General features: G+C 65.6%; 196 protein-coding genes and 4 tRNA genes. 62 read left to right on the top strand and 138 right to left on the bottom strand.

Annotation, left to right across the window (positions count from 1 at the left end; all coding sequences use genetic code 11):
- Window positions 1-17: 17 nt before the first annotated feature.
- Both HALO32_RS10085 and HALO32_RS10080 read right to left on the bottom strand, forming a co-directional pair.
- The gene (locus tag HALO32_RS10085) at window positions 18-1,283 is read right to left on the bottom strand and encodes an inorganic phosphate transporter (protein WP_151443737.1); all 1,266 of its coding nucleotides are present in this window, start codon (window positions 1,281-1,283) and stop codon (window positions 18-20) included.
- Window positions 1,284-1,359: 76 nt separating this feature from the next.
- Entirely contained in the window at window positions 1,360-2,040 is a 681-nt protein-coding gene (locus HALO32_RS10080; RefSeq protein WP_151443736.1) for a TIGR00153 family protein, read from the bottom strand.
- Window positions 2,041-2,144: 104 nt separating this feature from the next.
- Here HALO32_RS10080 and HALO32_RS10075 point away from each other — a divergent pair, with 104 nt between their 5' ends.
- From HALO32_RS10075 to trkA, 6 genes are all read left to right on the top strand, one after another.
- On the top strand, window positions 2,145-3,029 hold the full coding sequence (locus HALO32_RS10075; RefSeq protein ID WP_151443735.1) for a CYTH domain-containing protein: 885 nt from the start codon (window positions 2,145-2,147) through the stop codon (window positions 3,027-3,029).
- A gap of 30 nt (window positions 3,030-3,059) precedes the next feature.
- The gene (locus tag HALO32_RS10070; protein ID WP_151443734.1) at window positions 3,060-3,941 is read left to right on the top strand and encodes an ion transporter; all 882 of its coding nucleotides are present in this window, start codon (window positions 3,060-3,062) and stop codon (window positions 3,939-3,941) included.
- 155 nt (window positions 3,942-4,096) lie between these two features.
- Window positions 4,097-5,572 (top strand): Trk system potassium transporter TrkI, encoded by a 1,476-nt coding sequence (trkI, locus tag HALO32_RS10065; protein WP_151443733.1) that lies wholly within the window; start codon window positions 4,097-4,099, stop codon window positions 5,570-5,572.
- A gap of 30 nt (window positions 5,573-5,602) precedes the next feature.
- Complete coding sequence (locus HALO32_RS10060) at window positions 5,603-7,582, top strand: DUF4118 domain-containing protein (protein WP_225809921.1); 1,980 nt, start codon at window positions 5,603-5,605, stop codon at window positions 7,580-7,582.
- Window positions 7,572-8,315 (top strand): response regulator transcription factor, encoded by a 744-nt coding sequence (locus tag HALO32_RS10055; protein ID WP_151443731.1) that lies wholly within the window; start codon window positions 7,572-7,574, stop codon window positions 8,313-8,315. The genes HALO32_RS10060 and HALO32_RS10055 overlap by 11 nt, the downstream gene beginning before the upstream one ends.
- Window positions 8,312-9,685: a Trk system potassium transporter TrkA gene (gene trkA, locus HALO32_RS10050; protein ID WP_151443730.1), complete on the top strand. Its 1,374-nt coding sequence runs from the start codon at window positions 8,312-8,314 to the stop codon at window positions 9,683-9,685. Before HALO32_RS10055 ends, trkA begins: the two co-directional genes overlap by 4 nt.
- A 3-nt stretch (window positions 9,686-9,688) precedes the next feature.
- Here trkA and HALO32_RS10045 read toward each other — a convergent pair whose 3' ends face one another.
- From HALO32_RS10045 to HALO32_RS10030, 4 genes are all read right to left on the bottom strand, one after another.
- Window positions 9,689-11,053, bottom strand: coding sequence for a TrkH family potassium uptake protein (locus HALO32_RS10045; RefSeq protein WP_151443729.1), 1,365 nt, complete (start codon window positions 11,051-11,053; stop codon window positions 9,689-9,691).
- Between the two features lie 27 nt (window positions 11,054-11,080).
- Window positions 11,081-11,737, bottom strand: a complete 657-nt coding sequence (locus HALO32_RS10040) for a potassium channel family protein (RefSeq protein ID WP_151443728.1) — start codon at window positions 11,735-11,737, stop codon at window positions 11,081-11,083.
- Window positions 11,738-11,770: 33 nt separating this feature from the next.
- On the bottom strand, window positions 11,771-12,394 hold the full coding sequence (locus HALO32_RS10035) for an L-threonylcarbamoyladenylate synthase (RefSeq protein ID WP_151443727.1): 624 nt from the start codon (window positions 12,392-12,394) through the stop codon (window positions 11,771-11,773).
- A gap of 70 nt (window positions 12,395-12,464) precedes the next feature.
- Complete coding sequence (locus HALO32_RS10030) at window positions 12,465-13,367, bottom strand: PHP domain-containing protein (RefSeq protein ID WP_151443726.1); 903 nt, start codon at window positions 13,365-13,367, stop codon at window positions 12,465-12,467.
- Between the two features lie 119 nt (window positions 13,368-13,486).
- On the opposite strand from HALO32_RS10030, the gene HALO32_RS10025 reads away from it, so the two are divergent.
- Both HALO32_RS10025 and mnmC read left to right on the top strand, forming a co-directional pair.
- Window positions 13,487-13,786: a YciI family protein gene (locus HALO32_RS10025; RefSeq protein ID WP_151443725.1), complete on the top strand. Its 300-nt coding sequence runs from the start codon at window positions 13,487-13,489 to the stop codon at window positions 13,784-13,786.
- A gap of 158 nt (window positions 13,787-13,944) precedes the next feature.
- Complete coding sequence (gene mnmC, locus HALO32_RS10020; RefSeq protein WP_151443724.1) at window positions 13,945-15,960, top strand: bifunctional tRNA (5-methylaminomethyl-2-thiouridine)(34)-methyltransferase MnmD/FAD-dependent 5-carboxymethylaminomethyl-2-thiouridine(34) oxidoreductase MnmC; 2,016 nt, start codon at window positions 13,945-13,947, stop codon at window positions 15,958-15,960.
- A 112-nt stretch (window positions 15,961-16,072) separates the two neighbouring features.
- On the opposite strand, the gene HALO32_RS10015 is transcribed toward mnmC, so the two are convergent.
- The 13 genes from HALO32_RS10015 to ccmA form a co-directional block, all read right to left on the bottom strand.
- On the bottom strand, window positions 16,073-16,345 hold the full coding sequence (locus HALO32_RS10015) for a YheU family protein (RefSeq protein WP_151443723.1): 273 nt from the start codon (window positions 16,343-16,345) through the stop codon (window positions 16,073-16,075).
- Entirely contained in the window at window positions 16,342-18,387 is a 2,046-nt protein-coding gene (gene ligA, locus HALO32_RS10010) for an NAD-dependent DNA ligase LigA (RefSeq protein ID WP_151443722.1), read from the bottom strand. Before ligA ends, HALO32_RS10015 begins: the two co-directional genes overlap by 4 nt.
- A 141-nt stretch (window positions 18,388-18,528) precedes the next feature.
- Complete coding sequence (zipA, locus tag HALO32_RS10005) at window positions 18,529-20,091, bottom strand: cell division protein ZipA (RefSeq protein WP_151443721.1); 1,563 nt, start codon at window positions 20,089-20,091, stop codon at window positions 18,529-18,531.
- Between the two features lie 226 nt (window positions 20,092-20,317).
- A complete protein-coding gene (gene smc, locus HALO32_RS10000; RefSeq protein ID WP_151443720.1) occupies window positions 20,318-23,812 on the bottom strand; it encodes a chromosome segregation protein SMC in 3,495 nt (1,164 codons plus the stop codon).
- Between the two features lie 4 nt (window positions 23,813-23,816).
- Window positions 23,817-25,061, bottom strand: coding sequence for a c-type cytochrome biogenesis protein CcmI (gene ccmI / locus HALO32_RS09995; RefSeq protein ID WP_151443719.1), 1,245 nt, complete (start codon window positions 25,059-25,061; stop codon window positions 23,817-23,819).
- Window positions 25,058-25,525, bottom strand: coding sequence for a cytochrome c-type biogenesis protein (locus HALO32_RS09990; protein WP_151443718.1), 468 nt, complete (start codon window positions 25,523-25,525; stop codon window positions 25,058-25,060). Before HALO32_RS09990 ends, ccmI begins: the two co-directional genes overlap by 4 nt.
- Window positions 25,516-26,043, bottom strand: a complete 528-nt coding sequence (locus HALO32_RS09985; protein ID WP_151443717.1) for a DsbE family thiol:disulfide interchange protein — start codon at window positions 26,041-26,043, stop codon at window positions 25,516-25,518. The genes HALO32_RS09990 and HALO32_RS09985 overlap by 10 nt, the downstream gene beginning before the upstream one ends.
- The gene (locus tag HALO32_RS09980; protein WP_192576486.1) at window positions 26,040-28,031 is read right to left on the bottom strand and encodes a heme lyase CcmF/NrfE family subunit; all 1,992 of its coding nucleotides are present in this window, start codon (window positions 28,029-28,031) and stop codon (window positions 26,040-26,042) included. The genes HALO32_RS09985 and HALO32_RS09980 overlap by 4 nt, the downstream gene beginning before the upstream one ends.
- A gap of 23 nt (window positions 28,032-28,054) precedes the next feature.
- The gene (ccmE, locus tag HALO32_RS09975; RefSeq protein ID WP_151443715.1) at window positions 28,055-28,570 is read right to left on the bottom strand and encodes a cytochrome c maturation protein CcmE; all 516 of its coding nucleotides are present in this window, start codon (window positions 28,568-28,570) and stop codon (window positions 28,055-28,057) included.
- The gene (gene ccmD / locus HALO32_RS09970) at window positions 28,560-28,796 is read right to left on the bottom strand and encodes a heme exporter protein CcmD (protein WP_151443714.1); all 237 of its coding nucleotides are present in this window, start codon (window positions 28,794-28,796) and stop codon (window positions 28,560-28,562) included. The genes ccmE and ccmD overlap by 11 nt, the downstream gene beginning before the upstream one ends.
- Window positions 28,796-29,536: a heme ABC transporter permease gene (locus tag HALO32_RS09965; protein ID WP_151443713.1), complete on the bottom strand. Its 741-nt coding sequence runs from the start codon at window positions 29,534-29,536 to the stop codon at window positions 28,796-28,798. The genes ccmD and HALO32_RS09965 overlap by 1 nt, the downstream gene beginning before the upstream one ends.
- 14 nt (window positions 29,537-29,550) lie before the next feature.
- Window positions 29,551-30,294: a heme exporter protein CcmB gene (gene ccmB / locus HALO32_RS09960; protein ID WP_407646842.1), complete on the bottom strand. Its 744-nt coding sequence runs from the start codon at window positions 30,292-30,294 to the stop codon at window positions 29,551-29,553.
- A complete protein-coding gene (gene ccmA / locus HALO32_RS09955; protein WP_151443712.1) occupies window positions 30,281-30,925 on the bottom strand; it encodes a cytochrome c biogenesis heme-transporting ATPase CcmA in 645 nt (214 codons plus the stop codon). The genes ccmB and ccmA overlap by 14 nt, the downstream gene beginning before the upstream one ends.
- Before the next feature lie 204 nt (window positions 30,926-31,129).
- Between ccmA and lexA the strand changes: the two genes are divergently transcribed.
- Entirely contained in the window at window positions 31,130-31,600 is a 471-nt protein-coding gene (lexA, locus tag HALO32_RS09950) for a transcriptional repressor LexA (RefSeq protein WP_151443711.1), read from the top strand.
- On the top strand, window positions 31,600-32,217 hold the full coding sequence (locus tag HALO32_RS09945; RefSeq protein WP_151443710.1) for an IMPACT family protein: 618 nt from the start codon (window positions 31,600-31,602) through the stop codon (window positions 32,215-32,217). The genes lexA and HALO32_RS09945 overlap by 1 nt, the downstream gene beginning before the upstream one ends.
- 36 nt (window positions 32,218-32,253) lie before the next feature.
- Here HALO32_RS09945 and HALO32_RS09940 read toward each other — a convergent pair whose 3' ends face one another.
- The 3 genes from HALO32_RS09940 to HALO32_RS09930 are packed head-to-tail and all read right to left on the bottom strand — an operon-like array spanning window position 32,254 to window position 35,756.
- Window positions 32,254-33,576: a sodium ion-translocating decarboxylase subunit beta gene (locus HALO32_RS09940; RefSeq protein WP_151443709.1), complete on the bottom strand. Its 1,323-nt coding sequence runs from the start codon at window positions 33,574-33,576 to the stop codon at window positions 32,254-32,256.
- Window positions 33,577-33,586: 10 nt separating this feature from the next.
- Complete coding sequence (gene oadA, locus HALO32_RS09935) at window positions 33,587-35,446, bottom strand: sodium-extruding oxaloacetate decarboxylase subunit alpha (protein ID WP_151443708.1); 1,860 nt, start codon at window positions 35,444-35,446, stop codon at window positions 33,587-33,589.
- 55 nt (window positions 35,447-35,501) lie between these two features.
- Entirely contained in the window at window positions 35,502-35,756 is a 255-nt protein-coding gene (locus HALO32_RS09930) for an OadG family protein (protein WP_151443707.1), read from the bottom strand.
- A 171-nt stretch (window positions 35,757-35,927) separates the two neighbouring features.
- On the opposite strand from HALO32_RS09930, the gene HALO32_RS09925 reads away from it, so the two are divergent.
- Window positions 35,928-36,947, top strand: coding sequence for a tRNA dihydrouridine synthase (locus HALO32_RS09925; protein WP_151443706.1), 1,020 nt, complete (start codon window positions 35,928-35,930; stop codon window positions 36,945-36,947).
- 172 nt (window positions 36,948-37,119) lie between these two features.
- On the opposite strand, the gene HALO32_RS09920 is transcribed toward HALO32_RS09925, so the two are convergent.
- From HALO32_RS09920 to HALO32_RS09880, 9 genes are all read right to left on the bottom strand, one after another.
- A tRNA-Arg gene (locus tag HALO32_RS09920) sits at window positions 37,120-37,196 on the bottom strand.
- A gap of 70 nt (window positions 37,197-37,266) precedes the next feature.
- A tRNA-Arg gene (locus HALO32_RS09915) sits at window positions 37,267-37,343 on the bottom strand.
- Window positions 37,344-37,364: 21 nt separating this feature from the next.
- Window positions 37,365-37,457 (bottom strand) — tRNA-Ser (locus HALO32_RS09910).
- Between the two features lie 109 nt (window positions 37,458-37,566).
- Window positions 37,567-37,761 carry a carbon storage regulator CsrA gene (gene csrA / locus HALO32_RS09905; protein ID WP_089712664.1) on the bottom strand — a complete coding sequence of 65 codons (195 nt, stop codon included), beginning with the start codon at window positions 37,759-37,761 and terminating at the stop codon, window positions 37,567-37,569.
- Between the two features lie 199 nt (window positions 37,762-37,960).
- On the bottom strand, window positions 37,961-39,211 hold the full coding sequence (locus HALO32_RS09900) for an aspartate kinase (protein ID WP_151443705.1): 1,251 nt from the start codon (window positions 39,209-39,211) through the stop codon (window positions 37,961-37,963).
- A 105-nt stretch (window positions 39,212-39,316) separates the two neighbouring features.
- Complete coding sequence (alaS, locus tag HALO32_RS09895; RefSeq protein ID WP_151443704.1) at window positions 39,317-41,926, bottom strand: alanine--tRNA ligase; 2,610 nt, start codon at window positions 41,924-41,926, stop codon at window positions 39,317-39,319.
- A 339-nt stretch (window positions 41,927-42,265) separates the two neighbouring features.
- Window positions 42,266-42,745: a regulatory protein RecX gene (locus HALO32_RS09890; protein ID WP_151443703.1), complete on the bottom strand. Its 480-nt coding sequence runs from the start codon at window positions 42,743-42,745 to the stop codon at window positions 42,266-42,268.
- A 3-nt stretch (window positions 42,746-42,748) separates the two neighbouring features.
- Window positions 42,749-43,816 (bottom strand): recombinase RecA, encoded by a 1,068-nt coding sequence (recA, locus tag HALO32_RS09885; protein ID WP_151443702.1) that lies wholly within the window; start codon window positions 43,814-43,816, stop codon window positions 42,749-42,751.
- 130 nt (window positions 43,817-43,946) lie between these two features.
- Window positions 43,947-44,459 carry a CinA family protein gene (locus HALO32_RS09880; RefSeq protein WP_151443701.1) on the bottom strand — a complete coding sequence of 171 codons (513 nt, stop codon included), beginning with the start codon at window positions 44,457-44,459 and terminating at the stop codon, window positions 43,947-43,949.
- Window positions 44,460-44,602: 143 nt separating this feature from the next.
- Between HALO32_RS09880 and mutS the strand changes: the two genes are divergently transcribed.
- The gene (gene mutS, locus HALO32_RS09875) at window positions 44,603-47,179 is read left to right on the top strand and encodes a DNA mismatch repair protein MutS (protein ID WP_151443700.1); all 2,577 of its coding nucleotides are present in this window, start codon (window positions 44,603-44,605) and stop codon (window positions 47,177-47,179) included.
- A 163-nt stretch (window positions 47,180-47,342) separates the two neighbouring features.
- Window positions 47,343-47,666 carry a ferredoxin FdxA gene (gene fdxA, locus HALO32_RS09870; protein ID WP_151443698.1) on the top strand — a complete coding sequence of 108 codons (324 nt, stop codon included), beginning with the start codon at window positions 47,343-47,345 and terminating at the stop codon, window positions 47,664-47,666.
- 503 nt (window positions 47,667-48,169) lie between these two features.
- Here fdxA and eno read toward each other — a convergent pair.
- From eno to pilM, 12 genes are all read right to left on the bottom strand, one after another.
- Window positions 48,170-49,462: a phosphopyruvate hydratase gene (eno, locus tag HALO32_RS09865; protein WP_151443696.1), complete on the bottom strand. Its 1,293-nt coding sequence runs from the start codon at window positions 49,460-49,462 to the stop codon at window positions 48,170-48,172.
- 65 nt (window positions 49,463-49,527) lie between these two features.
- A complete protein-coding gene (gene kdsA, locus HALO32_RS09860; protein WP_151443823.1) occupies window positions 49,528-50,385 on the bottom strand; it encodes a 3-deoxy-8-phosphooctulonate synthase in 858 nt (285 codons plus the stop codon).
- A 14-nt stretch (window positions 50,386-50,399) separates the two neighbouring features.
- Window positions 50,400-52,055 (bottom strand): CTP synthase, encoded by a 1,656-nt coding sequence (locus HALO32_RS09855; protein WP_151443694.1) that lies wholly within the window; start codon window positions 52,053-52,055, stop codon window positions 50,400-50,402.
- A gap of 308 nt (window positions 52,056-52,363) precedes the next feature.
- Entirely contained in the window at window positions 52,364-53,785 is a 1,422-nt protein-coding gene (locus HALO32_RS09845; RefSeq protein WP_151443690.1) for an FAD-dependent oxidoreductase, read from the bottom strand.
- A gap of 47 nt (window positions 53,786-53,832) precedes the next feature.
- A complete protein-coding gene (gltB, locus tag HALO32_RS09840; RefSeq protein WP_151443688.1) occupies window positions 53,833-58,281 on the bottom strand; it encodes a glutamate synthase large subunit in 4,449 nt (1,482 codons plus the stop codon).
- Window positions 58,282-58,720: 439 nt separating this feature from the next.
- Window positions 58,721-59,827 carry a 3-dehydroquinate synthase gene (aroB, locus tag HALO32_RS09835; RefSeq protein ID WP_151443687.1) on the bottom strand — a complete coding sequence of 369 codons (1,107 nt, stop codon included), beginning with the start codon at window positions 59,825-59,827 and terminating at the stop codon, window positions 58,721-58,723.
- A 4-nt stretch (window positions 59,828-59,831) separates the two neighbouring features.
- On the bottom strand, window positions 59,832-60,374 hold the full coding sequence (aroK, locus tag HALO32_RS09830; protein WP_151443685.1) for a shikimate kinase AroK: 543 nt from the start codon (window positions 60,372-60,374) through the stop codon (window positions 59,832-59,834).
- Window positions 60,374-62,437 (bottom strand): type IV pilus secretin PilQ, encoded by a 2,064-nt coding sequence (gene pilQ, locus HALO32_RS09825; protein WP_151443683.1) that lies wholly within the window; start codon window positions 62,435-62,437, stop codon window positions 60,374-60,376. The genes aroK and pilQ overlap by 1 nt, the downstream gene beginning before the upstream one ends.
- A gap of 59 nt (window positions 62,438-62,496) precedes the next feature.
- A complete protein-coding gene (locus HALO32_RS09820; RefSeq protein WP_151443681.1) occupies window positions 62,497-63,027 on the bottom strand; it encodes a pilus assembly protein PilP in 531 nt (176 codons plus the stop codon).
- The gene (locus tag HALO32_RS09815; RefSeq protein ID WP_151443679.1) at window positions 63,024-63,656 is read right to left on the bottom strand and encodes a type IV pilus inner membrane component PilO; all 633 of its coding nucleotides are present in this window, start codon (window positions 63,654-63,656) and stop codon (window positions 63,024-63,026) included. Before HALO32_RS09815 ends, HALO32_RS09820 begins: the two co-directional genes overlap by 4 nt.
- Complete coding sequence (locus tag HALO32_RS09810) at window positions 63,653-64,213, bottom strand: PilN domain-containing protein (RefSeq protein WP_151443677.1); 561 nt, start codon at window positions 64,211-64,213, stop codon at window positions 63,653-63,655. Before HALO32_RS09810 ends, HALO32_RS09815 begins: the two co-directional genes overlap by 4 nt.
- On the bottom strand, window positions 64,210-65,271 hold the full coding sequence (gene pilM, locus HALO32_RS09805) for a type IV pilus assembly protein PilM (protein WP_151443675.1): 1,062 nt from the start codon (window positions 65,269-65,271) through the stop codon (window positions 64,210-64,212). The genes HALO32_RS09810 and pilM overlap by 4 nt, the downstream gene beginning before the upstream one ends.
- A gap of 251 nt (window positions 65,272-65,522) precedes the next feature.
- Here pilM and HALO32_RS09800 point away from each other — a divergent pair, with 251 nt between their 5' ends.
- Complete coding sequence (locus HALO32_RS09800; protein ID WP_151443673.1) at window positions 65,523-68,051, top strand: penicillin-binding protein 1A; 2,529 nt, start codon at window positions 65,523-65,525, stop codon at window positions 68,049-68,051.
- Between the two features lie 106 nt (window positions 68,052-68,157).
- Here HALO32_RS09800 and HALO32_RS09795 read toward each other — a convergent pair whose 3' ends face one another.
- Both HALO32_RS09795 and rpmE read right to left on the bottom strand, forming a co-directional pair.
- The gene (locus tag HALO32_RS09795) at window positions 68,158-69,429 is read right to left on the bottom strand and encodes a malic enzyme-like NAD(P)-binding protein (protein ID WP_151443671.1); all 1,272 of its coding nucleotides are present in this window, start codon (window positions 69,427-69,429) and stop codon (window positions 68,158-68,160) included.
- Window positions 69,430-69,682: 253 nt separating this feature from the next.
- Window positions 69,683-69,895, bottom strand: coding sequence for a 50S ribosomal protein L31 (rpmE, locus tag HALO32_RS09790; RefSeq protein WP_151443670.1), 213 nt, complete (start codon window positions 69,893-69,895; stop codon window positions 69,683-69,685).
- Window positions 69,896-70,054: 159 nt separating this feature from the next.
- Here rpmE and HALO32_RS09785 point away from each other — a divergent pair, with 159 nt between their 5' ends.
- The 13 genes from HALO32_RS09785 (at window position 70,055) to tatC (ending at window position 82,249) form a co-directional block, all read left to right on the top strand.
- Window positions 70,055-72,298, top strand: coding sequence for a primosomal protein N' (locus tag HALO32_RS09785; protein ID WP_225809896.1), 2,244 nt, complete (start codon window positions 70,055-70,057; stop codon window positions 72,296-72,298).
- 102 nt (window positions 72,299-72,400) lie between these two features.
- On the top strand, window positions 72,401-74,086 hold the full coding sequence (gene argS / locus HALO32_RS09780; RefSeq protein WP_151443667.1) for an arginine--tRNA ligase: 1,686 nt from the start codon (window positions 72,401-72,403) through the stop codon (window positions 74,084-74,086).
- Between the two features lie 3 nt (window positions 74,087-74,089).
- Entirely contained in the window at window positions 74,090-74,818 is a 729-nt protein-coding gene (locus tag HALO32_RS09775; RefSeq protein WP_151443665.1) for an SPOR domain-containing protein, read from the top strand.
- 149 nt (window positions 74,819-74,967) lie between these two features.
- Window positions 74,968-75,486, top strand: coding sequence for an ATP-dependent protease subunit HslV (gene hslV / locus HALO32_RS09770; RefSeq protein ID WP_151443663.1), 519 nt, complete (start codon window positions 74,968-74,970; stop codon window positions 75,484-75,486).
- Window positions 75,487-75,488: 2 nt separating this feature from the next.
- Window positions 75,489-76,811 carry an ATP-dependent protease ATPase subunit HslU gene (gene hslU, locus HALO32_RS09765; protein ID WP_151443661.1) on the top strand — a complete coding sequence of 441 codons (1,323 nt, stop codon included), beginning with the start codon at window positions 75,489-75,491 and terminating at the stop codon, window positions 76,809-76,811.
- A 10-nt stretch (window positions 76,812-76,821) separates the two neighbouring features.
- Window positions 76,822-77,205 (top strand): gamma-butyrobetaine hydroxylase-like domain-containing protein, encoded by a 384-nt coding sequence (locus HALO32_RS09760; protein ID WP_151443659.1) that lies wholly within the window; start codon window positions 76,822-76,824, stop codon window positions 77,203-77,205.
- Between the two features lie 98 nt (window positions 77,206-77,303).
- Entirely contained in the window at window positions 77,304-78,059 is a 756-nt protein-coding gene (gene ubiE / locus HALO32_RS09755; protein ID WP_151443658.1) for a bifunctional demethylmenaquinone methyltransferase/2-methoxy-6-polyprenyl-1,4-benzoquinol methylase UbiE, read from the top strand.
- Between the two features lie 7 nt (window positions 78,060-78,066).
- Window positions 78,067-78,708, top strand: a complete 642-nt coding sequence (locus tag HALO32_RS09750) for a ubiquinone biosynthesis accessory factor UbiJ (protein ID WP_151443656.1) — start codon at window positions 78,067-78,069, stop codon at window positions 78,706-78,708.
- Entirely contained in the window at window positions 78,705-80,327 is a 1,623-nt protein-coding gene (ubiB, locus tag HALO32_RS09745; protein WP_151443655.1) for a ubiquinone biosynthesis regulatory protein kinase UbiB, read from the top strand. Before HALO32_RS09750 ends, ubiB begins: the two co-directional genes overlap by 4 nt.
- A 44-nt stretch (window positions 80,328-80,371) precedes the next feature.
- On the top strand, window positions 80,372-80,707 hold the full coding sequence (locus HALO32_RS09740; protein ID WP_151443653.1) for a phosphoribosyl-ATP diphosphatase: 336 nt from the start codon (window positions 80,372-80,374) through the stop codon (window positions 80,705-80,707).
- A 52-nt stretch (window positions 80,708-80,759) separates the two neighbouring features.
- On the top strand, window positions 80,760-81,032 hold the full coding sequence (tatA, locus tag HALO32_RS09735) for a Sec-independent protein translocase subunit TatA (protein ID WP_151443651.1): 273 nt from the start codon (window positions 80,760-80,762) through the stop codon (window positions 81,030-81,032).
- A gap of 6 nt (window positions 81,033-81,038) precedes the next feature.
- Complete coding sequence (tatB, locus tag HALO32_RS09730) at window positions 81,039-81,485, top strand: Sec-independent protein translocase protein TatB (protein ID WP_151443649.1); 447 nt, start codon at window positions 81,039-81,041, stop codon at window positions 81,483-81,485.
- Window positions 81,482-82,249, top strand: coding sequence for a twin-arginine translocase subunit TatC (tatC, locus tag HALO32_RS09725; protein ID WP_151443647.1), 768 nt, complete (start codon window positions 81,482-81,484; stop codon window positions 82,247-82,249). Before tatB ends, tatC begins: the two co-directional genes overlap by 4 nt.
- Window positions 82,250-82,358: 109 nt before the next feature.
- Here the strand turns inward: tatC and elbB are convergent, their stop codons facing one another.
- Entirely contained in the window at window positions 82,359-83,021 is a 663-nt protein-coding gene (gene elbB, locus HALO32_RS09720; RefSeq protein WP_151443645.1) for an isoprenoid biosynthesis glyoxalase ElbB, read from the bottom strand.
- Window positions 83,022-83,246: 225 nt separating this feature from the next.
- Between elbB and hemB the strand changes: the two genes are divergently transcribed.
- Together hemB and ppk1 are read left to right on the top strand one after the other, a co-directional pair.
- On the top strand, window positions 83,247-84,248 hold the full coding sequence (gene hemB, locus HALO32_RS09715; protein WP_407646847.1) for a porphobilinogen synthase: 1,002 nt from the start codon (window positions 83,247-83,249) through the stop codon (window positions 84,246-84,248).
- A gap of 46 nt (window positions 84,249-84,294) precedes the next feature.
- On the top strand, window positions 84,295-86,490 hold the full coding sequence (gene ppk1 / locus HALO32_RS09710) for a polyphosphate kinase 1 (protein WP_225809894.1): 2,196 nt from the start codon (window positions 84,295-84,297) through the stop codon (window positions 86,488-86,490).
- A 1-nt stretch (window position 86,491) separates the two neighbouring features.
- Here ppk1 and HALO32_RS09705 read toward each other — a convergent pair whose 3' ends face one another.
- From HALO32_RS09705 to rho, 8 genes are all read right to left on the bottom strand, one after another.
- A complete protein-coding gene (locus HALO32_RS09705) occupies window positions 86,492-87,004 on the bottom strand; it encodes a DUF3087 family protein (RefSeq protein WP_151443642.1) in 513 nt (170 codons plus the stop codon).
- Between the two features lie 69 nt (window positions 87,005-87,073).
- Complete coding sequence (locus tag HALO32_RS09700) at window positions 87,074-88,138, bottom strand: 3-deoxy-7-phosphoheptulonate synthase (RefSeq protein ID WP_151443640.1); 1,065 nt, start codon at window positions 88,136-88,138, stop codon at window positions 87,074-87,076.
- A 299-nt stretch (window positions 88,139-88,437) separates the two neighbouring features.
- Window positions 88,438-88,563 carry a hypothetical protein gene (locus HALO32_RS18225; RefSeq protein WP_267902493.1) on the bottom strand — a complete coding sequence of 42 codons (126 nt, stop codon included), beginning with the start codon at window positions 88,561-88,563 and terminating at the stop codon, window positions 88,438-88,440.
- Between the two features lie 64 nt (window positions 88,564-88,627).
- Complete coding sequence (locus HALO32_RS18220; RefSeq protein ID WP_267902492.1) at window positions 88,628-88,756, bottom strand: hypothetical protein; 129 nt, start codon at window positions 88,754-88,756, stop codon at window positions 88,628-88,630.
- A gap of 83 nt (window positions 88,757-88,839) precedes the next feature.
- Window positions 88,840-89,553 (bottom strand): dihydromonapterin reductase, encoded by a 714-nt coding sequence (gene folM / locus HALO32_RS09695; protein ID WP_151443638.1) that lies wholly within the window; start codon window positions 89,551-89,553, stop codon window positions 88,840-88,842.
- The gene (locus HALO32_RS09690) at window positions 89,550-90,329 is read right to left on the bottom strand and encodes an NAD(P)H-flavin reductase (RefSeq protein WP_151443636.1); all 780 of its coding nucleotides are present in this window, start codon (window positions 90,327-90,329) and stop codon (window positions 89,550-89,552) included. The genes folM and HALO32_RS09690 overlap by 4 nt, the downstream gene beginning before the upstream one ends.
- An 18-nt stretch (window positions 90,330-90,347) precedes the next feature.
- Complete coding sequence (gene ubiD / locus HALO32_RS09685; RefSeq protein ID WP_151443634.1) at window positions 90,348-91,835, bottom strand: 4-hydroxy-3-polyprenylbenzoate decarboxylase; 1,488 nt, start codon at window positions 91,833-91,835, stop codon at window positions 90,348-90,350.
- 215 nt (window positions 91,836-92,050) lie between these two features.
- Window positions 92,051-93,310, bottom strand: coding sequence for a transcription termination factor Rho (gene rho / locus HALO32_RS09680; RefSeq protein WP_151443632.1), 1,260 nt, complete (start codon window positions 93,308-93,310; stop codon window positions 92,051-92,053).
- A gap of 442 nt (window positions 93,311-93,752) precedes the next feature.
- Between rho and ppx the strand changes: the two genes are divergently transcribed.
- Window positions 93,753-95,297, top strand: coding sequence for an exopolyphosphatase (gene ppx / locus HALO32_RS09675; protein ID WP_151443630.1), 1,545 nt, complete (start codon window positions 93,753-93,755; stop codon window positions 95,295-95,297).
- Here the strand turns inward: ppx and tilS are convergent.
- The 18 genes from tilS to rpsB all read right to left on the bottom strand — a co-directional run bounded on the left by tilS (window position 95,272) and on the right by rpsB (window position 116,006).
- Window positions 95,272-96,558: a tRNA lysidine(34) synthetase TilS gene (gene tilS / locus HALO32_RS09670; RefSeq protein ID WP_151443628.1), complete on the bottom strand. Its 1,287-nt coding sequence runs from the start codon at window positions 96,556-96,558 to the stop codon at window positions 95,272-95,274. The two genes, ppx and tilS, sit on opposite strands and share 26 nt — an antisense overlap.
- Window positions 96,559-96,579: 21 nt before the next feature.
- Window positions 96,580-97,533 (bottom strand): acetyl-CoA carboxylase carboxyl transferase subunit alpha, encoded by a 954-nt coding sequence (accA, locus tag HALO32_RS09665; protein ID WP_151443626.1) that lies wholly within the window; start codon window positions 97,531-97,533, stop codon window positions 96,580-96,582.
- 261 nt (window positions 97,534-97,794) lie between these two features.
- A complete protein-coding gene (gene dnaE, locus HALO32_RS09660) occupies window positions 97,795-101,295 on the bottom strand; it encodes a DNA polymerase III subunit alpha (protein WP_151443624.1) in 3,501 nt (1,166 codons plus the stop codon).
- Window positions 101,296-101,316: 21 nt separating this feature from the next.
- Window positions 101,317-101,955 (bottom strand): ribonuclease HII, encoded by a 639-nt coding sequence (rnhB, locus tag HALO32_RS09655; protein ID WP_192576480.1) that lies wholly within the window; start codon window positions 101,953-101,955, stop codon window positions 101,317-101,319.
- The gene (lpxB, locus tag HALO32_RS09650) at window positions 101,952-103,151 is read right to left on the bottom strand and encodes a lipid-A-disaccharide synthase (RefSeq protein WP_151443623.1); all 1,200 of its coding nucleotides are present in this window, start codon (window positions 103,149-103,151) and stop codon (window positions 101,952-101,954) included. The genes rnhB and lpxB overlap by 4 nt, the downstream gene beginning before the upstream one ends.
- A gap of 13 nt (window positions 103,152-103,164) precedes the next feature.
- Window positions 103,165-103,932 (bottom strand): acyl-ACP--UDP-N-acetylglucosamine O-acyltransferase, encoded by a 768-nt coding sequence (gene lpxA, locus HALO32_RS09645; RefSeq protein WP_151443621.1) that lies wholly within the window; start codon window positions 103,930-103,932, stop codon window positions 103,165-103,167.
- A complete protein-coding gene (fabZ, locus tag HALO32_RS09640) occupies window positions 103,929-104,372 on the bottom strand; it encodes a 3-hydroxyacyl-ACP dehydratase FabZ (RefSeq protein ID WP_151443619.1) in 444 nt (147 codons plus the stop codon). Before fabZ ends, lpxA begins: the two co-directional genes overlap by 4 nt.
- 105 nt (window positions 104,373-104,477) lie before the next feature.
- Window positions 104,478-105,515 (bottom strand): UDP-3-O-(3-hydroxymyristoyl)glucosamine N-acyltransferase, encoded by a 1,038-nt coding sequence (gene lpxD, locus HALO32_RS09635; RefSeq protein WP_151443618.1) that lies wholly within the window; start codon window positions 105,513-105,515, stop codon window positions 104,478-104,480.
- Between the two features lie 28 nt (window positions 105,516-105,543).
- Complete coding sequence (locus tag HALO32_RS09630) at window positions 105,544-106,050, bottom strand: OmpH family outer membrane protein (protein ID WP_151443616.1); 507 nt, start codon at window positions 106,048-106,050, stop codon at window positions 105,544-105,546.
- Between the two features lie 27 nt (window positions 106,051-106,077).
- Complete coding sequence (gene bamA / locus HALO32_RS09625; protein ID WP_225809892.1) at window positions 106,078-108,417, bottom strand: outer membrane protein assembly factor BamA; 2,340 nt, start codon at window positions 108,415-108,417, stop codon at window positions 106,078-106,080.
- Window positions 108,418-108,504: 87 nt separating this feature from the next.
- Window positions 108,505-109,863 carry a sigma E protease regulator RseP gene (rseP, locus tag HALO32_RS09620; RefSeq protein WP_151443614.1) on the bottom strand — a complete coding sequence of 453 codons (1,359 nt, stop codon included), beginning with the start codon at window positions 109,861-109,863 and terminating at the stop codon, window positions 108,505-108,507.
- Between the two features lie 39 nt (window positions 109,864-109,902).
- The gene (gene ispC, locus HALO32_RS09615) at window positions 109,903-111,078 is read right to left on the bottom strand and encodes a 1-deoxy-D-xylulose-5-phosphate reductoisomerase (protein ID WP_151443820.1); all 1,176 of its coding nucleotides are present in this window, start codon (window positions 111,076-111,078) and stop codon (window positions 109,903-109,905) included.
- A gap of 2 nt (window positions 111,079-111,080) precedes the next feature.
- Window positions 111,081-111,881 carry a phosphatidate cytidylyltransferase gene (locus HALO32_RS09610; RefSeq protein WP_151443612.1) on the bottom strand — a complete coding sequence of 267 codons (801 nt, stop codon included), beginning with the start codon at window positions 111,879-111,881 and terminating at the stop codon, window positions 111,081-111,083.
- Complete coding sequence (gene uppS, locus HALO32_RS09605) at window positions 111,874-112,662, bottom strand: polyprenyl diphosphate synthase (RefSeq protein ID WP_151443610.1); 789 nt, start codon at window positions 112,660-112,662, stop codon at window positions 111,874-111,876. The genes HALO32_RS09610 and uppS overlap by 8 nt, the downstream gene beginning before the upstream one ends.
- Before the next feature lie 118 nt (window positions 112,663-112,780).
- Complete coding sequence (frr, locus tag HALO32_RS09600) at window positions 112,781-113,338, bottom strand: ribosome recycling factor (protein WP_151443819.1); 558 nt, start codon at window positions 113,336-113,338, stop codon at window positions 112,781-112,783.
- A 4-nt stretch (window positions 113,339-113,342) separates the two neighbouring features.
- Window positions 113,343-114,110, bottom strand: coding sequence for a UMP kinase (gene pyrH / locus HALO32_RS09595; protein ID WP_151443608.1), 768 nt, complete (start codon window positions 114,108-114,110; stop codon window positions 113,343-113,345).
- Window positions 114,111-114,225: 115 nt separating this feature from the next.
- Window positions 114,226-115,095 (bottom strand): translation elongation factor Ts, encoded by an 870-nt coding sequence (tsf, locus tag HALO32_RS09590; protein ID WP_151443606.1) that lies wholly within the window; start codon window positions 115,093-115,095, stop codon window positions 114,226-114,228.
- Window positions 115,096-115,256: 161 nt separating this feature from the next.
- Entirely contained in the window at window positions 115,257-116,006 is a 750-nt protein-coding gene (rpsB, locus tag HALO32_RS09585) for a 30S ribosomal protein S2 (RefSeq protein WP_151443604.1), read from the bottom strand.
- Window positions 116,007-116,290: 284 nt separating this feature from the next.
- Here rpsB and map point away from each other — a divergent pair, with 284 nt between their 5' ends.
- The 7 genes from map to HALO32_RS09550 all read left to right on the top strand — a co-directional run bounded on the left by map (window position 116,291) and on the right by HALO32_RS09550 (window position 124,093).
- Window positions 116,291-117,082 carry a type I methionyl aminopeptidase gene (gene map, locus HALO32_RS09580; protein WP_151443603.1) on the top strand — a complete coding sequence of 264 codons (792 nt, stop codon included), beginning with the start codon at window positions 116,291-116,293 and terminating at the stop codon, window positions 117,080-117,082.
- Between the two features lie 10 nt (window positions 117,083-117,092).
- Complete coding sequence (locus tag HALO32_RS09575) at window positions 117,093-119,774, top strand: [protein-PII] uridylyltransferase (protein ID WP_151443818.1); 2,682 nt, start codon at window positions 117,093-117,095, stop codon at window positions 119,772-119,774.
- Window positions 119,775-119,931: 157 nt separating this feature from the next.
- Window positions 119,932-121,137, top strand: a complete 1,206-nt coding sequence (gene dapC / locus HALO32_RS09570; protein ID WP_151443601.1) for a succinyldiaminopimelate transaminase — start codon at window positions 119,932-119,934, stop codon at window positions 121,135-121,137.
- Window positions 121,131-121,469, top strand: coding sequence for an arsenate reductase (locus HALO32_RS09565; RefSeq protein ID WP_151443599.1), 339 nt, complete (start codon window positions 121,131-121,133; stop codon window positions 121,467-121,469). The genes dapC and HALO32_RS09565 overlap by 7 nt, the downstream gene beginning before the upstream one ends.
- 45 nt (window positions 121,470-121,514) lie before the next feature.
- Window positions 121,515-122,540, top strand: coding sequence for a 2,3,4,5-tetrahydropyridine-2,6-dicarboxylate N-succinyltransferase (gene dapD, locus HALO32_RS09560; RefSeq protein ID WP_151443597.1), 1,026 nt, complete (start codon window positions 121,515-121,517; stop codon window positions 122,538-122,540).
- Window positions 122,527-123,699: a succinyl-diaminopimelate desuccinylase gene (gene dapE / locus HALO32_RS09555; protein WP_151443595.1), complete on the top strand. Its 1,173-nt coding sequence runs from the start codon at window positions 122,527-122,529 to the stop codon at window positions 123,697-123,699. The genes dapD and dapE overlap by 14 nt, the downstream gene beginning before the upstream one ends.
- 7 nt (window positions 123,700-123,706) lie before the next feature.
- Window positions 123,707-124,093, top strand: coding sequence for a hypothetical protein (locus tag HALO32_RS09550; protein WP_151443593.1), 387 nt, complete (start codon window positions 123,707-123,709; stop codon window positions 124,091-124,093).
- A gap of 79 nt (window positions 124,094-124,172) precedes the next feature.
- On the opposite strand, the gene HALO32_RS18265 is transcribed toward HALO32_RS09550, so the two are convergent.
- Window positions 124,173-124,637 (bottom strand): cold-shock protein, encoded by a 465-nt coding sequence (locus tag HALO32_RS18265; RefSeq protein ID WP_325063455.1) that lies wholly within the window; start codon window positions 124,635-124,637, stop codon window positions 124,173-124,175.
- Between the two features lie 95 nt (window positions 124,638-124,732).
- On the opposite strand from HALO32_RS18265, the gene HALO32_RS09540 reads away from it, so the two are divergent.
- Window positions 124,733-124,978, top strand: a complete 246-nt coding sequence (locus HALO32_RS09540; RefSeq protein ID WP_151443592.1) for a SlyX family protein — start codon at window positions 124,733-124,735, stop codon at window positions 124,976-124,978.
- A gap of 243 nt (window positions 124,979-125,221) precedes the next feature.
- Here the strand turns inward: HALO32_RS09540 and trxB are convergent, their stop codons facing one another.
- Window positions 125,222-126,172: a thioredoxin-disulfide reductase gene (gene trxB / locus HALO32_RS09535; protein WP_151443590.1), complete on the bottom strand. Its 951-nt coding sequence runs from the start codon at window positions 126,170-126,172 to the stop codon at window positions 125,222-125,224.
- 56 nt (window positions 126,173-126,228) lie between these two features.
- Entirely contained in the window at window positions 126,229-126,438 is a 210-nt protein-coding gene (locus HALO32_RS09530; protein ID WP_151443588.1) for a CPXCG motif-containing cysteine-rich protein, read from the bottom strand.
- 185 nt (window positions 126,439-126,623) lie between these two features.
- Between HALO32_RS09530 and acnA the strand changes: the two genes are divergently transcribed.
- Window positions 126,624-129,368 carry an aconitate hydratase AcnA gene (acnA, locus tag HALO32_RS09525; protein ID WP_151443586.1) on the top strand — a complete coding sequence of 915 codons (2,745 nt, stop codon included), beginning with the start codon at window positions 126,624-126,626 and terminating at the stop codon, window positions 129,366-129,368.
- Window positions 129,369-129,571: 203 nt separating this feature from the next.
- Here the strand turns inward: acnA and HALO32_RS09520 are convergent, their stop codons facing one another.
- The 13 genes from HALO32_RS09520 to radC all read right to left on the bottom strand — a co-directional run bounded on the left by HALO32_RS09520 (window position 129,572) and on the right by radC (window position 145,054).
- Window positions 129,572-131,251, bottom strand: coding sequence for an NAD-dependent malic enzyme (locus HALO32_RS09520; RefSeq protein WP_151443584.1), 1,680 nt, complete (start codon window positions 131,249-131,251; stop codon window positions 129,572-129,574).
- Window positions 131,252-131,384: 133 nt separating this feature from the next.
- Window positions 131,385-132,593, bottom strand: coding sequence for a YeeE/YedE family protein (locus tag HALO32_RS09515; protein ID WP_151443582.1), 1,209 nt, complete (start codon window positions 132,591-132,593; stop codon window positions 131,385-131,387).
- Window positions 132,594-132,779: 186 nt separating this feature from the next.
- Window positions 132,780-133,805: a tryptophan--tRNA ligase gene (locus HALO32_RS09510; protein WP_151443580.1), complete on the bottom strand. Its 1,026-nt coding sequence runs from the start codon at window positions 133,803-133,805 to the stop codon at window positions 132,780-132,782.
- An 80-nt stretch (window positions 133,806-133,885) separates the two neighbouring features.
- On the bottom strand, window positions 133,886-135,001 hold the full coding sequence (gene ald, locus HALO32_RS09505; RefSeq protein ID WP_151443578.1) for an alanine dehydrogenase: 1,116 nt from the start codon (window positions 134,999-135,001) through the stop codon (window positions 133,886-133,888).
- 156 nt (window positions 135,002-135,157) lie between these two features.
- Entirely contained in the window at window positions 135,158-135,598 is a 441-nt protein-coding gene (locus tag HALO32_RS09500) for an acyl-CoA thioesterase (RefSeq protein WP_151443576.1), read from the bottom strand.
- Window position 135,599: 1 nt separating this feature from the next.
- Window positions 135,600-135,935, bottom strand: a complete 336-nt coding sequence (locus HALO32_RS09495; protein WP_151443574.1) for a putative signal transducing protein — start codon at window positions 135,933-135,935, stop codon at window positions 135,600-135,602.
- Window positions 135,936-135,941: 6 nt separating this feature from the next.
- Entirely contained in the window at window positions 135,942-137,138 is a 1,197-nt protein-coding gene (locus HALO32_RS09490) for a class I SAM-dependent rRNA methyltransferase (protein ID WP_151443572.1), read from the bottom strand.
- 51 nt (window positions 137,139-137,189) lie between these two features.
- Window positions 137,190-138,014: a bifunctional DNA-formamidopyrimidine glycosylase/DNA-(apurinic or apyrimidinic site) lyase gene (gene mutM / locus HALO32_RS09485; RefSeq protein WP_151443570.1), complete on the bottom strand. Its 825-nt coding sequence runs from the start codon at window positions 138,012-138,014 to the stop codon at window positions 137,190-137,192.
- Between the two features lie 94 nt (window positions 138,015-138,108).
- Entirely contained in the window at window positions 138,109-138,264 is a 156-nt protein-coding gene (gene rpmG / locus HALO32_RS09480; RefSeq protein WP_151443569.1) for a 50S ribosomal protein L33, read from the bottom strand.
- A gap of 26 nt (window positions 138,265-138,290) precedes the next feature.
- Window positions 138,291-138,527, bottom strand: a complete 237-nt coding sequence (gene rpmB, locus HALO32_RS09475; RefSeq protein WP_151443567.1) for a 50S ribosomal protein L28 — start codon at window positions 138,525-138,527, stop codon at window positions 138,291-138,293.
- Between the two features lie 371 nt (window positions 138,528-138,898).
- Window positions 138,899-141,148, bottom strand: a complete 2,250-nt coding sequence (locus HALO32_RS09470) for a putative bifunctional diguanylate cyclase/phosphodiesterase (RefSeq protein WP_151443566.1) — start codon at window positions 141,146-141,148, stop codon at window positions 138,899-138,901.
- Between the two features lie 23 nt (window positions 141,149-141,171).
- Window positions 141,172-144,147, bottom strand: a complete 2,976-nt coding sequence (locus tag HALO32_RS09465; RefSeq protein WP_151443563.1) for a CheR family methyltransferase — start codon at window positions 144,145-144,147, stop codon at window positions 141,172-141,174.
- Between the two features lie 232 nt (window positions 144,148-144,379).
- On the bottom strand, window positions 144,380-145,054 hold the full coding sequence (gene radC / locus HALO32_RS09460) for a RadC family protein (protein WP_151443561.1): 675 nt from the start codon (window positions 145,052-145,054) through the stop codon (window positions 144,380-144,382).
- 112 nt (window positions 145,055-145,166) lie between these two features.
- On the opposite strand from radC, the gene coaBC reads away from it, so the two are divergent.
- The 5 genes from coaBC to slmA are packed head-to-tail and all read left to right on the top strand — an operon-like array spanning window position 145,167 to window position 149,963.
- Window positions 145,167-146,402 (top strand): bifunctional phosphopantothenoylcysteine decarboxylase/phosphopantothenate--cysteine ligase CoaBC, encoded by a 1,236-nt coding sequence (gene coaBC, locus HALO32_RS09455; protein ID WP_151443560.1) that lies wholly within the window; start codon window positions 145,167-145,169, stop codon window positions 146,400-146,402.
- 23 nt (window positions 146,403-146,425) lie between these two features.
- A complete protein-coding gene (gene dut, locus HALO32_RS09450) occupies window positions 146,426-146,908 on the top strand; it encodes a dUTP diphosphatase (RefSeq protein ID WP_151443558.1) in 483 nt (160 codons plus the stop codon).
- A 50-nt stretch (window positions 146,909-146,958) separates the two neighbouring features.
- On the top strand, window positions 146,959-148,356 hold the full coding sequence (locus HALO32_RS09445) for a phosphomannomutase/phosphoglucomutase (RefSeq protein ID WP_151443556.1): 1,398 nt from the start codon (window positions 146,959-146,961) through the stop codon (window positions 148,354-148,356).
- A gap of 37 nt (window positions 148,357-148,393) precedes the next feature.
- Window positions 148,394-149,311 carry an acetylglutamate kinase gene (gene argB, locus HALO32_RS09440; protein WP_151443554.1) on the top strand — a complete coding sequence of 306 codons (918 nt, stop codon included), beginning with the start codon at window positions 148,394-148,396 and terminating at the stop codon, window positions 149,309-149,311.
- Window positions 149,312-149,351: 40 nt separating this feature from the next.
- Window positions 149,352-149,963: a nucleoid occlusion factor SlmA gene (gene slmA, locus HALO32_RS09435; protein ID WP_151443552.1), complete on the top strand. Its 612-nt coding sequence runs from the start codon at window positions 149,352-149,354 to the stop codon at window positions 149,961-149,963.
- Window positions 149,964-150,113: 150 nt separating this feature from the next.
- On the opposite strand, the gene rpoH is transcribed toward slmA, so the two are convergent.
- From rpoH to ftsY, 4 genes are all read right to left on the bottom strand, one after another.
- The gene (rpoH, locus tag HALO32_RS09430) at window positions 150,114-150,980 is read right to left on the bottom strand and encodes an RNA polymerase sigma factor RpoH (protein ID WP_151443550.1); all 867 of its coding nucleotides are present in this window, start codon (window positions 150,978-150,980) and stop codon (window positions 150,114-150,116) included.
- 132 nt (window positions 150,981-151,112) lie between these two features.
- Complete coding sequence (gene ftsX / locus HALO32_RS09425; RefSeq protein WP_151443548.1) at window positions 151,113-152,087, bottom strand: permease-like cell division protein FtsX; 975 nt, start codon at window positions 152,085-152,087, stop codon at window positions 151,113-151,115.
- Window positions 152,084-152,752: a cell division ATP-binding protein FtsE gene (gene ftsE, locus HALO32_RS09420; protein ID WP_151443546.1), complete on the bottom strand. Its 669-nt coding sequence runs from the start codon at window positions 152,750-152,752 to the stop codon at window positions 152,084-152,086. Before ftsE ends, ftsX begins: the two co-directional genes overlap by 4 nt.
- Window positions 152,749-153,990: a signal recognition particle-docking protein FtsY gene (gene ftsY / locus HALO32_RS09415; protein WP_151443544.1), complete on the bottom strand. Its 1,242-nt coding sequence runs from the start codon at window positions 153,988-153,990 to the stop codon at window positions 152,749-152,751. The genes ftsE and ftsY overlap by 4 nt, the downstream gene beginning before the upstream one ends.
- A gap of 91 nt (window positions 153,991-154,081) precedes the next feature.
- Here ftsY and rsmD point away from each other — a divergent pair, with 91 nt between their 5' ends.
- Together rsmD and HALO32_RS09405 are read left to right on the top strand one after the other, a co-directional pair.
- On the top strand, window positions 154,082-154,720 hold the full coding sequence (gene rsmD, locus HALO32_RS09410; RefSeq protein ID WP_151443542.1) for a 16S rRNA (guanine(966)-N(2))-methyltransferase RsmD: 639 nt from the start codon (window positions 154,082-154,084) through the stop codon (window positions 154,718-154,720).
- 101 nt (window positions 154,721-154,821) lie between these two features.
- Window positions 154,822-155,016, top strand: coding sequence for a cell division protein ZapB (locus HALO32_RS09405; protein ID WP_151443541.1), 195 nt, complete (start codon window positions 154,822-154,824; stop codon window positions 155,014-155,016).
- A 7-nt stretch (window positions 155,017-155,023) separates the two neighbouring features.
- Here HALO32_RS09405 and rimI read toward each other — a convergent pair whose 3' ends face one another.
- From rimI to HALO32_RS09370, 7 genes are all read right to left on the bottom strand, one after another.
- Complete coding sequence (gene rimI / locus HALO32_RS09400; protein WP_151443538.1) at window positions 155,024-155,485, bottom strand: ribosomal protein S18-alanine N-acetyltransferase; 462 nt, start codon at window positions 155,483-155,485, stop codon at window positions 155,024-155,026.
- Window positions 155,472-156,287, bottom strand: a complete 816-nt coding sequence (locus HALO32_RS09395) for a hypothetical protein (protein WP_151443537.1) — start codon at window positions 156,285-156,287, stop codon at window positions 155,472-155,474. The genes rimI and HALO32_RS09395 overlap by 14 nt, the downstream gene beginning before the upstream one ends.
- Window positions 156,284-156,595, bottom strand: a complete 312-nt coding sequence (locus tag HALO32_RS09390; RefSeq protein ID WP_151443535.1) for a BolA family protein — start codon at window positions 156,593-156,595, stop codon at window positions 156,284-156,286. The genes HALO32_RS09395 and HALO32_RS09390 overlap by 4 nt, the downstream gene beginning before the upstream one ends.
- Window positions 156,596-156,814: 219 nt before the next feature.
- On the bottom strand, window positions 156,815-157,201 hold the full coding sequence (locus tag HALO32_RS09385) for a hypothetical protein (protein ID WP_151443534.1): 387 nt from the start codon (window positions 157,199-157,201) through the stop codon (window positions 156,815-156,817).
- Between the two features lie 75 nt (window positions 157,202-157,276).
- On the bottom strand, window positions 157,277-158,827 hold the full coding sequence (gene lysS / locus HALO32_RS09380) for a lysine--tRNA ligase (RefSeq protein WP_151443532.1): 1,551 nt from the start codon (window positions 158,825-158,827) through the stop codon (window positions 157,277-157,279).
- A gap of 86 nt (window positions 158,828-158,913) precedes the next feature.
- A protein-coding gene (gene prfB / locus HALO32_RS09375) for a peptide chain release factor 2 (RefSeq protein ID WP_151443816.1) occupies window positions 158,914-160,009 on the bottom strand; the annotation gives its coding sequence in 2 pieces (ribosomal slippage) (window positions 158,914-159,936 and window positions 159,938-160,009; 1,095 coding nt in all).
- Window positions 160,010-160,200: 191 nt separating this feature from the next.
- Complete coding sequence (locus HALO32_RS09370; protein ID WP_151443530.1) at window positions 160,201-161,544, bottom strand: OmpP1/FadL family transporter; 1,344 nt, start codon at window positions 161,542-161,544, stop codon at window positions 160,201-160,203.
- Window positions 161,545-161,824: 280 nt separating this feature from the next.
- On the opposite strand from HALO32_RS09370, the gene HALO32_RS09365 reads away from it, so the two are divergent.
- Window positions 161,825-162,268 (top strand): MerR family transcriptional regulator, encoded by a 444-nt coding sequence (locus tag HALO32_RS09365; protein WP_151443528.1) that lies wholly within the window; start codon window positions 161,825-161,827, stop codon window positions 162,266-162,268.
- Window positions 162,265-165,069, top strand: coding sequence for a heavy metal translocating P-type ATPase (locus HALO32_RS09360; RefSeq protein ID WP_407646841.1), 2,805 nt, complete (start codon window positions 162,265-162,267; stop codon window positions 165,067-165,069). The genes HALO32_RS09365 and HALO32_RS09360 overlap by 4 nt, the downstream gene beginning before the upstream one ends.
- A 69-nt stretch (window positions 165,070-165,138) precedes the next feature.
- Here the strand turns inward: HALO32_RS09360 and HALO32_RS09355 are convergent, their stop codons facing one another.
- The 11 genes from HALO32_RS09355 to ffh form a co-directional block, all read right to left on the bottom strand.
- The gene (locus tag HALO32_RS09355) at window positions 165,139-165,756 is read right to left on the bottom strand and encodes a YitT family protein (protein WP_151443526.1); all 618 of its coding nucleotides are present in this window, start codon (window positions 165,754-165,756) and stop codon (window positions 165,139-165,141) included.
- Window positions 165,757-165,766: 10 nt separating this feature from the next.
- Window positions 165,767-167,569, bottom strand: a complete 1,803-nt coding sequence (locus tag HALO32_RS09350; RefSeq protein ID WP_225809890.1) for a single-stranded-DNA-specific exonuclease RecJ — start codon at window positions 167,567-167,569, stop codon at window positions 165,767-165,769.
- A 181-nt stretch (window positions 167,570-167,750) separates the two neighbouring features.
- Window positions 167,751-169,142 carry a threonine synthase gene (gene thrC / locus HALO32_RS09345; RefSeq protein WP_151443522.1) on the bottom strand — a complete coding sequence of 464 codons (1,392 nt, stop codon included), beginning with the start codon at window positions 169,140-169,142 and terminating at the stop codon, window positions 167,751-167,753.
- Between the two features lie 3 nt (window positions 169,143-169,145).
- The gene (locus tag HALO32_RS09340; protein ID WP_151443814.1) at window positions 169,146-170,462 is read right to left on the bottom strand and encodes a homoserine dehydrogenase; all 1,317 of its coding nucleotides are present in this window, start codon (window positions 170,460-170,462) and stop codon (window positions 169,146-169,148) included.
- Window positions 170,463-170,547: 85 nt separating this feature from the next.
- A complete protein-coding gene (locus HALO32_RS09335; RefSeq protein WP_151443520.1) occupies window positions 170,548-171,288 on the bottom strand; it encodes a DsbC family protein in 741 nt (246 codons plus the stop codon).
- A gap of 3 nt (window positions 171,289-171,291) precedes the next feature.
- Window positions 171,292-172,182, bottom strand: a complete 891-nt coding sequence (xerD, locus tag HALO32_RS09330) for a site-specific tyrosine recombinase XerD (RefSeq protein ID WP_225809888.1) — start codon at window positions 172,180-172,182, stop codon at window positions 171,292-171,294.
- Window positions 172,183-172,311: 129 nt separating this feature from the next.
- The gene (gene rplS / locus HALO32_RS09325) at window positions 172,312-172,668 is read right to left on the bottom strand and encodes a 50S ribosomal protein L19 (protein WP_151443518.1); all 357 of its coding nucleotides are present in this window, start codon (window positions 172,666-172,668) and stop codon (window positions 172,312-172,314) included.
- A gap of 160 nt (window positions 172,669-172,828) precedes the next feature.
- Window positions 172,829-173,590 carry a tRNA (guanosine(37)-N1)-methyltransferase TrmD gene (trmD, locus tag HALO32_RS09320; protein WP_151443812.1) on the bottom strand — a complete coding sequence of 254 codons (762 nt, stop codon included), beginning with the start codon at window positions 173,588-173,590 and terminating at the stop codon, window positions 172,829-172,831.
- 29 nt (window positions 173,591-173,619) lie between these two features.
- Window positions 173,620-174,168 (bottom strand): ribosome maturation factor RimM, encoded by a 549-nt coding sequence (gene rimM, locus HALO32_RS09315; protein WP_151443517.1) that lies wholly within the window; start codon window positions 174,166-174,168, stop codon window positions 173,620-173,622.
- Between the two features lie 40 nt (window positions 174,169-174,208).
- Entirely contained in the window at window positions 174,209-174,457 is a 249-nt protein-coding gene (gene rpsP, locus HALO32_RS09310; protein WP_151443516.1) for a 30S ribosomal protein S16, read from the bottom strand.
- Between the two features lie 227 nt (window positions 174,458-174,684).
- Entirely contained in the window at window positions 174,685-176,106 is a 1,422-nt protein-coding gene (gene ffh, locus HALO32_RS09305; protein WP_151443515.1) for a signal recognition particle protein, read from the bottom strand.
- Between the two features lie 221 nt (window positions 176,107-176,327).
- On the opposite strand from ffh, the gene HALO32_RS09300 reads away from it, so the two are divergent.
- Both HALO32_RS09300 and HALO32_RS09295 read left to right on the top strand, forming a co-directional pair.
- The gene (locus HALO32_RS09300; RefSeq protein WP_151443514.1) at window positions 176,328-177,128 is read left to right on the top strand and encodes a cytochrome C assembly family protein; all 801 of its coding nucleotides are present in this window, start codon (window positions 176,328-176,330) and stop codon (window positions 177,126-177,128) included.
- A gap of 76 nt (window positions 177,129-177,204) precedes the next feature.
- Window positions 177,205-178,488 carry an HlyC/CorC family transporter gene (locus tag HALO32_RS09295; protein WP_151443513.1) on the top strand — a complete coding sequence of 428 codons (1,284 nt, stop codon included), beginning with the start codon at window positions 177,205-177,207 and terminating at the stop codon, window positions 178,486-178,488.
- A gap of 20 nt (window positions 178,489-178,508) precedes the next feature.
- Here HALO32_RS09295 and HALO32_RS09290 read toward each other — a convergent pair whose 3' ends face one another.
- Both HALO32_RS09290 and HALO32_RS09285 read right to left on the bottom strand, forming a co-directional pair.
- Window positions 178,509-179,213, bottom strand: a complete 705-nt coding sequence (locus tag HALO32_RS09290) for a 1-acyl-sn-glycerol-3-phosphate acyltransferase (protein WP_151443512.1) — start codon at window positions 179,211-179,213, stop codon at window positions 178,509-178,511.
- Window positions 179,213-179,830: a TetR/AcrR family transcriptional regulator gene (locus HALO32_RS09285; protein WP_151443511.1), complete on the bottom strand. Its 618-nt coding sequence runs from the start codon at window positions 179,828-179,830 to the stop codon at window positions 179,213-179,215. The genes HALO32_RS09290 and HALO32_RS09285 overlap by 1 nt, the downstream gene beginning before the upstream one ends.
- A gap of 198 nt (window positions 179,831-180,028) precedes the next feature.
- On the opposite strand from HALO32_RS09285, the gene HALO32_RS09280 reads away from it, so the two are divergent.
- Together HALO32_RS09280 and HALO32_RS09275 are read left to right on the top strand one after the other, a co-directional pair.
- Window positions 180,029-180,715 carry an SOS response-associated peptidase gene (locus HALO32_RS09280; RefSeq protein WP_151443510.1) on the top strand — a complete coding sequence of 229 codons (687 nt, stop codon included), beginning with the start codon at window positions 180,029-180,031 and terminating at the stop codon, window positions 180,713-180,715.
- On the top strand, window positions 180,715-183,567 hold the full coding sequence (locus tag HALO32_RS09275; RefSeq protein WP_151443509.1) for an insulinase family protein: 2,853 nt from the start codon (window positions 180,715-180,717) through the stop codon (window positions 183,565-183,567). The genes HALO32_RS09280 and HALO32_RS09275 overlap by 1 nt, the downstream gene beginning before the upstream one ends.
- 180 nt (window positions 183,568-183,747) lie before the next feature.
- Here the strand turns inward: HALO32_RS09275 and sbcB are convergent, their stop codons facing one another.
- The 4 genes from sbcB to minC all read right to left on the bottom strand — a co-directional run bounded on the left by sbcB (window position 183,748) and on the right by minC (window position 187,260).
- Window positions 183,748-185,238 carry an exodeoxyribonuclease I gene (sbcB, locus tag HALO32_RS09270; RefSeq protein WP_151443508.1) on the bottom strand — a complete coding sequence of 497 codons (1,491 nt, stop codon included), beginning with the start codon at window positions 185,236-185,238 and terminating at the stop codon, window positions 183,748-183,750.
- A gap of 108 nt (window positions 185,239-185,346) precedes the next feature.
- Window positions 185,347-185,598 (bottom strand): cell division topological specificity factor MinE, encoded by a 252-nt coding sequence (gene minE, locus HALO32_RS09265; protein WP_151443507.1) that lies wholly within the window; start codon window positions 185,596-185,598, stop codon window positions 185,347-185,349.
- Window positions 185,595-186,413, bottom strand: coding sequence for a septum site-determining protein MinD (minD, locus tag HALO32_RS09260; RefSeq protein WP_151443506.1), 819 nt, complete (start codon window positions 186,411-186,413; stop codon window positions 185,595-185,597). The genes minE and minD overlap by 4 nt, the downstream gene beginning before the upstream one ends.
- Before the next feature lie 61 nt (window positions 186,414-186,474).
- A complete protein-coding gene (gene minC, locus HALO32_RS09255) occupies window positions 186,475-187,260 on the bottom strand; it encodes a septum site-determining protein MinC (RefSeq protein WP_151443505.1) in 786 nt (261 codons plus the stop codon).
- 256 nt (window positions 187,261-187,516) lie between these two features.
- On the opposite strand from minC, the gene HALO32_RS09250 reads away from it, so the two are divergent.
- The gene (locus tag HALO32_RS09250) at window positions 187,517-190,297 is read left to right on the top strand and encodes a DUF349 domain-containing protein (RefSeq protein ID WP_151443504.1); all 2,781 of its coding nucleotides are present in this window, start codon (window positions 187,517-187,519) and stop codon (window positions 190,295-190,297) included.
- A gap of 104 nt (window positions 190,298-190,401) precedes the next feature.
- Here HALO32_RS09250 and phbB read toward each other — a convergent pair whose 3' ends face one another.
- Entirely contained in the window at window positions 190,402-191,148 is a 747-nt protein-coding gene (gene phbB, locus HALO32_RS09245) for an acetoacetyl-CoA reductase (protein WP_151443503.1), read from the bottom strand.
- A gap of 185 nt (window positions 191,149-191,333) precedes the next feature.
- Here phbB and HALO32_RS09240 point away from each other — a divergent pair.
- The 8 genes from HALO32_RS09240 (at window position 191,334) to HALO32_RS09205 (ending at window position 206,432) form a co-directional block, all read left to right on the top strand.
- Window positions 191,334-191,410 (top strand) — tRNA-Met (locus HALO32_RS09240).
- Between the two features lie 285 nt (window positions 191,411-191,695).
- Window positions 191,696-193,729 (top strand): capsular polysaccharide biosynthesis protein, encoded by a 2,034-nt coding sequence (locus HALO32_RS09235; RefSeq protein WP_151443502.1) that lies wholly within the window; start codon window positions 191,696-191,698, stop codon window positions 193,727-193,729.
- Window position 193,730: 1 nt separating this feature from the next.
- Window positions 193,731-194,999 (top strand): capsule biosynthesis protein, encoded by a 1,269-nt coding sequence (locus HALO32_RS09230; protein WP_225809886.1) that lies wholly within the window; start codon window positions 193,731-193,733, stop codon window positions 194,997-194,999.
- Window positions 194,996-195,772: an SDR family NAD(P)-dependent oxidoreductase gene (locus HALO32_RS09225; RefSeq protein WP_151443500.1), complete on the top strand. Its 777-nt coding sequence runs from the start codon at window positions 194,996-194,998 to the stop codon at window positions 195,770-195,772. Before HALO32_RS09230 ends, HALO32_RS09225 begins: the two co-directional genes overlap by 4 nt.
- Window positions 195,769-197,361, top strand: a complete 1,593-nt coding sequence (locus tag HALO32_RS09220) for an LTA synthase family protein (RefSeq protein ID WP_151443499.1) — start codon at window positions 195,769-195,771, stop codon at window positions 197,359-197,361. Before HALO32_RS09225 ends, HALO32_RS09220 begins: the two co-directional genes overlap by 4 nt.
- Window positions 197,358-204,881: a type I polyketide synthase gene (locus HALO32_RS09215; RefSeq protein ID WP_151443498.1), complete on the top strand. Its 7,524-nt coding sequence runs from the start codon at window positions 197,358-197,360 to the stop codon at window positions 204,879-204,881. The genes HALO32_RS09220 and HALO32_RS09215 overlap by 4 nt, the downstream gene beginning before the upstream one ends.
- Window positions 204,878-206,206: an aminotransferase class I/II-fold pyridoxal phosphate-dependent enzyme gene (locus tag HALO32_RS09210; protein ID WP_192576478.1), complete on the top strand. Its 1,329-nt coding sequence runs from the start codon at window positions 204,878-204,880 to the stop codon at window positions 206,204-206,206. The genes HALO32_RS09215 and HALO32_RS09210 overlap by 4 nt, the downstream gene beginning before the upstream one ends.
- On the top strand, window positions 206,184-206,432 hold the full coding sequence (locus tag HALO32_RS09205) for a hypothetical protein (RefSeq protein ID WP_151443497.1): 249 nt from the start codon (window positions 206,184-206,186) through the stop codon (window positions 206,430-206,432). Before HALO32_RS09210 ends, HALO32_RS09205 begins: the two co-directional genes overlap by 23 nt.
- On the opposite strand, the gene HALO32_RS17965 is transcribed toward HALO32_RS09205, so the two are convergent.
- The 6 genes from HALO32_RS17965 to HALO32_RS09180 all read right to left on the bottom strand — a co-directional run bounded on the left by HALO32_RS17965 (window position 206,419) and on the right by HALO32_RS09180 (window position 211,967).
- Window positions 206,419-206,589, bottom strand: coding sequence for a hypothetical protein (locus HALO32_RS17965; RefSeq protein ID WP_192576477.1), 171 nt, complete (start codon window positions 206,587-206,589; stop codon window positions 206,419-206,421). The genes HALO32_RS09205 and HALO32_RS17965 overlap by 14 nt on opposite strands.
- A 376-nt stretch (window positions 206,590-206,965) precedes the next feature.
- Window positions 206,966-207,730, bottom strand: a complete 765-nt coding sequence (cysQ, locus tag HALO32_RS09200) for a 3'(2'),5'-bisphosphate nucleotidase CysQ (protein ID WP_151443496.1) — start codon at window positions 207,728-207,730, stop codon at window positions 206,966-206,968.
- A gap of 97 nt (window positions 207,731-207,827) precedes the next feature.
- Window positions 207,828-209,732, bottom strand: coding sequence for a sulfate adenylyltransferase subunit CysN (cysN, locus tag HALO32_RS09195; protein ID WP_151443495.1), 1,905 nt, complete (start codon window positions 209,730-209,732; stop codon window positions 207,828-207,830).
- Between the two features lie 89 nt (window positions 209,733-209,821).
- The gene (locus tag HALO32_RS09190) at window positions 209,822-210,175 is read right to left on the bottom strand and encodes a four helix bundle protein (RefSeq protein ID WP_151443494.1); all 354 of its coding nucleotides are present in this window, start codon (window positions 210,173-210,175) and stop codon (window positions 209,822-209,824) included.
- 84 nt (window positions 210,176-210,259) lie between these two features.
- Window positions 210,260-211,162: a sulfate adenylyltransferase subunit CysD gene (gene cysD, locus HALO32_RS09185; protein ID WP_151443493.1), complete on the bottom strand. Its 903-nt coding sequence runs from the start codon at window positions 211,160-211,162 to the stop codon at window positions 210,260-210,262.
- 19 nt (window positions 211,163-211,181) lie between these two features.
- A complete protein-coding gene (locus tag HALO32_RS09180; protein WP_192576476.1) occupies window positions 211,182-211,967 on the bottom strand; it encodes a helix-turn-helix domain-containing protein in 786 nt (261 codons plus the stop codon).
- 132 nt (window positions 211,968-212,099) lie between these two features.
- On the opposite strand from HALO32_RS09180, the gene HALO32_RS09175 reads away from it, so the two are divergent.
- Window positions 212,100-213,827 (top strand): SLC13 family permease, encoded by a 1,728-nt coding sequence (locus HALO32_RS09175; protein WP_151443491.1) that lies wholly within the window; start codon window positions 212,100-212,102, stop codon window positions 213,825-213,827.
- An 88-nt stretch (window positions 213,828-213,915) separates the two neighbouring features.
- Here the strand turns inward: HALO32_RS09175 and HALO32_RS09170 are convergent, their stop codons facing one another.
- The 15 genes from HALO32_RS09170 to HALO32_RS09100 form a co-directional block, all read right to left on the bottom strand.
- A complete protein-coding gene (locus HALO32_RS09170; RefSeq protein WP_225809884.1) occupies window positions 213,916-214,623 on the bottom strand; it encodes a phosphoadenylyl-sulfate reductase in 708 nt (235 codons plus the stop codon).
- A gap of 202 nt (window positions 214,624-214,825) precedes the next feature.
- Window positions 214,826-215,848 (bottom strand): glycosyltransferase family protein, encoded by a 1,023-nt coding sequence (locus tag HALO32_RS09165; RefSeq protein ID WP_225809882.1) that lies wholly within the window; start codon window positions 215,846-215,848, stop codon window positions 214,826-214,828.
- A gap of 79 nt (window positions 215,849-215,927) precedes the next feature.
- Window positions 215,928-217,049, bottom strand: coding sequence for an aminoglycoside phosphotransferase family protein (locus tag HALO32_RS09160; protein ID WP_151443489.1), 1,122 nt, complete (start codon window positions 217,047-217,049; stop codon window positions 215,928-215,930).
- Between the two features lie 10 nt (window positions 217,050-217,059).
- Window positions 217,060-217,653, bottom strand: coding sequence for a GNAT family N-acetyltransferase (locus HALO32_RS09155; protein ID WP_151443488.1), 594 nt, complete (start codon window positions 217,651-217,653; stop codon window positions 217,060-217,062).
- A gap of 113 nt (window positions 217,654-217,766) precedes the next feature.
- Entirely contained in the window at window positions 217,767-220,076 is a 2,310-nt protein-coding gene (locus HALO32_RS09150) for a glycosyltransferase family 2 protein (protein ID WP_225809880.1), read from the bottom strand.
- Window positions 220,077-220,087: 11 nt separating this feature from the next.
- Window positions 220,088-220,747 (bottom strand): sulfotransferase family 2 domain-containing protein, encoded by a 660-nt coding sequence (locus tag HALO32_RS09145; RefSeq protein ID WP_151443487.1) that lies wholly within the window; start codon window positions 220,745-220,747, stop codon window positions 220,088-220,090.
- Window positions 220,744-221,844: a hypothetical protein gene (locus HALO32_RS09140; RefSeq protein ID WP_151443486.1), complete on the bottom strand. Its 1,101-nt coding sequence runs from the start codon at window positions 221,842-221,844 to the stop codon at window positions 220,744-220,746. The genes HALO32_RS09145 and HALO32_RS09140 overlap by 4 nt, the downstream gene beginning before the upstream one ends.
- A 189-nt stretch (window positions 221,845-222,033) precedes the next feature.
- Window positions 222,034-222,582, bottom strand: a complete 549-nt coding sequence (rfbC, locus tag HALO32_RS09135; RefSeq protein WP_151443485.1) for a dTDP-4-dehydrorhamnose 3,5-epimerase — start codon at window positions 222,580-222,582, stop codon at window positions 222,034-222,036.
- 216 nt (window positions 222,583-222,798) lie between these two features.
- Window positions 222,799-223,671, bottom strand: a complete 873-nt coding sequence (rfbA, locus tag HALO32_RS09130) for a glucose-1-phosphate thymidylyltransferase RfbA (RefSeq protein WP_225809878.1) — start codon at window positions 223,669-223,671, stop codon at window positions 222,799-222,801.
- Window positions 223,672-223,773: 102 nt separating this feature from the next.
- Window positions 223,774-224,697 (bottom strand): dTDP-4-dehydrorhamnose reductase, encoded by a 924-nt coding sequence (rfbD, locus tag HALO32_RS09125; protein ID WP_151443483.1) that lies wholly within the window; start codon window positions 224,695-224,697, stop codon window positions 223,774-223,776.
- Complete coding sequence (gene rfbB, locus HALO32_RS09120; protein ID WP_151443482.1) at window positions 224,694-225,806, bottom strand: dTDP-glucose 4,6-dehydratase; 1,113 nt, start codon at window positions 225,804-225,806, stop codon at window positions 224,694-224,696. The genes rfbD and rfbB overlap by 4 nt, the downstream gene beginning before the upstream one ends.
- 134 nt (window positions 225,807-225,940) lie before the next feature.
- Window positions 225,941-227,521 carry a glycosyltransferase gene (locus tag HALO32_RS09115; protein WP_151443481.1) on the bottom strand — a complete coding sequence of 527 codons (1,581 nt, stop codon included), beginning with the start codon at window positions 227,519-227,521 and terminating at the stop codon, window positions 225,941-225,943.
- Window positions 227,518-228,075, bottom strand: coding sequence for a hypothetical protein (locus HALO32_RS09110; RefSeq protein ID WP_151443480.1), 558 nt, complete (start codon window positions 228,073-228,075; stop codon window positions 227,518-227,520). Before HALO32_RS09110 ends, HALO32_RS09115 begins: the two co-directional genes overlap by 4 nt.
- A 60-nt stretch (window positions 228,076-228,135) precedes the next feature.
- Entirely contained in the window at window positions 228,136-229,719 is a 1,584-nt protein-coding gene (locus HALO32_RS09105; RefSeq protein WP_225809877.1) for a glycosyltransferase family 2 protein, read from the bottom strand.
- Between the two features lie 147 nt (window positions 229,720-229,866).
- Window positions 229,867-230,604, bottom strand: coding sequence for a class I SAM-dependent methyltransferase (locus tag HALO32_RS09100; protein ID WP_225809875.1), 738 nt, complete (start codon window positions 230,602-230,604; stop codon window positions 229,867-229,869).
- Window positions 230,605-230,686: the final 82 nt, after the last annotated feature.

Below are 230,686 nucleotides of genomic sequence, written 5' to 3'. Positions count from 1 at the left end.
CGCTTGTAGCTCGGCGCTTAACCAAACATCCCCTTGAACGCGAAGAAAAACAGGATCGCGAGACCGGCACCGGCCGGCAGGGTGATCAGCCACGACATGATAATGGTGCCGATGACCCGCAGATTGAGCGCTGCCATGCCACGGGCCAGCCCCACACCCAGCACGGCCCCCACCAGGGTATGGGTGGTGGAGATCGGCAGGCCGGTACCCGAGGCCAGCACCACGGTGGTGGCGGCGGAGAGGGTCGCGGCAAAGCCGCGGCTCGGGGTGAGCTCGGTGATGCCGGTACCCACCGTGGCGATCACCTTGTGGCCATAGGTGACCAGGCCGACGACGATACCGCCGCCACCCAGCACCAGCACCCACCAGGGCACCAGGGCCGCGCCTTCCACATCCCCGCCGCTCTGGACCACGCTGATCACCGCCGCCAGCGGCCCCACGGCGTTGGCCACGTCGTTGGAGCCGTGGGCAAAGGCCATGGCGCAGGCCGTGAAGATCATCAGCACGCCGAAGACCTGCTCGACGCTGCCGAAGCCGAACTGATCGGTCTGGCGCATGACACGGCTGACCCGGCGCTCACGCAGGACGCCCAGGATCAAACAGGTGACACCGAAGAGCGCGGCTACCAGGAAGCTGGCACCGAAGCCGAGATCCAGGCCGACGTGTTTGAGCCCCTTGGTGAGGGTCACCATGGCGACGATAAAGCCGACCAGGAAGACGTAGATAGGCACGTAGCGCTTGGCCGCGGCGAAGGGGTCCCGCGCCTCGAAGATCAGGTGCTGCACCGACTTGAAGATCATGAAGGCGATGGAGCCGGCCAGCAGCGGCGAGACCAGCCAGCTGGCGGCGATCTTGCCCACCGCCCCCCAGTCCACCGCGCCCGCACCCAGGCCAGCCGCAGCGAAGCCAACGATGGCGCCGACGATGGAGTGAGTGGTGGAGACCGGCCAGCCCTTGGCCGAGGCGATCAACAACCAGGTACCGGCAGCGAGTAGCGCCGCCAGCATGCCGTAGACCAGCAGTTGGGGATCATCCTGCAACAGCTCGGGGTCGATGATTCCCTTGCGGATGGTGTCGGTTACCTCGCCACCAGCCAGCCAGGCGCCCAGGAACTCGAAGATCACGGCGATGATGATCGCCTGCTTGATGGTGATGGCCCGGGAGCCCACCGAGGTGCCCATGGCGTTGGCCACATCGTTGGCTCCGACGCCCCAGGCCATGAAGAAACCGAAGAGACAGGCGAGGATGATGAAGATCTCACCGTGTTGCGCAATGATCGACATAGGGAGGGTTCCCTTGTTGCGGTCTGATGGAGAAGGTCAACACGACACGGCCCCGGGATCGCCGGGGCCGTCATGTTCAGTTGGCCGTCATGATCTGCAGGCGGCTGCCGACGCGCTCGGCACGGTCGGAAAGCTCGCCCACCCAGTCGATGATCTTGTAGAGGAACATCACGTCCACCGGTGGCAGACGATCCTCGAGCTCGAAGAGCTGCCGGCGAATGGTCACCTGCTGGCCGTCGGCCTGCTGCTCGAGCACGTGCAGCTCACGGATCATCTTCTGCATCACATCGGATACATTGCGACCGAAGCCCGACTCGAGCAGATCCTTGAGCTCCTCCAGGGCGTGGCGCGCCTGGGCGACACAGGCCACCGAAGTGCGCATGTAGTCGCGCATCGGCTGTGCCAGTTCCTGGGGCACCTGCATTCTGCGGCCGAGCATGATACCGGTGATGTCGCGAACCTTGTTGGCGATCTTGTCCTGGACGCTGATCAGATCGAGAAGATCGGAGCGCGACACCGGCAGGAACATGGTGTTGGGCAGATTGAGACGCAGCTCGGTCTTGAGCTCGTCGGCCTCGTGCTCGAGGCGCGTGATGGTCTCGCGATGCTGGGCGGCGGTGTCCCAGTCGCCGACGAGAGAGGCCTCGAAGAAAGGCAACAGCTCGTCGGCGCACTCGCTGGCCTTGACGATATGGGCCAGCAGTGGATGGAATGGCGAGCGGCCGAACATCGCGGAGAAGGGATTGGATGTCACCATGGGGCATCTGTGAACCTGGAAAATGGCGGCGTCAGTATAGTGACTGACACCACCACCGTCATGAAAAAATCATCCAATATTCATCAAAACGAGGTAGCGCCCCGATGGCAGACGAGATCGAGCTCAAACTGGCCCTGGGGCCCGAGGCGCCCGAGGCGCTGCGCCGCCACCCCCGCCTGGCCGGTTCGGCCCCGACGCTCACGCGGCTGGGCAATACCTACTACGACACGCCCGAGGGCGACCTGGAGCGCGCGCGCATGGCGCTGCGCCTGCGCCGAGCCGGCGACCGCCTGCTGCAGACCCTCAAGACCCGCGGCCAGGGCGGGGGTGGCCTATCGACCCGCGGCGAGTGGGAGTGGGAGGTGCCGGGCCCGGGGCTCGATCTCGCGGGACTGGCCACCCTGCCCCCCATGGCAGAGCGCGACCCGGAGTTGCTCGAACGCCTGGTGCCACGCTTCGCCACCGATTTCGTGCGCGAGGCCTGGTGGCTGGAGGGGGAGGAGGTGATCCTCGAGATTGCCCTGGACCTGGGCGACATCCACGCGGGTGAGCAGGCAGTGCCCATCCGTGAACTGGAGCTGGAGCTCAAGGCGGGCGACCCCGCGACGCTGTGGTCGCTGGCCGACGAGCTGGCCGATACAATTCCCATGCGCCCCTCGGACACCAGCAAGGCGGCCCGTGGCGGGGCGCTGCTCGGCGGTAGCTGGACACTGCCAGCGGGCAGCGATCCGGTGGCCTGGTTGCACCGCGCCACCGTGGCGCTGGATGCCCTGGCCGATACCGGACAGGACGCCTGGCGCATAGAGGCACGCCGCGCCTTCCAACGCCTGGCCGAAACGGGCGATGATGACCTTGATGATGAGGAACTTCGCGACGACGCCCGAGCCCTCGCCGAGGCACTGGGCACCGAAACCTGGCTGACCCCGGCCTTCGGCCGTCGAATGCTGCGGCTGGCCCGCCGACTGCCCGGCGACGTCGACCTGGCCTGACCGGCCTCGGCCACTACAAGGACGAACCCCGTGAAACACACTCACAAGCCCGCCGGCGAGGGTCTGCGAACGCGGGTCTTCCAGATCATCTTCGAGTCCGATACGCCGCTGGCCAAGGGCTTCGATATCGCCCTGATCGGGGCGATACTGGTCAGCGTACTGGTGGTGATGCTGGAGAGCATCGAGAGCCTGCGCGCCGACTACGGCACTCTGTTCTACTGGATCGAGTGGGGCTTCACCCTCGCCTTCACCCTGGAACTGGCGATACGCCTCTACTGCCTCGAGAAGCCATGGCTCTACCTGCGCAGCTTCTACGGTATCGTCGACGTGGTCGCCATCCTGCCCACCTGGCTGACGCTGATCCTGCCCGGTGGCCAGGCGCTGGTAGTCGTGCGCCTGCTACGTGCCTTGCGCATCTTCCGCGTGCTGCGCCTGATGCAGTTTGTCGGCGAATCCCGACTGCTGATCGATGCCCTGCACCGCAGCCTCCATCAGATATTCCTGTTCTTTTTCGGCATCTTTATCCTGGTGACCATCTTCGCTTCGGCGATGTATCTGATAGAGCCTACCGAGGCCGGCTTCACCAGCATCCCCATGGCGATCTATTGGGCCATTGTCAGCCTGACCACGGTGGGCTACGGCGATATCGTGCCGGTGACCCCGCTCGGCCAGGCCATCACCGTGATGCTGATGCTGACCGGCTACTCGATCATCGCGGTGCCCACCGGGGTCTTCTCCGCCCAGGTGATCCGTGCCATCCGCGAGGAGCGCTACTCCGACGAGGCCTGCCCGGGCTGCGGCTACGACCGCCACGATACCGAGGCGCGCTACTGCCTGCGCTGCGGCACCTGGCTGGACGAGAAGACGATCGACCCGAGGCTCGCCAAGAGTGGCGAAGGAGGAAAGGAGTAAAGGAAGGGAAGTAGCAGCAGGCCCCGGATTGGCGCGACTTTCCCGGGTGTGGGGAAAGGATTTTTACGGATTTTTTAGGAGATCCTGTGGTGCGATAGCGGTCATGGCGCCATTCGTCATGAGCATGGCGACGAGAACACGTCAAGGTGATCGCAATGCACACAAGCGGGATCAGGGAACATTGGCTCAAGTGGGCGCCGATCCTCAAGGTGCTTTCCGTGCTATGGCTAGTACTGGCACTCTTCATGGCGGTGCCCTGGGTAGTGCTGGTCATCGAGGAAGATCCCGATGCTCGAGCCTTCGCCCTGTCCATCGGCATTGTCTTAGCCTCGGTGGCCATAAGCTGGCTGGCCACTCTTCGCGTCGATATTTCCCTCAAACCCTGGCAGATGTTTCTCGTCACTACGTTCAGTTGGGTGAGTATCAGTACCTTTGCCAGCCTGCCACTGGTTCTGGGGGCGCCCCATCTATCCATCACCAACGCCGTGTTCGAGTCGGTGTCGGCGATCACCACCACCGGCTCGACGATTCTCGAGGGCATCGAATTCCTGTCTGACGGCCTCAAGCTGTGGCGAGGCATCATGCAGTGGCTGGGCGGCATCGGCATCATCGTCATGGGCATCGCCATCCTGCCCTTCCTGAAGGTGGGCGGTATGCGGTTGTTCCACACCGAATCCTCCGACTGGTCCGACAAGGTCATGCCGAAAACCGGTGGCATTGCCAAGGCAACGCTCGGTATCTACTGCGGGTTTACGTTCACGGCGATGCTTGCCTATTGGCTAAGTGGCATGGCGCCGCTGGATGCCGTGGTGCATGCCATGACATCACTTGCCACAGGAGGCTTCGCCAACTCCGATGCCTCTTTCGGGGCCTATGCCGACTCTCCTCGCATTTTGTGGCTGGCCAGTCTCTTCATGCTCTGCGGTGCCCTGCCCTTCGTGCTCTATATCCGCGTGTTGCGCGGAGCGCGGATGGCCCTCTGGCGGGACCAGCAGGTGCAGGGGTTGCTGCTCTTGCTGGCAACGGTCTGTCTGCTCCTGACGCTTTGGCGCATCTGGCTGGGTACTCCCCCCTTCGAGGCGCTCACCCATGTGGTCTTCAATGTCATCTCCATCGTCACCACCACTGGCTACGCGTCGGATGACTACACGCTCTGGGGTCACATGGCCACGGTGGCCTTCTTCTATCTCACCTTCGTCGGAGGCTGCAGTGGATCGACCGCCGGGGGCATGAAGATTTTCCGCTTCCAGGTCGCCATGCTGCTGCTGATCAGCCAGTTGCGCTTCCTGATCCACTCCAGCGGCGTCTTTGTCTCACGCTACAATGGTCAGACGCTGACCGACGACATCACCCGCGGGGTAGTGGCGTTCTCGTTCTTCTTCTTTCTGACCATCGCCGGGCTGGCCCTCGGGCTATCGCTGATGGGACTGGATTTCCTCACGGCGCTCTCGGGCGCCGCCACGGCCGTGGCCAATGTGGGACCGGGGCTCGGCGACATCATCGGCCCGTCAGGCAACTTCTCCACCCTTCCGGATGCCGCCAAGTGGCTGCTGTGCGTCGGCATGCTGATGGGGCGACTGGAGATCCTGACAGTGCTGGTTCTCCTGACGCCGATGTTCTGGCGGCAATAAGCGACCATGCAAGAGGCCCTTGTGGAGACTATGCAGGCTCACGAACAGCATGCGGCCAGTGCGCAGGTCCAGCCCACACCCACTCGGTTGCTGGTAGCACTGAGCGGTGGGTCAGAAGATGCGGCGCTGGTGCGTGCCGCGCATCGCCTGGCGTCGCGTGACCACGTCCACTGGTGTGCGGCCTATGTCGAGAGCGACAGAGAGGATACGCAAAGGCGACTGATGCTGGAGCGCGATTTCGCCCAGGTCCAACGCCTGGGCGGCGATGTTCGCGTGGTCTCTGGACAGGATCGTGCCCGAGAGCTTCTGGCGCTGGCGGGTGAACTGAAGGTTGCCACGCTGCTGGTCGGCCACGGGCGCCCATCGGGCTGGCGAATCTGGCGCCGTCCCCTGGCCGAGCGGCTGGCACGCCTGGGAGGACCCTTCGACCTCGTGGTGGCTGCCGAAGCACGCCAGCGGCCGCGCTTTCGTCCTCGCCCGCGTCAACGTCTCTGGCATTGGCGTGATACGGGTATAGCCGTGAGCGCGACGCTGGCGGCACTGGCTCTTTCGGCAGGCCTGAAGTCCTGGCTGGCGCTGGGCAATCTCTCCTTGCTGTTTCTCGGCGCGGTACTGGTCAGTGCCGCCCTGGCGGGAACTCGAGCCGCCATGCTGGCTGCCGTGCTGGGGTTCGTCAGTTTCAATTTTTTCCTGACTGAACCGCGCTACTCACTGGCCATGGTGGAGGACGATCAGCTGGTCACCGTGGTGGTCTACCTGTTGGTCGCCGTGGTGGCGGGGCAACTGGCGGGAAACGCCCGAACGCGCCTGCTCGCCCTGCGTGCGAGCCGCGAACAGACCTATCAGCTGCTCACCTTCTCACGTGAGCTCGCGGTAGCGACAGACCGGGAACGGGTCGCCGAAGTCGGCGTATCAACCCTGATGCGCTGGCTCGGCTGTCCGGTGGTGATGCTGGAAGCCACCGACGAGAAAGAAGATTTGGCGGTGCTGCAAAGCGCGCCGGCTGGACACCGCCTCGACCCCGACGCCAGGAGCGCCGTGGCATGGAGCCGTCTCCATCGTCGCCCCAGCGGCAAGGGGACCGAACAGCCATTGGACAGCGACTGGCAGGTCATTCCACTGGTAGAACAGGGCCGCCTGGTGGCGCTGATCTGCCTTGCCCTGGGCAGGCGGGAGCACCCGCCATCGCCGGACGAGGAGGGGCGCATCAATGCCATGCTGCGCATGCTGGCGCTGGCACTGGAGCGTACGCGCCTGGTCGCCGACCTGGAGGCGTCGCGGCTTTCCGAGGAGAACGAGCGTCTGCGCTCGGCGCTGTTGTCATCGGTATCCCACGATCTGAGAACACCCCTGGCCTCGATCATCGGTTCTGCCAGCACCCTGCGCGAACTTGCCGACCAGCTTGATGAGGCTGACCGTATCGAGCTCCTCGACGGCATCTTGAGTGAAAGCGAGCGACTCGACCGTTACATTCAGAATCTGCTGGACATGACGCGCCTCGGACAGGGCGGCCTCAAGCTGGAGCGCGACTGGATTTCACTGGAGGACCTGGTGGCCAGCGCCCTGCGGCGTCTGGGGCCCGTGCTGAAAGGGCTTCATATCGAGCGTGATTGGCCGGAGGACCTCCCACTGCTGAACGTGCATCCGGCGCTTATCGAGCAGGCGCTGGTCAATGTCATCGAGAATGCGGCGCGCTTCTCTCCGCCAGGCGGGGTGCTGCGCCTCGAGGCCGGGACCGAGGCGGACCAGCTATGGCTCGCGGTGATCGACCGAGGCCCTGGCATCGAGCCTCATTTACGCGAGCGGGTCTTTGACATGTTCTATACCGGCGGCGAAGGCGATCGCGGCCGCCACGGCAGTGGACTGGGGCTGGCCATCTGTCGCGGCATGCTCGGCGCCCATACCGGCACCATCGTCGCGGAACCTGGCCGTGATGGTATCGGCACGCGCATCGTCATGCGCCTGCCGCTGCCTGATGCCACCGAGGAGCCTCGCCACCATGTCGAGTGAACCCCAGCGTATTCTGGTGATCGACGACGAGCCGCAGATTCGCCGCTTCCTGCGCATCAGCCTGGCATCCCAGGGCTTCGTGGTCTTTGAAGCGGCGAGTGGCCGCGAGGGCCTGGAGCTAGCCCTTGAGGATGCGCCGCATCTCGTCCTGCTGGATCTGGGCCTACCCGACATGGACGGACAGGCGGTGCTCGACCGGCTGCGCGCGCGCAGCCAGGTACCCATCATCGTGGTTTCGGTACGCGGCCAGGAGGCTGAGAAGGTCAGAGCGCTGGATCATGGCGCCAACGATTACATGACAAAGCCCTTCGGGATCCGAGAGTTGTTGGCGCGCATCCGTGCTCTGCTGCGTCTTCACGAAGCGCCGCAGGGTACCCCGGAAGCCCAGAGCTACCGCGGCAATGGATTGGTGATCGATCCCATCGAACGGCGAGTGCAGCGTAACGGCGTGCCCGTTCACCTGACACCCAAGGAGTATGCCGTGCTCGAGAACCTGTGCCGTCACAGCGGGCGGGTCGTCACCCAGACACAGCTGTTGCGCGAAGTGTGGGGCCCGAGCCACGCCGAGGATACCCACTACTTGCGCATCGTGATCAGCAAGCTGCGCCAGAAGCTCGGTGACGATTCGGGTGCCCAATCGCTGCTGCAGACCGAGGCCGGTATCGGCTATCGCCTGATGATCGTGCCTGAAAGTGCCGACGATCCTGCCGACAATAAGGAGAAGCTTCCGTGAAGATCATCATTCTCGGCGCCGGCCAGGTCGGTGGCACCCTGGCCGAGCACCTGGCCCGGGAAGACAACGACATCACCGTGGTGGACACCGACGGCGAACGCCTGCGTGAGCTGCATACCCGCCTGGACATCCGCACGGTGTCCGGAGCTGGCTCCTATCCCCTGATACTTCGTCAAGCGGGTTGCGAAGAGGCCGACCTGCTGATCGCGGTGACCAACTCCGATGAGGTCAACATGATCGCCTGCCAGGTGGCTCACACCCTGTTCCGCACGCCGACCAAGATCGCCCGGGTGCGCGCCGCCGCCTACCTGACCCGCAAGGGCCTGTTCGCCCACGAAGCCGTCCCCATCGACGTGCTGATAAGCCCCGAACAGGTGGTCACCGACTATATCCGCCGGCTGATCGAGCACCCCGGCGCCCTGCAGGTGCTGGAGTTTGCAGACGGCCTGGTGCAGTTGGTGGCGGTGCGAGCGATCTATGGTGGTCCTCTCGTCGGTCAGGACCTGGCCTTCCTGCGTCGCCACATGCCCAATGTGGATACCCGGGTGGCGGCCATCTACCGAAAGGACCGACCGATCATCCCGCGCGGCGACACCGTGATCGAGGCCGACGACGAGGTCTTCTTCCTTGCCGCCCGCCGCGATATCCGCGCGGTGATGAGCGAGCTACGCCGCCTCGATCGCGACTTCCGTCAGGTGGTAATCGCCGGCGGGGGCAACATCGGCGAGCGCCTCGCCGAGCACCTGGAGCACAGCCACCAGGTCAAGATCATCGAGCAGAGCCTCGAGCGCTGCACCCAGCTCTCCGAACGGCTCGACCGCACCGTGGTGCTGCACGGTAGCGTCACCGCCAAGCGGCTGCTGGAAGAGGAGCATATCGAGGATTGCGACATCTTCTGCGCGCTGACCAACGACGACGAGGTCAATATCATGTCCTCGATGCTGGCCAAACGCCTGGGCGCCAAGAAGGTGCTGACGCTGATCAACAACGCCGCCTACGTCGACCTGGTGCAGGGTGGCGAGATCGACATCGCCATCTCTCCCCAGCAGGCCACCATCGGCAGCCTGCTGACCCATGTGCGGCGCGGCGACATCGTCAAGGTCCACTCGCTGCGGCGCGGCGCCGCCGAGGCCATCGAGGCCATCGCCCATGGCGATACCCAGTCGTCCAAGGTGGTGGGGCGCGCCATCGGCGACATCGACCTGCCCCAGGGCACCACCATCGGCGCCGTGGTGCGCGGCAAGGAGGTGCTGATCGCCCATGACGACGTGGTGGTGGCATCCGGCGACCACGTCATCCTGTTCGTGATCGACAAGCGCCGGCTGCGCGACGTGGAGCGGCTCTTCCAGGTCGGGCTGACGTTTTTCTGATCGTTAACCGATATGGACGATACCCTGGGCATACTTGAGTCCCTTGGGTTGCCGAGTGGCGATGAAATAGCCCAGCGATATCGGCCCCGCACGCCCCAGGATCATGGTGACGATGATGGTTGCCTGTCCGGCCAGGGAGAGATCGGCCGTGATGCCCCGCGACAAGCCGACCGTGCCGAACGCCGAGACCGACTCGAACGCGAGGTCGAAGAAGACCTTGCCCGGCTCGGTGATCGTCAGCACGAAGAGGCAGGTAAAGATCAGCAGCATGCCGGACAGTGCGACAGCGACCGCCTTGAATACCGTCATGTCGGAGAGCGAGTGGCGGAATACCGTAGGCTGGGCACCGCCCCTGAGAAAGGAGCGAGCCACCAGGAGCATCACCACGAAGGTGGTGACCTTTATGCCACTGGCCGTGGAACCGGAACCGGCGCCGATGAACATCAACAACATGGTCATCAGTGCCGTTGGCTCATCCAGGGAGCCGGTATCAAGGGTGTTGAAACCGGCAGTGCGGGGCGTGACCGACTGGAACCAGGCCGCCTGCAGGCGGGCCGGGAGACTCTCCAGTCCGCCCAGTGTGGCCGGGTTGTGCCATTCGAGCAGCAGGAACATCAGCATGCCTACCAGGGCCAACCAGAAGGTTGCGTGCAGAACGAGCCTCGCGTGAAGGGAGAGGCTTCCGATACGGCGCCATTCGACCAACTCGGCCACGACGATGAATCCCAAGCCCCCGATAACGAAAAGGAGGCTGACGGTGACGTTGACGATGGGGTTGGCGACATCCGCCGTGAGACTCCCGGACCAGGTCGAGAATCCGGCGTTGTTGAACGCGGAAATGGCATGGAAGAAGCTCACCCATAGCCCCTCCTGAAGGCCGAAGCGAGGTACCCAGGCCACAGCCAGCAACAGCGTGCCCAGCGTTTCCATAATGAGCGCGAACGCGATCACCAGGCGGACCAGGTGTATCAGGTGCTGGTAAGAGGTGTAGTTGAGGCTTTCCTTGACAAGCTGTTTCTGTCGAAGCGGCAGTCGCATGCCCAGCAGCAGCAGGGTGAGTGCCGCGAATACCATGAAACCGATACCACCTATCTGGATCAGGCCGAGGACGACCAGTTGGCCGAAGAGGCTCAGTTCGGAGACCTGGATGACCACAAGCCCCGTCACCGTGATGGCCGAAGCGGCGGTGAACAGGGCTTGATGCCATGCCAGCGGCTCCTCGGATGCCGGGGGAAGCATCAGCAGCAGGGTGCCGAGCAGGCTGAAAAAGACAAAACCCAACAGCAGGAACTCGGGGGGAGAGAGACGAATGATGGGCCCGTGTGGGAGATGCCTCAGCGGGCGCCGCAGGCGTTGAGACAGTCTCATCCCGGCAATCTCCCCCTGGCCTGATATCTAGAGCTTCTTTCCGAGGTCGCGCATGGCGTCGAGTTCTCCAAGCAGGACCATGTGGTCGTCGACCTGCAGCGGCGTCTTGTCGCCGGGCCTCTCCATGAGCTCCGGTCCACGCTTCAGAGCGACGAGGGTGAGGGCAAGCGCATCCAGTTCCAGGCTTCCGACCGTATCGTACTCTTCGCACAGTTTTTCCGTGGCCTGCAGATCCACGACGAACTTCCGGTCGCCCAGATTGATGAAATCCACCATGGCATGGTAGTGCAGGCTCTCGGCGACGCGCATACCACTATCGTGCTCGGGGTAGACGATGTGGTCTGCCCCCAGGTGGTCGAGCAGCCGGTGGTGCATGTCGGAATAGGCCTTGACCCAGATGCTGACGGCGCCCTGCTCCCGGGCCAGCAGGGTGCACACCATGCTGGCTTCGAGATTCTCGTCGGTATCGATGATCACCGCATCATAGTCTTCCAGCGAAAGCTCGGCGAGGGAGTTGGCATCGGTGATATCCGCAATCACGCCATGGCTTAGCAGACTCGAAAAGGCATTCACCCGGGCCTCGTCGCTATCAACACCCAGCACCTCGTTCTTCCTGCGATGCAGCTCTTTCGCGACGGTGACGCCGAAATATCCCAACCCCAGGATGGCGAACTTCTGTGACATGGCAGGTTCCTCAGGCCATCAGGCCGGCAAGCCTCACAGGATGAAGGGTGATACGTCGCCGCGACCCTCGCGGAGGATCTTCGGTGGCAGGTCACGCAGATCGATCACGCTGGTGGCTTCCAGATGGCAGGCGCCGCCGTCGATTACCAGGTCGAGATGCGCACCGAAGCGCTCGCGGATCTCCTCGGCATCGGTCATCGGCAGCTCTTCCCCCACCGGGATCAGGGTGACGCTCATCAGCGGCTCACCCAGGTTGGCGAGTAGTGCCCGAGTGATGGCATGGTCCGGCACGCGTACACCGATGGAACGACGCTTGGGGTGAAGCAGCAGCCGCGGCACCTCGGTCGAGGCATCCAGGATGAAGGTATAGGCGCCCGGCGTATGGGCCTTGAGCAGGCGGAAGACGTCATTGTCCACCTTGGCGTAGGTGCCGATCTCGGAGAGATCGGAGCAGACCAGGGTGAAGTTGTGCTTGTCATCCAGCGAGCGCAGCCACTTGATCTTCTCGATGGCCTTCTTGTCGCCCAGGTGGCAGCCCAGGGCATAGCCGGAATCCGTCGGGTAGGCAACAACGCCGCCGTTGCGGATGATCTGGGTCGCCTGGTCGATGAGGCGCTTCTGGGGATTGTCCGGGTGGATCTGGAAGAACTGGCTCATGCGTGCTCCCTTTGGGTGGCAGGTAGAAGGTCTCTGTCACTATAGCGCGTCGCGATACTGCATCCCGGCCTCAGGCGGCGTCCGCGGCAGCGATACCGACCAGGCGCGGGTGGGTCCACACCGGTGGCGTGGCGGTTCGCGGCACCGGACTCATGCTGCCCGGCGCCAGGTGGCCGCCGGGAAAGTGGAAGTCACTGCCTACCGAGCCGAAGAGGCCACGCTCCTGCAACTGGCGCGCCAGGTCGCGGGTCAGGTCGGGATTCTGGAAACCGCTGACCAGCTCGGCGGCTTGCCCCCCGGCAGCGGCGAAGTCATCCAGCAGCAGACCGCGCTTGCGCCGGGTCAGGCCGTGGCGCAGCGGATGGGCCAGCACCGCGACGCCGCCGGCATCGAGGATCCAGGCCACTACTCTGGAGAGGAAGGGCCAGTGGGCCTTGATGTCGCCGGCCTTGCCGTTGCCCAGGTGCTTCTTGAAGGCGGTGCCGATATCGGGCACCAGCCCCGCCGCCACCAGCGCCCGGGCGAAGTCCGGCCGGCCCAGCGGGCGCGGTGATCCGGCCTGCTCGCGGGCCCGCGCCAGGGCATCGCTGAGCCCGACCTTCTCGAGCCGCTCGGCGATCTTCAGCGAGCGGCGCTCCCGGGCCTGTGCCTGGGCGGCGAGCCCGGCCACCAGGTCGCCCTGGGGGCCATCGGGCAGCAACCCCACCACGTGGATGTTGATGCCGCGCCACTGGGTGGAGAGCTCGGTGCCGGGAATCAGCCGGATCCCCTCGCGACTCGCGGCCGCCTGCGCCTCCGCGATGCCGTCCATGGTGTCATGGTCGGTGAGCGCCATGTGGGTCAGCCCACGGGCACGACACAGTGCCACCACCTCGGCCGGCGGCAGGGCACCGTCGGAGGCCGTGGAGTGCATGTGCAGGTCGATGGTGAGGGGCTCGCCCTCGAAGCGCACGGGGAGTGCTGACATGGGCATGACGCCGGCTGGTGACTTTGTCAGAATATACTTCCATGTTGCGTGCCCGACCGGTGACGGTCAATGCCGGGTGCCGGTCACCCGCGGCGCAATCCGCCCACCAGCGAGGAAGACCCGAGATGCTCTATGCCATCATCAGTGACGATGTGAACAACAGCCTCGAGCGGCGCCTGGCCGCTCGACCCGATCATCTGGCCCGCCTCGAGGCGCTGCGCGACGAGGGCCGCCTGGTGCTGGCCGGCCCCCATCCCGCCATCGACAGCAACGACCCTGGCGACGCCGGTTTCTCCGGCAGCCTGGTGGTTGCTGAATTCGAGGACCTGGAGAGCGCCCAGGCCTGGGCCGATGTCGACCCCTTCGTGATCGCCGGCGTCTACGCCAAGGTGACGGTAAAGCCCTTCAAGAAGGCTCTTCCCTAGTCCAACCGCTTATCAACAGAAGGTTTCCCACAGCTGCTGTGGAAAAGTCTGTTGACGCGACGCGGACGCCTTTCGGCAACCCGGGCTGCAGGGCGCCATGACGAAAGTGATCAAATTCTGACCAGCTCCCTTCCTCGATCCTGGCCCGGAGCCCTGCCGTGACCGCTGCCCCCGATGCCCTTCCCCCACTGTCCGGCCTGGAGAGCGCCCGCCTGGAATGGCACCGGGTGGATGGCGGCGATGAAGCGCCCCACTCCACGACTTTCGACGATGTCTACTTCTCTCGCCATGACGGCCGCGCCGAGACCGAGCATGTGTTTATCGACGCCAACCGGCTCCCCGAGCGATTTGCGAGGTGGCAGGCGTCGCGCCCTTTCGTGATCGGCGAAACCGGGTTCGGCACCGGGCTCAACATGCTCTGTGCCTGGGCCTGCTTCGATGCTCATGCCCCGATGGCCGCCCGGCTCCACCTGGTCTCCACCGAGAAGTTCCCGTTGCGCCGTGACGACCTGGCCCGGGCGCTGTCGGCCTGGCCGGACCTGGCCGACCGGGCCGCATGCCTGGTCGCCCAATGGCCCGAGGCGGTGGCTGGCGTGCACCGGCTGTGGCTCGACGAGCGCGTCACCCTGGACCTGCATCTCGGCGACACCATCGAGCGCCTGGCGCTGCTCGACGGGCGGGTGGACGCCTGGTTCCTCGATGGCTTCGCCCCCGCCAAGAACCCCGAGATGTGGCGTCCCGAGCTGTTCGAAACCCTGGCCGCCCGCTCACGACCCGGAGCGACTCTGGCGACCTTCACCTGCGCCGGGGTCGTCAAGCGTGGACTCGCCGCGGCCGGCTTCCGCTGGCGCAAGGTGCCGGGAATCGGGCGCAAGCGCGAGATGCTGGCCGGCGAGATCGCTGAGCCCGCCGCGGATCGACGCCGCGAGCGCACGCCCTGGTTCTCGCCCCAGGCCCCGCGCCGCGCCCGTCATGTCGCGGTGATCGGTGCCGGCCTCGCCGGCGCCAGCACCGCCGCCGCCTTGGCGCGACGCGGCGTAAGGGTCACCCTGATCGACCGTGAGGGTCCCGGCAGCGGCGGCTCCGGCAATGCCCAGGGGGCGCTCTACGTCAAGCTCGCCGCCGACACCAACCCCCAGAGCCGCGTCTACCTCGCCGGCCTGCTGCACAGCCGACGCTGGCTCGAGGCCATCGATCCCGCCCGGGAACTCTGGGCGCCCTGCGGCGTGCTGCAGTTGGCCATGCGCGAGAAGGAGCAGGCCCGCCAGGCACGCTTCCTGGCCCGTCATACTCTGCCGGAAACCGTGGTTCGGGGCGTGACGGCGGACGAGGCCTCCCGGCTGGCCGGCACGCCGATCGCCCACGGCGGGCTGGAGTACCCCCAGGCGGGCTGGGTGCGGCCGGCCGCCCTCTGCGCCCGGCTCGCCGCCACGCCGGGGGTGAGCTTTCGACAAGCGGAAGTGGTGAACATGACGCCGGAGGAGAACGGCTGGTCGTTGGCGCTGGCCGAGGGCGAGCGCCTGACAGCCGATCAGGTGGTTGTCGCCAATGCGACGCTGGCCAACCGCTTCGCGCAGACGGCGCGGCTGCCGCTGCAACCGGTGCGCGGCCAGGTCAGCCGGCTTGCCCTGCCCCGGGGCGCGCCCGAGCTCGAGCGTGTCGTCTGCGCGGGCGGCTATGTGTCGCCGGCGCTGGACGGCGTGCTCACCTACGGCGCCAGCTTCGTGCCCCGCGACACGGATACCGGGATTCGCGACGCCGACCACGCGGCCAACCTGGCAGAGCTTACGGCCACCCTGCCCGCCTTCGTGGCCGCCCTGCACGAGGCGGGAGCCCGGCTCGAGCCGGATCACCTGGAAGGACGAGCCGCGGTACGCGCCGCCAGTCCCGACAAGTCACCCTATGCTGGCCCGGTACCCGATGCCGACGCCTGGCAGCGCGATTATGCGACGCTGGCCAAGGACGCCACCCGGGTACCCGACACGCCCGGCCGCCACCATGTGGGGCTGTGGATCAGCGCCGCCCACGGTTCCCGTGGCCTGGCCAGCGCGCCGCTCTGTGCCGAGATGATCGCCTCCCTGATCTGCGACGAGCCGCTGCCGCTGGAGCAGCCGCTGGTGGACCACCTGCACCCCGGCCGGCGGCTGATCCGCGATCTGATACAAGGGAAATGAGCCTTGGCTTTTGTCGGCTGGATAAGCCGAAGGCGCATCCGGCGTGCGGCGTCTCAAGCGACGGGAGGTGATCCCCAACCGCCCGGTGCGCTGTCGCTTACCGAGCCTACGGCTACCCCTCTTCCTCGTCATCGGCCAGGTCGCGGCCGAAGGCGCGCCACTGGGCCAGGGTCATCACCTCGGTGGTCTCGGTCCTGAGATCATGGGCGATCAACAGCTCGCCGCGCTCGAGCTGAGTCTTGAGCTGGGCCACCCAGCCACGCATGCCATCAGTGGTATCGGTGGTGTCATAGCCCTGGCGGGTGACGAAGGCCTCCAGCAGGGCATCCAGGGTCTCGCCTGGCAGCATGCGGTAGGGCACCTCGATAAAACGATCGCCGTTCATGCGTCGGTCTCCCCCTTTTCCCAGGCGGCCAGCCGTTCGAGGAAGGTGGCCTCGTCGATGACCTCGACCCCCATCTGCTCGGCCTTCTCCCGCTTGCTGCCGGCGGCCTCCCCGGCCACCACACAGGCGGTCTTGCGGGAGACGCTGCCGGCGACCTTGGCCCCCAGGGCCTGGAGTCGCGCCTTGCCCTCGTCGCGGGTCATGCTCTCCAGGGTGCCGGTGAGCACCCAGCTCTGGCCGGCCAGCGGCTGAGGGCGCTCGCCGACCTCTTCCTCGGTCCAGCTCAGCCCACAGGCGATCAGGTCGTCGATGGTCTCGCGGTTGTGAGGCTGGCGAAAGAAGGTGTGCACGTGGGCGGCAACGATGGGCCCCACGTCCTCCACGGCCTCCAGCGCCTCGATGTCGGCCGCCATCAGCGCCTCCAGGCGCCCGAAGTGACGCGCCAGGTTGGCGGCCGTGGCCTCCCCTACCTCGCGAATCCCGAGGGCGAAGATGAAGCGCGCCAGGGTGGTCTGCTTGGCCTTTTCCAGCGCCGCCACCAGGTTCTCGGAGGACTTCCTGCCCATGCGCGGCAACTCGGCAAGGCGCTCGGCTTCCAGGCGAAACAGGTCCGCCGGGGTGCGGACCCAGTCACGCTCGACCAGCTGATCGATCAGTTTCTCGCCCAGACCATCGATGTCGAGCGCCCGCCGGGAAGCGAGATGCTTCAGGGCTTCCTTGCGCTGGGCCGGGCAGTAGAGCCCCCCGGAGCAGCGCGCCACCACCTCGCCCTCCAGGTGCTCGATATCCGAACCACAGGCCGGGCAGTGCTCGGGGAACTCGATCGTGCGTGCATCGGCCGGACGATACTCCTCCAGCACCCTGATCACCTGGGGAATGACGTCGCCGGCCCGGCGGATCGCCACGGTATCGCCAATCATCACGCCGAGCCGGGCGATTTCGTCGGCATTGTGCAGGGTGGCATTGGCGACGGTGGCCCCGGCCACCGAGACGGGCTCGAGACGCGCCACCGGGGTGATCGCCCCGGTGCGGCCGACCTGGAACTCCACGTCGTTGAGCCGGGTGGTCTCCTCCTGGGCGGGAAACTTGAAGGCGATGGCCCAGCGCGGAGCGCGAGCCACGAAGCCGAGCTCGCGCTGCAGGCGCAGGTTGTCGATCTTGATCACCACGCCATCGATGTCATAGCCGAGAGCGTCGCGCTTCTCGCCGAGCCGCCGGCAGTAGTCGATGACGCCTTCGGCCCCCTCGACCACCGCCAGCTCCTGACTGGTGCGAAAACCGTAGTCCCCGAGCCGGGCCATCAGCTGACTGTGACTGGCATCCCCCTGCTCCGGATCGATGCGCGCCACCTGGTAGGCACTGAACTCCAGCGGACGAGTTGCGGTGATCCTGGGGTCTAGCTGGCGCAAGCTGCCGGCGGCGGCGTTGCGGGGGTTGGCAAACACCTTGCCATCGGACTCGCGTGCCCGCTCATTCAAGGTCTCGAAGCCTTCATGGCTCATGATCACCTCGCCGCGCACCTCCAGCAAGTCGGGCGGGTCATCACCGCGCAGCTTCAGGGGGATGGAGCGCAGGGTACGCAGGTTGGAAGTGATGCCCTCGCCGGTGCGGCCGTCGCCCCGAGTGGCACCACTGACCAGCATGCCCTGCTCGAAGACCAGCGACACGGCGGCGCCATCGAGCTTGGGCTCGCAGCAGAAGGCCAGCGGCTCGCCATGTGTCTCCAGGCGGTCGGCGACACGCCTGACGAAGGCCTTGATCTCCTCCTCGCTGAAGGCGTTGTCCAGAGACAGCATGGGCACTGCATGCTCGACCTCGGGGAAGCCGGCATCCGGCGCGGCTCCTACCCGCTGGGTCGGGGAGTCAGGGGTCACCAGATCGGGATAGGCGTCCTCGAGTTCCTGAAGGCGACGAAGGCGGCGATCATAGTCGGCGTCGGTGAGTCGGGGCTCATCGAGGACGTAGTAGCGGTAGTTGGCATCATCGAGCTCGGCACGCAGGCGCGTCACCTCGTCGAGAATCTTCTGGTCGGGCTGGGTCATCGAATCGGTATTCTCGGTCCATGGCGGAAGCTCGAAGCCTGCATGATTGGCTGGCTTATCCAAGCAACAACCCCCGTGGGGTTAGCTCACGGGGGTTGTCGTCAAGCTTACAGCTTCAAGCTTTCGGCTTACCGCTTATGATCAATTCACCTGATAGCGGTTGAGGCGATTGCGTCGCTCGAACTCCTGCACCCGCTGGCGGGCGAACTCCACGGTCTGGGCGGTCATCACGCTCTGGTTCTCGTCCTTCAGCTCACCGCCGAGGTGACGAACGATGACCATGGCGGTCTCGACCATCGCTTCGAAGGCAGCAGAAGTATCGCTGGCGCCGGGCAGCGGCATCAGCAGGGTAATGCCCGGGGTCTGGAAGTCGTCCATGCCCTCGATGGGGAAGGTCCCCGGCTTGACCACGTTGACCATGGAGAACTGCAGGCGGCTTTCGGGGTCTTCGGTCTCGAAGCGATGGAAGATGCCCATGTCACGCCCGTAGCGCAGGCCGCAGGCCAGCATCAGGTCGAGCAGTGCCGTTCCCGAGAAGCCTTCCTCGTCACGGGCCAGCACGCTGATGACGATGATCTCGTCCGCCTGGCTCAGCGTATCCCGGGCATGCTCGGCATTGACGTCATGGCGCAGGGCCCTTTCCAGCACCGGATGGGTGCGCACCACGTCGTCTCGCGGAGGCATGTCGTCCATTGGCGCGTCGTCCACCGCGGCCTCGACGGGTGCCTCCCTTTCCTCTGCCACGCGTTTCTCTTTTGATGCCAGCGCCTCGGACTCGCGACGACGCTGTTCGGCCTCGCGATGAACGGCCTTCTCCTCTTCGGCCTGCTGGCGACGCGCCGCCTCCCGGGCGGCCTTCTCCGCACGTTCCTGATCGCGGCGTGACTTCTCGCTGCGCTTGTGCTCGCGCCGCTCGGTGAGAGACTTCTGCAGCGAGGCCCCGAAGCGCTGCATGGAGGAGCCGACCCGCTTCGAGCCACTCTTCAGGGAATCGCCCATGCCTTCGAGGTCTACCAGACGATAATGCGCCTCGTCGGCGTAGGTGTCGTGATCCTCGGGATCGGCCGCCAGTGGCTGGGTGCTCTGCGGCGCGTGGCCAGCATCCGTGACCGACTCATCCAGACCTTCCAGGCTGGATAGAGCGGGCTCGCGGCGATCGTCGGTATGAAATTGAGCGTCCTGCTCCGCCGCCGACTCTCGGTAGGCAGGAGCAGAAGCAGCATGCTGGGGCTCAGGGCGCTGGGGCTCGGGAGTGGCTTCCCGGTGCGCCTTGACCTCCGGCTCGGTGTTCACCGGCCGGGCGGTCTCCCGCGCGGCGGCAGGACGGGCGACACTCGGTTCGCGCTTATCACTGTCCTGGGTCGGCCGCCGACCGACAGCCGGCTCCGAGCCCTCGGCATGACGCCGAAACTCCGCCAGCACTCGCGAGGGGCCAGGATGCTCCTGACGCTGCAGCTTGGGTTTGGGTTGAACCCCTCGGTCTTCCGCCGGCCTGATGACCCGCGCCCCTCCATTGGGCAGCTCCCAATTGATTTCAGCCGCGCGAGCCGCCTCTTCAGGATCCTCGACGGGCCCCGGCGCGTCGTCCCCGGCCTGGTCAAGGCGAGGAACACGGCGCTGGCGCTGCAGGCGGCGTACGCCGTCGATAACGATCAACGTCACCAGCGCCAGTCCTAGTATGATCAGCCACTCTCTTAGTTCCATGGGTCGTCATGCCTTTTGCTAAGGCGCCATGCCTGATGGTTGTCCGTCAACAGCATAGCGCGATTGCCAAAAAAAGGGCCACTTTTTTTATTTGTCAAGTTCGGCATTTTACTGCCACAACTCGACCAGGCCCTTCGCAATCGCCCTTCAGGTTCCCCGTGCTTCCGTGCAATGCAGTATTCATTGTTACCCTTGTTAACCCGTTTTCCGTTCACGTTCAAGCCCGTCAGGCCTCGGCCAGGGCCGCGGCCTCCTCGACACCGACCGACACCAGGCGAGAGACACCAGGTTCCTGCATGGTCACCCCCATCAAGCGTTCCGATGCCTCCATGGCGATCTTGTTGTGGGTGATATAGATGAACTGGACGGTCTCGGACATTTCCTTCACCAGCTTCGCATAGCGCCCCACATTGGCATCATCCAGCGGAGCATCGACCTCGTCGAGCATGCAGAAGGGCGCCGGATTGAGCTGGAAGATGGCAAATACCATCGACAGGGCGGTGAGGGCCTTTTCTCCACCGGAAAGCAGGTGAATGGTGCTGTTCTTCTTGCCGGGAGGACGCGCCATGATCGCCACCCCGGTTTCCAGCAAATCCTCGCCGGTCAGGGCCAACCACGCGGTTCCACCGCCGAATATCCGCGGAAAAAGCGCCTTCAGACCGGCATTGACCCGCTCGAAGGTGTCGCGAAATCGCGCCCGGGTTTCCTGATCGATACGCCGGATGGCCCGGTCCAGAGTCTCCAGCGCCTCGGAGAGCTCGGCGTGCTGGGCCTCGAGGTAGTCGCGACGCTCGGCCTGCTGGTCGTACTCCTCGATGGCGGCCAGATTGATGGCCCCCAGCCGGCGGACCCGTTCGCCGACCTCCTCCAGGCGGGTCTGCCAGGCGGACTCGGTGGCATCGGGATCAAGAAACTCCGACAGGCTCGCGGCGTCATGGTTCAGCTCGGCGAGCTGCTCATCATGAGCCTCGGCCTTCAGGGACAGGGCCTGGACCTGCATGCGTGCCTCCTGGAGGCGCTCGCGGATGCCCTCCAGGCTGCGCTCGTGACCCTGACGGGCCTGCTCGTCCTCGCGCAGCCGCTCGACCAGTTCGGCGGCACGGTCGCGGGTCTCGTTGAGTACCCGCTCCTCGCGCTCGCGCCGGTCCAGCAGCTCATCGAGCCGTTCGCGACGCTCCTCGTCGGGTTCATGGAGCCCTTCACGTGCTTCCTCGAGTTCGGCACAGCGCAGTACCAGGCGCTCTCTCGCCTCACCGGCACGGCCCAGCTGTTCGGCCAGCCCGCTGCGTTCGGTCGCGGCACGCTCCTGCTCCAGGGCCAGGCGCTGGGCCTGCTCGGCCAGAGGACGCTGCCGCGCCCGCAGGGCAGCCAGGGTCTCGCGGGCCTCGCGACGCTCCCGCTCGAGACGCTCGCGGGTCTCCGCCCCCTCCTCGAGTCGAGCCATCGCCGCCTGCCACTGCTCCCGTGACTCCTCGAGGGCCAGAAGCGCCTCCTCGCGGGATTCGGCCAGCCCTGTGAGCTCTTCGGCAAGTTCGGCGGCACGCCCCTCCAAGTGCTCTAGGCGACTGGCCAGCCCGCTCTCCTGCACGGCCAACTGCTGGCGCTGCTGGTCGCGTTCGCGCTCCTCGAGACGTGCCTGTTCCAGATTCGCCTCGGCCTGTTCGACCCGCGCCGCGGCCTCCTCGAGATGACGCTCCCGGTCGGCGAGACGGGATTCCACGCTGGCCAACTCGTCGCGCACCTGCGCCTCGCGGCGACGGCTGACCAGCAGGGCATCCGGGCCGGTGCCGGTACCGCGGTGGCGCACCCAGCCGGCTCCCAGCCAAAGGCCATCGGGGGTGATCAAGCTCTCGCCGGAGCCCAGCTGGCCGCGGGCCGCCCAGGCCGCCTCGCGGTCCTCGACACAGCGGATGCTGGCCAGCCACCGGCCGGCCGCCCCGGCACCGCGCACCCGGGCCGCCAGGCTGTCGGACGGGCCAGGCGACTCATCGGCCGCGAGCAGGCCTAGCTCGGCCTCAGGCGGCGCGGCAAGCGCCTGATAGGCGTCGGTCGATGAGGCCAGCCGCGCGCGCAGCCAGGGCGCCAGCACCCAGGAGACCGCCTCCTCCCAGCCGGCCTCGACGTCGAGGCTCTCGCCGAGACGGGGGTGTTGCGCCAGGCCGTGCTCGGCCAGGTGGGCATCCAGCGCCTCGTCATGATCGGCCAGGGCCGCCTCGATCAATGCCTCCAACGAGGCCAGTTCGCCCTGCAGGGTGCTGCGACGCTGGCGGTCGGCTTCACGCCCCGCCTCGGCCTCTCGCACCTGCTCCCGGGCAATGTCGCGGCTGTTCTGTTGCTCGCCGCGGCGCGCCTCGATCTCGACAAGACGCTCCTCGAGCTCGGCATGACGCTCGGCCAGTTCACGGCGCTGTTCGCCCAGGCCAGCGATGTCGGGCAGCTCCTCGTACTGCTGGCGGCGACGACGCTCGTCGGTAGCCAGTTGCTCGAGCCGAGTCTCCAGATCCCGCAACCGGTCCTGGGCGCGCTCCGCCTCACGGCTCTGTTCCTGCCAGCGCTCGCCGAAGCTCTCCCAGGCGGCATCGGCTTCCTCGGCGCGAGGCTCGGCCTCCTCCAGGGTGGCCTCTAGCTCGGCAAGCTGTTCCGCTACTTCCTCCTGCTCCGGCCCCAGAGTCTCGAGACGCTCATCGAGGCGGGCAAGGCGTTCGTCATCGTCCTCGCCGAGGCGGGCGTGCTCGGCGAGCTCGCGCTGCGCGGCCTCGAGGTCGCGGGCCAGCTGCTGGTCCCGGGAACGGGTGTGCTCCAGGTCCTGTTCCAGGCGAGCGATGGCGGTGGTGGTCTCGAAGAAGCTCGCTTGACGGCCGTCGAGCTCGGAGGCCAGGCGGTCGTGCTCGGCACGCGCCTCCTCCAGGCGACTCTCTGCCTGGCGCAGGCCCAGCACCTCGCGCTCCACGGCGGTCTCCAGTTCGCGGACGCGGGTCTCCTCCTCGGTCTGGCTGGCGCGCAGGGCGCGACCGCGCAGCAGCGCCAGTTCGCCCTTGAGGCGATGCTCCTCCTGCTTGAGGGTCTGGTAGCGTCGCGCCGCTTCGGCCTGGCGCTTGAGTCGCTCGAGCTGCTTGTCGAGCTCCTCGCGGATGTCCTCCAGTCGCTCCAGGTTCTCCTGGGTGCGCCGCATGCGGTTCTCCGTCTCGCGGCGTCGCTCCTTGTACTTGGAGATGCCGGCGGCCTCCTCGAGAGTCGAGCGCAGCTCCTCGGGTCGCGCCTCGATCAGTCGCGAGATCATGCCCTGACCGATGATGGCATAGGAACGCGGACCCAGGCCGGTGCCCAGGAAGAGATCGGCGATGTCGCGGCGACGGCACTTCTGGCCGTTGAAGAAGTAGCTGGACTGGGCGTCCCGGGTCACCTGACGCTTGACGGCAATCTCGGCGTACTGGGCATAGGCGCCGCCCATGGCGCCGTCACGATTGTCGAAATGCAGCTCGATGGAAGCCAGTCCCACCGGCTTGCGGCCGGTGGAGCCGTTGAAGATGACATCGGTCATCGACTCGCCGCGCAGAGTCTTGGCCGACGACTCCCCCATCACCCAGCGCACCGCATCGATGATGTTGGACTTGCCGCAGCCGTTGGGTCCCACGATGGCGGTCATGTTGCCGTCGAAAGGCACGCTGACCGGATCAACGAAGGACTTGAACCCCACCAGGCGGATCGACGTGAGGCGCATCGGCTTACTCAACGACCCGGTCGATCACCACCTCGACAGGCTCGCCATCGGTGTTGCCCACGGCCACTCCCTCACGGGTACCCAGCAGATCACCTGGCTGTGGCGTGGCCTGGCCGCTCTCCGAGACACGCACCATCAGCCGCGCCTCGTCAACCTGGGAGATCCGCGCCTGGGGCGACATGGAGCTTGAATCATCGAGCAACACGGTCAGCGGCAACTCCTGCAGCCGGGCCCGGGCTATGGCCAGTGGCGGCAATTCTCCCTCGAGGTCCCGGGCCACCACGAAGACGGTAGCATCTGCATCGAGCCGACCGGCGAGGTCGTCCGCCAGGCGAACCCGGACGGCAATACCCGGCCCCTCGGCGACAGCCGGCTCGGCCTCCTCCGGCGCGATCCCCAGACGCTGCTGAGCGACGCGGATGCCCTGGCGCAGGGCGTCGGCGGTGTTCGGATCGTCCATGCCGGCGATGGCCCGGCGCCAGCGGTCGATGGCGGTCTCGTAGTCGCCATTGTCGAAGGCGTTGATTCCCAGCATGCCCAGCACCGTGGGTTGGCTGGAATCCATCGCCAGCACCTCGTCGACCAGCGCCTGGACCTCGTCGGTCATCTCACGACCGGCGGCGAAAAAGCGGATCTGGGCCAGCTCGGCCAGCAGCGGGGGCTGGCGCCCCTCGAGCTCGATCAGCCGCTCCAGGGTGCGGGTGGCCTCGGCAGTACGCCCGCTGTCACGGTAGAGCGGGAAGAGCGCCCGCCAGACATTGGGGTTGTCGGGCTGACGATCAGCCTGATCTTCCAGTCGCTCGACCAGCACCGGCAGCGACGCCTCGGGGTCATTCCTCACCTCTTGCTGGACCGTATAGAGGGTGAGATCTCCCTCGGCCCCCTCCTGGAGATACCAGACGACGCTGGCCAGCACGACGGCCACCATCACCACCGGCACCGCCAGCTTGCCGGACGCGGCCGACTTCAGCGGTCCACGCTCCAGGTGCTCGGTATCCTCGAGCAGGCTGCGCTCGAGTTCAAGGCGATCCTCCTCGAAGCGTGACGCGTCGATGTCACCACGCTCCCAGGCGGCCTCCAGCGAGGCCAGCCGGCGGCGGTAGATGGCGAGGTTCTGTTCGGTCGTGCGGTCGTTGGCCTCGAAATCACGCTGGGCGGCACGCACGGAGTCGGCGCGCCGTAGGGGGGCCACCAGCAGCCACAGGGCCGGCAGTAGAAGGACGGCAAGGGCGATCCAGAGCAGGGTCATTCGGTTTTCTCACGGTTTATCAGTTCATCCAGACGCGCGCGCTCCTCGGTACTCAAGTCGCGAGCCGAGGTACGCCGACGGGCGCGAACCATGAGGACCACCACCAGGGCGCCCAGCAGCACCAGGCCGGCAGGAAGCCCCCACAGCAGCAGGGTGCGTCCCTCGAGGCGCGGGTTGTAGAGCACATAGTCTCCGAAGCGGCTGACCATGAAGTCGAGGATCTCCTTGTCGGAACGGCCGTCCTGGAGCTGGAGATAGACGCGTTCGCGCATGTCACCGGCGATCGGCGACTCGGAGTCGTCGATGGCCTGATTCTCGCACTTGGGGCAGCGCAGGGTCGCGGTGAGATCGCGATAACGCTGCTCCGTCACCGGATTATCGAACTCGCGCACCTCCGTCGCTGCCTGGCCAAGCAAGGGCCATAGCAGAATGGCGCAAAGCAGCAGTCGGGTAATCAGCGCCATTTTTCCACCTCCGGGAGTATCGTCTCGCGCACATCTTCCGGGCGTATATAGCCGGTATGGTGATAGCGGATAATGCCCTCACGATCGACCAGGAAGGTCTCCGGGGCGCCATAGACGCCCAGGTCGAAGCCCAGGCTGCCCTCCGGATCGAAGATATTGACCTCGAAGGGATTGCCGAACTCGGCGAGAAACTCACGCCCCTTCTCGCGGGTGTCCTTGTAGTCGACCCCGACCAGGCGTACGCCACCATCGGCAAGGTCGAGCAATTGTGGCATCTCCTGCTTGCAGGTCGGGCACCATTCGCCCCAGACATTGACCAGGGTGACCTCGCCCTCGAGGAGCGAGGCATCCACCGTGCGTTCGGGATCCTCCAGGGTGGTCAGCTCGAAGGCCGGAAATTCACGGGCCATCAGCGCCGAGTCGCGATCGAAGGGGTTGATCGACAGCCCCATGTAGAGGAAGGCTCCGAGCACCAGGAAACCGACCAACGGCAGCATCAACAATAAGCGACGCTTCATGTAGTGGCCTCCCGAGGCCTGGCGACTGCAGCACGCTCGGGGTCACGGGCCGTCACGACGCGACGGTAGCGCCGATCGGCCACGGCCAATACGCCCCCGGCGGCCATCAGCAGTGCCCCGAGCCATAGCCAGCGAACGAAAGGCTTGTGCTGGATGCGCATGGCCCAGCTACCGTCCTCCAGGTCCTCGCCCATGGCCACGTAGAGATCCCGGAACAGGCCGGGGCGCAGCGCGACCTGGGTCATCGGCATGCCACGGGCGAGGTAAAGGCGCTTCTCGGGGGTCATGGTGAAGCTGCGCTGGCTGTCGCCGCGGCGCACCTCGATCTCGGCGGTATCGGCCAGATAGTTGGGCCCCCGCCGGTTGGCGAGCTCGGTCATGGTGAAGGTGTAGCCGGCCACCGCGACGCTGTCGCCCACGCCCATGCGCACGTTGCGCTCGATGGCGTAGTTGGAGACCACGGTGACACCGATGATGGTCACCGCAATGCCCAGATGGCCGAGAATCATTCCCCAGTAGGCCAGCGAGAGGCGCTTCAGGCCCGCCACGCGCCCGGCGGAGTGGCGCGACTTGGCCCAGAGGTCGCGGGCCATGGGCAGAACGATCCACAGGGCAATCACCACCCCCAGGCTGACCTTGAGGTTCCACTCGCCGCGATAGAGCAGCGGTGCAATGATACCGATCACCAGGGCCGCCAGGCCGGCGAGCCAGCTGCGCTGGAAGAGGTTGCGGGCCGGCGTATGCTTCCAGCGCGACAGTGGACCCAGCCCCATGAACAGGCAGAGTACCACCGTCAGCGGCACGAAAAGGGCATTGAAGTAGGGCGGGCCCACGCTGATCTTGCCCAGGTTCAGGGCATCGAGCAGGAGCGGATAGACGGTTCCCAGCAGCACCGTGACAGTCATGATCACCAGCAGGATATTGTTGATCAGCAGCAGGGCATCACGCGACAGCCAGCTGAACCCCACCTGATGGCGGACGCGCGGCGCGCGCAGCGCGAACAGCAACAGTGACAGCCCCACGGTGATGCCCAGCAGCACCAGGATAAAGAGACCGCGGGAAGGGTCATTGGCGAAGGCATGCACCGAGGTGAGCACGCCCGAACGCACCAGGAAGGTGCCCATCAGCGACAACGAGAAGGTGGTGATCGCCAGCAGTACCGTCCAGCTCTTGAAGGCGCCGCGTTTCTCGGTCACCGCCAGGGAGTGGATCAGCGCCGTGCCAGCCAGCCAGGGCAGCAGCGAGGCATTCTCGACCGGGTCCCAGAACCACCAGCCGCCCCAGCCCAGCTCGTAGTAGGCCCACCAGCTACCCAGGGCGATGCCCACGGTAAGGAAGGCCCAGGCGATGTTGGTCCAGGGCCGCGCCCAGCGGGTCCAGGCAGCGTCCAGGCGGCCGCCCAGCAGGGCGGCGATGGCGAAGGCAAAGACCACCGAGAAGCCCACATAGCCCATGTAGAGCATCGGCGGGTGGACGATCAGGCCGAAGTCCTGCAGCAGCGGGTTGAGGTCGGCACCGTCCTGGGGGACGTTGGGCAGCAGCCGCTCGAAGGGGTTGGAGGTGAACAGCACGAAGGCCAGGAAGCCGACGCTGACCAGCCCCATCACGCCCATCACCCGGGCCAACATGTCGCGAGGCAGTTCCCGCGAGAACCGGCTCACCGCAAAGCTCCAGGCGGCCAGGATCAGGCTCCACAGCAGCACCGACCCCTCATGGTTGCCCCAGACGGCGCTGGCCTTGTAGTACCAGGGCAGCATGGAGTTCGAGTTGTTGGCCACATTCGCAACGCTGAAGTCGTCCAGCAGGTAGCTGGCGGTCAGACAGGCGTAGGCGATGGCCAGGAAGAGGAACTGGCCGGTGGCCATGGGGCGGGCGTAGGCCATCCACAGCGGGCGACGTGTGGCCGCTCCGGCCAGTGGCATCACCCCCTGGACCAGTGCCATCAGCAGGGCAATGATCAGGGCGTAGTGGCCGATCTCGGGGATCATCAGGGTCTGCATGGGCACTCCGCTCAGTTGGTTCGGCCGTCGCCGCTGTCTTCCGCCTGGGCGTCCATCTTCTGGCCCACTTCGGCAGCCTTGGCCTGATAGTCCTCCGGCGCGTAGCCGGCTTCCTCCAGGGCCTGGGCGACCTCGGGAGGCATGTAGTTCTCGTCGTGGCGCGCCAGTACCTGGTCGGCCCGTAGCCAGCCATCCTGCTGAAGCTCGCCGACCACCACCACGCCCTGCCCCTCGCGGAACAGGTCGGGCAGGATACCGCTGTAACGCACCTCGAGTTCATCGACATAGTCGGTGACGGTAAATACTACCTCGAGGCTCTGCTTGTCACGATCCACCGAGCCCGCCTTGACCATGCCGCCGGCACGGATCTGGCGCTCCAGCGGGGCATCCCCGGCGGCGATCTGCACCGGACTGAAGAAGAGATTGATGTTGCTGCGCAAGGCGTAGAGGGTCAGGCCCACGGCGATGGCGGCCAGGGAGACCAGCCCCAGGATCACGAACAGTTTCTGCTTGCGTTTAGCTCTCACGGGCATGGCCCTCTTGATGTGAAACCGGAGTCGCGGCGGCGCCCGATGCGCCCAGGTGCTGTTCACGCCGCACGCGACGCCGCAGGTCACGCAGCAGCGTTCGGCGCTCGGCACGGGCGTGGAGGACCACGCCCACCAGCAGCAGCCCGGTGACGCCCCAGGATGCCCAGACGTAGACGCCATGGCCGCCCATGGCCAGGAAGGCCGACAGGGAATCGAACGCCATCACTTCACCTCCCCGGCCAGCTCACGCACCCAGTGCTTGCTCGCCTCGCGGCGCAGGATCTCGCTGCGGGTGCGCATCAGGGTCAGTGCAATGAAGAAGCAATAGAAGCCCAGCACCATGATCAGCAGCGGCGCCCACATCTCCACGGGCATGGCCGGACGCGAGGTGACGCTGAAGGTAGCCGGCTGGTGGAGGGTATACCACCAGTCCACCGAGTACTTGATGATGGGGATGTTGATCACGCCGACCATGGCCAGCACCGAGGCAGCCCGAGAGGCGCTGTCGCGACTGGAGAAGGCGCCACGCAGCGCGATGACGCCGAAATAGAGGAACAGCAGGATGAGCATCGAGGTGAGGCGTGCATCCCACATCCACCAGGTGCCCCAGGTGGGCACGCCCCAGACCGCCCCGGAAAACAGGGCCACGAAGGTCATGGCGGCGCCCAGCGGGGCCATCATCGCCGCGGCCATGTCGGCGATCTTGATCTTCCAGACCATGAAGATGAAGCCTGCTACCGCCATGCTGACGAAGATCGACTGGGCCAGGAAGGCCGCCGGCACGTGCACATAGATGATGCGGAAGCTGTTGCCCTGCTGGTAGTCCGCGGGGGCGAAGGCCAGCCCCCAGGCGCTGCCGACCAGGATCAGCACCGCTGCCGCCACCCAGAACCAGGGCTGCAGCCGCGCGCTGATGGCGTAGAACCACTTGGGTGATCCGAGCTTGTGTATGAAGGCCCACATGCCGATTGTCGTCCTCAACCGTTGATACTGATGCGCAGCGACGCCGCGATCGCCCAGGGGGCGAGGCTCAACGCCATTGCCAGGAGCGCACCCAGGATGGCCAGGTGCGCCGAGACGCCATCGCCGAGGATGGCCGCCTGCACGGCACCGGCGCCGAAGATCAGCACCGGGATATAGAGGGGCAGCACCAGCAGCGAGAGCAGCACGCCGCCTCGTGAGAGCCCCACGGTCAGCGCCGCCCCGATGGCGCCGATCAGGCTCAGGCTGGCACTGCCCAGCGCCAGCGACAGTGCCAGCACCACATAGCTGCCCGCCGGCAGCGACAGCATGATGCCCAGCAGCGGCGCCATCAGCGCCAGCGGCAGGCCGGTGAGCAGCCAGTGCACCGCCACCTTGGCCAGGGCCAGCGCCGGCAGCGGCTGGGGCGAGAGCAACAGCTGCTCCAGGGAGCCATCGTCGTAGTCGCTACGGAACAGGCTGTCCAGGGAGAGCAGCGCCGCAAGCAGGGCCGCCACCCACAGCAGGCCCGGTGCGATGATGGCCAGCAGTTCCGGATCCGGTGAGATGCCGATCGGGAACAGGGTGATCACCAGGGCGAAGAACACCAGCGGGTTGAGCACCTCGCTGCGCCGGCGCATCAGGAGCACCAGATCACGCTTCAGCGTTGCTCGAATTGCGACCCCGGCACCGCCCTCGGGTTCCCGGAACAAGGGCATGTCATCTGGCTCCTGCGCCAGGCGCGACTCAACGTGCGGCATCGTCCCCTCCCTGCCCTAGCCGGATACGCCGCAACGCCGGAGAGTCGGCCAATTCGTGGTGGGTGGTGACCAGTACGCAGCCACCGCGCCGGGCATGGGCCACCAGGCGCGACTCGAGATCTGCCACGCCGTCGCGGTCGATGGCGGTGAAGGGCTCGTCGAGCACCCAGAGCGGACGCGGGATCAGTTCCAGCCGGGCCAGGGCCACCCGGCGCTGCTGGCCGGCAGAGAGCTGGCCGGCGGGCAGGTCCTCGAAACCGACGAGCCCGACGGCGGCAAGGGCCGCGAAACGCGCGGTCTCGTCATCGGACTCACCCGCCAGGGCCTGGTACCAGGCCAGGTTCTCCAGCGGCGTCAGTGCCGCCTTCACTCCCGGCGCATGGCCCAGATAGAGCAGGTTGGCCAGAAAGTCCTGGCGCGTGCGCCGCATGGGATGATCGTTCCAGTAGAGCTCCCCCTGGAAGTCGGCCAACTGCCCGGAAAGGATCTTCAGCAGGGTAGTCTTGCCGCTGCCGTTGGGGCCTTCCACGCGCACGATCTCACCGGCATGAATGTCCAGATCCAGTTCGCGAAACAGCCAACGATCGTCCCGCTCACAGGCCAGCTTTCGGGCTTGTAGACGCAGGCTCAAGGCACTCTCCGGGATGGGGTATTTCGCCGAGAACTCTACACGGAAAGGGCCTTGGCTACCAGCCGCGGGGGCTGCGTCAGCCGGTCACACTTGCCTTGGGTCAAGCCTTGTGTGAACAACCCTCCCTTGCCAGATTCCGGTCCACTGCTATGCTCGTGAAACACTGTATGTATCGACAGCTTTCGATGACAGGGGAGACACCGCATGCCTAACGTCACACCGCAGTACCTGGAGCGCCGTCCCAACCTCCCGCTGGCCCGGGCGTGGGTGGCGATCGAGGCCAATGACCTGACCGAGATTCCGCTGCTCGGCCGCGTTTCGGCGGGCGTGCCCATCGAGGCCTGCCCGGAGGTCGGCAGCATCCAGGTGCCCACGAGCATGGTGAGACGCAACACCTATGCCCTGCGGGTACGCGGTGACTCCATGGTCGATTGCAACATCTTCGATGGGGATGTGATCATCATCGAACGCCGCGAGAGTGCCGAGAACGGCGAGACCGCCGTGGTGATGATCAACGACCAGGAGGTCACCTTGAAGAAGCTCTACATCGAGAAGTCGGGCGTGCGCCTTCAGCCGGCCAACGAGCGCATGGCGCCCATCTTCCTGCGCAACGACGACATCCAGGTGATTGGCCTGGTAATGGGCGTGGTGCGCCAGACGGAACTGGCCGCCTGATGCGTTATGCCGTTCCCGATCTATCAGCGGGGTGCTGGCAGGAGAGCGAACTGGTCGTAGAAAAGAGCCGCTTCATCACCTGGCTCTGTCATGCGCCGGACACGGCCGCCTTGGATGCGCTGCTGGCCGAGGCCCGTCGCACCCACCCCAACGCCAGCCACCACTGCAGCGCCTTCATCGCCGGCCCGCCCGGAGAGCAGAGCGCCATCGGCTTCTCCGATGACGGCGAGCCCGGCGGCACCGCCGGACGCCCGATGTTCCAGGTGCTGGAGGGCGCCGACCTCGGCCAGGTCGGCTGCGTGGTCACGCGCTACTTCGGCGGCACCAAGCTCGGCACCGGCGGCCTGGCGCGCGCCTACTCGAGGGCCGTTGCCCTGGGGCTGGAGACCCTGCCGCGCCGCACGGTGGTAGAGCGCACCCCGCTGCGCGTGCGGGTCGATTTCGCCGGCGAGGCCGAGACCCGCGCCTGGCTGGCCGAACAGGATATCCCGGTCGAGCAGGCCGACTACGGCGCCGACGGCGTGCTGATCACGGCGGCTTGGCCCCGTGATGTCCCCACCGATTTGACCGCCCTCGAGACGCGCCTGCGAGGGCGTATATCACGGCTGGACGATTGAGGCCCATCGCAACGACGAACGGCGCCCGCAGACGCCTCACCCCAGGTACTTGATCATCACCCCGGCGGCCACCGCCGAGCCGATCACCCCGGCCACGTTGGGCCCCATGGCGTGCATCAGCAGGAAGTTGTGGGGATTGGACTCCAGCCCCACCTTGTTGGCCACCCGCGCCGCCATGGGGACTGCCGAGACGCCGGCCGCGCCGATCAGCGGATTGATCGGCATCTTGCTCATCACGTTCATCAGCTTGGCCATCAGCACCCCGGCGGCGGTGCCGATACCGAAGGCCACGATCCCCAGACCCAGGATCCCCAGGGTCTCCATGGCCAGGAAACTGTCGGCCATCAGCTTGGAGCCCACCGAGAGACCCAGGAAGATGGTCACGATGTTGATCAGCGAATTCTGGGCGGTGTCGGAAAGGCGCTCCACCACGCCACACTCACGCATCAGGTTGCCGAAGCAGAACATCCCCAGCAGTGGTGCGGCATCCGGCAGGAAGAAGGCCACCAGCAGCAGGATCGCTATCGGGAAGACGACCTTCTCGAGCTTCGACACCGGGCGCAGCTGGGTCATGGTGATCTCGCGCTCGCGCCTGGAGGTCAACAGCTTCATGATGGGTGGCTGGATCAGCGGGACCAGCGCCATGTAGGCGTAGGCGGCCACGGCGATGGCGCCGAGCAGTTCCGGGGCCAGCACGCTGGACACGTAGATCGAGGTGGGGCCGTCGGCACCGCCGATGATGCCGATGGCAGCGGCCTGGTTCAGCGAGAAGTCCATCACCCCCAGGGCCGAGAGGCCCACCGCGCCGAACAGAGTGGCGAAGATGCCGAACTGCGCCGCCGCCCCCAGGAAGAGGGTGCGCGGATTGGCCAGCAGCGGGCCGAAGTCGGTCATCGCCCCCACGCCCATGAAGATCACCAGCGGGGCGATGCCCGAAGCGATGGCCACCGTGTAGAAGCTGTAGAGCATGCCGTCGCCGTAGCCGACGCTGACGGCCACGTCGCGGGCGGCGCGCAGCGCATCCGGCGCCGCTCCGTCCTTGACCAGACCCTTGAGGGTCTCGCGCCACGCCTCGGCACCGGCCAACGGGTCCAGGCTCGCGCCCAGGGCGGTCGCGAGTTGCTGCAGCACGGCGGGCCTGGCCATCTCGATGGCCTGCTCCAGCGCCGACAGCGCCAGGCCCGCTTCGGGTATGTTGGCCAGGATGCCGCCGAAGCCGATCGGTACCAGCAGCAACGGCTCGAACTTCTTGCGGATTGCCAGGTAGAGCAGCACCAGCCCCACCAGGATCATCACGGCCTGGCCCAGATTCAGGTTGTAGAGCCCCGAGCCATGCCAGAGTGTCAGCAGTTTCTCCATGAGGGGACCCTTAGAGCTCGATCAGGACGTCACCGACGGCGACGCTGTCACCCTCGCTGACCTTGACGGCGGAGACGGTGCCGGCGCTGGCGGCACGTACCTCGGTCTCCATCTTCATCGCCTCGAGGATGATCACCACATCCCCATTCTCGACGCTGTCGCCCTCGCGCACGTTGACCTTGAAGATATTGCCGGCCAGCGGCGCAGTGATCGCTTCACCACTGGACGCCGGCGCGGCTTCCGGCTGGGCAGGTGCTGCCTGTTCCTGAACATTGCCGACCTCGCCGCCCTCGGCGACCTCGACCACATAGGTCTTGCCGTTGACCTTGACGGTATAGGTCTCGGGCCCGGACGACGCCGCGCCCTGGGTCGCCGGCGCCTTGGCCTCGGCTGCTTTATTCTGGTACCCGCCCTTCTGTGAAGAGGCCGGCAGATTGGCGCTGGCCTCGGGGATCGCCTTCCCGGGGGCCTGGGGCGCGGGCTCGAAGGCATCGGGATTGTCGCGATTCTGGAGGAACTTCAGGCCGATCTGCGGGAAGAGCGCATAGGTCAGCACATCGTCGACCTCGCGCTCGCCCTCGGCCAGGCGAATGCCCTCGGCCTTGGCCTTCTCCTTGAGTTCCTTGGTGAGCCGGTCCATCTCGGGGTTGAGGTTATCGGCCGGGCGGCAGGTAATCGGCTCGCCGCCTTCCAGCACGCGGGATTGCAGCTCTTCGTTGAACGGCGCCGGCGCGGCGCCGTACTCGCCCTTGAGCAGCGCCTGAACCTCCTTGGAGATCGACTTGTAGCGCTCACCCATCATCACGTTCATCACTGCCTGGGTGCCGACGATCTGCGACGTGGGGGTGACCAGCGGGATAAAGCCCAGGTCCTCGCGCACGCGCGGGATCTCCTTGAGCACGTCGTCAAGCTTGTCGCCGGCACCCTGCTCCTTGAGCTGGCCTTCCATGTTGGTGAGCATGCCGCCCGGTACCTGAGCGATCAGGATGCGCGAGTCGATGCCCTTGAGCGAGCCCTCGAAGGCGGCGTACTTCTTGCGCACCTCGCGGAAGTAGGCGGCGATCTCCTCGAGCAGTTCGAGGTCCAGCCCGGTGTCGCGCTCGGTCCCGGCCAGGATAGCCACCAGCGACTCGGTGGGGCTGTGGCCATAGGTCATGGACATCGAGGAGATGGCGGTATCGACGTTGTCGATGCCCGCCTCGGCGGCCTTGAGGGCGGTAGCGGTGGACATGCCGGTGGTGGCATGGCACTGCATGTGGATGGGGATATCCACGGCGGCCTTGAGCTTGGTGACCAGCTCATAGGCGTCGTAAGGCTTGAGCAGGCCGGCCATGTCCTTGATGGCCAGGGAGTCAGCGCCCATGGCAGCAATGGTCTTGCCGAGCTCGACCCAGCCGTCCAGGGTGTGCACCGGGCTCACGGTATAGGAGAGCGTGCCCTGGGCATGGCCCTCGACCTTGCGTACTGCCTGGATGGCCCGCTCGAGGTTGCGCGGGTCGTTCATGGCGTCGAAGACGCGGAAGACATCGACGCCGTTGGTCCTGGCCCGCTCGACGAAGCGGTCCACCACATCATCGGCGTAGTGGCGGTAGCCGAGCAGGTTTTGGCCGCGCAGCAGCATCTGCTGGGGCGTATGGGGCATGGCCGCCTTCAACGCCCGTATCCGCTCCCACGGATCCTCGCCGAGATAGCGGATACAGGCGTCGAAAGTGGCCCCGCCCCAGGATTCCAGCGACCAGAAGCCGACGCGGTCGAGCTTCTCGGCGATGGGCAGCATGTCGTCGAGGCGCATGCGGGTAGCGAACAGCGACTGGTGGGCATCGCGCAGGACGACATCGGTGATGCCAAGTGGGCGTGTCTTGTCAGTCATGGTCGTGACCTTGTCGTTATGAATGAAAGGGGGGAGGGAAGCGAGAGCGGTTGCCTCAGCGGCGATGGCGACGGCGATAGCGATGCACCGCGGCGCTGATGGCGACCATCACGTCATCGTCCTGGCTAGACGCAGCCTCGGCACGTCCGCGTGCCGGCGCCGGGGGCGCGACAGGCTCGGGAAAGAAGCGGCCGATGACCTTGGACATCAGGGTGGTGACGATCACGAGCACGGTAAGAAAAACAAAGACAAAGCCCATGCCCACGCCCATCAGGGCAAGCCCCTCGTTGAGCAGCTGCGTGTCCTGCATGCGAATTCTCCTGCTTCTTGCGCGTAATTAGCCTTGATATCACGTGAAACACCGGCTTGCGCATTTTTTAAGATGCTATAACCTGCCACATCCTCGACAGATTACAATGGCGTCATGGTGGAAGTCAGCGTTGTTAATTTACTACATAAAGGGCGGATCGGCCTAGCGCCCATGGAAGGGGTCATCGATGCGGTGACCCGCGACCTGCTGACCCGCACGCCCGGCTTTGACTGGGTAGTAACCGAGTTCGTGCGCGTGGTGGATGCCTGCCTGCCGCCGCGCGTCTTCCATCGGCACTGCCCGGAATTGGCCCGCCCCGGCGTCACTACGCCGAGCGGCATCCCCGTGCAGTTGCAATTACTCGGCTCTGACCCCGACACCCTCGCGGCCAATGCTCGCCAGGCCCTGCGCCTCGGCGCCACCGGCCTGGATCTCAATTTCGGCTGTCCGGCCAAGCTGGTCAACCGCCACGATGGCGGCGCCTCGCTGCTGCGCGACCCGCGACGGGTTCACGCCGCCGTGTCGGCGGTATCCCGGGCCGTGGGGGACCAGATCCCGGTGACGGCCAAGATCCGCCTGGGCTTCTCCGATCGACGCCAGGCCGTGGCCTGCGCCCTGGCCACCCAGGAGGCCGGCGCTCGGCAACTGGTGGTCCATGGCCGCACCCGCGACGAGGGCTACCGCCCACCCGCCCACTGGGAATGGATCGGTCGCATCCACCAGCGCCTCGCCATCCCGGTGGTCGCCAACGGCGACATCTGGACCCTCGAGGACTACTGGAAAGCCCGCACCCTCTCCGGGTGCCGCGACGTGATGCTGGGCCGCGGCGCCTTGGCCGACCCCTGGCTGGCCAATCGCATCCGCCATTGGCAGACGACGGGCGAGCGCTTGCCCGAAACGCCGTGGCGTGTCCGGGCAGGGATTCTTGCCGAATTTGCTGCATTGCAGCGTAGCACACTTCCCGAACGCGTTGTCACTGCCCTGATCAAGCAGTGGCTAAACCACATGCGCCAGCGCGACGACGAGGCCGCCTGCCGCTTCCAGGGGGTGAAACGCCTTCGCGATCTTGACGCCCTGCTTCGGGGACTCGAACCTCTGCGACCTCCGCCCGCCCTTCTGCCTATCCTCACGCCGACCACCGGACCGAGATGGCCTGAGGGCGAACCCTCTCAAGAAAACAGCCGCACATAAAAAAGAGACGCACGTCGCATAGCAACGGCGCCTCAAACGATCGCTGGGCCGGCACTTGAGGAAGCCCGACCCGGCTAGCAGAACGCTGGGGACCTCGGTATCACGGGAATCCCCGGTATAGCAGGCCTGAAAAACAGAAGACCCGCCCTCGCTGTGAGGACGGGTCAAGATCTGGCGCGCCCGGGAGGATTCGAACCTCCGACCACCTGATTCGTAGTCAGGTACTCTATCCAGCTGAGCTACGGGCGCGTAGAACGACAATGAACGGATTCATTGCAGGAATGCATCAGCACCATGCCGATGGCATTCGAAATCAAGATGGCGCGCCCGGGAGGATTCGAACCTCCGACCACCTGATTCGTAGTCAGGTACTCTATCCAGCTGAGCTACGGGCGCTTGACCTTGGCGTGACGACAATGGCGGAGAGGGAGGGATTCGAACCCTCGAAGAGGCTATAAACCCCTTACTCCCTTAGCAGGGGAGCGCCTTCAGCCACTCGGCCACCTCTCCTCATCGGCACGGTGCGTATCCTACCGTTTTAGAAGGCCATCGTCCAGTGACCCCGAGGGATTTTTCGACATGGCCGAGCGCTGGCTCTTCCCCTTCGATTGCCCGTGCGCTAGTCATCGCTCTCGAGACCGGAGTCGGCCTTCTCGCGCTGAATGCGCTGGTAGATCTCCTCACGATGCACGGCGACATCCTTGGGGGCATTGACGCCGATACGGACCTGATTGCCCTTGACGCCAAGGACGGTCACGGTGATGTCATCACCGATCATCAGGGTTTCGCCGACTCGGCGGGTCAGGATGAGCATGACTGATCTCCTTCTCAGACTTATGGCTACGGGATGCTCGCCGGCAGAAACGACGAAAGGACATTGTGCGACAACTCATCGTCCCTGACCAATGGCACCAGTCCACGACACACCCGCACCCCACGGAAAGCAAGCCCTGTGGTGCGGGTGTCGCGGACTTCCCTACAAGCGTAGAAGGTGTCGTCGGCTCGAGGGAGCCTTATTCGGCCTCGATATCGCTCTTGTCGAGGCCGAAGGCCTTGTGCAGCGACTTGACCGCCAGCTCCATGTGCTTTTCGTCGATCACCACGGAGATCTTGATCTCGGAGGTGGAGACCATGCGAATGTTGATGTTCTCGTCGGCCAGCACGCGGAAGAACTTCGAAGCCACCCCGGCATGGGAACGCATGCCCACCCCCACCAGCGAGACCTTGGCGATGTTGTCGTCTCCGCGCAGCTCGCCGCCCCCCAGGTCGGGGATCACCTGATCCCGGAGGATCTTCATGGTCTGCTTGTAGTCGCCCTTGGCCACCGTGAAGGTAAAGTCCGTGTAGTCACCGGCCGGCGCCACGTTCTGAACGATCATGTCGATCTCGATGTTGGCATCGGCGATCGGCCCCAGGATGCGCGAGGCGACACCCGGCACGTCGGGCGTGTTGAGCAGGGTCAGCTTGGCTTCATTGTCGGTGAAGGCAATGCCGGAAATCAGCGGTTCTTCCATGGAATCCTCGTCTTTATCGGAGTCTGCAATGATCAGGGTGCCGGGACCGCCCTCGAAGCTGGACAGCACACGCAGCGGGACATTGTACTTACCGGCGAATTCGACGGCGCGGATTTGCAGGACCTTGGAGCCCAGGCTCGCCAGTTCCAGCATCTCCTCGACGGTGATGGTGTCGAGGCGCTGAGCCTTGGAGCAGACTCGAGGATCGGTCGTGTAGACACCGTCGACATCGGTATAGATCTGACACTCATCGGCCTTCAATGCCGCCGCCAGCGCCACCCCGGTGGTATCGGAGCCACCGCGACCGAGGGTGGTGATGTTGCCCTCCTCGTCGACGCCCTGGAAACCGGCCACCACCACCACCTGCCCGTCATCCAGGTCGGCCTGCAGTTCATCGGTCTCGATGCGCTGGATGCGTGCCTTGGTGTGGGCACTGTCGGTCTGGATGCCCACCTGGGAACCGGTATAGGAGGTCGCCGGCACGCCGATCTTGTGGAGGGCCATGGCCAGCAGCGAGATGGTCACCTGTTCGCCGGTGGAGACCAGCATGTCCATCTCGCGCGGCGTCGGCTCGTCGTTGATCTCGTTGGCCATGCCGATCAGGCGATTGGTCTCGCCGCTCATGGCGGAGACCACGACGACGACCTGGTGGCCGTTGTCGCGAAAGCCCTTGACCTTCTCGGCCACGGCCTTGATGCGCTCCACGGAGCCCACCGAGGTGCCGCCGAATTTCTGTACGTATAGTGCCATATGCCGATTTCCCTCGTGCGTCGAGTGCGGATAGCGCTCAGATGAGTGAAAGGTGAGTAGAAATGACGAGGGCCGGGGCTTCACTGCCGCCGGCCCTGCAAGCCCTTAGTGGAGTCGCTCCTCGACCCAGGCCGGGACGCTCGCAAGTGCCCCGGGCAGCGCCTTGACGTCGCTGCCGCCGGCCTGGGCCATGTCAGGCCGGCCACCGCCCTTGCCGCCGACCTGGGCCGCCACGTGGTTGACCAGCTCGCCGGCCTTGACCCTGTCGGTCAGATCATCGGTGACGCCGGCGATCAGACTGACCTTGCCGGACTCGGCATCGGCCACGCCCAGCACCACGATGCCGGAACCAAGCTTGTTCTTGAGTTGGTCGAGCATGCCGCGCAACTCCTTGGCGGCCACACCCTCGAGGCGCTTGGCCAGTACCTTGACGCCCTTGACCTCGCGGGCGTCATTGACCATGTCATTGCCGGCGGCGCTGGCCAGCTTGGCCTTGAGGCGCTCGAGCTCCTTCTCCAGGGTGCGGTTGCGCTCGAGCAGCGACACGACCCGCTCCTCGGCCTCTTCCGGCTTGGCCTTGAGGTGCTCGCCGATGCGATTGAGGCGGGCCTCCTGCTCGTGGAACCAGGCCAGCGCCCCCTCGCCGGTGATCGCCTCGATACGGCGCACACCGGAGGCGACGCCCGCTTCGCTGACGATATGGAAGCAGCCGATGTCGCCGCTGCGCGCCACGTGGGTGCCGCCGCACAGCTCAATGGAGAAGTCGTCGGCACCGATAGTCAGCACCCGCACATTGTCGGCGTACTTGGCCTCGAACAGCGCCGCGGCGCCCTTGGCCTTGGCCTCGTCGAGGCTCATTTGCTGGATCCGGGTCGGAGCGTTGGCGAGGATCTGCTCGTTGACCAGTCGCTCCACCTCGGCGAGCTGCTGTGGCGTCATGGGCTCGAAGTGGCTGAAATCGAAGCGCAGCCGCTCGGGCGTCACCAGCGAGCCTTTCTGCTGCACGTGGTCACCCAGGACCATGCGTAACGCCTTGTGCATCAGGTGCGTCGCAGAGTGGTTGCGCACCGTGGCGGCGCGCAGGCCGGCATCGACCCGCGGGTGGACCTCGGCGCCCACTGCCAGCTCTCCCTCGAGCAGCACACCATGGTGCAGGTGGTGGCCGCCCTGCTTCTGGGTGTCAGTGACCAGAAAGCGGCCGCCCGGGAGTTCCAGGTAGCCGGTATCGCCCACCTGCCCCCCGGACTCGCCGTAGAAGGGCGTACGATCCAGCACCACGACGCCGCGCTGTTCCGGCTCGAGCCGCGCCAGGGGATTGCCCTCCCGGTCGACCAGAGCGGTGACGGTAGCCCTGTCCTCAAGCCGTTCATGGCCGGTGAAGGCAGTCTCGCCCTCGAGGTCCAGCGCCGCACCGTAGTCGGCACCGAACTGGCTGGCCGCCCGAGCTCGCTCGCGCTGGGCTTCCAGCTCGCGCTCGAAGCCGGCTTCATCGAGGCTGACGCCGCGCTCGCGACAGACATCGGCGGTCAGATCGTAGGGGAAGCCATAGGTGTCATAGAGCTTGAAGACCGTCGCGCCGGGCAGGGTGTCGCCCTCGAGTCCGGCCAGGGCTTCCTCGAGCAAGCCCATGCCGTGCTCCAGAGTACGGGCGAACTGCTCCTCCTCCTTGAGCAGGATGCGCTCGATCTGGTGACGCGCCTCACGCAGTTCCGGAAAGGCGTCACCCATTTCGACGTCCAGCGCGCCCACCAGCTTGTGGAAGAAGTTGCCGCGCGCACCCAGCTTGTGGCCGTGGCGGATGGCACGACGGATGATGCGGCGCAGCACATAGCCGCGCCCCTCGTTGGAGGGCAGCACCCCGTCGGCGATCAGGAAGGCACAGGAACGGATATGGTCGGCGATCACCCGCAGCGATGGCGTGGAAGTGTCGTTATGGCCGGTGGCGAGGGCCGCGGCCTCGAGCAGGTTCTGGAAGAGGTCGATCTCGTAGTTGGAGTGCACACCCTGCATCACCGCGGCGATACGCTCCAGGCCCATGCCGGTATCGATGGAGGGCTTGGGCAGCGGATTGAGGGTCCCGGCCGCGTCGCGGTCGAACTGCATGAACACCAGATTCCAGATCTCGATGTAGCGATCGCCGTCCTCTTCCGGGCTGCCGGGAGGCCCACCCCATACCTCGGGGCCATGATCAAAGAAGATCTCGGAGCTGGGCCCACAGGGACCGGTGTCGCCCATCTGCCAGAAGTTGTCCTCGTCGAGTCTGGAGAAGCGCTCTGGGTCGATGCCCATCTCCTCCTTCCAGATGCGCTCGGCCTCGTCGTCGCTGACGTGCACGGTGACCCACAGCTTCTCCTTCGGCAGGCCTAGAGTCTCGGTGAGAAATTCCCAGGCGAAGCGAATGGCATCGCGCTTGAAGTAGTCACCGAAACTGAAGTTGCCCAGCATCTCGAAGAAGGTGTGGTGGCGGGCGGTATAGCCGACGTTGTCGAGGTCGTTGTGCTTGCCGCCGGCACGCACGCAGCGCTGGGACGAGGCCGCACGCACGTAGGGGCGAGGGTCGCGGCCCAGGAAGACGTCCTTGAACGGCACCATGCCGGCATTGGTGAACAGCAGGGTCGGGTCGTTGCCGGGAACCAGAGAGCTGGAGGGCACGACGGTATGACCGTGCTCCTCGAAATAACTCAGGAAGGCCTGTCTGATGTCTGCGCTTTTCATGGGGTATCCGTGGCGATGGGCGAGGTGGCCGTCCGCAACGAGACCACCCGGGGCTTTCGCAAAACCGCCATTATAGCGCAGTTGGCAATGGACTAAAGGGGCGCCAGCTAGCACGGCCGCTCATAGCGAGGGGCGCCGGGGACAGGTCGAAGAGGAGGTCCTTTGCCAGGGGTGAGGAGCACCGCTCCGAACGGGCTGGCCATGGATGGCCAGCACCGGTCCTGCAAGCGGAGCGGGACGCGAGAGCGAAGCAGGGCATCGGTAGCGCCCAGGGAAGGGTTCACAGCGCCTCCTCGAAGCGCCTGTCGCCGGATCAGCCCCGAGTGACAGTACGAAACGTCAAGCATTATCCCACGCGTGTTCCAGGGCGTGGCGTACCTGGTCGAACGCGAAGCCACGTTGGGCCAGGAAGCGCTCGCGGCGGGCCCGCTCGCGAGGCGAATCGCCGGGCCCGGTGAAGCGCTTCGCGAGCGACTCGCAGGCCAGGGTGAACCAGTCACCCTCGCCGGCCTGCTCGCTCTCGGCAAAGGCGTGACGGATCACCTCCCGACCGAGGCCGCGCCGCTCGAGCTCGACACCGATCTTCAGCGGCCCCTGGCCCCGCAGGATGCGTGAGCGCAGGAAGCTCTCGGCAAAACGATCGTCAGATTGCAGCCCCTGATCGGCCAGCTCATCGAGGCACTCGGCGATGCTCTCGGACGCATGCCCCTTGGCCGCCAGGCGCTCGGCCAGTTCCAGGCGCGAATACTCCCGTCGCGCCAGCAGGCGGATGGCATCGTCACGAGGCGACGACTCGCCGCCAGAGGGCTGGCCCAGCATGGCTTATGACGGGTCGTCGTCGCGGCCGACCTCGGTGGTAACCGCCTCGTCGGCGGCCTCTTCCTTCTTGGGCTCCACCGGGGCAAGCAACTGGGCGCGGATCTGGCTCTCGATCTCTTCCATCACCGCCGGATTGTCCTCGAGGAACTGGGCGGCATTGGCCTTGCCTTGACCGATCTTGTTGCCCTGATAGCTGTACCAGGCACCCGCCTTGTCGATCAGCTTGCACTGCACGCCCAGATCGACCACCTCTCCGGCATGATAGATCCCCTTGCCGTAGAGGATCTGGAACTCCGCCTGGCGAAACGGCGGCGCGACCTTGTTCTTGACCACCTTGACCCGCGTCTCGTTGCCGGTGACCTCGTCACCCTGCTTGACGGAGCCGGTGCGGCGGATATCCAGGCGCACGCTGGCGTAGAACTTGAGCGCATTGCCGCCGGTGGTGGTCTCGGGACTACCGAACATCACGCCGATCTTCATGCGGATCTGGTTGATGAAGACCACCATGCAATTGGCGTTCTTGATGTTACCGGCGATCTTGCGCAGTGCCTGGGACATCAGACGTGCCTGCAGGCCCACGTGGGAATCCCCCATCTCGCCCTCGATCTCGGCGCGCGGCGTCAGTGCCGCCACCGAGTCGATGATGATCACGTCGACGCCGCCGGAGCGCACCAGCATGTCGCAGATCTCGAGGGCCTGTTCGCCGGTGTCCGGCTGGGAGACCAGCAGATCATCGAGATTGACGCCGAGTTTCTCGGCGTAGCTGGGATCGAGCGCGTGCTCGGCATCGATGAAGGCGCAGGTCTTTCCCTGCTTCTGGGCCTGGGCGATCACCGAGAGGGTCAGGGTCGTCTTGCCCGAGGATTCGGGACCGAAGATCTCGACCACCCGACCCAGCGGCAGGCCACCGATACCCAGGGCGATGTCCAGGCCCAGCGAGCCGGTGGAGACCGAGGGCATCACCACGCGCGGGGTGTCGCCCAGGCGCATCACGGTGCCCTTGCCGAACTGACGGTCGATCTGGGAAAGGGCGGCGTCGAGCGCCTTGCTGCGGTTTTCGTCCTTAGCCATGGAGGAGCTCCTGAAAGATAGCGAATGAAGGTAACGATGGCCGGTAAACACTGTATGACTGCACAGTAGTATGGCGAAAAAAACCCCACGCGGCCAGCGCTGCGACCACGTTGGTGCGTTCCGACAGAGGTCAGCGTGGCTCCAGTCGCCGCACCAGGCCGATCAGCGCCTCGCGCACCGCCTGCTCGCGTACGGCGGCACGCTCGCCGTCGTAGTGATGGCAGGCCGATTCGGCCCGCTCGGTGTCGCCCCAGGCCAGCCAGACGGTCCCCACCGGCTTGTCGGCGCTGCCGCCGCCGGGGCCGGCCACCCCGCTGATTGCCACGCCGAGCCCGGCGCCGCTGTCGCGGCAGGCGCCAGCCACCATCGCCTCGACGACCTCGCGGCTCACCGCCCCATGCTCGGCCAGCAGCGCCTCCGGCACGCCCAGCAGGCGAGCCTTGGCGCCATTGGCATAGGTCACGTAGCCGGTCTCGAACCAGTCGGAACTGCCCGCCACGGCGGTGATGGCGCTGGACACGCCGCCCCCGGTGCAGGACTCGGCCGCAGTGACCGTGATGCCATGCTGGCGGCACAGTTCGCCCAGGCGCTCGGCGAGGACCGTGAGATCGAGATCGTTCAGGCGGGAGACAGGGGTGGCCATGGTTCAACTCCTGGACATTCGTACCGAGCGACCCGATGTCGGCCGCGCGTGCACGGTGACTTTTCCGTACAATAACGGCTTTGTCAGCGACATGCATGACGCATCCGACGTAGACCCCCGCCATTCGCCAGAGCAGGAATTCGATGTCACAGGCCAGTGCCCAGCATACCCCCATGATGAGCCAGTACCTGAAGATCAAGCGCGAGCACCCCGAGGTGCTGCTCTTCTATCGCATGGGCGATTTCTACGAGCTGTTCTTCGATGATGCACGACGCGCTGCCGCCCTGCTCGACATCACCCTGACCCAGCGCGGCCAGTCCGCGGGCCAACCGATTCCCATGGCCGGCGTGCCCTACCACAGCGCCGAAGGATATCTGGCGCGCCTGGTGGCCGCCGGCGAATCGGTGGCGATCTGCGAGCAGATCGGCGATCCGGCCACCAGCAAGGGGCCGGTGGAGCGCCGCGTGGTGAGGATCGTCACCCCCGGCACCCTGTATGACGAGGCACTGCTCGATGCCCGCCGCGACAACCTGCTGGTCGCCGTGGCCCCGCTCGGCGCGCGCTGGGGGCTGGCCTGGCTGGAACTCTCCAGCGGCCGTTTCAATGTGCTGGAGGTCGAGGGCGAAAGCGAGATGCTTGCCGAACTGCAGCGTCTCGATCCCGCCGAGCTGCTCCTGGCCGAAAGCCTGGTCCTGCCGACCGCCCTGGAGGGGCGTCGCGGCCTGCGTCGCCAGAGCGATTGGCTGTTCGACCTCGAGAGCGCGACGCGCACCCTGTGCGACCAGTTCCAGGTCCAGGATCTGCGCGGCTTCGGCTGTGCCCACCTGGAAGCCGCCATCACCGCGGCCGGCGTGCTGGTCGACTATGCCCGGGACACCCAGCGCACGGCCCTGCCCCATGTCACCGCCATCGGCGTGGAGAGTCGCGATGATGCCGTGGTGATCGACGCCGCCAGCCGTCGCAATCTCGAAATCGACATAAACCTCGGCGGCAGCGCCGACAATACCCTGGCCAGCGTGCTCGACACCACCGCCACAGCCATGGGCTCAAGGCTGCTCAAGCGCTGGCTCAATCGTCCGCTGCGCGACCGCGCTCAGGTCGAAGGCCGCCAGGCGGCGGTGGCACTGCTGCTCGACGACGAAGGCTTCGCCCCTCTGCGCGAGTCGCTCAAGGCGATCGGCGATGTGGAAAGAATCCTGGCCCGGGTGGCCCTCTACAGCGCGCGACCGCGCGACCTGGCTCGCCTGCGCGACGCCCTGATCGCCCTTCCCGGTCTCCAGGCCGAGCTACAGGCTTACGGCGAGGGCAGCGCACTGGACGAGCTCCGGCGCCATATCCACCCCTTCCCGGCGCTGGCCGATACCCTGACCCGCGCCCTGGTGGAGAACCCGCCGGTGGTGATCCGCGACGGCGGGGTGATCGCCGAGGCCTTCGACGCCGAGCTCGACGAGCACCGGGGACTCGCCGAGCACGCCGGCGACTACCTGATTCGCCTGGAGACCCGTGAGCGCGAGCGCACCGGGCTACCTGGCCTCAAGGTGGGCTACAACCGGGTTCACGGCTACTACATCGAGATCCCGCGGGCCCAGGCTCGGGACGCCCCGGCGGACTATATTCGTCGCCAGACCTTGAAGAACGCCGAGCGTTTCATCATTCCCGAGCTCAAGGAGTTCGAGGACAAGGCCCTCTCGGCCAAATCCCGCGCCCTGGCCCGGGAGAAGCTGCTCTACGACGGCCTGCTCGACACCCTGAACGTGGAACTCGCCACACTTCAGGGCACCGGGCGAGCACTGGCGGCACTGGACGTGCTGTGCGCCTTCGCCGAGCGCGCCCGGACCCTGGACTTCGTGCGCCCGACGCTATCCCGGTCGCCCGGCATCGATATCCGCGGCGGCCGTCACCCGGTTGTCGAACAGGTCACCGAGACACCCTTCGTGCCCAACGACCTGGTGCTTGACGATACGCGACGCATGCTGGTCATCACCGGCCCCAACATGGGCGGCAAGTCCACCTACATGCGCCAGGCGGCGCTGATCGTGTTGCTCGCCCACACCGGCAGCTTCGTGCCGTCGGACACCGCCATCATCGGGCCGGTGGACCGAATCTTCACGCGTATCGGCTCCTCGGACGACCTGGCCGGCGGGCGCTCCACTTTCATGGTAGAGATGACCGAGACCGCCAGCATCCTGCACAATGCCACCGACGAAAGCCTGGTGCTGATGGACGAGATCGGCCGCGGTACCAGCACCTTCGATGGTCTCTCGCTGGCCTGGGCCAGTGCCGAGCACCTGACCCGCACCCGTGCCTTCACGCTGTTCGCCACCCACTACTTCGAGATGACGGCGCTAGCCGAACAGGCCGAGGGGGTGGCCAACGTGCACCTGACGGCCGCGGAGCATCGCGACGGAATCGTCTTCATGCACCGCGTCGAGGACGGCCCGGCCAGCCAGAGCTACGGCCTGCAGGTCGCCCAGCTCGCCGGCGTCCCCCAAGGCGTGATTGCCCGTGCCAAGGAGAAGCTCGCCACCCTGGAGCAGCAGGAAATCGACCAGGGTAGCCGGCTGCCTGGCGTCACGGCGGACGCAGGAGAACCTCGGCAGGCCGACCTCTTTGCCAGCACGCCCCATCCGCTGGTCGAGCAGCTGGGCAGCCTGGACCCCGACGAGCTGTCGCCCCGCCAGGCACTGGAACTGCTCTACCGCTGGAAGAAGACCCTGTGAATGGCCGACAATGGCGCCGAGCGGCGCTTGCGAGGCTGCCCTCGCCACGACTAGAATGGCCCGATCAAACTTTATACATTATAAGAAAGATTTTTCTTATAACTGAATATGGATCATCTACTACCGGCCGCGCTCCGCCACGGCCAGAGAATGGGAGACTGGCATGACATTCGTCGTCACCGAGAACTGCATCAAGTGCAAGTACACCGACTGTGTCGAGGTCTGCCCGGTGGACTGTTTCTACGAAGGCCCTAACTTCCTGGTGATCCACCCCGACGAGTGCATCGACTGCGCCCTGTGCGAGCCGGAGTGCCCCGCCGAGGCGATCTTCGCGGAAGATGAGATACCCGAGGGCCAGGAGCAGTTTCTCGAGATCAACGCCGAGTTGGCCGAGGTATGGCCCAATATCAGCGAGAAACAGGACCCGCCGGAGGATGCCGAGGAGTGGGACGGCAAGCCGGGCAAGCTGGAACTGCTCGAGCGCTGAAGCGCTGCCACAGTCACAGCCAAAGACGACGGCGCCGGATGTCTCATGACATCCGGCGCCGTCGTCTCTGCCCTGAGCGAAGAAGGAGAACACTCGGCAAAAAGGCGACCCGCAGGCCGCCCGCTCCCAGCCAATCCTCGAGCGGCTCCTTCCGCCCGACTCCCGTGATGTCTTCCCTGCCCGGGAACGGCCTCCTGCCGTACCAAGCGCATCACTTCACGCATCCCGTTGCATCCTGCCGGAAGAGCATCCCCGCTCTCCCACATCCCGAGTGCAGTGTGGCATAGCCGCATTGCAGCACAACCCCGCCCCTGATGCGTCGGCCAGGGTCATCCCGGCCCGCCCCTTCTCCGCAGAGGAAACCAAACCCTTTTCAAATCAATCAAATGAAAAGGCCCGACCCCGTGAGGGGTCGGGCCTGTCCGACGCAGGAATGGCGGATCTCCTCGCCTCCCTGTAGGCGATCTCCTACAAGAGATCAGGCACAAGGCAACACCGTTCGCTTACTGACCCTTGATCGCGGCACGTCCCGGATAGGCCACCTGCCCGTCCAGGGCCTGCTCGATGACCAGCAGGCGGTTGTACTTGGCGACGCGATCAGAGCGGCTCAGCGAGCCGGTCTTGATCTGGCCGGCGCAGGTACCCACAGCGAGGTCGGCGATGGTGGTGTCCTCGGTCTCGCCGGAGCGGTGGGAAATCACCGCGGTGAAGCCGGCATCCTGGGCCATGCGAATCGCCTCCAGGGTCTCGGAGAGCGAACCGATCTGGTTGAACTTGATCAGGATGGAATTGCCGATCTGCTCGTCGATGCCGCGCTTGAGAATTTTCGTGTTGGTGACGAAGAGGTCATCCCCCACCAGCTGGACCTTATCTCCCAACCGGTCGGTCAATGCCTTCCAGCCCTCCCAGTCGGACTCATCCATGCCGTCTTCGATGGACACGATCGGGAACTGCTCGCACAGCTCGGCCAGGTAATCGACGAAGCCGGCAGCATCGAACGCCTTGCCTTCCCCGGAGAGGTCATACTTACCGTCTCGAAAGAACTCGGAGGAGGCGCAATCGAGTGCCAGGGTGACGTCGTCGCCCAGCGTATAGCCAGCGTCGGCGACGGCCAGCTGAATGACCGACAGGGCCTCGGCATTGGAGCCGAGGTTCGGCGCAAAGCCGCCTTCGTCACCCACCGAGGTGGCCAGGCCCTTGGCACCCAGTACCTTCTTCAGGGCATGGAAGATCTCGGCACCCATGCGCAGGCCCTCACGGAAGGTGGGCGCCCCCACCGGCTGGATCATGAACTCCTGGATATCGACGTTGTTGTCGGCATGCTCGCCGCCGTTGAGGATATTCATCATCGGAACCGGCATCAGGTACTTCCCGGGCTGGCCGTAGAGCTCGGCGATATGGGCGTAGAGCGGCATGCCCTTGGCATTGGCCGCGGCCTTGGCTGCCGCCAGCGACACCGCCAGGATGGCATTGGCGCCAAGCGATGCCTTGTTGTCGGTGCCGTCCAGCACCAGCATGGCATCATCCAGCCCGCGCTGGTCACGGGCATCCATGCCGAGCAGGCGCTCTCGGATGGTCGTATTGACGGCCTCCACGGCCTTCAGCACCCCCTTGCCCAGGTAGCGGCTCTTGTCGCCGTCACGCAGTTCCAGGGCTTCACGAGAACCGGTGGAAGCGCCACTCGGCGCACAGGCCACGCCAACGGCACCGCTCTCCAGGCGCACCTCGGCCTGGACGGTGGGATTGCCGCGTGAGTCGAGCACTTCGAGGGCGTGAAGTTCGACGATCTTGGTCATGTCAATGGATCCTTCTTGTTGGGGTAAGGGTCGTGACGTATCGGGGGCATGAGCCTCATGAACGGTCAGGATATCTCGAGGGGAGCCAACCCCTTGACCAGGTCATCGAGTGCCTTGACCTGGGCCAGAAAGGGCTCCAGACGGTCCAGTGGCAAGGCGCAGGGGCCATCGCAGAGCGCCGAATCGGGATCGGGATGTGCCTCCAGAAAGATCCCTGCCAATCCTACGGCAACCCCCGCCCTGGCCAGTTCGGCCACCTGTGCGCGACGCCCATCGGCACTCTCGGCACGACCGCCGGGGCGCTGCAACGAATGCGTGACATCGAAAAACAGGGGATAGCCCGTCTGCTTCATGTCACCAAAACCGAGCATGTCAACGACCAGATTATTATACCCGAAGCTGGATCCGCGCTCACAAAGCAACAATTGTTCATTACCGGCTTCCCGACACTTGCGGATGATATGACGCATCTCCTGAGGCGCCAGGAACTGCGGCTTCTTGATATTGATCACCGCCCCGGTCGCGGCCATGGCCACCACCAGATCGGTCTGGCGCGCCAGGAAGGCCGGTAACTGGATGATATCGGCGACCTCGGCCACCGGGGCGGCCTGCCAGGGCTCATGGACGTCGGTGATGATCGGTACGTTGAAGCGCGCCTTGACGTCGGCCAGGATTTCCAGCCCCTTCTCCAGGCCTGGGCCGCGGAAGGAGTGGATGGAGCTGCGATTGGCCTTGTCGAAGCTCGCCTTGAAGACGTAGGGCATGCCGAGGCGGCTTGTCACCGCCGCGTAAGCCTGAGCGACCTCGAGGGCCAGCTCGCGGGATTCCAGTACGTTCATGCCGCCCAGTAGCATCAGCGGCAAAGAATTGCCGGCCTTGAGGCCGGCAATCGAAATATGACGCTCTGGGGCAGACTCGGTCATGACAGACATGGGCTTCACTCCTGATGGGAGGACTGCGCGCGAACACGTGCCGCCTTGTGCTCCAGCGCCGCATTGACGAAACCGGTAAACAGCGGATGGCCGTCCCGCGGCGTGGAGGTGAACTCCGGGTGGAACTGGCAGGCAACATACCAGGGGTGGTCCGGCAGTTCGACCATCTCCACCAGGGTGTTATCGACACTCTTGCCGGAAACCACCAGGCCGGCCTGCTCGAGTTCGTCGATGAACTGGTTGTTCACCTCGAAACGATGGCGGTGGCGCTCGACGATCTCGTCGCTGCCGTAGGCGGCACGCGCCCGGCTGCCGGCCTTCAGCTGGCAGACCTGGCCGCCAAGGCGCATGGTGCCGCCAAGGTCGGAGGCCGCGTCCCGCAGTTCGACCTTGCCCTCCGGACTGAGCCACTCGGTGATCAGACCAATCACCGGATGCTGGGTGTCGTGGGTGAACTCGGTGGAGTTGGCATCCTCCCAGCCGGCCCTGTTGCGTGCGAATTCGATGACCGCCACCTGCATGCCCAGGCAGATGCCGAGATAGGGAATGCCGCTCTCGCGAGCAAAACGGGCCGTGGCGATCTTGCCTTCCACACCGCGCTCGCCGAAACCACCGGGCACCAGGATGGCATCCTTGCCGGCCAGGCGCTCGGCGCCGTGGCGCTCGATGTCCTCGGAGTCGATGTAGTCGACGTTGACCTTGACGCGGGTCTGGATACCGGCGTGGATCAGCGCCTCGTTGAGGGACTTGTAGGCGTCGAGCAGTTCCATGTACTTGCCGACCATGGCGATATTGATCGACTTGAGCGGGTTGAGCTTGGCGTCGAGCACATGAACCCACTCGCCGAGATCGGCTTCGTCGGCTTCCAGGCGCAGCTTGTCGCAGGCGATATCGGCGAGACCCTGCTCATGGAGCATCAACGGGATACGGTAGATGGTGTCGGCGTCCTGCAGCGGAATGACGGCACGCTCTTCGACGTTAGTGAACAGCGCGATCTTGCGCCGTTCGGTCTCCTCCAGTTCCACCTCGCTGCGACAGATCAGGATATCGGGCTGGATGCCGATGGAGCGCAGTTCCTTGACGCTGTGCTGGGTCGGCTTGGTCTTGGTCTCGCCCGCCGTCTTGATGTAAGGCACCAGGGTCAGGTGCATGAAGATCGCCCGGCTGGCGCCCAGTTCACTGCGGATCTGGCGGATCGATTCCAGGAAGGGCAGCGACTCGATGTCGCCCACGGTACCGCCGATCTCGACCAGTGCCACATCGAAGCCCTCACCGCCGGCATAGACGCGACGCTTGATCTCGTCGGTGATATGCGGGATCACCTGCACGGTACCGCCCAGGTAGTCGCCGCGGCGCTCCTTGCGCAGCACGTGCTCGTAGACACGACCGGTGGTGAAGTTGTTGGCCTGGGTCATCTTGGTGCGGATGAAGCGCTCGTAGTGGCCGAGGTCCAGGTCGGTCTCGGCGCCATCCTCCGTGACGAACACCTCGCCATGCTGGAAGGGGCTCATGGTGCCCGGATCCACGTTGATGTAGGGATCGAGCTTGAGCATGGTGACCCTGAGGCCGCGCGCCTCGAGAATCGCCGCCAGCGAGGCCGACGCGATGCCCTTGCCGAGAGAGGACACAACGCCGCCGGTCACGAAGATATATCGTGTCATGGAAAACCTGTCGGAACGTGATCGGTAGGCACGGCAGAAAGCCGCGCCAGGATGGGATGACAGACTAGCAGAATGCGACCAAAGGCTCAATTTCAGCGCCGAGCAGTATGAAGTCTCCGCCGCAGATACTTGGCAAGCGTTGTTTACGAAGCCAGCGGCGCCGGGGGCAGGTCGTAGAGGGGGTCCTACGCCAGGGATGGCGTCGGTAGCGCCCAGGGAGGGGTTCACAGCGCCCCCTCGTAGACCTGTCGCCGGGAAAGCCGCGGGAGCAAAGCCACCGAAACCAGCGGCTTCGAGTCGTCGAGAGCTCACACCTCCAGATAGTCGAGGATACCCTCACCGGCCTGGCGGCCCTCGTAGATGGCGGTGACTACCAGATCGGAGCCACGCACCATGTCGCCGCCGGCGAAGATCTTCTCGTTGGTGGTCTGGAAGGCATGGGTCCCGCCCTCTTCCGGGGCCATGACCCGGCCACGCTCATCGATCTCGATCCCCACGGTCTCGAACCAGGGAGCCGGGTTCGGCTGGAAGCCGAAGGCCACGACGACGGCATCGGCGGGAATGATCTCCTCGGAACCGGGCACCACCTCCGGGCGCTGCCGGCCGTTCTCGTCGGGCTCGCCCAGGCGGGTTCGCACCACCTTGACGCCCTCGACCTTGCCTTCGCCGACCACCGCCACCGGCTGGCGGTTGAACAGGAACTCCACCCCCTCCTCGCGAGCGTTGGCCACCTCGCGCTTGGAACCCGGCATGTTCTCCTCGTCACGGCGATAGGCGCAGGTCACGCTGGTGGCACCCTGGCGGATGGCCGTGCGGTTGCAGTCCATGGCAGTATCGCCACCGCCCAGCACCACCACGCGCTGCCCCTTCAATGAGGTGTAGTCTCGCGGGTCCTTCTCGAAGCCCAGGCAGTGGTTGACGTTGGCGATCAGGTAGTCGAGCGCCTTGTACACGCCGGGCAGGTCCTCGCCGGGGAAGCCACCCTCCATGTACTTGTAGGTGCCCATGCCCAGGAAGACGGCATCATACTCCTCGAGCAGACTGTCGAACTCGATGTCCTTGCCTATCTCGACACCGAGGCGGAACTCCATGCCCATCTCCTCGAAGACGGCACGACGACGCTCCATTACCGTCTTGTCCAGCTTGAACTCGGGAATACCGAAGGTCAGTAGCCCGCCGATCTCCGGATACTTGTCGAACACCACCGGCGTGACACCATTGCGGATGAGGATATCGGCGCAACCCAGCCCCGCCGGGCCGGCACCGATCACCGCCACCTTGCGGCCGGTCGGGGTGACGCGGGAAAGGTCCGGGCGCCAGCCCATGGCGAAAGCGGTGTCGGTGATATATTTCTCCACCGAGCCGATGGTCACCGCCCCGAACCCGTCATTCAGGGTGCAATCGCCTTCGCAGAGGCGATCCTGGGGACAGACTCGCCCGCACACCTCAGGCAGCGAGTTGGTGCGATGGCAAAGCTCCACCGCCTCGAGGATGTTGCCCTCGCTCACCAGCTGCAGCCAGTTGGGGATGTAGTTGTGGACCGGACACTTCCACTCGCAGTAGGGATTGCCGCAGTGCAGGCAGCGGTGTGCCTGGCTGGCCGCCTCCTGGGGCTTGAAGGGCTCATAGATCTCGGCGAACTCCCTGGCTCGGGTGCGCGCCTCTTTCTTCTGCGGGTCCTGACGACCCACGTCGATAAACTGGAAATCGTTGCTTAAGCGGTTAGCCATGGTCTCTGCTCCTGGTGTCTGCGTGGCGATATCGTCGTCTCGGCGGCTTATTCAGGCCGTCGCCGGGATTCAGCCAGCAAGCTGCCCAGGCTCGCGGCCTTGGGCTTCACCAGCCAGAAGTGACGGACGCAGTCGCTGAAGTCCTCGAGCATTTCGCGGCCGCGCGCGGAATTGGTCTCGGCCACATACTCCTCGATGACTTCCCGCAGATGACGCCGATAGGCCTCCATGACCTCGGTGTTCACCCGGTGGATCTCCACCAGTTCATGGTTGTACTTGTCGACAAAGGTGCGGTCCTCGTCGAGCACGTAGGCGAAGCCGCCCGTCATGCCCGCCCCGAAGTTGACGCCCACCTCACCGAGCACGCAGATCATGCCGCCGGTCATGTACTCGCAGCAGTGATCGCCGGCGCCCTCGATCACCGCATGGGCGCCGGAGTTGCGCACCCCGAAGCGCTCGCCGGCGGTGCCGGCGGCGAACAGCTTGCCGCCGGTGGCGCCATAAAGGCAGGTATTGCCGACGATGGCGGTCCGGTGGCTCTCGAAGGCGCTGCCGGCGGGCGGCACGATTACCACCTTGCCGCCGTTCATGCTCTTGCCGACATAGTCGTTGGCATCGCCCTCCAGGTAGAGGTTGAGGCCGCGAGCGTTCCACACCCCGAAGCTCTGGCCGGCCACGCCGGTGAAGCGGGCGGTGACCGGCGCATCCTCGAGCCCCGCCTCACCGTAGCGCTTGGCGATGGCCCCGGAAATCAGCGCCCCGACGCTGCGGTCGCAGTTGGTGATGGTGAAGGAAAACTCACCGCCACTCTTCCGTTCGATCGCCTCCTGGAGGGCGGCCAGCACCTCCTGGTTCTTGGCGCCCGGGTCGTGGGGAGCGTTGCGGCTGACCTCACAGAACTGCGGCGCGCCCTTCGGCACGAAATCGTTGCCCAGCAGGCCCGACAGGTCGAGCTTGCGCTGGGAAGCCGTGACACCCTCCAGCACCTCCAGCAGGTCGGTGCGGCCGATCAGGTCGGTGAGCTTGCGCACGCCCAGCAGGGCCATCAGCTCGCGCACCTCCTCCGCGATGAAGCGGAAGTAGTGCTTGACCATGTCCACGGTGCCGCGGAAGTGCTCGTCGCGCAGGTACTGCATCTGGGTGGCCACGCCGGTGGCGCAGTTGTTGAGATGGCAGATACGCAGGTACTTGCAGCCCAGTGCCACCATGGGCGCGGTACCGAAGCCGAAGCTCTCGGCGCCGAGAATCGCCGCCTTGACCACGTCGAGGCCGGTCTTCAGGCCACCGTCGGTCTGCAGGCGAATCTTGTCGCGCAGGCCGTTGATGCGCAGCGCCTGGTGCACCTCGGGCAGGCCGAGCTCCCAGGGGCTGCCGGCGTGCTTGATCGAGGTCAACGGGCTGGCTGCGGTGCCTCCGTCGTAGCCGGAAACGGTGATCAGGTCGGCGTAGGCCTTGGCCACGCCGGTGGCGATGGTGCCGATACCGGGCTCGGACACCAGCTTTACCGACACCTGGGCATCGGGATTGACCTGCTTGAGGTCAAAGATCAGCTGCGCCAGGTCCTCGATGGAGTAGATGTCGTGGTGCGGCGGCGGCGAGATCAACGTTACGCCGGGCACCGAGTAGCGCAGCCGGGCGATCAGCTCGTTGACCTTGCCACCGGGCAGCTGGCCGCCCTCGCCGGGCTTGGCGCCCTGGGCCACCTTGATCTGCAGCACCTCGGCATTGACCAGGTAGGCCGGCGTCACGCCGAAGCGCCCGGAGGCGATCTGCTTGATCTTCGAGGAACGAATGGTGCCGTAGCGGGCCGGATCCTCGCCCCCCTCGCCGGAATTGGAGCGTCCGCCGGCCTCGTTCATGGCCTGGGCCAGCGCCTCGTGTGCCTCCGGCGACAGGGCGCCCAGGGACATACCGGCGCTATCGAAGCGCGGCAGCAGGTCCTCGACCGCCTCGATCTCTTCCAGGGGCAGCGGCTCGGCGGCCGGCCTGAGCTTCAGCAGATCTCTCAGGGTGGCCGGTGAGCGCTCGTTGACCAGTCGGGCAAACTTCTTCCACTTGGTGTAATCGCCCTGCTGAACCGCTTCCTGCAAGGACATGACCACATCGGGATTGTAGGCGTGGTACTCGTGGCCATGGACGTACTTCATCAGGCCACCCTGGGCGACGTCCTTACGCGGCGTCCATGCATCGCGTCCCAGCAGTTCCTGCTGCAGCTGCAATTCGCTGAAGCCGGTGCCTTCGATACGCGAGGCCATGCCGGTAAAGCAGAGGTCGACCACTTCCGAGGCCAGGCCCACCGCCTCGAACAGCTGAGAGCCGCGATAGGAAGCGAGCGTCGAGATCCCCATCTTGGAGAGGATCTTGAACAGCCCCTTCTGCAGACCCTTGCGATAGTTCTCGCGGGCATCCGCAGGGTTGCCGACCAGCTCGCCGGTGTGGTGCATGTCGGCCATGACCTGGTAGGCCAGCCAGGGGAAGACCGCGGTCGCGCCGACGCCAAACAGCACCGCCATCTGGTGAGCGTCGCGAGCATAGCCGGTCTCCACCACGATGTTACAACGCGGGCGCAGGGCCAGGCGTCCCAGATGGTGGTGTACCGCGCCCACGGCCAGCGCCGCATGGATGGGCACCATCCCCTTGTCCAGTTCGGCATCGCTGAGCACCAGGATCACCTTGCCATCGTTGACCGCCTGCTCGGCCTGCCGACAGAGCGCATGGATTGCCACCTTGAGGCCCATCTCCTGGGAATCATAGCCCAGCGACAGCGTATGGCTCCTGAAGGCCGGATCCTCCTGGTTCACCAGGGCGGCGAACTTGCGCGGCGAGAGGATCGGCGTGGTCAGAATGATGCGATGGGCATGCTCCGGTGTCGCCTTGAAGACGTTGAGTTCGGCGCCGATACAGGTCTCCAGCGACATCACGATCGCCTCGCGGAGCGGATCGATGGCCGGGTTGGTGACCTGAGCAAACTTCTGGCGGAAGTAGTCGGTGAGCAGCCGCTGCTTGCCCGAGAGCACTGCCATGGGCGTGTCGTCACCCATGGACCCCACCGCCTCCTGGCCGCTTTCGGCTAGCGGCCGCAGCACCTGATCGCGCTCCTCGAAGCTGACCTGGAACATCTTCTGCTGGGTGCGCAGGGCCTCGGGGTCCATGTTGTGGAAGCTGGCGAGCTCGGTCAGCGCCGACTCCAGGTATTGGGCCTCCTGCTTCAGCCAGCGCTTGTAGGGATAGGCAGACTTGAGGCGCTCGTCGATGTCCGGTGTGTGCAGTACCTCACCGGTCTGGGTGTCCACGGCCAGTATCTGGCCCGGGCCCACACGCCCCTTGGCCACCACGTCCTCGGGCTTGTAGCCGTAGGTGCCGATCTCCGAGGCCAGGGTGATGTAGCCGTTGCGGGTGATCACCCAGCGAGCCGGTCGAAGGCCGTTGCGGTCGAGCATGCAGATCGCCTGGCGACCGTCGGTCATTACTACCCCGGCGGGGCCGTCCCAGGGCTCCATATGCATGGAGTTGTATTCGTAGAAGGCACGCAGGTCACCGTCCATCAGTTCCACGTTCTGCCAGGCCGGCGGCACCATCATGCGCACCGCGCGGTGCAGTTCCATGCCACCGGTAAGCAGCACCTCGAGCATGTTGTCCATGCTCGAGGAGTCCGAGCCGGTGGTGTTGACGATCTCGTCGAGCCCGGTGATCTCGGGCAGCCGCTCGCTGACGAAATTCTCCTTGCGCGAGTTGGCCCAGCCCCGGTTGGCCTCCACGGTGTTGATCTCGCCGTTGTGGGCCAGCAGCCGAAACGGCTGGGCCAGCGGCCAGCGTGGCGCGGTGTTGGTAGAGAAGCGCTGGTGGAAGACACAGATCGCGGTCTCCAGGCGCTCGTCGCCCAGATCAGGATAGAAGGCCGGCAGGTCCACCGGCATCATCAATCCCTTGTAGGAGACCACCTCGCGGGAAAGCGAGCAGACATAGAAGTCTTCGTCATCACGCAGTGCCTCTTCGGCGCGGCGGCGGGCCATGAACAGATCCACGTCGAACTGGGCGGCATCCTCTCCCCCCGGCTCGACGAACAGCTGGCGAATACGCGGTAGGCAGTCGAGTGCCATGGGCCCGCAGACGCTGGCATCCACGGGCACGTCGCGCCAGCCCGCCACACGCAGACCACGCGCCTCGAGTTCAGCGTCCAGGGTCTCACGGCCGCGGGCCTCGCGGGCATCGTCGTCGGGCAGAAATACCACGCCCACGGCAAAGTGCTCGCCCAGGGCGACCCCCAGCGCTTCGCCGGCCGCCTCGCGCATGAAGGTATCCGGCATCTGCAGCAGGAGCCCGCAACCATCGCCGGTCTTGCCATCGGCCGCGATACCGCCTCGGTGAGTCATGCAGGTCAAGGACTCGATGGCCGTCTTGAGCAGGTCGTGACTGGCCTGGCCCTCCATGTGAGCGATCAGGCCGAACCCGCAGTTGTCGCGGAACTCGCCGGGCTGATGAAGACCTCTGTTCATGGGCGTGCCTCGGATTAAAGGGTTTTTTTCACAATCATTGCGTGGCATAGTGCCCGGTTTTATTTTTTTATTCTGCACCCGGAGCGCCCACACGACTGCTCGACAAAAGGCCAGCCAGCATAGCCAGAGGCCCTCCCGCCGCGCAAGATTCCGCGCCGGTCACGCCACGCAAAACCATCGACAAATCCAGTACTTGCAACAGAAGCAATCGGAAAAAGCCCGTTAACTCAATGGCTTGCAGCAACAAAAAGCGGCTATTAGCCGAACTAAAAAATTATTAGACTTTAGTCTATATCGCTGCGATTCCCTCATGCCGATCCAGCATAAGCCATGCAGATACAAGCAAGGGGCGATACCCGACCACGCCCCTCCCCACCCAGACACGACGACGCCCGCACAGGGCGGGCGTCTGCGAGGCCAACGGAGAAGCGGGCTGTCATCAGCGCCGGGGGAAATTCTCGAGCAGGTCGATCAGGGTATCGGCCGGCGTCTCATCATGGATGCAGGCCCTACCAAGGGTGCACAACAGAATCAGACGCAGGTGGCTGTCGAGGTTCTTCTTGTCCAGGCGCATGATGGTGAGAAAGTCCTCCACCGACATGTCGGAGGGAGCCACCAGGGGTAGGCCCGCGGCCTCGATGACAGCCCGGACGCGCGCCACTTCCTTGTCACTCAGCCAGCCAAGCCGGCAGGAAAGCTCGGCGGCCATCAGCATGCCGGCACCCACGGCCTCGCCATGCAGCCAGTTACCGTAACCCTGGTGGGCCTCGATGGCATGGCCGAAGGTATGGCCCAGGTTGAGCAACGCTCGTACGTTCTGCTCCGTTTCATCCTCGGCGACGATCTGCGCCTTGAGGGTACAACTGCGCTCGATGGCCCGCGTCAGTGCAGCGGCGTCGAGGCCGCGCAATGCCTCCATCTCGGCTTCCAGCCAGGCCAGAAAATCAGCATCGCGGATCAGTCCGTACTTGATTACCTCGGCAAGCCCCGCGGAGAGTTCCCGCGGCGGCAGCGTCACCAGGGTGTCGGTATCGACCAGCACCGCTCGCGGTTGCCAGAAGGCACCGATCATGTTCTTGCCGCGCGGGTGGTTCACCCCCGTCTTGCCCCCCACCGAGGAGTCGACCTGAGCGAGCAGCGTGGTCGGCACCTGCACGAAGGCCACGCCGCGCTGGTAGCAGGCCGCGGCGAAGCCGACCATGTCGCCGATCACCCCGCCCCCCAAGGCAATGAGGGTGCAGCGACGATTGAAGCCGGCCGCCAGCAGGGCATCCCAGATCCGCTCGACGCTGGCCAGGGTCTTGGTGGCCTCGCCATCCGGCAATACCAGCTCGCGCACCTCGAGATCGTCACCCAACCCCTGACGGAGGCGCGACAGATAGAGCGGCGCCACCGTCTCGTTGGTGACCACCATGACCTGGCGCCCGGTCAGATACGGGGAAAGCCATTGAGGATCGCCGAGCAGACCAGGGCCGATGTGGATGGGATAGCTGCGGCTGCCCAACGCCACCTCGAGGGTGCACGGGCCTTTCGAGGAGTCGCTCATGGGTTCAGGCCTTGCATTGCAGGGGATCGACCAGGTGCGTGACCCGCCGCACGATCTCGTTGACCACGGCTCGCGGACCCCGCCGGTCGGTGCGCACCACCACATCGGCGGTGGCGCGGTAGAGGGGATCACGCAGCGCAAACATCTCGCGCAGCAACTGCTCGCGGTCGCCGCGCTGAAGCAGCGGCCGGTTGCGGTCCTTGGCGGTACGCCTGAGCTGCTGCTCCACGGTGGTGAGCAGATAGATGACGGTTCCGCTTTCGCGCAGCACGCGGCGGTTCTCCTCGCGCAGCACGGCACCGCCTCCGGTGGCGATGACCACGCCTTCGTGGCGGGTCAGTTCGCGAATCATCTGGGTCTCGCGGTCGCGGAAGCCCGATTCGCCCTCGACGTCGAAGATCCACGGGATGTCCGCGCCGCAGCGCGCCTGGATCTCGTGGTCGCTGTCGTAGAACGCACGTGACAGTTCGGCCGCCAGAAGGCGGCCGATGGTACTCTTGCCGGCCCCCATGGGGCCGACCAGTATCAGGTTGGGAAGTGCCTGCATCAGCGAATGGCCAGGTTGTCGTCCAGTATTCGGGGTGTAATGAATACCAGCAACTCTACCTTATCATTGGTGTTCTCGGTATAGCGGAAGAGGTTGCCGATCACCGGCAGGTCGCCGAAGAAGGGCGTCTTGAGCAGGCTCTGGACCTCCTCGGTCGTCAGGATACCGCCCAGCACCACGGTCTCGCCATTGTCCACCAGCACCTGGGTCTCGATCTCGTTGGTGTCGATGGAGGGCACGCCGTTGAACAGCTCCCCCACGGTGTCGTTATTGATCACCAGGTCCATGATGATGCGGTTGTCAGGAGTGATCTGCGGTGTCACTTCCAGGGCCAGCACCGCCTCCTCGAACTCGACGTTGGTGGCGCCGCTGGAGGACGCCTCCTGGAAAGGAATCTGAGTGCCCTGCTTGATCACTGCTTTTCGCTGATTGGCGGTGATCACACGAGGCTGGGAGATGGTCTGACTCTTACCCTCGCTCTCCAGGGCACGCAGCTCCAGGTCGAGCAGGATATCGCCGGAGAGATAGCCGAAGGAGAAACCGGTGCCGGAGGTACCAGTGCCCCCCATATCCACGGCCAGACCACCATTGGACACACTGCCGGTGGCAGCCCCAGCGACGTCGAATCGACTGTCGCCAATACGGTCAGGCGAAGAAAGTCCCCAGTTGACACCAAGTTCGCGAGTGGCGCTGTCACGAGCGATGACGATCCGTGCCTCGATCTGAACCTGCCGCACCGCCACATCCAGTCGCTGCAGAGTTTGCATGATGCTATCGATCTGGTCGGCGGTATCCTGCACCAGCAGGGTGTTGGTGCGCGGATCCACGGCGACCCGGCCACGCTCGGAGAGCAGGCCGAAGCCACCTTCGCTGCGCAGCAGGGCCGCCAGGTCGTCGGCCTTGGCGTACTTGACCTGGATGAACTCGGACGTCAGCGGCGCCAGAGTTTCCATCTGCTCCCGAGCCTCCAGCTCCTGGCGCTCCATCCTGGCCAACTCGCTGGCCGGGGCCACCACGATGACGTTGCCATCCTGGCGACTGGCCAGGCCATGGCTCTTGAGCACCAGGTCCAGGGCCTGGTCCCAGGGCACATCCTCAAGGTTGAGGGTGACGCGGCCGGTCACGCTGTCGCTGGCCACCAGGTTGAGGCCAGTGAAGTCGGCGATGATCGCCAGCACCGAGCGCACCTCGATGTCCTGGAAGTTCAGGGTGATGCGCTCACCGGTATAGGGGAACTGCTCGCGGACGCGCTCCTCGCGCTCCGCCTGGGTGACCGGCTGGGCCTCGATGGTCAGCTGGCGACCGCTCTGAGTGGAGAGCATGGCGAAATCGCCGCTGCCCTCGATCTCCAGGGTCACACCATCTCGTCCGATCCGCGGGGTAACCCGCCGCAGCGGCGTGCCGAAGTCGCTGACGTCATACACCTGGTCCAGGGAGGCCGGCAACTCGACCCCGCGCAGCTCGGCGACGATGCGGTTACGGCCGCTTTCGCGCACACGAGCATCCACGCCTGCGCGATCAAAGGTCACGACCAGCCGCCCAGCCCCGTCATCGCCGCGGCGGAAATCGATATCCTGGATACTCGGTTCATTATATGACGATGACGTCTCTCGACTCGGGCTGGCCGAGACGGCAGTAGCCGAGGAGGGTGACGTAGCGGATGGCGCCGCCGCCGGCTGTCCGGCCCCGCCACCGATAAGGAGGCGCAGGCGGTCGCCCTGCTGGCGAGTGTCATAGGGCAGAGGGCCGTCGAGCTCGAAGACCAGGCGTGTGCGTGAACCGGCCTGCAGAGCCGTGACCCGTTCGACTCCGCCGATGCCGAGTTCCTCTAGACGACGCTCAAGAACGCTGTCGGTATCCATCAGGTCGATGGTCAGACGGGCCGGGTCATCGAGGCGATAGCCGCGAACCTCGGGTACAGGCCCTCGGAAGTCGAGATCCACTTCCAGCGCGCCGTCGCTACCCTGGCGAAAGTCCAGACTGGTGAGGGTGGAAGCCGCCGTGGCGGCCGTGGAGACCGCCAGCAGTACCACGAGTGCGAGACCACGAATCATCGGTTGCATTGTTACCTTCCCCCTGCGGTCCTCTGCCGCCTCTTGCTGGCGGCATGGCATCATGTTGTCTAATTGTCGAGCGTCAGTCGGGTACCGCGCTCGGTCCAGCCACCTCGCCCGGTCGGCACGATCTCCACCAGTTGGACCGAGGAGTCGGTAATGCCGATGATGCGCCCGAAGTCGGACCCCATGTAGTTACCGATGCGCAGGCGGTGTACCTTGCCGTCCGGCGCCTGAATCAGGGCAGAGGGCTGACCCTCGACCGTGAGAGTGCCCACCAGCTCCAGCTCACTCAGATCGTAGGCTTCCAGGGGCTCCTTTTGACGCGACTCGTCCGGCGACAGACCGCTGTCGGCACCGCCGCCGGGGAGCTCCTCGGGCTCAGGCAAGCGCGCCTGGAAGGGGCTGCGCTCGTCGGCATAGTCGTAGTTCACCGAAGTGTAGGTGGGCATGGGCGGCACCGGCTCCAGGTCCACCTGGCCGGGGTCGACCCGCATGGCCTCCAAGTCCCGCTCGAGCTCGGGAAGATTTGCGTCGCGGCAGGCCCCCAGAGTGAGCAGCAAGGCCAGCAGAGCGCCCCTGGTCAGCCAGTGTGTCATGGCGCTCCCTCCTCGGCGTTAGCCTGGGGCGGGCGGTAGCTGTAGGTCCTGGCCAGCATCGACAGCTGCAAGCGGTTGCCACCACCCCCTGGCTCCAGACTGAAGTCATGCTGAGTAACGATGCGTGGCAGATCGGCGACGCCAGAGATGAAGGTGGCGATGCGGTGGTAGTCGCCCTGCACCCGGATGTCGAAGGGTCGTTCGGTATAGAACTCCTGTGCAGCGGGACTGCGCAGGCGGATGAAGTCAATGGACAGCTGGTTCTCGAGGGCCGTCTCACTGATGTCGTCGATCAGCGAAGGGATCTCGGGGCCACCCGGCAACATGGCGACCAGCCCCTCTAGCCGCGCATCGAGTTCCTCGACCTGTTCGCGTAGTAACGGCAGATTGGCGGCCTGGGCCGCCTTGCTGCGGTAGTCGTTCAGCAGGCGCTGCTCTTCGCGCCGCGCCTGCTCGAGCTCCTCGACCTTGGGAGCGGTCAGGTACCAGTACATGCCGGCGAAGGTGAGACCCAAGACCAGCAAGCAGCAGATCAACTGCAGCAGGAAGGGCCAGCCGCCGGACTCCTTGATGTCCAGCTCACCCCAGTCCATATCACGCAGTCGACGAACTTCCGTGGATAGATTCATGGCGCCTCCGTGCCTTCCCCATTGGGCATCTGCTGGTTCACGCTGAGATTGAAACGACGCATCTCGCTTTCAGCAGTTTCGACTTCGGAGAGCACCGGCACGTCGAAAACTGGAGAAGCTTCCAGTTGGCGCAACTGGTCCGACACACGGCGGTTATCCTCGGCCAGGCCCGTGAGACGCAGCTGACTGCCTTGGCGATTGAGCCTGGTGTAGTAGACCCCTTCCTCGAGGCTCGCCGCCAGGGCATTGAAGACATGCACTGTCTGCGGGCGCCCCATCTGCAGCTGCTCGAAGACTTCGATCTGGCGTTTGAGCGAATTGAGCTGTTCCTGGTACTGACTCACTGCACGGAGATCGCGATCCAGCTCGGCGGTCCGGGAGTTGATCAGTTGGTGGCGCTGCTGCTGGTCGGCCAGCCGCTGTTCGTAATACCAGGTCGCACCATAGCCGCCACCGAGACCGAGAAGCGCCATCAACGCCAGTGCCATGAAGAACCGCTTGCTGCGCCGGGCACGCTCTTCCTCTCGCCAGGGAAGCAGGTTGATCTCGATGGTCATTTGCCTACCCTCATCGCCAGGCCGCAGGCCGTGAGCATGGCGGGGGCATCACCGGCCAGGGTCGGAACATCGATGCGGGGATTCACCTTCATGCGCCGAAAGGGGTTGGCAATCACCACTTCCATGCCGCTCTCCTCGGCCAGGCGTTCCGCCAGACCCGGCAGCACGCTGGTGCCGCCCGCCAGGATCATCCGCCGCACCTCCTGCTTGCGACCAGCGGTATAGTAGAGCTGCAGCGAGCGTCCCACCTGCTGGACCAGGGTATCCAGAAAGGGATCGAGGACGCTGCGCTGATAATCATCGGGCAGCCCTCCCCGTTTCTTGGCCAGGCCCGCCTCCTCGAGAGTCAGTCCGTAGCGATTGCGGATCTCGTCGGTCAGCTGGCGGCCACCGAATACTGTATCGCGACTGTAGGTGATGCGTCCCTCGCGCAGCACATGGAAGGCGTTCATGGTGGCGCCGATATCCACCAGGGCCACGCACTCCTGCTCCTCCGCGGTGGGGGGCAACTGGTGGCGAATCTCCTGGAAGGCGCGCTCCATGGCGAAGGTCTCGACATCCACGGCCGCCGGGGTGAGCCCGGCCTGCAGCACGGCCTCTGTCAACTGGTTCACATCCTGCTGGCGGCAGGCGACCAGCAGCACATCCTGCTGGTCGCCGTAGCGCGAGTTGAGGCCCAGCCGCTGAAAGTCGAAGGCGACCTCGCTGAACGGAAAGGGAATATGCTTGTCTGATTCGAGCTGGATGCGCGCTTCGATCTCGTCATCATCGAGAGAGGCGGGCAAGGTGAGGGTCTTGGTGATAGCGGCACTGGCCGGTACCGCCACGGCGGCGTTACGCGACCCCGGCTTGGCATGCTCGACAGCACGCCTGAGGGCGTCCACGACGGCCGACATGTCACGAATCCGCCGCTCGATCACGGCGCCTTCGCGCAGTGGCCGCACGGCGTAGCTTTCGACCTGGTAGTGGTTACCAGCGCGCTTGAGTTCGATGACCTTGACGGTAGCCGAGGTGATATCGACACCGACCAGTCCCTTGCCGGATGCTCTCAGTCGCATCTTCCGTCATGCCCCTGCCTGATCCATGCGGCGTGCCGCTCATTATGATTATCCCCCGAGTCGGGGCGAAACGCATCATACCCAACCGGTGATCGAAGGTTACATGATATTTCCGTTTTTCACACGAATGCCGGTGTCGCCAGGTGTCAACGCTGGTGACCACCCCCTCGGCTTCCTATAATGGCCACCGCAAGGGAAGGCCGTGTCATCGCTGCCACTCCGCCCCGTTCCCAGCATGGATACCGCTCTTCATGAAGTTACTCAGAACCCTGATCATTTCCGTTCTCTGGCTGCTGGTCTCGCTGTCTGCCGCGGGGGCACTGGGCGTGGTGGGTGCTGCGCTCTATTTTGCCCCCGGCCTGCCCGATGTACGTCAGCTGCAAGACTTCGAACTACAGACCCCCCTGCGCATCTTCACTAGCGACGGCAAGCTGATCGGCGAATTCGGCGAGGAGCGTCGTACCCCGGTGGAGTATGACGAGATTCCCGAGGAGCTCATCGGGGCGCTGCTGGCCGCCGAGGATGCAACCTACTTCGACCACCGTGGCGTCGACCCCAAAGGGTTGGCACGCGCCGCGACGGAACTGGTGTCTAGCGGTGGCGATATCCAGTCCGGGGGCTCGACCATCACCATGCAGGTAGCCCGCAACTACCTGCTCACCCTGGACCAGACCTTCACGCGCAAGATTCGCGAGATCCTGCTGGCGCTGCAGATGGAACAGATACTCTCCAAGGAGGAGATCCTCGAGCTCTATGTCAACAAGATCTATCTCGGCAACCGCGCCTACGGCATCGCTGCTGCCTCGGAGGTCTACTACGACCGTCCGCTGGCCGAGCTGACCCTGGCCGAGAAAGCGATGATCGCCGGTCTTCCCAAGGCGCCTTCTGCCTTCAATCCGTTGGCCAATGCCGAACGCGCCCTGATCCGCCGAAACTGGATCCTGTTCCGCATGCGCAAGCTGGGGATCATCGACCAGGCCGCCTACGACGACGCCGTTCAGGCCCCCGTCACCGCAGAACGCCACATCGTCCAGCCCGAGGTGGAAGCCGACTACGTCGCCGAGATGGCCCGCCAGTTCGCCATTGAACGCTACGGCGATCTGGCCTATACCGGCGGGTATCGCATCCATACTACCCTTGATAGCGAGCTTCAGCCGCTGGCGAGCCAGGCACTGGCTCGTGGTCTGATCGAATATGACACCCGGCACGGCTGGCGTGGCCCTGAACAGTCCGACATCCCGCGCAGCCTGGTAGAAGCCCAGGAACGCACCGACCGCGAGGGTCTCGAAGAGGAACTCGCCGAATCACCCGAGGTCATGCAGACCGCCCGGCGTGCCGCCGAGCGCAGTCAGACCGAGGTCGAGGGCATCGAGGGCGACGTCAGCAACTGGCTGCAGGTGCTCGAGCGCACCTCCGCCTATGGTCCCTTGCGGCCGGCCATCGTCGTCGAAAGCGAAGGACGCGAGATGCGGGCACTGGCCCGGGGTGGCGAGTTGCACACCCTCGACTGGGCCGGCCTGGAATGGGCGCGCCCCTACCGCAACGCCAATAGCCGGGGTGCTGCCCCCGCCGCGGCCGGCGAGATCGCCAGTCGCGGCGACCTGGTGCGTATTCTGCAAGAGGAGGACGGCAGCTGGCGGCTCTCTCAGCGCCCCGACGCCGAAGGCTCCCTGGTAGCGATAGCGCCCGACACCGGCGCCATTCTGGCCTTGCAGGGCGGCTTCGACTTCGACGCCAGCAAGTTCAATCGTGCCACCCAGGCCCGCCGCCAGTCCGGCTCGATCTTCAAGCCCTTCATCTATCTGGCGGCACTGAACAGCGGCGAGATGAACCCGGCCAGCGTAGTCAATGATGCTCCCGTGGTGGTACAGGACGGCAGCAACGAACTGTGGCGCCCGGTGAACTCAAGTGGCGATTTCCTCGGCCCGATTCGGCTTCGGGACGCCCTGGCGCGCTCGCGCAACCTGGTGACCATCCGCGTACTGCAGTCTCTCGGGCTGGAGCGCACCATCGAGTTCCTTCAGGGCTTCGGCTTCGCCGATGATCAGCTGCCTCGCGGGCTCTCCCTGGCGCTGGGCAGCGCCAGCCTGACCCCGCTGGAGATGACCAATGCCTATGCGGTACTGGCCAACGGAGGCTTCAAGGTATCGCCCTGGTTCATCGAGCGGGTGACCCGCGGTGACGATACCACCGTCGTCGACGAGGCCAGACCGCGCGTCGCCTGCCGTGACTGCCGCGAGGACCAGAAGACTGTCGAACTCGACGGCGAGACCTTCGAGGTCGCCCCGCAAGTCGCCGACCCCGCCGCCGTCTATATCCTCCGCGACATGCTGCGCGACGTGGTCGAGCGCGGCACCGCCCGCAAGGCCCTGGAACTCGATCGCAGTGACATCGTGGGCAAGACGGGCACCACCAACGACCAGCGGGATGCCTGGTTCGCCGGCTTCAACAGCGACCTGGTGACCACCGCCTGGGTGGGCAAGGATAACAACGAGAGCACCGCCGAGTACGGCGCCCAGGCTGCACTGCCGATCTGGATGGATTTCATGGGTCAGGCCCTGGAAGGGCAGCCGGAGCGCTGGCCCGAGCGTCCGGAGGGCGTGGTCACCGAGAGTGTCGACCCCGATACTGGACGCCTGCTGGGCAATGGCCAGGGCGGCGGCATCGAGGAGCTCTTCATGGCCAATCACCTGCCCGACGTCCAGCCCCGCCGGGTCGAGCGCGAGGTCGAGCGCGAGAGCGGCTCACAGGGTACCGGTGCCTACGAAGCCATCTTCTAGGCCAATGTTCACTCCGCCAGAATATCGCCTTTGACACCTCGAGAGACGACGCCGCCGGCCCAAGGGCGGGCGGCGTCGTTGCGCAGAGACCGCAGGGCGCTGAAACTCAAGGGCCGTAGACGTCTCCCACGGTCTTGAGAGGGTAGTGGGCGGGATAGGGCTTGCGCGCGACCCCGGAGTCCACCGCCGCCTGGGCTACCGCCGAGGAGATCCGGTCAAGCAGGCGAATGTCCACGGGAGTGGGAATGATGTATTCCGGTCCGAAGTGCATCTCGTCGATCTCGTAAGCCTCGAGCACCTCCTTCGGCACCGGCTCCCGGGCGAGATCCTTCAGGGCGTGGACGGCGGCAACCTTCATCTCCTCGTTGATACGGGTGGCACGCACGTCGAGTGCCCCGCGAAAGATGAAGGGAAAGCCCAGCACATTGTTGACCTGATTGGGATAGTCCGAGCGCCCCGTCGCCATGATCACGTCCGGGCGCGCCTCCCGGGCCACGTCGGGATGGATCTCCGGGTCGGGGTTGGTGCAGGCGAAGACCACAGGATTGGAGGCCATGCTGCGGATGTGATCGGCGCTCATCAGTCCCGGCCCGGAGAGACCGACGAAGACGTCGGCGCCCTCGATGGCGTCGGTGAGGGTCCGCTTGTCGGTCTCCACGGCGAACATCGCCTTGTACTGGTTCAGATCCTCGCGACCGCTGTGGATCACGCCCTTGCGGTCGAGCATCACGATGTTCTCGGGATGCGCACCGCAGGAAACCAGCAGCTTCATGCAGGCGATGGCGGCGGCGCCGGCCCCCAGGCAGACGATACGCGCACCGTCCAGCGACTTCCCGGCGATATCCAGGGCATTGAGCATGCCCGCGGCAGTGACGATGGCAGTGCCGTGCTGATCATCATGAAACACCGGGATGCTGCACTGCTCGATCAGCGCCTGCTCGATCTCGAAGCACTCCGGCGCCTTGATGTCCTCGAGGTTGATGCCGCCCCAGGTGTCGGCAATGCGCGCCACGGTGTCGATAAAGGCCTGCGGGCTCTCGGCATTGACTTCGACATCCACCGCATTGATGCCGGCGAAGCGCTTGAAAAGCACGCCCTTACCTTCCATCACTGGCTTGCTGGCCAACGGCCCCAGATTACCGAGCCCCAGAATGGCGCTGCCGTCGGAGATGACGGCTACCAGATTACCCTTGCCGGTATAGAGATAAGCGTTCTCCGGATCGCTGGCAATCTCGCGAACCGGCTCCGCCACACCCGGGCTGTAGGCCAGGGAAAGGTCCCGAGCGGTGGCGGTGGGCTTGGTGACTTCCACCGACAGCTTTCCGGGAATGGGTTTCGCGTGGTAATCCAGCGCCGCCTGCTTCTTCGCGTCCGTCATGCTGATAAGGGTCCGGTAACACAATGGGAGGACGGATAGCGTATACAAAAAGCCTTCTGCGCTCAACTCGCCAGACATCTCTCCTGTTGCACGCTCATTTAAAGACGTTGCCGGATATTTACCGCCATTTATGACCAACACCGCTCGCCATAACGCTTTGTCTGTCCGGGTGACCAGCAGGGCCGTTGGCAGCCAGGCAAAAGAAACCCGCCACGATGGGCGGGTTTCTCGATGGTACGGTCTGCCGGGCGGCTCAGCGCTTGATGGCAGCACCGAAGCGCTTGTTGAAGCGCTCAACGCGACCACCGGTGGTCGCCTGCTTCTGCTTGCCGGTGTAGAAGGGGTGGCACTGAGAGCAGACGTCCAGAGAGAAGTCGTGACCGGCGGTGGTGCCAACCTCGAAGGAGGCGCCGCAGGAACAGGTCGCATTGACCGTCTTGTAATCCGGGTGGATACCTTGTTTCATCTTGAGCCTCGTGAAGCTGTATGCCGCCACCTGATCTGCTGCCAGGCACCGCATACGGGTTGTCTGTAGATGCGAACCGGTTGCCGCAACGCACTCACCCACTCACTCGGGGTGTCCGCAACGGCGGAGCATTCTAGCAGAGCCGACGCCGGAGGCCAATTGTCCGATTCGCCCTGCCCGACCGTGCCACGCGTACTGGGCGTCGCCGTGCCCTCGCCGCTGCGCCGCCTGTTCGACTACCGCCCCTGCCGCGAGGTGCCCCCGGGCGGCTGGCTGCCCGGCCTGCGGGTACGGGTACCCTTCGGTCGCCGGGAGGTGGTCGGTGTGGTGGTGGAGTGCCGCGACGCAAGTGAGCTGCCGCTGTCGAGCCTCAAGCCGGTATCGGGTTGCCTGGACGGGGCCCCGCTGCCGGTCGATTGGTTGTGGCTGTGCCGCTTCGCCGCCCGCTACTACCAGCATGCCCTCGGCGACACCCTGCACCAGTCGATGCCCGGGCTGTTGCGCCAGGGCCGGGCGCTCGAGGCCCGCACTCGCGAGCGCTGGAGCGTGACCGCGGCCGGCCGCCAGGATGCCCCGCCGGGACTGGCCCGGGCACCCCGCCAGGCAGCGCTGCTGACCATGCTGCGCCAGCACCCCCACGGGCTGGTCAGCCAGGCGATCCTCGCCCAGTCGTTCAGCCGCGACCAGCTGCGCGCCCTGGCCGACAAGGGCCTGGTGGTCCGTCACGAGGAACCGCTAATGGCCTCGTCGGCAGTCGAAGGCGACGCGGGGCTGGCCGAACCCGCCCTGCCCCTCAACCGCGAGCAGGCCGTGGCACTGGCCGCCATCCACGAGCGACTCGATGGCTTCCACCCCTGCCTGCTGCATGGCGTCACCGGCAGCGGCAAGACCGAGGTCTACCTGCAGCTCATCGAAGCGGTCATCGCCCGCCATCGCCAGGCCCTGGTGCTGGTCCCCGAGATCGGCCTGACGCCCCAGACCCTCGCCCGCTTCCGTCGCCGCTTTCGGGCACCGGTGGTGGCGCTGCATTCGGGACTCACCGACCACGAGCGCCTCGATGCCTGGGAGGCCGCCGCCAGCGGCCGGGCGCCCATCGTGCTGGGCACCCGCTCGGCCATCTTCACCCCCCTGGCCCGCCCGGGGGTGATCATCGTCGACGAGGAACATGACGGCTCCTACAAGCAGCAGGATGGGCTGCGCTATCATGCCCGCGACCTGGCCGTGGCCCGCGCTCACCACCACCGCATTCCGTTGCTGCTGGGCAGCGCCACGCCGTCGCTGGAGTCCCTGCAGCGGGCCTTGCAGGGCGACTACCGCCATCTGCGCTTGACCCGCCGCGCCAGTCGCCATGCCCCGGCGCACCTCGAGCTCGTCGATCTGCGCGGCCGCCGCCGCCAGGGTGGACTGACCCCGCCGGTGATCGAGACAGTGAGCGAGACCCTGGCCGCCGGCCACCAGGTGCTGGTCTTCATCAATCGCCGCGGCTTCGCTCCCACCCTGGCCTGCCACGCCTGCGGCTGGATGGCCGAGTGCGACCACTGCGATGCACGCCTGACCTTGCACCGGCAACCGCCGCTGCTGGCCTGCCACCACTGCGACCGGCGCCACGCCCTCCCCGATGCCTGTCCCGAGTGTGGCAGCGTCGACCTGCGCCCCCTGGGAAGCGGCACCGAGCGCACCGAGGAAACCCTGGCCTCCCTGTTCCCCGAGGTAGCTGTTCACCGCATCGATCGCGACAGCACCCGGCGTCGCGATGCCCTCGAGCAGATACTGGCCGAGGTGCGCCGCGGCCAACCCTGCCTGCTGGTCGGCACCCAGATGCTGGCCAAGGGTCACCACTTGCCCCATGTCACCCTGGTGGTGGTGGTCAATGCCGACGCCGGGCTCTATGCCAGCGACTTCCGGGCCCTGGAGCACAGCGCCCAGCTGCTCGAGCAGGTGGCAGGCCGCGCCGGCCGCGCTGCCCACCCCGGCCGGGTACTGGTGCAAACCCTGCACACCGACGACCCGCACCTGCGCCTGCTGGCCGAGAGCGGCTACGATGCCCTCGCCTGCCAGCTGCTTGAGGAGCGACAGGCCGCTCGGCTACCGCCTTTCCGCTTCATGGCGCTACTGCGTCTCGAGGCGCCAAGCGAAATGGCCGTGGTCGCCCTGGGCGGCCTGGCCGCCGAGGCCCTGCGCCAGCGAATCGGCGAGCGCGGCCTCGATGTCGACTGCCTGGGGCCGGTGCCGGCCCCCATGGAACGGCGCCAGAACCGCTATCACCTGCAGCTGATGCTGGCTGCCGACCGTCGCAGCCAACTGCACGAGGCCGGGGCCTGGCTGGTCGCCTGGCTCGAGGGACGCCCCGAAGCGCGACGGGTGCGCTGGTCACTGGACATCGACCCGCAGACCCTGGCCTGAACCCACACCTTTAAAGCCCGGCGCCGATTGCCGATAATGGCGCCCCAGACTCGCCCGGCGGTCGTCTCACACCGCCCAGGCCACAGGACACCGGACACATCCATGAAAGAGACCATCATCGCGCTGCTCGAGGGCGCCCTGGACAACCTCCGGCAGCAAGGCGTGCTGCCCGCCGATATCGCGCCGGCCATCAAGGTCGATCCGACCCGCGACAAGGCCCACGGCGACTATGCCACCAACCTGGCGCTGATGCTCGCCAAGCCGGCCGGCCGCAAGCCACGCGAGCTGGCCGAGGCACTGGTCGCGGCTCTGCCGGCAAGCGACGCCGTACAGAAGGTAGAGATCGCCGGCCCCGGCTTCGTCAACTTCTTTGCCGCCACCGACGCCGCCGCCCAGGTCGTGCGCCTGGTGCTCGAGGTCGGCGATGCCTATGGCCGCAACCTCACCGGTCAGGGCCGCCGGGTGCAGGTGGAGTTCGTCTCCGCCAACCCCACCGGGCCGCTGCACGTCGGCCACGGTCGAGGGGCGGCCATCGGTGACTGCATCTGCCGTCTGCTCGAGGCCACCGGCCATGAGGTGACCCGCGAGTTCTACTACAACGATGCCGGGGCCCAGATCAGCAACCTGGCGCGCTCGGTGCAAGCCCGGGCCCAGGGCATCGACCCCGGCGACACAGGCTGGCCGGAGGACGGCTACCGCGGCGGCTACATCATCGACGTGGCCAACGCCTATCTGGCCGGGGAGACGGTGCATGCCGATGACCGCCACGTCACGGCGGCGAGCGACCCGGATGACCTCGACGCCATTCGCGACTTCGCCGTGGCCTACCTGCGGCGTGAGCAGGACCTCGACCTCAAGGCCTTCGGCGTGACGTTCGACGTCTACTTCCTGGAGTCCTCGCTCTACGAGCAAGGCAAGGTTGAAGCCACCGCCGCGCGGCTGATCGAGAAGGGTCATACCTTCGAACAGGACGGCGCCCTATGGCTGCGTACCACCGACTTCGGCGACGACAAGGACCGGGTGATGCGCAAGTCCGACGGGCAATACACTTACTTCCTGCCCGATGTCGCCTACCACCTGGACAAGTGGCAGCGCGGGTTCGAGACGGTGATCAACGAGCAGGGCGCCGACCACCACTCCACCGTCACCCGAGTGCGCGCGGGGCTGCAGGCTCTCGAGGCCGGCATCCCCCCGGGCTGGCCCGACTACGTACTGCACCAGATGGTGATGGTCACCCGCTCCGGAGTCGAGGTGAAGCTCTCCAAGCGCGCCGGCAGCTACGTCACGGTGCGCGACCTGATCGACGAGGTGGGCCGCGACGCCACCCGCTTCTTCCTGGCCGCGCGCCGAGCGGACTCCCAGCTCACCTTCGACATCGACCTGGCCCGCTCCCAGTCCAACGACAACCCGGTCTACTACGTGCAGTACGCCCACGCCCGGGTCTGCAGCATGCTGCGCAAGGCCGACGCCGAGGACAGGTCCTTCGACCATGGCCTGGCCATGGAGAAGCTCGCCCTGCTGGACAGCGACCAGGAGAAGGCGCTGCTCAACCGCCTGGCGCGCTACCCCGAGGTGGTCCAGCACGCCGCCGCCGCCCACGAACCCCAGCAGATCGCCCAATACCTGCTCGACCTCGCCGCCGACTTCCACACCTGCTACAACGCAGTGAAGGTGATGGTCGACGATGACGCCCTGCGCAACGCCCGGCTGGCACTGGGGCTGGCGACTCGCCAGGTGCTGCGCAACGGTCTCGAGCTGATGGGTGTCGGCGCGCCCGAGGAGATGTAAGCCATGGCCAACAGCCGCAAACCGGCCCCCCGCAAGCGGGGGGCCACCAGCAGCCCGCGGCGTCGCACCGCCCCACCGCCGCGCCGCAGCATACCGGGCTGGCTGTGGGGTCTGGTCGGCCTGGTGGCAGGCTTTCTGCTGTCCCAGCACCAGCAGGGCATTGCCCCCTGGCAGGAGGGTAGCGACTCGCCACTGGCCACGGTGTTGCCCAAGCCCGGGGAGCAGCAGCAATCCGGAGAAAACGAGCCGGCGACTCCCGAGGAGCCGGCGATGCCGACCTTCGAGTTCTACACCCTGCTGCCGGAATCCGAGGTGATCGCCCCCGGGGGCAAGGTGCCGGCCTCCACGGCCACTCCGCCTGAGCGTCCCGCGAGGGCCGATACAGCGACCAGCGACGACCCCATCGCCCAGGTGATCGCCGCCAACCTGGACGCCGTCACTACGGCGCAGGATGACCGCCAGGAGACGCAGGCGACCAACCAGCCCCCGACCGATGAGCGCTTCGTGCTGCAGGCCGCCTCGTTTCGCGAAGCGGGCGATGCCAGCAAACTTGCCGGCCGACTCCGTGACTTCGGCCTGCTCGCCAAGATCAGCGAGGTCAAGGCCGGTGGCGGCGACACCTGGCACAGGGTCCAGGTCGGTCCCTACAGCGACCGCCGCGAGCTTACCCGCGCACAGGACCTGATGGTCACCCAGGGCATCGAGCCGCTGCTGATCCAGCTGCAGAACTGACCCACTCGATAGCTCGAGAAAACACGACCAAGGTTGAATTCCTCGTCCCCCGCCCGCAATTCACGTCTGAGTTAATCCAAGGCGCCGCGGGCACGCCCGCAGCGCCGCCAGTCATCGGGAGCCCTCCGCTCCCCCAAGGAGTCCCCTCCATGACCACGATCGTTTCCGTGCGCCGCGGTGACCAGGTGGCGCTGGCCGGTGACGGCCAGGTCTCGCTGGGCAACACCGTGATGAAGGGCAATGCCAGCAAGGTACGCCGCCTCTATCGCGGCGAGGTGCTTGCCGGCTTCGCTGGCGGAACCGCCGATGCCTTCACCCTTTTCGAACGCTTCGAGGCGCAGTTGGAGAAGTATCAGGGCAACCTGGTCAAGGCCGCCGTGGAGCTGGCCAAGGACTGGCGCACCGATCGCGCCTTGCGCCGTCTCGAGGCGCTGCTCGCCGTGGCCAACAAGGATGCCTCGTTGATCATTACCGGCAACGGTGACGTGGTGGAGCCCGAAGGCGGCATCATCGCCATCGGCTCCGGTGGCAACTATGCCCTCGCCGCCGCCCGTGCCCTGCTCGAGAACACCGAACTCGGGGCCCGCGAGATCACCGAGAAGTCCCTGACCATCGCCGGCGATATCTGCGTGTTCACCAATCATAACGTCACCCTGGAAGAGCTCTGATCATGACTCGGATGACCCCCCGCGAGATCGTCCACGCCCTGGACCAGTATATCGTCGGTCAGCAGGACGCCAAGCGCGCCGTGGCCATAGCCCTGCGCAACCGCTGGCGGCGCATGCAGCTCGACGGCGAGCTGCGTCATGAGGTGACGCCCAAGAATATCCTGATGATCGGCCCTACCGGCGTGGGCAAGACCGAGATCGCCCGCCGCCTGGCCAAGCTGGCCGGGGCCCCCTTCATCAAGGTCGAGGCCACCAAGTTCACCGAAGTGGGCTATGTGGGCCGCGACGTCGAATCGATCATCCGCGACCTGACCGAGGCCGCCATCAAGCTGGTACGCGAACAGGCCAAGGAAGAGGTCGGCCATCGCGCCGAGGACGCCGCCGAGGAGCGCATCCTCGACGCTCTGTTGCCGCCGCCCCGCGGCCAGGAGGACGCGCCTCGCCAGGACAGCTCGACCCGCCAGCTCTTCCGCAAGAAGCTGCGCGAGGGGCAACTCGACGACAAGGAGATCGACATCGAGATCTCCCAGCAGGGCCCCAACGTCGACATCACGTCTCCCCCGGGCATGGAGGAGATGACCAGCCAGCTGCAGAACCTGTTCGCTGGCATGGGCAAGCAGAAGTCCGAGACCCGCCGGGTGGCGGTGAAGGATGCCTTTGGCCTGCTGCGCGACGAAGAGGCCAGCAAACTGGTCAACGAGGACGACATCAAGAGCCGTGCCATCGAAGCGGTGGAGCAGAACGGCATTGTCTTTCTCGACGAGATCGACAAGGTCTGCAAGGGTAGCGGCCAGTCCAGCGGTGGCGAGGTCTCCCGCGAGGGTGTACAGCGCGACCTGCTGCCGCTGATCGAGGGCTCCACGGTTTCCACCAAGTACGGCATGGTGCGCAGTGACCACATCCTGTTCATCGCCTCCGGCGCCTTCCACCTGTCGCGTCCGTCGGACCTGATCCCCGAGCTGCAGGGCCGCCTGCCGATCCGCGTCGAGCTCAACGCCCTGACGCCGGAAGATTTCAAGCGCATCCTCACCGAGCCCTCCGCCGCCCTGACCAAGCAGTACCAGGCGCTGCTCGCCACCGAGGGACTCGAGGTCGCCTTCACGGAAGATGGCATCGCGCGCATCGCCGAGATTGCCTGGAAGGTCAACGAGGGCACGGAAAACATCGGCGCCCGCCGCCTGCACACCGTGATGGAGCGCCTGCTCGAGGAGGCCTCCTACCTGGGCGGCGACTTCGGCAGCCCGCTGTCGATCGATGCCGCCTATGTCGACTCCCAGCTCGGCGAGCTGGCGATGGACGAGGACCTGTCGCGGTATATTCTCTAGGAGCCAACCCATGACCGCCCCGATTCCCACCAGGGTGCATTACCACAAGAAGGACCGTGAGCTCGAGCTCACCTACGAGGACGGCGAGAGCTACCGGCTGCCGGTGGAGTACCTACGGGTCTTTTCGCCCTCCGCCGAGGTGCGCGGCCATGGCCCCGATACCGCCACCCTGCAGGTAGGCAAGAAGCATGTCGGCCTGAAGGACATCACCCAGACAGGGCGCTATGCGCTCAAGCTGCACTTCGATGATGGCCATGACAGCGGGCTGTTCAGCTGGGACTATCTCTACGACCTGATCCAGAAGCGCGAGGTGAACTGGGACGATTATCTGCGCCGACTGGAAGAGGCCGGCGCTTCCCGGGAGCCCCAGGGCATCGAGATCAAGCAGCTGTAGGGGTGGCGTCAAGACAATCGCTATCGGGGGAGGCTACAATGGCGGCCATTGCGAGGCCGCCAGGCCTCCCCCATCGCAGCGATTCGGGAGCCCACTGCATGAGCGCCAGTGACAAGCACACCACCCACTTCGGCTATCAGGAAGTCGCGGTCGAAGAGAAGGCCTCGCGCGTGGCCCACGTCTTCGATTCGGTGGCAGCCCGCTACGACGTCATGAATGACCTGATGTCGATGGGTATCCATCGCCTCTGGAAACGACTGACCATCGAGCGCTCCGGTGTACGTCCGGGCCATAGCGTGCTCGATATCGCCGGCGGCACCGGCGACCTGACGGCCAAGTTCTCGCGCATGGTGGGCCCCCGCGGGCGCGTGATACTGGCCGACATCAACGAATCCATGCTGCGCGTCGGGCGCAACAAACTGCTCGACCACGGCATCGGCGGCAACGTCGAATATGTGCAGGCCAACGCCGAATGCCTGCCCTTCCCGGATAACAGCTTCGACTGCATCACCATCGCCTTTGGCCTGCGCAACGTCACCGACAAGGACGCCGCGCTGCGCTCCATGACCCGAACGTTAAAGCCGGGCGGTCGCCTGCTGGTGCTGGAGTTCTCCAAACCGGCCAATCCGCTGTTTTCCAGGGCCTATGACGAATACTCCTTCCGCCTGCTGCCGAAGATCGGCGAGCTGGTGGCGAACGACGCCGACAGCTACCGCTATCTGGCCGAATCGATCCGCATGCACCCCGACCAGGACGCCCTCAAGGCGATGATGGAAGACGCCGGACTGGAGCGTGTCGAGTACACCAACCTGACCGGGGGCATCGTCGCTCTGCACCGCGGCATCAAACTGTGAGGGCATGATGGCATTGTCTCCCTCCCTGCTGCTGGCCGGCCTCGAACGCACGCTGAATGCCCTGCTCGCCAGAGACCCGGCGGCACCTTCGCGTCTCGCCCGGCTGGCCGGGCAGCGCATCCTGTTGCGCCTGGAGCAACCCGACCTGGCGCTGGCCATCCATTTCCATCCGGCCGGCCTCGACCTGCTGCGCCCCGACGATACCGCTGAAGAGAGCTTCGACGCGGTGGTCGAAGTGAACGCCGAGACGCTCGGCGAGCTGCTGGGCGGTGCCTCGGTCGAGCGCCTGATGTTCCAGGGAAAGCTCGCCGTGCGAGGCCGCACCCACCTGCTGGAAGCGACTCGCGATCTGCTGCTTGACCTCGATCTGGACTGGGAAGCGGAACTCGCCCGCTGGCTCGGTGACATCCCGGCCCATAGCCTGGCCGAGGGGCTGCGCAGCGTCTCCCGCTGGGGCTTGCGCACCCACCAGGAGTTCTGCGCCGACCTGAGCGAATATGTCTTCGAGGAAGCACGATTGCTGCCGGGTCGTCATCAGCTCGAGGCGTTGCGCGATCAGTTGACCGAGATGGAAATCGCCACCGACCGCCTCGACGCTCGTCTTGCCAGGCTCCGACGCCGCTTGACCGAGCCGGAGACGATCCCATGATCCTCAGGCCCATGCGTATCCTCTGGGTGGTGACCCGCTATCGGCTCGACACTCTACTGCCTTTAGCCCGTATGCCCTGGTGGCTGCGCAGCCTGTTCATCCTCTCACCGTTGCGCCTGGTGCCGATCGGCAAACGCCCTCGCGGCATGCGCCTGCGCCTGGCACTGGAGGAACTGGGACCGATCTTCGTCAAGTTCGGTCAGATGCTCTCCACCCGGCGCGACCTGCTCCCCGAAGACGTCGCCGACGAGTTGCAACGACTCCAGGACCAGGTACCGCCCTTCCCCGCTCATCAGGCGAAGGCGCTGGTCGAAGAGGAGCTGGCGATGTCGCTGGAGGATGCCTTCGCCAGCTTCGAGCCCGAGCCTCTGGCGTCGGCCTCCGTCGCCCAGGTGCATGCCGCCCGGCTGCACGGGGGCGAAGCCGTGGTGGTCAAGATCATTCGCCCGGGCATCGAGCGCGTGATGCGCCAGGACATGGCGCTGCTGTACCGCTTCGCTAGCGTACTGGCGCGAATCCCGGAGGCCCGACGGCTGCGCCCGGTAGAGGTGGTACGCGACTATGAGGCTACGTTGTTCGACGAACTCGACCTCACCAAGGAGGCCGCCAACACCTCCCAGCTCAAGCGCAACTTCAAGAACTCCCCGCTGCTCTACGTACCAGCCATCTACTGGGGGCTCACGCATCGCCGGGTGATGGTGCAGGAGCGCATCTACGGCGTGCCGGTGGCCGACACGGCCGCCCTGCTCGCCCAGGGCACCAATCTCAAGAAGCTGGCCGAGCGTGGCGTGGAGATCTTCTTCACCCAGGTGTTCCGCGACAACTTCTTCCATGCCGATATGCACCCGGGCAATATCTTCGTCTCCTTCGAACATCCCCACGACCCGCAATACATCGCCATCGACTGCGGCATCGTCGGCAGCCTGACCCGAGAAGACCAGGACTACCTGGCACGCAACCTGCTGGCCTTCTTTCATCAGGACTACTACGAGGTGGCAGCCCTGCACATCGAGTCGGGCTGGGTAGGGGAAGGAACCCGGGCCAATGAGTTCGCTGCGGCGATCCGCACCGTGTGCGAGCCGATCCTCGAGAAGCCGCTCAAGGACATTTCCTTCGGCCAGGTGCTGCTGGGCCTGTTCCAGACCGCTCGCCGCTTCAACATGGAAGTGCAGCCACAGCTGGTGCTGCTGCAGAAGACGCTGCTCAACATCGAGGGACTGGGCCGCCAGCTCTATCCCGACCTGGACCTGTGGAGCACCGCCAGGCCCTATCTGGAGCGTTGGATGAAGGAGCGCGCCGGCGTCAGCGGCCTCTGGGAGTCGCTGAAGCGACAGGCCCCTGAGCTTTCGCACCAGCTACCCGAGCTGCCGGTGCTCGCGCATCAGGTCCTGACCCGTGCCGATCTCGAACACCGCCAACGTCGCCATCAGTCCGACGCCATGAACGGTATTTTTCAGCAGCTTGGTAAGCGGGACAGGAGCCAACGGCGGCTGCGTCTGGGCCTCCTGCTGCTGGCCGCGGCATTCACTTGGCAGCCGTTGACCCAGTGGGCCGCTGATCAGACCTGGCCCATATTGGCCGCCGCCGCCCTCGGCGTATTGCTGCTGGCCTGGCACTGAGGGCCGCCCCGTATTTTTCATCCACTACGACGGAGCCTTCACCCATGAGCGATATTCTCGACCGTCTTCACCTTGTGCTCGAAGAACGCCGACACGCAGAGCCACAGGACTCTTATGTGGCAGCCTTGCATCACAAGGGACTGAACAAGATACTCGAGAAGGTTGGCGAGGAAGCCACCGAGACCCTGCTGGCCGCCAAGGATGCCGAGCATGGTGATGAACAGGCACGCCAAGCGTTGGTCGCCGAAACGGCCGACCTGTGGTTTCATAGCCTGGTAATGCTCTCGCACCTGGGCCTCGACCACCGTCTGGTCCTGGATGAGCTGGCCCGCCGCTTCGGCGTTTCCGGACACGACGAGAAGGCCGCACGGCAACCCTAGCGTCAACTGGCCCTTCCGGGAGATCCCGGAGCCCCAACCTGAGGAAGCAACTATGTTAGGTGGTATCAGTATCTGGCAGCTGCTGATCGTTCTCGGCATCATCATCCTGATCTTCGGCACCAAGAAGCTGCGCAATGTCGGCGGCGACCTGGGCGGTGCCGTGAAGGGCTTCAAGAAGGCCATGCATGAGGAAGAGAAGGACGAGGGCGAGAAGGCGGACGACCCCAATGCCCGCGTCAGTCATGACGAGGAGCTCAACACCTACGACGTCAAGGCCGAGAAGAAGGCCCACGACCAGGAAGAGCACCAGGAAGAGCGCAAGTAACCCGCCATGTTCGATATGGGCTTTCTCGAATTGATGCTCATCGGCGTGGTGGGCCTGCTGGTGCTGGGTCCCGAGCGCCTGCCCAAGGCAGCGCGCACCTTGGGGCTGTGGATCGGCAAGATCAAGCGCACGGTTTCCGGCATGCAGCGCGAGATCAGCTCTCAGCTCGAGGCCGAGGAGCTACGCCAGAAGCTCGACGAGCAGCAGAAAAAGCTCGACGAGGGTGTAAAGCAGGTCAAGCGCGGTGTGGAGAGCATCGCCGAGGAAGACAGCGTCAAGCGACCGTCGACCTCGGCAGATGACAACGCCGGTGACGGTGAGACGCCATCGGCCAACCCTCCCGAGAAACGGCTCGACGATGCCCTCGCCAGAGCCCGCACGGGCGCCGAGGGCGATGATCGCCAGCGCTCCGCCGATGCCTCCACCGCCGACAAGGATTCTGCCCCCCGATGAGCAAGACCGGTGATCCCCAGGAGCAGAACCAGGCCCCGCTGATCGAGCACCTCATCGAGCTGCGCTCGCGATTGATGCGTGCGGTGATCGCGATTCTGGTGATCTTCCTGGGCCTCTATGCCTTTGCCAACGACATCTATTCCTTTGTCGCCCAGCCGTTGATGGCGCTGCTGCCGGAAGGCTCGCAGATGATCGCCACCGAGGTGGCCTCGCCCTTCCTCGCGCCCTTCAAGCTGACCCTGGTGGTGGCCGTATTCGCCGCCATACCCTATGTGCTGCACCAGGCCTGGGCCTTCGTGGCCCCGGGCCTCTATGACAACGAAAAGGCGCTGGCGCTACCGATCCTGGCCTCCAGCATCGCGCTGTTCTATGGCGGCGCTGCCTTCGCCTACTATGTCGTCTTCCCGCTGTTGTTCCAGTTCTTCACCCAGACCGGGCCTGAGGACGTCGCGGTGATGACCGACATCAACCAATACCTGAACTTCGTCCTCAAGCTATTCTTCGCCTTCGGCGTGGCCTTCGAGATCCCCATCGCCACCTTCCTGCTGATTCTTTCTGGCGCCACCACAGTGGAAAGCCTGTCGAAGAAGCGCCCCTATGTCGTGCTGGCCTGTTTCGTTATCGGCATGCTGCTCACCCCGCCGGACATCGTCTCCCAGAGCCTGCTGGCGGTACCGATGTACCTGCTCTACGAGGTCGGCCTGCTGTTCGGCCGGCTGGTCCGCCGCAAGCGGGAAAAGGACGAAGAGGACGAGGAGCTGTAAGCTAATCAAGAACGCCGCCATGGCCAGCTCATGGCGGCGTTCTTCTTCAAGCTTGTAGCTTCCAGGCGCGAAGCGCCGCTCTTACAGCTTGACCCGGCGTAGCCGGGGGTCAGAGATCCATCATCTCGTCGATGCGGTCGACCAACTTGAAGATCCCGGTGGCGGCCTCGCTGATCCGCGTGGCCAGCATGTAAGCCGGGGTGGTCACCACGCGGTTCTCGAAATCCACCACGATATCCTCGACCCCGCAGCTGCGATGCAGCCCGCCCATGGCGCTGATCAGACCGGTGACACCGGGATCATGCCCCACGGTCACGGCAATGCCGGGGGCGAACAGGCGAGGCACCAGTACCGGGCTGATGCACATCAGGCCGATCGGCTTGCGCGCCTCATGGAAGCCGGACAGCGCCTCGGTTAGGGCGTCGAGCACCTGCATGCCATCGCCCGCCACGGCGAAGTCCGAGAGGTTCTTGGCAACGCCGAAGCCGCCGGGGAGGATGACCGCATCGAAGTCGTCCGCCTCGAGCTCGTCGAGTGATGAAATCTCGCCGCGAGCCAGCCGCGCCGACTCGGTCAGCACGTTGCGACGCTCGCCCTCGACCACCTCACCGAGACGATGATCGACAACATGATGCTGCTCGATATCGGGGGCGAAGCAGCGATACCCCAGGCCCAGCTGGTCGAGGCGCAGAAGGGTCAGGGTGGTCTCGTAGATCTCGGCGCCGTCCTGCACTCCGCATCCCGAGAGGATGACCGCCACCTGTTTGCTCATGCCTTTCTCCTTGGGGGTAAGCGCCCGGCGAAGCCAGGCCCTGAAATCCGGAAGCCTTCACTTTAGAGAGTCCACCCGGGTGCGACAAGGCACAGCTTTCGACACTGAACGACACTGATATACTCGGGACGTTCGAGCTTAGCTGTCATCAATCCGTCACCCTTGATCGCCACAATACCAGGACGGCGGTCCCGACCCCCTACCCGGAGAGACGCCTTGAGCTTCATGACCTCACGCCAGTTCCCTACCTCACGCCTGCGCCGCATGCGCCGCGACGACTTCTCGCGCCGCCTGATGCGTGAGCATACCCTGACCGCGGCCGACCTGATCTGGCCGGTATTCGTGCTCGAGGGCGAGGGCCAGCGCGAGGCGGTGCCCTCCATGCCGGGGGTGGAACGGCTTTCGCTCGACCTGCTGATCGAGGAGGCCCGCGAGGCCTTCGAGCTCGGCATCCCGGCTATCGCCCTCTTCCCGGTGGTGGGTACGGCACTGAAGAGCGAACTGGCCGAGGAGGCCTACAACGCCTCGGGCCTCGTCCAGCGCAGCGTGCGCACCCTCAAGGAGGCGATTCCGGGGCTCGGCATCATCACCGACGTGGCGCTGGACCCTTACACCAGCCATGGCCAGGACGGCATCCTCGACGAGGCGGGCTACGTCCACAATGACCGCACCGTGGAGACTCTGCTCAAGCAGGCACTCTCCCACGCCGAGGCCGGTGCCGATGTAGTGGCGCCCTCGGACATGATGGATGGGCGCATCGGCTCGATCCGCCATGTCCTGGAGCAGGAACGACTGGTCAACACCCGGATCATGGCCTATAGCGCCAAGTATGCCTCGCGCTACTACGGCCCCTTCCGCGACGCTGTGGGCTCCGCCGGCAACCTGGGCAAGGCCGACAAGTCCACCTACCAGATGGACCCGGGCAACGGCGACGAGGCCCTCCACGAGGTGGCGCTGGACCTGGCGGAGGGTGCCGATATGGTGATGATCAAACCCGGCATGCCCTACCTGGACGTGGTGCGCAGGGTGAAGGACGAGCTCAAGGTGCCCACCTTCGCCTACCAGGTGAGCGGCGAGTACGCCATGCACATGGCCGCCTTCGAGAACGGCTGGCTGGAGGCGGACGCGGTCATCCTCGAGTCGCTGCTCTGCTTCAAGCGCGCCGGCGCCGACGGCGTGCTGACCTACTTCGCCAAACGGGCGGCCAGGCTGCTTGCAACGACATAGACGACGGAAGGGACAGCCCCCCTCCGCCTGACGACAGGGAAATCCCATGGAAGAGACACGCGGTTCCGACCGGCAACCCGAGAGGCCCACGCCTGTGCGGGGCGTCGAGCCTCCCGCTCCGCGGCTGAACCAGACACGCACCGGGATCAAGCCCAAGGCGCTGCCGGACCCGGAGGCGGATCTGGCCGACCCCGGGCTCTACTTCAACCGTGAACTCTCCCATCTGCAGTTCAACGTCCGGGTCCTGGAACAGGCCCTGGACGAGGCTCACCCGCTGCTCAACCGGCTGATGTTCCTGTTGATCTTCTCGTCCAACATGGACGAATTCTTCGAGATCCGCGTGGCCGGCCTCAAGAATCAGATCCTGCTCGGCGACGACGCCACCGGTGCCGACGGTCGTTCGCCCCGCTCGGTGCTGGCCGAGATCGCCCAGATCGCTCATGCCCAGGTGGCACGCCAGTACCAGGTCCTCAACGAGGTCCTGATCCCCGCTCTGGAGGCACAGCGGCTGCGCTTCCGCCGTCGAGGCGACTGGACCGAGGCCCAACGAGAATGGGTGCGCGACTACTTCGAAACCGAAATCATGCCGGTGATCAGCCCCATCGGCCTGGACCCGTCCCATCCCTTCCCTCGCCTGGTCAACAAGAGTCTCAACTTCATCGTCCAGCTGGAGGGCAAGGACGCCTTCGGCCGCGAGGGTGGGCTGGCCATCCTGCCGGCACCGCGCTCGCTACCGCGGGTGATCGCCCTGCCCGAGGGGCTCTGTGAAACGGGCTTCAGCGAGTATGTCTTTCTCTCCTCGATGATCCATGCGCATGCCGAGGAGGTCTTCCCCGGCATGATGGTACTCGGCTGCTACCAGTTCCGGCTGACGCGCAACGCCGACCTCTCCGTGGATCCGGAAGAGGTCTCCGACCTCGCTTCGGCACTGCGCGGCGAGCTGCTGTCACGGCGCTACGGCAGCGGGGTACGGCTGGAAGTGGCCGACAATTGTCCCGACGAGCTGGCCGAGTTTCTGCTCAGGCAGTTTCAGCTCGAGGAGGCGGACCTTTTCCGGGTCAATGGCCCGGTGAACCTGACCCGCATGATGTCGGTGCTGGGCGACGTGGAACGCCCCGAATTGCTTTACCGTCCCTTCACCCCGGGCCTTCCCAAGTCGCTGCGCAAGGCCGACAGCGTGCTGGCGGCGATCACCGATGGCGACATCCTGCTTCACCACCCCTTCCAGTCATTCTCTCCGGTGGAGGAGATGCTCGGCGAGGCCGCCCGGGACCCGGACGTGCTGGCCATCAAGCAGACCCTCTACCGCACCGGCGCCGACTCGCCCATCGTCAACGCCCTGGTTGAGGCCGCGGGCAACGGCAAGGAGGTCACGGTAGTCATCGAGTTGCGAGCACGCTTCGACGAGGCCGACAACCTGGCCCTGGCCTCGCGTCTTCAGGAAGCCGGGGCCATCGTCATCTACGGAGTGATGGCCTACAAGACCCATGCCAAGATGATGCATATCGTACGGCGAGAGAGAGGCAAGCTGCGCCACTATGCCCATCTGGGTACCGGCAACTACCACTCGCGGACCGCCAAACTCTATACCGACTACAGCCTGCTGACCGCCGACCCTGTGCTGTGCGCCGACGTGCACAAGGTCTTCCAGCAGCTCTCGGGCATGGGCCGAGCCCGGCACATCGAGCAGCTGTTGCACGCCCCCTTCACCCTGCACGAGCAGATGGTGGCCAGGATCGACCGTGAGGCCGAGCATGCCCGCAAGGGCAAGCGCGCCCACCTGATCATCAAGTGCAACTCGCTCACCGAGCCCAAGCTGATCCAGGCCCTCTATCGGGCCTCACGGGCCGGGGTGGAGTGTGACCTGATCATCCGCGGCATGTGCTGCCTGCGCCCGAGCATTCCCGGCATCTCGGACAACATCCGAGTGCGCTCGATCATCGGCCGCTTCCTGGAGCACACCCGGGTATTCCATTTCCACAATGACGGCCAGCCCGAAACCTGGGGTTCCAGTGCCGACTTCATGGCGCGCAACATGTTCCACCGAGTGGAGACCTGCTTTCCGCTGCTGGACAAGAAGCTGGCCGCCCGGGTCCGCAAGGATCTCGAGACCTACCTGGTGGACAATTGCCAGAGCTGGTTGCTGCGCAGCGACGGTCTCTACGTCAAGCAGCAGCCCGGTAGCGCAGCCCCGATCAGCGCCCAGGAGACCCTGCTCTTCGCCTATGCCGCCAGGGCGTGACTCACCCCCTGCGGAACGCATCGAGGTCCTGAGGATCAAGCCCGGATACCTGCTCGGGCAAGCCGCGCTCGCGGCGGGCGGCCCGCACCACCTCGCGTTCGGCGAGCAGTTCAGCATCGTCGTCGAGGGTGCGGCCGTTGAGCTCGGCGAGCTGGGCCATGCCCTGGTGGTAGAAAGCAAGCACGGCTAGCGCCGTGTCGTTGCCCTCCGCCATGCCGCGGCGCAACGCCGGCAGATAGCCGCTGACCCGCGAGAGAAGATGCTTGAGCTGCCAGACATAGCGCATCTCGGTCATCCAGGGGCGCTCGCGCAGCACCGCGAAGACCAGGCTGGTCGCGACCAGCCCCAGCAGCACACCCAGCACGTTGAGCCAGAAGCCGCCGTCGAAGGCGACCTGCAGCAGCTGGACGAACACCAGGCCAAAAACGATCAACTGGCCGGCCATGGCCAGGCTGATGAAACGGCCCTTGCGGCGATAGGTTTCGGGATCGTGGTCCTCGAACTGGAAGGTCATCTGTGCATCCTGGATGGCGAGTCGGAAATCGGAACTGATTATCCCGACATCGCCATCCGGGGTACAGGGCTAGCGAAGACGCTCGGCGGCGGTGAGCAGCAGATGCTCGGTGGTCTCCCAACCAATACAGGCGTCGGTGACCGAGACCCCATGGCGAAGCCGGCCGGGCTCCAGCGCCTGCTTACCCTCATGGAGGTGGCTCTCCAGCATCAACCCCGCCAGCGCCGTCTCGCCGGCCTGGCGCTGGGCCAGCACGTCGAGCAGCACCTCACTCTGGCGGCGGTGGTCCTTGCGCGCGTTGGCGTGGCTGCAATCGACCATCAGCTGCGGTGACAGACCCGCGTCCTCAAGGGCGAGGCGCGCCGCCTGCACATGAGGCGCCTGATAGTTGGGCTCGCCGTGGCCGCCGCGCAGTACCAGCTGGGTATGGGGATTCCCTGTCGTTTCGCGCACCGTTGGGCGCCCTTCTTCATCCAGCCCGAAGTGACTATGCGGGTGCGCCGCTGAGCGCATCGCATCCAGCGCCACCCCGATGTCGCCGCCAGTGGCGTTCTTGAAGCCTACCGCCGCATCGAGGCCGCTGGCCACCTCACGGTGCAGCTGGGACTCGGTGGTGCGCGCCCCGATCGCCACCCAGGAGAGCAGGTCCTCCAGATAGGGCGCCAGCATCGGCTGCAGTAGCTCGGTGGCCACCGGCAGCCCCAGCTTGGCCACCTCGCGCATCAGCTGGCGCGAGACCTCGAGACCACGAGCCATATCGCCGCTGCCGTCAAGGTCCGGGTCGTAGGCCAGCCCCTTCCAGCCTATGGTGGTGCGCGGCTTCTCCACATAGACGCGCATCACCAGCAGAAGTCGGTCGCTTACCCGCTCCGACAGCTCGGCCAAGCGCCGGGCGTACACCAGGGCCGCCTCGGGATCGTGGATGGAACAGGGGCCGACTACCACCAGCAGGCGATCATCGTGGCCGTCGAGGATATCGCGCACAGCCTGGCGCTGGGCCTCCATGTGGTGCGCCAAGGCCGGGGAGACGGGCAACTTGTGGCGCAGCTCGCCGGGGGTGGGCAGCGGCCGCGTCGGGTCGGGAGAAGAGTGCATAGCCTCGGTCAAGGGGGCGGCGGCAAGGGAAGCATTCATGGCGTCATCAACTCCGGATAGCGATCATACATCGTGTTTGTCGAATGCCACTGCTCTCGCTACGGCCGGGTGTGGCGGAGTGAGCCGACCGCAGCTCGCTAAATCGCCAGTAGCCGTAATAGCCCGCGAAGCCCGGAATCAGGCAAATGGCGATGGATGCGGTCATGGTCTCTCTCCTTGATGTCATCTGTGTGGTCGGGTACCAGGAAACGCAGAACCCCCGGGCGGGGCTGCCGTCCGGGGGTTCTAGCGGAGGCGGCCCTGGTGAGGAGAGCCTCCGGCGATGTCGCGTCTTGCGCTCAGGACATGGCCGTGGGCACCCCGGCAATAAACCAGTAGCCAAACCAATAACCGCGCACGCCTTCACGCCCGGTGCCAATGGAGGCATCGCGGCAAGCGGGCTGTGTGTGGCGGATCATGGTCATGGGTCGCTCCTGAAATCTCAGCTCATCCTGCCGCATTGCGGCATGGCTGGCAAGGGCCGTTCGTTCAGCCGGCGAACAGCTGGTACACACCGATGGTCGCCGGCAGGGCACTCATGGCCACCACCACCACCAGGCCCAACACCACGGACAGCAGGCCGCTGTCGTCCTTGAAGTCTGTGTCGTGTCCCGCCATATTCTCTCCTCCGGATTGCGTCAGGGTAATGCCGCATTCTAGCGAAAATTGCCGCCTCAGGCACAACACCGATGGTCGCAGGCTCAGCGCAGGTGGCGCCCGCCGTCCACCGGCAGCGTCACGCCGGTGACGTAACGGTTGTCGAGCAGGTAGCGCAGGCTCTGATAGATCACCCCGGGGCCGGGGATCATCTCCATCACCGACTTGGCGCGGGCCTTCTCGGCGTAGGCCTCGTCGTCGCCTTCGTTAAGCATGATCATTGCCGGGGCGATGGCATTGACCTGGATGGCGGGGGCGTACATGGCGGCAAACGACAGCGTCAGGTTGTCCAGCCCCGCCTTGCTGGCGGCGTAGGCGGCATGTTTCCTGGAGCCCTTCTGCACCACATAGTCGGTCAGGTGCACGATGTCGCGATGGGGTTCACTGCACGCCTCCAGCAGCTCACGGGCATGCAGGTTGATCAGGTAGGGCGCCAGCATATGAATGCGAAACAGCTGCTCGAAATTTTCTCCTGCCTCGGGGCCGCTGACGTCCGGCGCCCAGGCACTGGCGTTGTGGACGATCGCCCGTAGCGACGTCGTCTCTTTCTTTAGCCGCTCGAGGAAGTCCAGGATGCCCGCTTCCGTCGCGAAGTCCGCCAGCAGGGTAACGATGCCCCGTTCACGCAGCACGTCCAGCTCGGGGCGCTCGCGGCGATAGCTGACGATCACTGGATGGCCATCGTCGACCAGGCGCTCTGCACAGTGGCGACCCAGTCGCTGGGCACCACCGGTGATCAGGATCGGTGAGGCGCTCAAGACCGCTCCTCCCTCACCAGGCTGCCCGCGGTGGGCACAATGGGGTCCCGCGGCGCATAGGCGAAGACATCCGAGAATACCCGCGAGGGCACAAGCCCCAGCGAGGCGAGCACGTCGACGCAGGCATAGACCATGCCCGGAGAGCCGGAAACATAGACGTCATGCCCCGAGACATCCTCGAGGGTCGTCGCCAGAGCCTGATCGATACGGCCACGGTGGCCGATGATCCGCTCCCCTGCCACCGTTTCCTCGGGCGCGATCTCGGTCACCGCGTGGAAACGGAAATTGGCATGCCCTTCCGCCCATTCCCGGGCCAGCCGCTCCAGGTAGAGGTCACGACGCTCACGGGCCGCCCACCAGAGGTCGATCTCGCGCGTCGGATCATCGTGTAATGCCGCCTCGACGATCGCCTTCATCTGGGCAAAGCCGGTGCCGGCGGCGATCAGCAGCAGGGGACGCCTGCTGTCCGGATCGAGGATGCAGTCGCCGTCCGGCAAGCGCAGGGTCAGCCGCTCGGCCACCTGCATCAGCTTGCGCAGTCGGGCGGAGTTCTCCCGCTCGGGCCAGTGCTGAATGTGAAGCTCGATGGTGCCGTCGCCGGCATGGGCGTTAGCGATGGAGAACGGCACCCAGAGGTCATCCTCCAGCTTCAGTTCCAGGTACTGGCCGGGATCATGGGCCACGGCCTCGGGCCGGCCCTCCAGCTGGACGCGGAAAACGTCTGGGGTGAGGTCCTCGACCTCGGTGACCAGACAGGTCAGGGTCCTTGGCGTCATGAAAGCCTCATGAAGTAGTCAAAATGTCGTATTGTTGGGGAGTTCGATGCCCAGCTCGTTCCAGCGCTCGCTGACGCGGGCCTTGACGGCCTCGTCCATGACGATAGGCGTGCCCCATTCGCGGTCGGTCTCGCCGGGCCACTTGCCGGTCGCATCCAGGCCCATCTTGGAGCCCAACCCCGCCACGGGGGAGGCGAAGTCCAGGTAGTCTATAGGTGTGTTCTCCACCATGACGGTATCCCGGGCAGGGTCCATGCGCGTGGTGATGGCCCAGATCACGTCCTTCCAGTCCCGGGCATCGACGTCGTCATCGAGCACCACCACGAACTTGGTGTACATGAACTGGCGCAGGAAGCTCCACACCCCCATCATCACTCGCTTGGCGTGGCCCGGGTACTGCTTCTTCATGGTTACCACGGCCATTCGGTAGGAACAGCCTTCCGGTGGCAGATAGAAGTCGATAATCTCGGGAAACTGACGACGCAGGATAGGGACGAACACCTCATTGAGCGCGAGGCCCAGGATCGCTGGCTCGTCCGGCGGCCGGCCGGTGTAGGTGGAGTGGTAGATGGCATTCTCGCGCATGGTCATGCGCGTCACCGTGAACACCGGGAACTGCTCGACCTCGTTGTAGTAGCCGGTATGGTCGCCGTAGGGGCCCTCGGGCGCCATGTCATCCGGGTAGATGAATCCCTCCAGGATGATTTCTGCCGACGCAGGCACTTCCAGATCGGCATGGCCACACGTGACCAGCTCGGTGCGCGAGCCGCGCAGTAGCCCGGCGAAGGCGTATTCGGAGAGGCTGTCCGGCACCGGCGTCACGGCGCCCAGGATGGTAGCCGGATCAGCGCCCAGTGCCACCGCCACCGGGAAGGGCTTGCCCGGGTGCTGCTGCTGGAACTCCTGAAAGTCCAACGCCCCGCCGCGGTGGGACAACCAGCGCATAATCAGCCGATTGCGACCGAGTTTCTGCTGGCGATAGATCCCCAGGTTCTGGCGGGTCTTGTGGGGGCCACGGGTCACCACCAAGGCCCAGGTGATCAGCGGTGCCACATCGCCGGGCCAGCAGTGCTGGATCGGCAGACGGTCGAGATCGACCTCCTCGCCCTCGTAGACGAGCGCCTGCACGGGCGCCGAGCGTACGGTCTTGGGGCCCATGCTCATCACCTGCTTGAAGATGGGCAGCTTGCTCCAGGCGTCGCGGAACCCCTTGGGCGGCTCGGGCTCCTTGAGGAAGGCCAGCAGCTCGCCCACTTCGCGCAGCGCGGCCACCGAATCCTGGCCCATGCCCATGGCGACGCGCCTGGGCGTGCCGAAGAGGTTGCCGAGGAGCGGCATCCTGTGTCCCTTGACGTTCTCGAACAGCAGCGCCGGGCCGCCGGCGCGCAGGGTTCGGTCGCAGATCTCGGTGATCTCGAGGTAAGGATCGACTTCGGCGGTGATGCGCTTGAGCTCGCCCTGGGCCTCGAGCACCGCGATGAACTCGCGCAGGTCCTTGTACTTCATTCGGATTTCCCGGTTCCAGTACGACGAAAGGGGCAGCATAGCATGCCCCCTCAATACGTCTGATGCATTACCGGTGGCGAGCGGCGCCGGGGACAGGCCGAAGAGGGGGTCCTATGCCAGGGATGGCATCGGTAGCGCCCAGGGAAGGGTTCACAGCGCCCCCTCCTAGGCCTGTCGCCGGATCAGCCGCGGAGTGACGTCACCGGCAAACAAGATCAGCGGCGTTTCATTGCCTCGAAGAACTCGATATTCGTCTTGGTATCCTTGAGGCGGTCGATCAGGAACTCGGTGGCAGCGGTGTCTTCCATGGGATTGAGCAGCTTGCGCAGGATCCACATGCGCTGCATCTCCTCCTCGGAGGCGAGCAGGTCCTCGCGACGGGTGCCGCTGCGGCGAATATTGATCGCCGGATAGACGCGTTTCTCGGCCAGCTTGCGATCCAGGTGCGCCTCCATGTTGCCGGTGCCCTTGAACTCCTCGAAGATCACCTCGTCCATCTTCGAGCCGGTATCCACCAGCGCCGTGGCGATGATGGTCAGGCTACCGCCTTCCTCGATGTTGCGTGCCGCACCGAAGAAACGCTTGGGCTTCTCCAGGGCATGGGCGTCGACACCGCCGGTCAGCACCTTGCCGGAGCTCGGCACCACGGTATTGTAGGCCCGCGCCAGGCGGGTGATGGAGTCGAGCAGGATCACCACATCCTTCTTGTGCTCAACCAGGCGCTTGGCCTTCTCGATCACCATCTCGGCGACCTGCACGTGACGCGCCGGCGGCTCATCGAAGGTCGAGGCGACCACCTCGCCGCGCACGGTGCGCGACATCTCGGTCACTTCTTCCGGACGCTCGTCGATCAGCAGCACGATCAGATGACAATCCGGGTCGTTGCGGGTGATGGAGGTGGCGATGTTCTGCAGCATCAGGGTCTTGCCCGCCTTGGGCGGGGAGACAAGCAGGCCGCGCTGGCCCTTGCCGATGGGCGCCACCAGGTCGATGATCCGGGAGGTCAGGTCCTCGGTGGAACCATTGCCGATCTCCATGCGCAGGCGCTCATCGGGAAACAGCGGCGTGAGGTTCTCGAACAGGATCTTCGACTTGGCATTCTCCGGCTTGTCGAAGTTGATCTCGCTGACCTTGAGCAGCGCGAAGTAGCGCTCCCCTTCCTTCGGCGGGCGAATCTTGCCGGAGATGGAGTCGCCCTTGCGCAGGTTGAAGCGGCGGATCTGGGAGGGCGAGACGTAGATGTCGTCGGGACCGGCCAGATAGGAGCTGTCGGCACTGCGAAGGAAGCCAAATCCATCCTGCAGGATCTCCAGCACACCATCGCCGAAGATCGGCTCGCCGCTCTTGGCATGCTTCTTGAGGATGGCGAAGATGATGTCCTGCTTGCGGGAACGTGCCAGATTGTCGATGCCCATCTCGCGGGCGATCTCCAGAAGCTCCGGCACTGGCTTTTGCTTGAGTTCGGTAAGATTCATCGGTGTGTTCAGAATTCGCTCGTGGAAGCCGGGCGGCGGTGCGCCGTGAGGAAAGACAGGAGGCGAGACGATGACGCCCTGTGGATGCGTTCAGAGCCCGGACAGGCTACCTCTCGTCGTGCTGCATCGTATGGCCAAGGGCGGGCGACCGCACTGAGGGGTTGCCGGGCCGATATCGGAAGCGAGGAAGCAGGTTCATTTTCGCCTGACCTGCGGTTCCGGGCCGGGTGGCCGGGATCGCGGGCTGAAGCAGTGGGCTGTCTGACGACTTGGAAACTGACCGCGACGGGATCGCCGTTAGACGGTCGGGAAGCATTCGGAACAGGCGAACGACTCGATACTAGTCAAGGCAGCGGGCGAACGCAAGCCCTTCGGCTCGCGACAATTGACACGGCCGGGAGTGCCGCGCACCCTTGCCACTGACCGATCCGAAGGAACTGCCATGACCTCGCCACAGGACCCGGCGCCCTCCGCTGACACTCCGCTTCCGGCTGCCGTGCCCGGCGACCCCATCCGGCTCGCCGCGATCGATCTCGGCTCCAACAGCTTCCACCTGCTGGTGGCCAACTATCAGGACGACCGCCTGCAGGTGGTCGCTCGCCTCGGCGAGAAGGTCCAGCTGGCCGCCGGCCTCGACGACGACGGCCACCTCGGCGAGGCGGCCATGCAGCGCGCCCTCGACTGCCTGGCCCGCTTTGCTCCCTTCCTCGTAGACATCACCCCGGGTCACCTGCGGGTGGTGGGCACCAACGCACTTCGTGACGCCACCAACAGCCAGACGCTGATCGAGCGCGCCGAGGCCCTGCTCGGTCACCGCATCGAGATCATCGCCGGTCGCGAGGAGGCTCGCCTGATCTATCTGGGCGCGGCCCACGCCCTGGCCGAGGACGGCCGCCGGCTGATCGTCGACATCGGCGGCGGCTCCACGGAATTCATCATCGGCGAACGCTTCGAACCGCTGGCCCTGGAGAGCCTGCGCATGGGCTGTGTGACCTTCACCCGCCGCTTCTTCGAGGACGGAGAGATCAACGAGAAGCGCATGCGCAAGGCTGAGCTTGCTGCCCTCTCGGAGCTGGCCAATATTCAGCGTCCCTACCAGCGTCTGAGCTGGACCGACCCGGTGGGCTCCAGCGGTACCATCAAGGCGGCGGCCGCGGTGATCGCGGCCGCCGGGGGTGCTCCCGAGGGGGTGATCACCCGCACCGGCCTGGCCACCCTGCGCAAGCGTCTGATCAAGTGCCGCAAGCTCGACAAGGTCGCCATGGAGGGGCTCAAGGCCGACCGCGCGCGGGTCTTTCCAGCCGGGGTGGCGATCCTCGGCGCCATCTTCGAGGCCTTCGAGCTGGAGCAGATGCGCTATGCCGATGGTGCCCTTCGCGAAGGGGTGCTCTACGACATGGTGGGGCGCAACAGTCCCGAGGACTCCCGCCTCAAGACCCTCGACAACCTGGCCCGCAACTACCAGGTGGATGGTCGCCAGGCCGAGAACGTGGCGACGTCCGCCGGCGCCCTGCTCGACCAAGTCCGCGATGCCTGGCACCTCGATGATGACCAGGCGCGCTTCCTCGACTGGGGCAGCCGGCTGCATGAAATCGGCCTGGCCATCTCCCACAGCCAGTTCCATCGCCACGGCGCCTATCTCCTGGAGTACTCCGACCTGGCCGGCTTCTCGCGGCCGGAACAGCGCCTGCTGGCCTTCCTGGTGCGCAGCCACCGCCGAAAGTTCCCGGTCAAGGAGTGGCAAGCCCTCCCGGAGTCGGAGCAACGCCCTCACGCCAGGCTGGCCCGACTGCTGCGACTGGCGGTGATTCTCAACCACTCTCGTCCCGAGCAACCTCCCACCGTGCCGCTGCTCGACGCCGAGGGTGAAACGCTGACGCTGACTCTCGCCGGCGAGGACACCCCGGCGCTGTTGCTCAACGACCTTGAGCAAGAGATGGGCTACCAGCAGGCTGCGGGCTTCACTCTAGTGATTCGCGGCGGCTGACCCACCCCTCGGCGAACGCCAGCCACGCCTTGTTCACTGGATCAATCACCGCCACGGGGACGTCTCCCTCCCGAACCACCAGCAGTCGCCCGCGTTCCCAGGGCGGCACGCCGAGTTCCTGAAGCAGCCGCTTGAGATCGCGCCGGCCACGGCCGGGAAGCCGCAGCCGCTCGCCCCCTTGCCGGGGGGCCACCTTGAGGCGAACCGCCGCACCATCGGCCCGGTCCAGTGACACCCGCACCTCTCCCAGCGGGGTGCTCAGGCAAGAGCGGCCATCCCACTCGGCCTGCCAGCCGGCCGGCAGCGGTTCCGGGGGCGCCAGCAGGTGGAGCCGCCCTCGCCAGATTCTGGCCTCGGCACCGGGCCAGGCCACCCGCACCTCGGCCCCCTCCCTGGCCCCCAGCTGGGCCAGCAGCGTTTCGAGTCGCTGCGCCGCCGGCCGCGCCAGACCCAGCCGGTCGCAGCAATAGCGCACCAGAAGGCGTCGGCGAGGGTCGGAAAGTGCCTCCAGGCCCCCCACCGGTAGCCGCGCAGGGTCACCGCCCAGGCGCTCGAGGTCGAGTTCGGCGAGTTCGGCGAGCAGGGCGTCGGCCTCGCCGGCCAGCGCCGCGCTGTGTGAGAGGGCCGCGCCGGCATGGGGCCAGCGGGACGCCAGCAGCGGCAGCACGGCGTGGCGCAGGAAGTTGCGATCCAGGCTCTGGTCATCGTTGGAGGGATCCTCCACCCAGGCCAGTCCCTGGCGTCCCCCCTCGGCCTCGAGGGTCGACCGTGCGACACCGAGCAGCGGCCGCTCGAGCCGACGGGCCCGCCAATCGCGACACGCCGCCATCCCGGCCAGGCCGCGCACCCCGCTACCGCGCAGGGCAGCCAGCAGGAAGGTCTCGGCCTGGTCATTCCGGTGCTGAGCCAGCCACAGCGTTTCCCCCGGTGCCACCCGCTCGGCAAAGGCGGCGTATCGAGCCGTGCGGGCCGCCCCTTCGAGTCCCTGCCCGGCGGCCCGGTCGACGGTGACAGGTTTCACGAACAGCGGCACACCGAGACGCGAACAGAGTCGCCGGCAGTGGCGCTCGAAACCGTCGGCGCCGGACTGCAGCCCATGGTGGATGTGCAGGGCTCGCAGCGGGCGCGGATGCCGCCGACAGGCCTCCGCGGTGAGCGTCAGCAGTAGCGAGGAGTCGAGCCCCCCGGAGAGAGCCACCCAGACGCAGCGCCCCGGCGGGGTAGCCGCCAGGGCGCGATCGATACGGCATTGCAGTGACATGGCCGAACCCAGGCAGGCCCCTTAGACAGGTGCCCCGTAGCTCATCAGACGCTCGTAGCGGCGCGCCAGCATCTGGTCCGTGTCCAGCGCCTCCAGGCGGTCGAGGCTTGCCTGCAGCGACGCCTTGATCCGCTCGGCGGTGGTCACCGGGTGGCGGTGGGCACCGCCCAGGGGCTCGGGGATCAGGGTATCGACCAGACCCAGCTCCTTGAGGCGCTCGGCGGTGATGCCCATGGCCTGGGCGGCCTCGGAGGCCTTCTCGGCGCTCTTCCAGAGAATGGAGGCGCAGCCCTCGGGGGAGATCACCGAATAGGTGGAGTACTGCAGCATGGCCAGCTCGTCGCAGACACCGATGGCCAGCGCCCCGCCGGAGCCGCCCTCGCCCACCACGGTGGCGACGATCGGCGTGCGCAGACGCGACATCACCGCCAGGTTGTAGGCGATGGCCTCGGACTGGCCGCGCTCCTCGGCGTCGATGCCCGGATACGCCCCCGGGGTGTCGATGAAGGTCAGCACCGGCATCCGGAAGCGTTCGGCCATCTCCATCAGGCGGCAGGCCTTGCGGTACCCCTCGGGACGCGGCATGCCGAAGTTGCGGCGCACCTTCTCGTGGACGTCGCGGCCCTTCTGATGGCCGATCACCATCACCGGCCGATCATCCAGGCGCGCCACACCGCCCACAATGGCGGCATCGTCGGCGAACTTGCGATCGCCGTGGAGCTCGTCAAAGTCACTGAAGACATGCGCCAGGTAGTCAAGAGTGTAAGGACGTTGGGGATGGCGCGAGAGCTGGGACACCTGCCAGGGGCTCAGGTCCTTGAAGATTGACTCGGTAAGCTTGCGGCTCTTCTCCTCGAGCCGGCCGATCTCGTCGCTGAGGCTGACCTGGCTGTCGTTGCCCACCAGCCGCAGCTCCTCGATCTTGGCCTGGAGCTCGGCGATGGGCTGTTCGAAGTCGAGATAGTTCGGATTCATTGGCCGGGTGCCTTGTGGTGTTTCACCGCCCTGCCCGTCGAGGCCAAGCGCGGCGCGAAAAGTGAAGTGGCTGGCATTATCGCACCCTCAACGCGCCACGCAAGGCGACATATCGACTGCTCGGGGCTGTTCCGGCGGAAGGCCTCCGAGGAGGCGCTGTGAACCCCTCCCTGGGCGCTACCGACGCCATCCCTGGCGTAGGACCTCCTCTACGGCCTGCCCCCGGCGCCCCTCGCGGACATGCTGAAGGCCACGGCCAGTTTACCGATATTTCAGCCGCACCCCATCCTGGCCCTGCACCTCGCGCAGGCCGGTCAGCAGCTCGTCGCTGGGGGTGACACGCCACTCCTCGGCGAGTTCCAGCCAGCCCGAGGCATCGGCATTGCAGTAGCGCAGCCGCACCGGCAGGCCTTCCTCGTCGCGAAAGGGGGCAAGGCTCGCTCGCAGCGAGTCCACCAGGCGTCCATTGAGGCGTCCGCCGTCCAGGGAAAGCTCCACTGCCTGACCGAAGCGACTGCGCGCCTCGACCATCGGCGTGACCTCCTTGCCGCGCAGGCGCAGACCGCCCGAGTAGTCGTCGCTGGAGACCTCGCCCTCGACAATCATCACCTGGTCGGTCTCGAGACGGCCGCGCAGCTTATCGAAAAGTTCGCCGAACAGCGACGCCTCGATGCGCCCGGTGCGGTCGTCCAGAGTGATGAAGGCCATGGTATCGCCACGCTTGGACTTCATGGTCCGCACGCCGACCACCAGACCCGCCACCCGCTGGGGCTCGCGGGAGGGCTTGAGGTCGCTGATGCGGGTGGAGACGAAGCGGGCGAGCTCGCCCTCGTACTCGTCGATGGGGTGACCGGTGAGGTAGAGCCCCAGAGTGTCTTTCTCGCCGGCCAGGCGCTCCTTGTCGCTCCACTCGCGGGCCTGGCGGTAGTCGGCGTAGGCATCCCCGGCCGACTCGTCGACGAAGGCCTCGCCGAACATGTCCATCATCCCCAGGTTCTGGTTGGTCTGGGTCTGGGCCGCCGCCTTCAGGGCATCCTCCAGCGCCGCGCTGAGCACCGCGCGGCTCGGCCCCAGGGTATCCAGGGCGCCGGAGCGGATCAGTGCCTCCAGGGTGCGCTTGTTCATGCGCCTGGGATCGACCCGACGGCAGAAATCGAAGAGATCCTCGAAGGGGCCGCCCGCCTCGCGGGCCTCGACGATGGCGCCGATGGGGCCCTCGCCGACCCCGCGGATCGCCCCCAGGCCGTAGACGACCCGCGCTTGTGCGTCGACGGTAAACTTGTAGCCGCCAACGTTGACATCGGGCGGGGTCACCGTGAGCGAGAGGTGGCGGCACTCCTCGATCAGCGGCACCACCTTGTCGAGGTTGTCCATCTCGGTGGACATCACCGCTGCCATGAAGGGGCCTGGATAGTGGGCCTTCAGCCAGGCGGTCTGATACGAGACCAGCGCATAGGCCGCCGAGTGGGACTTGTTGAAGCCGTAACCGGCGAACTTTTCCACCAGGTCGAAGATGTTGCCGGCGAGGTCCTTGTCGATGCCGTTGGCCGCACAGCCCTCCATGAAGCCAGCCCGCTGCTTGGCCATCTCCTCGGGCTTCTTCTTGCCCATGGCGCGGCGCAGCATATCGGCCTGACCCAGCGAGTAGCCTGCCATGACCTGGGCGATCTGCATCACCTGTTCCTGATAGAGGATGATGCCGTAGGTGGGCCCGAGTACCGGCTTGAGTAGCTCGTGCTGGTAGTCCGGGTGGGGGTAGGAGATCTCCGCCCGGCCATGCTTGCGGTTGATGAAGTCGTCGACCATCCCCGACTGCAGGGGGCCGGGGCGGAACAGCGCCACCAGGGCGATCATGTCCTCCAGGGAGTCGGGCAGCAGACGCTTGATCAGCTCCTTCATGCCGCGGGACTCAAGCTGGAAGACCGCCGTGGTCTCGGCCTTCTTGAGCATCTCGAAGGTCGGCACGTCATCCAGCGGGATGGTGTCGATGTCCAGCGACTCCCGGCCCTCGGTGGCGCGCACCTTGTCGACCATCTCCAGTGCCCAGTCGATGATGGTCAGGGTGCGCAGACCAAGGAAATCGAACTTGACCAGCCCCGCCTCCTCGATGTCGTTCTTGTCGAACTGCACCATCAGGCCGCTGCCGTCCTCATCACAGAGCAGCGGCGAGAAGTCCGTCAGCTTGGTGGGCGCGATCACCACACCGCCGGCATGCTTGCCGGTGCCCCGGGTGATGCCCTCGAGCTTGAGCGCCATCTCCCAGATCTCAGCGGCCTCCTCGTCGGCTTCGAGGAACTCCTTGAGCGCCGGCTCGGCCTCGATGGCCTTGGCCAGCGTCATGCCCACCTCGAAGGGGATCAACTTGGAGAGCTTGTCACCCAGCGAGTAGGGCTTGCCCTGGGCGCGCGCCACGTCGCGCACGACCGCCTTGGCCGCCATGGTGCCGAAGGTGACGATCTGGGACACCGCATCGCGGCCGTAACGGTCGGCGACATAGTCGATCACCCGGTCGCGCTTCTCCATGCAGAAGTCGACATCGAAGTCGGGCATCGAGACCCGCTCCGGGTTGAGGAAGCGCTCGAACAGCAGGTCGTAGCCGATAGGATCGAGGTCGGTGATCTTCTGGGCGTAGGCCACCAGCGAGCCGGCACCCGAGCCGCGGCCTGGCCCCACCGGGACGTCGTTATCCTTGGCCCACTGGATGAAGTCCATCACGATCAGAAAGTAGCCGGGAAAGCCCATCTGGATGATGATGTCGAGCTCGAAGTCGAGGCGCTTGCGATAGCGGGCGTCGATCTCTGCATACTCGGCCCCGTCGCGCGGATAGCGCGCTGCCGGGAAGAGGAAATCCAGGCGCTCGGTGAGCCCGTCGTGGGAGATCTTGCGGAAGTACTCGTCCTGGGTCATGCCCTCGGGAATGGCGAACTCCGGCAGGAAGATCTCGCCCAGGCGCACCTCCACGTTACAGCGCGCGGCGATCATCACGCTGTTCTCCAGCGCCTCGGGGATATCGGCGAACAGTTCCGCCATCTCCGCGGGGCTCTTGAGGTACTGCTCCTCGGTGTAGCGCCGTTCGCGGCGCTTGTCGTCGAGCGCCTTGCCTTCGCCGATGGCCACCCGGGTCTCGTGGGCCCAGAAGTCGTCGCGGGCCAGGAAGCGCACGTCGTTGGTGGCCACCACCGGCGTGCCGGTCTCGATGGCCAGGTCCACCGAGAGGTGCACGCACTCCTCCTCCAGCGGCCGGCCGGTCCGGGTCAGCTCCAGGTAGAAGCGGCCAGGAAAGGCGGCGTTCCACTCCTCGAGCAGGACACGGGCCTCATCGTGATGGTCGCTGAGCAGGTGGCGGCCGACCTCCCCTTCCCGACCACCGGACAGGGCGATCAGCCCCGCGCTCTGCTCGAGCACCCAGGCCTTGTCCAGCAACGCCTGGCCCTGTCGCTGGCCGTACATCCAGCCCCGCGAGATCAGCTCGGTGAGGTTGCGATAGCCGGTCTCGTCCATGGCCAGCAGCGTCAGGCGATAGGGATGTCCCTCGTCATGCGGGTTGGCCAGCCAGAGGTCGCTGCCGATGATCGGCTTGAGGCCCGCTCCCTGGGCGCCCTTGTAGAACTTGACCAGGCCGAAGAGGTTGGCCTCGTCGGTCAGCGTCAGGGCCGGCAGGCCCTGGTCCACGGCGGCCTGGACCAGGGGCTTGAGACGCACCAGGCCGTCGACCAGGGAAAACTCGCTGTGAACGCGAAGATGAACGAAGGGCGTGGTCATGATGGGCTCGGGATTGGTGAATCAGAACAGTGCCAGCTGACGCTTTACCGGGCCGAAGGAGCGACGGTGCTCCGGCAGCGGTCCCAGGCGTTCCAGGGCGGCCAGGTGCTCGCGGGTCGGGTAGCCCTTGTGGCGGGCGAAGCCGTAGTCGGGATGCCGGGCATCGAGGGCCACCATCCCCGCGTCACGGGCGACCTTGGCCAGTATCGAGGCGGCAGCGATGGCCGGATGGCGGGCATCGCCCTTGACCACCGCCTGGCCGGGAACATGATGCCCGGGCAGGCGATTGCCGTCCACCAGCAGGTACTCGGCCGCTGGCACCAGGGCATCGATGGCACGGCGCATGGCGAGGTGGGTAGCATGGTAGATGTTGAGCGCGTCCACCTCGGCGGCCGACGCCTCGGCCACGGCACAGGCCAGCGCCCGGTCGCGTACCTCAAGCGCCAGGGCCTCACGACGCCGGGCGGTAAGCGCCTTGGAGTCGGCGAGGCCCTCGATGGGCCGCGCCGGGTCGAGGATCACTGCGGCAGCCACCACCGGGCCAATCAGGGGACCGCGACCCACCTCGTCGACCCCGGCCAGGCGCTCGCCAGCATAGTCGATCACCAGCAGCGGCAGCTCGCGGCTCCCCTTCCCTCTCGCACCCGCCTTGACCGTCACGGCGCCACCTCGTCGGCCCGCGCCGGGGCCACGCTGGCCGGCAGCGGCTGTCCTGCCACCAGCGCCTCGATGGCCTCGGCCGCCCGGCGGCTGGCATCGCGTTGCAGGCCGGCATGCATCCCGGCGAAGCGTGCCTCCAGGGCGGCCCGCCCCGCGTCATCGTCGAGCATCTCGCCAAGCCCGCTGGTGATCGCTTCGGGGCTCGCCGCGTCCTGGATCAGCTCCGGCACCAGGGCCTCGCGGGCGATCAGGTTGGGCAGCGAGATCCACTCGGTCTTCACCAGCCGCTTGGCCAGCCAGTGGGTCATGGGCGCCATCCGGTAGGCGACCAGCATCGCACGATGACAGAGCATTGCTTCCAGGGCCGCGGTGCCCGAGGCAAGCAGCACGGCATCGGCGGCCACCATGGCCTCGCGCGCCTGGCCGTCGACCAGGATCAGTCGCCCCTCTTGCAGGCCGGGATACCCGGCCATCAGCGCCTCCAGCTCGGTGCGCCGCTGAGGCGTCGCTGCCGGTATCACCACCCGAAGGCCGGGCCGCACCTCGCATAGCCGCTCCACGGCAGCGAGAAACGTCGCGCCCAGAAAGCGAATCTCGTTGGCCCGAGAACCGGGCAGTACGGCAAGGACCTGCCCGCCGGCCGGAAGCCCCAACTCCGCGCGGGCGGCGGCGCGGTCGTTCTCCAGCGGCAGCTCGTCGGCCAGCGGGTGGCCCACGAAGGCGACCGGCACCTGGTGGCGGACATAGAAGGCAGCCTCGAAGGGCAGGAAGGTCAGCATGGCGTCGACGGCACGACTGATGCCCTTGACCCGCCCTTGGCGCCAGGCCCAGACGGAGGGGCTGACGTAGTGCGCGGTGGTCAGGCCCGCCTCGCGCAGCTGGCGCTCCAGCCCGAGATTGAAGTCCGGCGCATCGATGCCGACCATGATATCGGGCTGCCAGACCAGGGCATCGCGCTTGAGCTCGCGACGCACGCGGACCAGGCCGGGCAGGTGCCGAAGCACTTCGACCAGCCCCATCACGGAAAGAGTCTCCAGCGGAAAACGGCTATCGATGCCCTCGGCGATCATGCGAGGGCCGCCGATGCCGCGGAACGCGACCCCCGGGTGACGCGCCTTGAGCGCGCGCATCAGGCCGGCCCCCAGGATATCGCCCGAGAGCTCGCCCGCGACCAGAAAGACGCGACGTATCGTCATGACGACGCCATGCTCAGCGGATGATGCCGCGGGTCGAGACCTCGATGGAGGCGGCAAAGGCCTCGGTCTCGGGCAGCGCAAAGCGCTCCCGGATCTGGCTCAGCGCCTGCTCGGTGGTCAGTCCTTGTCGGTAGACCAGCTTGTAGGCCTCGCTCAGCGCACGGATCGCCTCCTTGGAGAAGCCGCGGCGCTTGAGCCCTACCAGGTTAAGGCCGTGAACCTGTGCCGGGTTGCCGTTGATCATCACGTAGGCGGGCGTGTCCTTGGTGATGATCGAGCCACCGCCGGCCATGGCGTGATCGCCGAAGTGGCAGAATTGATGAATGGCCGATAGCCCCCCGAGGATAACGAAATCTCCCAGATGCACATGACCGGCGAGCGTCACCTGGTTGGCCAGGATGCAGTCGTTGCCGATCACGCAGTCGTGGCCGACGTGCACGTAGGCCATGATAAGGTTGCGCGAACCGATAGTGGTCTCGCCACGATCCTGGGCGGTGCCGCGGTGCAGCGTGGCGCCTTCGCGGACGACGTTGTCGTCGCCCATCACCAGGCGGGTCGGCTCCCCCGCGTACTTCTTGTCCTGGCAGTCCTCGCCGACCGACGCGAACTGGAAGATGCGGGTCCGCGCACCCAGCACGGTGGGGCCCTTGAGCACTACGTGGGGGCCGATATGGCTGCCAGGCCCGATCTCGACATCGGGCCCGATCACCGTGAAGGGCCCGACCTCGACATCGTCGGCCAGGCACGCCGCAGGATCGATGAGGGCGGTAGGGTGTATCAAGCGACCTTCCTCTCGGCGCAGGTGATGTCGGCCTCGCAGATCAGCTCGCCATCCACCGTGGCGCGGCAGGCGAACTTCCAGATGCCCCGCTTGGTGCGCTCGACCCTGGCCTCCAGCACCAGCTGGTCGCCGGGCATCACCGGGCGCTTGAAGCGAACGTTGTCGCTGGCCACCAGATAATAGACATAGCCGTCGGCCGGCAGCTTGTTGACGGTCTTGAAGCCGAGGATGCCGCAGGCCTGGGCCAGCGCCTCGATCACCAGCACGCCCGGCATGATCGGATGATGCGGGAAGTGGCCGTTGAAGAAGGGCTCATTGATGCTGACATTCTTGTAGGCAACGATGGCTTCACCCAGGGTGAGCTCCGTCACCCGATCCACCAGCAGGAAGGGGTAGCGGTGGGGCAGATACTCACGAATCTCGTTGATGTCCATTACCATCGTAACAACCTCTGAAATGACAGGATGCCCTTCTTCGGAGGGGCATGGCCGGCAGCAGGAACCGGCAAAGACAGGCAGGGGATTATACCGCCCTGCGACACGGCCTCAACCGCTGCGACCGGCCTTCTCGAGCCGCGCCAGCCGCTTGGCAATGTCGTCGAGCTGCTTGAAGCGCACCGCGTTGCGGCGCCACTGGGCATTGTCCATGGCACCGGTACCCGACGAATAGATCCCCGGCTCGAGGATCGAGTTGGTCACCAGGCTCATGCCGGTCACCTGAACGCCATCGGCAATGGTCAGGTGACCGGAGAGGCCCACGCCGCCCCCGAGCATGCAGTGCCGGCCCACCCGAGTGGAACCGGCAATGCCCACGCAGCCGGCCAGGGCACTGTGATCGCCGATCTGCACGTTATGGGCGATCTGCACCTGGCTGTCGATCTTGACGTCGTCGCCGATCAGGGTGTCACCCAGCGCCCCGCGATCGATACTCGAGCAGCTTCCCACTTCGACGTCGTCGCCCAGCACCACGCCCCCCAGCTGAGCGATCTTGTGCCAGCAAGACCCGTCGTGAGCGAAGCCGAAGCCGTCACCGCCGATCACGCAGCCGCTGTGCAGCAGAGCCCGGGCACCGATGACCACGCCATGGCAGACCGTGACATTGGCGTGCAGGCGCGAACCGGCACCGATACGCGAGTCCGCACCAATAACACAACCCGGACCGATGACGACCTCGTCACCCAGTTCGACACCCGATTCGATCACCGCCTGGGGGCCGATAGCGACCTTCAGACCCAGGCGGACGTCGTCGGCGACCACCGCCGTGGGATGAGTGCCGGCCGGGGTACGTCCGGCGAGGGGGTCGAAGAGCCGCGAGAGCCCTGCATAGCCGAGGTAGGGGTTGTCCATCTCCAGGCGCGCCACCGGGCAACTCTCCGCATGGCCGGGCGCCAACAGCACCGCCGCGGCGCGGGTTTCCGGGAGGTCCTTGAGGTAGGCGCGATTGGCGAGGAAGGCCACCTGATCGGGCTCGGCATCCCTGAGCGTGGCCAGGCCGCTTACCCGTCTTTCGCCGTCACCCTCCAGGCGGGCTCCGAGGCGCTCGGCGATCTCGGCCAGTGTGAGGGTTCGGGCGTCTTGGTTCATGGGAACTCGCTGTAGTGGGTCGGCCGGCTCAGTAGAGGGTGTTGAGGATCTCGGTAACTTCCCCCGTCAGGTTCTGCATCTCCCGTTCGGAATGCAGCACGCCGTTCGGCTCCACGAGCACCTCGACCCCGTGGCGTTCGATGACCTGCTGAACGGCCTGGTCCAGCTTGGGCTCGGCCTGCTGGAGGAACTGCTGCTCGGACTGCTGGCGCGCCTGGCCGATCTCCTGGCGCAGCTGCTCGAAGCGTTGCCCCTTGCGCTGAAATTCCTGCATGGAGGTACGCCGCTCGGTCTCGGTCATGCTCTCGCCCTGCTGCTGGAGACGCTGTTGCATCTGCTGCAGCTCCTGGCCCAGGGACTCCGCCTCCTGCTGCTGGTCGAAGAGACGGTTGCGCAACTGGTTCATGGAACTTTGGGCAGCGTCGGTCTCCATCAACGCAGCGCGCCAGTCGAGCAAGGCCACTTCATCGCCCTGAGCCGGCAGGGTGACGGCGGCCAGCAAGCCGAAGCAAAGGACGGCGGAAAGCTTGCGCATGGTGGGGGCTCCTTGATGAGGGCCGGATCAGAAGGTCTGACCCAGCGAGAACTGGAAGAACTGGGTATCGTCACCCTCCTCGTCGTTCAGCGCCTCGGCGACGCTGAACGTCAGCGGCCCCACCGGCGTCAGCCAGGACAGACCGATCCCCGCGCTATAGCGCAGCTCACCCAGGTCCACGCCGGACTCGCACGCCGAGGTGAACCCGTCGGGCACGTCGTAGCAGTCAGTCAGGAAGGTGTTGCCGGCATCCAGGAACAGCGAAGCCTGCAGCGAGCGCTGATCCTCGACGAATGGCATGGGGAAGAGCACCTCGGCACTGCCCTCCACCAGCACATTGCCGCCGAGGGTGCGATCATTACCGCCATTACGCTCGGTGGTAGCCGGCCCCAGGGTGTTGCCGGTGAAGCCGCGGACCGAGCCCAGACCGCCAGAGAAGAAGTTCTCGTAGAACGGGTAGGGGTCATCCCCGACGGTGTCGGCATAACCCAGCTCGCCGCTGAATTTCAGCCCCCAGGTCTGCTCCTCGTTGAAGGGCACGATCTGGCGGGCCCGAGCGCGCAGCTTGTAGTACTCGGCGTCGCTGCCGGGCACCGCCGTCTCCAGCGACAGGCGCTGGTAGTTGCCGGCGGTGGGCATGATGCCGCGATTGAGGTTGTTGCGGGTCCAACTGGCGGTCAACTTCAGGCTCTGGGCATCACTCCCCTGATCCTGCTCATACTGGATGATCTCCGCCGGGGTGTCGCGATAGGTCTTGATCGACAGGTCCTCGGCGCTGGCGCCGAAGTTCAGTCGTGTCAGCTCGTTGATCGGATAGCCGAAGTTGATGCCCCCGCCGAAGGCGTCGGTGGAGTAGGTCGAGATATCGGAGTCCTCGTAGTCGGTCTCGCGATAAAAGAGATTATAGCCGCGCGAGATGCCGTCCAGAGTCCAGTAGGGGTCAGTGAAACCGAAGTTGAGGCTCGTGTAAGTGTCGCTGCGCTGGGCACCCAGGTTGAGCCGGTTGCCGGTCCCCAGGAAGTTGTTCTGCGACAGCGAGGCACCGTAGATCACACCGGCGCTCTGGGAGAAACCGATGCTCGCCGAGATCGACCCCGACGGCTGCTCCTCGACGGTGTAGGTGACGTCCAACTGATCAGGCTCACCGGCCACCGGACGCGTCTCCACATCGACCTGCTTGAAGAAGCCGAGGCGCTCCAGGCGCTGACGCGACTGACTGATCGACTCGGTCGAAGCCGGCGCACCCTCCATCTGGATCATCTCGCGCCGCAGCACCTCATCCTGGGTGGTGGTGTTACCGGCGAACTCGATACGCCGCACGTAGGCCCGGCGACCCGGCTCGACACGGAAAGTCAGGTTCACCGTATCGTCGCCGCTGGCGACCTCGGGAATACCGTCCACGTTAGCGAAGGCAAAGCCCTCGGCCCCCAGCCGCGAGCGCAAGGCCTCCGCGGAGGCAGTGACATCGCTGCGCGAGAAGATCTCGCCGGTTTCCACTTCCAGCAGCTCGCGGGCCTCCCGCTCGGCAATTCTCAGGTCGCCGGCGAAGCGGATTTCACCCAGTCGATACTGCCGACCCTCGTCGATGTTCACGGTGACGAAGATCCGCGACTTGTCGGGACTGATCGAGACCTGGGAGGACTCGATGTTAAAGTTCACGTAACCGCGATCCAGATAGAAGGAGCGCAGCCGCTCCAGATCACCGGACAGCGCCTCGCGGGAGTACTCGTCGCTGGAGAACCAGCCAAAGAACCAGCCCGGCTTGTCGTCAAGCTCGAAGACATCGCGCAGCTCGTCATCGTCGAAGTCACGGTTGCCGACAATATTGATCTGGCGGATCTTGGCCACCGCCCCCTCGTCGATATCGATGTTGACCTGGACCTGGCCTTCGCCGACCTCCTCGACAGAGGTATCGATCCGCGCACTGTAGCGCCCTTGAGACTGATAGACGCCCTCCAATTCGCGCTGGATCTCTTCGAGGGTGGAGAGCTGCAGTACCTGGCCCTCGTTCAGCCCGGCCTGCTTGAGACCGTTGCGCAGATCCTCATCGGCGATCTGCCTGTTGCCCTCGATGTTGAGTCGCGCGATGGTCGGGCGCTCGACTACCTGGATGATCAGCACATCCCCCTCGCGGGCCAGCCGAACATCCTCGAAGAGACCCGTAGCGAAGAGCTCCCGGGCCGCCTCGGCAAGCTCGCGCTCGTCGACCCGGTCACGGGCGCTGACAGGAAAGGCATTGAACACGGAGGCAGGAGAAACCCGCTGCAGCCCCTCAACCCTGATGTCGGAAACGTCGAAAGGTTGTGCCTGTGCCGCCTGGGCACCTACGAGCAGCAGCGCCGCCAGTCCGATGGTCTTGATTTTCATGCAGTCGATTCGCTCGCGTTGATCTGCCGTCCTGTCTAGACAGGCACCTTATACATTTGTACTGGCCACTGACAAGCCAGCTCCCGGCTACCAGAGCCGCATCAGGTCGAAATAGAGCGCCATCAGCATCAGGGTACCGACCAGTGCCAGGCCGATACGCAAGCCCACGGCCTGGGCCTGATCGGACACCGGGCGACCGCGTACCACCTCGACCAGATAATAGAGTAGATGGCCACCGTCGAGCACCGGAATCGGCAGCAGATTGAGCACTCCCAGGCTGATGGAGAGATACGCCAGGAAGCTGACGAAGCTCTCGAGTCCGGAGCGCGCCGACTCGCCGGCAATACGCGCGATAGTGATGGGGCCGGAGAGGTTCGACGGTGAAATGAGGCCCACCACCATCTTGCGGATGGCCCCCAGGGTCAGCACCGTCATCTCGCCGGTACGCGACAGCGACTGACCCACCGCCGCCACCGGGCCATAGCGGATCTCGCGACGATACTCGTCAGGCCATTCGACGGGTTCGACGCCGGCGCCGATATAGCCGATCGTCACGCCCTCCTCCAGCTCGGTGCTGCCGGGGGTCAGGATGATCGAGCGACGCTCGCCGTCGCGTCGCACCTCAAGGTCGAGAGGCTCGCCGGGGCTGGCGCGAACCCGATCGACGAAGGCCATCCAGTCCGTCACCGGCTCTCCATTGACAGCAACGACCTCATCACCCACCTGCAGGCCGGCCTCGGCGGCCGCCTCACCCTCGATCACCTGACCCAGCACCGCGGGGATATCCGGCTGCCAGGGGGTCAGTCCCAGGCTCGGCAGCGGCCGGGGAGGATCCTGACGCACCAGCCAATCTTGCACCGGCAAACGATAGGTCCGGGGGTCGGCGGTCGCTTCGTCGCGGGCCTGTACCTCTAGCTCTCCGCTGGCCCCGATGGCCGCTATCAGCTTGAGGTTGATCTCGTCCCAGGTGCGTACCGAATCGCCGCGTACCGCCGTAATCTCCTGGCCGGCCTCGAGACCACCCCGACTGGCCGGCGAGTCCTCCGCCACGCTACCGATCACTGGCGCCACCGCGGTGGTACCGGCCACGAACAGCGCCCAGTAGGCGACGATGGCCAACAGGAAGTTGGCCAGCGGGCCGGCGGAGACCACCGCGATACGCTGCCAGACCGTCTTGTTGTTGAAGGCCTGGTCGCGCTCGTCAGGGTCAACCGAGCCTTCCCGCTCGTCGAGCATCTTGACATAGCCGCCCAGCGGAATCGCGGCCACCACGAACTCGGTGCCATGACGATCATGGCGCGACCAGAGTGGCTTGCCGAAGCCCACGGAAAAGCGCAATACCTTCACGCCGCAGCGCCGGGCCACCCAGAAGTGTCCGAACTCGTGGAAGGTGATCAAGAGGCCGAGCACCACGATCACGGCCAGCACGTTCTGGATCAGGCCCAAGGCAATCTCCTTGCAATCAACAGCGTCGAGGCGCGCGCATCATTGCCGCGCCAACCGGACACGCGCCGCCCGGCGGGCGAGAGCATCGACCTCGAGAATAGTCTCGAGATCATCGGCCGGCATGACAGGACACTCGTCGCACACCCGCCCTACCAACTCGCCGATGGCGGTAAAACCGAGGCGGCCGGCGAGGAAGGCCTCCACGGCTACCTCGTTGGCGGCATTGAGCACCGCCGGCGCGGTACCGCCCGCGGCCATGGCCTCCCGGGCCAGGCGCAGACAGGGAAAGGCCACCTCGTCGGCGGGCTCGAAGTCGAGCCGCGCAATCCGGAAGAGATCCAGGGCCTCTACCCCGGCATCGATGCGCTCCGGCCAGGCCAGACCATAGGCGATGGGAGTCCGCATGTCCGGGTTACCCAGCTGGGCAATTACCGAGCCATCGCTGTAGGCCGCCATGGAGTGAATCACGCTCTGGGGGTGTACTACCACCTGAACCTGGTCGGGACGGGCATCGAAAAGCCAACATGCCTCGATCAGCTCGAGCCCCTTGTTCATCAGAGTGGCGCTATCCACCGAGATCTTGCGCCCCATGGACCAGTTGGGATGGGCGCAGGCCTGATCCGGGGTCACCCTGACCAGATCGTCCCGGGACCAGCCGCGAAAGGGCCCCCCGGAAGCGGTCAGCAGCAGTTGCGTCACCCCGTGACGCACCAGGCCTCCACGATGGTCGACGGGTAGACACTGGTAGATGGCATTATGTTCGGAATCGATGGGCAGGAGGGTGGCGCCGTGCCGCGTAACGGCGTCCATGAACAGCGCCCCGGACATCACCAGGGCCTCCTTGTTAGCGAGAAGGACTCGTTTGCCGGCCTCCACTGCGGCCAGCGTCGGCAGCAGACCGGCCGCACCGACAATAGCCGACATCACGGTATTCACCTCGCGGGCTTCGGCCACTTCGACCAGCGCCTCTCGACCGGCCCGCGCCTCGGTGGCCAGGCCGGCCTCGGCCAGCTGCCCGCGCAGCCAGGCGGCATCCTCCTCGGCATCGAGCACGGCCACCGCCGGCCGATGGCGTCGACACTGAGCCAGCAGCGACTCCCGGGAGCGGTGGGCGGTCAGGGCATGCACCCGGTAGCGTTCCGGGTGACGGCCGAGCACATCCAGGGTGCTGGTGCCGATGGAGCCGGTGGCGCCCAGTACGGTTACACGCTCCAGAGTCACAGCAGCCCCCCGTACAGCAGGGCGAACAGCGGAACCGCGGCGGTCAGGCTGTCGACCCGGTCCAGCACTCCTCCGTGCCCGGGCAATAGCTGGCTGGAATCCTTGATCCCGCGATGGCGCTTGAGCATGCTCTCGAGCAGATCGCCCAGCACCGAGGCCAGGGTCACCACCGCCGTCGCCACCACCAGAAGCAGCCCACCGGCGACGCCGAGGCCCTGCCAGGCGGCGAAGCCGACCGCGAGCAGCGCGGTGACGGCCAGACCGCCGGCCACGCCTTCCCAGGTCTTGCCGGGGCTGACGCTGGGAGCCAGCTTGTGGCGGCCGAGGGCTCGGCCGACGAAGTAGGCGCCAATGTCGGCGCCCCATACCAGCAGCAGCACGAAGAGCAGCCAGACGGCACCGCCCTCACGCAGCACGCTGAAGCCCACCCAGGTCGGCAATAGCACCCAGAGGCCCATCGCCAGGCGCATGGCGGCCGACTGCCACTGCGCGAGGCGCGCAGGGTAACCGGTCACCCAGTAGAGGTTGACCAGCCAGCCCAGCGCGCCCAGCCAAAGCAGCCAGGCCGACTGCGCAGCGCCTGTCACCCAGCTCAATGCCAGCAGCGCGGCGAGGCCCCCCACCGCAAGTAGGCGAGGAGCCGATGCGGTGATACCGGCAAGGTTGGCCCATTCCCAGGCGGCGAGCAGCACGGCGGCGGCGGTGAACAGCCGGAACCCCTCGCCCTCCAGGCCGAACAGGCCGAACAAGGCCAGGGGGATCAGCCAGGCCGCGGTAATGATCCGTTGTCTAAGCACCTTGCGCCTCGATCTGTTCGTCCGTCATGCCAAAGCGCCGCTGCCGGCCCTGAAAGTCGGCCAGCGCGAGGTCGAAAGCGGCGCCATCGAAGTCGGGCCACAGCACGGGGGTAAAATAGAGCTCGGCATAGACCATCTGCCAGAGCAGGAAGTTGGAGATACGCCGCTCGCCGCTGGTGCGGATGCACAGGTCCACTGGCGCATCGTCGGACAGGCTGATCGCCTCGTCGAGGGCCCGCTCATCGATCATCTCGGGATCGAGCTCGCCGGCGGCGACCCGCTCGGCCAGCCGCCGGGCGGCAACGGCGATGTCCCAGCGCCCCCCATAGTTGGCCGCGATCACCAGATGCAGGCCGCTATTGTCCCGCGTCAGTGCCTCGGCGCTGACGATATGCTTCTGGATCGAGGTGGAGAAGCCGCTGCGGTCACCGATCACCGAGAGGCGAATGTCGTGCCGGTGAAGCTTCTTGACCTCACGACGGAGCGCCAGGAGGAAGAGCTCCATCAACGCATTGACCTCGCTGGTGGGCCGCTTCCAGTTCTCGCTGGAGAAGGCGAACAGCGTGAGGGTCTCGATGCCACGCTCGGCGGCACGACGAATCACGGCGCGCACCGCTTCGACGCCGGCATGATGGCCACGCACCCCGGACAGGCCCCGAGCCTTCGCCCAGCGATTGTTGCCGTCCATGATGATGGCCACGTGGCGCGGCAATGGCGCCTCGCCGGCCGCGTGTCCATCGTCAGAAGTGACCCCGGAACGGGGGGACTGCGGTGACGTCATGATGTCTCGCATGGCGGGTAAAAGCATGAAGGCCGACGAACGGCAGACGTCTTGCCTGCCGTTCGTCGAAAGGCGTTACATCGCCGGCAATGCCATTCGCCGGTGACGCCTAACCTTCTCAGACCTGCATCAGGTCGTGTTCCTTGGACTCCAACGCCTTGTCGATCTCGGCGACAATGCTGTCGGTGAGCTTCTGGATGGCTTCCTCGGCCTGATGCTCCTCGTCCTCGGTGATCTCCTTATCCTTGAGCAGCGACTTGAGATCCCCGTTGGCATCACGGCGCACATTGCGCACGGCAACCCGGGCATGCTCGGCTTCCTGGCGGGCCTGCTTGATGTAGCCCCTGCGCGTCTCCTCGGTGAGCATCGGCATGGGCACGCGGATCACGTTGCCGGCGCTCGCCGGATTGAGACCGAGATCGGAGGTCATGATGGCCTTCTCGATCTTGGGCACCATCTGCTGCTCCCAGGGCACCACGCTCAAGGTTCTGGCGTCCTCGGTATTGATCGAGGCCACCTGATTGAGCGGTACCTGGCTACCATAGTAATCCACGGTGACCGCATCCAAGATACTGGAGTGCGCTCGACCGGTACGGATCTTGTTGAAGTTCTGGTGAAGAGCCTCGAGGCTCCTCTTCATGCGGCTCTGCGCATCCTTCTTGATGTCGTCGATCACTGTCTCACCCTCTGTCAATCAGCGTGCCTTCCTTGCCACCCACCACCAGGTTCAGCAGGGCACCCGGCTTGTTCATGTTGAAGACCCGTACGGGCATATCATGGTCCCGCACCAGGCAGATGGCGGTCAAATCCATCACCCCGAGCTTCTGGTCGAGCGCATCATCATAGGACAGCTGCTCGTACTTGACCGCTTCGGGGTGCTTGACCGGGTCCTTGTCGTAGACCCCGTCGACCTTGGTAGCCTTGACCACCACATCGGCGTCGATCTCGATGCCGCGCAGGCAGGCCGCGGAGTCCGTGGTGAAGAAAGGATTGCCGGTGCCAGCCGAGAACAGTACCACGTCGCCGGACGTCAGGTAGCGAATGGCCGTTCGGCGGTCGTAATGCTCCACCACGCCACTCATCGGAATCGCCGACATCACCCGCGAGCGAATGTTGGAACGCTCCAGGGCATCACGCATGGCCAGCGCATTCATCACCGTGGCCAGCATGCCCATGTGGTCACCGGTGACCCTGTCCATGCCCGCCTCGTGCAAGGCCGCCCCGCGGAAGAGGTTGCCACCGCCGACAACAATGCCGACCTGGACGCCGATGCCCACCAGCTGGCCAATCTCCAGCGCCAGGCGATCCAGCACCTTGGGGTCGATGCCGAAATCGGCATCGCCGGTCAAGGCCTCGCCGGAGAGCTTGAGCAGGATACGCTTGTACTTGGAGACTTCGGTGCGGGTCTTCTCGGGCTTGCTGGGGGCAGGGTGATCGGCAGTGGTCATGGGGTCTCTCCCGGGTTCTCGACGCATGGGACCTGATGGGTGGCCGGATTCACCGGCCGGATACACGAAGGCGTGCGCTCGCGCGCACGCCATCTTCCTGCTGGAACCTGAGACCTCAGCTGCGCTTGGCCTGTTCCATCACTTCCGCGGCGAAGTCGACCTCTTCCTTCTCGATGCCCTCGCCCACCTCGAAGCGGGTGAAACCGATGACCTCGCCGCCGGCCGCCTTGACGAACTCGGCCACGGTCTGGTCCGGATTCTTGACGAAGGGCTGCTCGGTCAGGCTGTTCTCCGCCAGGTACTTCTTGAGACGGCCCTGCACCATCTTCTCGGCAATCTGTTCGGGCTTGCCGGCCATGTCGGGTTGCGCGAGGATGATCGCCTTCTCGGCATCCAGCTGCGCCTGCGGCATGTCCTCGGGAAGCGCCACGGTCGGGTTGATGGCCGCTACGTGCATAGCGACATCCTTGGCCACTTCGGCGTTGCCGCCCTTGAGCACGGTGAGCACACCGATGCGACCGCCATGGACGTATTCGCCCACCACGCCCCCTTCCGGTGCCTCGACCACGGCACAGCGGCGCACGCCGATGTTCTCGCCGATCTTCTGTACCAGCTGCTCGCGAGCCGTTTCCAGCGCACCTTCCATCACTGCGGCCACGTCTTCGCTCTTGGCGGCGAAGAAAGCATCGGCAATCTTGTCGGCGAAGGCCGTGAAGTTCTCATCGCGGGCAACGAAGTCGGTCTCGGAATTGATCTCGACCACGACACCGAAGGAGCTGTCGTCGGCGACGCGGGTCACCACGGCGCCTTCCGCAGCGGTACGGCCGGCCTTCTTGGCGGCCTTGAGCCCGGAACTCTTGCGCAGATTCTCGATGGCGACGTCGATGTCACCACCGGCTTCGGTGAGTGCCTTCTTGCACTCCATCATGCCGAGCCCGGTACGCTCGCGCAGTTCCTTCACCTGGGAGGCGCTGATAGCTGCCATGGATTTCACCTCTGAATGTCTCGGGAAATGGACCGGACCCTCTCAGGGAGAATCCGGTGACTTCATATAAAAAAAGGGGGCCGCGGCCCCCTTCTCGTCTAACCGGCATCAATGGCAACGGTGTGAGGGACATCCACAGCCGCCGACCAGACGGGCCACGATCACTCGGCGGCGCTGTCATTTTCCTGAGCGGCGGCCTCTTCGGTCACCTCGACGAACTCGTCGGGACGACCTTCCTTGGCACGGGCACAGGCGTCGGCGATGGCCTTGACGTAAATCTGGATGGCACGGATGGAGTCATCGTTGCCCGGGATCACGTAGTCGACGCCATCGGGGTCGGAGTTGGTATCCACCACGCCAATGACCGGAATGCCCAGCTTGTTCGCCTCGTTGATAGCGATGCGCTCATGGTCGACATCGATCACGAACAGCGCATCGGGCAGCCCGCCCATGTCCTTGATACCACCCACGGACCGCTCGAGCTTGTCCTGCTCGCGGGTCGCCATCAACACTTCCTTCTTGGTCAGCTTCTCGAAGGTGCCGTCCTCGTGCATGGCCTCGAGTTCGCGCAGACGCTTGATGGAGACGCGGATGGTCTTGTAGTTGGTCAGCATGCCGCCGAGCCAGCGGTGGTTGACGAACGGCTGGCCGACGCGATTGGCCTCTTCCTTGATGATCTTGCTCGCGCTGCGCTTGGTGCCGACGAACAGGATCTTGTTGTTGGCCGCCGCCATCTTCTCGACCACATCGATGGCCTCGTTGAGGGCCGGCAGGGTGTGCTCGAGGTTGATGATATGGATCTTGTTGCGGGCGCCGAAAATGAACTTGCTCATCTTCGGGTTCCAGTACTTGGTCTGGTGACCGAAGTGAGCGCCTGCTTTGAGCAGGTCACGCATATTGACGTGTGCCATGGATGACTCCTGGAAAATCGGGTTAGGCCTCCACGCACCCCATGGATCCGACCGTCGGAGCAACCCGACAGCACCCGGGACCATGTGACGGTGCATGTGTGATTTCAAGGCGTTGCATTGATTTAGCGCGCATCCCGGGCCTCGCTGAGGTGCCGATGGATCGGCAAGGCTCCGCGATTGCAGGAAAGCGCGCAGCTTTATACCATGGATGGCTTCCGAGATGAAGTCGTCCGATGCTCGAGCCCACCCTTGTCAGGACGACACCACCCCTGATTCGAGATTCCATGAACGTACCCATCAAGACGCCCGACGAGATCGAGAAGATGCGCGAAGCGGGACGCCAGGCCGCCAGCGTGTTCGAGATGCTCATCCCCCACGTCACGGCCGGCGTGAGCACCGGCGAGCTGGACAGGCTATGCCATGACTATATCGTCGACGAGCTGGGCTCCACTCCGGCGCCGCTCGATTATCACGGTTTCCCCAAGTCGATCTGCACCTCGATCAACCACGTGGTCTGCCACGGCATCCCGGATGACGCCAAGAAGCTCAAGAAGGGCGACATCATGAACATCGACATTACCGTGAAGACGGCCGACGGCTATCACGGCGACTCCAGCATGATGTTCATCATCGGCGAGACCATCCAGGGCGAGCGCCTGTGCCGGGTCACTCAGGAGTGCCTGTATCGTAGCATTGCGCTGGTGCGCCCGGGCGTACACCTCTCGGAGCTGGCCCGCGCCATCCAGTCCCACGCCGAGGCCAACGGCTATTCGGTGGTCCGCGACTTCTGCGGACACGGCATCGGCGCCGGCTTTCACGAGGATCCCCAGATCCTGCATTATGACGGCTATGCCCCCGAGGCCGATATCCCCCTTCAGGAAGGCATGTGCTTTACCATCGAGCCGATGATCAATGTGGGCGACCATCGCACCAAGGTGCTGCGCGACGGCTGGACCGCCGTGACCAAGGACAGGAGTCTGAGCGCCCAATGGGAGCACACCCTGCTGGTCACCGCGACGGGCGTGGAGGTGCTCACCGCGCGCCGTGACGAAGACCTTTCCCTTCTCGACCGCTGAGTCGACCGCCATGCTCCTGCACCACTACCGGTTCGATCCCGACGAAAGCCTCTTTGATATCGACGCCTTTCGTGCTGAGCTCGCCGGCGAGCGCTCGCCTATCGCCCCCTTCAAGGCGGCGCTGCGCAGCATCCAGGCTCGCCTGGACGAGCGCTTCCGCGCCGGCGCCGACATCCGTGACCTGGTGCACGGCCGGGCCTGGTGCCTGGACCGCCTGCTGGCCATCGCCTGGGAACAGCACGACTGGCCCGATAACGGGGTGGCATTGATCGCCGTGGGCGGCTTCGGCCGAGGCGAGTTGCATCCCCACTCCGACATCGACCTTATGCTGCTGCTCGAGCAGGATGACGATACGCCGTACCGGGAACCCCTCACGGCCTTTATCACCTTCCTGTGGGACATCGGCCTGGAGATCGGCCACAGCGTCCGCTCGCTGGCCGACTGCGAGCGCGAGGCCGAGGCCGACGTGACGGTGATCACCAATCTGCTCGAGACCCGGACCCTGGCCGGGCCCGAACGCCTGCGCGAGGCAATGCAGGTGCGCCTTTCCACCGACCGCATGTGGCCGGCGGATCGCTTCTTCGAGGCCAAGTGGCAGGAACAGATCAGCCGCCACTACCGCTACAACAACTCCGAGTACCACCTCGAGCCCAATATCAAGAGCTCACCCGGCGGGCTGCGTGACATCCAGATGATCGGCTGGGTCGCCAAGCGCCACTTCGGCACCCAGCGCTACGAGGATCTCGTCGCGGGCGGCTTCATGAACGATCCCGAGTTGCGCATCCTCAGCCAGGGCGAGGCCTTTCTGTGGCAGGTACGCTATGCCCTGCACATGCTGACCGACCGAGCGGAGGACCGCCTGCTGTTCGACCACCAGCGCACCATCGCCGAGCTGTTCGGCTACCGCGACACGCCGGAACGGCTGGCCGTGGAGCAATTCATGAAGCGGTACTATCGCCATGTCACGGCGCTGGCCGGACTCAACGACATGCTGCTGCAGCACTTCGATGAAGCGATCCTGCACGACGGCGAGGCGCTCACCACCGTGCCCCTCAACGAGCGCTTCGAGATCAAGGGGGGCTATATCCAGGCGCGCTCACGCCATGTCTTCCGCCGGCGCCCCTCGGCGCTGCTCGAACTCTTCCTGCTGATGGCCGAGCACCCGGAGATCGAAGGGGTGCGCGCCGATACCATCCGCCTGATCCGTGACCATCGCCATCTGATCGATGACCTCTACCGCGACGACCTGCGCCACCAGAGCCTGTTCATGGCGCTGCTGCGCTCCGGCGGCAACGTGGCCCGCCAGCTGCGGCGCATGAACCGCTACGGCGTGCTCGGCAAGTACCTGCCCGAATTCGGCCAGGCGGTGGGCCTGATGCAGCATGACCTCTTCCACATCTATACGGTGGATGCTCATACGCTGCGCCTGCTCAAGTGCATCCACAGCTTTCGCAAGCCCGAGGCGAAGGAGGAGTTCCCGGTCGCCGCCACTCTGATCCATCAGTTGCCCAAGCTGGAGCTACTCTGGATCGCCGGCCTCTACCACGACATCGGCAAGGGGCGCGGCGGCGATCATTCGACTCTCGGCGCCCGGGATGCCGAGGCTTTCTGCGAGCGCCACGGGCTCTCCAGCCGCGACACCCGCCTGGTCAGCTGGCTGGTGGAACATCACCTGATGATGTCCATGGTCGCCCAGAAGCGCGACATCACCGACCCCGACGTGATCGCCGATTTCGCCCGCCTGGTGGGTGACGAGACCCGGCTCGACTACCTCTACGTGCTGACGGTGGCCGACATCAACGCCACCAACCCGACCCTGTGGAACGGCTGGCGAGCCTCGCTGCTGCGCCAGTTGCACGGCGAGACCAAGCGCGCCCTGCGACGCGGCCTCGAGAACCCGCTGGAACGCGACGACTGGGTGCAGGAGACGCGCAGCGAGGCCCACTCCCTGCTGGCCACGGTAGGCGCCGACATGACCCGGGTCGACCGACTCTGGGAGTCGCTGGGCGAGGACTATTTCCTGCAGTACGCCCCCAGCGAGATTGTCTGGCAGACCCAGGGCATCCTGAACCATGGCGATAGCCAGCTACCGCTGATCCTGATCAACGCCCCTACCGACGACATGGCCGAGGGCGGCACCAAGGTCTTCATTCACACCCGTTCCGTGGACGACCTCTTCGCCGCCACCGCCGCCGCCATGGACCAGTTGGGGCTGTCGATCCACGATGCTCGGATCGCCACTTCCAGCAACGACTGGACGCTGAACACCTTCATCGTGCTGGACGACCATGGCCAGGCGATCCGCGAGCGCGAGCGCATCGAGGAGATTCGTCGGCACCTGGTCGAGGAGCTCGATGACCCGGACGACTATCCGCAGATCGTTACCCGGCATACCCCGCGCCAGCTCAAGCACTTCCGCGTGCCCACCGAGGTCAGCATCGAGCAGGATCCGGCCAATGAACGCACCCTGCTCGAGCTCGTCGCCCCCGACCGCCCCGGTCTGCTGGCCCGGGTGGGGCGCATCTTCATGGAGCAGGATATCGCGCTGTCGGCGGCCAAGATCGCCACCCTGGGCGAGCGGGTCGAGGACGTCTTCTTCATCACCGACAAGGCTGGCGCGCCGCTCACCGACCCGGAGCGCCAGCAGCGCCTGCGCGAGCGTCTTATCGAGGTGCTCGCCGTCCCCGGCTGAAGCCGACTAACGTTCACGAGGCGGGTCGGCGTTTGAGGCCGCCCCGGGGCTTCCCTATAATCAACGTCCTGTCCGCCCAAGTGCCGCACCGGCACCCAGGCCAACACCGACAATGACGCCGGACTCTTCTTACTGTCCGAGGCGCACCTGGACACCCATGAACCCCGACCTCGACGCCCTCAAGCCCTACCCCTTCGAGAAGCTCGCCGCCCTCAAGGCCGGCGTGACACCGCCCGCCGGGCTGACGCCTATTCCGCTGACCATCGGCGAACCACAGCACGCCCCCTTCGCCGGCGCCCTGACCGCCCTGCACCGCCATCAGGAAGATTTCGCCCGCTACCCGACCATCGCCGGCAGCGCTGAGCTGCGTGGCGCCATCGCCGGCTGGGCGACGCGACGCTTCGGGCTGGCCGGGCTCGACGCCGACCTCCAGGTGCTGCCGGTGAACGGCACCCGGGAGGCGATCTTCGCGTTCGTCCAGGCGGCGCTGGATCGCACTCGCCCGGCGAAGGTCGCGATGCCCAATCCCTTCTACCAGATCTACGAGGGTGCCACCCTGCTGGCCGGCGGACAGCCACTTTACCTGGACGGTACCGCCGGGAGCGGCTTTCGACCGGACCTGGCCAGCGTGCCCGCCGACACCTGGCGCGACGTCCAGCTGGTGTTCCTCTGCTCGCCTGGCAACCCCACCGGGGCAGTGACGCCGCTGGCCGAGTTCGAGACGCTGATCGCCCTGGCCGACGAGCACGACTTCCTGATCGCCTCGGACGAATGCTACTCGGAGCTCTACCTGGACGAGGCCGCCCCGCCGCCGGGGCTACTCGAGGCCTGTGCGCGCCTCGGCCGCCACGACTATCGGCGCTGCCTGGTGTTCCATTCGCTCTCCAAGCGCTCCAACCTGCCGGGGCTGCGCTCCGGATTCGTTGCCGGCGATGCCGAGCTGATCGCTCCGTTCAAGCGCTACCGCACCTACCACGGGTGCGCCATGTCGCTACCCGTGCAGCAGGCGTCGGTCACCGCCTGGAACGATGAGGCACACGTGCGCGCCAACCGAGACGCCTACCGCGAGAAATTCGCCGCGGTCACCGAGGTCCTCACCCCGGTACTGGACTTCCCCGCCCCCGAGGCCAGCTTCTACCTTTGGCCGGCGGTGCCCGGCGGGGATGACGAGGCCTTCACCCGCGCTCTTTACGCCGCGGAGAACGTCAGCGTGCTGCCCGGCAGCTACATGGGGCGGAGCGGCAACAACGGAATCAACCCCGGCAGCGGCCGACTGCGTCTGGCGCTGGTTGCCGAGGTCGAGGCCACGGTAGAGGCCGCCGAGCGAATCCGCCGCTTTATCGAGAGGAGTGCCCGATGCTGACGCTCTACGTGATCAAGAACTGCGACACCTGCCGCAAGGCGCGCAAGGCCCTGGAGGACAAGGGCATCCCCTTCCAGGTCCATGACCTACGCGAGGACGGGCTCTCCGCGCCGCTGCTGGAACACATCCTGCACCGTGTGCCAGTCATGGAGGTGCTGAACAAACGCAGCACCACCTGGCGTCAGCTCGATGAGGAGGAGAAGGCCGACATCGACGCCAACAAGGCCCGCGAGCTGATGCTGTCCCACCCCACCCTGCTCAGGCGCCCGCTGCTCGATACCGGCGACGAGATCCTCGTTGGCTACCGCGACGGCGATTACGACTCACTCTAGGGCCTGCCCAGGCTCTGCTCCACCCTTCCAAAGGACACCATCCCCATGCTGAGCTTTGCACTCGGAATCGGCACCCAGAATACCCAGGGCGACTGGCTGGAGATCTACTATCCGGCCCCACTGCTCAACCCTGACGCCAGTCTGGTAGCCGCCGCCGCCAAGATACTCGACGCCCCCGACGGCAACGCCGCGATCAGCTTCCTGCCCGAGCAGTGCGCCGAGCTGGCCGGCGCGCTGAAGGCCGCCGGCCACGAGGAGCAGGCTGAACTGGCCGAGTCCCTGGCCGCGAGCCGGCGCCCGCTGGTGGCCATGTTCCTGAACGTGGATACCCCGCCCCAGAGTGCCCCGGAGGTCTACCTCAAGCTGCACCTGCTCTCCCATCGCCTGGTGAAGCCCCACGGCCTGGACCTCACTGGCATGTTCAGCCTGCTACGCAACATTGCCTGGACCAGTGAAGGGGCGATCGATATCGAGGAGCTACCGGCCCGCCGCCTCAAGGCGCGCCTGGAGGGACGCCCGCTCTCCGTGGACTGTGTCGACAAGTTCCCCAAGATGACCGATTACGTGGTCCCCAGCGGCGTGCGCATCGGTGACACCGCCCGGGTGCGGCTGGGCGCCTATCTCGGTGAGGGCACCACGGTGATGCACGAGGGCTTCGTCAACTTCAACGCCGGTACCGAGGGGCCGGGCATGATCGAGGGCCGCATCTCCGCCGGCGTGATGGTCGGCAAGGGCTCGGACCTCGGCGGCGGCTGCTCCACCATGGGCACCCTCTCCGGTGGCGGAAACATCGTCATCAAGGTAGGCGAGGGCTGCCTGATCGGCGCCAATGCCGGTGTCGGCATTCCGCTGGGGGACCGCTGCACCGTGGAGGCCGGCCTCTACCTCACCGCCGGCGCCAAGGTCACCCTGCTCGATGACCAGGGCCAGGAGGTCGAAACCGTGGCCGCCCGCGAGCTGGCCGACCAGAACGACTTGCTGCTGCGCCGCAACTCGCAGAACGGACGCATCGAGTGCCTCACCAACAAGAGCGCCATCGCGCTCAACGAGGCACTGCATGCCAACAATTGAGCCGCCTGAGCTCTCCCCGACCCTGGCGCTTGCCTTCGAGCTGATCCGGCGCCCCTCGGTGACACCGGATGACCTGGGCTGCCAGGCGCTGATGATCGAGCGACTCGAGGCGCTCGGCTTCCGGGTCGAGCGTCTGCCCTTCGGCGACGTGGAAAACTTCTGGGCGACACGCGGCCACCATGGGCCGCTGCTGGCCTTCGCCGGCCACACAGACGTGGTCCCCAGCGGCCCCCAGCCCCGCTGGGACTTTCCGCCCTTCGAGCCGTGCATCGATGGGGCGGGCATGCTGCGGGGCAGAGGGGCCGCCGACATGAAGGGCAGCCTGGCGGCCATGGTCACCGCGGTGGAACGCTTCGTGACGGCCCACCCGGACCATCACGGGCACATAGGCTTCCTCATCACCTCCGATGAGGAGGGGCCCGCGGTCGACGGGACCCGGGCCGTGGTCGAGCACCTGCGCGAGTCCCACGACCGGCTCGACTACTGCATTGTCGGTGAGCCCTCCTCCACCGACCGACTCGGTGACGTGATCAAGAACGGTCGTCGCGGCTCGCTGGGAGGGGTGCTGCATATTCGGGGCATTCAGGGCCATGTGGCCTACCCGCATCTGGCGCGCAATCCCATTCACCAGGCACTGCCGGCGCTGGACGCCCTGACGCGAGAACCCTGGGACGCCGGTAACGCCTTCTTCCCCGCCACCAGCTTCCAGGTCTCCAATATCCGTTCGGGGACCGGCGCCACCAACGTGATTCCCGGCGAGGTCGAGGTGGTGTTCAACTTGCGTTTCTCCACCGAGGTGACCCACGAGCAGCTCAGGCAGCGCACCGAGGCACTGCTGGATGCCCATGGCCTCGACTATCACCTGGACTGGACGCTCAATGGCGAACCCTTCCTCACTGCCGAGGGCGAACTGGTGGAGGCCGCCGTCAATGGCGTCGAGGATGCCCTGGGGCACCGCCCAGAGCTCTCCACCGCCGGCGGCACATCTGACGGGCGCTTCATCGCTACGCTGGGCAGCCAGGTGGTCGAGCTCGGCCCCTGCAATGCCACCATCCACCAGGTCAACGAGCGGGTACTGGCCTCGGACCTCGATGACCTCAGCCGAATCTATGAGGCGATCCTCGCCAGACTCTTCGTCAACGGCACGGCCCAGCTCTGAGGCACCCATGCAATCCTATCCTGATATCGAGATCTACCTGGCGCACTGTGACATCGCGCGTGTGGATGCCTGGCTCCAGCAGGCCATCGCCGCCGAGCCGCTGTCGCCGCTGGGCAAGCGCAAGTGGCACACCCTCGGCAGCGCCGCAGCCGACGAAATACCGGTGCTGGTGGTGGAGAAGGCCGCCGACGGTTTCACCAGCCTGTGGTTCGACAGTCCCGCGACACCCTGGGCGACCGACACGGAATGTGCTCAGGAAGCTGCCGCCCGGCTAGGCTGCGAGGTGCGTTGCTCGCTGGGTGGCTGGCAGCCCGGCGACGATCCGGACCGTTTCCTTCAGGTATTGCCCGATGGCAGCGAGCAGCCGATCGACTGGCCCGACTCAGGGCAATGAGACAGAACGACCGCGCCCCGCTAGAAGCGGGGCGCGGTGCATGGAGAACGCGAAAAATGCGCCTGGTGCAGGCCGTTCTTCAGGTAATCACGGTGACGTCGTCGGCCTGAAGCCCCCGCTCATTCTGTATGACGTGATAGCGCACTTTCTGGCCCTCGGCCAGAGTACGATGCCCTCGCCCACGTATGGCACGGAAGTGCACGAAGACATCCTCGCCGTCGTCACGGGTGATGAAGCCGTACCCCTTGTTGACGTTGAACCACTTGACCTCGCCGATCTCGCGATCATCGTCCTCGACCTCGGCCAGGTTGACCAGCTGGGGCGTCAGGGCGTTGACCGCCAGGGTAGCGACCAGCAGTACCAGAAAGACGGCGGCGACGGCGGCGAAATAGACCATGGCCACGCCGCCAACCTGGAGGCTGGAAAACAACTCACGGGACAGTGCGCCACCGGTGAGATGGACGAACAGGGCAATCAACAACGGGGCCGGCGCGGCCAGCAGCAGGCTGATGAGACTGCAACGAAACACGACCTTTCGATTCATGGACCTGTAGAACTCTCTTGTCGGGGTGAAAGGAAGGAACACATCATGATGGAGGTGCCACGATGAACGGCAACACTCGACAAGGGGATTCTACCATGAGCACCGATTCGACGCCTGCCGAGCTGGCACGGCGCCTGGAGGCTCTGGAGAGCCGAATCGCCTATCAGGAGCACTGGCTCGACACCCTCGACGTGGCCGTGGCCAATCAGGAGAAGCGGCTGTCACACCTCGAGCGGCTCAACGTGCTGATGCAGGAGAGACTGCGCGACCAACAGCGGGCACTGCAGGAAAACGACACGGCGACGCCAGGCCCAGAGGACGAGGTGCCGCCGCACTACTAGCGCCGAGCGCCGAGCGCCGAGCGCCGAGCGCCGAGCGCCGAGCGCCGAGCGCCGAGCGCCGAGCGCCGAGCGCCGAGCGCCGAGCGCCGAGCGCCGAGCGCCGCAGAATGATCGCTAACGCCTGGCTTGCGTCAACAATTAACCCCGTTGGCTTTCACAACCAACGGGGTCAATTCTGTTTCAGCACAAACACCCCTGCCCGCACTTGTCAGCTTGGCGCTCGGCGCTTGCGACTTGGTGCTGTCAGAGCTCGTCCAGATAGCGCTCGGCATCCAGCGCGGCCATGCAGCCGGTGCCGGCGGAGGTCACGGCCTGCCGGTAGACATGATCCATCACGTCGCCGGCAGCGAACACGCCCGGTACGCTGGTGGCAGTCGCATTGCCTCCGAGACCGGACTGGACCTTGATATAGCCGCCGGCCATGTCGAGCTGGCCCTCGAAGATGCCGGTATTGGGACTGTGCCCGATGGCGATGAAGAGCCCGGGCGCCTGGATTTCTTGGGTCTCGCCGGTCTCGGTGGACTTGAGGCGCACGCCGGTCACGCCGCTGTTGTCGCCCAGCACCTCGTCCAGGGTCTGGTTCCATTCCAGCACCACGTTGCTGTTCTCGGCTTTCTCGAACAGCTTGTCCTGAAGGATCTTCTCGGCGCGGAGGCTGTCACGGCGGTGCACCAGGGTCACCTTGGAGGCGATGTTGGAGAGGTAGAGGGCCTCCTCCACGGCGGTATTGCCGCCGCCCACCACGACCACTTCCTGATTACGGTAGAAGAAGCCGTCGCAGGTCGCACAGGCCGAGACTCCCTGCCCCATGAACTTCTGCTCCGATTCGAGGCCCAGATAGCGAGCACTCGCCCCGGTAGCGATAATCAGGGCGTCACAGGTGTAGGTTCCGCCGTCGCCCTTCAGCGTGAAGGGACGCTCGCGCAAGTCCACCTCTTGAACATGGTCGAAGAGCACCTCGGTGTCGAAGCGCTCGGCATGTCGCTTCATGCGCTCCATCAGCTCGGGCCCCTGGACGCCGGCATCATCCCCCGGCCAGTTATCCACATCGGTGGTAGTGGTCAGCTGGCCGCCAGCCTGGATGCCAGTGATCAACAGCGGCTTCAAGTTGGCCCGGGCGGCGTAGACGGCTGCGGTGTAGCCGGCAGGGCCGGAGCCCAGGATGATCAAGCGTTCGTGACGCGCAGCGCTCATGGAGGACCTCATAGTGAATCGGGTTGAATCGGTCGGGCGACGCCCGGCGGGAGAATCTACAGCACTTCATCGTCGCGCCCCAGCGTCACCTGAAAGGCGTTCACATCCTCCAGGTCGACCTCGATTCGAACCTGGATCGGCGCACAGCAGATGTGGCAGTCCTCCCAGGTGAGCTGACTGCCTTGAGTGGTGTCGACCAGCAGATCGAAGGGCGCATCGCAGTAGGGGCAGTGCACACGACGCGACGTCAGCTGTTCCTCGTGCATCCGGCCTCCTGGAACCCTCGTACCGTAGTGCAGCAATATGAGGGGGCAAGGTCGGCATTTCAAGGGAGCTCGAATAGCATCCGCTCCAGGCAACGCTTGAAAAGGCCATCTATCATGACCATGTAACCACCAAGGTGCCAGGATGGTGCCCTCACTCCCCGCGATGCGAAAGGAGGACAGACAGCATGAGCAACGAGTCCACACCGGATACCCTGCAGACGCTGGACGCCGGCGGCACGACCTATCACTTCCACAGCCTGGAGAAGGCCGCCGACGCCCTGGGCAACATCGACCGCCTGCCCAAGACCTTGAAGATCCTGCTGGAAAACCAGTTGCGCTTCGCCGATGACGAGAGCGTCGCCCGCGAGGACATGCAGGCGCTGGTCGACTGGCAGCAGCAAGGCCACTCCGACCGGGAGATCGGCTATCGCCCGGCGCGGGTGCTGATGCAGGATTTCACCGGCGTGCCCGGGGTCGTCGACCTGGCCTCCATGCGCGCCGCGGTGGAATCCCTCGGCGAGGACCCGGCTCGAATCAACCCGTTGTCGCCGGTGGACCTGGTCATCGACCACTCGGTGATGGTCGACAAGTTCGGTAATCCCTCGGCGTTCAAGGACAATGTGGCCATCGAGATGGACCGCAACCGCGAACGCTACGAATTCCTGCGCTGGGGTCAGGACGCCTTCGACAATTTCCGCGTGGTGCCGCCGGGCACCGGCATCTGCCATCAGGTCAATCTCGAGTACCTGGGCAAGACCGTCTGGACCAAGGAGCAGGACGGCCGGACGCTGGCCTACCCGGACACCCTGGTGGGAACCGACTCTCACACCACCATGATCAACGGCCTGGGCGTGCTGGGCTGGGGCGTCGGGGGGATCGAGGCCGAGGCGGCCATGCTCGGCCAGCCGGTTTCGATGCTGATTCCCGAGGTGGTGGGCTTCAAGCTCACCGGCAAGCTGCGCGAGGGCATCACCGCCACCGACCTCGTGCTGACGGTCACCGAGATGCTGCGCAAGAAGGGCGTGGTGGGCAAGTTCGTCGAGTTCTACGGCGATGGCCTCAAGGACCTGCCGGTAGCTGACCGCGCCACCATCGCCAACATGGCCCCGGAGTATGGCGCTACCTGCGGCTTCTTCCCGGTAGACGACGAAACGCTGACCTACTTGCGCCTGACCGGCCGCGAGGATGCCCAGATCGCCCTGGTGGAGGCCTACAGCAAGGCCCAGGGCCTGTGGCGCCAGCCCGCCGATGAGCCGATCTTCAGCGATACCCTGGCGCTGGACATGACCGAGGTGGAGGCCAGCCTGGCCGGCCCCAAGCGGCCCCAGGACCGGGTGGCGCTCAAGGACATGAAGGCGACCTTCGCCAAGCTGATGAACGAAAACGGCGACAAGCTTCCCGAGACCGACAAGGGCCGCCTGTTTTCCGAAGGTGGCCAGACGGCCGTGGGCGTCGAGGAGAGCTACGAGCACCACGACAGCCAGGAGGTGGAATTCAAGGGCGAGGCCTTCAAGCTCAATCCGGGGGCAGTAGTGATTGCCGCCATCACCTCCTGCACCAATACCTCCAACCCCAGCGTGATGATGGCGGCCGGGCTGCTGGCGCGCAACGCCCTGGCCAAGGGCCTCAAGACCAAGCCTTGGGTGAAGACCTCACTGGCTCCTGGCTCCAAGGTGGTAACGGATTATCTCGAGGCCGGCGGCGTCAACGACGATCTCGACGCTCTGGGCTTCAACCTGGTGGGCTACGGCTGCACCACCTGCATCGGCAACTCTGGGCCGCTGCCGGAGCCCATCGAGAAAGCCGTCGAGGACGGTGACCTCACCGTGGCCTCGGTGCTATCGGGCAACCGCAACTTCGAGGGGCGCATTCACCCACTGGTCAAGACCAACTGGCTGGCCTCGCCGCCACTGGTGGTGGCCTATGCCCTGGCGGGCAACGTCCAGCTCGACCTGACCCAAGACCCGCTGGGCACGGATTCCCACGACAACCCTGTCTACCTCAAGGACATCTGGCCCAGCCAGGCGGAAATCGCCGAGGCCGTGGAAAAGGTCAACACCGAGATGTTCCGCAAGGAATATGCCGAGGTGTTCGACGGCGACGAGACCTGGAAGTCGCTCAAGGTGCCCGAAAGCCAGGTCTATCAGTGGTCGAAGGATTCCACCTACATCCAGCACCCGCCCTTCTTCGAAGGCATGGGCCGTGAGCCTGACGCCATCGAGGACGTCAAGGGCGCCCGTATCCTCGCCCTGCTCGGCGACTCGGTCACCACCGACCATATATCACCGGCCGGTGCCATCAAGCCCGATAGCCCCGCCGGACGCTACCTGCAGGAACGCGGCATCAAACCGGTGGACTTCAACTCCTATGGCTCACGCCGCGGCAATCATGAGGTGATGATGCGCGGCACCTTTGCCAACGTGCGTATCCAGAACGAGATGCTGGATGGCGTGATCGGTGGCGAGACCCGTCACGTACCCTCAGGCGAGCAGATGGCGATCTACGACGCCGCCATGACGTATCAGGAAGAGGGGACGCCGCTGGTGGTGATCGCCGGCAAGGAGTATGGCACCGGCTCCAGCCGCGACTGGGCCGCCAAGGGCACGCGCCTGCTCGGCGTGCGCGCGGTACTGGCCGAGTCCTATGAGCGCATCCACCGTTCCAACCTGATCGGCATGGGCGTGGTCCCGCTGCAGTTCCCGGAAGGCGAGAGTCGCACATCCCTGGGCCTGACCGGCGACGAGACGGTCTCCATCGAAGGGCTCAGAGAGCTCACCCCAGGCGGCAAGGTCAAGGTGACCATCGCCTCCGACAAGGGCGAGAAGAAGCTCGAGACGCTGTGTCGCATCGACACCGCCAACGAGCTGGAGTACTACCGCCACGGCGGTATCCTCCACTACGTGCTGCGCAAGATGATTGGGGCCGCCTAGGCGGGTCGGCCTGACCAGCCACCTAGGCCCGGTAAGCGCCAGCGCACCGGGCGACTACGCCGGATGCGCCTTCGGCTTATCCGGCCTACTTGAACTGAGTATTGCATAAGCCACAAGGAGCAAAGGCCCCGCCGGGTAGCTCGGCGGGGCCTTCTTGGGTTCGGGCTCCGGACAAGAAAATACTACTGCTCGTTGCTCGTCGCTTAGAACGAACGGCGGCGATAGCGCCGATACGCCGGCGACCAGCAGCTGCGCTCGATGGCCTCGCGCAACTTGATGCCGTTGGTCTTCAGTGCCACGCCCTCGCCTTGGGCCTGGGCGGCCACGTCGAAGGCGATCGCCTTGGAGAGTTCACGGATATGAGAGAGCGGCGGGAGCAGCGCACCCTCCCCGTGCTTGACCAGCGGCGCCTCACGGGCCAGCGCCCGGGACGAGGCCATCAGCATGGCATCGGTGACACGCTTTGCCGCCGACGCTACCACGCCAAGACCGATCCCCGGGAAAATGTAGGCGTTGTTGCACTGGGCGATAGGAATGCTGCGGCCGCCATACTCCACCGGTGGGAAAGGACTACCAGTGGCCACCAGAGCCGCACCATCGGTCCAGCGGATAACGTCCTCCGGCACCGCCTCGGCGCGGGACGTGGGATTGGAGAGCGGCATGATCAGCGGCATTTCGCAGCCGGCATGCATCGCGCGCACTACCTTCTCGGTGAAGATACCCGGCATGCCGCAGACCCCGATCAACACGGTGGGCTCGACCCGTCGCATCACCTCGAGCAGCGCCTGGCCGTCCCAACCGACCACCAGCTCGGGATCGTGGGCCAGCCGGCCCTGGAAGTCGCGAAGCCAGGCCTGTTCGGAGGTGACCAACCCCTCGCGGTCAACCATGTAGATACGCGAACGCGCTTCTCTTTCCGTCAGGCCCTCCGCCTGCATGGCCACCACCACCTGCTCCGCGATGCCACAACCGGCGGAACCCGCCCCGACGAACACCACTCGCTGTTGTCCGATGCCCTGTTCACGGGCCTGGCAGGCCGCCATCAGGGTCCCGACTACCACCGAAGCCGTTCCCTGAACATCGTCATTGAAACAGCAGAGCTCGTTGCGATAGCGATCGAGCAGCGGCAGGGCATTGGCCTGTGCAAAGTCTTCGAACTGCAGTAATACACCCGGCCAACGGCGCTTCACCGCGGCGATAAATTCCGCCATGAAGGCATCGTACTCCTCCTGGGATACCCGGCGGTGGCGCCACCCCATGTACATGGGGTCGTCGAGCAGCGCCTGGTTGTTGGTGCCCACGTCGAGCATGATCGGCTGAGTATAGGCCGGGCTGATACCGCCGCAGGCGGTGTAGAGCGCCAACTTGCCGATGGGGATCCCCATGCCGCCGATGCCCTGGTCGCCGAGCCCCAGGATACGTTCGCCGTCGGTGACCACGATCACCTTGACCTTGTCCTTGGTGGAGCTGCGCAGGATGTCATCCATGTGGTCGCGGTCCGGATAGGCGATGAACAGGCCTCGGTGATTGCGATAGATGTTGGAGAACTCCTCGCACGCCTTGCCGACCGTGGGGGTATAGATGATCGGCAGCATCTCCTGGAGATGCTCAGTGACCAGCCGGTAGTAGAGGGTCTCGTTGTCATCCTGGATGGCGCGCAAATAGATGTGCTTGTCCAGATCGTTCTGGCATTGGCTGTACTGTCGATAGGCCCGTTCCACCTGCTCCTCGATGGTCTCCACATTCTGGGGCAGCAGGCCGATCAGGTTGAATTCCAGGCGTTCTTCGCGGGTGAAAGCACTACCCTTGTTGAGCAGCGGCATCTCGAGCAGCGGCGGGCCGGCATAGGGGATGTAGAGGGGACGCTTCTGGTCGATGGTCATCTCTCGCCTCGATACGGTGACTGGGACGGGCCGTTGGCGCTCTGTCGACGCCTTGCCATCAACTCTAGCACGCGGCAAAAAACGACGCCCCGGGCTGGGGCCGGGGCGTCAACGCTGCTGGCGGGTACCTGGCTCAGCAGCCTTTCGCGACGGGAGGACGGGTTGGCTTCCCTTCGAAAAAGAAGGGACGCAGCTTCACTCCGAGCATATTGCCGGCAAAGGCGGCCACCAGCCATACCCAGCCATGCAGGCTGCCGGAGGCAATGCCGCTGAAGTAGGCGCCGATATTGCAGCCAAAGGCCAGGCGAGCCCCGTAGCCGAGCATCAGGCCGCCTATTATCGCCGCCAGCACCGATCTGGCCGGAATACGAAAGTTGGGGGCGAACTTGCCGGCCAGCGACGCCGCCAGCAGCGCCCCTAGCAGGATGCCGATGTTCATCACGCTGGTAATGTCGCGCCAGAGGGTGGCCTCCAGGGCAGCCGCATTCCACGATGACTGCCAGTAGCCCCACTGGCTGACGTCGCCACCGAGCGCCTCGAAACCCTTGGCGCCCCATAGGGCGAAAGCGGAGGTGATGCCCCAGGGGCGGCCGGCCAGTGCCAGGGTGGCGAAGTTGAGCAGGGCCAGGCCCACGGCCCCCGCCAGCAAAGGCCAGGGGCCGGTCAGCCAGCGACGGTTGCCGGCATCGACCGTCGGAGCCCGCTCCAACTCGCCATGACGACGCTTCTCCATCCCTATGGTGAAGGCGGCAATGGCGGCGAAAAGTACCAGGCTGATGGCGATCCCGCCTCCAGTCCCGGCGGTCTTGACCAGCGATACCGGCTGGAAGGCGGGCAGGCTCTGCCACCAGCTGAAGTGGGCGGTACCGATCAGCGAGCCGACGATGAAGAACAGCAGGGTAATCAGCATGCGGGCGTTGCCACCGCCGGCGGTGAACAGGGTACCCGAGGCGCAGCCGCCGCCGAGCTGCATGCCGAGACCAAACAGGAAGGCGCCGGCGACTACGGAGACGCCGATCGGGGCCACGAAACCATAGACCGACTGGCCGAAGAGGCTACCCGCACCCAGCGCCGGGAAGAACAGCAGCACCGCAATGGCCAGCATCACCATCTGGGCACGCAGGCCGCGGCCACGCCGCTCGGTGATAAAGACCCGCCAGGCGGAAGTAAAGCCGAAGGCGGCATGGTAGAGCACCATGCCCAGCAGGCCGCCCACCACCATCAGGGCGCCTACGCGAGCGCCGAAAGCGGCGCCCACGACCAGGGCGCCCAGCAGCAGAGCGCCGGCCGCCACGGCGGAAACGGAAAGTCGGGAACGTTGTGTCAGGGCGAGTTCACTCATGGTGTGCTCTCTACGCGATCATCAGGGGCATGAAGCCCGATAAGTCGACTATCCTAGCCACTCTCGAAAAGCACGTAAAAGTATTTAAAACAAATTATCGATAATCAGAAAGAATAACACTCCCCCTTGCTGCAATGACAACGGGCGCCCGAAGGCGCCCGTATTGTCGATATGCACGGCCATGCATCAGACGAAGCGTCCGAGCCCCGCTGCCTGGCGCAGGCGATCCATGAAGGGCACCGCCTCGGCACGGGCCCGCTCGGCCCCCTTGGTCAGCACCTGCTCGATGTGGCCGGGGTCCTCCATCAGCGCCTGGTAGCGCTCGCGGGGTTCGCGCAGCTGTTCGTTAAGCAGCTCGAAGAGCCGGTTCTTGGCCTCGCCCCAGCCGATGCCGTTGGCGTACTCGGTGCGCATGGCCCCGGTCTCTTCGGCCGTGGCGAAGGCCGAGTAGATCTGGAAGAGGGTACAGGTCGACGGGTCCTTGGGTTCGCCGGGCTCCAGGGAGTTGGTCTTGATCTTGCGGACCAGCTTCAGCAGCTTCTTCTCCGAGACAAACAGCGGGATGGTATTGTTGTAGCTCTTGGACATCTTGCGGCCATCCAGTCCGCCCAGGACCTCCACCCGCTCGTCCACCACGGCATCGGGCAGGGTGAAGTACTGCCCCTTGTAGAGGTGGTTGAAGCGCCCGGCGATGTCGCGGGCCATCTCGATGTGCTGGATCTGGTCGCGACCCACCGGCACCTTGTTGGCGTTGAACATCAGGATGTCGGCAGCCATCAGCACCGGGTAGCCGAACAACCCCATGGAGATGCCCTTGTCCGGATCCTGGTTGCCGGCAGCCTCATTCTCGGCCACCGCCGCCTTGTAGGCATGGGCACGGTTCATCAGCCCCTTGGCGCAGACGCAGGAGAGCAGCCAGGTGAGCTCGGGGATCTCCGGCACGTCCGACTGGCGATAGAAGATGGCGTTGTCGGTATCCAGACCCAGCGCCAGCCAGGTGGCGGCGATCTCCAGGCGCGACTCCTGCACCCGGCGAGGGTCCTGACACTTGATCAGCGCATGCAGATCGGCCAGGAAATAGTAGGACTGGACGTTCGGGTCCTGGCTCGCGGCGATGGCGGGCTTGATCGCCCCCACGTAGTTGCCCAGATGGGGGGTGCCGGTGGTGGTGATGCCGGTAAGAACCCGGGTCTTCTCGGAAGCTGCACTCATGGGGTAAGCGGACTCTGCTGTTCGGAAATGGCCGCTATGGTAACGCGAGGCCCCGATCAAGGCGACCGGGGCCCGCACCTTCAGCGCAACATGCCGGCAGGCTCGACATATTCCAGTCCGAAGGCCTCGGCCACCGCCTGATAGGTCACCTGCCCATCGTGAACGTTGAGGCCGGCGGCGAAGTGGGCGTCGTCGGCCAGCGCCTGCTGCCAGCCCTTGTCGGCGAGCGCAATGACGAATGGCAGGGTGGCGTTGATCAGCGCCTGGGTGGATGTGCGCGCCACGGCGCCAGGCATGTTGGCCACACAGTAGTGCACGATCCCATCCACGATATAGGTCGGGTCGGTGTGGGTAGTGGCCCGGCTAGTCTCGAAGCAGCCGCCCTGATCGATGGCCACGTCCACCAGCACGCTGCCGGCTTTCATCTCGGCGAGCATCTCCCGGGTGATCAGCTTGGGCGCGGCGGCCCCCGGAATCAGCACGGCGCCGACGATCAGGTCGCACTCGCGCACCGCCTCGTCGATGGCATCGGCGGTGGAGAACACGGTCTTCATGCGGCCCTGGTAGCGATCGTCCAGGGTCTCGAGGCGCGGAATCGACTTGTCGAGCACCGTTACCTCGGCGCCCAGGCCCAGTGCCATGCGGGCGGCATTCTCGCCCACCACGCCGCCGCCGATCACGGCCACCCTGGCCGGTGCCACCCCCGGCACCCCGGGCAGCAGCACACCTGAGCCGCCCTGGGCCTTCTCCAGGCTGTGGGCGCCGGCCTGGATGGCCATGCGGCCTGCCACGGTGCTCATCGGCGCGAGCAGCGGCAGGCCACCCTGGCGGTCGGTGATGGTCTCGTAGGCGATACAGGTGGCGCCGCTCGCCATCAGGCCGCGGGTGAGCTTCTCCTCGGCGGCCAGATGCAGGTAGGTGAAGAGCGTCTGGCCTGCCTTGAGACGCGCAACTTCCTCGGCCTGGGGCTCCTTGACCTTCAGGATCAGCTCGGCGTCGTCCCAGAGCTTGGCCACGTCGGCCTCGAGACGCGCCCCGGCGGCTTCAAAGGCGGCATCGGCAAAACCGGCACCTTCACCGGCGCCGGCCTGTACCGTGACCGTATGACCGCGGCGGACCAGTTCCCTGGCCCCGGTGGGCGTCAGGGCGACACGGTACTCGTGGTTCTTGATTTCCTTGGGCACGGCAATCTGCATGGGCTTCTCCTGGGAGCTGTCACTGGATGGGCTTCCTGTCCATTACAGCATAGCGAGGACATTCACACAGATTCCAGATGAAAGAACAGAAGAAATTATCGCCTAAACCACCATACGCCGATCTTTTTCTTTTCAAGACGGAAGGTAAACAGAAATTCAGGGGGTGTCCGCAACCGCGGCCTCGCCATAGATCCTGCGGTACTCATCGGGCAGGCGCCGCGGGCGGCCGCTGGAAAGCTCGATGCAGGCGAAACGGGTGCGTGCGCGAAGCAGGGTTCGGCCATCGGCGGGACGCAACAGCTGAAAACGACGCGTCAGGGTCAGGCGGCCTTCAAGGTCGATGATCCAGGTGGCCAACCGGAGTCGATCCCCTTCGAAGGCCGGCGCCAGGTAGTCAAGCTCGTGGCGATGTACCGCCATGCCGCGGTCCAGCTCACGGTAACGCGCAAGAGAAAGGCCCAGCGACTCGGAGTGGGCCCAGCTGACCTGCTCGATCCACCTCAGGTACTCGGCGTTGTTGGCGTGCTCGTACTCGTCGATGGCCGAGGGAGCGACGACGATCTCGATGACGAAAGGCTGGGGCAAGTCCCATTCCATCTCACGACTCCTTATGGCCCAGGGGACGGTTCGTACCGCAGTTCCAGCAGGTATCGAAGACGCCCTCCAGGCGCTCCCGGCAGCCAGGACAGGTCCATGCCGGGCGCTCGCTCGTTCCTTCCAGGGTCTGGTGGATAAGGGCCTCGGCCCGTTCGTGGTTATGGGGCGCCACCCATACCTCCGGCTCACACTCTCCCAGCGGCAGCTCACCGGCGCCACCCCCCAGGGTCATATTGCGCAGCTCCGCGGGAATGCCGGCCGCCGTCAGCACATTGTGTACGTGGCTGACCAGCAGCGCATTGGAGTGGGCAAAGGCACGAATGTAGCCAGGGACCATCGGGAATCAGTCCCGGAAGACCCGAACGCCCAGGGCCTTGAGGTAGGCGGTCTCGGGAATCGCCGGATGGATCGGGTGGTCCGCCCCCTGGTGGCCCTGGAAAAGGATCTGTCCCTGACGATCCTGATGACGCACCGCCCCGCGTACCACGTCCACCAGACGCTCCGGGGCCAGGTGCATGGAACAGGAGGCCGAGAGCAGCAGGCCGTCACGCCCCAGCAGGCGCATCGCCTCGCGGTTGAGCTTGCCGTAGGCTCGCTCACCGCTGGGAATGTCCTTACGCTTGCGGATAAAGGCGGGCGGGTCGAGGATCACCACGTCGAACTCCTCCCCCTCGGCCTTGAGGGCCGCCAGGACCTCGAAGGCATCGCCCTCGCCTACCGTCACCTGCTCATGAAGCCCGTTCAGAGCCGCATTCTCGGTGACCCGTTCCAGGGCCGGACCGGAAGAATCCACGCAGAGCACCTCTCGAGCCCCGTTGGCCGCGGCCTGCACGCCCCAGCCACCCACATAGCTGAACAGGTCCAGCACGCGCTTGCCGGCCACCAGACCATTGAGCCAGGCGCGGTTGGCGCGATGATCGAAGAACCAGCCGGTCTTCTGGCCGTCGAGTACGGGAGCAGCAAACTTGACGCCGTTCTCCTCCAGCAGCACCTGGTCAGGCAATTCCCCCTTCACGACCTCGACGCCAGCCTCGAGACCTTCCTGGCGTCTCCCGCTGGTGTCGTTGCGCAGCACTACCGCCGACGGCGACATCACCTTGTCCAGGGCGTCGAGCAGTTCGGGCAGCACGGCCTGCATGCCGGCGGTATTGAGCTGCACGACCAGCACGTCGCCGAAGCGGTCGATGACCAGCCCCGGCAGCAAGTCGCCTTCACCATGCACCAGGCGGTAGAAGGGCTGGTCGAAGAGGCCTTGGCGCAGCGCCAGCGCCTGGTTGAGGCGGTGCACCAGCAGCGAGCGATCGAGCCCCTGCGCCGGGTCACGAGACACCATGCGGGCGCAGATCAGCGAGTGCGGATTGACATAGGCGACCCCCATGGCCTTGCCATTGGCGGCCTCGACCACCACCTGCGCGCCGGGCTCGATCTCCTTGATCGGCGTGGCCTGGATGTCGATCTCGTTGGAATAGAGCCAAAGATGGCCGGCCTTGAGGCGACGGTCGGCGTTCTTCTTCAAACGCAGTGAGCGAAGTGCGGTCATGGGAGCATCTCGTGGGAAAGAGGAGGAAACGTCGGCGCCGCAGCGCCGTCGTCAGGTCTGGCAGTGGCCGCAGAACACACTGGCTCGCTGGCCCAGGGTCACCAAGCGCAACTCGGCGCCGCAGCGTCGGCAGGGTTGGCCATCGCGGCCATAGACGTTGAGCCGCTGCTTGAAGTAGCCGGGCTCGCCGGTGCCGCCGACGAAATCCCGCAGAGTGGTACCGCCCTGAGTGATGGCAGCGGCCAGCACCTCGCGCACCGCCGCCGCGAGCCGCTCATAGCGCTCCCGGGAGATGCGCCCAGCGGAGCGGCGCGGGTCGATACCGGCCAGAAACAGGGCCTCGGCGGCATAGATGTTCCCCACCCCCACCACCACGGCGTTGTCCATGAGGAAGGGCTTCACCGCCAGGCGGCGGCCGCGGGAGCGCGTGAAGAGGCGTTCGCCATCGAAGGCCTCGGAGAGCGGCTCCGGCCCCAGCCGGGCCAGGCGCGAATCCTGCGCCGCGCTGCCGGCCAGCCAGTCGACGAAGCCGAAGCGGCGCGGATCGTGGTAGCGCAAGATGGCGCCGTCATCGAGCACCAGGTCGAGATGGTCGTGCTTCTTCGGCAGCTCGCCCAGGCGGGCCATGCGCAGGCTGCCGGACATGCCCAGGTGCCAGAGCAGGGTCCCCGGCGCCTCGCCCTCGAGCGGCACCAGCAGGTACTTGGCTCGCCGGGCGAGTTCGCCGATGCGCGCGCCGATCAGCCTCTCGACGAGATCCTCAGGCACCGGCACGCGCAGACTCGCCTGGCGCACGATCACTTCGACGATCTCGCGACCTTCCACGTGAGGAGCAATGCCGCGGCGGGTAGTCTCGACTTCGGGCAACTCGGGCATGGCTAGGTCCGGCGGGACAACGATACGCAAGAACCCGACCATCGGGCCGGGTTCAGGCTGACAGGCTCGTGCCTGCGGCGGAAGCGACCAAGTACTACTTGATCTTGCCTTCCTTGTACATCACATGCTTGCGGACGACCGGGTCGAACATCTTCTTCTCGAGCTTGTCCGGCGTGTTCCGCTTGTTCTTGTCGGTGGTGTAGAAGTGGCCGGTACCGGCACTGGATAACATTCTGATCTTGTCGCGCATGACGGTTATCTCCCGTGATAAATCGCTTAAACGGCTTCGCCGCGCTTGCGGATGTCGCCGAGAACGGCCTCGATGCCCTTCTTGTCGATGACGCGCATGCCCTTGGAGGAGACGCGCAGCTTGACGAAGCGATTCTCGGACTCCACCCAGAAACGATGGGAATGCAGGTTCGGCACGAAACGACGACGCGTCTTGCGCTGGGAGTGTGAAACGTTGTTACCAGTCACCGGGCGCTTGCCGGTAACCTGACATACTTTGGACATGAGAGCCTCCAACCGCTTGGCCAGGTGTTTAGACCTGAGTGTTCAAAACCTGTCGGGCAAACCGGGACGACCCCGTTGTTATTTGACCCAAGGGAATTCAAAGGCTGCACTTTATACCAGAGACCGCCACGCCGGGCAAGCACGGAACGGGGATCCAGCAAGGGCATAAGGTGTCGCCGCAACGGGGCGTAGTGCGATGTGGCCAACCGATAGCGGAAAGCATGCTTGCGACCCTGAATCCCGGGACGTTTACCCAAGGGAACCGAGCGCAGCCGGGAAAGCATTATAGCGAAGCGACCGGTAAAGTGCTACAGCCTGCTACCTGTCTCGTTCATGGAAGAGAACTATCCATTTGACGGGAGGCCTGTCCCCTATGTCGCATTTTGGATATCACGAAGCATGGCCTGAAAGGAGCTGGCTTCCAGGGGACGAGCGAGAAGAAACCCCTGGATACGGTCACAGCCATGTTCCTGCAGCCAGGCCAACTGCTGCTGGCTCTCGACGCCCTCGGCCACGGTCCTCAGCCCGAATGCTTGGGCCATGGCGAGGCTGGCCCGGACGATGGCCTCGTCGCGCTCGTTGTCGCACAGGCCGTCCACGAAGGATTTATCGATTTTGAGCTCGGCCAGGGGAAACCGCTTGAGATTGACCAGCGAGGAGTGGCCGGTCCCGAAATCGTCAATGGCCAGCTCGATTCCCTCCGCATTAAGCCTATGGATCTCCTGGTTGACGATGTCGGAGTGCTCAATAAGTGCACTTTCGGTGAATTCGATCTGAAGCTGGTCCGCAGTGACGTCATGCCGGGCCATGGACCTGAACAGCCCCGAGGCGACCCCCTCCCCTCGGAAGTCCTTGGGCGAGACATTGAAGGAGATGGGGGGCGAAAAGAGTCCGACGGCCCGCCAGGCGCCCAGCTGCTCGCACAGGAGTGCCACCACCCGCTGGCTCAACTCCGTGATCAGGTCAGATTTCTCGGCGATCGGGATAAACCGCGCCGGGCTGATCGTCCCCTTCTCGGGGTTCTCCCAGCGCAGCAGGGCCTCGGCCCCCACGAGCCGATCGGGATCGCGTGCGTCGAACTGGGGCTGATACATCAGGCGCAGCTCTTGGTGAGTGAGGGCCCTGCGCAGCGCCTCCTCGAGCGCTCGGTCTTCACGGAGGCGCTCATAAAGCCCCAATTCATATAATCGCAACCGATTACGACCGCTCTCCTTGGCGCGATACATGGCAATTTCGGCCGCTTGGCATAGGGTGTCCACGTCATCCCCGTCCTCAGGATACAAGGCCAGGCCAGCGCTGGCGGTGATGCGCAGGTGACTGCCTCTGACCTCGAAAGTGCCGGCGAGGCGCTCCATCAGGTGCTGGGCGAACAACGCTGTCTTCCGGACATCACAGTCGGCGAACACCACCGCAAATTCGTCGCCGCCTATTCGCGCCACCGTGTCCACATCTCGCACCCTCTTCCGAAGCTGGGCAGCCACTTGTCTCAGCAGTGCATCTCCCACCTCGTGGCCAAGGGTGTCGTTGATGTCCTTGAAATGGTCCAGATCCAGGATCATAAGGGCCATCTTCCTCTTGCTGCTGCGAGCCTGGGAAAAAGCCTGGTGGGCTCGATCCTGGAACAGGCTTCGGTTGGGAAGGCCGGTCAAGGTATCGTGGCTAGCGAGGTACTCGATCTTGCGCTGGGAGTCCTTGATTTGACTGATATCCGAGAAGACACCCACTAAATTTCGAGGTTGCCCCTGATCGTCGTCGAGGCGATTGAGGATCATCCATCCCGGGAATACCTCGCCGCTCTTGCGGCGGCCCCATATCTCCCCTTGCCAGAAGCCCCGCTGGTTGAGGTGCTCCCAGATATCTTTGTATGAGGCTTGACCGTGGCGATCCGTTTTGATGAGGCTGTTTAGGCTCGTTCCCAGAACATCCTTTTCAACACAACCGGTAATCCGGATGTAGGCCTTGTTGACGGACTGGATACGGCCGGCAGAGTCCATCACGACGATGGCATCTCCGGTATCCTCAGACACACGGACAGCGATTCTGAGCTGGTCTTCCGTCTGTCGTCGCTCCGTGATATCCATCACGGCGCAGCGGAACCGAGCAGTACCAGACTCCGCAGCGGGTTCCACCACGCTCTCCATCCGCACCATGCGCGGGGCGTTTTCATCCCCTGCCAGTGTCAGATCGACGGCCTGAGAAGTCTCCTTGGTGGCGAGTGCGCGGCGGTGGAGATGTAGCGCGTCCTGGGAGTCAGCGGCCACGAACGCGAACAGGTCATGGCCCACCAGATCGGTTCCCGGGGCGAACAGGGCGTTGGCGGCCCGATTGGCCTCTTGGATGCACCCTTTGGCATCCAGGAGGAGATAGCCCATCGGTGCTCGCTCAAACAGGTCTCGATAGCGGGTCTGCGCGATTTCCCGGGCGATTTCCAACCGGTCCCGTGCCTGTTGCAGCTCCTCGTTCTGGATTCGCAGCTCTTCCTGGTGCAGCTCCAGCTCGGATACCAGGGATTGGATACACGTCACGGTAGAGCTGGAAACATCTGTCAAGCCTTGACGCAGGCGACGGTGAGCCGCTTCCCGCAAGGCCCTCGGTGAAAGAGGTTGGTTGTTATTGTCCACTCTAGTCTCCTTTGGACAAGCTGCTAGGGCTCAGGCACCGAACTTTGTCTATCCATGGTGAGCAGGATCATTACCCCGCCCTCTTCTAATTCTAGGCGGCAGGCATTCAACCAAAAGTGAGCCGGCTCCAAATCATCTACAGCCACGCTCAGCTCGAAATCGCAGATAGCCTGCTGTCGCGGCAAGACCTCAAGAAGGCGGGCCCTCAATTCAGGATTATCCCACTGCCCATTGGCCAGATCGAACAGACTTTTCCCCTCCACCACCTCGGGGGTCAGGGGAAACGTACGATAGAAGCCATCGTTGGCAGACACTACATGCAGCTCAGTATTGAGTACCAGCAGGGGCTCCCGAACGGTGTCCACGACCGCCCGGAAAAATGCCTCGCCACGTGCCACGCCCTGAGCGACCTGAATGTCTTGAAAGGTGCAGACCACTCCCCGGATAACATTTTGTGTGCTGCGGTAGGGCTGGATGCGTAGCAGATACCAGTGGCCGCTCTGCGTCTGCACTTCCACCTTTCTGGGGACCAGGGTGTCCAGAACCGCCTCGGCATCCGCCAGGAGCGTGTCGTAGCGCAACCTGTTGGTCAGCTCACTCAGCGGCCGACCAATATCGGTCGGGCGCACGGCAATCAGATCCTGCACAGCCGGGGTGAACCGCTTGATATTCAGGGCCTCGTCGAGAAAGAGAGTGGCGAGGTGGGAACTGTCCAGGAGGTTCTTGAGGTCATCATTGACCTCGGTGAGATTATCGACGCGATTTCGGAGTTCCGCGTTGACGCTGCGCAGCTCCTGGTTGAGGGATTCGACTTCCTCCTTGGCGGCCTCCAGCTCCTCGTTGCTGCTCTGATGCTCCTCGTTCATGGACTGGAGCTCTTCGTTCATGGACTGGAGCTCCTCATTGGCAGCATGCATCTCTTCCACCGCCACCTGCTTGTCTTGACGCAGCGACTCCAGCTCACGCTTCAGACGAGCCTCGGTCTCGCCGTTGCTGCTGCCTTTGCCTGCACCTGTGCCCTCTATATTGGTCGCAGGGCCGCTTGTCTCGACGGACCCGCTCACCGGGCCTGAATCGGGGGCCGGATGAAAGGCCACCAGATAGAATCCTACCAGGGCGGTGGGCATCCGAATCCGCTGGACCTCCAGTCGAACCGGCTCGGTATTGTCATTGGTCTGGACTCGAACCTCCCGACTGATTGGATCGGCATCGCCGCCCGACGCCCCCTGCAATGCCTGACTCAGCGGCGCTCGCAGCCCCGGCCGCGCCATCTCCAGAAGCCGATTTCGGGTGGGACCGCTGGCGGGCTCCAGGAATTTGCCGATTCGCCCGTGGACATACACCACCTCCCCCTGGTCGTTGACGACCACCGCCGGCGGGCCAAACTGCAGCGCGATAAGGCGCTCCACACTGTGTGAGAGGCTGTCAACGGACCCCATTGCCGCGCTCTTGCCAAGTGCCTGGTAGGGCAGTCGGCGGAAACGACTGGGGCCCGGCATCACCGGCAAACGAGCTGCCAAGGAGCCCTCGGCCACCCGGTAGATCCGGGCGTCCTTCTCCACCGCGAAGAAGGCCTCGCTCTGGTGGTCCATGCTCTCTGAGGGTCCCAGCACCAGCAGCCCGTCACTGCGCAGGGCGTACCGGAATAAGGCCAGCAAGCGCTCCTGACAATCCCGTTCCAGGTAGATCAGCAGGTTGCGACAGGTAACGAGGTCCAGGCCGGTGAATGGCGGGTCCTGAAGGGCATTGTGCTCAGCGAATACCACCATGTCCCGCACCTCCCGGCTGATCAGGTAGGTGTCGTTTTTGGCGGAGAAATACTGCTGCAGGTGCGACTTGGACACATCGTGGGCGATGCCGGCCGGATAGCGCCCCCGTCGGGCCGTTTCGATGGCCGCCTGATCCACATCGGTGGCGAAGATCCTGACCTCCGGGGCCTGCCCCCAGCCAACCAGGCATTGCCGGATGAGGATGGCCAGGGTGAAGGCCTCCTCGCCGGTGGCACAGCCCACTACCCAGGCTCGGAACTCCTGCCCCGTCCGGGCCGCCTTCTGCAGCATCGCCGGCAACAGCGTCTCGCCCAGCGTGTCCCAGACCTGGCGGTCCCGGAAGAAGTTGGTAACACTGATGAGAAACTCTTGGAACAGGAGGTTGACCTCCTCGGGATGGGACTGCAGGTAGTCCAGGTATGCCGAGGGGTCGGGGATTTGCCGCAAGTCCATGCGCCGCTCAAGGCGTCGAGTCAACGTGCTGGCCTTGTAACCCGAGAAGTCGTGACCGGTACGATGACGCACGCGGTTAAGGATCTGACTCATGAGACCTGGCGGAATCGACGGCTGATGGCCTGGCAGAGCCGCCTGGCGATGGTGTTGTGAGCGGAGATAGCCGGTCAAGGTGGCCGGCATGTCTCCCGGAGGCAGCACGTAGTCCACTTGACCGGTCGCAATGGCATTAGCCGGCATATCCCCAAACTCGGCGGTATCCGGGTCCTGGGCCATGACCATACCGGCCAGGGACTTGACGGCCTGGATCCCCAAGGTGCCATCGCTGCCCGTTCCGGACAGGACAATCGCAAGGGCCCGGTGTCCCGCCTCATCCGCCAGGGAGCGAAAAAAAGCGTCGATGGAATGAAGTGGACCGGGCCGCCGCCCCGCCGCCGGCAGGTGGCTCACCGGATGCTCCTGGGTCTTTCGAGACCGAACCAGCTGACCCCGGTAAAAGATCCAGCCGTCACTCGGCAACGCTACATAGACCCGGTTCGGCAGGAGGGTTTCCCCTTCCTCGACCATCTGGACGGGCATGGCCGTTTGTGGACCGAGGATTTCTGGCAAGTGACTGTGCTCGCCACTGGGATGGTGGGTGGCGATGACATACGCGGCTCCCGTGTCGGGAGGCAGGTTGGCCACGAAGGATCTAAGGGGCTGGAGAGATCCAGCCGACCCTCCGATACCGACAATCGATAGGGCGTCCGTGGGGGAATGAGCGTTCGATGACGACATGGGTTGATCTCGAATGGAGAGAGTTTAGTCTCTCATCTCCTCACCGCTCATTTCGACCCATTCACAGGAATGCTTTGCGTCCATGGCAAGCGGGCATATTGAACCTCATCCCGCCTGGAACACCGTGATTATACGAGAGACCCTGTTCGTGATCTTCTTTTCCGCATCAGCCCCGTGAAGTTAGGCGGGCTCTAGCGAGAGGCGCCTGAGACAGAGCGTAGTGGGGCCCAGGTTACAGCCACCCCCTCTCGGCGAAAGAGACCACCTCGCCATCTCCCACCACGAAGTGATCCAACACGCGGACCTCGAACAGCCCCAGCGCCTCGCGCAGCCGCTCGGTGATGCGCCGGTCGGCGTCACTGGGCTCGGCCACGCCGGAAGGGTGGTTATGGGCGAAGATGATGGCGCCGGCGCCCAACTCCAGGGCACGGCGAGCCACCTCGCGGGGATAGACCGAGGCGCTGTCCAGGGTGCCGCGAAACAACGACTCGTAGCGGATCACCCGATGCTGGCTATCGAGGAAGAGCGCAGCAAACTCCTCGTGGCCGAGATGGCGCAGCCGAGCGGCGAGATAGGCGCGCACCAGCGTTGGCGACGTCAGCGCATCGCCCCGGCTGAGCTGGCTGGCAAGATGCCGCCGCGACAGCTCCAGGGTGGCCTGTAGCTGGGCATACTTGGCCATGCCCATGCCTCGTTCGGCACAGAAGCGTTGCTGGTCGGCCTCCAGCAGCTGGCGAAGCCCGCCGAAGGCCGACAGAAGGTCCCGAGCCAGGTCTACCGCCGAACGCCCCTCCACGCCGACACGCAGGAAAATCGCCAGCAGCTCGGCATCGGAGAGTGCCTCTACCCCCAGCGCCAGCAATTTCTCCCGGGGGCGTTCCCCCTCCGGCCAGTCCCGAATCGACATCCCCGCCTCCCTGCCTGTCGCCCTGACTGACAGTGTAGTCGGCCCGGCGGCTACGCAAGGTGCAGCGCCGATGGTAAGGTAGGCGCCTGACGATATTTCCGGGGTCTCGCCCATGCCTTCTCTTTCCGGACAGCGCCTGCTGCTCGGCATCAGCGCCGGCATTGCCGCCTACAAGAGTGCCCAGCTCGCCCGCCTGCTTACGCAGGCAGGGGCCGAGGTGCGCGTGGTGATGACCGAAGGCGCCCAGGCCTTCATCACGCCACTGACGCTACAGGCGCTGACCGGAGAAGCCGTACGCACCTCACTGCTTGATCCCGACGCCGAGGCCGGCATGGGGCATATCGAGCTTGCCCGCTGGGCCGACACCATCCTGATCGCCCCGGCCACCGCCGACCTGATGGCGCGCCTCGCCCAGGGCCTGGCAGACGACCTGCTGACCACCCTGTGCCTGGCCAGCGAGGCCGACAAGGTGATGGCGCCGGCCATGAACCAGGCCATGTGGCGCCATCCGGCCACGCAGCGCAACGCGCTCCAGCTGGCCAAGGACGGCTGGCTGCTGCTGGGGCCCGACAGCGGCGACCAGGCCTGCGGCGACGTGGGGCCGGGCCGCATGCTCGAGCCAGAGGCGATCCTGGCGGAGCTGCTCTCCACGGCGCCCGCCACAAGGGAAGCCGAGGGCCTGACCGTCACCATCACCGCCGGCCCGACCCGGGAGCCGCTGGATCCGGTGCGCTACCTCTCCAACCACAGCTCCGGCAAGATGGGCTTCGCGCTGGCCGCCGCCGCCGCCGCGCTGGGGGCCCGGGTGCGGCTGATCAGCGGCCCGGTCACGCTACCGACACCGGACGGCGTCGAGCGTACCGACGTGGAGTCGGCCCGGGAGATGCACGAGGCCGCCCAACGGCTGGCCGTCGACAGCGACATCTTCATCGGCTGCGCCGCCGTCGCCGACTACCGGGCCGAATCGGCCGCCGAGCATAAGATCAAGAAGGTCGAGGGCGAGGAGGGCCTTGTCCTGAACCTGATCAAGAACCCTGACATCATCGCCGGGGTCGCCGCCCTCCCGGAGGCCCAGCGGCCACTAGTGGTGGGTTTCGCCGCCGAGACTCGCGACCTGGAAGGCTATGCGCGGGACAAGCTCACCCGCAAGGGGCTCGACATGATCGTCGCCAACGATGTTTCCCGGGCCGGGCTCGGCTTCGGCAGCGATGACAACGCCGCCCTGCTGCTGTGGCGGGAAGGTGATGGAAACAGCAGCGAAAACCTCGCCCCCCAGCCCAAGTCGCAGCTCGCCCTGGCGGTGATGCGCCGTGCCCTGGCCTGCCTGTCGCCTCGTCGCGCCCCCTGACACCGAATACCCGAGGATCCTCGATGACTGCCGTCCCCGCTCGCCCGCGCCTCGCCGTCCGGTTACTCGACGAGCGCATGCGCGACTTCATGCCCCGCTACGCCACCGACGGCTCGGCCGGCATGGACCTGCGCGCCCTGCTCGACGCCCCCCTGACCCTGGCGCCCGGGCAGTGCGAGCTGGTGCCCACGGGACTTGCCATCCACATCGCCGACCCGGCGCTTGCCGGGATGATCCTGCCCCGCTCGGGCCTGGGCCACAAGCACGGTATCGTGCTCGGCAACCTGGTGGGGCTGATCGATTCCGACTACCAGGGAGAGCTGATGATCTCCACATGGAACCGTGGCAACGCCCCCTTCACCATCGAGCCCTTCGAGAGGCTGGCACAGTATGTGCTGGTTCCCGTGGTGCGTGCCGAGCTGGAGGTCGTCGAGGATTTCGACACCGGCCACCGGGGCACCGGACAGCGCGGCACCGGCGGCTTCGGCAGTTCCGGTCGGCACTGAAGCAAAGCGTAGGCCCCGAGCCACACGACACTCCATACAGGACGGACCCCATGACCCAAGCAGCGAGCCAGGCAGTCCCCGCCTCCATCTTCCGCGCCTACGATATCCGCGGCATCGTCGACGACACCCTGACCGAGGCGAACGTCGAGCAGATCGGCGGCGCCATCGGCAGCGAGGCCCGCGCGCGTGGCGAGTCCACCCTGGTCGTCGCCCGCGACGGACGCCTCTCGGGCCCGCGCCTGCTGGCGGCCCTGACCCGCGGCCTGACGGCCTCGGGGTGCGACGTCGTCGATATCGGCATGGTGCCCACCCCGGTACTCTACTTCGCCACCCACGTGCTCGAGGGCACGGCCTCGGGCGTCATGGTCACCGGCAGCCACAATCCGCCGGACTACAACGGCTTCAAGATCGTGCTGGGCGGGGAGACGCTCTCCGGTGATGCCATCGCCGCCCTGCATGCCCGTATCGCGGAGGGTGACCTGGCCTCGGGCCAAGGCAGCGTAAGTGAACAGGATCTGCGGGAGGCCTACCTGCGGCGCATTCTCGGTGACGTATCCCTGGACCGGCCACTCAAGGCGGTGGTGGACTGCGGCAATGGCGTGGCCGGCGAGCTGGGCCCACAGCTGATCGAGAAACTCGGCGCCGAGACCGTACCGCTGTTTGCCGAAATCGACGGCAACTTCCCCAACCACCATCCCGACCCGGGCAAGCTCGAGAATCTCCAGGACCTGATTCGCACCGTCCAGGAGACCGGCGCCGATATCGGTCTGGCCTTCGACGGTGACGGCGACCGCCTCGGCGTGATCACCCCGAACGGTACGATGATCTATCCCGACCACCTGCTGATGGCCTTCGCCGAGGACATGCTGTCCCGCAACACCGGTGCCCGGGTGATCTTCGACGTCAAGTGCACCGGCAACCTGACCCGAGTGATCGAGGAGGCCGGCGGCACACCGGAAATGTGGCGTACCGGCCACTCGCTGATCAAGGCGCGCATGAAGGAGACTGGCGCCCTGCTGGCCGGAGAGATGAGCGGCCACATCTTCTTCCAGGAGCGCTGGTACGGCTTCGACGACGGCCTCTATGCCGCCGCCCGTCTGCTGGAGATCCTCTCGAAGCAGGATGACGACGCCGACACCTTCTTCGCCCGCTACCCCCAGGACGTCGGCACGCCGGAGATCAACATCACGGTGACCGACGAGACCAAGTTCACGCTGGTGGACCGTCTGGCCCGGGAGGGCGACTTCGGCGAGGACGGCATAAAGACGACCCTGGACGGCATCCGCGTCGACTACGCGGACGGGTGGGGGCTCTGCCGCGCCTCCAATACCACGCCGGTGCTGGTGCTGCGCTTCGAGGGCAAGGACGACGCCGCCCTGGCGCGCATCCGCGACCGCTTCGCCAACGCCCTCACCCAGGTGTCGCCCGACCTCGCACTACCCCTCTGAGGGGACATTCGCCATTCACAGGAGAGGATCCTGACAGATGACCGAACAGAGCCGCGACCCACAGCTGGTGGTGGAGATACTCTCCGAGGCACTGCCCTATATCCAGCGCTTCTCCGGCAAGACCGTGGTCGTGAAGTACGGCGGCAATGCCATGACCGAGGACACCCTGATCGACTCCTTCGCGCGCAACGTCGTACTGATGAAGGAAGTGGGCATCAATCCGGTGGTCATCCACGGCGGTGGACCGCAGATCGGCGAGCTGCTGGAGAAGCTGAATATCGAGTCAAGGTTCGTGGGCGGCATGCGGGTGACCGATGCCGAAACCATGGACGTGGTGGAGATGGTGCTGGGCGGCCTGGTCAACAAGGGCATCGTGAACCTGATCAATCAGTGCGGCGGCAAGGCCATCGGCCTGACCGGCAAGGACGGCGCACAGATCCGCGCCCGCCAGCTTCAGGTGGAGCACCAGGGCCCCGAGATGAAGGTGCCGGAAATCATCGATATTGGCCACGTGGGCGAAGTGGAACACATCTCCACCGATCTCATCGAGATGCTCGCCGCCCGCGATTTCATTCCGGTGATCGCCCCCATCGGCGTGGACGCGAAGGGCCGCAGCTATAATATCAACGCCGACCTGGTGGCCGGTAAGGTGGCCGAGGCCCTGGATGCCGAGAAGCTGATGCTGCTGACCAACGTGGCCGGCCTGATGAACGCCGAGGGTGAGGTACTCACCGGGCTGACCACCGGGCAGGTGGATGCCTTGATCGCCGACGGCACCATCCATGGGGGCATGCTGCCGAAGATCCGCTGCGCCCTGGATGCCGTAAAGGGCGGCGTGAGGAGCGCCCACATCATCGACGGCCGAGTGCCCCATGCCGTACTGCTGGAGATCTTCACCAACGCCGGGGTGGGCACCCTGATCACCGATGTCCCCCAGGATGCGAACGCCGACTGACTCTCGGGCCCGATCCACCGACCGACAAGAACATGATGACATGACGCAGGAAATACCCACACCCAGTCGCCGCGAGCAGATCCTGCAAGGCCTGGCGCTGATGCTGGAGGAGGACAGCGGCAAGCGCATCACCGTGGCCGCCCTGGCCCGCCAGGTCGGCGTCTCGGAGGCCGCGCTCTATCGTCACTTCCCCAGCAAGGCGCGGATGTTCGAGGGGCTGATCGAATTCATCGAGGCGTCCCTTTTCGAGCGCATCGGCCGCATCCTCGAAGAGGTGCCGGAGACGCTGCCGCGCTGCGGCCAGATCCTCACCCTGGTGCTGGCCTTCGCCGAGAAGAATCCCGGCCTGTCGCGTCTGCTGGGCGGCGACGCCCTGACCGGCGAGACGGCACGGCTACGGCTGCGCATCCACCAGCTCTTCGAGCGCCTCGAGACTCAGCTCAAGCAGATACTGCGCGAGGCGGAGCTGCGCGAGGGGCGACGCCCCTCACTGCCAGTCTCGGCGGCTGCCAACCTGCTGCTGGCCCACCTCGAGGGGCAGATCTCGCGCTATGTGCGCAGCGACTTCCGCCAGCGTCCTACCGAGCATTGGGACGACCAGTGGGCGCTGCTCTCGGCACAGCTGCTGCGCGAGAGCCCTCAGACGGCGTAGCGCGCCGAGCAGGATGATGCCACCGTCGCGGCCGGTATCAACGAGAAACCCCGCCGAATCGGATATCCGGCGGGGTTTCGGTTCCTAGCCTGAAGACCCACTACCCCTTGGCGGCTCGGTGCTTGGCCGCTTGGCGCTGCCCGGAGGGCGTCAAGCCGCCAGGGCGCCACCAATCTGCTGGCGGATCTTCTTCATGGCGTTCTTCTCGAGCTGGCGGATACGCTCGGCGGAGACGCCATAGACGTCGGCCAGCTCGTGGAGGGTGGCCTTGTCATCCCCCAGCCAGCGACGCTGCAGGATGTCCCGCGAGCGCTCGTCGAGGGTCTCCAACGCTTGCTGTAGGCGGTGCGTGGCATCCTGCTCCCAGTCGCTGTCCTCGAGCTGAGTGGCCGGATCGGCGCTGGCATCATCGAGGAAGTGCACCGGCGCCTGATAGGCGGACTCGTCGTCCTCCCCCGGCGAGGCGTCGAAGCCCGCGTCATGGGCCGACAGGCGCCCTTCCATCTCGCGCACCACTTCAGGCTTGACGTCGAGATCCTTGGCGATGGCCTCGACCTCGTCGCTGTTCAGCCACGCCAGGCGCTTCTTGGCGCCGCGCAGGTTGAAGAACAGCTTGCGCTGGGCCTTAGTGGTGGCGATCTTGACGATACGCCAGTTGCGCAGCACGAACTCGTGGATCTCGGCCTTGATCCAGTGTACGGCAAAGGAGACCAGCCGCACGCCCTGGTTGGGATCGAAGCGCTTGACGGCCTTCATCAGACCGACGTTGCCTTCCTGGATAAGGTCGGCCTGGGGCAGACCGTAGCCGGAGTAGCTGCGGGCGATATAGACGACGAAACGCAGATGCGAAAGCACCAGGCGACGCGCCGCTTCGAGGTCGCCCTCGTCGTGCAGGCGAAAGGCTAGCTCGCGTTCCTCATCGACGGTCAGCATGGGGATGCCGTTGACCGCCTGGATGTAACCGTTCAGGTCATGACCCGGGGAGAGTTGACCCACCGGCAGAAGACTGGTGCTCATGTGCAGGTTGTCTCCTTCGAAACCCATTGTCCTGTGCATACAGGGCTGTGCATGGTTGCCGCTTAAGACGGTGAAAACCGATGAAAGTTCCGGCTGTAGCCCGATAGTCCGTGGATCCGACCAGGACTCGCCTCAACGAGGCCGGATCTCCGCCAGGTGCCGATTCACGGCGATCCAGGCACCCAGCCAGCCAAGCAGTGTACTACACCCGAGCAGTATTGTAGACCCCTCGGGGCCCAGCCGCGGCAGGTGGAAACTGGCGCCGTAGCTCGCCGCCAATGCCGAGACCGGCGCCGAGAGCCAGTCGCTGCCCAGCGTCAACAGGCCCCACGCCAGCAGACCGCCGCCCAACCCGAACCAGGCCCCGCTGTAAAGAAAGGGGCGACGCACGAAGGCATGGGTGGCGCCGATCAGCGTCACCACCTCGATCTCCTGGCGGCGATTCTCCACGGCGAGCCGAATGGTGTTGCCCACCACCAGCAGCACCCCCAGCCCGAACAGCACGCCCAGGGCCAGGGTGACCCGCTGGCCCAGCTCGGCGAGGTGGCGCAAGCGCTCCAGCCAGGCAAGGTCCAATCGCACCTCATCGACGCCGGGGACGCCCTCGAGGGCCTCGGCAAGCCCTCGCACGGCCTCGGGGTCGGGATCCCCGGGACGCACCACGACACTGGCCGGCAGGGGGTTGCCCTCGAGCCGCATCAGGGCATCGCGCAGGCCCAACGCCTGCTGGAACTCGGCCATGCCCTCGGCGGCGGTGATCAACCGGGTACCGGCCACCCCCGCCTGAGCGGCCAGGGCCTCCTCGATACGCCCGGCTTCGCCCTCTGCGATCCCGATCTCAAGGTAGGCAGTGAGGGTGGCGCTCTCCTCCAACTCGGCGTCGAGCAGGCGGGCACTGTCCAGGGTCAGCCAGAGCCCCGCGGGCAGCACCAGGGCGATGGCGATGGCCAGCATGGTCATCAGACTGCCCAGTGGCCGGCGCAGCAAGCGCCGGCCACTGTCGACGGCCATAGTCCGGTGGTGGCGCGCCCAGGCCCGCCAGCGGACGCCGCCCGTTGGCCGGTGGGTGCGCGCACCGCGGGGCGAAGGGCTGGGGTCGCGGCTCATGCGACCTCCTCGTCAGCCACCAGACGACCATCATGGAGCCGCAGGGTGCGATGACGCAGCCGGGCGATCAGCGCCAGGTCATGGCTGGCGACCATCACGGTGGTCCCGATGCGATTGAAGTCCTCGAATAGCGTCATGATGTCGGCGGAAAGCTGGGGATCGAGGTTGCCGGTAGGCTCGTCAGCAAGCAACAGCGCTGGCTTGTTGACCACCGCCCGGGCGATGCCGACCCGCTGTTGCTCGCCGCCGGAAAGCTCGATGGGCAGCGCGCCCTCACGGTGCAGCAGCCCCACCTTGTCCAGCGATGCCCTCACCCGCCGCGCCGCCTCACGATGCTCGACTCCCTGGATCTCCAATGGCAAGGCCACGTTGTGGAAGATCGAGCGATCGAAGAGCAGCTGGTGGTCCTGGAAGACCACGCCGATCTGGCGCCGGTAGAAGGGAATCTGGCTGTGATGCAGGCGGTCGATATCATGACCCGCCACCCGCACCTTGCCGCGACTGGGACGTTCCAGGCGCATGATCAGGCGCAGCAGCGAGCTCTTGCCCGCCCCGGAGTGACCGGTGAGGAAGACCATCTCGCCGCGCCGCACCCGGAAATCGATATTGGCGAGCGCCTCGAAGCGCCCTCCATAGCGCTTGCCGACGTGCTCGAAGGCGATCATGACTCGGCCGACACCGGCTCGCGGTCGAAGAGGGCATCGACAAACTCACTCGCCGCGAAGGGGCGCAGGTCATCCAGAGACTCGCCGACGCCGATGAAGCGGATCGGCGTGCCGAGCTGGCGGGCCAGGGCGAAGATGATGCCCCCCTTGGCCGTGCCGTCGAGCTTGGTCAGGGTGATACCGGTAACCGGCACCGCCTCGTTGAAGGTCGAGGCCTGGGCCAGGGCGTTCTGGCCGGTGCCCGCATCGAGCACCAGCATCACCTCATGAGGTGCGCTGGCGTCAACCTTGCCCATTACCCGGCGGACCTTCTTGAGCTCCTCCATCAGGTGGGCCTTGTTGTGCAGGCGGCCGGCGGTGTCGGCGATCAGCACGTCGATGCCCCGCGCCTTGGCGGCCGAGACGGCATCGAAGATCACCGAGGCGCTGTCAGCCCCGGTGTGCTGGGCGATCACCGGCACATCGTTGCGCTCGCCCCAGACCTTGAGCTGCTCCACCGCCGCCGCCCGGAAGGTATCGCCGGCGGCCAGCATCACGCTGCGCCCCTCGCGCTGGAAGCGTTGGGTCAACTTGCCGATGGTGGTGGTCTTGCCTACGCCGTTGACGCCCACCACCAGAATCACGAAGGGGCCCTCGCCCTTCGGCGGCAGCGCCAGCGGTTGTGCGACCGGCTCGAGCATCGTCGCGAGCTCCTCCTGCAGGGCCCGGTAGAGCGCCTGGGGCTCCTTGAGCTCCTTGCGAGAGACACGGTCGGTGAGCCGATCGATGATCTCGGTGGTGGCCTCGATGCCCACGTCCGCCATCAGCAGCTGGGTTTCGAGCTCCTCCATGAGATCGTCGTCGATCTGCTTGCGGCCCATGAAGAGATCCGCCAGGCCGTCGGTGAGGTTGGCACGCGTCTTGCCAAGCCCGGCACGGATGCGAGAGAACCAGCCCTGCTTCTCGGCGACCGGCTTTTCCTGCAGGGCCGCTTTAGGTCGAGCAGGCTCGGGGGCAGCCTCGACGGCCTGCTCGCGGGGCGCCGATTCGGGTTCGTTGGGCTCGTCCCGGGCCGGCTCGGGCGGCTTCGCCGGCTGACTGCCGGATGCGGCCTCGCTGACTTCGTCGGCGGCCTCCGTCGCCGGCGCGGACTCGGTGGCGTCGTCTGCCGCTTGCTCGTCCGACCGGCGCTCGGCCTCCTGTTCCGGTGTCGTCTGCTGCCCGTCCTGCTGCTTCTTGCGCTTGAAAATACCGAACATGGGGGGATCACGCCTCACGGATGAACGAATCGACTCATCCTACCATCGCGCACCATGACTGTGGACAAGCCGGCGGGTACAATCCGCCCCCATGACACGACGCCCCTCCCCTTCCCGCAAGCCAGGCAGACCGGCCGCCAGCGCACCCAAGGGTTCCGGCCGCCGGGGGTCCGGACGGCTGCGCCTGATCGGCGGCGAGTACCGGCGCCGCCAGCTGCCGGTACTCGACCGCCCGGGGCTGCGCCCCACCCCCGACCGTGTCCGAGAGACGCTGTTCAACTGGCTCGCCGCCGCCACGCCCGGCGCGCGAGTTCTCGACCTTTTCGCCGGTACCGGGGCACTCGGCCTGGAAGCCCTCTCGCGGGGGGCCCGTCAGGCGGTTTTCGTCGAGCGCGACCCCCGGGTGGCGCGCCAGCTCGCCGACAACCTCGCGACCCTGGGGGCCGCCGAACGCGCAACCCTGGTCACCGCCGATGCCCAGACCTTCCTCGCCGGCACCCCCACTCCCTTCGCCCTGGCCTTCCTCGATCCGCCCTTTCGCCAAGGGCTCGCCGGCGCCTGCTGCAATGCCCTGGAGGCGGGCTGGCTCGACGAGAACGCCCTCGTCTACGTGGAAACCGAGTCGGCGCTCGCTCCCGAGGTACCCGCCAGTTGGCAACTCCACCGCGAGGTGTTTGCCGGTGATAGCACCGGGCGCCTCTACCGCCGGCAACCGCCTGGCCAGGGGTAGTCGGACGGTGACGCTTGCTGAGCTCCGAGCGCGGCGTTACGCTGCGCGCTGAAGGACCCCATCGGGCATGCCCACCAGCAGGATGTCGCCAGGAGAAAAGGATGAGTAACGAACTCTTCAACCAGCTCGAACAGAAGGTCACCAGCGCCGTCGAGGCCCTGGAGTTGATGAGAATGGAAGCCGAGGAGCTGCGCGAGGAAAACGCCCGCCTGAAACAGGAGCGCGAGGAGTGGGAGCGCAGGCTCTCCGCGCTGCTGGGGAAGTTCGACGAAGTCGAGACGACGACCAGCAGCTGAGGCGACATCAGGCCAGCGGGAGCGACATCAGCAGCGCGTCCTCCCGCTGGCCATCGACGCACGACGGATAGTAGCCACGCCGCCGGCCATCCTCGCCGAATCCCGCACGTCGATAGAGCACCAGGGCCGCTTCGTTGCCCGCCCTGACCTCCAGCAACAGGCGCTCACTTCGCCAGGTACCTGCCTGGTCGATCACCGCCGTCAGCAGGCGCCCCGCCAACCCCCGGCGACGCGCTTGCCCATCCACCAGGATCGCCTGCAACTCTGCATCGAAGGGTAGCCGCACCACCACCGCATGGCCGATCAGGCCACCTTCACGCTCGATGCCGAGCACCCGCGTGTCAGGGTCGGACAGCGCCGCCCGCAGTTGGTCTTGCGTCCAAGGGTCGGGACTGGCGGCCTGCTCCAGCGCCGAAAGCGTCTCCAGATCGGCCAGAGCCAGCCGCCTCACCCCTTCAGCCGGGCTCACGACCCGCGCTCCAGGCGTCGCGCCAGCCCACCATCCGCGGCCAGAGGGCTCGCTTGGCCTCGGCACTGCCAGACAGCTCGCTCAAGGAGGGCCCCTGCCAGGCCGGCAGCGCCAGCAGCGGGCAGTGACCATCCGACAGCGTCAGCAGCTCGTCCAGGGTGGCGTTCTCCCCGAACACCAGCAGCCGTTCCGGTACCCAACCGCGCCGCTGCCGACCGGCCAGGAAGGCCTGAAGGCCCTCCCGAGCCTCCTCCAGCGGCGCCTCCACCGGCAGCCCTTCCACCTGGGGCCAGCGAAAGGCCTCGAAGGCCGGCATCTGTTCGGGCTCCACGCCTGCCGCCTGCAGCAGGTGGCGCAGCAGACGCAGTTCCACGCTGCCGGGCGGCACCTCTCCAGGCAGCAACACCAGCCAGCGACCATCCAGGCATGCCACCTGCAGGGTGAAACGCAGCGCCTCGCCCGGTTGGCGCACAGGGCTAGGGCTCATCGATTCGGACGCGGTCTCCGGCTCGTCGGCCGGCACCAGGTCACCCAGCAGTGCTCGAGCCCGGCCGGCCGAAGGACGATGCCGCGGTTCCGGCTCGGCGGGAGCCGGACGAGGCATCGCGACCTGCGCTTCCGCGGCCTCGTCGAGCAGCGCATGCAGCCGCTCTCCCGGGGCGCGGCGCTCCTCGGTCACTGGCGGGGCCGCCTCCCACTCGCAGGCCGGAGAGGGCAAGGCATTGGGCAAGCGGTAGCGGGACACCCAGGCCGTCAGGCCCATGGCCTCCAGGTACTGCAGGCGCTGCGGCTCCGGGGTCACGACTGGCCGCCACCCCGACAGTCGGGGGAGTCGGGGCGCGACCGGCCGCTGGCCTCCCACTCCTCGGGGGTGAAGAGATGTAGGGCCAGGGCGTGAACGGGACCGGCAAGCTCGTCGGCGAGCAACGCGTAAACCTGTTGGTGACGCTTGACCGGCATCAATCCCTCGAGTCGGGGAGATACCAGGGTGACCTTGAAGTGGGTCTCGGAGTTCGGCGGCACGTTATGCCGATGACTCTCGTTCTCCACCGCGAGGAAGTCGGGCTCCAGGGCCCTGAGCTTGTCTTCGATGGTGGCCTGGATGCTCATGTCGGGGTTCCGATGCTGTGTGAATGATCGGGCCATTGTACGCCTTCAGCCCGTCACAGACGACGTCCGCAGCGGCTCGGGACAGCGCGTCTACCGCTGGGTGCAACCGGCCAGGGCGAGTCGCGAAGAATCGACTGATCCTGCTTGCCTCGTTGCGGAGTCCCTAACGAGGAAACCGGCCGAAGCCGGTTTCCCCTGATCGATGCCGGGCGGGCAAGGTCAGTCCTGGTCCGTCTCCAGCAGGAGAGCATCGTCCACCTCGGAGATTTCCAGCGCCGCTTCATTGTCGAGGTCGATGGCCAGATAGCTGTGCTCGACCTGCAGGAAGCGCTGGAAGAGCGCCCAGTCCAGGGCTTCCGGCCATTGGCGTTCATCCTCTTCCCAGGCGCGCAGTTCCGTCTCGAGGATCTCGAGGTAGCGCTCGTGCACGAAGGCCTCCAGGGCCTCGGGCGTATCCATCTCCGGGATCAGGTAGACGGTGCTTTCGCGCTCGACGTCGGCCAGGGTCAGGTCATCGCCCTCCATCGTGGGTTCGAGCGCATTGATCCAGTCCACGAAATGCCGGGTCGGCCTGACGCTCAGGGCGGAGCGGTTGAGCAGTTTCATCACGGTCTCCTCGACGTCGAAACGCCGACCATTATGGGTGCTGGGGCCGTCCCTTACCAACAATTCCGGCCCCGATCACTCCACCTCGGGGCGCATCGCCGGAAAGAGCAGCACATCGCGGATGGAGGCACTATCGGTGAAAAGCATCACCAGCCGGTCGATGCCGATGCCCTCGCCGGCGGTGGGCGGCAAGCCGACCTCCAGCGCCCGCACATAGTCGGCGTCGTAGTACATTGCCTCCAGGTCGCCGGCTTCCTTCTCCTCGGCCTGGGCGCGGAAGCGCTCGGCCTGGTCCTCGGCGTCGTTGAGCTCCGAGAAACCGTTGGCGATCTCGCGGCCGCCGACGAAGAATTCGAAACGCTCGGTGACGAAGGGGTCCGCGTCCTTGCGCCGCGCCAGGGGGCTCACCTCGGTGGGGTATTCGGTGATGAAGGTGGGCTGCTGGAGACGATGCTCCACGGTCTTCTCGAAGATCTCGATCTGCACCTTGCCCAGCCCCCAGCCATCCTTGACGTCGATGTCCAGGCGCTCGGCGATCTGACGCGCAGCGGCCTCGTCGGCCAGGGCCTCGGCATGGATCTCCGGGTTGAACTCGAGGATGGCATCGAACACCGTGATCCGTCGCAGTGGCTGGCCGAAGTCATACTCGAAGGTCTCGAGCACCTCGCCCTCGCCGTTACGCACGGTATTCACCACCGTGGTCGTACCCAGCACCCTGCGGGTCACGCTGCGCAGCATCTCCTCGGTGAGATCCATCAGGTCGTCGTGGTTCGCGTGAGCCTGATAGAACTCGATCATGGTGAATTCGGGATTGTGACGGGTGGAGAGCCCCTCGTTGCGGAAGTTGCGGTTGATCTCGAAGACCCGCTCGAAGCCGCCCACCACCAGGCGCTTGAGATAGAGCTCCGGCGCGATGCGCAGGTACATGTCGATGTCCAGCGCATTGTGGTGGGTGACGAAGGGGCGTGCCGTGGCGCCGCCGGGAATCGGCTGCAGCATGGGGGTCTCGACCTCCATGAAGCCGCGATCCTCGAAGAAGCGTCGCATGGCGCTGATTACCCCGGCGCGGGTCTCGAACACCTTGCGCGAATCGGGGTTCATGATCAGGTCGACGTAGCGCTGGCGGTAGCGCGCCTCCATGTCGGTGAGGCCGTGGAACTTGTCGGGCAGCGGACGCAGGCTCTTGGTGAGCAGCCGGGCCTCCACCATCATCACGTAGAGGTCACCCTTGCCCGACTTGTGCACCGGACCGCGGGCCGCCACGATGTCGCCAATGTCCCAGCCCTTGACGTCTTCCAGCACCTCGGCCGGCAGCCCCTTCTTGTCCACATAGAGCTGGATCGTGCCGGAGGGATCCTGGATGACGATAAAGGGCCCACGCTTGCGCATGACGCGCCCCGATACGGCGGCCTGGCGATCCAGCACCTCAAGATCGGCCTTGTCCCGATCACCGAGCTCGTCGATCAACCCGGCCGCCAGGCTGTCGCGGCGAAAATCGTTGGGAAAGGCGCTTGCGCCGGTCTCGGCGGCACGCTCGCGGCGGGCGGCCAGCTTGGCACGACGCTCCGCGATCAGGCGGTTCTCGTCATTGTGCGGGCTATCCGATGAAGGGCTCTCGTTGGCCATTTTGCTACCTGTTAAAGAGTGAGCTGGGAGCCTCGGGCTACGCGCCACGAGCGGGCTGGCTGTCGCTCGCGGCCCGTGGCTCGAAGCTACAGTCCCTGCTTGAGGCTGGCGACGATAAACGGGTCAAGATCCCCGTCCAGCACCTTGTCGCAGTTGCTTGACTGGACGCCGGTGCGCAGATCCTTGATGCGCTGGTCATCCAGCACATAGGAACGGATCTGGCTGCCCCAGCCGATATCGGCCTTGGAGTCCTCGGCCTCCTGCTTGGCGGCGTTGCGCTTCTGCATCTCGTGTTCCCACAGCTTCGCCTTGAGCTGCTTCATGGCGAAGTCGCGGTTGGCGTGCTGGCTGCGCTGGCTCTGGCAGGCCACCACGATGCCGGTGGGCTCATGGGTGATGCGCACCGCCGAGTCGGTGGTGTTGACATGCTGCCCGCCGGCCCCGCTGGAGCGGTAGGTGTCGGTACGTAGATCCGAGGGATTGATCTCGACCTCGAAGCTGTCATCCACCTCCGGCGACAGGAACACCGAGGCGAAGGAAGTATGCCGGCGGCCGCCGGAGTCGAAGGGACTCTTGCGGACAAGGCGGTGCACGCCGGTCTCGGTGCGCAGCCAGCCGAAGGCGTACTCGCCCTGGACGTGCACCGAGGCCGACTTGATACCCGCCACATCGCCGGCGGAGACCTCGATGATCTCGGCCTTGAAGCCGTGGTGCTCGGCCCAGCGCAGGTACATGCGCAGCAGCATGTTGGCCCAGTCCTGGGCCTCCGTGCCGCCGGATCCGGCCTGGATATCGAGATAGGCGTTGTTCTCGTCCATCTCGCCGGAGAACATGCGCCGGAACTCGAGCTTCTCGAGGCTGGCCTGAAGCCCTTCGATCTCCTTCTGGACCTCGTCGACGGTGCCTTCATCGTCCTCCACCTCGGCGAGCTCTAGCAGGTCGCGGCTGTCGCCGAGGCCCTGCTCGAGATCGTCGATGGTAGCCACGATCGCTTCAAGCGTCGCTCGCTCCTTGCCAAGCTTCTGAGCGTAATCCGGATCGTTCCAGACGTTGGGATCCTCGAGCTCGCGGGTGACTTCCTCTAGCCGATCCTTCTTTTCGGCATAGTCAAAGATACCCCCTCAGGACGTCTGTCCGCTCGGACAGGTCCTTGATGAGGTGATGAATCGGGTTGGTTTCCAGCATGGGGCTCATCCGAGTCTGCAAGGGAAAATGCCGGCCGCGGCCCTGGCGTCGAGCCAGCGCCGAGACGGCACGGAAAAGGTGGCTATTGTAGCGAAAGTGCCGCCGCGCCGCATCCACCGCGCGCTGACGGCTCTAAACAACGAAACCCGGCCGAAGCCGGGTCCCGAGGTCAGGCGCGGGAATGGTGGTTAGAAGCGATAGTCCACCGAGAGGGCGAAGACGTCCGCCGAGACCTCGTAGGTCCCCGCGAGATTGCCCTTGCTCGCATTCTCGTTGGTCGGCGTGGCGCGCTGGTCGATATCGCCATCATCGGCGAAGACGTGCATGTAGCCCGCGGTGATGCCGAGCTCCGGGCTGGGCATCCAGGTGGCACCGAGGGTCGCCCACTGACGGTCGGCATCCGGCACCCGCGGCGTGCGGAACTCGGCGCTCGGCACCGGACTCTCGTCCAGGCCCAGGCCGGCACGCAGCAGCCACTGCGGGGTCAGCGCATAGTTCGCCCCTACCGAGAAGGCCCAGGTATCGTTCCAGTTTTCCTCGGTGCGACTCGGATCGCGACCATCATCGAAGTCGACCACCAGTTCATCAAAGCTGCTCCATTCGGTCCACTCGGCGTTGGCCATCAGCGCCAGTCGATCGGTCAACTGGTGATGGATACCCAGATTCAGGTTGGCCGGTGTGGTCAGCTCGGCCTTGCCGCCGGTTCCAGTCACCTGCCCTGCGGCAATGGCGCCTTGCGAGACGGGATCCGTGCCTCTGACGTCGAGTTCGCCGTCGAGGGTCAGGTCGATTTCCGAACGATAACCGATCCCCAGGCGGGTCCGATCGTCGACCTGGAAGAGCGCGCCAAGCGTGTAGCCATAGCCCCAGTCATCGCCCGTCACCTCACCGATGACGTCGTTCTGGCCCGGTGTGGCGACAGGGCTGCCCATACTGGCTGCCGCGCTTCCGAAGTCTATGGCATTCGTGAGGGTCGCATCCGCATACTGGGCACGAAGCCCCACCGCCAGGTTGAGGCGATCGGACGCTCGATAGTTGAGGGTCGGTTGGAAATCGATGGTGGCCAGCTCGGTCTCGATGGCGTGGTAGCGACCGATCCAGTCCTCGTCGTACTTGGTCGATAGACCATAGGGCGCATAGATGGCCATGCCCAGGTCGAAGCGATCATCAAGCTGCGTCTTGGCGGCAAAGCTAGGCACCACCGCCGTTTCACCCCCCTGACGAGAGCCGCCCCGGTCGTAGCCCACCGCACCACCGAGGCTGCTGGCCTCGGCATCGTTGAGCTCGAAATCGGCATCGATATAGGCCACCCCACCGACGACCTGGTTGCCGTCGATATGGCCGATGGCAGCCGGGTTGTAGGCCATGAAGCTGGCGTCCTCGGCCCCCGCGGCGGCATTGGAGAGAGCGTTGGCCAGCGTCTTGGCGCTCTGCTCGCGGACCTGGAAGCCGGAAGCGGACACCTGACTGGCCATCAGCGCCGTGGAGGCAAGGGCGACGGCGACGGCGAGCTTGTTGAACTTGTTGTGCATGGGCGCGACATCCTTTCGGGTGAATAATGCTGGGGTCTTGCCGTTGCTCTTTCTGGCGTACCTGCAGTGTTTGCGAATCCCCCACCCGGGATCAAGCACAAACGACCGTTTTAAACTAAAAAATCCTAATACTTTGGTTGCACGGCCGTTTCATTTCTCAAGTTTTCATCGACTTAGGCAGCACATGCTCGCCATGACAGGCGCAATGGTGCCACCCCTTGACCTATGGGTAACCCAAAGGTTTTACACTAGCCGCATGATTGATTCGAGGAAACCCATCATGAAGGTCAGTGACCTGGCACGCCTGGCTGGCGTCACCGCCGAGACGGTGCGCCACTACACCCGCGAGAGGCTGCTGCATCCCCAGCGCCATCCCGAGAACGGCTATCAGCTGTTCGGCCAGACGGATCTGGATCGGCTGCGCTTCATCCAGCGGGCCCGCACCCTGGGATTCGGCGTGGCCGAGATCCGTGACATTCTCGATCACGCCGACCACGGCGATTCGCCCTGCCCCATGGTGCGCGACCTGCTGGCAAACCGACTGCCGCAGATCCGTGAGCAGATCCGCGAGCTGGAATCGCTGGCCTCGCGCATGGAACGGGCCCTGGCCGCCTGGGACGGGATGCCCGACGGCACCCCGGACGGCCACAGCATCTGCCGCCTGATCGAGAGCTTTCCCGAACCGCTCGATGCCGACCAAGAGACCACCGAGGAGGCCCGATGAACGCCAGACAGACCCGGGAACGCCAGGTCCCGAGCATGAGCTGCCAGGGCTGCGTGACCAAGATGCGACAGGCCATCCAGGCCGAGGACGCACAAGCCGAGGTCAGCGGCACGCCGTCCGAAAAACGCCTGGAGGTCATCACGACCCTGGCCGATGACGACCTGGACGCGGCGCTGGCCGATGCCGGCTACCCGGCAGCCGGCCGACAATACCATGAGCGCCGCGTGCCGGGCATGAGCTGCCAGGGCTGCGTCGGCAGGATGCGCAAGGCGATCCAGGCCGAGGACCCGGACGCCGAAGTGGCCGGTTTCCCGGACGAGAAGCGCCTGACGGTTAACACCGCCCTGGGAGGCGAGACCCTGGACCAGTTGCTGGAACGGGCTGGCTACCCTTCCGCTGAATCCACGGAAGCTGCCGAACCGGAGCGCGAATCATCCTCGGAGCCGGAGCCCGACGTCTCATCCTACGAGCAAGCACCCGACCAGGCCGCTCACTCGGGCGGGGATTTCCAAGAGGAAGAGACCGACGCACGCGCCACCGCCCACCGACTCTCGATCAGCGGCATGACCTGTGCCAGCTGCGTGAAGAGCGTCCAGCAGGCGCTCGAGCGCACACCAGGCGTGGTCAGCGCCGAGGTCAACTTTGGCACGCATACCGCCCAGGTGCGCGGCCGCGCCGACACGGACGCCCTGATCGAGGCCGTACAGGACGTCGGCTACGATGCCGAGCCCATCGTCGACATGCGTGAGGCCGAACAGGCTCGAGCCGAGCGCGACGAGCGGGAGTACCGTCGTCGCCTGAAGGGCAGCGCCTGGTCGCTGGCCCTGGCGGTGCCGCTGATGGCCAGCATGTTCGTCTTTCACCCCCACCCCGTGGGAGCCGGACGGCTCTACTGGCTGGTGATCGGCCTGTTGACGCTGGCCATAATGGTGTACCCGGGGCGCCACTTCTTCGTCAACGCCTGGAAGAACTTCAAGCACCACCAGGCGAACATGGACACCCTGATCGCCATGGGCACCGGCACCGCCTGGGTCTACTCCATGGCAGTGGTGGCCTTCGGACCCTGGCTGCCCGAGGTGGCCCGGGGCATCTACTTCGAGGCCTCGGCCATGGTCATCGGCCTGGTACTGCTGGGCAATGCTCTCGAGCTGCGGGCGCGAGGCCGGACCAGCGACGCCCTCAAGCGACTGCTCGACCTGCAGAGCCGAACCGCGCGGGTGATCCGCGACGGCGAGGAGCGTGAGGTCGAGATCGACGAGGTGCGCGAGGGCGACCACATCCGTGTGCGCCCCGGCGAGCGCCTGCCGGTGGACGGCGAGGTGACCGAGGGGCAGAGCCATATCGACGAGTCCATGCTCACCGGCGAGCCCCTGCCCGTCACGAAGGGCAAGGGCGACGAGGTCAGCGCCGGCACGGTGAACGGCAAGGGCTCCCTGGTCTATCTTGCAACGCGCGTAGGTGCTGACACCCGCCTGGGCCAGATCACCGAACAGGTGGCCAGCGCCCAGAACTCCCGTCCGCCCATCGGCCAGCTGGCCGATCAGGTGTCGAGCGTCTTCGTGCCTTCGGTGCTGATCATCGCCGTGATCACCGCACTGGCCTGGTTCAATTTCGGCGCCGAGCCCAGAGTGATCCATATGCTGGTCACCGCCACCACGGTGCTGATCATCGCCTGCCCCTGCGCCCTGGGCCTGGCCACGCCGATCTCCACCATGATCGGCGTGGGCAAGGCGGCCGAACACGGCGTGCTGGTGCGCAGCGGCGATGCCCTGCAGACCGCCAGCAAGCTGACGACCCTGGTGGTGGACAAGACCGGCACCCTCACCGAAGGCAAGCCGGAGGTCACGGAATCGGAGGTGCTCGAGGGCGAAGAGCAGGACGTGCTGGGTCTGGTGGCGGCCCTGGAGCGCGGCTCCGAACACCCCCTGGCGGCGGCCTTGATGGCGCATGCGGAAGAGCGCCGGGCCGAACCCGGCGAGATTCGCGGCTTCGACACCGTCACCGGCGGCGGGGTCAAGGCGACGACGGCCGACGGCAGGGCGCTGCTGCTGGGCAATGCCCGTCTGCTGGAGGAGGCCGGCATCGAGCTTTCCAGTGGCCGCGAGATGGCTTCCGACCTGGAGGAGAAGGCGCGCACCGTGGTCTATCTGGCGGTGGATGGCCGGCTGGCCGCGCTGTTCGGCATCAGCGACCCCTTGCGCCATGACACCATCGCCGCAGTGAAGCGCCTGCAGGCCGACGGCCTCAAGGTGGTGATGCTCACCGGCGACAACGCCCATACCGCCGGCGCCATCGCTCGGGAGGTCGGCATCGACGACTTCCGCGCCGGCCTGCTGCCCGAGGACAAGCATGCCGAGATCGAGCGGCTGCAGCGTGAGGGGGAAATCGTGGGCATGGTCGGCGACGGCATCAACGATGCCCCGGCCCTGGCCCGCGCCGAGGTGGGCTTCGCCATCGGCCAGGGGACGGACGTGGCCATCGAGAGCGCCGGCATTACCCTGGTCCGCGGTTCGCTGCACGGGGTGGCCGCCGCCATCGAGATCAGCCGAGCCACCCTGCGCAACATCAAGCAGAACCTGGTCGGCGCCTTCGGCTACAACACCCTGGGCATTCCCATCGCCGCCGGGGTGCTCTACCCCGTCACTGGCACCCTGCTCTCGCCGATCATCGCCGGGGTCGCCATGTCGCTCTCCTCGATCACCGTGGTGAGCAACGCGAACCGGCTACGCCTGTTCCGCCCTTCCAGCGAAACCGTCGGTGACGGCCCGGGGAACCACCAGAAAAAGGAGGACGCATCATGAGCTGGATCGTCAATCTCGCCGGCCTGGCACTGATCGCCCTGATCGCCTGGTGGTTCTGGCTGGCAGACGCTAGCTGACGCCCATATAGCGCCCCGGCTTGTGGTTCAGGGCGATGATCAGGTTGAGCGCAATGGCGCCAAGCACCGAGAGCCCTACCCGCTCCATCGGCAGCACCAGCAGGGCTCCCAGCATGATGAGCGCATCGATGCCCAGCTGAACGTAGCCCGCCCGCCAGCCATAGCGGTCCTGCAGGAAGAGCGCGAGGATATTGATGCCGCCCAGGCTGGTGCGGTGGCGGAACAGCACCAGCATGCCGATGCCGATCAGGCTGCCGCCCATCAGGGCCGCATAGAGCGGGTGCAGCCACTCGATGCGAATCCAGCCGGTGGTGAGCTCCGAGAACACCGATACCAGTCCGATGGCCACGAAGGTGCGCAGCGTGAAGGACCAGCCCATGCGACGCACGGCCAGCCAGTAGAACGGCAGGTTGATCAGGAAGAACCCGATACCGAAGCGCCAGCCGGTGGCATACTGCAGCAGGAAGGCCAGGCCCGCGGTACTGCCGGTGAGCAGCATCGCCTGGGTATAGAAGCTGACGCCAAGGGCAACGAAGAGCGTGCCGACCAGCATTGCCATCACGTCCTCATGGGGCCGATGGGGGTCGGTAGGCAGTTCCTGGGGATCCATTTATCTTTCCTTATAGTGGCTCGGCGTGCTCGAGCATCAGCTGGAGACTCTCGCGTCCCCGCCAGCGGTTGCGATTGAGCTTGTAGGCGCAGCGCAAATGATCACCGACGCCAAAGGCCGGACTCTCGCCGGGGTAGAGCGCGCGGAACCAGATCGCCTTCAGGCTCGCGGTCCCGCTGGAGAGCTCCAGCATCAGGTGGCTTCCGTCGGCGCCCACCGGACGCAGGGCCTCGACCAGAAACTCACCCTGGAACAGCGGCGCATCGAACTCGCGGCCGTAGGGCCTCAGCCGCTCGAGCTCGTCGAGGGTGGCGAGACCGAGCTGATGGGGCGCTAGTTCACCGTCGGTGAAGATCCGCGGGCAGAGCTCGGTATCGCCCAGCTGCTCGCCCACCGCCTGCAGGAATGCCGTACGAAATGTCGCCAAGCGCTCGCGGGGAACGCCCACTCCCGCGGCACCGCGATGACCACCGAAGCGCGGAAGCGCCTCGGGCGCCAGCTCGAAAGTCCGCTGCAGGGCGTCGCGCAGGTGCAGCGCCTCGATGGAGCGTCCGGAGCCGGTGAGCATGCCGGGCGCCGCTGCCGGAGTCAGTACCAGCGCCGGCCGGCCGAAGGCCTGCACCAGCCGCGAGGCGACGATACCCTGCACGCCCGGGTGGCCATCCTCCAGGAAGACAACGATGGCGGGCTCTTCGGCCGTCAGGGCTGGCAGGGCCAGCGCCTTGGCCTCCTCGGCCATCTCGGCCTCGATCGCCTTGCGAGACTGGTTATCCTGATCCAGCGTCTCCAGGTGCCGCGTCGCCGTAGCGTCGTTTCCCGCGAGCATAAAGTGCAGCGCCGCATAGGGATCGTCCAGGCGCGAACGGGCGTTGATCCGAGGCCCCATCTGGAAGGCCAGGGTCTCGGCATCGAAGGGAACGCTATCAGCCCCCAGGCGTGCCGCCATGGCCCGCCAGCAGGCGGCCTCCATGCGATTGATCAGCGCCAGGCCGTGGGTCACCACGGCACGGTTGGCGGCGCTGCCGCCCAGGGAGACGCAGTCAGCCACCGTGCCCAGCGCCACGTAGGAGAGCCAGGGCGAGAGCTTGGGCGTCGCCTCGGGCAGCACGCCCCACTCGATCAGCACCTGCCGGCCCAGCGACATCACCAGCCAGGCCACCATGCAGCCGGCGATGGTCGGGTCGGGATAGGCGCAGTCATCACGGGTGGGATTGACCACGGCGTAGGCCGAGGCCGGCGGGCCCTCCACCGGCAGGGCGTGGTGGTCGCTGACCACCACCTCGATGCCGGCGTCCCGGAGCCGGGCGATGCGCGGCTCGTCGGAACTTCCGCAATCGGCAGTGATCACCAGGCTCGGCCGCGGCGAGAGCGCCAGGGTGCGCTCCACCAGCGGCAGGCTGATGCCGTAGCCGTCATGAATGCGGTGGCCGATCAGGCTGTGCAGGCGCGCCTCTGGCACCCCGAAGAGCTCGACCAGGGTACGCCGGATCACCACGTGGGAGGTGATGCCGTCCACGTCATAGTCGGTGAGGATGCCGATATGCTCGCCGTCCACCACCGCCTGAGCGATGCGTTCGGCCGCACGTCGTGCGTCGGCGAGCTTCTCGGGGTGAGCTAGGTGGCGCAGGCTGGGCGAGATCAGCGGCGCCAGTTCACCCTGGTAGCCGGCAAGCCGTCCCGCCAGCACCCGAGCCTGAAGCTCGGTCAGACCTTCTTCGCGGGCACGGGCATAGAGCGCCTCATCGCGGGGCCTAGGCTGGATGCGGGGGCGCAAGCGCGCCTGCAGATCGATGGGATCGGTGACGGCGTCCAAGCCTGACTCCTGTGATTCGCACTCATCGACATGGCGATGGATCATCGCCGTGCCAAACGAGGGGCGCCGGGGACAGGCCGAAGAGGAGGTCCTATGCCAGGGATGGCATCGGTAGCGCCCATGGAAGGGTTCACAGCGCCTCCTCGCAGGCCTGTCGCCGGATCAGCCCCGAGAGGGAAGGCTACGACCGACGGTTCTCGGCAACGAACTGCTGCACGGCGGAAAGCTCGGCGGGCAGCACAGTATAGCGCTCCTCGCGTTCCAGCAGGTCGTCCATATGCGGCGGCAGCGGCACCCCCGGGAAGCCGGCCTTGACGACCGCCTCGGCGAACTTGGCCGGGTGGGCCGTGGCCAGAGTGATCACCGGGGTCTCGGCGTCGCTGCGCGCCTGTTCGGCGGCACGGTAGCCGGTGGCGGTGTGCGGGTCGAGAACCTCCTGGGTGCGATGATGCGCCTCGCGGATCACCTCCAGGATGGTGGCATCGTCCACGCTGTGGCTGGCGAAGGAGTCGCGCAGCCGGGCCAGCGGCGCTTCAGCCAGAGCCGTCGGCTCGGCCTGGAAGCGCTCGAGCAGGGCCTTCACCGCCGCCCCGTCGCGTTCGTAGGCCTCGAACAGCAGCCGCTCGAAGTTGGACGACACCACGATGTCCATGGAGGGGGCGAGCGTGGCCACCAACTCCTGCTTGGAGAAGTCGTTGTCGGCCAGGGTGCGGTGCAGGATATCGTTGGCATTGGTGGCGATGATGAACTGCTTGACCGGCAGTCCCATGCGCTTGGCCATGTAGCCGGCGAAGACGTTGCCGAAGTTGGCCGAGGGCACGCAGAAGCTCACCGCCCGCTGGGGAGCCCCCAGTACCACGGCCGAGGCCACGTAGTAGACGATCTGGGCCATGATGCGCGCCCAGTTGATGGAGTTCACCGCCACCAGCCGAGTGCCGCTCAGGAAGCCCTGGTCGGCGAAACTTGCCTTGACCATGGCCTGGGCGTCGTCGAAGTTGCCTTCGATGGCGACATTGAAGACGTTATTGGCCAGCACCGTGGTCATCTGGCGGCGCTGCACCTCCGAGACCCGCTGATAAGGATGCAGAATGAAGATGTCGAGGTTGTCGCAGTGTCGGCAGCCCTCGATGGCCGCCGAGCCGGTGTCGCCCGATGTGGCCCCCATGATCACGGCCCGCTCGCCGCGCTTCTGCAGGAAGTGGTCGAGAATGCGACCGAGGAGCTGCAGGGCCACATCCTTGAAGGCCAGCGTGGGGCCATGGAACAGTTCGAGCAGGAAGTGGTTGGCATCGAGCTGGTTGAGCGGCACCACGGCATCGTGGCTGAAGGTGGCATAGGCCTCCTCGACGATGCTCCGGAAGGTCGCGTCGTCGATCTCGCCGTTGACGTAGGGCTTCATGACCCGGAAAGCGATGCCGGCGTACGACAGCCCGGCCATATCGGCCAGATCGTCATGGGAGAGCGTCGGGACCTCCTCCGGCACATAGAGGCCACCATCGCTCGCCATGCCGGTGAGCACGACCTCCTCGAAGGAGAGCGCGGGCGCCTGCCCGCGGGTGCTGATATAGCGCATGGCTTACTCCTGCTCGTCCAGCGACTCGACGCGGATGCGCGTCACCGGGCCGGCGATATCGGCCAGCGACTCGATCAGGCGCATCGCCTCGTTCATCTGCTTCTCGCGGGTACAGTGAGTCAGCAGGATGATCGGCACCAGCTCTCCCTCCTTGGCCTCCTTCTGGATCAAGGCCTCGATGGAGATGCCCTGCTCGGAGAGGATCGTCGCAACCCGCGCCAGCACGCCAGGGCGGTCCACCGCCAGCAGCCTCAGGTAGTAAGCGCTGACGATGTCCTCCATGGGCATGATCGGCAGATCGCTCTCCTGCTCACCGATACCGCTGAAGGCCAGATAGGGCACGCGATAGTGATGGTCAGTGGTGATATCGCGTGCCACATCCAGCAGGTCGGCGACCACGGCGGAGGCAGTGGGCTCCGCACCGGCACCGGCGCCGTAGTAGAGGGTCGGCCCCACGGCATCACCCATGATGGCGATGGCGTTCTTGACACCATAGACGCTGGCCAGCAGCCGCTCCTTGGGAATCAAGGTCGGGTGCACGCGCAGTTCAAGACCGGCTTCCGTGCGCTTGGAGATGCCCAGGTGCTTGATGATGTAGCCCAGGTTGTCGGCCTGTTCCACATCTTCGGCGGTGATGCGCGAGATCCCCTCGGTGTAGGCCTTGTCGAACTGCAGGGGCACGCCGTAAGCGATGGAGGCCAGTATCGTCAACTTGTGGGCGGCATCGATGCCCTCGACATCGAAGGTCGGGTCTGCCTCGGCATAACCCAGTGCCTGGGCCTCGGCGAGCACGTCCTCGAAGGCGCGCCCCTCTTCACGCATGTGGGTCAGGATATAGTTGCCGGTGCCGTTGATAATACCGGCCACCCACTCGATGCGGTTGGCGCCCAGGCCTTCACGCAGTGACTTGATCACCGGAATGCCGCCGGCCACCGCGGCCTCGAAGGCGACGATCACGCCCTTCTCGTGGGCGGCCTTGAAGATCTCGTTACCATGCACGGCGATCAGCGCCTTGTTGGCGGTGACCACGTGCTTGCCGTTCTCGATGGCAGTGAGTACCAGTTCGCGGGCCACATCGTAGCCACCGATCAGTTCGACCAGCACATCGATGTCGGGGTTGGTGGCCAGCTCGAAGACGTCGGAAGTCGTCTTTATGCCGGTGATATCACACTCGGGATTGAAGCTGCGGAAGGCGACTTGCTCGATGACGATCGGACGCCCTGCGCGTCGGGCGATGTCGTCGGCATTGCGTGTCAGCACGTTGAAGGTCCCGCCACCGACGGTCCCCAGGCCACAGATTCCCACTCTCACCGGTTTCAATGTCATTCCCCTCGTTCTGGCGTGTGTCTCATCGTTGATCGGGCCCGTCCGGACCCACTATGCCGACGCTCGTCGGCGTCGGTCATCACTCGTTCAGGCCGAGCATGGCGGCCAGGCGCTCCGCCGGCACATACCCGGGCACCAGACGGCCGTCGGGCAGCACGATCGCCGGCGTACCCTGGACCCCCAGTTCCATGCCCAGATGATACTGTTCCTCGACCGGATTGTCGCAGTCGGCAGGACCCGACAACGCTTCCTCGCGCTTGGCCGTTGACATTGCCTCGGATGGATTCTCGGCGCACCAGACCTGCTGTAGCTCGCGACCGCCCGGTGAGCCCAGGCCGCTGCGCGGGAAGGCCAGGTAGTGCACCTCGATGCCTAGCTCATTGAGCCGTGGCACCTCCTCGTGGAGTTGCCGGCAGTAGGGGCAGGTGGTGTCGGTGAAGACCACGAGCGTAGCGCGAGGTTCGCCGGTACCGCGGAAGACAACCCGCTCGCCCTCAGGCACCGCGGCGAGACGCCCGCTGCGCTCGGCATTGCGCCCCTGCTCGGTGAGATTGACCAGGCCGCCCTCGGTGTTCTCGTACAGGTCGCCAACCAGGAAGTGGCTGCCTTCGGCGTTGCTGTAGAAGGTCTCACCACTCTCCAGGCTGACCTCGAAAAAGCCCTCCAGGGGTGTCTCGCGCACGCGCTCCACGGGCATGGACTGGCCATTGACCGTGAGTGTCTCGGCCAGCTGCTCGGCCGGATCAGCGTGCGCGACGGGCAGCAGGGCCAGAGAGGCGGCGAAGAGTCCGCCGCCGACGGTAGGGATCGATCGTCTCATGATTCAGCCTCGAGGATGATGGTCGGCATGCAGGGCTTCCAGTCGCACCTGCGCTACATGGGTATAGATCTGCGTGGTCGACAGATCGCTGTGACCCAGCAGCAGCTGTACGACACGCAGGTTGGCCCCATGATTCAACAGATGGGTGGCGAAAGCGTGGCGCAGCGTGTGCGGTGACAGCGGTCGGTCGATGCCGGCGCTACGCGCATGGGCCTTGATGCGGTGCCAGAAGGCCTGGCGCGTCAAACAGCGGTCGCTGCGCCCGGGAAACAGCGCCGGCCGCGTAATATCGGCCATTAGCGCACTGCGGGCAGCTCGCAGGTAGCGGGAGAGCCAATCAACCGCCTCCTCGCCCAGCGGCACCAGGCGGTCCTTGTCGCCCTTGCCCCGCACACGGACCACGCCCTGGCGCAGGTTGACCGCATCGGTCGTCAACCCGACCAGTTCGCTGACCCGCAGCCCGGCCCCATAGAGGACCTCGAGCATCGCCCGGTCACGCAGGCCCAGGGCGGTGGAAAGGTCCGGAGCCGCGAGTAATCGCTCCACTTCTGACTCCTCCAGCGTATCGGGAAGCGAGGGACGCACCCGGGGTAGCCGTACCTCGGCCAGCGGGTCATGGTCGACGTGCCCCTCGACCAGCGCCCAGCGGTAGAAGCCGCGCAGGCTGGAGAGCAACCGGGCGTTGCTGCGCAGGCTGTAACCGACTTCGCGACGCTCGTCGAGCCAGGCCGGCAGCACCGTGCCGGCCGGTGCCAGCAATCCTTGATCGACGCTCTCGAGGTGCGCCTGCCAGGCGTTCAGGTCACGGCGGTAGGCCGCCAGGGTATTGTCGCTGGCGCCCCGCTCCAGCCAAAGGCCGTCGAGGAAGGCATCGACCAGCATACCTGCATCCATGGTGGTTTCCATACGTCTCCCGGACATGCGCCCAGCAGAACGAAACCCCGCCCCGCGGCAGCGGTGACGGGGTTCGCAAGGGGTGCGAGGCGTGAGGCCCGGCACCACGGGCCGGCAGAGGCGCTCGCCTCAGACCAGCTTTTCCTTGATGCGGGCAGAACGACCGCTGCGCTCGCGGAGGTAGTACAGCTTGGCCTGACGAACGTCACCGCGACGCTTGACCGCGATGGAGTCGACCAGCGGGCTGTAGGTCTGGAAGGTCCGCTCGACGCCGACACCGTGGGAGATCTTGCGCACGGTGAAAGCCGAGTTCAGGCCGCGGTTGCGCTTGCCGATGACGACGCCTTCGAAGGCCTGGAGGCGCTCACGGGCCCCTTCCTTGACCTTGACCTGGACGACCACGGTATCGCCGGGGGCGAAGACCGGGACTTCCTTGCTCATCTGCTCGCTCTCGAGCGCCTGGATCACCTTGTTCTTGCTGCTCATGACATTGACTCCTTGATAACCTGACCCGCCGATCGTTATGTGTCGCCGGCGAATCGTGATCCCGGCGCTCGAATCGAGCTCGAGAGCGCGGGAATGCCGTTGGTGACACAGGTCCGCCTGCCCGCTCAGGGGTCGTGGCGTCCTGCACCTCCGCGCTGCCCTAGCTGCCGGACAGTGCGTAGTCTTCGATGAACTCCTCGAGCAACTCGTACTGCTCGGCACTCAACGTCCTGCCTTCCAGCAGGTCGGGACGCCTGAGCCAGGTCCGCCCCAGGGACTGCTTGAGCCGCCAGCGCCGGATGGCGCCATGGTGGCCGCTGAGCAGGACCTCCGGTACCCGCCGCCCGTCGACGTCTTCCGGACGCGTGTAGTGCGGACAGTCCAGCAGCCCGTCGTTGAAGGAGTCCTCGACCGCGGAATCCTGATGGCCCAGCACCCCGGGCACCAGCCTTGCCGCGGCATCGATCAGCACCATGGCCGGCAGCTCTCCGCCGCTGAGCACATAGTCACCGATCGACCACTCCTCATCGATGTCGGCTTCCACCACCCGCTCATCGATGCCTTCGTAGCGGCCGGCCACCACCACCAGGGGGGAACCAGACGCCAGCTCCTGCACACCCCGCTGGTCCAGGCGGCGACCCTGGGGCGACAGGTAGATGACCTTCGCCCGTTCCCCGGTGGCCACCTCGGCCCGCTCACGAGCAGCGTGAATGGCCGAGCGCAGGGTATCGACCTTCATCAGCATCCCCGGGCCACCGCCATAGGGGCGGTCATCCACGGTGCGGTGGCGGTCGGTGGCGAAGTCCCGCGGATTCCAGAACTCGAGCGCAATACGCCCCTTGTCCACCGCCCTGCCCGTGACGCCATGGCGAGTGATCGCCTCGAACATCTCGGGGAACAGCGACACCACGCCGATCCACATCGCCGATCCTGCCGGCGTCGGGTCGGACATCAAAATTCGGGATCCCAGTCGACGGTCATCACGCCGCTCTCGAGATCCACCTCCAGCACCACCTCACCGGGCAGGTAGGGCAGCAACCGTTCGCGGGCTTCGATGCCTTCATCGACCTCGCCCTTGACGACCATGACATCGTTGGCCCCGGTCTCGAACAGGAAGCCGATGACCCCCAGCGCCAGCCCCTCGCGGGTCACTACCCGCAGCCCCTCCAACTGATGCCAGTAGTACTCATCAGCGTCGAGCTCGGGCAGTTCGGCCTTGGGCAACAGGATCTCCGAGCCGGCCAGGGCCTCGGCCGCCTCGCGGCTATCGACGCCATCGAGTTGGACCACCAGCCCCCTGCCGTGGCGACGCCCTTGTACGAGGCTCGCCCGGGTCAGCGTTGCCCCCTGGCGCAGCATCCAGGACGCATAGTCGAGGATACCGTCCATGGGACTGGTGTAGGAGTACACCTTCAGCCAGCCCTTGACGCCGTGAGGGCTGGTCAACTTGCCCAGCACCACATGATCGTCGTCAGGCTGCGCTTGCGCCTGTTCGCTCATCGACGACCCCTGGACCATTACGGCAGACAAGTCAGGCCCTTCAGGCCTGCTTGCGGGCTTCCTTGACCAGCTCGGCGACGCGATCAGAGAGCTGGGCGCCCTGGCTCTGCCAGTGGCTGATGCGCTCCAGGTCGATGCGCAGGCGCTCTTCCTGACCACGGGCCACAGGATTGAAGAAGCCCAGGCGCTCGATGAAGCGGCCATCGCGGGACTTGCGAGAATCGGTCACGGCGAGGTGGTAGAAGGGACGCTTCTTGGCGCCACCACGTGCCAGACGAATGGTAACCATGCGTTGATTATCCTTCGGTTGAAGTTGCGGATGTTTCGGCCGAGATGCCGAGCCCTGCTGGCCCTCGACGATCTGCCACGGGAAGCGGGCCGACGGCCCGGCTTCGGGTCATTCGGTCACGACGATGGCCGCGTCAATCGCGGTCCTGCCAGTGAGGAGGCAACATTCTACGGAAAACCGCCCGACTTGGAAACCTTTTTGCGGGAGCCGGCCCGCCGCAGGCGGGCTCAGCGCCGAGGCATGCCGCCAGGGCCACCCATGCCGCCGGGGCCACCCATGCCGCCGGGGCCGCCCGGACCTCCGCCGCCACCCATCATGCCGGACATGCCACGCATCATCTTCTGCATGCCGCCTTTCTGCCCCGCCTTCTTCATCATCTTCTGCATCTGCTTGTGCTGCTTGAGCAGGCGGTTGAGGTCCGGCACCTGCAGACCGGCACCGGCGGCGATGCGCCGCTTGCGGGAGCCGTTGATGATCTCGGGCTTGCGACGCTCCTGGGGGGTCATGGAGTTGATCAGCGCCTCCAGCTTGCCCATCTCCTTCTCGGGCCCCGGGCCCTGGGCCATCTCGGCCATCTGGCCCATGCCCGGCAGCTTGCCCATCAGGCCGCCCATCCCCCCCATCTTCTTGAGCTGCTGGAGCTGGTCGCGAAAGTCCTCTAGGTCGAAGCCCTGGCCCTTCTTGACCTTCTTGGCCAGTTGCTCGGCCTTGTTCTTGTCGACGGTGCGCTCGGCCTCCTCGATCAGCGACAGTACGTCGCCCATGCCGAGAATACGCGAGGCCACCCGATCCGGATGGAAGGGCTCGAGGGCATCGACCTTCTCGCCCACGCCCATGAACTTGATCGGCTTGCCGGTAATGTGGCGCACCGACAGCGCCGCACCGCCGCGGGCGTCACCATCGGCCTTGGTGAGAATCACCCCGGTCAACGGCAGCGCCTCGTGGAAGGCCTTGGCGGTGTTGGCCGCGTCCTGGCCGGTCATGGCATCGACGACGAACAGCGTCTCGTCAGGCACCACGGTCTTATGCAGGGCCTGGATCTCGGCCATCATCGCTTCGTCGATGGCCAGACGACCGGCGGTGTCAACGATCACCACATCATGGAACTGGATCTTGGCGTGCTTGATCGCCGCCCTGGCGATATCGACGGGCTTCTGGTCAGAGCGCGACGGGAAGAAATCGACCTCGACCTCACGGGCCAGGGTCTCGAGCTGATCGATGGCCGCCGGCCGATAGACGTCGGCGGAGACCACCAGCACCTTCTTCTTTTCCCGCTCGCGCAGGTAACGCGCCAGCTTGGCCACCGAAGTGGTCTTGCCCGCGCCCTGCAGGCCGGCCATCAGCACCACGGCCGGGGTGCCCTTGAGGGTCAGCCCCTCGTTGGCCTCGCCCATGATCGCCTCGAGCTCCTGCTGGACGATCTTGACGAACTGCTGACCCGGGGAGAGGCTCTGGGAGACCTCCTGCCCCACCGCGCGCTCGCGCACGCGGTCGATGAACGCCTTGACCACCGGCAGGGCCACGTCGGCCTCGAGCAGGGCCCGGCGCACCTCGCGCAGGGTGTCCTTGACGTTATCCTCGGTCAGGCGCGCCTGACCCTTGATCGACTTGAGCGTCTGCGACAGACGCTCACTCAGGTTCTGGAACATCGGGCCTCTCCACTGACGATGGCCGGGGAGCCGAGCCGGCATCGGCCGGGAGCTCCCTGCAATGATCGAAAATTATACGCTCTGTGGCCGGCAGTCTCCATCCATGGCAGGCATTCCCACCCTGCAGAGTGCGCTGGCGTGCTGTGCGCAGCCGAGCGGATTCGGTATAGTAGCGGCTCCATTTCCACCAGGCGCTGGCGCAGGCGCACGGACAGCGATCGATGCAGCCGCTATCACTTGCCGTCATGGCCTTCATCTTTTATATAGCAGCCGCCTCCTGGCAGGGACTGACCCTCATTCGCCGGGTGCCGCCACGCGCCATGCTGGTGCGCAGCCTGGGGCTGCTCGGCCTGCTCTGCCACCTGCCTCTGGCGGCCACCCTGCTGGCCCGGGGCAATTCCCTGCTACCCGGACTCTCCACCAGCGCGGTGCTGGCCAGCGGCCTGGCCGTGCTGGTGCTGCTGGTCGTCAGCTTTATCAAGCCCGTTCTCAATGTTGCCACCGCTCTGCTGCCGCTGGCCGGTCTGACCCTGCTGCTGGCCGTCGGCCTGCCGAGCCCGGAGCGCGGGGCCAACATGACACCGGGGATCGCCCTGCACGCCTTGAGCTCCGCGCTGGCCTTCGCGCTGCTGGCTATCGCCGCCATTCAGGCGGTGCTGCTCGGCATCCAGAACCAGGCGCTGCGCCACCACCACATCCGCGGCGTGGTTCAGTCCCTGCCGCCACTGACCACCATGGAGCGAATCCTCTTCGAGCTGATCTGGGCCGGCATGATCCTGCTGACCCTGTCGATCGTCAGCGGCTTCCTCTTTCTCGACAACATGTTCGCCCAGCACCTGGCCCACAAGTCGATCCTCTCCTTGGCCGCTTGGGTGATCTTTGCCACCCTGCTGTTCAGCCACCACCGACTGGGCTGGCGGGGCATGCGAGCGGTCCGCTGGACACTGGGCGGCTGCCTGGTACTGCTTCTGGCCTACTTTGGCAGCAAGTTCGTACTGGAGATCCTGCTCAACCGCGGCTGACCCCGGCACGCGCCTTGACACCGGATGACTGACCCCCTACAACTCGAGCCTGATACGCCTGTGAGGACCCTTCGACTTGAGTGACGACTTCCCGCTGGGACTGCTTTTCGGCCTGCTGTTCCTGCTCATCTGTCTTTCCGCCTTCTTCTCCAGCTCCGAGACCGGGATGATGTCGATCAACCGCTACCGCCTGAGTCACCAGGCGAACAGCGGTGAACGCCCCGCTCAGCGTGTACTCCGCCTGCTGGCTCGGCCCGACCGGCTGATCGGTGTGATCCTGATCGGCAACAATCTGGTCAACAATCTGGCCGCGGCGATCGCCACAGTGCTCGCCATTCATTTCTTCGGCGAAGTCTCCGGCCCGGCTATCGCTCCGCTGATCCTCACCATCGTGATCCTGATCTTCGCTGAGGTGGGCCCCAAGACCTACGCGGCAATCAGGCCGGAGCGCATCGCCTACCCGGCCTCGCTGGTGCTCGAGCCTCTACTCAAGCTGCTCTACCCCCTGGTCTGGCTGGTCAACGCGATCTCCAACGGCCTGCTTCGCCTGCTGGGGGTCAGGAACATCGACGGAGGGGCCGACAACCTGACCCGCGACGAACTGCGCACTGTGGTTCACGAGGCCGGCACCCTGATCCCACACCGCCACCAGGCGATGCTGCTGTCGATCCTCGACCTCGAGAACGTCACCGTGAACGACATCATGGTGCCGCGCCACGAAGTGATGGGCCTCGACCTGGATGACGACCTGGAGGATATCCTGGCCCGCATACGTACCAGCCAGCACACCCGGGTACCGGTCTACAAGGGCGACATCAACAACATCATCGGCATGCTCCACCTGCGCAACGCGGCGCGCTTCCTGTCCCGCGGCGAGGTGACCAAGGCCGCCATCGTCCAGGAAGCCCGCGAGCCCTACTTCATCCCCGAGTCGACCCCGCTGCACACCCAACTGCTCAACTTCCAGAAACAGAAGCGGCGCATTGGCATCGTGGTGGACGAATACGGTGACGTGGAAGGGCTGGTCACCCTGGAAGACATCCTCGAAGAGATCGTCGGCGAGTTCACTACCGACGTGGCGGGCCTGAATCAGGAGATCCACCCTCAGGAGGACGGCAGCCATGTGATCGATGGCACTGCCAACATCCGCGACATCAACAAGGCGCTGGGCTGGCAACTGCCCACGGATGGCCCCAAGACCCTCAACGGCGTGATCCTAGAGCACCTGGAGTCCTTCCCGGACGGTCCGGCCTGCCTGCAGATCGGCAGCGTACGCATGGAGATCCTCGAGGTACGCGACAATCTGATCACTGCGGCACGTTGCTGGCAGCCGGTTCGTCGCCCCGTGCGCCGCGGCTGACCCCTACTCGCAGCTAACCCCTACTTCTGTCCGCTGTCGATCCAGCTATCGGCCTCGACCTTGAGCGCGCGCACCCGCTCCTCTATGTTGCGCCGATTCGCCTCGGCGGGCGGAATAGGTTCACCGAAGGTCAGTGCTACCCGCGCCCGGAAGCGCCGGGGAGGCCTGCTCAATGCCTTGCCGCCCTGGTGGGAGGTCCAGGAGCCCCAGAGACCGGCCAGTCCCGCGGGCACCACCGGCACCGCGTCTCGCGCCAGTATCAGTTCGAGCCCGCGACGAAAGGGATGCATTTCCCCATCCGGGCTCAGACGCCCCTCGGGGAACACCATCACCACCTCACCCTGGCGCAGCGCGCGGCTGACCTCGGTCAGCGCATGACGCACACTGCCTGGATCATGCCGGTCGGCGTCCACGGGAATGGCTCCCACCAGACGGAACAGCCAGTTAAGCCATGGCGAATCATAGATCGGCTTGTCCATCAGGAAGCGCAGCGGCCGGGGGCTTGCCCCGCCTACCACCAGGGCATCCATGAAGCTGACATGGTTGCAGACGACGATGGCCGGGCCACTCAGGGGAATCTGGTGGCGACCGCGAAAACGCAATCGATAGACGAAGTGGACCAGCACGAAGACCAGCCAGCGCAGGCTGGGCCGGGGCGATCTGGCCAGTCGCCACCCCCCCGTCACCACCGCCAGGCCCGTGACGCCCCACAGCCAGGGGGACATCACGTCACGCCAGGCGGTTGTCGTAGGCCAGCCAGGATGGTCGCGAGCAGCTGATCGAGCAGCTCACCCACCTCCAGCGGCTCGCCCTGCCAGTGCCCGAGACGTTCATTGAGCCCCAGCTGGACAAGGCCATGAACGCTACCCCAGAGGGTACGGCTCAGCCGTCGTGCCTCGAGATCATCCAGCGCCGGCTGATACTCCTTGAGGGTGGCCTCCACGCGCAGGAAGAGACCCTCGATCATCTCATTCTGGCGCTGGTCCAGCTCACCCTCCTGGGCCAGAGGGTAGTCGAACAGAAGCTGCCAGCGATAGGCATCCTGGCGGGCGAACTGCCAGTAGGCCCTGGCCAGCGCCTTGAGCCGCTCCTCGGGAGCAATATCGCCGAGCAGTGGCTCGATCTCACCGCGCAAGCGAGCCAGTGTCTCGATGTTGACGTGCTGCAGCAGGTTGCCGAAGCTGCCGTAGAGCTTGAGCAGGGTGCTCGGCGCGCAACCGACCTCGCGGGCAAGAGCACGCAGCGACAGCATGTGGGCCGGGCACTCCTGCAGCCAGGCATCGCACGCGGCCATGACCTGGGCATGGAGTGCCTCGGGAGCATGCTGTCTGGGACGGGCCATCGGGTTCCTCGCAAGGTAGTGACTGGAGTGACTGGCGTCGCGGGACGGGCGGCTAAGGATACTCTCATCGAACACTGTTTTCGACAGAATATCCCACACGGATGACGATGCAAGCCAGCGACAGGATCGCCGCCTGCGCGACGCTTTCCACACCCTGTCGACTTGGTTACCCTGGCGCCCCACCATCCCGGAGACCCCATGGCCGGCCGACTGTACATCGCCCCCCTCGATCTCGAACGCCTTCTGCCTGATCTGGTCGCCGAGACCACTCTGACCACCGGCACCAACCTGGCCCCGCGTCGTCCATTGTCGATCCTGCGCCTGGAAGGCGGTCGGCTGCGGCTGGTGAACGCCTTCTGGGGACTTACCCCCCCCTGGCTCAAGGTGCTCGACAACGCCCCTCACTGTGCCCGGGCCGAGGCGCTCACGGACCGCCCCATGTTTCGCGAGGCTTTCGGCGCGCGCCGCTGCCTGGTGCCGGCCAGCGGCGTCTATGTGTGGAAGCCTCAGCCACGCTCCAAGCAGCCCTTTCTGGTAACTCGGACCGACCGAGGGCCCCTGCTGCTGGCGGGGCTCTGGTGCCGCTTCCATACCACCCTGAGCGAGTACAATGATTCCATGGCGCTGATCACCGTGCCCACGGGTCCGCTGCTCGCCCCGCTCACCGACCGGCTGCCGGCCATGATCGCCCCCGGCGATGCTCGACGCTGGCTCGACCCGCAAACTCCGCTGGTCGAGGCGCAGGCGCTGCTTACCCCCGCACCGAGGGAACTCTTGGGCGCTTTTCCGGTATCAAGACGAGTGAATGACCCGGCCAATCAGGACCCGGCCTGCGCCCGCCCCACCGGGCCCATGCTGCGCGACCCCGTTCCACAGGAGCCATAATGACACAGCCCTTGCCAGCCCTCTCCCGCCAAGCGGCCCGCCTGCTCACCTGGATTGCCGTGGCCATGGCCGTGATGACGGGCCTGGACGCCCGGGCCGAGGCACCCAAACCGACGCCGGCCATCGACGAGGTCGTCTCGCCGCGGGTCGGCCCCAATGATGACCGCCACTACCGCGCCCTGACCCTCGCCAACGGCCTCAGCGTGCTGCTGGTCAGTGATCCCCAGGCCGATCAGGCTGCCGCCTCGCTGAACGTGGGCGTGGGCAGCGCCCAGAATCCGGAGGACCTGGCCGGTCTGGCTCACTTCCTCGAACACATGCTGTTCCTGGGCACCGATGCCTACCCCGAGTCGGATGCCTACCAGGCCTATCTATCGCGCCACGGGGGCAGCCACAACGCCTTCACCGCCCCCCATGACACCAACTATTTCTTCGAGATCGAGCCCGACGCCCTGGCCGGCGCCCTGGACCGCTTCAGCCGCTTCTTCATTGCCCCGCTGTTCAATGCCGACCGCCTGGAGAGCGAGCGCAACGTGGTGCACTCCGAATACCAGGCCCGCCTTCGCGACGACGGCCGCCGGACCAATGATGTACTCAACCAGTTGCTCAATCCGGACCATCCGACAACCGGCTTCTCGGTGGGCAGCCGCGAGACCCTGGCCGACCGCCCCGAGGGCGAGCCGAGCCTGCGTGAACGGGTGATCGGCTTCTATGAGGACCACTACGGAGCCAACGTGATGCACCTGGCCGTGGTCGCCCCCCAGGCCCTCGATGACCTCGAGGCCATGGTCACCGAGCGCTTCGCCGACGTACCCGATCGCGGCCTCTCCCGCCCGGTCATCGAGACGTCGTTGGTGAACGAACAGACACTACCCCGCGCGGCCGAGATGCAATCGGTGCGCGACAGCCAACGGGTCAGTTTCCTGTTCCCGGTGCCCGATCCCCAGCAGGCCTACCGCCACAAGCCGGCCGACTACCTGGCCCACCTGCTCGGTCACGAGGGCGAAGGCAGCCTGCTCGCTTTGCTGCGCGAGGCGGGCTGGGCCGATGGCCTCTCGGCGGGTGTGACTCGCGGCGACGGCCGGCACGCTCTGTTCGCCGTAGACATCAGCTTGACCCCGGATGGCGCAGAGCGACTCGACCGCATTCAGGAAAGCCTGTTTGCCACCATCGAGCGGATCCGAGACGACGGCTTGGAAACCTGGCGGTACGAGGAGCAGGCACGCCTGGCCGACCAGCAGTTCAGGTTTCAGCAGCACGGCTCGCCGCAAAATGATGCCATGCGGCTGGCCATGAACCTGGCACGCTATCCGCTGGAGGATGTCAACGTCGCCCCCTACCTGATGGAGGGCTTCGATCGCGATCAGATCACGCGCTGGCTCGATGGCCTGCGCCCCGACCGGCTGCTGCGGCTCTACAGCGGTCCGGACGTCGAGGGCGACCGGGTCTCCCCCTGGTTCGACGCGCCCTGGCACGAGGTCGAGGCGTCAAGCTCCGCCGAGCCGCTGTCAGGCCTCGCCCTGCCCGAGCCCAACCCCTACATCGCCGAGGACCTGGAACTGCTCGATGTCCAGGACGAGGTCCCGGAGAAGCGGCTCGAGGCGCCGGGCTTCGCCTTCTGGCACAAGGCGGATGCCAGCTTCGACACCCCCAAGGTAGAGTGGCGCCTCAGTCTGCAGCACCCTACCGCCGGGCAGAAGGCGCAGGAGGCGGTGCTCTCCCGCCTGCTCGCCGGCTGGCTCGGCGACGGCCTCAACGAGACCCTGTATCCCGCCCGCCTGGCCGGTCACAACGTCGAGGCCTACGCCCACGCCCGCGGCATCACCCTAGCGTTCTCCGGCTGGCGCGACCGGCAGGACCGCCTGATCGCCCGGGTCCTCGACCAGTTGCAGGAGGGCGCGATCGACGCCGCGAGCTTCGACCGGGTGCACTACCGCCTGCAGCGCGAATGGCGCAACGCGCCTCAGGACGCCCTCTACCGTCAGGCCCATCGCACCCTGTCCGAGGCGCTGGTGCGCCCCCAGTGGCCCATTGATGCCCTGCTCGAGGCCAGTCGCGAACTCGACGTGGAGGACCTGCGGGGCTTCCGTGAACGCTTCCTGGCCGACCTGCGTCTGGAGGCCATGGCCGTTGGCAACCTCGACGCCGCGCTCGCCGAGCGCGAGGCCCGGCTGGTCGCCGAGGCACTCTCCCCGTCCCTCGCGGAAGACGAGATCCCGGATCTCGTCCCTCTTCAGGTGAACGACCTGCCCACGCTGACGCCGGCCACCACCCGGGAGGAGTCAGTGGTACTGCGCTACCTTCAAGGGCCGGACCGCTCGCTTGACAGCCAGGCACGCCTGGCGGTGCTGGGCCAGCTACTGGAAACGCCTTTCTACCAGCGTCTGCGCACCGAGGAACAGCTTGGCTATGTGGTCAACGCCAGCTATTCGCCGATGCTCGATGCCCCCGGCATCAGCCTGCTGGTGCAGTCCCCCGACACCCCAAGCGAGGCGATCCAGGCCCGCATCGATGCCTTCCTGGACGACTTCGCCGGGCGCCTCGAGTCACTCGACGATGAAGACCTGGCCGCCTACCGCCAGGCCGTGCACGACGAGCTGATGCAGCGCGACACCAGCCTCTCCGAGCGCACCAATCGCCTGTGGCGCGCACTTGCTTACGGTGATACCGCCTTCGACCGCCACCGCCGCCTCGCCGAGCAGGCTCTGACCGTCACCGCCGAAGAACTGCAGGCGAGCTGGCGGACGCTGCGCGAAGACGCTGTGGCAAGGGTCAGCTTTGACCCGGGTGATGATCCCAGCGACGTACTCGCCCTGAGCCGCGAGCTGAAGCCATTGCCGGAAGGGAAGTGAGCGCGCTTCGCGCTTGTGAGTGGTGAGTGGTGAGTGGTGAGTGTCTGGTAGGTTGGATGAGGTCTTGTGGGAGCGCAGCTTGCTGCGCGATGGGAGGCCGAAGGCCTCCTGACGTATTTCGCGGTGCAAGCACCGCTCCCACAAGAACCGCGTAGGCTCGGCCTTAGGGCTTGCGATCCGCTAGTCGAAGGCCTGGGATGGCATGATGGCCTCCACATGCATCACCAGCTCCTCGAGGATCTGCCGATCGCGGTCGGACAGCGGAACACTATTAAGCCGTTCGATCTCCCGGGCGAACTCCTTGAGGGTCAGGCCGGCGACGGCAGGGTCGTTCATGCGTTCCCAGCGAAAGGCCTCCCAGCGCGCCTGCTCCTCGCTCTCCAGGGTCTCCGGATAGCTGCGGGCCCGGTAGCGGAACAGCATCTCCTCGAGGCGCGGGTCCTGGAAGGCGAAGCGAGCCCCCACCAGGTCCCAGGGATCAGTCTCGCGCACCCGCTGCATCTGCTGGCGATCCGCCGGCGAGAAGAAGCCCCCGGCATAGAGCATCAGGTCCGGGTCATGCGGCGGCTCGGGAGGCGGCGCGGCAAACACCTCGGCGACCCGGGAGGCTACCTCCGGGCGGTTCGACAGCTGCTTCCAGTGAGCCCGGCAGGCGGCCAGGTCCAGTCCCAGGCGCTCGACGATCGTGCCGTACTCGCCCCTTTGCGGCCCCTCCGCGTCCTTGAGGGCACTGGTCGGGAACAGCACCGGACACTTGTTGAGGTGGATCACCTTCAACGGAATGCGCTCGGCCCCCTCCGCCAGGTCGTCATTGCTGACGAAGACCCGCTCGCGGATCTGTTCGGGGGTGAGCTCGAGCAGCGGGGCCGGATCCATGGAGAGGTCGAAGACGATCACCCCGTTGGGGTTGGAGGGGTGCTCGGCCAGCGGCATCACCAGGGCGCTGCAGCCACGGCTCGCCGGGTAGCGCCGCGAGATGTGCAGCACCGGCTTGCGCCCCGGCAGGTCCAGCTGCCGGGCGACGGCACGCTTGCCGCGCAGCCCCAGCAGGTAGTCGAAGAGCTTGCCGTTGCGCTCACGCAGCAACTTCGCCAGAGCGATGGTGGCGCGGACATCGGCCAGGGCGTCATGGGCCCCGGCATGGGCGATGCCGTTGGCGACCGTCAGGTGTTCCAGCTTGAAGCTCGGTGCACCATCGTCGCGCGTCGGCCACTCGATGCCCTCGGGGCGGAGGGCGTGGAAGGCACGCACCACATCGATCAGGTCCCAGCGCGAGTTGCCGTTCTGCCACTCCCGGGCATAGGGGTCGAGCAAGTTGCGGTAGAAGAGGTGGCGGCTCACCTCGTCGTCGAAGCGCAGGCTGTTGTAGCCCAGCGCACAGGTGCCCGGTTCGCTCATGGCCGCCTCGACCACGCCGGCGAACTCCGCCTCGGGCAGGCCACGTCGGCGAGCCTGCTGGGGTGTGATGCCGGTGATCAGGCAGGCCTGGGGATGGGGCAGGAAGTCATCGGCCGGCTTGCAGAAGAGCTCGAGAGGCTCACCGATCTCGTTGAGGTCGGGGTCGGTGCGAATGGCCGCGAACTGGGAAGGCCTATCGCGACGCGGATCAGCGCCGAAGGTCTCGTAATCGTGCCACAGGAAGGACTGCGGGGCAGCGGGGGTCTGCGCCATGGGCGGGAGCTCTCCGAAAGGCGTGAATTCACGGCCTCCAGCCTAGCACAGGCCCGCTGACGACTCAGCCGCCGGAGTCGTGCCCAAGGTTCACTCGGGGCTGCCTGTTCAGGACTTGGGCAGGGTCACGTTGAGCTCCAGCACCGAGCAATTGTCCTCGCTGTCGAGGGTGATGTTCACCGCGTCATCATCGATCTGCACGTAGCGGCGGATCACTTCCAGCAGCTCCTTCTCCAGCAGCGGCATGTAGTCCGGCTGCCCTCGCTGGGTACGCTGATGGGCCACGATGATCTGCAGCCGCTCCTTGGCGACCGACGCGGACTTCTTGCGCTCGCGCTTCAGGAATTCGAGCAACTTCACCGGCGGACTCCTCCAAACATGCGGCTCAACAGACTCTTCTTCTGGTACTCGTGGAAGCGAAGGGGCACCTCCTCGCCCAGCAGGCGGGCCACGGTATCGGCATACGCCTGGCCGGCATCGCTGTCGTCATCGTGGGTGACCGGCACCCCCTGGTTGGATGCCCGCAGCACCGCCTCCGACTCCGGGATCAGGCCGAGGAGGTCAATGGCCAGAATCTCGCGAATGTCTTCCAGGTTGAGCATGTCGCCCAGGTCGACACGACTCGGGTTGTAGCGGGTGATCAGCAGATGCTCCTGAATCGGATCCTCGCCGCGTTCTGCGCGGCGGGTCTTGGAGGCCAGCAGGCCGAGGATGCGATCGGAGTCGCGCACCGAAGAGACTTCGGGATTGGTGACCACGATCGCCGCGTCGGCGAAGTACATGGCCAGCTGGGCGCCGCGCTCGATGCCTGCCGGGGAATCGCAGATGATGAAGTCGAAATCCTTGTTCAGGGTGTCGAGCACCTTCTCGACGCCTTCAAGGGTCAGGGCATCCTTGTCGCGGGTCTGGGAGGCCGGCAGGATGTGCAGGTTGTCGACCCGCTTGTCGCGAATCAATGCCTGATTCAACCCCGCCTCGCCCTGGATAACATTCACCAGGTCGTAGACCACGCGGCGCTCACAGCCCATGATCAGATCGAGGTTACGCAGCCCCACGTCGAAGTCGATGACCACGGTCTTCTTGCCACGCAGCGCCAGCCCTGTGGCGATGGCGGCTGCGCTGGTTGTCTTGCCGACCCCACCCTTGCCGGAGGTCACAACGATGATCTTGGCCAAGTGTCGCATCCTGTCTTGTGATGATAAAAGGGAATGATGGTGCAAACGCTGATGGCCGGGATCAGGCCAGCGACGTGATACCCAATTGGTCGTCAATCAACCGGACCTGCACGGTGGTACCCAGCAGGCGCGGATCGATGTCCTCGAGGCGCTTGTAGTTGCCGGCCACCGACAGCAGCTCGGCATGCAGCTCACGGCAGAAGATACCGGCCAGAGCATCGCCATGGATACCGGCCAGGGCACGCCCGCGCAGTGCACCGTAGACATGCACGCTGCCGGCAGCGAGAACTTCGGCGCCGGCATTGACCGCCCCAACCACCACCAGATCGCCCTCGGGGGCCGTCACCTGCTGTCCGGAGCGCACTGTACCACGGTAGATGCGCCCCCCCGCCGTGGTGCCAGGCAGCGCGTCCGGCGCCACGGCCTCCACTGACGGCTCCGACAGCTCTACCGACTCGGCCGAGTCGGCCGAGTCGGCGTCGCCATCACCGGCGACACTCTCCAGAGGGCGCGGACGGGAGGCATCCTGGGGGGGAAACCAGCCCAGCCCAAGGGCCCAGGCCGACTGTTTGACCGGGTCCGGCCCGCCGCGCACCGCCACCGGCAGCAGCTTGTGGGCTCGGCATACCGCGCAGATGCGCTCCAGAGCCAGGTGCGGCTCATCGAGCTTCTCGACGTTGAGAACGACCGGAGTATGCTGGAAAAAGGCCGGGGACTGGCTGAGCTTGCCGGCGAGTTGTTCACGGATGCGCTCGGGATCGGCGCTGGTCAGCTCCATGACCGTCATCGGCAGCATCCCCCCCTTGAAGGTGAATGCCATGCTGTCCCTGTCCACTTTGAGACTCATTGCCGAGCTCCACGTCGGGTGATGATCGGGGTATAGCCACAACGCTAAGCGAGTGGCTGCGACCCTGCAACCGATCATACGACCATGCAGGGGGTCTTGTCAGTGTCTCCGAATGGCCACAACTGCCCGCCGATAGACTTTTCTGCTGGCGCGGCACGTGCTTAGATACTCTCGAGCTGTGCCCCGCGCCGTTGCTGTCAACAATAATGATCCTCCTGCGCCCCGCCGGGGCGCAATTCCATTGTCAGGATGCCCCATGTCTGGACTCCTTCGTCGCCTGTTCGCCCCGCGCTGGAAACACCCGGACCCCGACGTCCGCCGCCAGGCCGTGGCACGTCTCGCCCCGTCCCGTGATGACCAGCGCCGTGCCCTCGAACAGCTCGCCCTCGATCCGGACCCCGGGGTGCGCCAAGCAGCCCTTGTACACCTGGAGGATCCCGAGCACCTGCTGGCGCTGTATCGGGACGATGACGCCTCACCCGAACTGCGGCAACAGCTGGTAGCCCTGCTCGCCGGCCGCCGCGGCCAACATGATCTGACGACACGCACCGCCTTGGTGGAGCGGATCGAAGACCCTGAGCTGCTCAATGAGCTGGCCCTGCAGGGCGACAACCAGCAGCTGCGCTTTGCCGCTCTGGCTCGACTCGAGAGGGAAGAGGACCTGATACGCCAGGCCTGCGATAACGGCATCGCCGCCGTGCGTCATGCCGCCGCCGCCCGGGTCGAGAGCGAGACCGGACTCTCTCGACTCGCCCACGAGGCAAGACGTGACCGCCAGGTGGCCCGCAAGGCACGCGAACGCCTCAACCGGCTGAAGGCCGACGCCGCCTCCCTGGCGGCCGCTCGGGAGCGCCGTGAGGCCCTTCTCGAGAAGCTGGAGCAGCACGCCAGCAACCCCTGGGAACCGCTTTATGCCGGTCGTTTCCGCCACCTGATGCGCGAATGGACCAAGCTCGAGGACCTGCCGAACGCACAGCAGGAGCGTCGCTATCAGGAGGCCTGCCTACGCTGCCGCAAGGTCATCGGCGACCACGAGGCCCAGGAGCATGCCCGGGAGGCCGACCATCGTCAGCGCGAGAGTGCCGACCAGATCCGGGAGTCCCTGATCGAGGCGCTGGAAGAGAGCCTAGACGCTCTGCATCAAGGGGATCGACTCACCGACCAGGACATCGCCAGCCTCCGCGCCCAGAAGCGCCTGCTGGCCACTCGCTGGCAGGCACTCTCCGACCAGCACCTGGCCGATGAGGCCCTGCGTGAGCGCTATGACCGTGCCCTCGTCGCCTACGAAAGCATCGCCCAGGCACGGGTGCGACTGGACGAGCGAGCCGAGGCGATCGAGCAAGCCCTGAAGGACGGCGATGACGAACGACTAAAAGCCCTGGTCGAGGCCTGCCGCTGGCCGCAGGGACTGGCACCAACACCGCTGCTGCAACGTGCCCGTACGCGCCTCGCCGCCGACACGGTTCGGGAAGACAATGACCTGAATGCCCGCCTGTCGCGGTTCGTCGAGGAGCTCGACGACCTCGAACGCCTGCTCGAGAGCGGCGCCTTCAAGGGCGCCAGCCGACTTTACCAGCGATTGCGTCAGCAGGCCGAGCAGTTGCCCCAGGCACCGCTGCAGCCCCATCAGGCGCGCCTCAAGCATCTCGCTGCACGACTCGCCGAACTCCGTGACTGGCGCGGCTTCGTTGCCGGCCCCAAGCGAGACCAGCTGTGCATTGCCATCGAGGAACTGGCTGACGACTCGGCCACGGCCGAGGCCGAGCTAGACCGCCGCCATCGTCAACTGGTCAAGGAGTGGAAGGCCCTGGGCGATGCCGCCGCCAACCGCGAGCAGTCCATCCGCTTCCGCGCCGCCTCCGACCGCATTCACGAACGCCTGGCACCCTGGCGGGAGCGCCAACAGGCCGAGCGCCAGCAAAACCTGAAGGCCCGCGAGTCACTGTGCGAACAACTCGAGACACTGCTCGAGCAGCCCGATCATGCGGCCAACCCCGATGCGCTGCGCGAGATTCGCGACCGCTCGCGAGAGCAATGGCGCCGCTTCGCCCCCGTGCCCCGCGAGCAAGCCGAGTCCGTCGGTCGACGCTTCGGGCGCATCCGTCATGACCTCCAGGCCCTCATCGACCGCCGTGCCGGGGAGATCGCCGAGGCCAAGCGTGACCTGATCGAACAGACCCGCGAGCTATTGGCCCGGGACATGCCCGCAACCAAGCGGGCCGACCAGGCCAAGGCGCTGCAGCACCGCTGGCGGGAACTGGGCCGCGCCCCCAAGGGCGAGGAGCAGGCGCTGTGGCGAGAGTTCCGTTCACTATGCGACGACATCTTCGCCAGCCGAGAGGCCGCCCGGGATGACCAGGCCCAGCGCAACCGGGCCCAGTTGGATGCCATGCAGGCGCTGATCGACCGGCTGGATAGCTGGCACCCGACAAGCAGCCGCGAGGCCAACGTCCTGGATGAGGCCGTGCACGAGGCCACAGCACTCGAGCCCCTGCCCTCGGGACGGCGCAGCGAGGGCATGCGACGCCGCTGGTCCGGCATCGTGCGGGCCCGCCGCGAGCGCCTGGCCCGCCTGTCGCTGGCCGAGGAGGCCGAACGCTGGCAGACCATCCGCCCTCTGCTCAATGCCCACCTGCAGGCGGATGATCGGCGTCTGGCCGGCGGCCCCGCTGAGCAGATCCCGCTCCCCCAGGACCTGTCCCTGCCCAGCACACTGCGCCAGGCCCATGAACGGCGTAACACCGCTCGCCAGTCCGGCCCTGAGGTCACGGTAGAGGAGCGGCTAGCACGCCTGAGAGCCCATCTGTCACTGCTGGTCGGGGGTCCCGTCAATCAGCGTGACGATCCGCTGCGCCTGGCGATCCAGGTGGAACGCCTCAACGACAACCTGGGCCAGCAGGCCTCCCGAGCCGAGGAACTCCATCAGATACTTGCCGGCCTGCTGGCCAACGGTCCGATGCCCGCGAAGCTCTGGGAGCGCGAGGTAGGGGAGTTCGACCGCATGCTCGCGAGCCTCGCCGAGCTGCCCCCGCCCTGAGCACGCAACCTGTCAATAGACATGACAACGCGAGGCCCTCGCCTCGCGTTGTCATGACTGCCGCCGGGGTCACCGTCGGCAGAGAACGGGTGGCCATCGGGCGATCAGCCCATGAACTGTCCGCCGTTGATATCGATGTTGGCGCCGGTGATGAAACCCGACTCCTGGTCGGCAAGGAAGGTCACCAGGCGACCGATCTCCTCGGGCGTCCCGTACCGCTTGACCGGGATAGTCTCGCGGATGGCCTCACGTACCTTCTCGGGAATGTTCATGATCATGTCGGTGGCGATGTAGCCGGGAGATACCGTGTTAACGGTAATGCCCTTGGTGGCGGTCTCCTGGGCCAGCGACATGGTCAGGCCATGCATGCCCGCCTTGGCCGCAGCATAGTTGACCTGGCCGAACTGACCCTTGCGGCCATTGATGGACGAGATGTTGATGATCCGGCCATAACCCTTCTCGAGCATGCCCTCGATCACGCTGCGGCAGGTGTTGAAGACGCTGTTGAGGTTGGTGTCGATGACCTCGTGCCACTGATCCGATGTCATCTTCTTCAGGGTGCCGTCCCGGGTGATCCCGGCACAATTGACCAGCACGCTGATAGGACCATGCTTCTCCTCGATCTCCTTGACCCCCTTCACACAGGCGTCAAAGTCGACCAGATCGATCCCGGCAATATCGATGTTGTCAAACCCCTCGGACTTCTGAGTTTCCAACCACTTCTTGGCCTTGTCCGGGTTATTGTAGCCGGCAACCACCATATAACCTTCTTTGGCGAGCGTGCGGCAGATCGCGGAGCCGATGCCACCAGTACCACCGGTGACCCAAGCGACGGGTGCTTGCGTTGTCATTGATTACCTCCCTGATATGCATGACGTGTGGCGTGGCGTCAGGCCGGCCATCACCAGTCTTGTTCATTCGCCTGTCACCTCGGTGACAGTACGGGGAGTATGGACCAGAAAGAGCCATCGGGACGAGCGTTTGAAATCAATCCTTGACCAAAGGCGAATAGCCTGTAGAATACGCCACACGTTGATGCGGGGTGGAGCAGTCTGGTAGCTCGTCGGGCTCATAACCCGAAGGTCATCGGTTCAAATCCGGTCCCCGCTACCAAACATTGAGAAAGCCGATTCCTGCGGGAGTCGGCTTTTTCTTAGGCGGCATGACCGTCGGTCATCGGTTCCCTGTCGTTTCAGATTCAGCGGTCCCCGCCACCAAACATAGAGAAAGCCGATTCTTGTAGGAGTCGACTTTTTATTAGGTGGTATGACCGTCGGTCATCGGCCCCCCATCGCTTTAGAATCAGCGGTCCCCGCTACCGATATCTTGGGAGGCAGGTCAGTAAATTACTGACCTGCCTCTTAATCGTTGCCGGCACGAAACCACGCCAGAGGTTGCATGGAAAGCGCTAGCCGTAAGGGACTCCCTTTTGCCGCCTGTGCCTCGCGCGGCATCCGCAGGCTATCCCTCCTCCCCGCCTGTCTCACCGAGTACCAAGGCTTTGGCCCGCTGACGCTCTGGCGCCGTCCGGATGTCATTCTGGGCTGGGGGCTGAAGCCGACCAGCCAGAAAGCCAGGCGGATGGCGGAGCAGCGCGGTATTCCTTATGTCGCGCTGGAAGACGGCTTCCTGCGCTCCTGGGGACTGGGCGTCAACGGCTATCAGCCTCACAGCCTGATCGTGGACACCACGGGCATCTACTACGATGCCACTCGTCCCTCCGACCTTGAGCAGCTGATCCTCGAGGCCCCGTTCGGGGAGGCGGAGCTGCAGCGCGCCGAGCGCTGCATGACTCTGATCCGCCACCACCGTCTCTCGAAGTACAACCATGCCCCCGACCGCAGCCTGCCCGCCAGCCAGCGCAGGCGAGTGCTGGTGGTCGACCAGACGGCTGGCGATGCCTCGATCCACTATGGTGGGGCCGACGCCGATCGCTTTCATACCATGCTCCAGGGAGCGCTGGATGAGCACCCCGAGGCCGAGATCCTGGTCAAGGTGCACCCGGACGTAGTGGCCGGAAGCAAGCGGGGCCATCTGCTGCAGGCAGCCGAGCAGCACCCCCGTTGTCGGCTGATCGCCGAGGATCTCAACCCCTGGTGCCTGTTCGATGCCGTCGACACCGTTCACGTTGTCACCAGCCAGCTCGGCTTCGAAGCCCTGCTGGCGGGATGCCGAGTGGTCTGTCACGGCTTGCCCTTCTACGCCGGCTGGGGGCTGACGGATGACCGCCTTTCTTGCGCTCGACGCGAGCCGTCGCGCAGTCTGGTGCAGCTGTTTACCGCCGCCTATCTGCGCTACTGTCGCTACGCCAACCCCTATACCGGGGAGGCCGCTTCCCTGGAGGAGACTATCGAGCTGATCGCTGACCAGAAGCGCCAACAAGAGCGCCTCGCCGGCCGCTGGCATGCCGGAGGCTTCTCGCGCTGGAAGCGTGGCTTCATCGGCGACTTCCTCGGCCCCGGCGCTCGCCTGCGTCACCATGCCTCGGCGCAGGCCGCCGCCCGGGCCGCTGTCCCCGGCGAACGGGTGTTCGAGTGGTCAAACCGCATCGACACCACCCTGGAGGAGCGCTGCCGGGAGCGCGGCCTGGCGCTATGGCGCATGGAGGATGGCTTCATCCGCTCGGTCGGGCTGGGCGTGGACCTCGCCCGCCCGCTGTCGCTGGTCCTCGACAGCCAAGGCATCTACTACGATCCCCAGCACCCCAGCGACCTCGAACACCTGCTCAACGAAGCCGAGTTCGATACCCCGCTGCTGCATCGCGCGGCTCGACTACGCCAGCGCCTGGTCGAACTCAGGCTGTCAAAGTACAACCTGGCGGGACAACCCCTGCCCGACCTGCCCACCGACAAGCCATGGATCCTGGTCCCGGGCCAGGTCGAGAGCGATGCCTCCATCGCCCGCGGCTCGCCGGTAATCCGCACCAACGCCGAGCTGCTCGCCGCCGTGCGTGATCGTCATCCCGATGCTTACGTGATCTACAAGCCGCATCCGGACGTCCTCAGCGGCGCCCGCGTCGGCGCCCTCGATACAACCGCCAAACAATTGTATGATCGTGAGCTCGGCGAGATACCCATCGCCGAACTGCTCGAGGTCGTGGATGAAATTCACACCATGAGCTCCCTGACCGGATTCGAGGCGCTACTGCGCGGCAAGCCTGTGACAACCTACGGTCTGCCCTTCTATGCCGGCTGGGGGCTCACCGACGACCATCAGCGCTGTCCACGACGCCGCCGTCGGCTCTCTCTGGACGCCCTGGTCGCCGGCACGCTGCTCCTCTATCCCACCTATGTCGACCCGTACAGCCGCCAGCTGTGCAATGCCGAAACGGTGGTCAGCCTGCTCGAGCGGCAGCGTGCCCGGAACGCCTGGCTGCCCTGGAAGACGCGCCTCTATCGGCGCTACCGCAACGCTTTCGCGGGAAGACACTGACGTGACATCACAGCGACGCGCCTTTCTTTTCCTGCAGGGTGTCTGCTCCCCCTTCTACCCGCAGCTCGGCCGCCGCCTGGCCGAGCAGGGACATCGCGTCGTCAAGGTTCACTTCAATGCCGGCGACAGCCTCTACTGGCATCCCGACACAGGCCCCGTCCACGCCTTCCGCGGACGTCTCGAGGCACTTCCGGACTTCCTCGACGAGCTCTATCGACGCTACGCGATCACCGACCAGGTCGTCTTCGGCGATCGCCGCCCCGTGCATCGTCCCGCCATCACCGGCGGCCGGCGGGCCGGCGTCCGGAACCATGTCTTCGAGGAGGGCTACTTCCGTCCCTTCTGGATCACCCTGGAGCGTGACGGCGTCAACGGCCATTCGCTGCTACCCCGCAACCCCCAGTGGTTCCTCGAAACCGCCCGGCGGCTGCCCGAACAGCCTGCGCCGCACCGCTTCAGTACATCGTTTCGCGTCCGCGCCGCCCACGACGTGCTCTACCACCTGGCCGGGCTGAGCAATCCGCTACGCTTCCCCCACTACCGCAACCACGCCCCCATCATCGCCCCCGTGGAATATGCCGGCTATGCCAAGCGCTTCACCCAGCTGCGCTTCTGGAAGCCCCACGATGCGCAACGCATCAGGACGCTCATCGAGGGCCGGCGCCCCTACTTCATGCTCCCGCTGCAGCTCAACACCGACGCGCAGATACGCCATCACTCGTCGTTCACCGACATGCGGGAAGTCATGGAGTGCGTCATCGGCTCCTTCGCCGAGCATGCCCCCGGCGACGCCCTGCTGTGCATCAAGAACCACCCCCTCGACATGGGGCTGGACCACCATGCGCGGCTGATCCGCCGACTGGAGCGCTACTACAACATCGAGGGGCGCATCGTCTATCTGGAGTCGGGCGATCTCGAGGCACTGCTCCACCACGCCGCCGGCACGGTCACCGTCAACAGCACGGTGGGCCTGGTGTCCCTGGAGCACGGCCGCCCCACCCTGGCGTTGAGCGACCCCATCTACAACCTCGCCGGGCTCACCGACCAGACGAGCCTCGACGAGTTCTGGCGAGTGCCGACGCCGCCCGACGAGGCGCTGTTTCGCAGCTTTCGCGATACGGTCATCTACGCCACCCAGCTCAACGGCGGCTTCTATTGCCGCACCGGCATCGAGCTGGCCGTGACCAACGCCGCCAGGGAGCTTGGCGCCGAGCGTTCACGACTGGAGCGACTGCTGTCAGAGCACCTGCAACTGGAGACACTGTCTTGAGCCCGACCCCTCGCCGCGTGCTGATCACCGGCGCCAGCGGCGCCATCGGCGGCGCCCTGGCCAGGGCCTACGCTGCCCCCGATACCGGACTCATCCTGCATGGCCGCCGCCGCGAGCCCCTGGAATCGCTGGCCGCAGCGTGTCGGCAACAAGGCGCCAAGGTCGAAGTCGCCACCGCCGACCTCACCGATGACGCCAGCCTCGCCGCCTGGCTGGAGACCCTCTGCGCCGCGGGCCTCCCCGATCTGGTCATCGCCAACGCCGGGCAGAACACCCGAGTGGGTCCTGCCGGCGCTCTGGAGCCCTGGCAGGAGGTCAGCGACCTGCTGGCCATCAACCTGCGCGTGCCCATGGCCATGGCCAACATCCTCGCCCCGCGCATGGCCATCCGGGGGTCCGGCCAGCTGGTGCTGATTAGCTCCCTGGCCGCCTGGTACGGCCTGCCCGTCACGCCCGCCTACAGCGCCAGCAAGGCCGGCCTCAAGGCCTTCGGCGAAGCCCTGCGGGGGCACCTGGCACCCCACGGCGTCGGAGTCACCGTAGTCATGCCCGGCTACGTCAGTTCACGGCTATGCCATGCCATGCCCGGGCCCAAGCCCTGGGAGTGGCCGCCGGAGAAGGCCGCGCGGGTCATCCGGGCCGGCATCGAGGCCAACCGCGCGCGCCTCAGCTTCCCCTTTCCGCTCAACTTCGGTTGCTGGTGGCTGGCGGTACTGCCGGCCGGCCTCTCCCAGCGTCTCGTGCGGCTGGTGGGTTACGGGAGCCGCGGATGATCGCGGCCCTCTGGCCTCCGCTGGCGGCAGGGCTGGCGCTCACCCTGGTCATCGAAGGGCTGCTGCGTCCAGCGGTCACCCCCTTCTGGCGCCGCCACTGGGCCACCCTGGCGGTGCACATCGGCAGCTGGGTCCTGCTCTTCACCCTCTTCCTGCTGGTGCTGCAGCGCCCCTGGTTCGCCGTGGTATTCATCGCGTCGCTGCAGCTGGTGGTGGTGCAGTCCAGCAACATCAAGGCCGCCACCCTACGCGAGCCCTTCATCTGCCAGGACTTCGAGTACTTCCTCGATGCCATCCGGCATCCACGGCTCTACGTGCCCTTCTTCGGCATCGGCCTGGCCATCGCCGCCAGCACCGCCGGCGCCCTGGCCATCGCCGCCCTGCTGTGGCTCGAACCCTCCCTGGCCGCCCGCCAGAGTGCCATCGTTTTCCTCCAGGCCATCGCCCTGCTGCTGTCGGGCGCCCTGGCCGCGATCGGTCTCGGCCTGCCGCGCCTGCCGCCCTGCCGGCTGGAACCCCAGGAGGACCTCGCCCACCTGGGGCTATTCGCCGCCCTCTGGGCCTACGGCCTGCGCGCCCGGCGCCCGCTGGACGTTTCGCGACTCGACAGCCCCTTCGCCGCGCCGGCACCCGCCGCGCTGGATCCCCAGCGACTGCCCCATGTGGTGGCCGTGCAGAGCGAATCCTTCTTCGACCCGCGCCGCTGGCGCCACGAACTGCCCGGCGAACCGCTCATGACCTTCGACGCCCTCAAGCGCCAGGCGCTGGCCCATGGCCAGCTGCAGGTCCCGGCCTGGGGCGCCAACACGGTGCGTACCGAGTGCGCCTTCCTGACCGGGCTCCCGCCGCGGGCGCTCGGCATTCATCGCTTTAACCCCTACCACCAGTTGGCCCGCCGGGGAATCCCCTCCCTGGCCAGTCATCTCGGGGCCCTGGGCTACCGCACCGTCTGCGTGCACCCCTACCCGGCCAGCTTCTATGCGCGCGACCGGGTCATGCCGCGGCTCGGCTTCGAGGAATTCCTGGATATCCGCGCCTTCGACCCTGCCCGTCGCGACGGCCAGTACATCGCCGACGCCGCCGTGGCTGAAAAGGTTGGAAGCCTGCTGGATGACGGGGATAATAGACCCCTTTTCGTCTTCGTGATCACGATGGAAAACCATGGACCGCTGCACCTGGAAAGACCGGTACCCCGAGACGCTCCGCCGCTGGAAGCGACCATCCCCGGCGACACGGCGGATCTACGAATCTACCTGCGTCACTTGAGCAACGCCGATAGCATGCTGGCCAGCCTACAGCAGCAGCTGACCCCCCGGGATAGACACGCCCGTCAGGGGTTACTCTGCTGGTATGGGGATCATGTCCCGATCATGGCCGATCTCTACCGGCGGCTGGGCGCCCCCGATGGCCGGACCGACTATCTCATCTGGTCCAGCAGCCAGGGAGCCTCGCCGGCAGCCGCAGCAGAGGAGCTGGAGGTGGCAGGGCTGGGCCAGCATCTGCTGGGCTACCTCGCCGAGACGACCCGCCATGCGCAGGCATCAGGAGGCACGCACGACGCTGCCGGTCACCATCAGGAGCAAGAATGAGTAGACGCGTTGCCATCATCGGCGCCGCCCATCGTTTCCCCGGGACCACACCCGAAGCGTTCTGGCAGGACTTGAAGGCCGAGAAGGACCTGGTGACCCACGTCGCCGAGGATCGCTGGAGCCAGGAGGCCTTCCGACATCCCGATCGTCGCCATCCCGGCACCAGCGTCTCCTTCGCCGCCGGCACCCTGGGCGATATCGCCTGCTTTGATGCCGGCTTCTTCAGCATCTCGCCGCGCGAGGCGGCTCATATGGATCCCCAGCAGCGCATGCTACTGGAACTGGCCTGGGAGGCCATCGAAGGTGCCGGCCTGCCCGCCTCGCAACTGCGGGGCAGCAACTGTGGTGTATTCGTCGGCATCGCCAGCCTCGACTACTCCTATCGCATGACCGACGACATGGCGGCCATCGACGCCTCGACCGCCACCGGCAACACCTCCAGCATCGCCTCCAATCGGCTCTCCTACATGTTCGACCTGCACGGGCCGAGCATGTCCATCGACACCGCCTGCTCCTCCTCGATGGTCGCCTTCCACCAGGCGTGCCAGGCGATCCGCAGCGGCGAGACCGACATGGCCCTGGCTGGGGGCATCAGCCTGCACCTGCACCCCTACGGCTTCATCATCTTCTCCAAGGCCAGCATGCTCTCGGCCAACGGCCGCTGTCGGGTCTTCGACGAGAGTAGTGACGGCTATGTGCGTTCCGAAGGCGCCGGGCTCTTCCTGCTCAAGGACTATGCGCGCGCCATGGCCGATGGCGATCCTATCCTCGCCGTGGTGGCTGGCTCGGCGGTGAATACCGACGGCCACAAGTCGGGGCTCACCGTGCCCAACCCCGAGGCCCAGGTGGCGCTGATGCGTCAGGCCTACCAGCAGGCCGACATCTGCCCCGACGAGATCGACTACCTGGAGGCCCACGGCACCGGCACCGCGGTGGGCGATCCCATCGAGACCCGCGCCATCGGCGAGGCCCTGGCCCAGCATCGCACCTCACCGCTGCCCATCGGCTCGGTCAAGAGTAACGTCGGCCACCTGGAGACCGCCTCCGGCGTCGCCGGCCTGGCCAAGGCACTCTACAGCCTTCGCCATCGCGAAGTGCCAGCCACCATCGGCATCCGCAAGCTCAACCCCAACATCCGGTTCAACGAGTGGAATCTCGAGGTGGTTACCCGGGCGCGACCGCTCAAGCCCCGGGGCCGCCTGGTGATCGGCGTCAACTCCTTCGGCTTCGGCGGTGCCAATGCCCACGTCATCCTCGAGAGCCCGCCGCAAGCGGCCGTGACCGTGCCGCCCCAGGCCAGTGGCCCACTGCCGCTGCGCCTCTCGGCCCACGGCGAGCCGGCCCTGCGTGCCCTGGCCAGCCGCCTAACCGCCTGGCTGGGCGAGAGCGACGACGACCTCTACGATATCGCCCATACCCTGTATTGCCGCCGCGATCCCCTGCGTGACGGTGCCCTGCTGTTCGCCGAGGACAAGGCCGAGGCCGCGGCGATGTTGGCCGCCTTCGCCGATCCCGACCGGGAGGATCCGGCTGATATCGCCTGCGGCGTGCGGCTGACCAAGCCCAGCGCCCCGGCCTTCGTCTATACCGGCAACGGCTGCCAGTGGGAGCGCATGGGCGCCGACTTGCTGGCCGGCTCGCCGGTTTTCGCCGCGGCGGTGGACGAGGTCGACGCCCTCTTCCGCCGGCACGGCGACTTCTCGCTGCGTGCCGAGCTCGAGGGCCGTCATCATGAAGGTCCGGACGGCGGCAGTCGCATGGCGCTGACCGAGATCGCCCAGCCCAGCCTGTTCGCCATCCAGGTCGGCCTCACCCGGCTGCTCCAACACCACGGCATCGAGCCTGCTGCCGTAACGGGGCACAGTGTCGGCGAGGTGGCCGCGGCTTGGGCCTGCGGCGCCCTCAGCCTGCCCGACGCGGTCAAGGTCATCTATTACCGCAGCCACTACCAGGGCAAGACCCGCGGCCAGGGCGAGATGAGCGCCGTGGCGATGAGCGCCGACGAGATCCGCGAGCTGCTGGCCGAAGGCGCCCATGAGGGCGTCACCCTGGCGGGCATCAACAGCCCCAAGGGCGTCACCCTGGCCGGCGACCCCGAGGCCCTGAGCCGTCTGGAACGCCAGCTGGAGGCCCGTGGTATCTTCGTCAGGCGCCTGCCCCTGGACTATGCCTTCCACAGTCCGGCCATGGATCCCATCGAGGCCGGCGTCATCGCCTCGCTGGCCGATATCGCCCCGCAGACCGAGCGGCTGCCCTACATCTCCACCGTGACCGGGGCTCGCCTCGCCGGCGTCGAGCTGGCGGCCGAGTACTGGTGGCAAAACATCCGTCAGCCGGTACGCTTCGACGCCGCCATCAGGAGCCTGGTGGATGAGGGCACTCGCCTGTTCATCGAGATCGGCGCTCATCCCATCCTGCGCCGCTATCTCAGCGACGCCCTGCACGGCGTCGGCGACGACGGCCTGGTGCTCGGCACACTGGAACGCGAACAGCCCGCCCAGGCGTGCCTGACCCGTACCGTCGGCCAGGCGCTGCTGAGCGGCATGCCGCACAGCGATGAGCGCTGGTTCCCGGTCAAGGGGCGTCTCGTCGACCTGCCCCGCTACCCCTGGCAGCGCGAGCGCTACTGGGTGGCCCCCACCGGCGACAGCCAGGGGCTGCTCGACCGCTACTACGAACACCCGCTGCTCGGCTATCGCCTGGCCCAGCAGCCCGATACTTGGGAAAGCCAGCTCGACACCGGCCGGCTGCCCTGGCTTGGCGACCATGTAGTCGGCGACGCGGCCGTCTTCCCTGGCGCCGGCTTCGTCGAATTGGCCCTGGCCGCAGCCCGCCATCGTGGCGACAGCGCCCTGGTGGACATCGAGGAACTGGAGATCCGCGCCCCGCTGATGCTCGACGCCCCGCACGGCCGACGCATGCGACTGCACTTCGCCCCGCAGGACGGGCGCATCGAGATCCGCTCACGGGAACCCCTCGCCGAGGATGAATGGCAGCTCAACGCCGTGGCGCGGGTGATGGAACAGAGCCGCGGCTTCCTGCTGCGTCGTGCCGCCCCCGTGCTGCCCGTGCGCCGGCCGGATATCACCCTGAGCGATCACCTTGCCGAGGCAGAGCGCCTCGGGCTGCGCTACGGCCCCGCCTTCCAGGCCATCAGCGAGGCCTGGCGAGAGGGTGACAGCATCCTCGGCCGCATCGCCCCCCCCGCGGCACTCCACGAGGGGCTGGACACCCAGTATCTGCACCCCGGCATCCTCGACAGCGCCTTCCAGCTGTTCATTCCGCTGCTCGCCCGAGAAGCCCGGGACGCCGGTATCGAGGACGACGGCCTGGCCTTCGTACCGGTGCGGGTGGGGCGGCTCCAGTACCTCGCCGAAGCCGGCACCCCGGCTGTGGCCCGCGCGCGCCTCGGCAAGCGCGCCCCCCACTCCTTCACCGCCGACTTCGAGCTCTTCGACGACCAGGGTCGCGCCGTGGCCGTGCTCAGCGAGACCCGCTTCAAGGCGATTCGCCTGCGCCGCCAACGTCACCAGCACGTCAGCTACCTCGATGTGCGACTCACCCCGGCACCGCGCCGCAACGCCATCGAGGCCCTCGAGCCGGAGGCGCTCTACGCGGCCATGCCGGGGCTGATCGATGACTTCGCCCGCCTCACGGGCCAGCGCTACGCCACCGAGGTGGCACCCCTGCTCGACGGCCTGGCCGATGCCTTCGCCGCCCGCGCCGTGCGGCGCCTGGCCGGCGGCGGTGATCTCAGCCATGGCCGCTACCGCGAGCTGAGCCGCGCCCACCTCGGTGCCGCCCCGCTGCTCGACCAGCTGCTGCGCCAGCTCGAGGCGGCCGGCCGACTGCAGGCCACCGAGCACGGCTGGCGCCCCAGCGATGCCGACAGCGTCGAGCCCGAGGCCATCTGGCAGCTGCTGGTACGCGACTACCCCGACTACTTCCCCCCGGTACAGCGCCTGGGCCGCTTCGGCCTGCATCTCGATGGCCTGCTGAGCGGCGAGGAGAACGCCGCGACCCTGGGGCTGGACGCCGACGTCCTCGCCCAGCTGACCCAGCAGCTGCCCGGTGCCGCCGGCTGGCAGGCCATCGCCGGCGCCCTGCAACAGGCCCTGCCCCGGGTCCTCGCCGCCCTGCCCCCCGGGCAGCGGCTGCGCCTGCTCGAGGCGGGCAGCGCCGCTCCCGCCCTGGGTGAACGGCTCTGCGACCTGCTCGACCCCGATTGCTGCGACTATACGGCGCTGACCGTGGGCGAGCAGGCCCACCACCAGGCCGAACAGCTGCGTGAACGCTTCCCGCTGATCGACGTCGAGAGCCTGGATGCGCCCGCCGACTACCGGCCTCCCCGCGCCCAGCTGGCCCTGGTCAGCCTCGAGCCCGGCCACCGCGAGCGCAGCCGCCGACTGCTCGAGTCCCTGGCGCCGCGCCTGGCGCCGGGAGGCCAGCTGCTGGTGCTCGGCATCCAGCCCAGCGCCTGGCTCGACACCCTGCTCGCCACCCCGGGCCTCGAGGACGACGGCGCCCGGCTGGAGGCCACCGAGCAGGCAGATGTCATCGCCGAGCTCGAGGCCCTGGGCGCCGAGGATATCCAGGCCCTCCCCCTGGAGGGCGAGGCACCGGGGGTCTACCTGATACACGCCCGCTGGGCGCCGGCCCAACCGGCCGAACGGACACCCGTCGAGCCCAACCAGGACACGGCACCGGCCATCCAGCTAGTGACCGACGCCGCCCATCGGGAGCTCGCCCGGCGCCTCGCCGCCGGCCTGCAGGCACGGGGCCGGCAGGCGACCATCACCGATGCCTATCACGACCGGGACGGCGCGACGCACTGCGTCGACCTGCGCCAGGGCGAGGCACGCTGCGAACACGCCCTGGCCTGGGCCCACGACCTGGAACCGCTGGGCGAGGCGGCCAGCCTGTGGCTGATCACCCGCGGCGTGGCGGAGATGTGGGTAAATGGTGAGTGGTCAAAGGTGAGGAGTGAAGAGTCAGGAGTGAGGGGTGAGGGGTCAGGAGTAAATGGTGAGGAGTTACCCGGCCCGGACGCCGCCCTCTGGGGCTTCGGCCGTTCCCTGGCCAACGAGGCCAACGGCTATGCGGTGCGCCTGCTCGACCTCCCCCAGGGCGAGCTCGATGAGGCCGTGATCGACGCGCTGCTCGACGAGCTCACCGCCCCGGATGCCGAGACCGAGATCTCCCTGGACGCCCGGGGCCGGCGCTTCGCCACCCGGCTGCGCAGCCTGCCCGTGCCAGGCCCCTCTCCGGAGGCTGGGCAGCCAGCGCGGCAGGCCATGTCGCTGGGCTTCGAGCTACCCGGCCAGCTACGTCACCTTGCCTGGCGCCCCCATCCGCTGACCGAGCCCGACCGAGACGAGGTGGAGGTGCGCGTGCAGGCCAGCGGGCTCAACTTCCGCGACGTCATGTTCACCCTGGGGCTGCTCTCCGACGAGGCCATCGAGAACGGCTTCGCCGGGCCCACCCTGGGCCTGGAGTTCTCCGGCGTGGTGGCGGCGGTCGGTCCCGGCGTCGAGGACCTCGCCGTGGGCGATGCGGTCGTCGGCTTCGGCCCGGCCAGCTTCAGCGACCGGCTGGTGGCCCGCCGTCAGGCCGTGGCGCCGATCCCCGCGGGAGTCAGCTTCGCCGCGGCGGCAACCATCCCCACCACCTTCTTCACTGTCTACTATGCGCTGAAGCATCTGGCACGGCTGGCCCCTGGCGAGCACGTGCTGATCCATGGCGCCGCTGGCGGCGTGGGCATCGCCGCCATCCAGGTCGCCCAGTGGCTGGGCGCCGAGATTCACGCCAGCGTGGGCAGCGCCGAGAAGCGCGACTTCCTGCGCCTGATGGGCATCGAGCGTCTCTACGACTCACGCGCTCTGACCTTCGCCGAGGAGATCCTCGAGGCGACCGACGGCCGCGGCGTCGATGTGGTGCTCAACTCCCTGGCCGGCGAGGCGATCAACCAGAACCTGCGCTCGCTGCGCCCCTTCGGGCGCTTCCTCGAGCTCGGCAAGCGCGACTTCTACGAGAACACCCATATCGGCCTGCGGCCCTTCCGCAACAACCTCAGCTACTTCGGCATCGACTCCGACCAGCTGATGAAGGAGCGGCCCGAGCTCACCGCTGAGCTGTTCGGCGAGATGATGGCGCTCTTCCAGGACGGCACCCTCACCCCGATGCCCTACACCGCCTTCTCCAGCCAGCAGGTGGTCGAGGCCTTCCGCTACATGCAGCAGGCCCGGCAGATCGGCAAGGTGGTGGTGACCCACGAGCAGGCGCTGACGCCGAACAGCACGCCCCGGCCGGGCAGCGAGCGCCTGACCCTGCCGGCCGAGGCCAGCTATCTGGTCACCGGCGGCCTGGGCGGCTTCGGCCTCGCCAGTGCCCGCTGGCTGGCCAGCCGCGGCGCCCGTCACCTGATCCTGGTCGGTCGCAGCGGCGCCGCCAGCGACGAGGCGAGGGCGGGTGTGGCGGCCCTCGAGGCCCAGGGCGTCGAGGTGGTGGCCGCCGCCTGCGACATCACCGACCGCGCGGCGCTCACGCGCCTGCTCGACGAGTGCCGCAACCGCCTGCCGCCGCTGCGCGGGGTGATCCATGCCGCCACGGTGATCGACGATGGCCTGATCCGCAATCTCGACCCGGAGCGCATCCGCCGAGTGCTGGCCCCCAAGATCGAGGGCGCTCGCCATCTCGACGCCCTGACCCGCCATGAGCGCCTTGACTTCTTCGTCATGTACTCCTCGGCCACCACGCTGTTCGGCAACCCCGGCCAGGCCAACTATGTGGCCGCCAACCACTGGCTCGAGGCCCTGGCCGCGGCCCGTCGCCACCAGGGCCTGCCGGCGACCTGCCTGCGCTGGGGCGCCATCGAGGATGTCGGCTTCCTGGCTCGCCACACTCGCACCCGCGACGCCCTGCAAGAGCGTCTGGGCGGCTCGGCACTGCGCTCCGAGGACGCCCTGCGCATCCTCGAGCGGCTGCTGCTGCACCACGCCGATCGCCTGGGGGGGCCCAGCCTGGGAGTGCTCGAGCTCGAATGGCCGGCCCTGGCGCGCTTCCTGCCCACCGCCGACAGCCCGCGCTTCGATGAAATCGCCCGACAGAGCGAGGACGACGGCCGCACATACGACGACGGGGAGAACCTGGCCGAGCAGTTCGCCAACCTGCCGCCGGAGGAATTGCATGAGGCGGTGACCGATCTGCTGCGCGTCGAGCTGGCGGCCATCCTGCTGATCGACGAAGAAAAGATCGACGTTTACCGCTCGGTCTACGACATGGGCTTCGACTCTCTGATGGGCGTGGAGCTGATGACCGCCATCGAATCGCGGATCGGCGTGCAGGTGCCGGTGATGGTGCTCGGCGAGGCCTCCTCCCTGGACAAGCTGGCCGGTGTGCTGATCCACCGGCTGCAGAGTAACGAGCCGGCGGAAGATGCCGACGACGAGGCCCGGCTGGCCGACCTGGCCAGCCGTCACGGCAGCGAGGAACTCTCCGAGAGCACGGAGAAGGGCTTGTGAACGACCGTCACGCCGATCTCAAGCAGCAGCTACTCGCCCAGGCACGGGGCCGTCGGCGAGCGACCCCGCCCGCCGGCGAGGGCGGCGACCCGCACCCCGTGGCCTCGGATTCCCGGGTGCCCGAACGCTTCACGCGCTTCGATGCCCATCCGGGCTATCAGCAGATCGCCATGATGCGCGAAGGCGCGCGCCGGCTCGGGCTCACCGACCCCTTCTTCAAGGTCCACGAGGGCACCGCCGGGGCCACCACGCGCATCGACGGGCGCGACTACATCAACTACGCCAGCTACAACTACCTGGGGTTCTCCGGCGATCCGCGGGTCAACCGCGCCGCCTGCGAGGCCGCTGACCACTACGGCACCTCGGTCTCGGCCAGCCGCGTGGTCTCCGGCGAACGGCCCATCCATGCCCAGCTCGAGGCGGCCATCGCCCGGGCCTACGGCCTCGAGGACGCCGTGGCCTTCGTCAGCGGCCACGCCACCAACGTCTCGACCCTGGGCTACCTGCTGGGCCCCCGCGACCTGGTGCTGCATGACGAGTACATCCACAACAGCTCGCTGATCGGCGCCCAGCTGGCCGGCGCCCGACGCATCGCGTTCCCCCACAACGACCTCGACGCCCTCGATGCCCTGTTGAGCCGCCAGCGCGGCCAGTTCGAACGCGTCCTGGTGGTCATCGAGGGGCTCTACAGCATGGACGGCGACGTCCCCGACCTGCCCCGCTTCATCGAGCTCAAGCGGCGTCATCAGGCCTGGCTGATGGTCGACGAGGCGCACTCCTTCGGGGTGCTGGGCGATCACGGCCTGGGCCTGAGCGAGCACTTCGGCGTGCCCGCCGGCGACGTGGATATCTGGATGGGCACCCTGAGCAAGAGCCTGGCCGGCTGCGGCGGCTATATCGCCGGGTGTCGCGAACTGGTGGAGACCCTGCGCTACCTCGCCCCGGGCTTCCTCTACAGCGTCGGCATGCCCGCCCAGGTCGCCGCCCCTTCGCTCAAGGCCTTGGAACTGATGCAACAGGAGACCCAGCGCGTCGCGGCACTGCACGTCATCTCGCGCTACTTCCTCGAGCAGGCCAGAACGATAGGGCTGGATACCGGCCACAGCATCGGCGCCGCCGTGGTCCCGGTGATCGTCGGTAGCTCGGCGCGAGCCGCGGGGCTCTCCCATCAGCTCTTCGAGCGCGGCTTCAATGTCCAGCCGATCCTCCACCCCGCGGTCCCCGAGAAGAGCGCCAGACTGCGCTTCTTCCTCTCCTGCGAGCACAGCCGGGAGCAGATCGATGTCACCCTGGGAGCCCTGAGTGACCTCCTCCACGACGGTTGACCCGGCAACATCGAAGCCGTCACGGATCCTCTTCTTCCCGCTGGGCTGGGTGCTGGCCCACACCCTGCGCTGTATCGAGATCGCCAGGGTACTGCGCCAGCGCGGACACGAGGTCGTCTTCACCGGCGACGACCCGCGGCTTCCCGATTCGCGGCTCCATCTCGTCGAGGAGGCCCGCTTCCGCGAGGCCGCCGACGTGCTGAAGCAGCAGCTCAACCTAGCGTGACATCCTTGAGCCAGTACCAATGCTCCGGGCGCTCCCGTACCCAGTGCTCCAGTTGGGCATCGATCAACGCCAGTACACCAGACAGCAGCTCCCAAATGGCGAGGTGTGGCGCCACCAGCACCAGCGGCCCCCTGATGCGGACGCAGATGCTGCGCATCCTCCACCTTCAAACGTTTGTCGAGAATCCGGGGCAGCACCGTCAGCTCTCTGTAGACGCGCCCCACCTGATCGCCATAGGCCAGCAGTCGACGCTCACGCTCCGCCGCATCGGCCTCGCCCTCCAGTCGGTTGAAATTGGCCAGGAGTCGCGCCACCCACCGGCGCTGCAACCGCCTTGCCCGGCGCCGGCACGGCGTCTCGCGTCGCTTGGCTCAAAAGACCCCCTGACAGATACATCACCATGGCTTCGCTGGTGAGCGCGCTGCGCGCTTGTGAGTAGTGAGCGCTTCGCTGGTGAGGAGTAACCCCTCACCCCTCACCCCTCACTACTTACCACTCACCATTTACAGCTTACGACTCCCGGCACCGCCGGGCTAACCCCACACCACGAAATGGGGATTCAGGTGCTGCGTAGGGGTCGCATAGGAGAGCGCGTCGCCCTCCAGGGTTTCCACCCGGCCGCCGGCCTGCTCCACCACCGCCTGGGCGGCGCCGGTGTCCCACAGGCAGGTGGGGCCGAGACGCGGATACACATCCGCCGCACCCTCGGCGACTAGGCACAGCTTCAGCGAGCTGCCCATGGGCACCATGTCGTGGCGGCCTAGCTTCTCCAGCCACTCGGCCAGATCGGGGCTGGGATGGGAGCGGCTGCCTACCACGCGCCAGGCGGCACCCTCGGCGGGCTTGCCGGCCACCCGGATCGGCCGACGCTCACCGCCCTTTTCAACCTTGAAGGCCCCCACGCCCTCGGCGGCGAGATAGCTCACCTCCAGCGCCGGGGCGACGACCACGCCGAGCAACGGCTTGCCCCGCTCAATCAGCGCGATGTTAACCGTGAACTCGCCGTTACGCTTGATGAACTCCTTGGTGCCGTCCAGCGGGTCCACCAGCCAGTAGCGGCCGGCGGCATCGGCACCGTCGAAGCCCTCGGTGTTCTCCTCCGAGAGCACCGGAATGGCCTCGGGCAGTGCCTTTAGCCCCGCCACGATCACCTCGTGAGCGGCCTTGTCCGCTTCGGTCAGCGGGCTCTTGTCTTCCTTCTCCTCGATGGAGAAATCGCGGGCGTAGACGGCCATGATTGCCTCGCCGGCGTCATTGGCGATGCCCTCAACGCTATCGAGTAATGCTGAAACGTCCATTTGTTGAGTTCCTTGATGTTTGGGCTTCAGGCCAAGAGCTTCGAGCCTCGGGCCACGACAAGAACCTTTCGCGGCTCGTAGCCCGCTGCCCGCTGCTTTAGGCTACGATCTGGCGTTCCCGCAGCAGGGCAATGATGGCCTCCGCGGCTTCATCGCTGCTGATCTCGTCGGTGCGGATGTGCAGGTCGGGATTCTCCGGCGGCTCATAGGCCGAATCGATACCGGTGAAGTTCTTCAGCTCGCCGCGCCGAGCCTTGCGATAGAGCCCCTTGGGATCACGCTGCTCGGCGACATCCAGCGGCGTATCGACGAAGATCTCGATGAACTCGTCCTCCTCCACCAGGTCGCGGGCCAGCTGGCGCTCACTGCGGAAGGGCGAGATGAAGGAGGTCAGCACGATCAGGCCGGCATCGACCATCAGCCTGGCGACTTCACCCACGCGGCGGATATTCTCGACACGATCGGCATCGGTGAAGCCCAGGTCACGGTTGAGGCCGTGGCGCACATTGTCGCCATCCAGCAGGTAGGTGTGCTGGCCGGCGGCGTGCAGCTTCTTCTCCACCCGATTGGCAATGGTCGACTTGCCGGCACCGGAGAGCCCGGTGAACCACAGCACCGCGGGGTGCTGCCCCTTGGAGACCGCCCGCGCCTGCTTGTCGATATCCACATGCTGCCTATGGATGTTCTGGCTACGCCGCAGCGCGAAGTGCAACATGCCCGCACCCACGGTGTTATTGGTCATGCGGTCGATCAGGATGAAACCGCCGGTGTCGGCATTCTCCTTGTAGGGGTCGAAGGCCACCGCCTTGTTCAGGCTCAGGGTACATATGCCGATGGCATTCAGGTCCAGCTGCTTGGCCGCGGTATGGTCCAGGGTATTCACGTTCACCTGGTACTTGATGTCGGTGACGGTGGCCGACACGGTCTGAGTGCCCAGCTTCATGAGGTAGGGGCGGCCCGGGAGCAGCGGCTCGTCGTGCATCCACACCAGGCTGGTCTCGAACTGGTCGGCGGTCTCGGCGGGCTGTTCCACGCCGGAAATGACGTCGCCGCGGGAGATGTCGATCTCGTCCTCCAGCAGCAGGGTCACCGACTGGCCGGCAATCGCCTCGGGCAGATCGCCATCAAAAGTGTAGATGCGCGCCACCCGGCTGGTCTTGCCGGAGGGCTGGACCCGGATGGCGTCGCCGGGCTTCACGGAGCCGCTGGCGATCATCCCGGTAAAGCCGCGGAAGTCCAGGTTAGGGCGATTGACCCACTGCACCGGCAGGCGCAACGGCAGGCGCTGCTGGCGCTCCTCGTCGACCTCGACGGTCTCCAGATAGGCCATCAGGGTGGGACCGTGATACCAGGGCATGTGATGGCCATGCTCGATGACGTTATCGCCCTTGAGCGCCGACATGGGGATGAAGGTGATCGCCTCCAGGCCCAGCTGCTTGGCGAAGGCGCGGTACGCCTCGACGATCTCGTCGAAGCGCGCCTTGGAGTAGTCCACCAGATCCATCTTGTTGATGGCCACCACCAACCGACGCATGCCGATCAGCGACATCAGGAAACTGTGGCGGCGCGTCTGGGTGAGGATACCGTGGCGAGCATCGACCATCAGGATGGCGGCGTCGGCGTTTGAGGCGCCGGTCACCATATTGCGGGTGTACTGCTCGTGCCCCGGGGTATCAGCGACGATGAACTTGCGCTTGTCGGTGGAGAAGAAACGATAGGCCACGTCGATGGTGATGCCCTGCTCGCGCTCCGCGGCGAGGCCGTCGACCAGCAGAGCGAAGTCCATCTCGGTGCCCTGGGTACCATACTTCTTGGAATCCGCCTCAATGGCGGCCAGCTGATCCTCGAACAGCAGCTTCGACTCGAACAGCAAGCGTCCGATCAGGGTGCTCTTGCCGTCGTCGACGCTGCCGCAGGTGATGAAGCGCAACAGGCCCTTGTTCTCGTGCTCTCTCAGATAGGTCTCGATGTTTTCCGAGATCATTGGTGAGGCGTGGGACACAGTCCAATTCTCCTTTGGGTGAGAGCACGAGCGCCGCGAGCTTCGAGCTTCGAGCGGCGGGCTCTATGTGCTCTCCGTATATTCAGTGATTATCTATTCGGCGGCGTATCGAGCGCTTTCAGCAGGGAGCCAAGCATTCGAGAGATGACCATGGCTTCGCTGCGCCAGTGGAAGCCAACAGTTTCTGGGATGTATCCAACCTCGATTCCGATCAACGTTTGCGTGGCGAATTCGCCACAGGAGCCCTTTGCAATGGATACGAAGCGAAACTTTTCTCGCTCGGTATAGCGCTCAAAGCCCTCAGCGATATTGCTGGGGATCGACAAGGCTGAGCGTGTGATCTGGTCCTTGCAGCCGAAGTCTCGCAAGCTTTTAAGCTCACGATAAACCGAGACGCTTAGCCGCTTGCTTCTTTGCCAGACTTCCCGCTGCTCATGCTTCATCACCTTGTCCTCAGGCTTCGGGCCTATAACTTCTAGCGTAGCCCGTAGCCCGTAGCCCGTAGCCCGTAGCCCGTAGCCCGTAGCTCAGAAATAACCTTCAGCCTTCTTCTTTTCCATGGAAGCCGAGCTGTCGTGGTCGATGACCCGGCCCTGACGCTCGGAGGTGTTGGTCAGGAGCATTTCCTGGATGATCGCCGGCAGGGTGTCGGCCTCGGACTCGATGGCGCCGGTCAGCGGGTAGCAGCCCAGGGTGCGGAAGCGCACCTTGCGCATCATTGGCACCTCACCGGGTTCCAGCGGCATGCGCTCGTCATCGACCATGATCAGCGCCCCGTCCCGCTCCACCACCGGGCGTTCGGCGGAATAGTAAAGTGGCACGATCGGGATGTTCTGCAGGTAGATGTACTGCCAGATATCCAGTTCGGTCCAGTTGGAGAGCGGGAACACACGAATCGACTCGCCCTTGTGCTTGCGGGTGTTGAAGAGCTTCCAAAGTTCCGGGCGCTGATTCTTCGGGTCCCAGCGATGCTGGGCGGTACGGAAGGAAAAGATCCGCTCCTTGGCACGGGACTTCTCCTCGTCGCGCCGCGCACCGCCGAAGGCCGCATCAAACCCGTAGTGGTCCAGCGCCTGCTTGAGACCCTCAGTCTTCATCACGTCGGTATGGATGGCCGAACCATGGGTGAAGGGGTTGATATCCTTCTCCACGCCCTCGGGATTGATATGCACGATCAGGTCCATGCCGGTTTCCTCGGCCATGCGGTCGCGGAACTCGTACATGGCGCGGAATTTCCAGCGCGTATCAACGTGGAGCAGCGGGAAGGGGGGCGGCGATGGCGCGAAGGCCTTGCGCGCCAGATGCAGCATCACCGCGCTGTCCTTGCCCACCGAGTAGAGCATCACCGGATTCTCGGTCTCGGCGACCACCTCGCGCATGATCTGTATGCTCTCGGCTTCCAGCTTCTGAAGGTGTGTCAATGACGTCATATCTCTAAATCCTTAGTTGTTAAGCTGGAAGCCCGGCGGGCATCATCACGAGACGCATCTCCGGATGCTGCGATAGCCAGTCGCCGACGGCGGGTGCAGCCTGCAAGTCAGCCCCTCGGAAGATCAGCGCCACCGGGACCTGCGTCGTTGCCAGCAAGCGTTCGAACAGCGCCAGATAGTCATCCGCCAGCGGCGGCGCGGCCAGCACGCGGGTGAACAGCGCGCCGCGCTTGCCATGCAGATAGAGCTGATAGCGGCGCGGCTCCTCAGCCAAGCCGGAATCCGGCGGCGGCGTTCGCGCGCCCCCCTGCCAGACCGCACCGCCCGTCTGTTTCACCTGGGCCAGCACTGGCGCCAGCTGCTGGCGATACCAGCGCCCCAACTGGCTGCGCCGCCGCGCCAGGCCGTTCAGCGCCAGCGGCTCGGGCTTGAGATCCCGCCGCTCAAGCCAGTGATCGATGGCCCTCGGCGACACCCGGTGCCCCTGCCCCTTCAGCGCCTCGGCCAGGCCGCGGCTGCTCCAGGCCGGCTCGCCCGTCGGTGGCAACGTCGCCAGGGCGGTCTCCAGCGCCTGCCGAGCGGCCGCATCGAGGCTCGCCGCCTGGCCCGCGCGGCGACCGCGCTGCCGCACCGCCACGGCGTCCCAGCCTCCCTCGCGGAAGGCCTTCCAGGCCGCCGATACGGTGGGCGCCGAGAGCCCGGTGCGGGCTGCCGTTTCGGCCACCGTATGGCCATCAAGGCGCAGCCTGACTGCTTCCAGTCGCAGCTTGTTGAGAATTTCAGGCGTTAAATGTTTAGTCGGCAATTTCTTGTTAATCTATTGAAATTAAAGAAGTATATTGAGACTTTGCGGCATTCTCACTGCGAATATTCGACATTATCATAAAAGCCCACGTAGAATCCCACAAGCCCAAGATGACTTCACAAGGACGGACCAATGACAACCTGGGCGGTGCTTATCTCCATCGGCGCCCTGCTGGCGGCGTTGATCTCGGGCCGCGTACGTCCCGCCATCGCCTTCGTCGGCCTGGCCGGTGCCTACCTGGTGCTGGGCCTGGTGGATACCGACACCCTACTTCAGCAGTACACCAACCCGGCGCTGGCCACACTATTGTTGCTGCTGCTGGTCTCGCTGGCGCTGGAGCGCACGCCCCTGCTCGACTGGCTCTCCCAGCATCTGCTCCGAGGTAGCGAGAAGACCGCCACGGCGCGGCTGATGGGCGCCAGTGCTGTGCTCTCGGCGTTTCTCAACAACACTGCGGTGGTGGCCGCCTTCCTGGGCGCCATCTCGCGCCAGAAGCGCATCGCCCCCTCGCGACTGCTGATCCCGCTCTCCTACGCCTCCATCCTCGGCGGCATGACCACCCTGGTGGGCACCTCCACCAACCTGGTCGTCAACTCCTTCACGTTGAGCAGCGGCGGCTTCGAGCTGGGCATGTTCCAGTTCAGCCTGGTGGGGGTGCCGGTGGCCCTGCTGACCTTCGGCGTGCTGCTGTGGCGGGCCCGACAGCTGCCGTCGCATCTACCGGAGGATACCGCCGACAAGCTCTCCTACTTCCTGGCCGCCGACCTGGAAGCCAGCTCGGAGATGGTCGGCAAGAGCATCGAGGAGAACCAGCTGCGCAGCCTGGAGGGGCTCTACTTGCTGGAGATCGAACGCGAAGGGCGGCTGATCAGCCCCGTGGGGCCAGAGGAGATACTCCAGGAAGAAGATACTCTGGTGTTCACCGGTGAGGTGAGCAAGGTACAGGCACTGCAGCGTTTTCCAGGGCTCACGCTGTTTGGTCATCAGGCCGATGACCTGCTGGCCACCAACCTGGTGGAGGTCGTGATATCGCATGAATCCGACCTCGCGGGCAGCACGCTTCAGGAGGTAGACTTTCGCAGCATGTTCAATGCCGGCGTGGTCGGTATCCGCCGCGGGGGCAAGCGGCTGGAGGGGCAACTGGGGAAGATTCCCCTGAGGGTGGGTGACTGCCTGCTGCTTGCCGTAGGCGGCGATTTCCGCCAGCACCGCAACATCGATCGCAACTTTCACCTGCTGAGCGGCAGCTTCAAGCGCCCTCGGCTCAACCGCCTGGAAAGCTGGCTCACCGTGGGCGGTTTCGCCGCAGTGATCGGCCTGGCCGCCCTGGAGTGGCTACCGCTGTTTCACGGCCTGTTGCTGCTGATGGCCGGATTGCTGGCCGGCAAGGTGCTGAGCCCCGCCGAACTGAGGCGACGCTTTCCCTTCGAGCTATGGCTGATCATCGGTTCAGCGCTGGCTATCGCCCAAGGCCTGGAAAACTCTGGCGCTGCCGACCTGCTCGCCCAAGGCATGCAGACGCTGTTCTCCGGATACGGGATCTACGCAGCCTTCGTCGGCTGCTACCTGCTGACCCTGGTGCTGACCGAGACGGTCACCAACAACGCCGCCGCCGCACTTGCCTTTCCGGTGGCCTGGACCACCGCTCAGGCCTTCGGCGCCGACCCCCTGCCCTTCATCATGGCGGTGGCCTATGGCGCCAGCGCCTGCTTCCTGATTCCCTTCGGCTACCAGACCCACCTGATGGTCTATTCACCTGGCCACTACCGGATCAGCGACTTCCTGAAGACCGGCCTGCCGGTGAGTCTTGTCTACTCCGCTGGGGTGCTGGTGCTTACGCCGATGGTATTCCCGTTCTAGCCCAGCTGCGCCCGGAGCCACGGGTTGCGGGCTCCGAGCGGCGAGCAGTTTCTTGTATCGCCCGAAGCTCGCAGCTCGTCGCTCGCAGCTAGAGGTGCAACCCACACTCCCGCTGCATCCCGAAGAAGCGGGTCTCCTCCTCCTGCATGCCGGACTGCAGGGGCTGGCTGGTGTGCCAGTCGCCCACCGAGGCATAGCCCTGCGCCCACAGCGGGTGATAGGGCAGATCATGCTCGGCCAGGTAGCGATGCACGTCGCGGCTGTGCCAGTCGATCAGCGGATAGACCTTGTAGCGGCCATCGCCGCGACGCTCCACCACCGGCCGCTGTTCTCGGGAGCTGGACTGCTGACGGCGCAGCCCCGCAAACCAGGTGCCCACGCGCAGCTCATCCAGCGTTTGCTCCATCGGTTTGACCTTCATCAGCTGGTTATAGCGCTCCAGCCCCTCCAGGTTCTGCTCCCAAAGCTTGCCGTGACGCATCTCCAGATGCCCCGGCGACAGCGCCGGCCGCGCCACCTTGAGGTTCAGGTTCAGCCGCTCGGTCAGCTCGTCGACGAAGCGGTAGGTCTCGGGAAACAGATAGCCGGTATCCACCAGCAGCACGGGCAACTGCGGCGCGATGCGCGTCGCCAGGTGCAAGAGCACGGCCGACTGAATGCCGAAGCTGGAACTAAGGACGAAGCTGCCAGGCAGGTTTTCCAGCGCCCATTCGACCCGCGCCTCTGCCGGCAGCGACTCCAGCAGCGTGCTGGCCTGGGCGGCATCGATCTCACGCTGTAACGCCGATAACGCCATGAAGAGTTCCTTCAGAATACTGGGTATGGCGCCTAGCATAGCCTCGCCATTCAATACCTGAAAGGAATAAATAATAATCTTTTAATACGGTATTAATATATAAGACCTGCCTCACCCCTTACAGCTTTCGACTTACAACTACCGACGAAGCCGCGCCCTTCCCTCTTCCAGCTTCCAGGCGCGCAGCGCCGCTCTTCCAGCTTCAATCACCCGCTGAAGCCGGGCCCTCCGGCCTCAGCCGGGCCGCCGTCTCCGCCGCGGCCTCGGCAATGTGCCGTGCCTCGGCGGGATGCGCCAGCAGCCTCTCCAGGCAGCGCTGCCACTCAACTGGATCATCGCCGGCCAGCAGTCCATTCACGCCATGCTCGACAATCTCGGTATAAGGAGCACGGTTGGAATAAACCCCTACCCCACCCATCGCGGCGATATCCAGGAACTTGATGAATGACTTGCCTCGATTGAAGGGGGTATCGCGCAGCGGCGCCAGGCCAACATGCACCCGCTGCTGCGACTGATAGCGGCGAAATGTCGGCCAGGATAGCGCCGCCGGGCAGCGGGTGCGCGGCAGCTCGGCCAGGAGCGAGGGCACATGGCCCCCCAGCATCAGCTCCAGCTCGGTATCATCGCGGCCGTGCTGAAGGGTCACCAGCGCCGGCGTCAACGCCTCCAGGTCGGCGAGATGGGCACGGGTACCGTGAAATCCGATACGCCATGGCTGATCCGGCGAGGGCCCAATATCGAAGTGGGCTAGATCCGGCAGCGAGGCGATCAGCGGCGGCGTCATTACCTTGACGTTGTCATGCTCTGCGCGCAGCCGTTCGGCCAGGACCTCGCTGCAGGCCACCACCTCATCTGCCAACGCCAGCAGGCGCGGCTGGCGCTCGGCGGCGCGGACCATCCGCTGGCGATAGGCCCCTGGGAGGCTGTCATCCTCGGCCGCCGCCGCCAGATCATCATCGATCACATAGACGATACGTCCGAAGCGGCCCCGCTCACGCTCCAGCCAGCGCAGCGCGGTCATCGGCAGGGTTCGACAGATCACCAGATTGGCCCCCAGCTGCCGGGTCAGCACCCAGCGTGCCATTCGCCAGCGCCAGCCGCGCGCATCCAAGCGCCCGACGTGATCTCCCTCGGAACGCAGATGGGGCGCGACCGATTCGAGGAAGTAGATATCCTCGGTCGGTCGCGCCCCATCACTCACCATTAGCCAACGCTCACCGCTCACTTTTCACTCCTCACCACTCACCACTCACTCCTCACCACTCACTCCTTACCCCCTTACAAACGCGAAGCGCACTAACCCCTCACCCAGCCAACTCCCGACACCTCCGGCGTAGCGCCTGACCCTCTGCTGAAACCGCGAACCCTGGGCTGTCCTGCCGCTTGAGCAAATAGGTGAAACCCGCCACCCCCAAGCGATGGAGACGGCTACCGCCCGCCAGGCGCTCGGCGTCCTCGCCAGGTAGCCCGTGCATCAGCCGAGCCATATCGAAGCCGGTGGGAAGATATCCCCAGCGGTCCCAGTCGATCAGCGCCAGCGTGCCACTCTCGCGATCTACCAGTACATTCTTGCGATGCAGGTCGCCGTGTGAAAGAACGCGCGGCAGGCGGTTCAAAACGACCAATAGCCAGAGAAGAAAGCCCCGCTCTCCGGCAGCACGGCCTCCAAGGGCGTCGCCCAACGTCCGCCATTGTAATCTATACATTACGGCTCTTATCCCGCCCAAACGCCGTCCCGGAGCACCTCGCAGCCGCTGGCCTGCTACCTGCAGGCGTGCTAACTCATCCATTACGGCCGGCAACCAAGCCTCCCAGCCCAGCCCGAATCGGTCGAGAGATATACCGGGGAAATAATCGAAAACCTGCACTCGCCGGGTACCAAGCGCCAACTCGTGATAGAGCGCCGGGCAGGCGATCTGCGCCGGCTGCAAAACCTGGCCATGAAAGCGCTGCAGACTAGCAACTTCTCGGAAAGGCACACCGAAACGCACTACCTTTGGCGACACCCCAGGTGCATCTACTACTGCTGCCACCACCTGCTCAAGCTTGCCGAACAGCGGACGAAAGCGTTCAAAGGCCAATGGCCCGGCCAACTCGGCAATAGCCGAATATTCCGGATGGTCGGCCGCCAACGACGCCGGTAGCCAACCCTGTGTCTCCGGCGCCATATACAGCCAAGGACTGTGACGCAATGGCTTGCCCCGATCGGTGGTCACCCGCACGATATCGCCGCTGGTCAACTGCAACGCAGCGTGAAAGCCCACTCGCCCATCGTCGGAGAGCCCCGCCGCCTGCACATCTAGCCTGGTGTTGCTGCAAGGCACGTTAGCACTTGGGCTGCCATTGACAGAGACCCGCACCTCAGGCGCCGGGCTCCAACCCACCACCCCGGCGTCCCATACCCGATCGATGAAGCCGCTCAGCACCGCCAACGCCCTAGCCCCCCCTGTGCATCTGGATCAGCTGGCGATCACGCAGCCAGCTGGCGCGCACGGGGATCGTCAGCCGGCGCCGCTCAACGAAGCCCAGTGACGAGTACAAGGTCATCGCCTGCGGGTTGTTGCCCCACACCTCAAGGTCCGCCCCAGCCACGCCTCGTGCCTCGAGCAGCGCCAGCCAGGCCTCCAGCAAGCGCTGGCCCAGGCCCTGGCCTCTGAACGGCTCGGTAACGACGATACGGTAGAGATAGGCATCGAAGCCCCGGAAGCGACGATGCAGAACCTGATAAAGCGGGAAACGCCATGCCGCCTGGGTAATTCCGAACTCATCACGCATGTGGGCAAAACTCAGCTGATGCGGCCCCGCGCCGTGAAGGTAGAACTGCAGATAACCGGCCACTTCGCCATCCACTGCCACGAAAAGCACTCGTCGCCAATTAACGCCACGCGCCAGCATACGACGCCGCTGCCAGGCCCTGCCCAACAGCGGACGCAGAAAGGAAGGCGAACTCGACGCCAGGCGCCACTCCAGGGAAGACGCCGACTTGCCCTCCGCCACCCGATAGGTCTTTATCCGTCGCTCTTCTAACAACCGGTATTCCTCAGGTCTGCTGCGGTACTGAGTGAGCACGTCGCTTGTGAGGAGTGATGGGTTACTCCTCACCACTCACCATTCACCATTCACAGCTCCCGGCCCAGCCGGGCTCAGCGCAACGAAAAATCCTCATGCACCAGCGTCAGGTTGGGGTTGTAGGACGGATCATTATCCAGCTTGGCTCCCCATACCTCGCGCATATACGCGGCTTCGCTGTTGGCACGAGCACGTTTTGCCGAGCTGTCGTCGGCGCCGCGGGAGACGGATTCATGGTGATAGAGCTCGGCGTAGGGGGTCCAGAGGTTGCGGTGGCCTGCCTCGCGCACCTTCAGGCACAGGTCCACGTCGTTGAAGGAGACCGCCAGATGCTCCTCGTTGAGCCCCCCTACCTCCTCGAACACCGCCTTGCGCACCAGCAGGCAGGCGCCGGTGACGGCGGAGAGGTTGTGCGCCAGGTGCAGCCGAGTGAAGTAGCCCGGCGAGTTGCGATGGAAGTACTTGTGGGCATGCCCCGCCACGCCGCCGATGCCCAGGATCACGCCCGCGTGCTGAACCGTATCGTTGGGGTAGTAAAGCTTGGCCCCCACGCAGCCGATCTCGGGCCGGCATACCTGGCGCACCATCTCGTCCAGCCAATCGGGATGGATCGGCTCGATATCGTTGTTCACCAGCCCCAGGATGTCGCCCCGGGCATAGAGCGCCCCGTAGTTGTTGATCGCCGAGTAGTTGAAGGGCTCGTTCCAGCGCAGGACCCGCACGCGGTCATCGCGATTGACCACGTCGCGCATATACTCCAGCGTTTCCTGGCAGCGACTCTGGTTGTCCAGGATCAGCACTTCGAGATTGGGGTAGTCCGTGCGCTCGAGGATGGCATCCACGCAGGGCTTGAGGATCTCGACCCGATCCCGGGTGGGAATCAGCAGGCTGACCAGCGGCGGACGCTGTGGCAGCGGCCAGCGCACCCGGTAAGTATTGGGGTAATGCCCCTCCACCACCTCCGCCTCGGGCACTCGCGCCTGCACATGATCACGCACCACCGCCAGCCCCGCCCGGGTGGTGTAGTCCTTCTCGCTGCTGGTCAGCGCCGTGGAGCCTTCCGCGGCCCGCCAGTGATAGAGCACCTGGGGAATGTGCACGATCTGCTCCGGTGACAGCCGCGCCGTCACGCGCAGCGCCAGGTCATGATCCTGGCTGCCCTCGAAGCCCTCGCGGAAACCGCCCAACTCGCGGACCAAGGCAGTGCGGTATACCCCCAGGTGCGAGAGATAGTTCTGCGCCAGCAGCAGATCCGGGTTCCACTGCGGCTTGAAGTGAGGATCGAAGCGCACGCCACGCTCGTTGAGCTTATCCTCGTCGCTGTAGAGCAGCCCGGCATCGGGATGGCGATTCAGCGCCTGGGCCACCCGAAACAGCGCCTGAGGCGTCAGCAAGTCGTCGTGATCGAGCAGCGCCACGAACTCGCCCTCGGCCAGTGCCAGAGCAGTGTTGCTCGCCGCACAGATATGGCCATTGCGCTCACGTTCCACCACCTTGACGCGCGTATCCCGGGCGGCATATTCGGCCAGCACCTCGCGTACCTCGGGATCCGTAGAGGCATCGTCAGCAATACACAGCTGCCAGCGGGGATAGTGCTGGGCCAGCACCGCATCCAGGCATTCACGCAGCCAGTCAATGCGCGGGTTGTAGACCGGCACCAGCACCGAGATCAGCGGCCGGTGCGGCAACTTCTCCACCAGGCGCTGCACCCGTTCCGCAGAAAGTTCGCGGCGCCCCCGCAGCCAGCGCTCATAGCTGAAACGTGCCGTACGCCGCTCAAAGGTCTCTTCATAATAGGAAAGTGCCAGCGGCCGCCAATGTACGCCCTGCTGTGCGGCCTGCGCCTTGATCGCCGCCAGCACATCGGCATGCGCGGCGCCACGCCACTCGTGATGCATGTTCACCAGCCGCTGGACCAGGCGCTGCTGGGCGAAGCGCGGCGTCAGCCAGGCCAGGCGCAGATGGCTCAGGGTAAAGCACCCCGCCTGGCTCATGGGGTCGAAGCGCAGCGCCTTGAGCCCCCAGGGAGCGTGGAACAGCCGCTTGACAACCCGGCCTGGCTTAAGCGGCAAGTAGATGCTCTGGGCCTCGTTGAAGCCCTCCCCGGTATCGAAATAGAGCTTCACTGCCGCGCTGGGCTGATCGTGCGCCATGCCCACTTCCAGCATCTGCCAGCCCGGCAGCGGCAGGCGGCGAGTCAGCCAGAACTGCGGGTCATCCCCCGTGGATTCCCAGGCATAACCGGTCTCCCGAACGTCGCAGCGCGCCAGCTGGTGACGGGGCTTGAGATCGGCGATCGGCATCCTGACCAGCGGCGTACCCTCCAGGCTCAGGGATAGCAACCGCGAGCCCTTGTCGATATTTCTTTGATTACGCGCATTCATCAACTCACCGATCACCGGGCTGAAACACTACTTGGCAGGGAGAGCTGTTCATCGAGCAGCTGCAAGGCCTTTTCATAAAGCTCTAAATCCCGAGTGTTATTGACACGAATCCTCTCGATCACGGCATCGGGCACATCCGTCTCTGACGCATGCCTGGTTCGCTGATTGCGTGTTTCGACCTTGAGTCCCGTTCCATACCGTTGATTGAACAGTGCGATGGAGTCCGTGTACCGCTCCGTGACTCCGACAAACCCCATTTCATTGAGCGAAATACCGGCCAATAGGCGGTGCTGGTGGTCATGAAAGCGGGCATCCTCAACAAAATTTTCGATACTTTTCTCATAACCCAGTTTGTTCTTATGATGGAAGTACTGAGATATCACACGCTGGATCGGGTCACGCACAAAAGTACAAAAACATACTGGATCAAAGTCCTTCAGATACCGGCCGGCAGGAAAATGCCCCGTCACAAAGCTGGATTTCGCAACCTTGTGCACAACATTCGACCAATCCAGTCGACCATCTTCATGATCACGAAAGACACGCGACGTCTTGCGCGCCTGACTACCATAATCAAAAAGCAGGCGTCGCTTACCGAACCAAGCTTCCGCAGCAGCCCGAAAGCTTGTTCCAGCTGTCTTGGGTATATGCACAAAAATTATCGGATTCATGATGACGTAGACTCGACCTCGGCCGGGAGCTCGCGAGGCGATCCGTTCAATTCGATATTCGTTCCTTGAAAGAAGACCGCCAACCGATCACCAGACCGAGCCTTGAGCTTGTTCAGGTCGATGACAAAGGCACAGTCACGTTCAAACTTCTCCCTAAGATCCTTGCGAGCCCTGGCCGCTTCCACAACGGCGACATGCTTGTCGTTAAGGTATACATCCAACTGCACGCTTCCAGCACGCTGCATGTCGAACGCCCAGCCACCAGCATGACCTCGTGGATTCGGCTGGCTCAGATGGCCACGAGCATCGCGTCGACGATACGTCGGCAGCGCGGCCCCTTCGCGCCGCTCCTGCTTCAGATGCTTGGCACGTTCATAAAGAGACATATCGTGCATGATCAACGGCATCAATGCCTGCATCTGGGCCTCGTTGGTCGTGCTTAGCCCATAGCGATCCACCAAGGCATTCTCATGGGGCACTTCCCGCACCTCGGAAGCCTCACCGACCACCTCGCTCAACTCGGCAAAGAACCCGCCCAGTTCATCCACAAACCCGAACGTATCGACCTCGCGGAGTGTATCGATGGCGTACTCAACGTCGCGCTCATCCAGCCCCTCGCCCGGACGGTTGCGATGGGTCAAGTACAGTACCTGAGGATTGTCGAGCAGACGATACTCCTCCTTGTTTAACCCCGCCACCAGATGAGAAAGCGAAGCAGGATCACTCAGGTCATGCAGCGCGATTTTCTCGGCCAATACCTGTATGAAATCAGGGTGCGCGGCCAGTCGGTTTTCCTGCCCGGCATCTTTTAGGTGGCGAATCCACGCCAGATGCGACACTACATGGTGGCGAGGATCACGAAGCACAGTGAGGGTATGCAAGGGCTGACCCAACAGGCGTGCCGTAAACACGCGATACGGCATATGGCCGGAGATATACTGCACCCCATCCAGAAACTCATCGGGAAGTGGCGGCCTGGACCAGGCAGGGTTACTCTCCTGGTGGACCAGGCACGCAGACTCTCCCAACCGCTCCTGGAAGAAGCGGTTCACCGAGCTACCAGCGGTCTTGGCAATATGGACAAACAGAAAGATCATCTAGCAACCTTGGAAATTCAGACGATGCTGGCGACCGCTACCTCTCGGCCTCTGAACATTGACTCTTTCGCCATCACGCCGGTAAACATTCAATTATGCCACATGGGGCGCTCACCATGGAGGCCTGATATGCTGCCAATGGCAAAACCAGAGGAGCCGAGCACTGCATGACGGAGGGCCACTTGGCCATCAGTCGAAGGTCGGCACTTCCGAAAAGGCCTGTCCACCGGCATCCTTCTCCGAGACCCGCGGCGCCTTGCCGCCCACCAGCGGCCATTCAATCGCTAGGCTCGGATCATCCCAGCGGATGCAGACCTCGTCACCGGGGTTGTAATAGTCGGTGCACTTGTACTGGAACTCTGCCTCATCGCTGGTCACGTAGAAGGCGTGGGCGAAGCCCGGCGGCACCCACAGCAGCTGCTTGTTCTCGGCGCTGAGGGTGACCCCCACCCACCGGCCGAAGGTAGGGCTCGACTGGCGCAGGTCCACCGCCACGTCGAACACCTCGCCACGGGTCACCCGCACCAGCTTGCCCTGGGGCTTTTCGTGCTGGTAGTGCAGGCCGCGCAGGATGCCGTGAGCCGAGAGGCTGTGGTTATCCTGCACGAAGGCATAATCGCCGCAATGCTGCTCGAATTCGGACTGGCGGAAAGTTTCCATGAAGAAGCCACGTTCGTCGCCGAAGACCCTGGGGGTGAGTAGGACGACGTCGGGGATGGAGAGTTTTTCGTAGTGCATGGTTTGCCCGTGAGGAGTGAGGGTTGAGCGCGCTTCGGGCTCGTGAGGGGTGAACCCGGTTATGCCGGGAGCTTGAAGCTGGGAGAGCGCCGCTGCGCGGCTGGAAGCTGGAAGAAGGAAGCTGTGGGAGCTAACTTCAGTTCGCGAATATCGGGGCTACTCAAGCTTCAGCAACACTGCTATTCGCGCAGCAAGCTGCGCTCCCACAAGGCAGAATCAGCCCTTGGCGATGCGAAGCAGGTAGTCGCCGTAGCCGGTCTTCTTCAGGGCGGTGCCGCAGGCGACCAGGTGCTCGGTACTGATCCAGCCTTGGTGCCAGGCGATCTCTTCCAGGCAGGCCACCTTCAGCCCCTGGCGGTGCTCGATAGTCTGCACGTACTGGGCGGCCTCCAGCAGGCTGTCGTGGGTCCCGGTATCCAGCCAGGCGAAACCACGCCCAAAGCGCTCCACGCGCAGATCGCCGCGTTCCAGGTAGGCGTTGTTGACGCTGGTGATCTCCAGCTCGCCGCGCTCGCTGGGCTCCACCTGCCTGGCGATCTCCACCACGTCGTTATCGTAGAAGTAGAGGCCGGTCACGGCGTAGGGCGATTTCGGCACCGCCGGCTTCTCCTCGATGGAGATGGCCGTGCCCTGGTCATCGAACTCCACGACCCCGAAACGCTCGGGATCCTTCACCAAGTACCCAAACACCGTGGCACCGCTTTCCTGTGCAGCGGCGCGCTTGAGCTGATCGCTGAAGTGCTGGCCGTGGAAGATATTGTCGCCCAGCACCAGGCACACCGGGTCGTCGCCAATGAACTCTTCACCGATGATAAACGCCTGGGCCAGGCCATCGGGGCTGGGCTGCATCGCATACTCGAAGCGCACGCCGAAATCCTCGCCGCTGCCCAGCAGGTTCTCGTACTGAGGCAGGTCTTCCGGAGTGGAGATGATCAGGATCTCGCGGATGCCGGCCAGCATCAGCACCGAGATGGGATAGTAGATCATCGGCTTGTCATAGATCGGCAGCAGCTGCTTGGAGACCCCGCGGGTGATGGGGTGCAGGCGGGTGCCGGAACCGCCGGCGAGGATGATGCCTTTCCTTTGCACTGTATGCCTCCTTTTCAAATTTTCTTGCCACGGACACTCACGGAAAGCACGGAAATAAAAGCAACAAATGTCCGTGTTCATCCGTGTTTTCCGTGGCAAACACTATCCGAGATGCTCACGCAATGTCAGCGCCAGCTGCTCCTGCCAGCTGGGCAGGGTGATGCCCAGTGCGTGCTCCAGCTCCTGGCAGCACAGCCGTGAATTGAGCGGGCGCTGCGCCGGCGTGGGGTACTCCGCGGTGGGAATCGTGGCGACCTTGTCTGGCGTGATCGCCAGTTGCTCTCCCATGACTGCGGCCTGCCGGAAGATCTCGCAGGCGAAGCCGTGCCAGCTGGTCTCACCCGCCGGGGCGAGATGGTAGATGCCGGCTGGCGCCGGGTGAGTGGTGAGTGGTGAGCGCTTCGCTTGTGAGTGGTGAGTGGTGAGTGGTAAGGAGTGAAGAGTTAATGCTGTGACCTGGGCGATCAGGCGCGCCGGGGTGGGGGCGCCGATCTGGTCGCTGACCACCTTCAGGGCGTCGCGCTCACGGCCCAGGCGCAGCATGGTCTTCATGAAGTTGTTGCCGCGGGCGCTGTAGACCCAGCTGGTGCGAAAGATCAGGTGCGGGCAGCCGCTACCTTGCACCGCCTGGTCGCCCTCCAGCTTGGTCTGGCCGTACACGCTGAGCGGCCCAGTCGCGTCCTGCTCCTGCCAGGGGGTTTCCCCGCTGCCGGGGTAGACGTAGTCGCTGGAGTAGTGTGCCAGCCACTGCCCGCGGGCGGCGCTGTAGTCCGCCAACTGGGCCGGTAGCTCGGCATTCAGCCGCCGCGCCAGCGCGGGCTCCGCCTCGGCCTTGTCCACCGCGGTGTAGGCTGCGGCATTGACGATCAGCTCGGGCTGGTGAGCCTCCAGCCACTGGCTGACGGCACTGGCGTCGGCGAGATCGAGCTCCTGGCGGGTGGGGGCCAGCACCTTGCCCAGCAGGCAGAGCTGACGCTGCAGTTCGAAGCCGACCTGGCCATTGCCGCCGGTAAGCAGAATCTTCATACACTCGCTCCCAATCTCTCCCCCTGATAGCTGCCATCCAGCACCCGCTGCCACCAGTCGCGGTTCTCCAGGTACCACGCCATCGTCTTTCGCAGGCCGGTTTCGAAGGTCTCCTGCGGCACCCAGCCCAGCTCACGCTCGATCTTGCCGGCGTCGATTGCGTAGCGCAGGTCGTGGCCGGGGCGGTCGGCGACGAAGGTTATCAAGCTGGAAGCTGGAAGCTGGAAGCTGGAAGAATCGAGCCTAAGCTCGTCTACCAAGGCGCAGATCGTCTCCACCACCTCGAGGTTGGTCTTCTCGTTATGGCCGCCGATGTTGTAGGTCTCCCCTACCTCCCCTTCGGTAGCCACCTTGATCAGCGCCCGGGCGTGGTCTTCCACGTAGAGCCAGTCGCGGATCTGTTGGCCGTCGCCGTAGACCGGCAGGGGCTTGCCCGCGAGGGCATTGAGGATCATCAGCGGGATCAGCTTCTCGGGGAAGTGATAGGGCCCGTAGTTGTTGGAGCAGTTGGTGACCAGAGTGGGCAGGCCGAAGGTGCGCTGCCAGGCGCGCACCAGGTGGTCCGAGCCCGCCTTGCTGGCCGAGTACGGCGAGCTGGGAGCGTAGGGGGTTTGTTCTGTAAACAGAGAGCTGGAAGCTGGAAGCTGGAAGCTGGAAGAAGCCCCCTCCTCAGCCAGATCTCCATACACTTCATCCGTTGAGATGTGGTGGAAGCGGAAGCCAGCGGCTTTCTCGGACGCGCTTTCCTGCAGCGTCTTCCAGTAGCCGCGTGCGGCTTCCAGCAACACCGAGGTGCCGACCACGTTGGTCTGGATGAACTCCGCGGGGCCGTCGATGGAGCGGTCCACGTGGCTCTCCGCCGCCAAATGCATCACCACGTCCGGCTGGTGCGCGGCAAAGGCCCGCTGCATGGCCGGCGCATCGCAGATATCGGCTTTCACGAGGGTATAGCGCTGGCTATCCTCGACGCTGGCCAGGGATTCCAGGTTGCCGGCATAGGTGAGCTTGTCGACGTTGACCACGCGGTGGTCAGTGTTATGGATCAGCTCGCGCACCACGGCGGAACCGATGAAACCAGCGCCGCCGGTGATCAGGAAAGTCTTGGGCATATAGGGTTGGTCGTGATTGGTGAGTAGTGAGTGGCGAATAGGCACGCTACCGCCGACCAGAGCCTCGTGAGCTCCGGCATCTCGATGGATCTCGGCGCACCGCAGGCACCTGATGACGCCGATCGCGCGGAGCGCTACAGCGGGACCGGCGCACGCAGCGCGGGGCAGACCTGCTCATACAGCGCCCAGTAGGCGTCGGCCATCTCGGCACAGCCAGTTTGGCCGTGGTGTTGCCAGTGCGCCACCTGGCGGGCCGCGCGATCCCAGGCCTCAGGCTGGCTGGCGAGCTGCAGCGTATCGGCCACAGCTTCGGCGTTCAGCGGGCTGACCGACCAGCCGGCGCCAGTGGCGGCCAGGCGCTCGCCCACCGCGCCGATATCGAAGCCGAGCACCGGCACGCCCACCGACCACAGCTCGGTCAGCGTATGGCACCAGGTCTCCGGCCAAATCGACAGCACCGCGCCCAGATGCGGGCGAATAGCCGCCACCTCCTCGGCAAAGGCCTCGCGGCGATAGGGGCCATGCACCACCACAGTGTTCGGCAGTTGCGCGAGCAGGTCGCCCTCCAGGGTGCCCAACACGTGCCACTCCACGTGGGCCAGCGCCGGCCGGCGCGCCAGCTCGAGCAGTACCCGTGCACCCTTGGCCACGGCAATATGCCCGGGCAGCAGCACCCTCAGCGGCTCGCCGTCCACGGGGCGCAGGGCCAGGGCATCCCGCCGGGAGAAATCCCGCCCGTGGGGGATCACCTCGAAGGGTCGTTCGGCCAGCGCCGGAAAGATCTCACCATGCAGCGCCCGCGCCGCGGCCGTGGTGGTCACCAGGGCATCGCACAGCGCCAGGACACCGGCAAAGCGCTGCTGCCAGTCCAGCACCCCATCGTGCTTGAGGGGCGTCAGGGCCTCTTGGGGCCAGAGCTCCGCCGTGCACTCGCCGCCGCTCGCGGTGCAGCGCCCACCGCAGTGGCGCTGGCGTTCGTCGAGCAGCTTGAGCGAGGGGCACACCGCATAGTAGTCGTGGAAAGAGCAGACCACCGGCAGATCCAACTGTTTTGCGACGCTGATCACTCCCAGCCCCTGCCAGGCGAGATGGCGAATATGCACCAGGCTCACCGCGTAGTCGCGCAGCCAGGCTTGCACTACCCGGTCATACTCCGCCGAGGTGTGCGGCACTGCCGGCACCGGCGCTTCCAGCCGATGGCGCTCCAGCGGCACATGGATGCCCGAATGAAACAGGTAGAGCACCAACTCGTCCTCGGCACAGCGCAGCACCAGACACTCGGCACGCGCTTGCAGGGCGAGCATCAGGTCCTGGTTGGTGCGGGGCGTGCCACCGCTCTGCAGGGAAATCACAAACAGCAAGCGCGGCACCTTGCCCGGCGGCGGTGGCGACTTACCCACCCAAGCCGGCAGGTCATCCGGCAACGGCGCCTCGGGCCAGGCCGTCTCGCGTGCCAGAGCGCGACCCTCGCGCTGGCCGTTCTGCAGGTAGTGGCTCAGGGCATCGACCCCTGCTGCAGCCACATCGGGGTGGGCAGCCAGGTAGGCATCGGGGGTAAAACGTGGCCCCGGCGCGCGCCCGAGGGCCCAGCCATGAGTCAGGAAGTGTTCCCAAGGGCGCAGCCCACTCTCCGCCACATCCGCATAGGTATGGCGATACCAGTCGGCATCGAACAGGCCCGCCGCCGCCAGCCGTTCTGCCAGCTCGCCGGTCACGCCTCCCCCTCGAAGGGCGGATGGATACGCCGTCCCTCGCTACGGCCGTGCAGCAGGTAGTGTACCAGCGGGTTCATGCCTGCCTCGGCCACGTCCGGGTAGATCTCGAGATAGTAGGTCGACTCGAATTCCGGGCAGGGGTTACGCCCCTCGAAACCGCCGAACAGCAGATAGTGCTCGTGGGGCGCCTCGGCAAGGTGCGCGTCGGCCTTCACGTCCGGGTAGCGGGCGAGATACCAGTCGGCGTCGAAGAGCTCGCTGTCGCGAACCAGGTCGGCATGCTGCAGCGGACTGCTGGCGAGGCCATCGCTTACCTCCTCTTCCGCCGCTGGCGCCGGGGTCGCCTCATCCTGCAGCGCCTCCGCCTGCTGGGCCGCCTCGACCTGGGCCTGACGCAGCTCGTGCAGGCTCTGTTCCTGCGCGACGAGCTGCTCGCGCTGGGCTTCCAGCTCGGCGGTCAGCTTGGCCAGCGCCTCGAACTGCTCGCTCAGCGCCGTCTGGCGCGACTGAATGTCCTGCTCGAGAGCCTCTATTCGGCTTGTGAGCTCGCTCACCACCTTCGCCTACCTCGCTCTTGCCTCGCGTGATTGCCGCGCAGGGTACCACAACGGCTTTCAGGGCAGCATCGCCGCTGGCGCGACGAAGGGGCGCTCCGCCGGCTCGGCCGGCAGGTAGAGCCGTTCCGGCCGCTCGGCCCCAGCACGGTGCCAGGCCTCGCTAGCCTGGCGATAATCGGCGCGCACGCCGCGGAACTGGGTAGCCAGGTGGGTGGCCCCCACCGCCGTCAGTGAGCCGTGGACTGCCCGGCCAAAGGCCAGCGGTACACCGGGCAGCACCTCGCCGATGGCTTCGGGCCCGAAGGCCGCGAGAATACGGTAGTAGTATTCGGTATCCGCCTCCACGCGCACACGATCCCAGTAGCCCAGGGTCTCGAACACCTCGCGGCGGAACATGAGCGAGGAGACATTGCGATAAATCCAGCCCTCCTCCATGCGCCAGCGTCCGAAGACCAGATCGGGCGAGCAGCGCACCCAATGGGAGCAGCAGACCTTCCACTCGGGGTTTGCCAGTAACCCCGCCAGCTGGGTGGCCAGCTTGTCGGGGTGGGACCAGTCATCGCTGTCATGCACGGTGATGAACTCGCCCTGCGCCTCGGCCAGCCCCCGGTTGCGCGCTGCATAGGCGCCCTGGTTGGAAGGCTGGCGAATCACCCGGAAGCGCTTATCGCTTGCGGCAAAGGCCTCGGCCACCGCCGCGGTCTCGTCCGGGGAGGCGTCATCCACCACAATAACCTCCAGGTTGACCCTGCGCTGGGCCGCCAGGCCGCGTAGCGCCGTGGGCAGCGTGTCGGCCGCCTTGAAGGCGGGCACGATAACGGTGATCAAGGGTGAGTCGTGAGGGAGGAATGGTGAATCGTGGGCAGCAAGGTGATCTAGTGATGGCGGTGCGTTCGGGTCGGTCAGCTCGACGTCCGCCAGGCCATGGCACTGCCATACCCCGTTGATCCATTTAAGGCGCTGTCGCTGCCATTCGTGTTGCCGGTCGGCACCGGCCTCGGGATAGGCCGCTGCTTGCCAGGCCAGCAGGTTGGCCACCGCCAGGCGCGTATCGGGCCACTCGGGGGCGTGCTCCTGCAGCGTGGCGAGCGCCTGCCAGGCACGGGACAGCTGCCCGCTACGCCCAAAGGTCTCCACCGTCAGCAAGTCGGGGCCATGGTGGCTGGGCAACACGCCCTTGCCTCTGGAACGGCGGGCCAGACAGGCCGCCGCGTGGGTCCACTCTCCCTGCCAGGCATACCAGCGCCCCAGGGCGAACCCTGCATAGCTGGCCTCGGGCAGGGACACACCAGCCAATAACTCTTCCAGCGCCTGCAGGCAGGCCGACACCGGCTCGGTTTGGCGCCATAGCGCCGAGTCCCAACGCTGCGCCTCCAATCCGCAGGGCAAACGCCCTTCCTTCTCGCCATAAGCGATGAAGTGCAGGAGCGGGCTTACCCCCGCCTGGGCGATATCCGGATACTCGGCCAGGTACCAACGTGGGTCGAAACTCGGACCAGGGCGCCGCCCGAGAGGCTCACCCACGCGCAGGTAGTGTGCCTCTGCGGTCAGGCCGGAGAGCTCTACATCGGGATACGTAGCCCGGTACCAGTCGGCATCGAACCAGGGGGAAGCGTTCAACTGATCATCACTCACACGCACCTGGGGGTCACCTCGATCCACGACGGCATAAAACGACGATGGCCCGAGCGCCTACGCGCAGGGGCCACCGTGAGAGAACCAGTAAAACCCAAGAGAGCGCCACACCAAGGCTGCCAGGTCAGGCCCACAACACAAGCGGCCACCGGCTCAGCGCTTATCCTTGCCCTGATCTTCCGGCAGGGAGAAGTCCAGCCCCAGAGCCCGCTCGGGATGGGCAGCATCATCGGCACTCCCCGCCACCGCCGTCTGTGGCATCGGCGCGGGGGCAACCACCGGAGCATCAGCACGGGTCAACCGACCCAGGCCCTTCTCAAGCGGGTAGTACTCCAGCTCAAAACCATGGTCCGCCGCCCAGCGCTCGCAGATATCCTTTTCTTCCTGTCGGATGGTGTCGTCCAGCCACACTTCCGCATTGGGAGAGAGCTTCTCGGCCAGTGCCGGCAGGGCCGGGTAGCGGCTGAACAGGCAGGTTGCCCCGGGCGGGCCATCCACCCACAGCAGGTCGATACCCTCGACGCCTTCCAACAGCGAGAGCGGGTACCAGCGTGACGACTTCTCGGCATCCTCAGGGTTCAGGTGCTCGCCTTCCCAGGCCTCCAGCTCGCCGATCCGCAGATCGACCCAGCCTTCCAGGGATTCGGTCTGCAGCGTGCCCAGGGTCTGCGCGCCGTAGTGGTCGCTATGCTCGATGGAGACCAGCTTGCCCAGCCCGTTCTGGCGCAGGGCATCGGCAATCACCAGCGTGGAGGCACCGCTGCCGAACTCGACAATGATCCGAGGGCGAGTGGCCATGATGTGCGCATGCAGGCGCAGTAGCACGTCAGGGGACGTTGCCCAGCCTCGCAGCGGAGGCAGTTGGCCCTTGATGGCTAAGTGATTATGCATAATTAATCGTGCGTCCCGTGCCATAGTCCCCGAGCAGGCGATGGACCTCAGCGCAGAGCCGATCAAACGAGAGATAGGCTCC

Source organism: Halomonas lysinitropha, from assembly GCF_902500215.1.
Taxonomy (GTDB): domain Bacteria; phylum Pseudomonadota; class Gammaproteobacteria; order Pseudomonadales; family Halomonadaceae; genus Halomonas; species Halomonas lysinitropha.
This window is presented reverse-complemented; position numbering and strand designations above follow the sequence as displayed.

Bases quoted from the DNA above. Each gene is read 5' to 3' on its own strand.
- ftsX (WP_151443548.1), bottom strand. From the start codon at position 152,087: ATGAGCCGCGACCCCAGCCCTTCGCCCCGCGGTGCGCGCACCCACCGG.
- HALO32_RS09250 (WP_151443504.1), top strand. From the start codon at position 187,517: ATGTCTGGACTCCTTCGTCGCCTGTTCGCCCCGCGCTGGAAACACCCG.
- HALO32_RS09280 (WP_151443510.1), top strand. From the start codon at position 180,029: ATGGCCGGCCGACTGTACATCGCCCCCCTCGATCTCGAACGCCTTCTG.
- HALO32_RS09855 (WP_151443694.1), bottom strand. From the start codon at position 52,055: ATGACACGATATATCTTCGTGACCGGCGGCGTTGTGTCCTCTCTCGGC.
- HALO32_RS10055 (WP_151443731.1), top strand. From the start codon at position 7,572: ATGTCGAGTGAACCCCAGCGTATTCTGGTGATCGACGACGAGCCGCAG.
- fabZ (WP_151443619.1), bottom strand. From the start codon at position 104,372: ATGGTAATGGACATCAACGAGATTCGTGAGTATCTGCCCCACCGCTAC.
- rpmB (WP_151443567.1), bottom strand. From the start codon at position 138,527: ATGTCCAAAGTATGTCAGGTTACCGGCAAGCGCCCGGTGACTGGTAAC.
- HALO32_RS09940 (WP_151443709.1), bottom strand. From the start codon at position 33,576: ATGGAGAAACTGCTGACACTCTGGCATGGCTCGGGGCTCTACAACCTG.
- tatC (WP_151443647.1), top strand. From the start codon at position 81,482: ATGAGCAAGACCGGTGATCCCCAGGAGCAGAACCAGGCCCCGCTGATC.
- trxB (WP_151443590.1), bottom strand. From the start codon at position 126,172: ATGAGCGCTGCGCGTCACGAACGCTTGATCATCCTGGGCTCCGGCCCT.
- HALO32_RS09335 (WP_151443520.1), bottom strand. From the start codon at position 171,288: ATGAGACGATCGATCCCTACCGTCGGCGGCGGACTCTTCGCCGCCTCT.
- phbB (WP_151443503.1), bottom strand. From the start codon at position 191,148: ATGACAACGCAAGCACCCGTCGCTTGGGTCACCGGTGGTACTGGTGGC.
- HALO32_RS10075 (WP_151443735.1), top strand. From the start codon at position 2,145: ATGGCAGACGAGATCGAGCTCAAACTGGCCCTGGGGCCCGAGGCGCCC.
- HALO32_RS09630 (WP_151443616.1), bottom strand. From the start codon at position 106,050: ATGCGCAAGCTTTCCGCCGTCCTTTGCTTCGGCTTGCTGGCCGCCGTC.
- HALO32_RS09530 (WP_151443588.1), bottom strand. From the start codon at position 126,438: ATGCACGAGGAACAGCTGACGTCGCGTCGTGTGCACTGCCCCTACTGC.
- ccmI (WP_151443719.1), bottom strand. From the start codon at position 25,061: ATGACCCTGCTCTGGATCGCCCTTGCCGTCCTTCTACTGCCGGCCCTG.
- HALO32_RS09810 (WP_151443677.1), bottom strand. From the start codon at position 64,213: ATGACCATCGAGATCAACCTGCTTCCCTGGCGAGAGGAAGAGCGTGCC.
- HALO32_RS09925 (WP_151443706.1), top strand. From the start codon at position 35,928: ATGGAAGGGGTCATCGATGCGGTGACCCGCGACCTGCTGACCCGCACG.
- rho (WP_151443632.1), bottom strand. From the start codon at position 93,310: ATGAATCTTACCGAACTCAAGCAAAAGCCAGTGCCGGAGCTTCTGGAG.
- thrC (WP_151443522.1), bottom strand. From the start codon at position 169,142: ATGCGCTATATCAGCACCCGCGGGCAGGCGCCCGCGCTCTCCTTCGAG.
- recA (WP_151443702.1), bottom strand. From the start codon at position 43,816: ATGGCTAAGGACGAAAACCGCAGCAAGGCGCTCGACGCCGCCCTTTCC.
- radC (WP_151443561.1), bottom strand. From the start codon at position 145,054: ATGTCGATTCGGGACTGGCCGGAGGGGGAACGCCCCCGGGAGAAATTG.
- aroB (WP_151443687.1), bottom strand. From the start codon at position 59,827: ATGAGCGACTCCTCGAAAGGCCCGTGCACCCTCGAGGTGGCGTTGGGC.
- rsmD (WP_151443542.1), top strand. From the start codon at position 154,082: ATGACACGACGCCCCTCCCCTTCCCGCAAGCCAGGCAGACCGGCCGCC.
- xerD (WP_225809888.1), bottom strand. From the start codon at position 172,182: ATGGATGCAGGTATGCTGGTCGATGCCTTCCTCGACGGCCTTTGGCTG.
- HALO32_RS09290 (WP_151443512.1), bottom strand. From the start codon at position 179,213: ATGTCCCCCTGGCTGTGGGGCGTCACGGGCCTGGCGGTGGTGACGGGG.
- HALO32_RS09750 (WP_151443656.1), top strand. From the start codon at position 78,067: ATGGCATTGTCTCCCTCCCTGCTGCTGGCCGGCCTCGAACGCACGCTG.
- HALO32_RS10080 (WP_151443736.1), bottom strand. From the start codon at position 2,040: ATGGTGACATCCAATCCCTTCTCCGCGATGTTCGGCCGCTCGCCATTC.
- HALO32_RS10045 (WP_151443729.1), bottom strand. From the start codon at position 11,053: ATGAGACTGTCTCAACGCCTGCGGCGCCCGCTGAGGCATCTCCCACAC.
- HALO32_RS10085 (WP_151443737.1), bottom strand. From the start codon at position 1,283: ATGTCGATCATTGCGCAACACGGTGAGATCTTCATCATCCTCGCCTGT.
- minC (WP_151443505.1), bottom strand. From the start codon at position 187,260: ATGAGTCTCAAAGTGGACAGGGACAGCATGGCATTCACCTTCAAGGGG.
- HALO32_RS10030 (WP_151443726.1), bottom strand. From the start codon at position 13,367: ATGCCCATGTCAGCACTCCCCGTGCGCTTCGAGGGCGAGCCCCTCACC.
- dapD (WP_151443597.1), top strand. From the start codon at position 121,515: ATGCTGAGCTTTGCACTCGGAATCGGCACCCAGAATACCCAGGGCGAC.
- HALO32_RS18225 (WP_267902493.1), bottom strand. From the start codon at position 88,563: ATGACCATGATCCGCCACACACAGCCCGCTTGCCGCGATGCCTCCATT.
- lysS (WP_151443532.1), bottom strand. From the start codon at position 158,827: ATGGCCAACGAGAGCCCTTCATCGGATAGCCCGCACAATGACGAGAAC.
- dapE (WP_151443595.1), top strand. From the start codon at position 122,527: ATGCCAACAATTGAGCCGCCTGAGCTCTCCCCGACCCTGGCGCTTGCC.
- HALO32_RS09370 (WP_151443530.1), bottom strand. From the start codon at position 161,544: ATGCACAACAAGTTCAACAAGCTCGCCGTCGCCGTCGCCCTTGCCTCC.
- lpxB (WP_151443623.1), bottom strand. From the start codon at position 103,151: ATGACGATACGTCGCGTCTTTCTGGTCGCGGGCGAGCTCTCGGGCGAT.
- ligA (WP_151443722.1), bottom strand. From the start codon at position 18,387: ATGACCCAGCCCGACCAGAAGATTCTCGACGAGGTGACGCGCCTGCGT.
- sbcB (WP_151443508.1), bottom strand. From the start codon at position 185,238: ATGGCGCAGACCCCCGCTGCCCCGCAGTCCTTCCTGTGGCACGATTAC.
- HALO32_RS09740 (WP_151443653.1), top strand. From the start codon at position 80,372: ATGAGCGATATTCTCGACCGTCTTCACCTTGTGCTCGAAGAACGCCGA.
- HALO32_RS09795 (WP_151443671.1), bottom strand. From the start codon at position 69,429: ATGACGGACGCGAAGAAGCAGGCGGCGCTGGATTACCACGCGAAACCC.
- HALO32_RS09140 (WP_151443486.1), bottom strand. From the start codon at position 221,844: ATGATCTTTCTGTTTGTCCATATTGCCAAGACCGCTGGTAGCTCGGTG.
- HALO32_RS10025 (WP_151443725.1), top strand. From the start codon at position 13,487: ATGCTCTATGCCATCATCAGTGACGATGTGAACAACAGCCTCGAGCGG.
- mutM (WP_151443570.1), bottom strand. From the start codon at position 138,014: ATGCCCGAGTTGCCCGAAGTCGAGACTACCCGCCGCGGCATTGCTCCT.
- uppS (WP_151443610.1), bottom strand. From the start codon at position 112,662: ATGACGTCACCGCAGTCCCCCCGTTCCGGGGTCACTTCTGACGATGGA.
- accA (WP_151443626.1), bottom strand. From the start codon at position 97,533: ATGAATCCGAACTATCTCGACTTCGAACAGCCCATCGCCGAGCTCCAG.
- HALO32_RS09100 (WP_225809875.1), bottom strand. From the start codon at position 230,604: ATGCATAATCACTTAGCCATCAAGGGCCAACTGCCTCCGCTGCGAGGC.
- HALO32_RS09575 (WP_151443818.1), top strand. From the start codon at position 117,093: ATGCTCCTGCACCACTACCGGTTCGATCCCGACGAAAGCCTCTTTGAT.
- HALO32_RS09930 (WP_151443707.1), bottom strand. From the start codon at position 35,756: ATGCAGGACACGCAGCTGCTCAACGAGGGGCTTGCCCTGATGGGCGTG.
- pilM (WP_151443675.1), bottom strand. From the start codon at position 65,271: ATGCGACTGAGAGCATCCGGCAAGGGACTGGTCGGTGTCGATATCACC.
- aroK (WP_151443685.1), bottom strand. From the start codon at position 60,374: ATGCAGGCACTTCCCAACCTGATACTGGTCGGCCCCATGGGGGCCGGC.
- rpsB (WP_151443604.1), bottom strand. From the start codon at position 116,006: ATGGCACACGTCAATATGCGTGACCTGCTCAAAGCAGGCGCTCACTTC.
- tilS (WP_151443628.1), bottom strand. From the start codon at position 96,558: ATGTCACTGCAATGCCGTATCGATCGCGCCCTGGCGGCTACCCCGCCG.
- HALO32_RS09845 (WP_151443690.1), bottom strand. From the start codon at position 53,785: ATGGCTAACCGCTTAAGCAACGATTTCCAGTTTATCGACGTGGGTCGT.
- fdxA (WP_151443698.1), top strand. From the start codon at position 47,343: ATGACATTCGTCGTCACCGAGAACTGCATCAAGTGCAAGTACACCGAC.
- ubiB (WP_151443655.1), top strand. From the start codon at position 78,705: ATGATCCTCAGGCCCATGCGTATCCTCTGGGTGGTGACCCGCTATCGG.
- cysD (WP_151443493.1), bottom strand. From the start codon at position 211,162: ATGACGTCATTGACACACCTTCAGAAGCTGGAAGCCGAGAGCATACAG.
- kdsA (WP_151443823.1), bottom strand. From the start codon at position 50,385: ATGACCGAGTCTGCCCCAGAGCGTCATATTTCGATTGCCGGCCTCAAG.
- ppx (WP_151443630.1), top strand. From the start codon at position 93,753: ATGACCTCGCCACAGGACCCGGCGCCCTCCGCTGACACTCCGCTTCCG.
- HALO32_RS09990 (WP_151443718.1), bottom strand. From the start codon at position 25,525: ATGGCGCTGATTACCCGACTGCTGCTTTGCGCCATTCTGCTATGGCCC.
- oadA (WP_151443708.1), bottom strand. From the start codon at position 35,446: ATGACTGACAAGACACGCCCACTTGGCATCACCGATGTCGTCCTGCGC.
- HALO32_RS10035 (WP_151443727.1), bottom strand. From the start codon at position 12,394: ATGAGCCAGTTCTTCCAGATCCACCCGGACAATCCCCAGAAGCGCCTC.
- trkI (WP_151443733.1), top strand. From the start codon at position 4,097: ATGCACACAAGCGGGATCAGGGAACATTGGCTCAAGTGGGCGCCGATC.
- HALO32_RS09495 (WP_151443574.1), bottom strand. From the start codon at position 135,935: ATGGTCCCTGGCTACATTCGTGCCTTTGCCCACTCCAATGCGCTGCTG.
- HALO32_RS09465 (WP_151443563.1), bottom strand. From the start codon at position 144,147: ATGTCGTCATCGAACGCTCATTCCCCCACGGACGCCCTATCGATTGTC.
- HALO32_RS09405 (WP_151443541.1), top strand. From the start codon at position 154,822: ATGAGTAACGAACTCTTCAACCAGCTCGAACAGAAGGTCACCAGCGCC.
- HALO32_RS09285 (WP_151443511.1), bottom strand. From the start codon at position 179,830: ATGGCCCGTCCCAGACAGCATGCTCCCGAGGCACTCCATGCCCAGGTC.
- rfbC (WP_151443485.1), bottom strand. From the start codon at position 222,582: ATGCACTACGAAAAACTCTCCATCCCCGACGTCGTCCTACTCACCCCC.
- HALO32_RS09145 (WP_151443487.1), bottom strand. From the start codon at position 220,747: ATGAATCCGATAATTTTTGTGCATATACCCAAGACAGCTGGAACAAGC.
- HALO32_RS09760 (WP_151443659.1), top strand. From the start codon at position 76,822: ATGACCGCCCCGATTCCCACCAGGGTGCATTACCACAAGAAGGACCGT.
- HALO32_RS09700 (WP_151443640.1), bottom strand. From the start codon at position 88,138: ATGAATGCTTCCCTTGCCGCCGCCCCCTTGACCGAGGCTATGCACTCT.
- HALO32_RS09985 (WP_151443717.1), bottom strand. From the start codon at position 26,043: ATGAAGCGTCGCTTATTGTTGATGCTGCCGTTGGTCGGTTTCCTGGTG.
- rfbD (WP_151443483.1), bottom strand. From the start codon at position 224,697: ATGAAGATTCTGCTTACCGGCGGCAATGGCCAGGTCGGCTTCGAACTG.
- HALO32_RS09190 (WP_151443494.1), bottom strand. From the start codon at position 210,175: ATGAAGCATGAGCAGCGGGAAGTCTGGCAAAGAAGCAAGCGGCTAAGC.
- HALO32_RS09385 (WP_151443534.1), bottom strand. From the start codon at position 157,201: ATGAAACTGCTCAACCGCTCCGCCCTGAGCGTCAGGCCGACCCGGCAT.
- bamA (WP_225809892.1), bottom strand. From the start codon at position 108,417: ATGAAAATCAAGACCATCGGACTGGCGGCGCTGCTGCTCGTAGGTGCC.
- alaS (WP_151443704.1), bottom strand. From the start codon at position 41,926: ATGAAAAGCGCAGACATCAGACAGGCCTTCCTGAGTTATTTCGAGGAG.
- tatB (WP_151443649.1), top strand. From the start codon at position 81,039: ATGTTCGATATGGGCTTTCTCGAATTGATGCTCATCGGCGTGGTGGGC.
- HALO32_RS09945 (WP_151443710.1), top strand. From the start codon at position 31,600: ATGCGTTATGCCGTTCCCGATCTATCAGCGGGGTGCTGGCAGGAGAGC.
- HALO32_RS09515 (WP_151443582.1), bottom strand. From the start codon at position 132,593: ATGAGTGAACTCGCCCTGACACAACGTTCCCGACTTTCCGTTTCCGCC.
- HALO32_RS09215 (WP_151443498.1), top strand. From the start codon at position 197,358: ATGAGTAGACGCGTTGCCATCATCGGCGCCGCCCATCGTTTCCCCGGG.
- rimM (WP_151443517.1), bottom strand. From the start codon at position 174,168: ATGAGCGAACAGGCGCAAGCGCAGCCTGACGACGATCATGTGGTGCTG.
- HALO32_RS09390 (WP_151443535.1), bottom strand. From the start codon at position 156,595: ATGAGCATCCAGGCCACCATCGAAGACAAGCTCAGGGCCCTGGAGCCC.
- ubiD (WP_151443634.1), bottom strand. From the start codon at position 91,835: ATGAAGTACAAGGACCTGCGCGAGTTCATCGCGGTGCTCGAGGCCCAG.
- pilQ (WP_151443683.1), bottom strand. From the start codon at position 62,437: ATGCAACCGATGATTCGTGGTCTCGCACTCGTGGTACTGCTGGCGGTC.
- pyrH (WP_151443608.1), bottom strand. From the start codon at position 114,110: ATGACCACTGCCGATCACCCTGCCCCCAGCAAGCCCGAGAAGACCCGC.
- HALO32_RS09565 (WP_151443599.1), top strand. From the start codon at position 121,131: ATGCTGACGCTCTACGTGATCAAGAACTGCGACACCTGCCGCAAGGCG.
- HALO32_RS09890 (WP_151443703.1), bottom strand. From the start codon at position 42,745: ATGCTGGGCCAGCCCTCTGGCGGCGAGTCGTCGCCTCGTGACGATGCC.
- HALO32_RS10015 (WP_151443723.1), bottom strand. From the start codon at position 16,345: ATGAACGGCGATCGTTTTATCGAGGTGCCCTACCGCATGCTGCCAGGC.
- lpxD (WP_151443618.1), bottom strand. From the start codon at position 105,515: ATGAACCAAGACGCCCGAACCCTCACACTGGCCGAGATCGCCGAGCGC.
- HALO32_RS09220 (WP_151443499.1), top strand. From the start codon at position 195,769: ATGATCGCGGCCCTCTGGCCTCCGCTGGCGGCAGGGCTGGCGCTCACC.
- eno (WP_151443696.1), bottom strand. From the start codon at position 49,462: ATGACCAAGATCGTCGAACTTCACGCCCTCGAAGTGCTCGACTCACGC.
- ftsE (WP_151443546.1), bottom strand. From the start codon at position 152,752: ATGATCGCCTTCGAGCACGTCGGCAAGCGCTATGGAGGGCGCTTCGAG.
- zipA (WP_151443721.1), bottom strand. From the start codon at position 20,091: ATGGAACTAAGAGAGTGGCTGATCATACTAGGACTGGCGCTGGTGACG.
- ffh (WP_151443515.1), bottom strand. From the start codon at position 176,106: ATGTTCCAGAACCTGAGTGAGCGTCTGTCGCAGACGCTCAAGTCGATC.
- rpmG (WP_151443569.1), bottom strand. From the start codon at position 138,264: ATGCGCGACAAGATCAGAATGTTATCCAGTGCCGGTACCGGCCACTTC.
- dnaE (WP_151443624.1), bottom strand. From the start codon at position 101,295: ATGACCACGCCCTTCGTTCATCTTCGCGTTCACAGCGAGTTTTCCCTG.
- rpmE (WP_151443670.1), bottom strand. From the start codon at position 69,895: ATGAAACAAGGTATCCACCCGGATTACAAGACGGTCAATGCGACCTGT.
- lexA (WP_151443711.1), top strand. From the start codon at position 31,130: ATGCCTAACGTCACACCGCAGTACCTGGAGCGCCGTCCCAACCTCCCG.
- coaBC (WP_151443560.1), top strand. From the start codon at position 145,167: ATGCCTTCTCTTTCCGGACAGCGCCTGCTGCTCGGCATCAGCGCCGGC.
- cysQ (WP_151443496.1), bottom strand. From the start codon at position 207,730: ATGGACGTTTCAGCATTACTCGATAGCGTTGAGGGCATCGCCAATGAC.
- HALO32_RS10060 (WP_225809921.1), top strand. From the start codon at position 5,603: ATGCAGGCTCACGAACAGCATGCGGCCAGTGCGCAGGTCCAGCCCACA.
- trmD (WP_151443812.1), bottom strand. From the start codon at position 173,590: ATGTGGATCGGCGTGGTGTCGCTGTTCCCCGAGATGTTCGAGGCGATC.
- HALO32_RS17965 (WP_192576477.1), bottom strand. From the start codon at position 206,589: ATGCGCAGCATCTGCGTCCGCATCAGGGGGCCGCTGGTGCTGGTGGCG.
- HALO32_RS09275 (WP_151443509.1), top strand. From the start codon at position 180,715: ATGACACAGCCCTTGCCAGCCCTCTCCCGCCAAGCGGCCCGCCTGCTC.
- HALO32_RS18265 (WP_325063455.1), bottom strand. From the start codon at position 124,637: ATGAATCGAAAGGTCGTGTTTCGTTGCAGTCTCATCAGCCTGCTGCTG.
- HALO32_RS09705 (WP_151443642.1), bottom strand. From the start codon at position 87,004: ATGACCTTCCAGTTCGAGGACCACGATCCCGAAACCTATCGCCGCAAG.
- argB (WP_151443554.1), top strand. From the start codon at position 148,394: ATGACCGAACAGAGCCGCGACCCACAGCTGGTGGTGGAGATACTCTCC.
- acnA (WP_151443586.1), top strand. From the start codon at position 126,624: ATGAGCAACGAGTCCACACCGGATACCCTGCAGACGCTGGACGCCGGC.
- HALO32_RS09445 (WP_151443556.1), top strand. From the start codon at position 146,959: ATGACCCAAGCAGCGAGCCAGGCAGTCCCCGCCTCCATCTTCCGCGCC.
- HALO32_RS09235 (WP_151443502.1), top strand. From the start codon at position 191,696: ATGGAAAGCGCTAGCCGTAAGGGACTCCCTTTTGCCGCCTGTGCCTCG.
- rpoH (WP_151443550.1), bottom strand. From the start codon at position 150,980: ATGAGCACCAGTCTTCTGCCGGTGGGTCAACTCTCCCCGGGTCATGAC.
- slmA (WP_151443552.1), top strand. From the start codon at position 149,352: ATGACGCAGGAAATACCCACACCCAGTCGCCGCGAGCAGATCCTGCAA.
- HALO32_RS09550 (WP_151443593.1), top strand. From the start codon at position 123,707: ATGCAATCCTATCCTGATATCGAGATCTACCTGGCGCACTGTGACATC.
- ppk1 (WP_225809894.1), top strand. From the start codon at position 84,295: ATGGAAGAGACACGCGGTTCCGACCGGCAACCCGAGAGGCCCACGCCT.
- HALO32_RS09820 (WP_151443681.1), bottom strand. From the start codon at position 63,027: ATGACACACTGGCTGACCAGGGGCGCTCTGCTGGCCTTGCTGCTCACT.
- HALO32_RS10040 (WP_151443728.1), bottom strand. From the start codon at position 11,737: ATGTCACAGAAGTTCGCCATCCTGGGGTTGGGATATTTCGGCGTCACC.
- HALO32_RS09175 (WP_151443491.1), top strand. From the start codon at position 212,100: ATGACAACCTGGGCGGTGCTTATCTCCATCGGCGCCCTGCTGGCGGCG.
- ccmB (WP_407646842.1), bottom strand. From the start codon at position 30,294: ATGCCGCACGTTGAGTCGCGCCTGGCGCAGGAGCCAGATGACATGCCC.
- hslU (WP_151443661.1), top strand. From the start codon at position 75,489: ATGACTCGGATGACCCCCCGCGAGATCGTCCACGCCCTGGACCAGTAT.
- HALO32_RS09365 (WP_151443528.1), top strand. From the start codon at position 161,825: ATGAAGGTCAGTGACCTGGCACGCCTGGCTGGCGTCACCGCCGAGACG.
- hemB (WP_407646847.1), top strand. From the start codon at position 83,247: ATGACCTCACGCCAGTTCCCTACCTCACGCCTGCGCCGCATGCGCCGC.
- elbB (WP_151443645.1), bottom strand. From the start codon at position 83,021: ATGAGCAAACAGGTGGCGGTCATCCTCTCGGGATGCGGAGTGCAGGAC.
- gltB (WP_151443688.1), bottom strand. From the start codon at position 58,281: ATGAACAGAGGTCTTCATCAGCCCGGCGAGTTCCGCGACAACTGCGGG.
- HALO32_RS09170 (WP_225809884.1), bottom strand. From the start codon at position 214,623: ATGGCGTTATCGGCGTTACAGCGTGAGATCGATGCCGCCCAGGCCAGC.
- HALO32_RS09300 (WP_151443514.1), top strand. From the start codon at position 176,328: ATGCAGCCGCTATCACTTGCCGTCATGGCCTTCATCTTTTATATAGCA.
- csrA (WP_089712664.1), bottom strand. From the start codon at position 37,761: ATGCTCATCCTGACCCGCCGAGTCGGCGAAACCCTGATGATCGGTGAT.
- dut (WP_151443558.1), top strand. From the start codon at position 146,426: ATGACTGCCGTCCCCGCTCGCCCGCGCCTCGCCGTCCGGTTACTCGAC.
- HALO32_RS18220 (WP_267902492.1), bottom strand. From the start codon at position 88,756: ATGGCGGGACACGACACAGACTTCAAGGACGACAGCGGCCTGCTGTCC.
- HALO32_RS09980 (WP_192576486.1), bottom strand. From the start codon at position 28,031: ATGATCCCCGAGATCGGCCACTACGCCCTGATCATTGCCCTGCTGATG.
- argS (WP_151443667.1), top strand. From the start codon at position 72,401: ATGAAAGAGACCATCATCGCGCTGCTCGAGGGCGCCCTGGACAACCTC.
- rpsP (WP_151443516.1), bottom strand. From the start codon at position 174,457: ATGGTTACCATTCGTCTGGCACGTGGTGGCGCCAAGAAGCGTCCCTTC.
- rplS (WP_151443518.1), bottom strand. From the start codon at position 172,668: ATGAGCAGCAAGAACAAGGTGATCCAGGCGCTCGAGAGCGAGCAGATG.
- ftsY (WP_151443544.1), bottom strand. From the start codon at position 153,990: ATGTTCGGTATTTTCAAGCGCAAGAAGCAGCAGGACGGGCAGCAGACG.
- HALO32_RS09510 (WP_151443580.1), bottom strand. From the start codon at position 133,805: ATGAGTGCAGCTTCCGAGAAGACCCGGGTTCTTACCGGCATCACCACC.
- HALO32_RS09800 (WP_151443673.1), top strand. From the start codon at position 65,523: ATGAAGTTACTCAGAACCCTGATCATTTCCGTTCTCTGGCTGCTGGTC.
- tsf (WP_151443606.1), bottom strand. From the start codon at position 115,095: ATGGCAGCTATCAGCGCCTCCCAGGTGAAGGAACTGCGCGAGCGTACC.
- HALO32_RS09815 (WP_151443679.1), bottom strand. From the start codon at position 63,656: ATGAATCTATCCACGGAAGTTCGTCGACTGCGTGATATGGACTGGGGT.
- HALO32_RS09965 (WP_151443713.1), bottom strand. From the start codon at position 29,536: ATGTGGGCCTTCATACACAAGCTCGGATCACCCAAGTGGTTCTACGCC.
- HALO32_RS09150 (WP_225809880.1), bottom strand. From the start codon at position 220,076: ATGAATGCGCGTAATCAAAGAAATATCGACAAGGGCTCGCGGTTGCTA.
- map (WP_151443603.1), top strand. From the start codon at position 116,291: ATGAACGTACCCATCAAGACGCCCGACGAGATCGAGAAGATGCGCGAA.
- tatA (WP_151443651.1), top strand. From the start codon at position 80,760: ATGTTAGGTGGTATCAGTATCTGGCAGCTGCTGATCGTTCTCGGCATC.
- ald (WP_151443578.1), bottom strand. From the start codon at position 135,001: ATGCAGATTGCCGTGCCCAAGGAAATCAAGAACCACGAGTACCGTGTC.
- HALO32_RS09360 (WP_407646841.1), top strand. From the start codon at position 162,265: ATGAACGCCAGACAGACCCGGGAACGCCAGGTCCCGAGCATGAGCTGC.
- HALO32_RS09900 (WP_151443705.1), bottom strand. From the start codon at position 39,211: ATGGCACTATACGTACAGAAATTCGGCGGCACCTCGGTGGGCTCCGTG.
- HALO32_RS09690 (WP_151443636.1), bottom strand. From the start codon at position 90,329: ATGACGCCAAGGACCCTGACCTGTCTGGTCACCGAGGTCGAGGACCTC.
- mutS (WP_151443700.1), top strand. From the start codon at position 44,603: ATGTCACAGGCCAGTGCCCAGCATACCCCCATGATGAGCCAGTACCTG.
- HALO32_RS09490 (WP_151443572.1), bottom strand. From the start codon at position 137,138: ATGACCGCACTTCGCTCACTGCGTTTGAAGAAGAACGCCGACCGTCGC.
- HALO32_RS09355 (WP_151443526.1), bottom strand. From the start codon at position 165,756: ATGGATCCCCAGGAACTGCCTACCGACCCCCATCGGCCCCATGAGGAC.
- HALO32_RS09540 (WP_151443592.1), top strand. From the start codon at position 124,733: ATGAGCACCGATTCGACGCCTGCCGAGCTGGCACGGCGCCTGGAGGCT.
- HALO32_RS09520 (WP_151443584.1), bottom strand. From the start codon at position 131,251: ATGACCATCGACCAGAAGCGTCCCCTCTACATCCCCTATGCCGGCCCG.
- HALO32_RS09775 (WP_151443665.1), top strand. From the start codon at position 74,090: ATGGCCAACAGCCGCAAACCGGCCCCCCGCAAGCGGGGGGCCACCAGC.
- ubiE (WP_151443658.1), top strand. From the start codon at position 77,304: ATGAGCGCCAGTGACAAGCACACCACCCACTTCGGCTATCAGGAAGTC.
- dapC (WP_151443601.1), top strand. From the start codon at position 119,932: ATGAACCCCGACCTCGACGCCCTCAAGCCCTACCCCTTCGAGAAGCTC.
- ccmD (WP_151443714.1), bottom strand. From the start codon at position 28,796: ATGGCGTTCGATTCCCTGTCGGCCTTCCTGGCCATGGGCGGCCATGGC.
- HALO32_RS09880 (WP_151443701.1), bottom strand. From the start codon at position 44,459: ATGGCCACCCCTGTCTCCCGCCTGAACGATCTCGATCTCACGGTCCTC.
- smc (WP_151443720.1), bottom strand. From the start codon at position 23,812: ATGCGCCTCACGTCGATCCGCCTGGTGGGGTTCAAGTCCTTCGTTGAT.
- hslV (WP_151443663.1), top strand. From the start codon at position 74,968: ATGACCACGATCGTTTCCGTGCGCCGCGGTGACCAGGTGGCGCTGGCC.
- rfbB (WP_151443482.1), bottom strand. From the start codon at position 225,806: ATGCCCAAGACTTTCCTGATCACCGGCGGCGCTGGTTTCATCGGTTCC.
- HALO32_RS09500 (WP_151443576.1), bottom strand. From the start codon at position 135,598: ATGGAATGGGACTTGCCCCAGCCTTTCGTCATCGAGATCGTCGTCGCT.